The following is a 221,801-nucleotide window of genomic DNA, read 5'->3' as shown; positions in this document are numbered from 1 at the left end:
TTTCAGGCTGTCCTACGCGGTGAGTTGACGGAGATGTCTTGTGCAGCCGGTCGGCAATATCAGACTTCCCAAGGACAGGAAGCTCCCTCGCAATACGCTGCGGGCATATTGATGAAATCCGCTCCGACATGAAGCGGAAGCCCTCGTGGCCACCAGCTGGTCAACACGGCGGCGGAAATCGCGAGCGAGTTCCAGCCTGTCTAGTGTCTGTCCTGTGAGCCGGAAGTGAACTCGCTAGATCCTTTGCGTGTCCTACGCCGCGCCATGCTCCGTGAGAACCGACAACATAGAGGCGTTGCTTTGCCCGGGAGACCGCCACATTGAGAATGTTCGGCGTTCCCGCAGCCCAGGCCCTTGCGCCATTTTGTGAAGCCTTTGGGGCACCTAAGACAAGGATCACCGCCTCTGCTTCTCGGCCCTGAACTGTGTGGATTGTACCCACGCGATCCTTCAGCCATTCATCGACATCAACGCCAAACTGCGCAAATAGCTCTCGCTCTGCCTTCAAACGAGTTCGCAGTTCCTGCGCAACAATCCGGAAGGGTGTGATCACAAATACATCGGGATTGCGAAGGCCCGCATCGGCGATCTCGCTCAGCAAAGAGACGACCTGTTCGCCTTCATCGGGGCTCCATTTCGAGTCCGCGTCACCATCCACATTATGCCAACTCGATGCGCCGAGAATGTTGCCGATGGTGCTGTGCTTAGACCCAGGCGCATGAACCATTTGACCATCGTAGGCGATGCGATTGGATATCCCGAACATGGGCTCCTGGCACCGTCGATGAACGAGAAGCGGGATGCCGACCTGGCGCGGCCCGACATCCGATTTGAAGGCGGCTTGGAAGGGCGATACGCGGTCAGCCACGGTCTGGGTTGAAGCCTCCGGCGCCGTCCACGACGTCGGATGAATTTTAAAGAAGTCAGCGATCTCGACGTTCAGTCGCTCGGGCAGCGTGATGACAGGCGGGATCTGCAGCGGGTCGCCGACGATAATCGCACGCTGCGCGCGCATGACCGCGCCGACAGCGGCCTGTGGTAAAGCCTGGCCAGCCTCATCGACGAGCAGCCAACCGATACTTTCTGGCGGCAGATCGCCGAGCATGCGCTCGACCGAGGCGAAGGTGGTCGAGAGAACCGGGGTGACCATGAACATTGTCGACCAGAGTTCTCCAAGCAGCGCTCGTTTGGCGGGATCCTGCGGCGAGCCTCCTGAGAAAACATCCATCAGGATGGATAGATTGTGCAGCACCTTCTGAGCAGCGGCGTCGATGAAGGCTTTGTGGACATTCACCGCCGCAATGAAGAGGTCGTCGCGTTTGCACTGAAGCGCCTTCGGCAGCCATGGGGATTCCAGGTTGGATGCCTCATGACCACGCTCAAAGAAGGAATCGTCGACAATATGCTGACCAAGCACCGGACGGTGCGCTTCAAGCTGGTCGCCCAGTACCACCACCCGCTCTCGAGGTTCGATTAGGTTACGATCGGCGCGCGCAATCTCCAAAGTGAGCGCTGCAATCCGATTGGAATAGTCGGCCAACGCCATCTCGGCATGGTGGAGGTCGATCTTTGTCCGCTCTGCGGCTTCGAGCAGAGGTTTGTTGTCGGCATTCCAAGCGGTGCGAGCATCCCGACGAAACAACCAGGCAAAGAAACCAGGGCGTCGCTTGCGATGTTGTCTGACGGCGTCATCGGCCTGTTTCGCCGCAAGGTCTGCGATATTGAGATCCGCTTCCTGAAGCGCGATTTTTGATTGAAGAGGCTGGAGACGTTCAGCAAGAACGGCACGTTCAGCGAGGCGCTCTGCAACCTCTCGCTTCGCAGCGGTGAGCCTAAGCGCAAGTTGGCGCACATCTTCCAATCGAGTCAGCTCATCTTGGATTTCGTGATGTAGCGTCACCAGCTTCTGGCGGGCGCGTCGCCAATTCGTTCCGACCTCGTGCGGCGATGGAGGCGCTTCGTTTGTGACCACCGAAGGGGTCTCGCGGGCGATCACCTTGTCCGTTTCCGGGTCCTTGATCTCGCGGATGACGGAGTCGCCTTTGGCGGCCTTCAGATAGATCCGGAAACCATGGTCATCGTCCCACCAGAACGATTTGGAGAAGGCGGCGCGGTTCTTAGCATTGCCCAGGACGGCGGCGATAAGCCCCCAGCTCTGAAAGGGTTCAACGTCCGTCGAGACCTCCGCCTCAGCACCTTCCTCGGCCTCCGGTGGCCGATAGACAAAGTCGCTGATGGACTTGAAGTAGCTCAACTCATCCGGCCGGCCGATCGCCTTGGCTGCAGGCAGCTCTCGACTGACGTTCTCGACGGCTTTGTTGTTGCTGGAGGCGACGAGGATCTCATGGCCTCGCAAGCTGGGATCCAGCTTATAGAGGTGGAAATAGCCCGGGCCTCCGAACGTCCAGCGCTCGCCCGACGCTGTGAAGGCTTCCTGCGGATCATCAAACGCCGCCATCGCCAAGGCGCGATCCAGAACCGTCGCGGCCACGATGTCACGAAGGAGGGTCGTCTTGCCGGTGCCTGGCGGGCCGTTGACGGCGATCATACCAGAGCCTTTGGCCAGTTCTGATCGGGCCAGGTTCACTGCCGCCTGCTGGAGGAGAACGAGGGGGTGACCGCCAGGGTTAGGCCAACGCGCCGCCGGCGTTTTCGAAGGCGCCACGGCGTCTTCAACGGTGTAACGATCGTTCAGAAGATCAAAAATGCGATCGGGTCGCTCAATGCCGAGGTACTGGCGCAGTGTTTTTGGAGCGGTCTGCTTACGACAGCGGGCGGCGGCTTTGGCCAGATCGCCCATGAAGAAGGAGTTGAGCAGCGAGGCTTCCGGCGGGTTTTTGGCCTTGAAGTGATGATAGACTCGCAGCGCAAAACTAGGTGGCTCAACGAGGTGATCCGACAGCCCAAAACGCTCGACCAGATAGGCGTGTGCGCGCGTGATCGCGTCTCGATCGACCGGCTGGGGCCTGCCGGCATCATCGGTACGCCGCAGGATCTCGTCGACTGCTTCAATGATTTTTGGCTCGAGGCTCGGCCAGCCACCGAGCGCTTCCAGCTTCAATTTGATTGTGAGCGGCAAGGCCCAGCCGAAGCTGGACACTGCGATGCCGTTGTCTTCGACCAGCACACCATTTCGATCCACGAGCACGGCGCCGATCGCTGCCTTTTCCCGAGCGCGGGTTCTCAATTCTTCGTCGGAACCGAAGGCTTTGACGAGATCGGCGGTCGCTCTTTCCATCGGGATCGCGCCAAGCATGATCTGATAATAGAGTTGATGCTTCGGCCGAGACTTTTCGCCTCGTTCCCAAGGCAACGGGCCTTCGCCCAGCTCCGCGACGCTGCCGTATTGGCCAATCTTAAGGTCGTAAGGACGTTTGTAAGTCTGGGGCGACAAGGCTTCCAGTGCGGTCCATGCGCCAAGGACACCCAAGGGGGTGTTGGGCTCGGTCGGGCGAACCGGCACAAACGTCTCCTCGATATCCTCGGCCCAGGCATCGGCCGCGGCCGCAATCCGCTCAGACCCGTCAGGCTTTACGGGGGGAGGTGGAACGTCGGTGCGGGGTGCGGCTGGTTTCCGTGCCAGTATTTTAGGCTTCGTGGCTACAGGTCGGCTCCTGCTCGTTGCGGGGCTCAACAGGAATTCCTGCGTGCTCAACCGTAGCTTGGCCGCGCGGTCGGTCTTTCGAAAGCTCAACTCGTGCTCAATCTGGCCCACCACCATCGGGTCGTTTTTAGACTGGGCGAACAAGGTCTCGAGTTGAGCGATCGAATGCTGGACGTAAGGACGCTTATTAGACGGCACGAAAGAGGCCTTTAATGTGAGGCGAAGCCGCCGTTCTGAGCGACCGGCGGCGCGGGTTGGGATCAGCGATTGTTTTCAAGTCGCCATCAGCTTTTCGAACTGAAGATCACGGCGATCAGGCTGGGGCGCGCGCTCCAAACGCCAGCCATTAGTTTGGCGGCTGGATTTTGCACCATCTGGACCCTTGGGGTGAGCCGTCTCGCAGTTCGCCATGAGGCATAACCAATGGGCATCGCCATATTCCTCAGCGGCGGCGAGCTCGTTGGCGGTCGATTCCACGCTGGTAAAGGCGGCGCTGACCTCACCCTTGACCTCGACCCGCTGCAACACGCCCTCGGCGTCGATAAAATCAATGTCCCAGCCCGGCGTCTCGCCCCGGGCGGCCCGATGGACCCTGTTCCGGCAGCCAGACGATCTGGTTTTGGAGATAGGCGAGGGCGGTACGTTCCGTCCAGTCACCGACCGCCTTGGCGCCTGCGTTACGGCGAGGACTAGACTTGCCCGCGTTTGCTGCGGCGGCGGGGGTGATCAGTTTGGACGGGATGATCAGGGCATCCGAAGCTTCGATCATTATGGGATCTACAGCGACTGGCTCGAGCGTCGTCAAATCGTCACCAACCTTTGCGTCGCTCATCAGACCGGCTTCAGCCATCATGGCGGCGCATCGGCGCCTGCCTCCGGCGCTAAGCGCGCTTACGAGCACAACCGTAAGCATTCAGGCTTTCCCTGTCTATGATGAGAAGGGAGCGCGATGACGCACCATGTCGTTACCCGGCAGGAACTAGCCATATCATTGATTTCATAAAATTGATCTGTGGGACGGATCGCACATGCGCCTGTAGGCGCGTTCTGCGGCAAGCCAATATCTGCTGATGGTGCGCTGCGGGCGAAGCGCCTACACTCAAGCTGCCGGACATGCCGCGTCGTCCAGCCGTATAATCCGTGCAGGCGGTGCGAGCCCATCGGTCAGGCCGGATCCTCAGCAATCAGCCGCTAACTGTTCAGCGCGCCGATGGTCAGTCGCCGGCGCAGGGCGGGGGAGGCGAGGACGTTGCGCAGGTCCTCCAGAAAGTCGGCGGCCTCGTCTTCCTCGCCCGCTTCCTGCAACGTGATCACACGCCGTATGGTCAGCATCAGAATGCGGCGTTCAGTCGGACCCATCGTGGCGATCAGGTCGATCAGGACTTCGCTCTGGGGGCAGAGGCGCATCATCGCTCGCCCCCCTCTTGAACGGTCGAGCCGTCAGGGCGCCGACCAGCAGCGCCGTGAGGATGGCCAGGCTCCAGATGGAGAGCGCCATCAGATAGGTGTTCATGGTAACGCGATGATCGATGAGCATAGCCAGGTGCGATCCGACCGCCAGCAATTGGAAGGCGCTGGCGACGGCGAGCCATAACCGACCCGACCGCGCCAGCAGGCCGATGAAGGCCGCCAGGACCGTCAGGTCCACCCAGAAGAGGCCCCATTCCGGATCGAGGTGCTGCGAGGACTGAACCCGGGCGCTGATCAGCCAGCCCGCCAGGATCACGATGGCCGCTCCACGTTCCGGCCATCGGCCGCGCCACAGCGCCAGCGCACAGGCCGCGACGGCCAGGACCACGCCGATCAGCGCCGCCGTCGTTTCGAACATCCACATCCCCCGAATCCGCAGGGATCAGATTGGCGGTTTTGGCGCGCGCCGTCACGCGGCGTCTTCGACGATGCGGAGCCCGCCCAGGCCCTGGGTGCGCGGCTTGTCGCCGTCTTCGGGCTTGTCTGGAACGCCGATGGCGACGGCGCCGCAGCCTATCTGGACCCGAACGTTTTGCAGGCCGCCATGAGCCTGGATCAGGGTGCGCCGCGCGCTGACGAGGTGGGTCAGGGTCTCGCCGAGCGCATCGACGGCGGTCTGTCCGATCACGGCGGACAGGCCGGCGTTCTGGCGCAGCATGGGCAGCAGGCCCATCAGTTCGGCGGTGTGGGCCAGGGCGGTGTCGAGGGCGGCTTCGGCCTGGACAAGTTTGGCGGCGCCGGCGCGGGCGGCTTCGGTGCGTTTCATCGGGCGCAGGTCTCCAGTCGCGCCGAACAGGCGGCGCGAGGTTGAGGTCAGGCGTTGGAAGGGGAAGGGCGGTTAGGCCTGCGGGACCCAACCCTCACGCCAGCGCTGCAGGGCGTAGAGGAAGTTGTGGGCCGCCATGACGACGCCGCCGAGGACGAGGCCCAGGACGACGGCCAGAACGACCGTCAGGGCGAGCAGCTGGAGCGGCGTCAGGCCATGGAGCCGGCCTCCGAGGATGCGTCCGGCGAGGCCTGTGCGTCGGCCAGGAAGATGGCCGCGCTGAGAATGCTCATCAGCAGGCGGCCAGGCGTCTCGCCGTCTCTCTGCGACTTGCGCAGGGCCGAGACCAGATCGGGGGCCAGTCTCGATTGTTCCGGCGTCGCGGCTAGAAGGCTCAAGGCCTCCTCCAATGCGGTCCAGGTCACCAGAAACATCGGCGACAGATCCGCTTTCGGACAGGTTGTGGTGGGGATCATGCGTAGCTCTCGGTTCGCCCTCATCAAGGCGAGAGGGCGACGCTTCGGCTAGGGGTGCAGATCGCGTACGGTAATCATTGCCGGGGGGCGGGGCGGCCTCCCAGGCGACGAAGGCCAGGGCGGCGTCGCGTCGATTGAGACCCGCCAGGCGCCGGCGGGCGCTGAGGACGTGCATTTCGACCGTTTTGGGGGAGAGGGCGAGAAGCCGGGCGATCTCCTTGGAGCGACGATGCTGGGCGACGAGCCGCAGGATCTCCCGCTCGCGCGGGGTCAGCCGTTCAAAGGCGAGTTCTGATCCGACCTCGGTCATCCCCAAGTCTTAACGCGAAGCTGGGGCGGGGGGGAGGGGTAAGCGTTGAACGCGCTACCGAAAATTTTGCCAGACGGCCTGTAAGCCGGGTTTTGTTCCGCTCCGAGGCCGAAGCCCGGAACGGCGACGATCATTCCTCTGGACCGTCCATTGCTGAACGGTTCTCGCGACCTACCCGGACATCTGAGGCGGTGAGCCCCGCAGGGCGAACCCCGCGCGATGTCCCTATTTGGTCTTGCTCCAGGCGGGGCTTGCCATGCCGTCCCTGTTGCCAGGCACGCGGTGGGCTCTTACCCCACCCTTTCACCCTTACCGGCCTCGCGAGGCCGGAGGTTTGCTTTCTGTGGCGCTATCCCTCGGGTCGCCCCGGGCGGAAGTTATCCGCCGCCTTTTCACCGTGGAGCCCGGACTTTCCTCGACGGGATCAAGTCCCGCCGCGACCGCCCAGCCGTCTGGCGGAGGCTAGATGCGCCGCCGCGCCGCGTAGGTCAACCAACGGATGCGTAGGGGCGGCAAATGGGATATGATCAGTACATGATCGAACCCGCCTCCAACATAGGCAATCAGGAAAGCCCGGAGCAGCGTGAGCGCCGCCTGACCTGGGAGCGCGCGCGCATCGCTGAGGCCGAAGAGGACATCGCCGCAGGACGGGTCATCTCGGGAGACGAGGCGCTTCGGTGGTTAGAGACAGAGATCGCTTGGGCCGAGGGCACGTCCGACTGAATGGCGCGCCTATACAGGCTTACGATCGCCGAGCAGGCGCGAGACGACATTGCCCAAGCCAGACGATGGTTGACCCAACCCGGAAGCGGGCGTCGTGGCCGAACACGCTATTCGGAAGTGCTCCGCGCCATTCGAGATCTTCGAGCCGCACCCGGACGTTGGCCGCCAAGCGAGATCGCCGGGTTTCGTGAGCGGACCATAACAGGCTACCGGCTGATCTATCGCGTCGATGACGATACGCAACATATTCAGGTCCTGCGCGTCTTCGGCCCCTTCCAAGACCGCTCCGCCACCTAATTCGATACGCCCGTGACGCTTTCGACGCTGGCCAGTTGCAGCAGGCCGACCAGGCGGGCGCGGGTCTCGCCGTCGGCGACGCCGTCGATGCGTTCAGGTCGCCAGTGGCGCTGGAAGGCGCGGACGGTGGTCTCGGTCTCGGCGTCATAGTCCCCGCCGGGCGTCAGCCCATAGCCCAGCCGATGCAGGCCGGCGCGCAGAACCACGACCCCGATCCCCTGGTCGCCCTTCTGCAACAGGCCGCCCAAGGCCTTGATCCGTTCGGCGGCGGGCTCGAACCACAGGCCGTGTCCCGCCTCGGCCAGCCGTTTCCAAGGAAATAACTCGCCGGGGTCGGTCTTGCGCGTCGGCGCCAGATCGGAGTGGGCGATGATGCGGTTGTCGGGAATGGTCCAGCGTTCCCGGATGTCGCCAATCAGGGCGACGACCGCCGCGATCTGGGCTTCGGGAAAGGGGCGATAGCCGAACTCGTGGCCGGGATTGACGATCTCTATGCCGATGGAGGCGGCGTTGCAGTCGGTCTCGCTGCGCCAGACGCCTCGACCGGCGTGCCAGGCGCGCCGTTCCTCGGGCACCAGTTGGAAGACCCGGCCGTCCTCCTCGACCAGATAATGGGCCGAGACATTGGCCTCGGGGTCGCGCAGTCGCGCGAGCGCGGCCTCGCCCGTCTCCATGCCGGTATAGTGGAGCACCAGCATGTCGGGCGGCGCACGACGCGTGTCGAAGTTCGGCGAGGGCGCCGCAATCAGGTCAACCATGGCTTCAGGCCTCAACGGCCGTGGCGTTCCCAGCCATAGGCGACCCAGGTGCCGTCCACCTTGTGCGCCTCGATCACGTCGGGATCCCCGGCGCGGCGACGCGGCGCCAGGTTGCGACGGGCCCGCATGGCCAGGCCGGCCAGGAAGACCAGAACCCCGGCGAACAGGGCGATGACCGCGACCGCTGCGGCGGTGAAGACGGCCAGGATCGCGCCGACGGCCAGGGCGGCGACGCCGGCGATCAGGCCGGCGATCCACATCACCGAGGCGACCAGGCCGTTGGGCCGGCGGCGGGCGGCGAAGCCGAGGGTGGCGAGACGTTCAGGCTGGAACATGGGTTATCCTTTCAGGCGCTCCGGAGAACGCCCATCCGTTAATGTCGGTCCATTGGGCCTTGCGGTCAATGGATCGCCCCCTCACGCCTGTGTGCGATGGATCGTCACGCCCATCCTCAGAAGATCGGCTGGTCGGCCAGGACGACCGCGCCTTCGCTGCGCATCCGCTCGCCCTCGATGCGGCGCATGACCGTCTGGGCCTGGGGATCGGCCATGACGCCGCCCAGCATGACCAGGGCCTGGGCCGCCTCGCTCTGGACCCCGAACATCTCGGACAGGGCTTCCCATGGCGACTTCGACTTGGGGAAATGCTTGAAGCGGACGGACTCGCCGGCCGGAATCTTGGCCAGGGCCTTGGCCTTGGCCACCGCCTCGGTCAGGCCGCCCAACTGATCGACCAGGCCCAGGGGCAGAGCCTGAGCCCCGGTCCAGACCCGGCCCTTGGCGATTTCACGCACCCGCGCCGGCTCCAGTTTGCGGCCAGTGGCCACCCGCGTGATGAAGTCGTCGTAGATCCGGTCCATCGAACCGGCGAAGGCGGCGCGCTGCTGGGGTGTAAAGGACTGGGTCGGCGAGAAGGCGTCGGCATACTGACCGCCCACCGTCAGTTCGCGCATGTCCACGCCGAACCGGCCCAGGGCGTCGGCGATCACGAACTTGCCGCCGAACACGCCGATGGAGCCGGTCAGGGTCGAGGGCTGGGCCACGATCCAGTCGGCTTCCGAACTGATCCAGTAGCCGCCCGATGCGGCGTAGGACCCCATGGAGACCACCACCGGCTTGCCGGCGGCCTTGGCCGTGCGCACGGCGGCCAGGATCTGCTCCGAGGCTTCCGGCGAACCGCCCGGCGAGGAGACGCGGAAGACGATAGCCTTCACGGCCTTGTCCTCGATGGCGTCATAAATGGCCTCGGCCGTGTCGTCCGAATGGATCGAGGAGCCCCCGCCGAAGCTGCCGCCGTCGCTGCGGCCTGTCACGATGGCGCCCTCTCCGCCGACGATGGCGATGGCGTTCCTGCCCGAGCCGGTCCGCTCGCCCTTGTCGGAGACGTATTGAGAGAATTCGACGATCTCGGCGCCCTTGCCGGCGCGGCGCTTGATCTCGGCCTCGGCCTCCTCAGCCTGGCCGATCTTGTCGATCAACTTGTTCGACAGGGCCTGTTCGGCTGAATAGGGGCCGGCCTCGATCACGGTCTTCAGTGCGGCCGGGGTCGTCTTGCGGTCCTGGGCGGCGTTGGCCAGGGCGCTGTCATAAAGCGAGGTCATCCAGGCCGTCATGGCCTCGCGGTGCGCCGGGGTATAGTCGCTCTGGGTGTATTCGTTGACGGCGTTCTTGTACTCGTAGCGCTGCTCGAAATCGGCGCGCACCCCGTATTTGTCGAACGCCCGACCCAGGAACAGGCTGTCGGCCGAGAAGCCGGTGGCCTGGAAGCCGGCGGTGTTCTGCATCCACAGCTCGGACGCCGAGGCGCCGACCATATAGGTGGACATTACCGCGCCGGAGGGGGCGAAGCCCTGGCTGTGAGCGATGACCGGCTTGCCCGAGGCGCGGAAGCGGCGGATCGCCTGACGCAGCTCGTCGGCTGTGGCCGGGGTCATGCCGGCTTCCGGCAGGCGGATCAGCACGGCCTTGACGCTGTTGTCCGCTTCAGCCTGGGCCAGACCGTCCACGACCTGAAGCACCGACAGGCCCGAGCCGCTGAAGGCGGCGAACGGATTGCTCGACGGCTGGTCGGTGACGCCGTCCCGCAGATCCAGTTCCAGCACCATGGTCGCGGGCGTCGTGGGCTTGGAGGCGCTGGCGATGGCCACGGTCAGCAGCACCATCGGAATGACGACGACGAACAGGATCAGTCCGGTGAAGACACCCAGAACCGTCAGGAAGAATTGCTTCATGGGAGAAGGCGCGCTCGCAGGGGCCGAAATGGCTCGATTTCACCATAGTGCCGGAACAGTCACCGTCAAATGAACGTCCCGCAACGTCGGCGCGTCGCATCGCCCCGGATCCAGCATGTTGCGGCGGCGCGCCGCGATTGATGCGGCTTGCGGAAATCCCTATATGAGCCGCCAACGAGCGAGGGCCTGTCGCCCCGCGCCATAGACCGGAGACCGCCCCATGCTGGTCACCCTGATGAAGTCCAAGCTGCACCGCGCCACGGTGACCCAGGCCGACCTCGACTACGAGGGCTCGATCGCCATCGACATGGACCTGCTGGACGCGGCGGGCATCTTTCCGCACGAGCAGGTCGATGTGCTGAACATCACCAACGGCGCCCGTTTCACCACCTACGCCATCGAGGCCCCGCGCGGCTCCAAGGTCATCGGCGTCAACGGCGCCGCCGCCCGCCTGGTCCAGAAGAACGACAAGGTGATCGTCGTCACCTACGGCCAACTCCCCCAGGAAGAGGCGCGCCAGTGGACGCCGAACGTCGTGCTGCTGGACGACAACAACGAGATCAAGCGCGCGGCCTGACCCGGGCGTCGTGACGATGCAAAAAAGGCCCGCCGGCGACGGCGGGCCTTTTCTTCGTTGATCAGCGTCGATCAGCGGGCGATGTCGTAGACGCCGGTGATGTCGATCCGGATCGTCAGCTCGCCGGCGGCGACCGGGGTGCTGGCGTCCTCGCGCATCGCCATGGCGCGCACGGCGAACATCGGCTGGGGCTCGGGCGAATAGCCGCCGCCTTCGCTCAGGTTGCGGATGCCGGCCAACTGGACGTTCAGGGCCTGGGCGTACAGCTGGGCCTTGGCTTGCAGGGCCCGAACGGCCATCTGGCGCGCCTGGTTCTCGGCTGCGGTCGGATCCTTCAGGCCGAAGCTGATGCCGTCGATCTGGTTGACCCCGGCGGACACCACGGCGTCGGCGGTGGTTCCGACCTTGCTCAGGTCGTTGATGATCACCGTCACCCGGTTCACGGCCTGATAGCCGCGCAGCTTGGGCGGCTCGTTCTGCACATAGTCATATTGCGCCGACAGGTTCAGGCCCGAGGTCTGGACGTCGCGCTCGGCGATCCCGGCGCGGCGCAGGGCGGCCATGACCTGGGTCATCCGGGTCGCATTGTCGCGCATGGCCTGCTGGGCCGTGGGAGCCTCGGTCTGGACGCCGAAGCTGATGGTGGCCATGTCCGGCGCCGCCTTGACCTCGCCATAGGCTGACAGGTTCAGCGAGGGCGCGGGCTGCATCATCTGCACCGGCTGGACACTCTGGGCCATCGCCGGCGCCGTCGCGCTCAGGGCGACTGCCGCCGTCAGGGCGCTGCCCAGCATCAGGGATTTGAACGCGCTTTTCATGCAGAAGTCTCCGTAGAACGATCCTGACCGACGGGTTCGTCGATCCATGGCCGCAACCTTGGCCTTTTATGCCTGAACCAACGCCCGCGCTTCCATGTCGGTTTCCGTTCATCTTCGTGAAATCGGGGAAACATCCCGAACACAGACGCGCCTCTTGGCAAGCCGCATCCGCGCCTGCTAGGCGGTTCCTCCCGCCGCGCCGCGCATGGTCGCACGTCCTGGGGGCCTGTAGCTCAATGGTTAGAGCCGACCGCTCATAACGGTCTGGTTGGGGGTTCGAGTCCCTCCGGGCCTACCACCTTCTGTCGGGTAGTCTACTTAACCCAATATACCGTGCGATTTGCGCGCGTATGGTTTGACTTATCACGTCCCTCCTCACGCCCGTTCTCAACTTTGCGGTCGAGACCAATAGGTCGCGAGCGGCCCCTGCGCGACTAATTGATCTCCAGTGCGCTTGGCCTCGCAGTGTTGCAGCAACCTTAAACCCGGCAAAGATTTTAGATCTTCAAGCTGCGAGGCTAGCACATTGGCCGGGGATCTTGCTGAGACCAGACCCATAACTTCCTGTCCAAGTGTGGTTAAGAGTGATACTGGAAATTTTACAGGTAAGTCGTTATCAAAATAGGCCACGAGAAGACGTTCAGGGTAGGTAAGTTTCAGCATATTCGATATGGGGATTAGAGGGACGCTCAGGCCTGTGGCAACGATCCCAAAGCTTTCTAAAGTTCTCATCTCTTGCAAGCCAACGCCTCTCGCTTGTTGGCCTAGAGAAACGATATATATGTCGGATAAGACTATCGAAGCATATCTCTCTATGAGAGATGCTAATCTTTGATCCATAAGTGAAAAAAGATGAAGCGAGGCCAAGGAGAAGCGACCTGGTTGGCGCACCTCTCCCGCTAATATTCGCGCAAATAGGGATCGCATCTCATCGGAGGACGCATTGCTGGCAGCGTCTGTAAAACGATTGATAAAATCGTCCGAGACCGGCTTGTCAGCAGTCGACGGATCGTTTTGCAATTCTATTGCCGCTTGTGTTCCAACAGCTTCAAGATTTTCTTGCTCTCGAATGGCCTTGCCAAGCCAGCGCAACGATGCCCTGTCTACAATTGCCTGATCGCGAGGGGCCGCTGCTGCAATATGGGTTGCCAGCGCGTCGTTAATGGTAGTCCGTGCTGCCTGGTCCCCTTCGATAGCTTTTGCTTTTGCTCGAAGCCACGCCTCGGGAATGCTTGCTGCTCCAGCAATCACTTGGCTTATGGCTTGTGCGCCATGCTTGCCAATTATTAGAGCAAGCGCGCCGTCCTTCGCGAGGGCTTCCAGTACCTCGGAGACGCCGGCAACCTTCACAGTGATTGCCGCGCCCGATTGCGCCTCTTTGGTCATTCGATCCCTGCGCGAAAATTGAAGATACTTCAGGTAGCGTGGACGCCGCTATTTGGAAACGGAAACTTGGCCTTGGGCTTTGCATCTAGCCTAGCAGGCATGCGAGTGCTGTGATGCTGAAGGCGGGAAGTAGTTGGTCCGGGGCGGCTGGTTAGAATCCATGTTCGCGTGCCCTGGACGCCCTTCGGCTCTCCCTCCGGGCCTGCCACCTTCATCGGCGCCGCGCCGATCCTGGCGCTTATCCCCGACTTACGATGTTCGGCAGGGCCCGGCAGCGGCCATGGCCGTTAATCCCTCGTCCAGATCTGTAAGCCAGCATGGCCCACAGCCTGTGAATACTTGTGATGTTCTGTGTATGTTCTGGGCGATAGGTCGTGGTTAGCCCGCCACAGGTCAAGACATGGTTAAGTATCGTTATCAATCCCATTGAGACCCATTTCGTCCCATGCTATCCCAATCGCATGAGTTGGGCTGAGAGGACGGACGCGGCGGGCGTTCGTCAGGGCATCTAGGGGCGAGCCGAAGGGTTCGATTGGCAGGGCGTGTTTCTCTCGACCTACGAGAAACAGTTGGACGGCAAGCGCCGTCTCTTGATCCCCAACGATTTCCGCACGGCCGAAAACGGCGCCGCCGGCGGCGTGTTCATCTTTCCCTCCATCGAGGCGGATTGTCTGGAAGCGGGCGGCGACCGCCTGTTCGCCGTCTATGCCGAGATGATCGAGTCCCTGCCGTTCGGCTCCGAAGAACGTTCGGCGCTGGAGTGGCAGGTGATGGGCGAGCAGGTGCGTCTGGCCTATGATTCCGGCGGCCGCATCACCCTGCCGGAAGGTCTGTGCGCCGAGGCGGGGCTGGAGGACACGGTCGTCATCGTCGGCCTGAACGACCGGTTCCAGATCTGGTCGCGCGAGAAATGGGCGGCCCGTCGCGCCGAGCAGCGCGCCCTGGCCAAGGCCGGCATGGCCCAGATCGGCGCCCTGAAACTGGCGGCCCAGATGAAGCTGGCGGGGGGCGGATCGTGACCGACGCCCCCCGCAATGCATCCCACGCTCCCGTCCTGTTGGCCGAGGTGATCGAGGCGTTGAGTCCCGGTCCCGGCGATGTCGTGATCGACGCCACCTTCGGCGCCGGCGGCTATACCCGCGCCATTCTGTCGACCGGCGCCGAGGTGATTGGCCTGGATCGCGATCCGACGGTTCAGCCGCACGCCGATGGTGTCGCCGCCGACTATCCCGACCGGTTCCAGCTGGTGCGGACGCCCTTCTCGGGTCTGGCCCAGGCCTTCGCCGACAGCGGCAAGGCGAAGCTGGACGGCGCAGTGTTCGATATCGGCGTCTCGTCGATGCAGCTGGATCAGGCCGAGCGCGGCTTTTCCTTCATGCGCGACGGGCCGCTGGACATGCGGATGTCTGATGAAGGCGACGCAGCCGCCGACATCGTCAACACCTGGGACCACGGTCCCCTGGCCCATATCTTCAAACTGTACGGCGAAGAGCGTCAGTCGGGCCGCGTCGCGACGGCCATCCTGCGCCGCCGCGTCGAGCGGCCCTTCACCCGCACCCTGGATCTGGCCGAGGTGGTCGAGAAGGCCTTGGGCGGACGTCGCGGCGCGCCGATCCATCCGGCGACGCGCGTCTTTCAGGCCTTGCGCATCGCGGTGAACGACGAACTGGGCGAACTGGAGCGCGGGCTTGAGGCGGCCGAGGCGACCCTGGCGCCGGGCGGCCGTCTAGCGGTGGTCACCTTCCATTCGCTGGAAGACCGGATCGTCAAGGCCTTCCTGACCGAGCGGACCGGCAATACGCCGGCGGGATCGCGCCACGCCCCCATCGCCATCGATCCGCGCAAGCCCAGTTTCACGCTTCAGTTCAAGGGCGCGCGCGAGGCGGGCGACGAGGAGCGTTCGGTCAATCCGCGCGCCCGTTCGGCCAAGCTGCGCGCCGCGATCCGCACCGAGGCGCCGGCCTGGGTCTCGTCCTCGGGGAGGGCTGCGGCATGACCACGGCGCCCTTCTTCGATTATTCGCGCACCGCCTTGCAGCGCCTGTTCGACTGGAAGGTCCGCGGCGTGCGCTGGATCGAGATCATCGGCGTGGCCCTGGTCGCGGTGATGATCGTGTCAGTCTATGCCGCCAAGGCGACAGCGGCGCGCGAAAGCAGCCGCATCGCCCAGCTGGAACAGGATATTCGCGAAAACGGTCAGCGGGTCCGCCTGCTGCGCGCCGAGGTCGCCCGGCTGGAGCAGCCGGCGCGGCTGGAAAACCTGTCGCGACAAATTGGCCTGGCCCCGGTCGAGATTCATCGTCAGGCCGAGGAGGCTCAGCTTCCCCAGTTGAAGGCTGCGCCTGTCGCGACCCCGGCCGCGCCTGCCGTGGTACAGGCGATTCCCGCCGAGGTCGCCGCCGCTGCGCCGGAGACGGTGCAATGAGCGTTCAGGACCATCGCTATCACCGGCCCGCGCCCGGCGTGGACCTTCAGGGACGGTTGTCGCCGTTCTGGCGGGGCCTGTCGGAACTGATCTGGCGTCTGGAGCATGGGTTCGAGCGCGCTCGCGCGGACGCCCGGCCGGAAGAAGATACGCGCGTTCGCATCTTCCTTATCATGATCGTCTTCTCCTGCGTCTTCGCCGGTTTGGCTATCGGCGCCTCCTACAAGGCTTTGTTCGGCGAGGCGGGCGGGCGCTGGGCCGGCGCCAATCCGAACGCCCTGGTTCGTGGCGACCTGACCGATCGCAACGGCGAGCTGCTGGCGACCAACATCGTCCACTATGGCTTGTATCTCGATCCGGCCGAGATCTGGGATCGCGACCTGGCCTTCCGTCAGCTGCGCCGCGCCCTGCCGCGCCTGCCGGCGGCGCGGCTGCACAAGGTGCTGGACGGGGATCGTCGCCTGATCGTGCTGACCGGACTGACGCCCCAGGAAAAGGCGGCGGTTCACGATCTGGCTCTGGGCGGGGTGACGTTCGAGCCCGAGGATCGCCGCGCCTATCCGCTGGGAACCTCGGCCGTCCACCTGATCGGCGACGCCGACACGGGCGGGCAGGGGATCGCCGGCGCCGAACTGGCCTTCAACGACGAGATCCGAGCGGCCGGCCAGCGGGGCGAGAGCTTCCCTCTGTCCATCGACCTGCGGGTCCAGGGCGTGCTGGAAAACGAACTGGCCGCCGCCGCGATCAAGAACCAGGCCAAGGGCGCCGTCGGCATCGTCACCGACGTCCAGACCGGCGAGGTCCTGGGCATGGCCAGCTGGCCCAACTTCAGCCAGACCGACCGCAGGGGCGCGCCGGATGGGGCGACGCTGAACCGCGCCGTCTCGGGCCACTACGAAATGGGCTCGGTGTTCAAGACCTTCACCGTCGCCGCAGGGCTCGACACCGGTCGGGCCGACATGAGCACCCTGTTCGACGCCTCCGAAGCCTTCCAGATCGGCGACCGCAAGATCAAGGACTTCCACGCCCAGAACCGGGTGATGACCCTGGAAGAAGTCTATCTGCACTCGTCCAACATCGGCACCTCGCAGCTGGCGGTGCAGATGGGGCCGGACACGATGCGGGACTATTTCCGTCGTCTGGGCCTGCTGGACGCCGCCGGGATCGAGCTGAAGGAATCGGCGCGCCCGGTCCTGCCGCGTCGCTGGGACAACTCGACCCTGGCCTCCCTGTCCTTCGGCTACGGCATCATGATCACCCCGGCCCAGATGGTGCAGGCCATGGGCGCCCTGACCAACGGCGGGCGGATGGTGCCCCTGTCGCTGCGTCGGGGCGGCGCGCGGGGCGCCAAACCCCAGCAGATCGTCACCGAGGAAACCTCGCGCGCCGTTCTGGAGCTGATGCGCGCCAATGTCGTCCGGGGCTCGGGCGGTTTCGCCGACGCGCCGGGCCTGCGCGTCGGGGGCAAGACGGGTTCGGCCAACAAGCTGGTCAACGGCCGCTATGATCCCAGCCACGCGCTGGGGTCCTTCGCCGCCGTCTTCCCGGTGGACGGGCCGCTGAACGGCAAGCGCTACGCCGTCTTCATCCTGATGGACGAGCCGGGGACCTATCCCAAGACCGGCGCCTATGTGGCCGCGCCCGCCGTGCGCAACATCGCCGACCGGATCGCCGGCTTCCTGGGCGTCGAGCGCCGCGCCGACCGCTGGCGCACGGCCACCGGCGAGAAGATCCCGCAATATCAGGACGTGCAGGGGGACGGCCTGTGAGCGCGCTTCACCTGTCCGATTTGCTGCGCCGCGACGTGGCGTCCGACCCGATCATCACCGGCGTGACCTCAGACAGCCGCAAGGTCGCCCCGGGCGCCCTGTTCGTCGCCCTGCCGGGCACGGCCGCCGACGGCCGCGCCTTCATTCCCCAGGCCCTGGCCCAGGGGGCGGCCGCCGTTCTGGCGCCGACCGATACGCCGGACAGCGCCGCGCCGGTGCTGGTGACCTCAGGCGACGTGCGCCGGGCCTACGCCATCGCCGCGCGCGGCTTCTATGGCGTCCAGCCCAAGACCTGCGTGGCGGTGACGGGCACCAACGGCAAGACCTCGGTCGCCGCCTTCTGCCGCCAGATCTGGGCCGGCCTGGGCCACAAGTCGGCCAGCATGGGCACCCTGGGCGTCGTCGGCCAGAAGGGCGACAAGATCTACGCCCTGACCGGCCCCGGCCTGACCAGCCCCGACGCCGCCGAGGCCGCCCGCCTGATGGCCGAGCTGGCCGCCAAGGACGTGACCCATGTGGCGGTCGAGGCCTCGTCCCACGGCATCGACCAGCGGCGTCTGGACGGGGTGGCGCTGAAGGCGGCGGCCTTCACCAACCTGACCCAGGACCACCTCGATTATCACGGCACGATGGAGGACTATCGCGCCGCCAAGCTTCGTTTGTTCGAAGCCCTGCTGCCGCGCGGCCGGACGGCCGTGCTGAACGCCGATTCCGACGCCTATTCCGCCTTCGCTTCGGCCTCGATCATGGCCGGGCTGGGCGTGATGGGGGTGGGCGAGCGCGGGCGCGACCTCGCCCTGATCGGCCGCCAGGCGACGCCGGAGGGGCAGCGCCTGACCCTGGACGTGCGCGGCGATGTTCGCGACATCCTGCTGCCCCTGGCCGGCGCCTTCCAGGCGTCGAACGCCCTGGTGGCGGCGGGACTGTGCATCGCGGCGGGCGACCGGCCTGACGCGGTGATCAGCGCCCTGGAAAGCCTGACCGGCGCGCAAGGCCGCCTGCAACGGATCGGCGCCGAGACGGGACGCGGCGAGGTCTATGTCGACTACGCCCATACGCCGGACGGGCTGGAGACGGTGCTGAGCGCCCTGCGGCCCCACGCGACCGGCCGTCTGATCGTGGTCTTCGGCGCCGGCGGCGACCGGGATCGCGGCAAGCGGCCCCTGATGGGCGAGATCGCGGGCCGTCTGGCCGACGTCGCCATCGTCACCGACGACAATCCCCGTAGCGAAGATCCCGCCTCGATCCGCGCCCAGGTCCGCGCCGGCTGCCCTGACGCGCTGGAGATCGGCGACCGTCGCGCGGCCATCGAGGCGGCGATCGAAATGATGCGCGACGGGGATGTGGTGGTCGTCGCCGGAAAAGGGCATGAACAGGGCCAGATCGTCGGCGGGGTCACTCATCCGTTCGACGACGCCACTGTCGCGTCCGAGGCCCTGTCGTTGAATGCCTGATACATCCGCCCGCCCGCTCTGGACGGCCGCCGAAGTCGCCGCCGCCACGGGTGGCGTGCTGCACGGCGAAGACCGCCCGATCACCGGCCTGACCTACAACAGTCGCGAGATCGCCCCCGGCGACCTGTTCCTGGCCCTGAAGGGCGCACGCGACGGGCATGAGTTCGCCGCTTCCGCCTTCGCCGCCGGCGCCGCGACCGCGTTGGTCGACCACGCCGTCGAGGGCGGCGCCTATGTGGTCGTGCCGGACACTCTGCACGGGCTGGAAGCCCTGGGCGTCGCCGCTCGCGACCGCGCGCCTCATGTGAAGCGCGGCGCCGTCACCGGCAGCGTCGGCAAGACCAGCGTGACCCAGGCGATCAAGGCCGGGCTGGATCTCGCCGGACCCGCCCACGCCTCGATCAAGAGCTACAATAACCATATCGGCGTGCCCCTGACCCTGGCGCGGATGCCGGTCGAGACCCGGCGCGCCGTGTTCGAGATCGGCATGAACGCCCCGGGCGAGATCGCGCCCCTGTCGAAGTTCGTCGCGCCCCATGCGGCCTGCGTCACCACGGTCGGCCCGGTCCATATCGAAGCCTTCGCCGACGGCGAGGCGGGGGTGGCGCGCGAAAAGGCCGCCATCTTCCAGGGCCTGGTCCCCGGCGGGACGGCGGTGGCCAATGGCGACGTCGCCTTCTCAGGCCTGCTGTGCGACGCGGCCAGGGCGGTCGGGGCGCGGCTGGCCACCTTCGGGACCGATCCGGGCCATGACGCCCGGCTGCTGGACTTCCGCCCGGACGCCGAGGGGGCGACCGTCGCCGCCGAACTGTTCGGCAAGCCGCTGGAGTATCGCCTGGCCCAGTCCGGCGCCCACTGGGGGCTGAATAGCCTGTGCGTTCTCCTGATGCTGGATGCCCTCGACGTCGAACTGGAGACGGGGCTTCAGGCCCTGGCCAGGTTCCAGCCTCTGGCGGGGCGGGGCCAGACCCGCACCGTCGCCATCCCCGGCGGCGCCTTCACACTGATCGACGAGAGCTACAACGCCAATCCCCTGTCGATGACCGCCGGCTTCCGCAGCCTGGGCGCCCGCCCCACGACCGGCCGCCGCATCGTGGTCCTGACCGACATGCTGGAGCTGGGCGACCAGAGCCGCGCCCTGCACGAAGGCCTGGCCCAGCCCATCGAGGCCGCCGGCCTGGACCTGGTCCATGCGGCGGGCCCCGAGATGCGGCGCCTGTACGACGCCCTGCCGGCCGCACGACGCGGCCTGTGGCGCGAAACCGCCGCCGAACTCGCCGTCGAGGCGTCCACGCTGGCGGCGGCCGGAGATATCGTCATGGTCAAGGGATCGAACGGATCCAAGGCGTCCCTGATCGCCAAGGCCCTGGCCGATCTGCAAACCGCCCCTTCAAGCCCTGACACGCCGCTCGCGACCCGATAGAGACCCCCGCATGTTCTATCTTCTGTATCTCTATTACGCCGACGTCGCGCACCAGTACCCGCTGCTGAACCTGATCCAGTATCAGACCGTCCGCGCGGCCCTGGCCCTGGCCACGGCGGCCATCGTTGCGGCGGCCATGGGCAGTCGCTTCATCAACTGGATCCGCACCAAACAGGGCAAGGGCCAGCCGATCCGCGACGACGGCCCTGTGTCCCACCTGTCCAAGGTCGGCACCCCCACCATGGGCGGGCTGATGATCCTGGCCGGCATCGGGGTCGCTGTCTTCCTGTGGGGCGACCTGACCAACCCCTATATCTGGATCGTCTCGGGCGTGACGGCGGCCTTCGGCGTGCTGGGCTTCATCGACGACTACGCCAAGGTGACGAAACAGACCTCGGCCGGGCTGACGTCGAAACAGAAGCTGGCGGCCCAGACGGTGGTGGCCGTGATCGCCGGGGTTCTGACCGTGCTGTGGATGAAGGCCTCGCCGACCTCGCCGGGGCTTGAGACCTCGATCGCCTTCCCCTTCTTCAAGGCGGTGCTGCTGAATATCGGCTGGTTCTATGTGGCCTTCGCCGCCTTCACCATCGTCGGCTTCTCCAACGCCGTGAACCTGACCGATGGGCTGGACGGGCTGGCGACGGTGCCGGTGATGATGGCGGCGGGCGCGTTCGGCCTGATCGCCTATCTGGCCGGCAACTTCGTCTTCTCCCAGTATCTGCAGATCCACCATGTGCCCGGTTCGGGTGAACTGGCCATCTTCTGCGCCGCCATGATCGGCGGGGGCGCGGGCTTCCTCTGGTACAACGCCCCCCCGGCCAAGATCTTCATGGGCGACACCGGGTCGCTGGCCCTGGGCGGCGCCCTGGGCGCCATCGCCGTCACGACCAAGCACGAACTGGTGCTGGGCATCGTCGGTGGCCTGTTCGTGATGGAGGCCGCCTCGGTCATGATCCAGGTCGGCTATTACAAGCTGACCAAGAAGCGCATCTTCCTGATGGCGCCGATCCACCACCATTTCGAGAAGATGGGCTGGCCGGAATCGACCGTGGTCATCCGCTTCTGGATCATCGCCGGAGCGCTGGCTCTGCTCGGCCTGTCCACGCTGAAGCTGAGATGAGCGGCGCCCTTTCTCTTTCGTCATCCCAGGGCTTGTCCCTGGGATCCCTACTCCCGGTGTCGGCCGTCGGCGCGCTCTGCGGACACACCGGGCGTATGGATCCTCGCCACAAGGGCGAGGATGACGGTGTGAGAGATCTGAGATGATCCCCGTTCCCGGTTTCGAGGGCAGGCGGGTCGCGGTCTTCGGCCTGGGACGGTCGGGGATCACGGCGGCGCGCGCGCTGAAGGCCGGGGGCGCGACGCCCATCCTGTGGGACGACGGCGTCTCGGGTCGGCTTCAGGCCCAGGCCGAGGGGTTCGTGGTCGAGGATCTGACGACCGCCGACTGGTCCGGCTTCGCTGCCCTGGTGCTGTCGCCCGGCGCGCCCCTGACCCATCCCAAGCCGCACTGGACCGTGGACAAGGCGCGCGAGGCGGGCGTCCCCGTGATCGGCGACGTCGAACTGTTCGCCCGCGCCATCGCCGTCCTGCCGCAAGGCCGGCGCCCGAAGGTGGTGGCGATCACCGGCACCAATGGCAAGTCCACGACGACGGCCCTGATCGGCTGGGTGCTGCAACAGGCGGGCCTGACCGTCTATGTCGGCGGCAATATCGGCATCGGGGTGCTGGCCCTGCCTGAACCGACGCCGGGCGCCGTCTACGTGATCGAGGTCTCCAGCTATCAGCTGGATCTGACGACCAGCTTCACGCCGGACGTGGCGATCCTGACCAATGTCTCGCCGGATCATCTGGACCGGCACGGCGGCATGGAGGGCTATGTCGCGGCCAAGCGGCGGATATTCCAGGCGCAGGGGCCGGAGGCTGTGGCGCTCGTCGGGATGGACGAGGACTGGGGGCGGGGGATCGTCCGCGACTTGGCCTCGCGTGTTCTGACCATTTCTTCCGCTCATCCCGGCGAAAGCCGGGACCCAGTGCTTTCGTCAGGACCCGATGCCGGGGATCAGCGTGCCGCCGCATCGCAACCGCTGGAGCGCCCAAAGGACTGGGTCCCGGCTTTCGCCGGGATGAGCGGAATAGAGGTGCGATCAACGTCGATAGAGTCGGAAGGCGTGGTCCTGGCCGACCTCTCCGCCGCCCGCTCGCTCCCCGGCCGGCACAACGCCCAGAACGCCGCCTTCGCCTATGCCGCCGCCCGCGCCCTGGGCGTATCGCATGACGCCGCCGTCAAAGGCCTGCTGACCTTCCCCGGCCTGGCCCACCGGATGGAGGCCGTCGGCCATATCGGTCCGGTGCGCTTCATCAACGACTCCAAGGCCACCAACGCCGACGCCGCGCGTCAGGCCCTGTCCTCCTATCCCAAGGTTTTCTGGATCGCAGGCGGCAAGCCCAAGGACGGCGGCATCGACGACCTGACCGACCTTTTCCCGCGCGTGGCCAAGGCCTATCTGATCGGCGACGCCGCTGAGGCGTTCGCCACCACACTGGCCGAGGTTCCGCACGTCATCTCGAAGACCATGGACGCCGCCGTCGCCGCAGCCGCCGCCGACGCCCTGGCTGCGGGCGGGGATCAGATCGTGCTATTGTCGCCCGCCTGCGCCAGTTTCGACCAGTACCCCGACTTCGAGGTGCGGGGTGAGGCGTTCCGCGCCGCCGTGCTGGCCCTCGGCGCAACCCCGGAGACAGCCCGATGAGCGCCTCCTACACCCCCGCCTTCTCGCGCAACGACCAGAGCCCCGTCGCCCAGTGGTTCTGGACCGTGGATCGCGGCCTGCTGGGCGCGGCCCTGGCGCTGATGGGGCTTGGCGTGGCGCTCAGCTTCGCTTCCAGCCCGGCCGCCATCCTGGCCGATGAATCGATCACCGACCCCTTCCACTATTCGTGGCGGATGATGGTTTTCTCGGGCCTCGGCCTGACCCTGATGCTGACCAGTTCGCTGCTGTCCCCGCGCGGGGTGCGCCGCATCGCCGTCCTGGCCCTGTTCGGGGCCATACTGGTGATGATGGCCCTGCCGTTCATCGGCGATACGGTGAAGGGCGCGGCGCGCTGGGTCAATTTCGGCCCCTTCAGCCTGCAACCGTCCGAGTTCGCCAAGCCTGGCCTGATCGTCTTCGCCGCCTGGATGTTCGCCGAGGCGCAGAAGGGGCAGGGGGTGCCCGGCGTCACCATCGCCTTCGGCTTCTACGCCCTGACCGTCTGCCTGCTGCTGATCCAGCCGGACATCGGCCAGACCCTGCTGATCACCACCACCTTCATGGCCGTCTTCTTCATGGCCGGGGTGCCTTTCAAATGGATGGCGGTCCTGGCCAGCGCCGGCATGGCGGGCCTGGTGTCGCTCTACTTCGTCTTCGGCCACATGCGCGACCGCCTCAGCCGCTTCTTCTCGCCCGAGACCACCGACACCCACCAGATCGACGCCGCGTCGGAGGCCATTCGCGCCGGGGGCCTGGTCGGGCGCGGCGTGGGCGAGGGGGTGATGAAACGTCACGTCCCCGACCTGCACACCGACTTCATCTATTCGGTCGGCGCCGAGGAATTCGGCCTGGTGCTCAGCCTGATCATGATCGGCCTGTACGCCTTCATCGTGGTGCGAGGGATGCGTCGGGCGATGAAGCTGACCGACCCGTTTGAGCAGACGGCGGCGGCGGGTCTGTTCATGCTGATCGGGCTTCAGGCCTGTATCAATGTGGCGGTGAACCTGAACCTGATCCCGACCAAGGGTATGACCCTGCCCTTCATCAGCTACGGCGGCTCGTCCATGCTGGCCATGGGCCTGACCATGGGCTTCGCCCTGGCCCTGACGCGGCGTCGGCCGGGGGCCTATGAACCGGGCGCCAGCCTGGCGCGGCCTGGGCGGCGGCTGCTGTAAGCGGCTCTCTTCTTTCGTCATCCTCCGGCAAGCCGCGTCTTCGCGGCGCAGACCGGGGGACCCAGCGGCGCCGAAGGCGATGCAGCCGCCGCTGGCTGTTTGACGCCCGTATCCGCGACAGGTTCGCGCTATCGCGCGCCGCTGGGTCCCCCGATCTCGCTACGCTCGTCGGAGGATGACGAAAGAGGGGAGCTCAAACGCGCGCAATCTGGATCGCAAATCTGCGCCTTATCAAGGCGCTGACCCCACCGAACCGCCTTCTCCCTACCACTCCCGAAAACCGTGCCATCCTGTCGCCCTCGAAGGTTCAGGGCTAAAGGCGTGGTTTCAGACAAAGCAGAATGCAGTGGCGGTTTGGCGGTTTGTCACCCTGTTTTTACGACACGCCCCCGTGCCCATGCAGACAATAAAGACTATGCAGACCCTGACTTTCGGAGACCGTCACTGATGTCCAAACTCTGCGTCGTCGCCGCCGGTGGAACCGGCGGTCACATGTTCCCGGCCGAAGCCCTGGCGCGGGAGCTGATCGCGCGGGGCTGGCGGGTGGTGCTGGCGACCGATCATCGCGGCGAGCAATACGCCCATGCCTTCCCCGCCGAAGAGCGGCTGGCCCTGGATGCGGCGACCGGCTCTGGGCCGCTGGGTCTGATCAAGGCGGGGGTTCAGATCTTCAAGGGGGTGATGCAGGCGCGCGGGGCCTTCGACCGGCTGGGCGCGGACGTGGTCGTCGGCTTCGGCGGCTATCCGTCGGCTCCGGCCCTGGTGGCGGCGGTGACGTCGCAACGCCCGACCGTCATTCATGAGCAGAACGCGGTCCTGGGCCGCACCAACCGCACCCTGGCCCCCTATGTCGGCGAGGTGGCCTCGTCCTTCCCGACGCTGGAGCGGGCGCCGGCCAAGGTGCAGGGCCGCTCGCACGTCGTCGGCTCGCCCGTGCGGGCCGAGATCCGCACCCTGTTCGACCGCCCCTATGTCGCCCCCGTCGAGGGCGGGCCCATCCATGTGCTGGTGACCGGCGGCAGCCAGGGGGCCCGCATCCTTTCGGAGACCACGCCCCGCGCCCTGGCGGCCTTGCCGGAGGCCCTACGTCGTCGCCTGAAGGTGCAGCAGCAGTCGCGGCCCGAGACCCTGGAGACCGCCCGTCAGATCTATCTGGAAGCCGGGATCGAGGCCGAGGTCGCCCCCTTCTTCCGCGACATGGCCGAACGGCTGTCCAAGGCGCATCTGGTCGTCGGCCGTTCGGGCGCCTCGACCTGCGCGGAACTGGCGGTCGCGGCCCTGCCGTCGGTCCTGATCCCGCTGAAGATCGCTATGGACGACCACCAGCGCCTGAACGCCAAGGCCCTGGTCGATGCCGGCGCGGCGGAGATGGTGCTGGAAGACGATCTGACGGTTCAGGGCCTGACCGCGACGCTGGAGGGATTGCTGTCCGATCCGGCGCGTCTGGCCGCCATGTCTGCGGCGGCGCGGTCGGTGGCCATCCCCGACGCGGCCGAACGGCTGGCCGATCTGGTGGAGGCGACGGCGGGGCGCTCATAATGTCTGGAGGGAGCGCGCGAAGCGGGGTGGAGCAACTGTGTTTGTCAGTGGGTTGCGATCCTCCATTCGGAACGGTCGCGGACGACGGCGTTGAGCAGGGTCATCAGCTTGTTGATCAGGGCGACAAGGATGACCTTTCCGGGTTTTCCCTTTGCGGCGAGGCGCTGTTTCATAGCGGCCAGGACAGGGTTGTGGCGGGCCCCGATCAGGGCGGCCATATAGGCGACGTTGCGGACCACGGCGCGTCCGCCTCGGATCATGCTTCGGCCCTTCAAGGATCCGCTCTGGCGGTCATAGGGGGCGACGCCGACGAGGGCGGCGATCTGCTTGTGGCTCAGCCGACCAAGTTCGGGCAGGTGGGCCATCAGGGTCCAGCTCAACACCGGGCCGACGCCGGGGACCGAGCGCATCAACCTGTCGCGTTCGGCCAGGTCGGGATCGGCGGCGACGGTGGCGGCCAGACGCTTCTCCAGCAGCACGACGTCGGCCTTCATCCGGTTCAGGCGGCGGGCGGCCATGCGGCGCAGCATTGGGTCGCGCACCTGTTCGACCTGATTGCGGACCCGAACCTGTTCCTCGCACAGGGCGCGGCGGGCATCGACCAACTCAGCCAGAGCCTGGGCGCGGGCGTTGGGCTCCACCGTCCGTCCCGGCAGGGTCTGGACGAAGCGGGCGATCAGTTGGGCGTCGATCAGATCGGTCTTGGCCTTCAGGCCCAGAACACCCGCGAAGGCGCGCACCCGACCGGCCTCCACCCGCCGCACCGCTAGGCCGGCCTGCGTCAAGGCCTCGACCAGGTCCCGTTCGTAGCCGCCCGAAGGCTCCAGCCCGACGGCTTCAGGCCTGATCGTCTGGAGTTGGTCGATCAAGGCGCTCCAGCCCGCCCGATCATTGCTCACCGACCAGACCTCGCCCGTCGTCAGGGCGACATCCAGCCTCGCCTTGCTCACATCAATGCCGACAAACACTCTATCCTGTGTCATCTTGCGACCCTTCCTTGCCAGTGCGGGATCCTCGTCCCGTGCAACTGTTCGGGTTTGGAAGATCACAGCCTGACCCAGGCTCCGTCACGGTCTCTCGACCAGGGGGTATACGGGTTCAAGGCCGCGGCGGGCGGCTGCGTGAACAGCCGCCCGCATCCACATTCAATCACAATGCCAACACACAAGGGGTTTTGAACGCTCCACAGACTTCCGCGATGCGCTGAAGGGCCCCTCCGTCACGGCGCTAAGATGCGCCGCGCCACCTCCCCATCGCTTCGCGACAGGGAGGAGACCTCAACCCTTGTGGCCCTGATGCGTTAAGACGCTCATGCCTCCCGAAATCATCGCCGTCACCCGCCAGATTCGCGCCCTGTGGCATCAGTTCGACTGGCTGCCCGAATGGGCGGTTATCGGACTGGTCCTGCTGGTTTTCGTGGGTGGCGGCTGGCTGACGCACAAGATCGTCTTCGCCATCCTGCGCCGGGTCGTGAAGAACAAGGACGTCTTCTGGCGCGGGGCGGTCGAACGCGCTCGTGTCAAGCTGCGCGTCCTGATCATCATCATCGGCATCGGCATCGGCGTGACCGTGTCGCCGATGGACCCCGCGCCGTCCCAGGATATCCGCAATGTCCTTCAATTCCTGTTCGTCCTGACCCTGGGCTGGTTGGCCTCAGGCCTGCTGGACATGTGGTCGGTGATGCACCTCAAGCGGTACAATGTCGCCGTCGAGGACAATCTGCTGGCGCGCAAACACCTGACCCAGACCCGCATTCTGCAGCGGGTGGCCAAGGTGATCCTCTTCATCGTCACCGTCGGCTTGGCCCTGATGACCATCGCCGGCTTCCGCCAGTGGGGCGTCAGCCTTCTGGCCTCGGCCGGTGTGGTCGGCATCATCGCCGGTCTGGCTTTGCAGCCGATCCTGACGAACATGGTCGCCGGCATCCAGATCGCCCTGACCCAGCCGATCCGCCTGGACGACGCCGTCATCGTCGAGAACGAGTGGGGCAATATCGAGGAGATCACGGCGACCTATGTGGTGGTCAAACTCTGGGACTGGCGCCGGATGGTTCTGCCCCTGTCCTATTTCATATCCACGCCGTTCCAGAACTGGACCAGAGAGAACGCGCGCCTGATCGGTACGGCCTTCTTCTACGTCGATTACGAGGCGCCGATTGACAAGCTGCGCACGGCCTTCGAGGGCATCGTCAAGTCGTCCAAGTTGTGGGACGGCGATGTTCAGGTGATGCAGGTCACGGACATCACCGAGCGGGTGCTTCAGGTCCGCTGCCTCGCCAGCGCACGGTCCGCCCCGATCGCCTTCGACCTGCGCTGCGAGATCCGCGAGAAGCTGATGGCCTTCATGCGCGACCAATGCCGCGAAGCTCTGCCGCGCGACCGCCTGGAATGGCCGCAGGGGGAAGAGCGGCCGGTCAGTCCGCCAGCGCCGCCTGCCCCCGACGGATTGCTTCGTCCAGCCTGAGCGGCTCGCGAGCAGGGACATGTCTGCACGCCACAGCCAGCAGCTCCGCCGCGTCGCCGCCCGCAGCCGCCGCATAGGCCGGGGCGGGGTCCGCAGTCGCGGGGCCTTCGGTTCCGTCTTCGCGCAGGGACGCGAAGTCGAGCCGATCCGCCGTGTGCGCGCGGCAGTCGAAGGCCCAGCGGGACCAGCCGCCGACATAGGTCACATCCCCGACCTTGAACCCCGCCTCCGTCACCTGAAGTTCGCGCATCCGGGCCGTATCGCCCTCCCGCTCGATGGAGGCGACATCGGCATAGATGGCGAACCGACCGACCCCGGTTTCGACCAGTTGGGGATCGGCAAAGGCGAGCAGCAGGGCGATCACGCGACCAGTTTCTCCGCCTGGTGCAGATCCACGCTGACCAGCTGGCTCATGCCGCGCTCGGGCATGGTGACGCCGTACAGCCGGTCCATCCGGCTCATGGTCACCGGGTTATGGGTGATGACGATGAAGCGGGTGTCCGTCCGCGACCGCATCTCGTGCAGCATCTTGCAGAACCGGTCCACGTTCGCGTCGTCGAGCGGGGCGTCCACCTCGTCCAGCACGCAGACGGGGGCGGGGTTGGCCAGGAAGACGCCGAAGATCAGGGCCGCCGCCGTCAGGGCCTGTTCGCCGCCCGACATCAGGCTCATGACCGATAGCCGCTTGCCGGGGGGGCAGGCGTATATCTCAAGGCCCGCTTCCAGCGGATCGTCGCTCTCGACCAGTTTCAGCTCGGCCTGGCCGCCGTCGAACAGGGCTTCGAACAGGGCCTTGAAGTTGGCGTTGATGACGTCGAAGGCGGCGATCAACCGCTCGCGCCCCTCGGCGTTCAACTCGTCGATACCGTCGCGCAGCTTGGCGATGGCCTGGGTCAGGTCGATCCGTTCCGACTTCATGCTGTTCAGCCGGTCGCCGTATTCGGTCGCTTCGTCCTCGGCGCGCAGGTTGACGGCGCCCAGGGCCTCGCGCTCGCGCTCCAGCCCGTACAGCAGGCTCTCGGCGCCGGCGGCGTCGGGTGGGCGGGCAACGGCCTCGTCGGTCAGCTTGCGGGCCAGGTCTTCCGGCGACATCTGGGCGGTCTCGCGCAAGGTCGCCTCGGCCTCGGTCAGCTTCTCGGCGGCAGCTTCGGCGCGGGCGGCCAGACCGGCGCGGGCTTCGCGAGCCTGGGACGCGGCGGCGTCGGCGGCGCGGGCGGCGCGGTCAGCCTCCGTCGCTGCGGTCTCGGCTGTGGCCATGGCGTCGGACGAGGCCTGTTTGCGCTGTTCGGCGGCGGTCAGAGTGTCGAGCAGCTTGCTGCGCTGTTCCGCGAAGCCCTGGGGCGCGACCTCGGCCTGTTTCAGCTGGGCGGCGGTCCGCTCGGCGTCCTTGGCCAGGGTGGAGACGCGGGCGGTGCTGTCCTTGGACCGGGCGATCCAGCCGTCGCGGGCGCGGGTCAGGCTGCCCAGACGCTGTTCGCGGCCCTGGCGGTCGCGGGCCTCGGCGTCGCGGTCCGACCGGGCGGTCTGGGCGGCGATGCGAGCCGCGTCGGCGGCGGTGCGGGCGGCGGTCAAGTCGTCGCGCAGGCCGGTCACGGTTTCGGATGGGGCGTCGACGGTCTGTGCGGCGGCCAGAGCGGCCTCGGCCTCGGCCACCTCGGCGGTCAGGCGCGCCAAGGCTTCGTCCAGCGCCTGGGCGCGGGCCTCGCGCCGGGTCTGGTCGCGCATCAGGCTTTCGACGCGGTCGCGGGCGGCGGTGACGGCCTTGTCGAGGGCGAAGGGTTTCAGGCGGGCGGTCTTGACCGTCTCCTCGGCCGCGCGGAAGGCCTCGACCGTGGCCTTCTGCTGGGCCTGCGCCTGCTCCAGCGCCGGTTTGCCCTTGTCGATCTCGGCTTCCAGCTCTGCCAGGCGGGTGCGTTGGGCCAGGCGGACGGCGGCGGGGCGGGGCGCTTCCGCCCGGCTGACAAAGCCGTCCCAGCGGAACAGGTCCCCCTCGAGCGTCGCCAGACGGGCGCCGACCGGCAGGGTGCGGGCCAGCTCAGCCGCCTGGCCGCGGGGCGCGACGCCGCACAGGGCCAGGCGGGCGGCCAGTTGCTCGGGGGCCTGGACATGATCGGACAGGGGCTCGACCCCGGCGGGCCAGACCGGCGGGCGGGGCTCGGCGCCGCCCCAGTAGGCGGCGGCGCGGGCGTCCAGTGCGGCGTCGAGGTCTTCGCCCAGGGCGGCGGCGAGGGCGGCCTCATAGCCCCGGTCGGCGCGGACCTTGTCGAGGGCGGGCGGATGGTCGCGCTTGCCGCCGACCAGCAGCTGGGCCAGGCCGCGCGCCTCGGTCTGGAGCCGACCCAACCGGTCCTCGGCGGCGCGGGCGGCGGTGCGGGCTTCTTGCTCGGCGCGGGCCAGGTCGCCGCGCTTGGCCTCTGCGGCCTCGACGGCTTCGCGGGCGGCGGTCAGCTCGGCCTGGGCGGTCTCCAGCGCCTGGCGAGCGGTCTCAAGCTCGGGCGTTTCCAACGGGCCCAGGGCGTCGCGTTCGCGCTGGGCCTGGTCTCGCTGGGCGACGACGCGGGACAGGCGGGTTTCGGCGTCGCGGCGGCGGGCGGCCTCGGCGTTGGCGCGGGCCTCGACGGCGGCGAGGGTTCCGGCCAGGCGTTCGACCTCGGCGTCAGCGGCCTTGCGGGCGTCCTCGGCGGCGGCCAGGGCCTTGTCCAGTTCGGGGCCGCGTTCGGGGGCGGCGGCGATCTCGGCCTGGAGACGGGTCAGTTCGTGGTCCAGCCGGTCCAGTTCGCGCCTGGCGTCGGCGGCCATATTGGTCTCGCGCTCAGTATCCGCGGCGATGCGGGCGGCCTCGGTCTTGAGGCGGTCCACCTCGGCGCGGGCGGCCTGTTCAGCCATGTCGAGGCGGTCGCGCTCCAGGCTGGCGCGGTGCAGCAGGGCGGAGGCGACGGCGTCCTCCTCCCGCGTGGGCTTCAGCGCCTCCTGGGCGGCGAGGGCGGTGGTCTGGGCGGCGGCGGCTGCGGTCGTCGTCTCGGCCACGGCGCGGTCGGCGGCGCGAAGCTCCTCCGCCGAAGTCTCGGCCGCCAGCCGGGCGTCGTTCCAGCGGGCGTAGAGCAGGGCGGCCTGAAGGGCGCGGATCTCGGCGGAGATCTTCTTGTATTTCTCGGCCTGGCGCGCCTCGCGCTTCAGCCGGTTCAGCGCGGTTTCCAGCTCGCGGCCGATGTCGTCGAGGCGGTCCAGATTGGTCTCGGCGGCCTTCAGTCGCAGCTCGGCTTCGTGGCGACGGGTGTGCAGGCCGGCGACGCCGCCCGCCTCTTCCAGAATGCGGCGGCGGTTCTGGGGCTTGGCGGCGATCAGTTCCGAGATCTGACCCTGGCGGACCAGGGCGGGGGAGTTGGCGCCGGTCGAGGCGTCGGCGAACAGCAGCTGGACGTCGCGGGCGCGGACCTCCTTGCCGTTGATCCGGTAGGTCGAGCCCTGGCCCCGATCAATGCGGCGCGAGACCTCCAGCACGGGGCTGTCGGTGAAGGGCTGAGGGGCGCGACGCTGGGCGTTGTCGATGGTCAGCTGGACTTCGGCGTGGCTGCGCGGAGGGCGTCCCGCCGCGCCGGCGAAGATGACGTCGTCCATGCCCTGGCCGCGCATGGCCTTGGCGGAGTTGGCGCCCATGACCCAACGCAGGCTTTCAAGAACGTTGGACTTGCCGCAGCCGTTGGGGCCGACGATGCCGGTCAGGCCGGATTCGATATGCACCTCCGCCGGATCGACGAACGACTTGAAGCCGACGAGCCGGAGGCGCTGGAATTGCATCGGTCCTGGCGTTTACCGGCGCAGCAGCGGGTCGATGGCGGCCGAGAGGGCCTCCAGCGAATGGTCGGCGACGGGCTTGCCGTTGACGAAGAAGCTGGGCGTGCCCGCGACGCCGGCTTGCTGCGCGCCTTCGATCTGGGCCTGAAGCGCGGCGCCGGTGGCGGGGTCGCTGAGGCAGGTCTCGATCTGTTCGCGCGTCTTGCCGCTGGCGGCGAGGCCGGCGTCGAACCAGGGCTTGGCGCCGGTGGTGCGCAGATTGGCCTGGTCGCGCATGAAGACCTCGGCCACGTCGAAATAGCGGCCGGGCGCGGCGCAGATGGCCACGGCCGCAGCGGCGGCGGCGACATTGGCTGGGGCGGTCGGCAGGTTGCGATGGACCAGCCGGACCTTGCCCGTGTCGATGTAGCGCGCCTTGAAGGCCGGCAGGACGTCGTTGTGGAAGTCGGCGCAGTGCGAGCAGGTGAAGCTGGCGTATTCGATCACCGTCACCGGCGCGTCGGCTCGACCCAGGACATGATCCTGGGCCGTCACGGGCGGCGGGGGCTCGGCGGCGAAGGCCGGCCCCGCCAGCGCGGCGGTCAGGAGGGCGAAGGAGAGGACGGCGCGCCGGATCATGGCTTATTTCGCCAGTTCGGCGTCGATGGCGGCCGAGAGGTCAGGCAGGAGCGTGCCCTCGCTGCTGCCAGGGGTGATGACCTGGGTCCCGTTGACGTAGAAGGCGGGGGTGCCGGTCACGCCCTCGGTGCGGGCGGCCTGGACGCGGGTCTCCATGGCGGCGACGGCGTCCTTGTCGGTGACGCAGTCGTTGAACTGCTGCTCGGACATGCCGGCGGCCTGGGCCGTGCGCAGCAGCCAGTCGCGCGGCGTCGAGGTCAGCATCTCCTGCTGGGTGGCCATCAGCTGGTGGACGACGTCGAAATACTTGTCAGGGCCGGCGCAGCGGGCGACCAGGAAGCCGGCGGTGGCGGCGTCGACCGGCGGGGTCGGCAGTTCGCGGAAGACGTAGCGCACCTTGTTGGTGTCGACGTATTTGGCCTTGAACGCCGGCCAGGTGTTCTTCTGCCACAGGGCGCAGTGGGGGCAGGTGACCGAGGCGTATTCGACCACGGTGACCTTGGCGCCTTCCGGCGCGCCCATGCCCATGTCACCCTCGACCGCGCCCTTGGAGCCGCCGCCGCAAGCGGCCAGGGCCATGGTGGCCATGGCGGCGCCGGTGATGGCCGCACGGCGGCTCATGCGGGCGAAGCGGGTTTCGAAGTTGGCCATGGGACTTCCTTGGTCGGAGCGTTGCCGGATATTTGCGCGATTCTCTCGGAACCACGGAACGCTCGATTAGTCGAGAATGGGTGCGGCTTTTTCCGGGCCGCCAGTGTCTGATAACGCGAAGTTCGCGACGATCAAAGATCGTTGTTCCTACGTCGTTCAGGTCGTTTCAGATCGCGATGGAGCAGCAGCTCGATAAGGGTCGATCCGACCGAGACGATAAGGGCGAAAATGACGCCGGCGGGCGCCTTGTCCATCAAGGTCGTATCGAGGGGGATGAGGATCGCCGCGATGGTGAAGCCAATTCCCGCGCCCAGGAATGAGCCGATAAAAACCTTGAACCAATAGGCCTTTCGATTCTTGCTGTGTCGAACCATCAGCTCATTTCCTTCGCCCAGGTCGCAGAAGGTTTCCGCAGCGAAGATTTGTCAATCGCGGTCGTTCGATCGGGACAGGGTGGCGCGGCCCAGGCGGGCCAGGGCGGCGCGGAGTTCGTCGGGGACGTCGGCGATGGAGGCGGTCAGATCGGCCTCGGCCTGGGCGGCCAGGGGCGGGGGTTTGACGGCGCGTTTGGGGCGGGCGGCGGCCTCGGTCAGGGGTTTGACCGGCCCCTGGGCAATGCGGAGGCGGTCCACCGAACCGGCGCCGAGGAACAGGTTCACGCGGGCCAGGATGTCTTCGGACTGGTGCTGGACCAGAAGGGCGGCGGCGCCGGCGACGCGCAGCTCCAGCACGCCGGGCTGGCCGGCCTTGCCCTTGGTCAGTTTCTGGGGGCGGGTGACGCGGGCCAGGCGGTCGCCGACGATCTCGCGCCAGCGGGGCTCCAGCGCGCCGGCGCCGCGGCCGAACTTCTCGTCCAGCTTCTTGATCAGGGGCGTCAGGGCCTGGCCGGCGCGCGGGGCCGGGCGCGGCGCCGGGCGGGTGCGGCGGCGCGACAGGATCTCGCGGACCTCGGCGTCTGTGGGCAGCGGGCGGCGCATGGGGCTATATAGCGCCATCTCATGCCCCCAGTCTCTCCCAACGTCTCTCTGATCCGTTCCGAATTGCTGGCCTGGTACGACGGCCATGCCCGCAGTCTGGCGTGGCGCGCGCCGCCGGGGGCGGAGGGGCGGACCGAGCCCTATCGGGTCTGGCTGTCGGAGGTGATGCTGCAGCAGACCACGACGCCGCACGCGACGCCGTATTTCCTGAGTTTCACCGCCCGCTGGCCGACGGTGTCGGACTTGGCGGCGGCCGAGGACTGGGAGGTCATGGCCGCCTGGGCGGGGCTGGGATATTACGCCCGGGCTCGCAATCTGCTGGCCTGTGCGCGGGCCGTGGCGGGCGAGCATGGGGGCGTGTTTCCGGATACGGAGGCGGGCCTGCTGGCCCTGCCGGGGGTGGGCGCCTATACGGCCGCGGCCGTGGCGGCCATCGCCTTTGATCGCCCGGCCAATGTGGTGGACGGCAATGTCGAGCGGGTCATGGCGCGGCTGTTCGCGGTCGATACGCCGGTTCCGGCCGCGCGGCCCGAACTGAGGCGTTTGGCGGGTCTGTTCGTCACCGATGAGCGACCCGGGGATTGGGCTCAAGCGCTGATGGATCTGGGGGCGACGGTGTGTCGGCCCAAGTCGCCGCTGTGCGGCCAATGTCCGGCGGCGGACCAGTGTCTGGGCCGGGCCGGCGGGAGCCCCGAGCGGTTCCCGGTAAAACTGAAGAAGGCTGAGCGTCCACATCGTCGGGGGGTGGCCTTCGTCATGATCGATCCCGACGGACAGGTGGCGCTGGAGCGGCGGCCGGACAAGGGGCTGCTGGGCGGGATGCTGGGGCTGCCGACCAGCGACTGGAGCGCCGCGCCCGATTCGACGCCGCCGGTCGCGGCCGACTGGCGCGAGGCGGGGGCGGTCGAGCATGTCTTCACCCATTTCAGCCTGACCCTGACGGTGCGCGTGGCGCGGGTCGAGGCGGGTGGCGACTATCAGTGGCTGGCGCTCGAGCCGGCGCGGGCCGCCTTGCCGACGGTCTTCGCCAAGGCCCTGGATCGTGGGGCGCTGGATCGGGCCGGCGAACCGGCCCTGATCTGAGGCCGCCGCCTATTGCATCCCGGCGCGGACCTCGGCGCGGAGGGCGTCGATGGATTTCAGGCCCTGGTCGGTCTTGAAGCGCCAGTAGGTCCAGCCGTTGCAGGCGGGGGCGTTCTCGAACAGGGCGCCGAGCTTGTGGATCGAGCCGGTCATGGAGCCGGACACCAGGGAGCCGTCGGCGCGGACGCGGGCTTCGCGTTCGCCCTTGGGGCAGTACAGACGGTCGCCGGGGTGCAGCAGGCCGGCCTCGACCAGGGCGCCGAAGGGCACCTTGGGCTCGGCGCGCTTGGAGCCCATGACGGCCAGGTCTTCGGGATTGGCGGGAATGACCGAGGCGATGCGGGTCTCGGCGACCTCGGCATAGGTCTCGTCACGCTCGATGCCGATGTAGTGACGACCCAGGCGTTTGGCGGCGGCGCCGGTGGTGCCGGTGCCGAAGAAGGGATCGAGCACGACGTCGCCGGGACGGGTGGCTGACAGCAGCACGCGGTGCAGCAGGGCCTCGGGCTTCTGGGTCGGATGGGCCTTCTTGCCGTCCGCGTCCTTGATCCGCTCTTCGCCGGTGCACAGGGCGAAGGTCCAGTCCGAACGCATCTGGGTGTCTTCGTTGAAGGCCTTCAGGGCGTCGTAGTTGAAGGTGTAGCGCTTCTGTTCGCGCGACCGGGCGGCCCAGATCAGGGTCTCGTGGGCGTTGGTGAACCGGGTGCCCTTGAAGTTCGGCATCGGGTTGGACTTGCGCCAGATGATGTCGTTCAGCACCCAGAAGCCCAGGTCCTGGATCGCCGCGCCGAGGCGGAAGACGTTGTGATAGGAGCCGATCACCCAGATCGAACCCTCGGGCTTCAGCACCCGACGGCATTCGGTCAGCCAGGCGCGGGTGAAGGCGTCGTATTCGGCGAAACTGTCGAACTTGTCCCAGTCGTCGTCGACGGCGTCGACCTTGGAATTGTCGGGACGCAGCAGGTCGCCGCCCAGCTGGAGATTATAGGGCGGGTCGGCGAAGACCATGTCGACCGAGGCGTCGGGCAGGCTCTTCAGCACGGCGATGCAATCGCCACGGTGAATGACGTCCCTGTCCACAGCGGGAGCCAGAACGGGGGTCTTCAGATCGGACATGGGACGCGGCCTCGAAACAGTGAGACGGGCATGGTGAATCCTTACCGTTAAGGCAGTGTTGATTCCGACGATTTCCTTGCGGGCGTGAATACAGGCGAGCGGAGGCGCCGACGCGCTTTCGCTGCGAAGTGTGGCCCATCGCGAGTGGAGGGCAGGACGGAGCGCCGGGCCTCGCCCGGAGTGATTTAGTTTTTACCGTTTCGACGAAGACAGACGCTCCGCGCGCATGGTGTTTCTGCCGGCCGGGGATATTGAAGCGGCAGTTGTGATGCCTCTTCCCCAAGGCCTGCGACGGGTCGGCGATCCCTGCGAAGGACCGTCCCGAGTGCGACCGGGTTCCTAACCCCGTGTCCTCCGCCGACGTTTCTGCGCGGGATGAGCCCACCGATGCACCGTCATGCGGCGCGAGGGAATCCCACCCCCGCCCCCGTTCCATACGCTCCCGCCGCCGCAAGGTCGCAGGCCTTACGAGCCCTCCTAGAGCGTGATTCCTTCACACGGAACCGTATCCTGAGTTGACGAGGTAGTTCGCACATTCGGCGGGGCTGAAGAGATTGATGATCTCTCCGGCCTTTCGCCACGTGGCTTCAATGGTTCTGGGCTGGGCGTTGCGCATGAGGTGTTTGAGCTTGGCGAAGACCTGTTCGATGGGGTTCAGGTCGGGGGAGTAAGGGGGCAGGAAGATCATGTGTGCGCCTTTGGCCCTGACAGCGGCGCGGGCGGCCTTGCCCTTGTGACTGCCGAGGTTGTCGAGGACGACGACGTCGCCAGGCGACAGGGTCGGAGCCAGTATTTTCTCGATGTAGACGAGGAAGATCGCACCGTTGATCGGACCATCGATAACCCAGGGCGCGTCGATCCGGTCATGGCGCAGGGCGGCGATGAAGGTCAGGGTTTTCCAGTGACCGAAGGGCGAGTGGCCCTTCAAGCGTCGCCCCCTCGGCCCCCAGCCGCGCAAGGGCGCCATGTTGGTCTTGACCCAGGTCTCGTCCAGGAACACCAGTCGCGACGGGTCGATCCGCCCCTGATGCGCCTTCCAGCGTGCGCGGCGGCGCGCGACGTCAGGCCGGGCCTGCTCCTCAGGCAGCAGTGTTTTTTTTGAAGCTCAGTCCTTCAGCGTGCACGAACACCCACACCGCTCGAGGGCCGGTCTTGATCCCGCGCGCGGCAAGTTCGGCCGTCAGTCCTCTGAGCGTGAACGGCCCTGAGGCGATGCGGGTGCGCAGCCATTCGGCGCAGTCTCCTGACAGCGTGCGAGGCTTGTGGCCGCCGACCTGGCCCGGCGCCACCGAACCTGTCTCTCCAACTCGCTTCGTCCACTTGGACACGCAAGACGGACTGATCCGAAGCGCCGCCGCGATCTCCCGGTGTGTCTCGCCCTCCGCCTTACGCGCCAACGCTCGCTCACGAAGATCCATCGAATAAGGAGCCGTCATCCGGGCTGGCCTCCCATCCAGCACGGATGTTGAATCAGATCACCGCAAACTTGGGAATCCCGATTCCGTCAAAGCGAGCCATGCTCTAGCGACGAGACCGGGGGTATTATGCGGGGGTTTTGGAGGGTGGTTGGAAGAGGGGGGTGAGATTTCTGTAAGGGGTTGGAATCGTTGGGGTGGAGGCAGCGTCATTGTGCGCGCTCGATCCCATCTTTCGTCATTCCGGGCGGAGGGCCGCTTGGCCCGCAGACCCGGAACCCAGCGGCGCCGAAGGCGAAATCCGTAAGCCGCAGGATGTGGGAACAGCGAGTCCGCGACAGGTTCGCGCTCACGCGCGCCGCTGGGTTCCGGGTCTCCGCTGCGCTTCGCCCGGAATGACGAAAGAGGGGCGTCACCTCCCCGCGCGCGAAGGCGCGTGGGGAGGACAGGTCGCGCTTGCGACCAGGAGGGGGCGACTCTGGCGGTGGTGATGACCCTTGCCAGCTTCCGACACCGAGTCGCCCCCTCCTGGCGTTCGCTGACGCTCCCGCCTGTCCTCCCCGTTCGCCTTCGCGAACGGGGAGGTGACTGTTTAGCCGCGCACCACCTTGACGCATCCCGCGGCTTCGCGGGCGCGGGTGCGGGCTTCGTCGGTGTCGGCGCCGCGGGCGACAGCGACGCCCATGCGGCGGCGGTCGAAGGCTTCGGGTTTGCCGAAGAGGCGCAGGTCGGCGGTGGGGACGGAGAGGGCGGAGGCGACGCCTTCGAAGGCGATCCCTTGCGCCACCATGCCGCCGTAGATGACGGCGCTGGCGGCGGGTTCGCGCTGGGTGACGTCGACGGGCAGGCCCAGGATGGCGCGGGCGTGGAGGGCGAACTCGCTCAGGGTCTGGCTGGCCAGGGTGACGAGGCCGGTGTCGTGGGGGCGGGGCGAGACCTCGGAGAACCAGACCTGGTCGCCCCTGACGAACAGTTCGACGCCGAAGACGCCGAGACCACCCAGGGCGTCCGTGACCTTGCCGGCGATGTCTTGCGAGGCGGCGAGCGCAGCGGGGGTCATGGCCTGGGGCTGCCAGCTTTCGACATAGTCGCCCTTGACCTGGCGGTGGCCGATGGGGGCGCAGAAGTCCGTGCGGGTCGAGCCGTCGGCGGCGCGCGAGCGGACGGTCAGAAGCGTGATCTCGAAATCGAAGTCGATGCGGCCCTCGACGATGACGCGGGCGGTTTCGACGCGGCCGGCGGACTGGGCATAGGTCCAGGCGTCGGCGATTTCGTCGGGGCTTTCGACGAAGGATTGCCCCTTGCCGGACGAGGACATGACCGGCTTGACGAAGTTGGGGTAGCCGACGGTCTCGGCGCCGGCGGCCAGTTCCTCGGCCGAACCGGCGAAGGCGTAGGGGCTGGTGGGCAGGCCAAGCTCTTCGGCCGCGAGACGGCGGATGCCCTCGCGGTTCATGGTCAGCTGGACGGCGCGGGCGGTGGGGATGACCACGGCGAGGCCGGCGGCCTCGATATCGGCCAGGACCTCGGTGGCGATGGCCTCGATCTCGGGCACAATGATGTGCGGGGCCTCGGCCAGGATCACGCCGTTCAGCACCTGGGGGTCGGTCATCGGGATGACGTGGCTGCGGTGCGCGACCTGCATGGCGGGGGCGTTGGGGTAGCGGTCGACGGCGATGACCTCGACGCCGAGCCGTTGCAGCTCGATGGCGACCTCCTTGCCCAGTTCGCCGGAGCCGAGAAGCATGACGCGGACGGCGGTGTCGGAGAGGGGGGTGCCGAGTTTCATCGTCTGCTCCAACGTCCCTTCTCCCCCTGCGGGAGAAGGTGGCCCGGAGGGCCGGATGAGGGGTCGGTGGAGGGGCGCCGCGGCCGGCGTGACCCCTCGCCCGACCGCGCCAGGACGACGGCTGCGCCGCCGTGCGCGGTCTCCCTCTCCCGCAGGGGGAGAGGGAGATGAAGAGAGATTACAGCCGGGCTTTGACCGCCGCGACGACGGCGTCGGCGGTGATGCCGAACTTGTCGTAGAGAACTTCGGCGGGGGCGGAGGCGCCGAAGCCGGTCATGCCGATGAAGGCGCCGTCTTCGCCGATGAACCGTTCCCAGCCTTGCTTGATGGCGGCCTCGACGGCGACGCGGATCGTGCCGCGGCCGATGACCGAGGCCTGGTAGGCGGCGTCCTGTTGTTCGAACAGTTCGACACAGGGGACGGAGACGACGCGGGTCGGGACGCCTTCGGCCTCAAGGGTTTCGGCGGCCTTGAGCGCCAGGGCCAGTTCCGTGCCGGTGCCGAACAGGGTGGCCTTGGCCTCGCCCGAAGCGGCCTTGATCTCATAGGCGCCCTTGGCAGACAGGTTTTCCGTGCCCGCGACGGTGCGGACGGCCGGGGTCTTCTGGCGCGACAGGGCCATGGCCGAGGGGGTGGTCTTGGTCTCCAGCGCGATCTTCCAGCATTCCATGGCCTCGACCGTGTCGGCGGGGCGGAAGACCAGCAGGTTGGGGATGGCGCGCAGGGCGGCCAGGTGTTCGACCGGCTGGTGGGTGGGGCCGTCCTCGCCCAGGCCGATGGAGTCGTGGGTCAGGACGTGGATGGCGCGGACCCCCATCAGGGCGCCCAGACGGATGGCCGGGCGGCTGTAGTCCGAGAAGACCATGAAGGTGCCGCCGTAGGGGATGATCCCGCCGTGCAGGGCCAGGCCGTTCATGGCGGCGGCCATGCCGAACTCGCGGATGCCCCAGTTGACGTAGCGGCCCTCATAAGACGGCGCGTCAAGGATGGGGGTGCCGGCGACGAAGGTGTTGTTCGAGCCGGTCAGGTCGGCCGAGCCGCCGACCAGTTCGGGGATGGAGGCGAAGATCTGATCCAGGGCGGCGCCCGAGGACTGGCGCGTGGCCTGGGCAGGCTGGGTTTCGATCAGTTCGGCGATCTTGGCGTTCAGGGCGTCGAAGGCGCTTTCCGGCAGGTCGCCCTTCATGGCGCGGGTGAAGTCGGCGGCCTGGCCGGAGGCGGACAGGCGGGCCTCCCACTTCTTGCGGTCCTTGGCGCCGCGACGACCGACCTTGGCCCAGGCGTCGGCGATGGTCGTCGGCATTTCGAAGGGTTCGTGATCCCAGGCCAGGCCCAGGCGGGTGGCGGCGATCTCGGCGGCGCCCAGGGCGGCGCCGTGGGTCTTGTGGCTGCCTTCCATGGTGGCGGCGCCCTTGCCGATCTTGGTCTTGCAGGCGATCAGGGTGGGCTTGTCCTGACGGGTCGCCCATTTCAGGGCGGCCTTGATCGCGTCCATGTCATGGCCGTCGATGGCCTTGACCGCCCAGCCGGCGGCCTTGAAGCGGGCCTTCTGGTCGGTGGTGTCGGACAGGGAGACCTTGCCGTCGATGGTGATCTCGTTGTCGTCCCACAGGACGGTGAGCTTGTTCAGCCTGTAGCGGCCGGCCAGGGCGATGGCTTCCTGCGACACGCCCTCCATCAGGCAGCCGTCGCCGGCGATGACCCAGGTGCGGTGATCGACAAGATCCTCGCCGTATTTGGCGGCGAGGTGACGCTCGGCCATCGCAAAGCCGACCGAGGTGGCCAGGCCCTGGCCCAGGGGGCCGGTGGTGACCTCGACGCCGGGCATGTGGCCGTATTCCGGGTGACCGGCGGTCTTGGAGCCCCACTGGCGGAAGTTGGACAGTTCTTCCTTGGTCGCGGCCTTGTAGCCGGTCAGGTGCAGCAGGGCGTAGATCAGCATCGAGCCGTGGCCCGCCGACAGGATGAAGCGGTCGCGGTCGGCCCAGTCAGGGCGGCTCGCATCGAACTTCAGAAACTTGGAGAACAGCACCGTGGCGACGTCGGCCATGCCCATGGGCATGCCGGGGTGGCCCGACTTGGCCTGTTCGACGCCGTCCATGGCGAGGACGCGGATGGCGTTGGCCATCTGCTGGGGCGTGGCCTTGGGGGCGGATTTGGCGTCGGTCACGGGGGAAGACCTTTCGGCGGGAGCGGAAATTCAGAAGCGCGCCGCTTTACCCCGGCGCGTCCTCGGGTTCTATACGCAATTTATAAGGAGCGACCGATGGCAGACGCCACGACGGCCGCACGGGCCCGTATCGACCGGGCCCTGGCCGAACTTGAACGCAAGATCCTGGAGTTGAAGGCCCGCCCGGCCTCGGCGCCGACGATCGCCGACGACGACCTGTTCGCACCCCGCGTTGAGAACGGGGCGGATGCGGCGCGGGTGGTCGAGCTGGAGGCCGCCGGGCGCGAGGCGTCGCAGGCCCTGGCCCGGGCGGCGGCGGCGGTGCGCGAGGTGCTGGATCAGGACGACTTTACTGACGACGATCTGGCGGACGACGAAGAGACCGAAAGCGAGGCCCGCTGATGGCGACGGTGACGGTGGAGGTGAACGGCCGACCCTATGCGGTGGGCTGCGCCGACGGGCAGGAGGAGCGGGTCCGCATCCTGGCCAAACAGTTCGACAACCAGGTGCGCCAGGTGGCCCAGGACGTGGGTCATGTCGGGGACCTGCGGCTGTTCCTGATGTCGGCCCTGATCCTGTCGGACGAATTGCACGAGGCGCGGCTGAATCCGGGCGGGGTTCCCGCGCCGCTGGCGGCCCCTGCGCCGCCGACCAGCGACGGGGTGGCCGAGGCGTTGAACGCGGTGGCGGCGCGGATCGAGAAGATCGCCCAAAACATCTGATCACGGTGCTTGAGAAGGCGGGGCGCAGCGCCTATCTTGATTGACGGCGGGTCCTGCTGCGGCCCTCGTCGAAGGCATACATTTCCTCGCGACCTTAATTCACTCAAAGGGATCTGTCTCTGTCCGGGCTCGAGGGCCTGGGCATATGGAGCCCACCTGGCTACCCAGGTTCGAGAGGATTTAAACGCCCTTCACGGTTCTTGCGGCGCCGCCAACTTCTCTCTTTTTTGTCGCTACCGCTCGCGACGCGGCGGCTCGCTGCTTGAGCGCGTTTGTTGTGTCGCTACCGCTCGCGACGCGGTCGCTCGCTGCTTGAGCGGTTTTGGCGCTATCGCTCGCCGCGCGGCGGTTCGCTGCTTGAGCGGGATCGGATGCGCGGGGCATGGTCTCTGTGCGGGACGGGGCGTGGCGTGTAAGTCGGCGGCATGACCCTTGAGAAGCATGAACTCCGGTCGGCCGCCCGCGCGCGGCGCAAGGCTCTGGCCGAGGCCGATCCGATGGCCGCCCGGCGCGCCGCCGACCATGCCGAGGCCCTGCCGCCCGGACAGGTCGTGGCCCTTTACAGCGCCATGGGGTCCGAACTGGACACCGAGGCCCTGGCCGTGGCGCTGGAGGCGGCGGGGCGGCGGCTGTGCCTGCCGGTGGTGCTGGAACGGGACGCCCCGATGATCTTTCGCGCCTGGTCGCCGGGCGAGCCGCTGGAGACGGACGCCGCCGGATGCCCCGCGCCCCTGCCGCTGACGGAGGTGGTGGATCCGGACGTGATCGTCACGCCGCTGCTGGCCTTCGACGCGGTCGGGGGGCGGCTGGGGCAGGGCGGCGGGTTTTACGACCGCACCTTTGCGGCGCGGCCCGAGGTGATCCGGGTCGGCTTCGCCTATGCGGGACAGGCGGTCGAGGTTCTGACACTTGAGGCGCACGACATGCGGCTGCACGGGGTGCTGACCGAGGCGGGGTACCGGGCGTTCTGAGGGATATGCCGTTGACATATCCGTTTATGCGGCGGATATGTCGGTCATGTCAGGACCGCTGAAAGCCACTGTGTTCAAGTCGAACCGTTCGCAGGCGGTGCGGTTGCCCAAGGCCGTCGCCTTTCCGGACGACGTCAAGGAGTTGCGGGTGATCAAGGAAGGCAAAGGCCTTCTGCTCTTGCCCGCAAACGCCGTCTGGGACGACTTTTTCGACCGTCCGGGCATCGACATCGGAGAGCCCGCCGATCCGGTGGACGACAGCGTCGTTTCGTTCGACTGATGCTTGAGACCATGCTGGACACCAGCGTGTGCGTGCGCGCGCTGCGAGACCGTTCGGGCCTGCTTCGCTCGCACTTCAGATCGAGCGCAGACCGGCTTTGCCTTTCGACGATCGCCCTGATGGAGTTGTTTTACGGCGTGACCCTGTCGTCGCAGCCGGATCACCACAAGGCCGAGGTCGAGGACTTTGTTCAGCGGCTGGTGCTGTTGGATTTCGATGATGAGGCGGCGGCCCACGCCGCCGATATCAAGACCTATCTTAAGAGAGCCGGAACACCCATCGGCGCTCACGACACCCTGATCGCAGGCCACGCGCGCAGTCGCGGCCTGCTCTTGCTGACCGGCAACCTGGGTGAGTTTCAACGCGTTCCCGGCCTGCGTTGCCAGGACTGGACGGAGTCTCTGACTTGAGACTGGCATTTTTCGGCGACGTTATCGGCAAGTCCGGCCGCGACGGGATCAGCGATCATCTTCCGGGCCTGAAGCGCGACCTGAAGCTCGACTTCGTGGTGATCAATGCGGAGAACGCCGCCGGCGGCTTCGGCATCACCGAGAATACGGCGCGCGAGCTGTTCATGGCGGGGGCGGACTGCCTGACCCTGGGCAATCACTCGTGGGATCAGCGCGAGGCCCTGACCTATATCGTGCGCGAGCCGCGCCTGATCCGGCCGGCCAACTATCCGCGCCTGATGGATGCGCCGGGGGCCGGGGCCAATCTGTTCGAGACGGATACTGGCCGCACCGTCCTGGTGATGAACGTGCTGGGCCGGGTGCATATGGACCCGATGGACGATCCGTTCGGGGCGGTGGAGCGTGAGCTGGCGGCTGCGCCCATGGGGGCTGTGGCCGACGCGGTGATCGTGGACATGCACTGCGAGGCGACCAGCGAGAAGATGGCCATGGGCCATTTCTGCGACGGGCGGGCCTCGCTGGTGGTCGGCACCCATACCCACGTCCCGACCGCCGACTGCCAGATCCTGCCCGGCGGCACGGCCTATCAGACCGACGCGGGGGGCTGTTGCGACTATGACAGCGTGATCGGCAACGAAAAGGAAGAGCCGCTGCGCCGCTTCACCACCCGGCTGTCGGGCGGGCGATATACGCCCGCGTCCGGTCCGGCGACCATCTGTGGCGTCTTCGTGGAGACCGACGACAAGACGGGGCTGGCGACGCGGATCGAGCCGATCCGGGTGGGAGGGCGGCTGTCGCAGGCGGTGCCGGTTTTGTAGCTTGACGGCGCAGATTACGCGTGTAGTTTCACGAGATTACGAACGTAATCTTGGAGAGCATCATGTCACGTGCCTATCTCGTTGTGCCGGCGTCCGTTTCGCTGATCGGCATGTCTTCGCCCGCCTTCGCGGCCTCTGACTTTACGGCGGCGACGGTGTTTTTCGAGGCGGCGATTCCGATCAAGCTGATGATGCTGATGCTCTGCGCATCGATGGTCGCTGCAGTTGTAATCACAGGGCGCAAACTGCTGTCGCCAAATATCAGCGGCGGCTCAGCCTATTTGGCCGCCCTACGTTTCGCCGGTCCCTTGTTGGGTCTCTTGGGGGCCGGTCTAAATGCCCTGTTCGGGTTCCTCGCCATAGCCGGCCTGGGGCGCTCGGTTCCGTTCGAAGTGCTGGCGCCGGGGCTGGCGGAAGCGACCCTGGTCTTGGTGCTCGGGCTTCTCGCCGGCGTGGTGGCGGTGGCGTGCAACTGGGCGGTCGATGCTCGAATTGACCGCGCCGTTCTGAACGCCTGATGCTGCGCGCTGCGATCACCGAAGCCGAAAGCGCGGTCATGGCCGCGCTTTGGCGGAGGGGAGCCTTGTCCCCCAAGGCCTTGCTCGAGGAAGTCCGAAAGGAGCAGCCGTGGGGCGACGCCACCATCAAGACCTTGCTGAACCGGCTGATGCGCAAGGAGATCATTCGATCCGACAAGACGTCGGGCGTTCTGGTCTATGTTCCCCAGGTCAGCCGGGAAGACTATCTCGACTATGAGGTTCAGGCGTTCGTCGATCGTCTGTTCGAAGGTGATCGCGAACGCCTGGTGCTTTACCTCAAGGATCAGGCCGCCGTCAGCGTGTTCGATCCCGCCTCGACCACCATGGTCTGACGGGTCGTCAGCACGCCCGAGCGGTCCGAGACCTTGTCGAGCACCTTGAACTGGGTGGTCCAGAGGTCGGGCGTGGCCTCGCAGACCAGATAGCCGCGCTGGGTGTTGCGGAACTTCAGCTGGGGGTTGGCCGAGAGGAAGCGGTCATAGTCCGAGCCGCGGTCCGAGCCGTCGCCGCCGGAGCTGATCGAGGTCGAGACGAACTCGACCGCGATGGGGGCGCCCTCGGGCTGGCTGCCGTCCAGCCACAGGCCGCCAGCGTAGTTCTGATGCTCGTCGCCGGTCAGGACCACGACATTGTCGATGCGCCGGTCACGGATGTGGCGCAGCAGACGGTTGCGGGGCACGCGATAGCCGGCCCAGCTGTCGGTGTTGATCCCCTGGCCGCCCGAGGTGTTGCGGTTCAGATCCATCATCATGATCTGCTGGGCCAGGGCCTTCCAGCGGGCTTTCGAACGGTCGAGGTTGGTCAGCAGCCAGGCTTCCTGGGCGTCGCCCAGCACCTGGGCCGCCGTCGCCTCTATGCCCGGGCAGGTTGAGTTGAAGCGGTCGTTGCAGGGCTGGTCCGTGCGGTACTGGCGGGTGTCGAGGAAGGCGATGTCCAGCAGGTCGCCGTACTGGGCGCGTCGATAGGCCTGCATGGCCACGCCGCGCGGGAAGGCCGACTTCCGCATCGGCATGAACTCGTAGAAGGCCTGCATGGCGGCGGCGCGGCGCAGGTCGAAGATTTCGGGCGGGACGCCCTCTTGGTCGATGTCGCCGACCCAGTTGTTGTCGACCTCATGGTCGTCATAGGTGCAGAACCAGGCGGCCGAGGCGCGCGAGGCCTGTAGGTCCGCATCCATGGTGTATTGCGAGTAGCGGCGGCGGTAGTCGTCGAGGCTGTAGATTTCGCCGCCCAGGTGGACGCGGGTGTTGTCCTGGGGGCCGGCGCCGGACTGATAGATGGGGTTGCCCCGGCCTTCGTAGATGTAGTCGCCGTAGCAGAAGATGAAGTCGAGATCCTCTTCCGCCATCTTGCGGTGGGCGGTGTAGTAGCCGCTTTCGTAGGCTTGGCAGCCGGCGACGCCGAAGCGGACGGCCGAGACGGAAACGCCGGCCAGGGGGGCGGTCTTGGCGCGACCGACGGCGCTGCGTTCGGTCCCGCACTGGAAACGGTAGAAATAGGGGCGGGCGGGCTCGAGCCCCTCGACCTCGACATGGACGGAGTGGCCCAGTTCGGGCCGGGCGATCGTCTCGCCCGACCGCACGACGGTGCTGAAGCCGCGGTCGGCGGCGACTTCCCATTTCACGGCGACGGGCGCCCTGGGCATGCCCGAGCCGTAGGCGACAGGGTCAGGCGCCAGGCGCGTCCAGATGACGAAGCCGTCGGGCAGGGGATCGCCGGCCGTCACGCCCAACCGGAAGGGGTTCGCGTCGAAGACGGCCTGGGCCAGGGCGGGGCCGGTGTTCGACAGGGCCAGGCCGCCGCCGAAGGCGGCGAGCATGGAACGGCGGGAAAGGGCGAGTTTGGTCATCGAAAATCCCCGAACTGAAGCCCGGCTCTATCGCGGCGATGTGACAGATTTTCGAGCTTTGGCCACTGGGGGGAGCGTCGTCTTGGGGTCAGGCGGCGAGGCGGCGTCGCGACAGGAGGACGGCCTTGCGAATCTGCTCCAGTTCGGCGGACCGTTGTCGCGGCGTATGGGCGTCCATCACATGGCGCTGTCCGGCGCGGGCCAGGGCGATGCGGTCGTCCGGGTTGCGGATCAGGCGCTCCATGGCCTCGGCCAGGGTTTCGGGGGTGACCGCATCGACATAGAGGGCGTGGTCGCCGCTGGCCTCGCGCAGGCCGCCCCGGCCGGATGAGATCAGGGCCGCGCCCGCCGCATGGGCCTCGACCGCCGTCAGGCCGAAGGGCTCGTCCCAGACCGAGGGGGTCAGGGCGATGGCGGCGGTCTTCATCTGGTCGCGCACCTGCGACAGGGGGGCTGAACGCAGGACGGCGACGCGGGCGCCGTAGCGTTCCAGTGGGGCGAGGTGCGGCGCGGCCCAGGCGGCGTGTTTGTCCCAGTCATTCAACATCAGCACCGCGCGCCAGTCGGGATGGGCGTCGAGCACGGCAGGCAGGGCGGCGCACAGGACGTCCAGCCCCTTTTCCGGCATGGCGCGGCCGGCGAAGGCGATGACCGGCTGACGATCTTCCGGCGGGGCGAACCAGGCGGCGGCGTCGATGGCGTTGGGCAGGGCGTGGGCGCGGTCGGCGAGACGGGGATAGGTGCGGGCGAAGGCGTCACGCTCGGCCTCGCTGACGAAGATGAAGCCGTCCATTCGGCCAAAGCGGGCGGCGTAGCGCCAGCGGTCCAGCAGATGGCGGGCCGGCTTCAGCGCGTTGTGCCGGTACAGCAGGTGGGCGGCGTCGGGGAAGCGCGAGGAGACGGTTAGGGCCTGTTTGACCTGCTGGTGGTGTTCGATCAGGTCGGGTTTGAAGGCGTCCAGGGCGGCGAACAGCGCGCGCTGGCGGCCCTGGCGCGGCAAGGCGAAGACGCCCGGCGCATTGTGGTCGTCGGCGCCCTCGTTGCAGAAAATCCGGGTCTCGTGCGCCGTGCCGGAGGTCAGCAGGGTGCGGACGACCGTCTCCATCGAGTTGGGCTGGGCTTCGGAAAAGAGACAGCCAGGGGGCAGGAGGACGGCGGTGCGCAAGGGATGATCCGACGAGAGATTCGCCGCCTATAGGCGGTTTGTGTCTCGTCCGCGATGGGTTTGTAACGGCGGCCCGGCCGTCGCTATCGTCAGCGGCGTCGGGCGCGCAGTCGCAGGCGCATCGGTTCGCGGCTGCGCAGGGTGATCTGGTGGACAGGGCGGGGTTCGGCCGTGGTCAGGGCCTCCACCTCGGCGGCGCGCAGGATGGCGGCCAGGGCGATCATCGCCTCCTGGATGGCGAAGGCGGCGCCGATGCAGACACGGGGACCGGCGCTGAAGGGGATGTAGGCGTAGCGGTCGATGGACTTGCGGTTCTGCGGCAGGAAGCGTTCGGGCTTGAAGGCGTCGGGGTCGTCCCACAGCAGGCTGTGGCGTTGCAGGATCCACGGCGAGATGATGACGGTGGCGCCGGCCTTGATCGGCTGGCCGCCGATCTCGTCGTCGGCCAGGGCCTTGCGGGCCATGGTCGGGGCGGGCGGGAACAGGCGCATCGTCTCGTCCAGCACGGCGCGGGTCCAGGGCAGGGCGTCGGCCCATTTGGGATCTGAGACGTCGAAGGCGTCGGCCTCGGACTGGAGCCGGGCCAGGTATTCGGGCTGGCGCGACAGCAGGTGCAGGGTCCAGCCCAGGGCGCGGGCGGTGGTCTCGTGCCCCGCCAGGATGAAGGTCAGGATGTTGGCGGCGACCTCTTCGTCGCTCAAGCCGGGACCGCCGTTCTCGTCGCGGGCCAGAAGAAGGGCGCTGAGCAGGTCCTCGGGCGGGGCGTCGCCGGATTCGATGCGGGCTCGGCGGGCTTCGACCAGTGTGGTGACGCGCTGCTCGAAGAAGCGGGCCGAGCGGAAGCTGGCGAGACGGCCCAGGCGCGGGGCCCAGTCCGGGGCGCCCAGCACGTCCAGCGGATCGATGCGGGCGCCATTGGCCAGGAACTGGTTCAGGGCGCGCTCGAAGCCGCGCGCCTCGCCGCCCAGCTCGTCCGAGAACATGGTGGCGGACAGGATGTCGAAGGTCAGGCCGGACATCTCGGAATCCATGTCGAGCACCCGGCCGCGCGCGGACAGGGACCAGCCGGCGACGCGGGCCTGGCAGACCTCGGCCATGCGGGCGTTCAGGGTGGCCATCTTGGCGGGGGTGAAGAGCGGGGCCAGGATGCGGCGGGCGCGGCGCCATGTGTCGCCCTCGGTCAGCAGCAGGCCCTCGGCCAGCATGGGGCCCAGCACCCGGCGTTGCAGGTCGCCCTTGACGTAGTTGGCGGCGTTCTCGGTCAGGACGTGACGGACGCCCTCGGGGTGGCTGACCACCAGGATCTCGCCGAAAGCGCTGTTGCCGTGCAGTTGCGGCTCGGTGAAATGCCGCTCGGACCACATGCGGATAGGGTCGCGCCAGCTGATCCACAGGAAGGGCAGCAGCGCCAGGGGGCCGCCCGTGCGACGGGGCGGGACGGCGGGGCGGAAGATGGCGTCGGCGGTCGTCGCGTCCATAAGACGCTCCTGTTCAAATCGCCCGTCAGCCGGGCGCGTCGTCCCTAAAACGCGCGATCTGGTGCATGCGTTCATGAAGCATAGTGGACCAGCACGACGTCAACGAGAAGGCGACGTCCTGCCGATGGCGCCGAGCAGCCGCGCCATATCCTCAGCACTCAAATCCTTCGAGCCCTGGCCTGAGGCTGCGGGCTTCAAAACCGGGGCCGCCGGCGCCGCTTCACCCGATTGAGCGGCTCTGCGCTTTTCGCGTCGCTCGAACAGAAAGCGTTGAAGACCCCAGACAAGGTGAGGCGTCCACGGTTGGCCGCAGGCGGTTGTCTTCCGCAATTTGTTCAGAAGGCCGGCGATCTCGTTGGGTCGGGTGAAGCCGTTCTTGAAACAGGCGCGGAGCCACGGATCGAGCTCATCCAGAAACGCCTCTTTGGATAGACCGCGAAAGGCGAAGTGCTTCAGTTCGTCTCTCGTGATCTGTGAAGGCTTGGACGGCGTCCGTGCGGCAGGCCGCCCCGGCTTCCGCTCGGCAAGACGTCCCGTCGGCGCAGTTTTGGAACCGGGAGAACGCGCCCGTTTTCCGCCGCCGGGATAGGATCCTTTAGCCAAGTTCAGTTCGCCTTAGGGGCGGTCGTCGCCCAGGTCTTCATTTCGGCGATCTCACGCGTCCGAGTGTCGATGACCATCTGGGCCATGCGCCGGATTTCCGGATCGCGGCTGTCGCGAAGGGCGACCCGGGCCGTGGCGACGGCGCCTTCGTGGTTGGCGATCATCTTGGCGACATAGGCCTGATCCGCAGTCTGAGCCGCTGCCTGCATTTCCGCTGTCGTGCGGGTCGCCGCCGCCTGGTTGGCGGCCGAGGTCTCGCGCAGCGCCTGCTGCACCGGATCGCCGCCGCCGTCGCAGGCCCCTAGCACGAGGAGCAGCGCGATCGGCGGGGCGGCGCGGATCATGCGGCGTCGCCGAGCCAGCCCGGCATCCAGCCTTCGTGCCATTCGCGCAGGTGGGCGACGGGGATGCTGAACAGCTCGCCCTTGTCGCCCTTGGAGGCGAAGGCGTCGCCGCCGGCGTGGCCGACGACCGAGGCGTGAAGGCCGGCGGCCTGGGCCTTGGCGATCAGGGCGTCGGCGTCGGGGACGGCGACCAGATAACGGGCCTGATCCTCGCCGAACAGGAAGATGTGGGCGTGGGCGGCGCTGGAGGCGTCCAGGGTCACGCCGACGTCGGAGGCCAGGACCAGGTCGGCGGCGGCGCCGATCAGGCCGCCGTCGCTGAGGTCGTGGACCACGGTCAGATCGCCGGCCTCGATCAGGTCGCGCACGAAGTCGCCGGTCTTCTTTTCCAGCTTCAGATCGACGGGGGGCGGGGCGCCGTCCTCGCGGCCCAGAACCTCGCGCAGATAGATGGAGGCGCCCAGTTCGCCGTGGGTCTGGCCGATCAGGACCAGCGTATCCCCGGCCGCCATGGTCGAGAAGTTGGTCACGACGTCATAGTTGGGCAGCAGGCCGACGGCGCCCACGGTCGGGGTGGGCGGAATGGCGACGCCGTTGGTCTCGTTATACAGGCTGACGTTGCCGGACACGACGGGGAAGGCCAGTTCGCGGCAGGCCTCGGCCATGCCGTCGATGGCGCGGACGATCTGGCCCATGATCTCGGGGCGCTGCGGATTGCCGAAGTTCAGATTGTCGGTGATGGCGATGGGGCGCGAGCCGACGGCGGTCAGGTTGCGCCAGGCCTCGGCCACGGCTTGCTTGCCGCCCTCATAGGGGTCGTTCTGGACGTAGCGGGGGGTGCAGTCGCTGGTTACGGCCAGACCCTTGTCCGTGCCGTGGACGCGGACCACGCCGGCGTCGGCGCCGGTGGCCGAGTCCTGAAGCGTGTCGGCCATGACGTGGCGGTCGTACTGTTCCCAGATCCAGCGCTTGGAGGCCATGTCGGGGCAGGCGATCACCTTCATCACCGCATCGGCCCAGTTCTCGGGGGCGGGGATGTCGGCGGGGTTCAGCTTCGGCTGGAGCTCCGGCTGGACCCAGGGGCGGTCGTAAAGGGGGGCGTCGTCAAACAGGGGCGCCAGGGGCACGTCGCAGACGGTCTCGCCGTGATGCTTCAGCACCAGACGGCCGGTGTCGGTGGTGACGCCGATGGTGGCGGCGTCCAGGCCCCATTTCTTGAAGATGCGTTCGCCGTCGGCCTCGCGGCCGGGCTTCAGGACCGCCAGCATCCGCTCCTGGCTTTCCGACAGCATCATCTCATAGGCGGTCATGCCCTCTTCGCGCTGGGGCACGGCGTCCATGTTCAGCTCGATGCCGACGCCGCCCTTGCCGGCCATCTCGACCGAGGAGGAGGTCAGGCCGGCCGCGCCCATGTCCTGGATTGCGGCGACGGCGCCCGAGGCCATCAGTTCGAGGGTCGCCTCGATCAGCAGTTTCTCGGCGAAGGGGTCGCCGACCTGGACGGTGGGGCGTTTCGATTCCGACTCGTCGTCGAACTCGGCCGAGGACATGGTCGCGCCGTGGATGCCGTCGCGGCCGGTCTTGGAGCCGAAATAGACGACCGACAGGCCCGCCGAGGGGGCGGCCGAATAGAAGATGCTGTCGGCCTTGGCCAGGCCGACGCACATGGCGTTGACCAGGATGTTGCCGTTGTAGCCGGCGTGGAAATTGGTCTCGCCCGCCACGGTCGGCACGCCGACGCAGTTGCCGTAGCCGCCGATGCCGGAGACGACGCCCTTGACCAGGCGCTTGGTCTTCTCGTGGCTGGGGTCGCCGAAGCGCAGGGCGTTCAGCAGGGCCACCGGGCGGGCGCCCATGGTGAAGACGTCGCGCATGATGCCGCCCACGCCCGTCGCCGCGCCCTGGTAGGGTTCGATATAGGAGGGGTGGTTGTGGCTCTCCATCTTGAAGATGCAGGCGTCGCCGTCGTCGATGTCGATCACCCCGGCGTTCTCGCCCGGGCCGCAGATGACGCGGTCGCCGGTGGTGGGGAACTTGCCCAGGTGGATCTTGGAGGATTTGTACGAGCAGTGCTCGGACCACATGACCGAGAACACGCCTAGTTCGACATGGTTGGGCTCGCGGCCCAGCCGGTCGAGGACGACCTGATATTCGTTCGGGGCCAGGCCGTATTCGGCGGCCAGATCGGCCATGGTCTTGGCGGGGGTCTTCTGGGGAGCGCTCATGGCGGGGGCTTCTAGCCGGTGATGGGCCGATAGGCTATATTCTAGACAGCATTTTGGGAGTTCTAGAATGGGCCTCAGCATCAAGCGCGCCGAGACGGAGCGCAAGGCGCGCGCCGTCGCCGAGCGGCTGGGGGTCAGCCTGACCGAGGCCATCGACATCGCCCTGGACAAAACCTGGAAGGAACTGACCGCCGACGAGGCGGCGGCGGAGCGGGCGAGGAAGCGCGAGGCGCTGTTCGCGCGTATCCAACAACGAGGCCCAGGCGACGGCCGGAGCCTGGCTGAGATCGAGGCTGAAATGTACGGCGACGCCGGCGAGCCCGTCTGATGGTGATCGACACCTCTGTCCTGTTCGCGATCGAGATGATGGAGCCCGAGGCGACGCGTTTCGACGAGATGATCAGGGGCGCGCCGCGTCGGCTGATGAGTGTGGCGAACGTACTGGAGCTCGTTACCGGGCTGACCGCGCGGCGGGGGCGCGACCAGCGGCCGACCGTGGACGATCTGGTCGCCGACTATGACCTCGACCTGGTCCCGGTCGATCAGGCGCAGATGCGGATCGCCTGCGAGGCCATGGTGCGGTTCGGCAAGGGGCGGCATCCGGCGCGGCTGAACTATGGCGACTGTTTCGCCTATGCGCTGAGCCTTAGCAGCGGTGAACCGCTGCTGTTCAAGGGCGACGACTTTTCGAAGACGGACGTGGCGATCACGATGTGAGGGCGGGGGGAACGTCCGGGGCCTGGGCGTCATTTCGTGTGTAGCCAACACGGAGTTTTATCATGACCGACACCCCCATCGACCCCGCTGCGACCCCGGAAGACGAGGATCTGCCCGAGATCGCCGCCGACGACGCCGGCGCCTCGGCCATGGCCGAGCAGGCGCAGAACGAAGTTGAAGATGAAGATGAAGGTGCGGGCATCTGATGCGCACCACCCCCTCCACAAAGGTCACGCCGGCCACCGGCCAGCAGATGGATCGGTCCAATGATCGGGCCACGACGCGCGAAATGGACAAGGCCGCGCCCGAGCAGGCGATGATCAGTCGCATGCAGCGACTGACGGGACAGGCGACCGGGATCGGCAGCGTCGGCTTTCAGGAGACTGGCGCCTTCGACGTCGGCGCCGGGGAAGACCCTACGCGTGATGCGCCCGTAGCGCCCGCCAAGGCCTCCTAGCGCTCGACCCCCGGTTTCAGGCGGAAGGCCAGCAGCACTCCCCCGACCAGGAGAGCGATCGCAGCGGCCAAGGCGGTGAAGGCGACTGCGGGCTTTTCGGTCTGTTCAGCCACGAAGGCGCCGAGCAGGCCCCAGGCTGTGGGCAGGGGGTAGGCGATGGTCCGCAGGCTGGCCGTCACCGCGAGAGCGACGCCGGTGGTCACGGCAATGGCCAGCATGGCCCAGGCGCCGGGCGACAGGGCTGCCGGCAGGGCCTCGAAGGCGGTCAGGGTGGTGATCAGGTTCAGCGGCGCGGCCACGGTCAGCCAGCCCGCGAGCGCCGCCAGGGGCCATACCAGCAACAGCCGGTCGCGATCCGTTCGGCTGAGCGCCCGGATGGAGCCGGAATAGGCCAGAAGCGGCGCCAGTAGCGCGATCAGGGAGGCGAAGATGACGATGACGCTGGCCGCCTTCAGGTTCAGGGCGGCGACGACGATCCACATGCCGATGCCGAAGAAGGCCACGGCCGACGGCCAGCCCATCCGGTTGATCAGGATGCTCTCGCCCGTCTGGGGCAGCACCTGGCGGACGGCGTAGGCCAGCAGGCCCAGATAGATCAGGCCCCATATCGAAAAGGCGTAGCCGGCGACGCGAAGGGTCGAGTTTCCATCCGCCGCGAACTCGGCCTGGGTCAGGCCCAGATCGGCCAGGTTCTGCACCAGAGGCACGACCACGGCGAAGACGGCGGCGGCCAGAACCACCAGACGGCGGGTCCGCTGGGCGGGGGTGGGGCGGAGGATCGAGGACATGCGGGTTCCGATAAGACGGCGGTCAGGTTGAGTGTACGCGCCGAGAGGCCGGAAGGTTCACCTTACCGACGCGAAATGTGAAGCTTGCCGTGAGCGCGGTCGGCGTGCTGGGCTGCGGGCATGAGGAAATCCACCGCGCACTTGATCCTGGCGCTGATCGCGACGGCGGCTTGCGTCGTTGCGACAGCCGGGCAGACGCAGACCACGACCCAGACCTCAGCGCAGGCGGTGGTGCTGACGGCGTCGGCGCAGGCGGCGTGGGGGCGGGTGCGGCAGGCGGCGACGCCGCAGCAGGCGCTGGAGGTTCGCGCCTTTCTGGCGGCCTTGGCGACGGCGAATGGGCGGCCGATCATGCCGACGCTGGATGTGCGCGACCTGGCCTCGGGGCGGGCGGTGTCGCTGGATGATCCGGCAGTTTTTCAGCGCCCGCAGGCGCATGAGGCGACGGTCAACGTCGCCGGGCAGTTCCTGGTCTTTCGACCGCTGTCGCGCGCCAGCCTGGACCCCTTCTTCGGTCGATAGCGGAACCGGCGGCGCGGCCGCCGGTTGTTCAGGCCAGCACAAACTGGAGACCGCCATGGCCGACCGCGACGACGAAACCCCCCGCTTCGAAACCGACGAAGTCGAAGCCAATCACGCGATAGAGAACGGCCAGGGCGTCGGCGCCCGCGAACTGGCCGCACAACGCGATCCCGGCGGCGTCGTTACGGCGGACGAGGATGAAGAGTTGGAAAACGGCGTGTCCGTGATCGCGGATCAGGATGACGAGTTGGACGAGAGCCTTGCCGTTCAGGGCGTCGATGACGCCGACTGATAATCGGCGATCTACTGCAGCTTGAAATAGATGGAGAAGGTGATCAGCCCGTCTTCGAGCCGTCGTCCAGTGGTGACGCCTTCCTCTGTGAGCTCAACGCGCGCGCGGTCCATCGACCGCAAGGCTTCGCGGCTCAGACCATAGCCGCGGGGCGACTCGCTCTCGACCTGACACTCGTTCAGTCGGCCGTCAGGAAGGATCGCGCAGGACAGGACGGCGTAGCCTTCAGATGGCCACCGCCCGTTCACCGGGGCGGGGAACTGCGGCCGGGGAACGATTCGCCAATTGATCGCCGGTGGGAGGCCTCGTCCGTCACCTTCGGTCTCCTTATCCCTTGGATCGACAAGGGGGCGGCCGCAGGCGGTCAATGTCTGCTCAATGGCGGTGCTGGACGGGTTGATGTCCATCACATAGCGGTAGCGGCGGTCATCCGATCCCTGAGCGACGATCTGAAGCTTGCCGCCTTTAGCCAGGCGGCGCGCCACCATGGCCGGGATGCGGCTGAAGGCCGTCGTGCGGTCGTCCCCGACGGTCCAGACGGTCTGCCGGGCGCCGTCTTCGTTTCCGACCGCAAGCCCGAGATCGCGAGTCGTCGCGCGCGAGGGCGCTTCGGGAAGGCCCATGATCAGCAGGTCGTAGGCTCCGTCCACGCATCGTGCGGCCAAGCTGATGCCTGACGTGAATTCCGCCACGGCGAGCGTGGCCTTTTGCTCGGGGACGACGGTCACCACCCAATCCTCCCGCCGAACAGCCGAATTCTGGGCCTCAACGGGATCGGTGGCGGTCTGGGTTGCTGCGAGGATTAAGGCGAAAAGAACGGCGTTCATGGCCGTACTTCGCCTCAACGGCAGATTGCCGTCAAGCCGCCGCGTAGATGCTCTGGAACAGAACCGCGCCGTCGGCGGAGCCCAGTTCGGCCTCGAAGGCGCGGTCGGGGTGGGGCATCATGCCCAGGACGTTGCCGCGGGCGTTCTGGATGCCGGCGATGTCGTTGACCGAGCCGTTGGGGTTTTCGACATAGCGGAAGACCACCTGGCCCTCGCCCTCGATCCGGGCCAGGGTTTCGGCGTCGGCGAAGAAGTTTCCGTCGCCGTTGCCCTGGGTCATGGTCACTTCGCGCTGACCCTGATAGCCGGCGGTGAAGCGGGTCTGGCCGTTGGCGACGGTCAGGGCGATGGGCTTGCAGACGTATTTCAGCCCCTTGTTGCGCAGCAGGGCGCCGGGCAGCAGTCCGGCCTCGCACAGGATCTGGAAGCCGTTGCAGATGCCGACCACGGCGACGCCGTCGTCTGCGGCCTTCTTGACCGCCTGCATCACCGGCGACTGGGCCGCCATGGCGCCGCAGCGCAGATAGTCGCCGTAGGAGAAGCCGCCGGGAATGACGATCAGGTCCAGGCCCGACGGCAGTTCGGTCTCGGCGTGCCAGACCATCGAGACGGGCTCGCCGGTGGAGCGTTCGACGGCGACCTTGCAGTCGCGATCACAGTTGGAACCGGGGAAGACGATGACGGCTGCGCTCATGGCGCGGCCCTCTAGCACCGTTTTCGGGAAATGTCAGTGCGCGGGTTCAAGAAGTCCGAGGCGGGTCTCGATCCGGTCCAGTCGCTCGCCGTGGTCGCCCAGGGTCGCGTAGATGTTGCTGATGTCCTGTTGGACGCCCATCACATAGCTGCGAACGGCCTGAACTTCGGATTTCACTTCCCGCATGTCGGTCCGCAGACGCCCAACATCCAAGTGGATCGACTTCAGCACTTCGTAGATCAGGTCATTGGTCGCTTCGGCCATGACCTATCCATATCAGAATTGCGCGAGCAACGAAACGCTCAGGTTGCGGCCCGTCCTCGCCCCACCAGCCAGGCGATCACGAAGATCGCGAACCCGCCCAGGGACAGGCCGACGCCGACCCAGCCGGTCGAGGTCCAGCCGTAGCCAGCGGCGATGGCCATGCCGCCCAGCAGGGGACCGATGGCGTTGGCGGTGTTGAAGGCGGAGTGGTTCAGGGCGGCGGCCAGGGTCTGGGCGTCGCCGGCGACGTCCATCAGCCGGGTCTGGAGGATGGAGCCGAGTCCGCCGCCGCCGCCGATCAGGAAGACGACGACCATGACCGCCCACAGGTGCGGCGCGGCCAACGGATAGAGGGCCAGGGCGGCGGCGCTCCAGAGCAACAGCCCGCCCGCAGCCTTGAAGCCGATCCGGTCGGCGGCCCAGGCGCCCAGGATATTGCCCAGGAACATGCCGACGCCGAAGACGGCAAAGACCCAGGGCAGGATCTCCGGACCCACGCCGGTCACCGCCTGAAGGGTCGAAGCCAGATAGGCGTAGACGGCGAACATGCCACCGAAGCCGACGGCGCCGACGCCCAGGGTCAACCAGACCTGGCTCCGCTTCAGGGCGCCCAGTTCGCGCATCGGGCTGGCGTCGGCGTGGGCCGGATCGCGGGGGGCGAACAGGGCGATCAGACCCATGGTGATCACGGCCAGGACACTGACGATAGCGAAGGTCCAACGCCAGCCGAAGGCGTGGCTGATCATATTGGCGAAGGGCACGCCGATCACGGTCGCCACCGTCAGTCCCATCAGGACGGTCGAGACGGCGCGGGTGCGCAGGTGCAGGGGCACGACCGAGGCCGCGACCAGGGCCGCCACGCCGAAATAGGCGCCGTGCGGCACGCCGCTGAGGAAACGGAAGACCAGCATCCATTCATAGGTCGGCGCGATGGCCGACAGGCCGTTGCCGATGGCGAACAGGGCCATGAAGCCGATCAGCAGCAGCCAACGCGGGCTGCGTGCGCCCAGCACCGCCAGGATCGGCGCCCCGACGACGACGCCGGCGGCGTAGGCGCTGATGACATGGCCGGCGGTCGGGGCGTCGACGCCCAGGCCGGCGGCGAAGTCCGGCAGGATGCTCATGGCCGCGAACTCGGTCACGCCGATGGCGAAACCGCCCATGGCCAGGGCGATCAGCACCAGGGCCACCTGGCCGGCGGCCAGGGGGCGGTAGGGGATGTCGGACTCAACGACGGCGCCGCCAGCGGCCATGAAAACGATCCATGCGGGGGAGGGGGAATGTTGCGATGCAACATAGGTCGCCTCCCCCCTGGATCAACCGCGTCAGCCGCGGTTTTCGTAGGTCGCCGTTATCGAGGCCTTGGCCAGGGTGTGGAAATACAGGTTGAAGCCGAAGACGGCGCCGGAATCGTCAGCGGTCACATCCAGCCGCTCTACGTCCACGGCGAAGACGGTGAAGATGTAGCGATGCGGGCCGTGGCCGGGCGGCGGGGCGGCGCCGCCGAAGCCGGCCTTGCCGTAGTCCGTGCGCCCCTGGACGGCGCTGAGCGGTAGGTGGCCGCCGGGCGAGCCGGCGCCGGTCGTCAGTTCGGTCACGTCGGCGGGAAGGTTGGCGACGGTCCAGTGCCAGAAGCCCGAGCCGGTCGGGGCGTCGGGATCATAGCAGGTGACGGCGTAGCTTTTCGTGCCCTCAGGCGCGCCGGACCAGGCGAGGTGGGGCGAGGTGTTTCCTTTCGCGTGGACCTGGGCGTCGTGCAGGACGCCGCCGTCCTGAATGTCGGTGGAGGTGAGGGTAAAGGTCATGGAACACTCCGATGGGGCTCCCAAACCTAGTCATCCTGGTCCCGAACGGAAAGCTCAGCCCTCGTTCGTCGACAGCTGCCCGCTGGGGGTCAGAAGGACGGGTTTGCCGGACCCCGGCGGGACCGTCGAAGGCCAGCGGAAGCCCAGGAGCCGATCCTTGGCGATACGAGCCACCCTGACGGCGTTCGACTGATTGCCGCCCAGGATATGATAGGCCTTGTCGTCCTGGCCCATGTAGAAGCCCACATGGCCCAGCCAGCCTTTCGGATCGCCGCGATAGAAGACGGCGACGGCCCCGGCCTGCCCGGTCGTCTGGACGCCGAACTTCAACCAGTTGCGGGCGGAGAGCGGGTTGTTCGGCAGGGGTTCGGCGCTCAGGGTCGAGCCGATGCAGTGGGCGACGAACAGGCCGCACCAGGGGACATCATCGCCCTTGTAGCGGATGCCCAGGGCCGACGCCCATTGCAGGATAGCGGGGTTGTTGGCGGTTCCCGGCGCTTCCGTCGTGCCGAGCAGACGCCGGGCGGCCTGGAACCAGACCAGCGACATGTCCACCAGGGGGTTGGTGACGGTGGCGTCGAGCCCCAAGGCCGCAGCCGTGCGCGGGCCGACTATGCCATCGACCGTCAGGCCCTTGCTGGCCTGAAAGGCGCGAACCGCAGCGGCGGTCCGCGTCCCCCAGACGCCGTCGATCGGACCGGGATCGAAGCCCTGAGATTTCAGGGCCAGTTGGATATCGGTGAACGTCATAGGCTGTCCTCCCAAAAATTGGGAGAACGATGATCTTTAATTGAGGTTAGGTCAACCTCAAGTTGTTCTTGCTCTGCGTCTTAGCGCCGGCGGCGCCGGGTCGGACCTTAGTCCTGCGCGTCTCAGGCCGCCTCGATGCGGTAGCCTTCGATCACCGTATTCGCCAGGAGCTGTTCGCACATCTTCTTGGCCTCGGCCTGGGGGTCTTCGGCGCCGGCGAGGTCGAACTCGATCAGCTTGCCGACGCGGGCGTTCGACACGCCCGACCAGCCAAGACCTTGCAGGGCGCCTTCGACGGCCTTGCCCTGGACGTCCAGGACGCCGGGCTTGAGGAAGACGTGAACCTTGATTTTGGCCATCAGCCATTGCCTTTCATGAAGGGAGTGAAGTCGGACCAGTTCTCGACGCGGAAGCCGCGAACGTCCTTCACGCATTGGGGGAACCAGGGCAGAGCCTTGAGGGCGGTCATGGCCAGGGTCAGATTAGCGAGGTCCGGGATCTCAGTGAGATAGACGCTTTGTTGGACGCGGTGGAAGTCATAGCGTTTCAGGGTCCGTTCGATCTCGCGATACGCCTGCCTCACCCCGGCGGGATGGATAGCGGTCGTCTCGTTGAGGTCCAGATCGAAGGAAATCGCGAACATCAGGCCAGGGGGTCGTTTTCGGCGTCGGCCAGCGGATAGTCGAAGGCCTCGTCACTGTCGATCATACAGGCCCTGACGCGGTCTCCGACGATGGCGGTCACCTCATAGGCCGGCCCAAGGCCGGCGATGCGGCGAAAGCGGCTGGTTCCGGCCAGGTCAATGGCCCGCCGGAAGTCGCCGCCTTCTTCCGCGACGCCTGTCATCAGTGCAGGCCGCCCTGAATCACCGTCGGCATGCCCTTCATGATGCCCAGGCGGCGGGCGACCTCGGTGTAGCTTTCGATGACATTGCCCAGGTCGCGGCGGAAGCGGTCCTTGTCCATCTTCTCGCCGGTCGTGGCGTCCCACAGACGGCAGCTGTCGGGGCTGATTTCGTCGGCCAGGATGACGCGGCTGAAGTCGTTTTCCCAGATGCGGCCGAACTCGATCTTGAAGTCGACCAGGGTGATGCCGACGGCGCCGAACATGCCCGACAGATAGTCGTTCACCCGCACCGTCATGGCCAGGATGTCGTCCAGTTCCTGGGTCGAGGCCCAGTTGAAGGCCGTGATATGCTCTTCGGTGACCATCGGGTCGTTGAGCTCGTCCTTCTTATAGTAGAATTCGATGATCGAGCGGGGCAGGGGCGTGCCTTCCTCGATGCCCAGACGCTGGCTCATCGAGCCGGCGACGATGTTGCGGCAGACGACTTCCAGCGGGATGATCTCGACTTCGCGGATCAGCTGCTCGCGCAGGTTCAAACGCTTGATGAAGTGGTTGGTCACGCCGATGCCGTTCAGGCGCGACATGATGAATTCGCTGATCTGGTTGTTGACGACGCCCTTGCCCTCGAGGACCGCCTTTTTCTGCGCGTTGAACGCGGTGGCGTCGTCCTTGAAGTACTGGATCAGGGTGCCGGGCTCAGGTCCTTCGTAAAGGATCTTGGCCTTGCCTTCGTAAATCTTCTTGCGCTTGCTGTTCATATTCCGGTCCCGGCCTACGGGCGCCTTCCAGAAACAAAAATCGCGCGGCCATGGTGGAAAGGGGAAGACCCGGTCCTGGCGGCGCGTTTCGGAATCGTTCGGGCAGTCAATCTCGTTCGCGGTCTCCTTAGCTTAAGGCGGCTCCCGATACAAATAAGGCGGAGCCGTAAAGCCGATCGGCGAGGGTGCGACGGAAGTCATGTTGCGTTCAGGCGCGGTCCAGCTATAGACGGCGCTTGCCCCGAGGTTAGCGGGGCGTGCGGAGCTATGCTGGCGACATGACGACCTTCGACGATCGGGAAAAGGCCTTCGAGGCCAAGTTCGCCCTCGATCAGGAGCAGGAATTCAAGGCTATCGCCCGGCGCAACAGGATGTTGGGCCACTGGGCGGCCGAAAAGATGGGCCTGTCAGCCGAAAGCAGCGACCAGTACGCCGCCGCCATCGTGCGCGCCGACATGGAGCAGCCGGGCGACGAGGACGTGTTCCGCAAGGTCGCCGGCGACTTCAAGGCCTCGGGCCTGTCGGTGTCGGAAGGCGAGATCCGCTCCAAGATCGACGAACTGGCCTCCATCGCCCGCGAGCAGATTCGCGCCGGCGAGCCGCGCAGCGAATAATCATCAGAGACATCGGCCTTCGGGCCTGATCGCCAGACGTCGAAAGGGCCGCACCCGGGGGAAAGTGCGGCCCTTTCTTTTTGCCGGGGACGTTGGGGGATGTCTCACCCGGCGTACTGTGCGTGTCGCGCCCCTGAAGAACACGGTGCGGGGGATTTGGTTTCAGCCGGTTCCGACCGGACTGAAATTATTTTTTACGGCATCAGAACCGTGTCGACGACGTGAACCACGCCGTTCGACTGGGCCACGTCGGCCTGGGTGATGGTGGACGTACCGCCCTTGGCGTCGGTGATGACCCAGGTGTTGTTCGGGCCGGCGGCGACCTTCAAGTCTTCGCCCTGAACGGTCTCCAGAGTGGCGGTCCCGCCGTTGGCCTGGGCCTGGCTGGCGATGTCGGCTGCGGTCAGGCGGCCGGCGACGACGTGATAGGTCAGGATCTTGGTCAGGTCGTCCTTCTGGGCCGGTTGCATCAGGGACGTTCGGGTAGACTCGGGAATCTTGTCGAAGGCGGCGTTGTCGGGCGCGAAGACGGTGAAGGGGCCGGGGCCCTGCAACGTCTCGACCAGGTCGGCGGCCTGAACGGCGGCGACCAGGGTGGACAGGTTCGAGGCCTTGGACGCATTGGCGACGATGGTCTCATTCGGGCTCATGGACGCGCCGCCGACCATCGGGTCGGCCGTCATGGGGGCCATGGCTGCGCCGTCCGCCGGCGCCATGGCGGTGGAGTCTGCGGGCGTGGTGGTTTCGTTGTTGTTGCAGGCGCCGAGCGCCATCAACGCCCCGCCGGATACGGCGACGAGCATGAGCGTGCGAAGATTTGTCATGATGTTTCGTTCCCTGTTGGTCCGCATTGTGGCGGTCACGACAAGGTTACGCCTGGGGTCGCCTAAAGGATGCGTGCGGCGTGACAAGAGGACGCAGCTTGACCATTCAGTCTTCGAAGACGACCGTCTTTGTGCCGTGCAGCAAAACGCGGTCTTCAAGATGTCTTCTGACAGCACGGGCCAAAACACGGCGCTCGATATCACGACCTTTACGGATCAAATCTTCCGGGGTGTCGCGGTGGCTGATCCGTTCGACGTCCTGTTCGATGATCGGGCCTTCATCCAGGTCGGGCGTGACATAGTGGGCGGTGGCGCCGATCACCTTCACCCCGCGCGCATGGGCCTGGTGATAGGGGCGGGCGCCCTTGAAGCCCGGCAGGAAGGAGTGGTGGATGTTGATGCAACGCCCCGCCAGTCGCCCGCTGAGATCGTCGGACAGGATCTGCATATAGCGCGCCAGGACGACCAGTTCCGTGCCGGTCTCCTCGATCAGGCGCAGCAGTTCCGCCTCCTGCGCCGGCTTGTCGGCGGCGCTGACGGGCAGATGATGGAAGGGCAGCTCGCCCAGATCGACATGGCCGATCATTTCGCGGGGGTGGTTGGAGACGACGGCCGTCACCTCCATCGGCAGTTCGTCGATCCGCCAGCGGTACAGCAGGTCCGCCAGGCAATGGTCGAAGCGCGAGGTCAGGATCATCACCTTGCGCGGCTCAGGGCCTCGCAGGGTCCAGTCCATAGCGAAGCGCTCTGCGAGAGGTGCGAAGGCGGCGTGGATCGCCTCATAGGCGTCGCCCTCGCGCGGTTCGAACACCACGCGCATGAAGAAGGTGGCGCTGGAGGCGTCGCCGAACTGTTGAGCGTCCGAGATATTGGCGTCCCGCTCCAGCAGGAAGGCGGAAACGGCCGCGACGATGCCGTGGCGGTCGGGGCAGGAAAGGGTCAGGATCATCAGGCGGCAGGCTTATCCGGGAGAAAGTTCCCCAGTATGGCCCAGCTCTCCGCCTTTGCCGACAAGGATATTGCATGGGCGGGGCTGGAGGACGGCAGAACGACCAAAGCGACGCCGTCTAGGTCGGCGAGGATCCGTCTTCCCAGCTTGGCCGCCAGGCCGCCGTTGAAGGCCACGGCGCGCAGTTGCGGCAGGCTTTCGATCAGCCCGCGCAGGTCGGCGGCTTCGGGCGACCGGATCGCCGCGTCCAGACTGCCGGATCGCTGTGCCGAGGCGATCACGTCCCACAGACCGACGCCGCGCGCCTTCAACCGGTCCAGGCGGTCGGGGTAGGGCAGGGTGGTCAGGGGCTCGTCCAGCACGCCGCCGATCAACGGCCAGAAGCCGTTGCGCGGGTGGGCGTAGTATTGGGCCGCCTTTAGCGAGGCGTCGCCGGGCAGGCTGCCGAGGATCAGCAGGCGGGTGTCCGCATCGACGACGGGGGGGAAGGCGTGCCTCCGATCATTGACTTGCGTCACTTGACCGGCGGGTCGTCGCGCAGCCATCCGGTGATGGAACGACGCTTGCCGTTTGCATAGGCCGCGACCGGGGCGACGGAATGCTGGCGCGGCGTCTTGAATACCGTCCAGACGTTGAAACCCGGCTTGAACCCGCGTTCGATATCGCCATTCGCATCGTGGAACAGCAGTTGCCCGCCCCAGTCGGGCCGCCAGTCGCGCGACAGGCCTAGCGTATAGGCTGCGCGCCGTTCGCCGACGCCTGTGTCGTCATGCTGGGTTAGGAAGTCTCCGGGCCGGAACCAAGTCGCCTGGGCATCGATTTTGGTCACGCCCGCTTCGCCCGTCACCGCTTTGGCGAAACTCGTGAAGGGGATGTCATTGAAGAACTGCAGCAGGACATGGGTCGCATGACCCTCGTCCTTGCCGGTCAGCAGGGCTGTGATGATCGGATAGGCCAGATAGATGAAGGAGAATCCGTCGCGCCCTTCCGCAAGTGCGTTCTGAACCTTAGCGCCGACACCCTCGCGCCCCAGGTTCTGCATCTCCTGGGACGACAGGAGTTTGCCACCCTCCGGCGTCTTAAGCGATAAATGCCAGTCGGTGTCATGCTCCAGCGCCAACTCCAGCCATTCGGCGCTGGCCTCGTCGAGCAGGTCGGGCACCTGCACCATGCCGTCGCGCGCATAGGCCGCCGCATAGTCGCGGGGATCGAGCCGGGGGTTGAGCCGGATCGTGCGCTCGGTCATGGGCCTCAGTCTCCGAACACCCGCTTGAACACCACGTCCACATTCTTGGTGTGATAGCCGAGGTCGAACAGGGCTTCGAGCTGTTCGTGGGGCAGGGTGACGCGTTCGTCCGCCTTCAGGAAGTCCAGGAAGGCGCCTTCGCCGCGCCAGACCTTCATGGCGTTCTCCTGCACGGCGGCATAGGCCGCCTCGCGCGAGATGCCGGCCTGAGTCAGGGCCAGCATGACCCGTTGCGAATGCACCAGACCGCCCAGGCGGTCGATGTTGGCCTGCATGTTCTCGGGATAGACGTTCAGCCGCTCGATCACATTGGCCAGGCGCTGGAGGGCGAAGTCCAGGTGGATGGTGGCGTCGGGGCCGATGCCGCGCTCGACCGACGAATGGCTGATGTCCCGCTCATGCCACAGGGCGACGTTTTCCATCGCCGGGGTCACGGCCGAACGGACCAGACGGGCCAGGCCGGTCAGGTTCTCGGTCAGGATCGGGTTGCGCTTGTGCGGCATGGCCGACGAGCCCTTCTGGCCCTTGTCGAAGAATTCCTCGGCCTCCAGCACCTCGGTGCGTTGCAGATGGCGGATCTCGATGGCGAGGCGTTCGACCGAGCTGGCGACGACGCCGAGGGCGGCGAAGAAGGCGGCGTGGCGGTCGCGCGGGATGACCTGGGTCGAGACCGGCTCGACCTGAAGCCCCATCTTGTCGGCGACATATTGTTCGACGGCCGGATCGACATTGGCGAAGGTGCCGACGGCGCCGGAGATGGCGCAGGTGGCGATTTCTTCCTTGGCGGCGATCAGGCGACGTTTGGCGCGCTGGAACTCGGCGTGATAGCCGGCCAGCTTCAGGCCGAAGGTCACGGGCTCGGCGTGGATGCCGTGCGAACGCCCGACAGTCGGGGTGTATTTATGCTCCTTGGCCCGGGTCTCCAGCGCGGTCAGGACGCGATCAACGCCGTCGATCAACAGGTCCGAGGAGCGGGCCAGCTGGACCGCGAAACAGGTGTCCAGCACGTCCGACGAGGTCATGCCCTGGTGCAGGAAGCGCGCTTCGTCGCCGACGATCTCGGCCACATGGGTCAGGAAGGCGATGACGTCGTGTTTGGTGGTGCGCTCGATCTCGTCGATGCGGTCGGCGTCGAAGGTCGCGTCCTTACCCTTGGTCCAGATGGCGTCCGCCGCGTCCTGGGGGATGACGCCCAGTTCGGCCATCTTGGTCGCCGCATGGGCCTCGATCTCGAACCAGATCTTGTACTTGGTCTCTTGCGACCAGATGGCGGCGGCGACGGGGCGGGAATAGCGCGTGATCATGGGGCGGTCGTGTCGGTCCGGGGCGGGCGGGAGTCAAGGTTCATGGCGGCGGCGCCTGCAAAAACCCGGGATTCCAGCCGAATGTGGCCGCTCTGGCTCGCGTCAGCCCGACGTCTTGCCGGCGCGCGCCTTGCCGTAGGTGAACTGCAGGCCCAGCAAATAGGCCCAGAAGGCCGCGATCGAGGGCACCTGGATCGCATAGTCAGTCGTGCCGTGGATCAGCAGAACCAGACTGGCGGCGATCAAACCCCGTTGAAGGGTGGCGCTCGTGTCCTGCAACGCGCCGCGCCGGATGGCCGTGCCGATGATCAATGCGATCAGGGCGAACATCGGCAGGGCGCCCAGGACGCCCGCCTCCTCGAGCCACTGGATATAGACATTGTGGGTGGCGCCGATCGTCCGCAAGGCGCCGAAATTCTCGGGCGTCATCTGCTGGGCGTTGATGGCGCTGAAACTGCCCAGGCCATGACCGAACAGGGGGGACTGGAGGAAGGCGTTCCAGTGGACCGAGAATATGACGTTTCGCGTCGCGGAATCGGAGTCCACGCTCTCGAGACGGGTCCAGAGGGTGTCGGCGCCGCCGATGACCAGCGTCGCGACCGCGGCGCCGGCGAGGGTCAGGAGGATCAGCCGGCGGGACGGGATTTCCTTTCGGCTCAGACTTTCCCAAATGAGGAAGGCCGCGACCGCGATGGCGGTGGCCGTCACCCCCATGCGCGAGGCCGTGGACAGGAGGCAGATGGTGAACAGCAGGACGCCGCCTATAGCCGCTGCAAGGGCCAGTGTGCGCTGAGGGCTGCGCCCGAGCCTCAGGTTGCGGACGGCGCGGGCGAGCATGGCCACGCAGAGCACCAGCAGCACCCCATAGACCGTCGCGGCGCTGTTGGCGCTCAGGAAGCCGCCGGACAACCGGCCGCCGTAGTTGAAATGGAGACCCGTCAGGACGTCGCTGAAGCCACCGAGCATGACGATCACGCCGACCGCCGCCCATGCCGCCCCGAGGACGAGAATGACACGAAGCGCCGCCGTAACCCGGCGCCGCCGAACGCCATCGAAACAGCCCAGACCGAAAAGGCTGGCCAGGGCGCAGAGTTTGACGATTTCAATCGTCGTCGAGGATTTGTCCCAGGTGATGGCGCCCGGACCGTTTATGGCCGCCCAAGGGGTTGAGGCTCCGCCGGCCGGCGCCACAAGGGTCCAGATGGCGACAAGGATGACCAGAAGGAACAGGATAGCGGCAAGCTGTCCGGGCCAGATCAGGCTCACCTCGCTTCGGCGCTCGCCGAAGAAGACGGCTGCGGGCAGAAGAAGCGCGATGATCGCCGTGAACCAGAGCGCCGTCGTCGGTTCCGCCGCGCCACCGAAGAGGTGGGCGAAAGTGAACACCAGCACCGGGACGCCCAACAGCACATAATCAGACAGCCCCAAATCGACGGGCTGTCGATTTGGGGCGATGGCGGCAGGGCGACTGCGTCTGCGCCGTCTAGGTTTTCCGGAAGCGCCGTCATCGGACACGACGGCGAGTTCGGCCTTCATCTGTGCGTCGTCTTCCGAGATCAGAACTGGCCAACCAGCGAAACGAACAGACGCGTCACATCATAGCTGGGGCCGGCCAGAGCGCCGTCCGAGCTTTGGTCGAGGTAAGAGACCGTGGTGGTGACGCCGTAATAGCGGTTGATCAGATAGGTGGCGGCCAGCGACGTGGTGACGCGCTGGTCGTCGCGATCCACGGCATTGTAAGCGTCTTCGCTGTAGTTGAGCTGGCCGCTGACGATCACGTTGCGCATCAGCTCATGATCGATCTTGCCGCCGACCTGCGAACTCAGATAGCCGGCAGACCCGATGATGCCTGCGTCCTGAATGGTGCGCGAGGCCGAGGCCGTGATCGTGGTCAGTTCGGTGGGGAACCACTCGATCTGGGCGCGACCGCCGAAGCCGTCGATGTCCGAATAGGCGGCGTCGTCAAAGCTCTGGCTGATATAGCCGGCTGCGATTTCACCGCGGCTGACGGCGCCGAGTTCGAAGTTGACGCCGACGAGGGCTTCATAACCCGACGAATCGCGCGCCGGCGTCGCGATGGTGCCTGCGCTGTCGTAATCCCGTTCGTTTCCGGTGATTTGCCCGAAAACAGCCGTGGCGGGGCTGATGGCGTAATCCACTCGACCCGCCAGCGAGAAGGCGGTGCGGTCGCGGGCGCTCTGATCGATCAGATTTCCGGCCGTTGTCCGGCCATCCTCATAGTCAAACGAGTTCACATCGGCGCGGGCTGAAGCGCGAATGCGACCCTTCGCCCGTACGGCGCTGAGGTAAGCCGAGGCTTGATCATATTCGATCGGGCTGACCGAAGACTGGGCCGTGTTGGTGGAGGTCCGGGGTTCCGTCAGGTGCCCGTACTGAGCGCCGGCGCTGATCGAGGAGCCGCGCACGACGTCAAGACGGCCATTGGCGCCGACGGTCCAGTCTGTGGTGTCTTCGCTGTCGAAATCGACATGCTTACTGATCACGCTGTTGGCGAAAGCTTGCAGGGCGTGCCGCGACCAGTCGGATTCAATCGAGACTTCCGGTTGAATGCGGAAGACGACGTCGTCCTGCTCATCCGTGCCTGAGGCGAAGATGTTGTCGTTGTATTCCGCATCGACCTGGACCTTCGGGAAGATCGTGAACGCCCCCGAAGCAATCCCAAGCGCTTCATACTCGGGCTTGGCGCGTTCGCGAACTCCGACCCCGCGATCACGGGCGAACATGTCCACGGATTGGGACTGTGCGGACGAAACCGACTGGGCCGATGCGTCAGAGGCGACGGCGGCGAAGCCGAAGGCCATGATCGAGGCTGCGCTCACGCGCAGGAGATTAGTGCTGCTCTTAAAGCGCATGGTCTTTAGGTCCTTGAGACGCCAAACCGGGGAGGATCGGCTTTAAGTCGAAATCAGACGACTAGGCGGCCGAGCTATAGTCGGGACCGCCGCCGCCGGCGCCCGAAGACGGAGGCGCGCCGATGGGCTGAGAGCCGGTCTGACCGCCGGTGGCAGCCGGACTGTCCTGAAGTTCCGAGCGTACGCGCGCCAGCAGTTGCTCAATCGCCAAGGCTCCCGGCGACGGCAGGGTTCCGGCAGCGCGCAGCTCAGCCCAGGCAGCTTCCAGGGAGGCGACGACCACCTCAGGGGAAGCGCCGCTGGCTACGATGATGCTCTGCAGTTCGCCAATGTAGAACGTCGTGGCTTCGGTATCAGTGCGGCCACCCATAAGTCCCATATTTTGTATGATGGCGGCTTTTAGTTGGGCGGTTAATTGGGCCGAAGATGCTGCGGCAGGAGCGGCGTCTTGGGCGGCTGCGGTCCAGTCGGCTGCGATTACAGGCCCAGTCGCCAAAGCGAGTGCGGCAACGGCTATCGCAGCTTTTCCAAGCTTGAAGTTCTTCATGACTATCCCCTTCGAACATGGGCTGCGTGCAGCCCTTCAGTCGATTGTTGATGAATATAACGTTTATTGACGCGATTTGATACAGGAAAAACGGCGTTATGGTCGGGCGTCGATCAACGCAGTATTGAGCCTTGAAAACGCCGTCCCGAGCTGGGCTTTTTAGGGGGCGTGCGGATCGCAAGTCTTGCGGCCAGACGTCCGGCTGGGTTTGTGATGGTGTTCACTAGGCCGCGTGCATTGTTGTCGTGAGCGGCGAATGATCGGATCTCCGTCATCGCCGCCGCCCGTATTGCGGGCGTAACCAGATTCCAGTTTTCGAAGACGAACAGCACTCGCCAGGGGCTCGCTCCGGGCCCAAGCGGTGAAACGCGATAGGAGGTCTCGATATATCGTAGCCCCTCGGCGTCCAGTTCGCCCAACTGCTGTTGACGAATATAGGCGGCGCGGAGCCAGGCGGTGGCAGTCGCGGGCGCGGCGGCCAGTGTAAGCTCGTTCTCCAGGCTGGCGCGTTCAAGTGTGAGCGGCGTCGGCTTGTCCGTGTCCAAGGCTAGATTGGCCCGCTTCTCATGATGTGCGGCGAGGCCGAACGGAGACGGGATGGCGGGCCAGGTCAGGCTGGCGGCCAAACCCGCCGCCCCGATCGAGGTGATTGCGCTTAAACCCAGGATCGCAGGCGTGAACCAACGACCGTCCGTGCGGGCGGCTTTTTTGGTCTTGGACCTTCTGCGAGACGGCTGTGACATTATGAGACGTTCAAAGTTGCAACATCGGGTTGCGTTGGCTTCTGTATCAAGACTTGCGCCAAACATGCATGCTCTTCGCCAAAAGAGCGAAAAGCGTCTTTGATGCGGCGCGGCGGCGGCTGAGGCTGACCAGAGGGGAGCTGCTGATTCTCAGAGTTGCCCCATCGTATTGTCGTGATCCACCGCCTGCCGCTTCAGCCAGGCGACGAAGGCGGTGGCGCTGGGCGAAGGGGGGCGGTCGCGGGGCTGGACGACGGAATAGGCGAAGCCGACCGCTTCGGAGCCGTCGGGGAAGGGGGCGACCAGGCGGCCGGAGGCGAGGTCGGCTTGGGCCAGGGTGCGTTTGGCCAGGGCGACGCCGCGGCCGGCCATGGCGGCCTCGATCAACAGGCCCGATTGGTTGAAGCGCGAGCCCCGGCGCGGGTCGGGATGGCGCACGCCGCGCGCCTTCAGCCACATGGCCCAGTCGGGGCGGCTGGGGTCGCCGTCGTTGGACATGTCGTGCAGCAGGGTGTGACGCATCAGGTCGGCGGGCGTGCGGATCGGGTGTTCGCCGTCCATCAGAGAGGGAGCACAGACGGGCAGGACGGTTTCGGTCATCAGCCGGTCCACGGTCAGGCCGGGATAGTCGCCGGGGCCATAGCGGACGGCGAGGTCGACCTTGCCCTCGGTCAGGTCGGCCGGCTCCATGTCGGCCGAGATCCACAGCTCGATCTCGGGATGGGCGGCGTGGAAGTCGTCCATGCGCGGCATCAGCCATTTGGAGGCGAAGCCGGGGGCGACGCTGATCGACACCTGTTTCCTGCGCGGCGGTTCGCGCAGCAGGGCCGAGGCGTCCATCAGCCGCTCGAAACCTTCGCGCAGCAGGGGGACGGAGGAGCGGCCCAGGTCGGTCAGTTGCAGGCCGCGCGCCTCGCGCACGAACAGGGGGCCGCCGACGATGTCCTCGAGCAGGCGGATCTGCTGGCTGACGGCGCCCGGCGTCACCGCCAATTCGTCGGCGGCGCGCGAGAAGTTCAGGTGACGCGCGGCGGCCTCGAAGGCGCGAAGGGCGTTGAGCGGGAGCAGGGAACGGGCCATCGCCGTTAGAAATCCTATCAGCGAGCCAAAGGCAATCTGGTTTGCGGGTCTGGACGGGTAAGCCGATGGTTCGCGCTCTGCCGTCCTCCCCTTCTTCCCCTGATGACGGCCCTGAAAGCAAGATGATGCGTGTATTTCTCGCCTCCATTCCGCTCGAGGCCGCCAAGATCGTGATCATAGGCGGCGGTGAGCCCGCCCTGGCCAAGCTGCGACTGTTTCTGAACACGCCGGCGCAACTGCTGTGGTTCGCGCCTGACGGCGCGCCGCCGAAGATGGAAATCCCGCTGAGCGCGCCGGAGCCGGTGCTGCGCAAGCCCGAGTCGGACGACCTGGCGGGCGCGCGTCTGGTCTTCATGGCCTTGGACGACGCGGATGAGCTGACGCGGCTGGGCGCCCTGGCGCGGGCGGCGGGGGCCCAGGTCAATGTGGTGGACAAGCCCCATCTGAGCGACTTCCAGACCCCGGCCCTGATCGACCGGGACGAGGTGGTGATCGGGGTCGCCACCGGCGGATCGGCCCCCATTCTGGCGCGCGACGTGCGCTCTCGGATCGAGGGCGTGCTGCCGGCGGGTCTGGCCAATGTCGCCCGGCTGGCGCGCGAGCTGCGCGACACGGTCAAGACCAATGTGCCGGACTTCATGGCCCGGCGGCGGTTCTGGGAGAAGGCCTTCCGGGGACCAGCGGCCGATCTGGCCGCGGCAGGCCGCACGGCTGAGGCGCGGCGCGAGATGCTGCGGCTGCTGAATTCGGCCGCGCCGGAACAGGGCGTGGTCCATATCGTCGGGGCGGGACCGGGCGATCCGGAACTGCTGACCCTGAAGGCGCTGCGGGTCTTGCAGGACGCCGATGTCATCATCCACGACCGTCTGGTGCCGGATGCGGTGCTGGAGCGGGCGCGGCGCGACGCCAAACGTCTGTACGTCGGCAAGGCGCGTGGCGAACATTCGGTGCCCCAGGACCAGATCGAGGCCCTGATGATCGAGGAGGCCCGCGCCGGCCACCGGGTCGTGCGGCTGAAGGGCGGCGATCCCTTCATCTTCGGCCGCGGCGGCGAGGAGCTGGAGGCCATGCGGGCGGCTGGGGTTCCGGTCTTTGTGGTGCCGGGCGTGACGGCGGCCCTGGCCTGCGCCGCCTCGGCGGGGATTCCGCTGACCCATCGCGACTACGCCCAGGCGGTGACCTTTGTGACCGCCCAGGCCAAGCCCGGCGGGGGCGACGCCGACTGGGCCAGGCTGGCCGCGCCCAATCATACGCTGGCCATCTATATGGGCGTGGACCGAGCCGAGGAGACGGCGGCCAAGCTGATGGCGGCGGGACGTCTGGGTTCGACCCCGGTCGCCATTGTCGAGAACGGCAGCCGGCCGGACGAGCGGGTGCTGACGGGCCGTCTGGACGGGCTGGGCGCACTGGTGCGGGGCGCCGACCTGAACGGTCCGGCCCTGTTGTTCGTCGGCGAGACGGCGGCGTTTTCCGCGGCCCAGCTGGACGTGCGGGCGGAGGTTGCGGCGTGAAGATCGTCACCGCAAACCGTCTGTCGGATGGCCGCGTCATCTATGCCGGCGTGGACAATCAGCCGGTCGAGGGCATTGGCCAGGCCTCGACCCTGGATGACGCCACGGCCGAGATCGTGCTGGCCGAGGTCGCCGGGCGACCGGACATCTTCGTCAATCCCTATCTGGTCGAGGTTCAGGACCGCACGCCCTCGGGCCGTGACCGGCTGAAGGAGCGGATTCGCTCCGCCGGACCGACCGTCGGCCACAGTGTCGCGGGAGGCGTGGGCTGATGTATCGCTATGACGAGTTCGACCACGCCCTGGTGCGTGAACGGGTCGAGGAATTCTCCGACCAGGTGGCGCGCCGCGCGTCCGGCGCCCTGACCGAGGACGAGTTCAAGCCGTTGCGGCTGATGAACGGGGTCTATCTGCAATTGCACGCCTATATGCTGCGGGTCGCCATTCCCTATGGGACGTTCAACAGCCGGCAGATGCGCCAACTGGCCCATATCGCCCGCACCTATGACAAGGGCTACGGCCATTTCACCACGCGGACGAACATCCAGTACAACTGGCCGGCCCTGACCGACCTGCCGGCGATCCTGAGCGATCTGGCCGAGGTCGAGATGCACGCCATCCAGACCTCGGGCAACTGCATCCGCAACACCACGACCGACGTCTTCGCCGGCGCCGCCGACGACGAGATCGAGGATCCACGCCCCTGGTGCGAGATCATCCGGCAATGGTCGACGATCCACCCGGAGTTCAGCTTCCTGCCGCGCAAGTTCAAGATCGCGGTGATCGGGGCCGAGAAGGATAGGGCGGCGATCCGGACACACGACGTCGGGCTGCAGATCGTGAAGGGCGAGGACGGCGGGACGGCCTTCCGCGTCTTCGTCGGCGGGGGGCAGGGGCGTCTGCCGCATATCGGGCAGGAGATCGCTTCGGCCGTGCCTGCGGCGGACCTGCTGGCCTATCTGACCGCCATCCTGCGGGCGTGGAACCTGCTGGGGCGGCGCGACAATATCCATAAGGCGCGGATCAAGATCCTGGTCGCCTCGGTCGGGCTGGAGGCCTTCCGCGAGGAGGTGGACATGCACTACGCCACCCTGCGCCTGGAAGACCTGCGGATCCCTGAGGACGAGGCCGAGCGGATCAAGGCCTATTTCGCCCCGCCGCCGTTTGAGGACCTGCCCAAGGCCAGCGCCCCGTTCGACCGCGCCCTGCTGGCCGATCCGGACTTTGCCAGGTTTGCGAGGAACAATGTGCGGCGTCACCGCCAGCCGGGCTATGCCTCGGTGGTGGTGTCGCTGAAGCCGGTCGGCGGGGTGCCGGGCGACATCACGGCGGACCAGATGGACGCGGTGGCGGATCTGGCCGAGCGCTATGCCTTCGACGAACTGCGCGCCGCCTATGAGCAGAACCTGGTCCTGCCGCATGTGAAGCTGGACGATGTGCCGGCGCTCTGGCGGGCGCTGCTGGAGGCGGGGCTGGCGACCGCCAACGCCGATCTGGCGACCGACGTCATCGCCTGCCCAGGGCTGGACTATTGCAGCCTGGCCAACGCCCGGTCGATCCCGGTCGCCCAGGCCCTGTCGAAGCGGCTGGCCGACATGGACTATCAGGAGAGGCTGGGGCCGGTCCGCATCAACATGAGCGGGTGCATCAACGCCTGCGGCCACCACCATGTCGGCCACATCGGCGTGCTGGGCGTCGATCGCAAGGGCGAGGAATACTACCAGATCACCGTCGGCGGTTCGCCCGACGAACAGGCGGCCCTGGGCGACATCGTCGGTAAGAGCCTGCCCGCCGATGAGGTCGCGCCAGCGATCCAGCGGACCCTGGACCGCTATCTGCAAATCCGCGCCGAGGGCGAGCGGTTTATCGACACGGTGCGCCGCGTCGGTCCCGACCCCTTCCGCGACGCCATCTATGAGACGCTTGATGCTGCAAACGCTTGAAGGGGTCCAGAAGGGACCGCGGCTGTCGGTCACGACCCCGCTAGAGGAGGTCGAGGCGGCCGCCGCCGCGACCGACGTCCTGGTGCTGGAGTTCGACGCCTTTCGCGACGGGCGCGGCTTCTCGCTGGGGGCGGTGCTGCGCGAGCGGGGCTATGCCGGACGTCTGATCGCGGCGGGTAAGGTTCTGCCGGACCAGGCGCGGCACCTGCGGCGCTCGGGCTTTGACGCGGTCGAACTGGCGCCGGGCGCGGACACGGCGGCCTGGGCGCGGATGGATCAGGCGTTCAGCGGATCCTATCAGCCGGCGGTCGATCCGGCGCCGACCATCTGGCAAAGGCGGCGGGCGGCGTCGAACGACCCTGACCTGCAAGGTCTGGCCGACCGGCTGAACCGCGAGACGGCGGGCAAGGACGCGTCCGCGATCCTGAAGGCGGCCCTGGACCCGGCCCTGGGTCTGCGGGTCGGCGCCATATCTTCGTTCGGGGCGGAATCTGCGGCCCTGCTGCACATCGTCGCCGAGACGGACAGGGACGTGCCGGTGGTCTTCCTGGAGACCGGCCAGCATTTCCTCCAGACCCTGTCCTATCGCACCCAGTTGACCAAGGCCCTGGGCCTGACCGACGTGCGGCTGGTGACGCCCGACGCGGACGAAAAAGCGACCCTGGACGCGCGCGACGACCTGTGGCGGACCAACGCCGACGCCTGCTGCGACCTGAGGAAGGTGCGGCCGCTGGCGCGGGCGACGGTGGGGTTCAATGCCGTCATCACCGGGCGCAAACGCTATCAGGCCGCGACGCGCGCTGCGCTGAAGCCGTTCGAGGTGCTGGACGGGGTGCTGCGGATCAATCCGCTGGCGGACTGGGACGCTGAGGACGTTGAGGCCTGGCTGGAGGCGCACGACCTGCCGCGTCATCCCCTGGTCGGGCAGGGCTATCGCTCCATCGGCTGCTGGCCCTGCACCCGCGCCGTCGAAGACGACGAAGAGGCGCGCGCCGGACGTTGGTCGGGGATGGACAAGGTCGAGTGCGGCATCCACCTAGGCAAGCGTCAGGTCGCGGCCTGATCCCCCTCCCGTTCGATTTCGCCTGAAAGCTGAAACGTGTCCGTCACACCGTCTGTCATCGACCTGATCGGCCATACGCCGCTGGTCCGCCTGAACCGCCTGTCCGACGAGACGGGCTGCGAAATCCTGGGCAAGGCCGAGTTCATGAACCCCGGCGGTTCGATCAAGGACCGCGCCGCCCTGTCCATCGTCCAGGGCGCGCGGGCGTCCGGCGCGCTGAAGCCCGGCGGGACCATCGTCGAGGGCACGGCGGGGAACACCGGCATCGGCCTGGCCCTGGTCGGCGCGGCCCTGGGCCATCCGGTGGTCATCGTCATTCCGCGCACCCAGTCGGAAGAGAAGAAGTCCGCCATCCGTTCGCTGGGCGCGCGCCTGGTCGAGGTGGACGCCGCCCCCTTCTCCAGCCCCAACCATTTCGTCCATTATTCGGGGCGTCTGGCGGACGAGCTGAACGACAGCGAAGAGGCCGGGGCCATCTGGGCCAATCAGTTCGACAACACCGCCAACCGCGACGCCCACTATACGACGACAGCGCCGGAGATCTGGGAGCAGACGGGCGGCAAGATCGACGCCTTCGTCTCGGCCGTGGGGTCGGGCGGCACCATCTCGGGCGTCGCCGCCTATCTGCGTGAGAAGAAGCCCGAGGTGACCATCGCCCTGGCCGACCCTGCCGGCGCGGCCATGTTCAACTGGTTCACCAAGGGCGAGATGAAGGGCGAAGGCTCGTCGATCACCGAGGGGATCGGGGTGGCGCGGATCACCGGCAATCTGGAAGGATTCAAACCAGACCACGCCTATCGGATTGAGGACGCCGAGTTCCTGCCGATCCTGTTCGATCTGGTGAAGCACGAAGGCCTGTCCCTGGGCGGATCGGCCGGGGTCAATATCGCCGGCGCCGTGCGGCTGGCGCGCGAGATCGGGCCGGGCAAGACCATCGTGACCTGCCTGTGCGATCCGGGATCGCGGTATGCGTCGAAGCTGTTCAATCCGGAATTCCTGACGTCGAAGGGACTGCCCGTTCCGGGGTGGGCGTAGACGCCAGAACCCTCTCCCATTGGGAGAGGGCTTGAGCGCACGGCGGCGATAGCCGTCGTTCTGGCGCGAAAGGGCGAGGGCGCGGTGGTGCGAGCTGGCCCACCGCCAGTCCCTCATCCGGCCCTGCGGGCCACCTTCTCCCCACGGGAGAAGGGATTGCGTCAGCGTGTCTTCTCCGCCGCGATCCATGCGTCCATTCGCTGGTCCAGCAACGCCAGCGGCAGCGGGCCTTCGGTCAGCAGGGCGTCGTGGAAGGTGCGGATGTTGAACTTTGGCCCCAGTTCGCGTTCAGCCCGCGCGCGGATTTCGCGCAGGCGGATTTCGCCGATCTTGTAGGCTGTGGCCTGGCCCGGCCAGCCGATGTAGCGCTGAAGCTCGGTCTCGATATTGTGGGGCGCCAGGGCCGAGTTGTCGCGGAAACAGGCGCGGGCCTGTTCCTCGCTCCAGCCCATCCAGTGCAGGCCGGTGTCGGCCACCAGCCGGCAGGCGCGCCACATCTCGTACGACAGACGGCCGAAGCGCTCATACGGCGTGCGATAGAAGCCCATCTCCTCGCCCAGATATTCGGCGTACAGGCCCCAGCCCTCGGTGAAGGCGGTGACGTTGGCCTGACGGCGGAAATAGGGTTGGCCCTCGGCCTCCTGTTGCAGGGCGATCTGGATGTGGTGGCCGGGCACGGCCTCGTGCAGGGTCAGGGCGGGCAGTTCATACAGCGGGCGCTGGTTCAGTTTCGACGTATTGACCACATAATGGCCGGCGACGCCGTTCTGCATCGAGCCGCCGTTGTAGCGGCCGGTGGTGTAGTTTTCCTCGATCTGGGGCGGGACCGGCTGCACGTCATAAGGCAGGCGGGGCAGGGTGGCGAAGAGGGCGGGCAGGCCGCCGTCGGCGCGCTTAGCCATCTCCGACGCCTTCTCGATCAGGGCCTCGCGCGTCGGGGCGTAGAACTGGGGATCGGTGCGCAGGAAGGCCAGGAAGCCGGCGAAGTCGCCGGTCCAGCCAGCGGCCTTCATCTCCACATCCATCCGCGAGCGGATGCGGGCGACCTCTGACAGGCCGATCTGGTGGATCTGGTCCGGCGTCAGGTCCGTGGTGGTGTGGCCGCGCACCAGATAGGCGTACATTGCCTTGCCGCCGGGACGATTGCCGAGGCCCGGTTCGACCGGGGCCTTGGGCAGGTATTCGGTCTCGAGGAAGCTCAGCCAGGCCCGGCGCGCCGGGAGGATGGTCGAGGCGACGGCCGCCGCGGCCTGGGCCGTAAGCCGGTCCCGATCCGCCTGGGAGATCGTCGGGGGCAGGGTGGTCAGGGGCTTCAGCAGGGGCTCGGCGTCGGGCGTGATCGCCACGTCGTTGCGGGCCACGGCCAGGGCGCTTTCGGTGACGGATCGGGCCTGGACCATGCCGGTCGCCAGGCCGCGCCGGGCGTTGTCGGTGGTCTGGGCGTAGAGGCCGCCGAAGCCCTGGATGCGCTGGATATAGGCCTCGGCCTCCGCAACCGAGTTCAGGCGCGTGCTTCCGCCGACGTACAGCGCCCAGGTTCCCGGCCCGCCCTCGCTGTCGAAGGCCAGGCGCGAGGTGTCATAGTCCAGACCCTCGATGCTGCGGTTCAGGGTGTAGAGCAGGAAGGCGTGGTTGATGCCCGCAGCCTGGGAAAGACCTGCCGGGTCTATGGCCTTCAGCCTGTCGACGAAGGCTTGCAGCGGCGCGCGCTGGGCCAGTTCGAACGACCGCGACAGGTCCGGGACGCGCGACATGGCCTCGACGTCGCCTTCGCTGGAGGCGGCCATCGGGTCGATGGATTTCAGATAGGTCTCGTAATCGGCGATCACAGCGTCCAGCGCCCGCTCGGCAGGGTTCGCGGAGACGGCGGTGGCGGGCGTCGCCGGACGCGACTGCGCCCACGCCGCCGCATGGGGCGTGGCGGCGATCACGGCCGCGACGGCTAGATAATGGAACTTCATGACACCCCTCCTGAACAGACCGCGCAGGCAAGCCGAGCGGGAGGGGGGCGTCAAGCCGCGCCGTTCAATCGCAGGCGACGAAGAAGCGTTCGATGTCGCCCAGCGACTGCGGATGGGCCGCATAGGTCCGCCGCGTTTCACCGTCCCAGACGGCGATCCAACCCAGTCGACGGAAGCGCTGGAAGACCGGATCCTTGGTCTTGGCGTCAGCCTGGGCGTAGTGGCCGTCGGTGATGCCGGCGTCTTCGGACACGGCGGCATAGCGTTCGGTGTCGCCGCCGGATTCCAGGTGCAGTTGGCGGGACGGCTTTTCCAGCATGGCGGCGAGGCTGAGCGCGCCCGATCCGGTCGCGCAGCGCAGCTGAAGCTTCACCTCGTCGCTGTTGGCGACCCCATAGGCCAGCCCCGCCTCCTGCGGTTCCAGATTAAGGTGCCAGTCGTAATTCGGCAGGGGCGCGGGGGCGCCGGCGTTCACTGTCGGCCCCGAACCAGGGCCGGGGGTGGCGCAGGCCGCGAGGGCCGACAGGGCCAGCACCGGCGGCAGGATTTTCAACAGGCAGGTGATCTGGCGCATTCGGGTTCCCCTATCCCGCGCAACGATCCGCGAAGCGGCGCAGCTTGGCAAGGTGGACCCGATCCACCTTGACCGTGAGCGTCCGGTCGCCGGCCATGACGGACATGTCGCCCGACCCGACGAAGGCCGCGAACAGGGGGTGATCGGTGCGCAGGGTGATCTCCACCCGACCGCCCCGGCCGACGCGGGCCTCGCTCGTCGTTGTCACGGCGCCCGAGGTCAGGCGGGCGAAGCCGGGCGGGGCTGGGGACCGCCTGCCGCCAGGCTCATAGACGGCGACGTCCACAACGCTGGACCCCGGCGCACATTCGAGCGTGGCCTTCAGATCCGGCGTGTCGGGCAGTTCGTTGGCCAAGACGATAGGACCCTCGCCCTCGTACAGCGTCCAGGTCCAGGCGGAAGGCGAGGTCGTTTGCGGCGCGTGCGCTTGCAGGCTGAGCGCCAGCACAGCCGATAGGATGAAGCTCATCGATCAGCCCCCGCTGACGGTCCGGCGCAAAACAGCGCCCCCACCCATTTCGTCAAGCGCGTGACGATCCGCAATAGGTAAGAAACCCTGCAATCATCCGGCGTTCGTCGGCGCTTGCGCGCAGGGCGAAGGTTCCGGCCTCGCCTTGAACGCGCAGAACGCCGTCGGACGCGAGGCCGGTCAGGCTGGCGTCATGGAGGGCCAGGCGGGTCTCGATCGCGTCTCCGCCGCTGACAGGATCAATCGGAGCAGGCCCGTGCGAGGTCGGGATCAGGCGTGGGGTGTCAGGCTGGACGTCGCCATAGACCACGGCGGTTGAATCCCCCGGCGAGCAGGTGACCATCAGGGCCAGCTGGTCGGAGTTCTTCAGGCCATAGGCCAGCTTCGCCATCGCGCCCTCGTGGCTGAGATGCCAGCCCATGGCGGAGGCCTGAATCGGGGCTGGTGCGGACGCAGGCTCCACAGCAAAAGACCCGACCGATTCCGTGCTGGCGGCGAAGGCGACCAGGGCGACGGCGGCGGCGGCAGGGATCAGAAGCTTGAACATGTCATTACTCGCGTATGACGAGCAAACGCGGGTACGTATTAAGAGTTCATGGCTCAGCTTTAATGAATCCCCGTCCGTGGCGCCGCAGCATCACCGACGAGCAGTCAGAACGGGCTGAAGCGCTCCACCAGGCTCTGGGCCGCCGGAGTGGCCTGCATCCGGCTGATGTCGCCGCGACCGCCGTAGGAGATGCGGGCTTCGGCGATCTGGGTGTGGTTGATGGCGTTGGCCGAGGAAATGTCCTCCGGCCGCACGATGCCGGCGACGGTCAGCTCGCGGACCTCGCGGTTGGTGCGCACTTCTTGCCGACCCTGGATGACCATATTGCCGTTGGCCAGGACCTCGGTCACCACGGCGGCGACGGTCAGGGAGACTTTTTCGGAGCGGGACACGGAGCCCGAGCCCGATGCGTTGCTCTCTCCTTCCATCCCCACCATGTTGGCCGCGTCGAAACCGCCGGGGAAGACGCGGCCGAGGCTGCTTTCCAGGCCGAACAGGTTGGAGACCCCGGCGGACGAGTCGTTCGACCGCGCCCGTGTGGTCGAGTTCTGGGTCTGGGCGCTGTCGTCTATGTCGATATTGACCGTCAGAATGTCGCCCACGCGCCGGGCGCGCTGATCGCCGAAGAAGGTGCGAGCCCCGACACGCCACAGGCTGTTGGCGCTGGCGGGCGTGGCTTCGGTCCGCATTCCGGGGCCGGCCATATAGGCCTGCTGAGCCGGCACCAGGGCGGCCGGATAGCCGATGGGCGCCAGTTGCGGGCCGCGGACGGTCTCGACGGCGGTGGAACAGGCGCCGAGCGAGGCGGCGACAGCGGCGACGGTCAGGATGTTGCGCATGACGAGGTTTCCCTAGCGGGCGGCGAGTTGTTGGAAATCGGCGCGGGCCGTCTCGGCGGCGGGGCCGGCGACGGCCTGTCCGGGACCGGAGGCGACCGCGTCGATGATACGGTTGGAGTTGGTGTTCAGCACGGCCACGGGCTCGCCCAGGACGGCGTTTCGCATGGCCTTGCCCATGACGCTGAGGTTCACGCCGCCGACCTGATAGGTGACGCGCACCATGTCGTTGCGGGCGATCACCTGCTGGCCTGCGGCGACAGCGGCGGTCCGCGACGGGGTCTGGTCGGCCGTCGCGGCGCGCGTGGGCTGAACCGGACCGGAGGACTGGCGAACCGCGATGCGCCGCAGACCATTGGGATTATCCCAGTGCAATCCGGCCTGCCGCGCCTGGGCCTGCAACTGGCCGGCTTCCAGAACGACCGAGGGGCCGACACGCTGTGCGACCACCACATTCGCCGCTGCGCCCGCGCCGTCGAAGATGTCGCCCAGGGTGACGCGGCCGTCGTCATCGACCGGGTTCGACTTCAGCGAGACGGCGCCCGCCCAGGCGGCGCCGGAGAAGGCCGCGCCCGAGAGGGCGCCGCCGACGGCGAGGGCGAGGAGGAGGGAGCGTCTGATGAAGATCATGGCTTAGCCCTTAACCTGGGCGGTCACCGACAACATTTCGTCGGCGGTGGAGATCACCTTGGAGTTCATCTCGTAAGCCCGCTGCGCCACGATCAGGGCGCTGACCTCGGAAACGGAATCGACGTTAGAGGATTCGGTGTAGCCGTGCAGGATCTGCCCGAAGCCGGAGTCGCCCGGAGTGCCGACATTGGCGGCGCCCGAGGCGGCGGTCTCAAGCAGCAGGTTGTCGCCGATGGCCTCTAGGCCCGCCTCGTTGAAGAAGGTGGCCAGCTCGATCTGCCCCACCGTGGTCGGGGCGGTCTGGCCGTCTTGGGTCACCTGGACCAGGCCCGACTTGGAGATGGTGACGTCGACTGAGTCTTGCGGAATGGTGATCGCCGGTTCCAGGGCGTAGCCGTCGTCGGTGACGATCTGGCCTTCCTGATTGACCTGCAGATTGCCGGCGCGGGTATAGGCGATCTCGCCCGAGGGCAGGGTGATCTGGAAATAGCCCTGGCCGTCGATGGCCATGTCGTAGTCGTTGCCGGTCTGCGTCGGCGTGCCCTGTTCGGTCACGCGGTATACGGCGCCGGCCTTGACGCCCGCGCCGATCTGGATGCCGGTCGGGACGACGGTGCCCTGGCTGGACGACTGCGCGCCCATCCGCTCGACGTTTTGATACAGCAGGTCCTGGAACTCGGCGCGCTGCATCTTGAAGCCAACCGTATTCATGTTGGCGATGTTGTTGGAGATGACCTCCACGTTCAGCTGTTGGGCGGCCATGCCCGAGGCTGCGGTTCTGAGCGCGCGCATTGTTCGGCTCTCCTTTAAGCGGCCTTGCCGAGGCGCTCGACGGCGCGACGGCTAAGGTCGGTGGTGTTTTCGATCATCCGGGTGATGCTTTCGTAAGCGCGGCTGATCTCGATGAGGTTGGTGATTTCGGTCAGGGTGTTGACGTTCGACGCCTCCAGCGACCCCTGGTGGATCTGGGCGTCATTGGCCTCGACCGGCTGGGTGTTGGAGCTGTTGCGGTACAGGCCGTCGCCGCTCTTCTCGAGCACAGCGAGGGTATCGAAGCGGACGACGGACAGGCGACCCGTGATCTGACCGTCCTGGGTGATGGTGCCGTCCGCCCCGACCGACGGCGCGCCCAGCGCCGGGTCGAGCACGATTTCCGCGCCGCCGCCCAGTACGGCCTGACCCTGTTTGGTCGTCAGTCGGCCTTCCGCATCCACAGTGAAGGCCCCGTCGCGGGTGTAGGCCTCGCCGGCCGCGCCGTCGCGGACGGTGAAGAATGCGCCCTCGCCGGCGATGGCGAAGTCGAGGGGGCGGCCGGTTTCGGTCATCGAGCCCTGGCCGAAGTCGCGACCGACGCCGTTGTCCAGCACGAAGCTGGCCGAGGGGCGGATGGAGTCGTTGCGGGCCCGCTGGCCCACTTCGGTGCCGACCATCAGCTGTTCGACCTTGAATCCGGTGGTGTCGGCGTTGGCGACGTTGTTGGCCACGATGTCGAGTTCGCGGCGCAGCGTCATCTGACGGGACAATCCGATATAGGCGGCGTTTTCCACGAGAGGCGTGCTCCTTCGCAAATCCTCCTCGCAACGGTCGTGCCAACAGGGTTAATCGAGGCGGAATGCGGGTTTGCGCCATAAGGGGCGCCCCGTAGCCCGGCAAAATCTGCCGTTTGTAAACGTCGCGTTAACCAAGCCCGGCCGATCTTCCCCATGAGATTCTCTGGGGCGAGCGCATAATGAAGTTTGGCAAGAAGAAGGGCGACCCGAACGCCGAAGCCGACGCGCCCGCCGATGCGGAAGGCGCCGAGGGCGAAGAGGGCGCGCCGAAGAAAAAGAAGCTGCCGATCCTGTTCATCATCGCCCCGGTCGCCCTGCTGGTCCTGGGAGGAGGGGGCGCCGCAGCCTTCTTCCTGATGCAGCCCAAGCCGGCCGCCGAAGCCCATGGCGAAGAGGCGGCGGAAGGTCACGGGGAAGAGGCCGCAGGCGGTCACGGCGAGAAAAAGGCTGAGGCGGGAGGCCACGGCAAGGAAGCAAAGAAGGAAGAGGGCGGGGGGCACGGAGCGCCCGCCGAGGGCGGCGAGGCCGACCCGTCGCTGGGCAAGATCGCCGAAGGGCCCGACGGCGTCACCTTCTACACCCTGCCGGACATGGTCATGAACATCCAGTCGGCCGACGGCCGGCCGACCTATCTGAAGCTGAAGCTGACCCTGGAAATGCATGACGCCGAGTTGGCGACCCAGCTCCAGTCCGAATTGCCGCGCCTTCAGGACATGTTCACCGGCTTCGTCCGCGAGCTTCGCCCCGAGGATCTGAGCGGTTCAGCGGGCACCTATCAGCTGCGCGCTGAGCTTCTGCGCCGCATCAACCTGGTCGCCGCGCCCGGCAAGATCGACGCCGTGTTGATCGAAGAAATGCTGGTCCAGTAGGCATGACCGACACCTCACTCAATTCTTTCGGCGGCATGGGCGATCCCGCAGACGCCATCGCCGAGCGCGTGCTGAACCAGGACGAGATCGACAGCCTGCTGGGCTTCGATCTGGGCGACGACGACGGTTCCGAAAGATCCGGCATTCGCGCCATCATCAACTCGGCGCTGGTCTCGTACGAGCGCCTGCCGATGCTAGAGATCGTATTCGACCGCCTGGTGCGGTTGATGACGACCTCGCTGCGCAATTTCACCTCCGACAACGTCGAGGTGTCGCTGGACAATATCTCGTCCATTCGTTTCGGCGACTATCTGAACTCCATCCCTCTGCCGGCCATCCTTGCCGTGTTCCGGGCTGAGCAGTTGGACAACTATGGTCTGCTGACGGTCGATTCCAACCTGATCTATTCGATCGTCGACGTGCTGCTGGGCGGTCGTCGCGGAACGGCGGCGCTGCGGATCGAGGGGCGGCCCTACACCACCATCGAACGGGTGCTGGTGCAGCGGATGGTCGAGGTGGTGCTGAATGACGCCCGCCAGGCCTTCGAGCCCCTGACGCCGGTGACCTTCAACCTTGACCGACTGGAGACCAATCCTCGGTTCGCGGCGATCGCACGGCCGGCCAACGCCGCTATTTTGATCAAGCTGCGCATCGACATGGAAGACCGCGGCGGCCGAATCGAGCTTCTTCTGCCCTATGCGACCTTGGAACCGATCCGGAAAATGCTGCTGCAGCAGTTCATGGGCGAGAAGTTCGGTCGCGACAACATCTGGGAAGGCCACTTGGCCACCGAGCTCTGGACGACCGAGACCGAGGTCCGCGCCGTGCTGGACGAGCAGATGATGCCCCTGTCCACCGTGCTGAACCTGAAGGTCGGCGACACGATGATGCTGAACGCCACGCCGGATTCGGAAGTCTCGATCCGCGCCGGGTCGATCCCGCTGACGACGGGACGCATGGGCCGAAAAGGCCAGCATATCGCCGTGCGCATCGAGGCGCCGGTCAATCCCGAGACCGCCGCCCGGATAAGAGGAGCCCGCTGATGGCCGGCATGATCATGGACGCGGTGCTGATGCTGCTGCTGGTCGCGGCGGTGGGCTACGGGATCAAGCTGGAGCGCAAGCTGGCGACCCTGCGCGCTGGTCAGGTGGCCTTCGCCCAGGCTGTGACCGAGTTGAACACGGCCGCCGGGCGCGCCGAGGCGGCGCTGGCGACCCTGCGCGCCTCGGGCCAGGAGACCGATCTGCTTCATGACCGCATCATCAAGGCGCGCGAGGTCAAGCAACAGCTCGAGACCCTGATCGCTCGCGCCCCCGTCTCGACCCCGGCTGAAGCACCGGCCCCCGCGCTTGAACGAGATCGGGAACTGGCGCCGGCCGTGGCGGCATCGACCGCGTTGGTCAATGACGACGAAGAACGCGCCCGTCGCATGGCTGCGCTCGCCGACAGGATCCAGGGCATGGCCAAGCCTGCGAAAGCCCAGGCCGGCGGACGTCGCGCGGCGGCGCCCGGTGGACGCGATAACGTCGCCGCCATCGTCCAGGCCCTGACGGCCGCCGGCTCTGCTAACCACACTGCAAAACAAAGCCTCAACGCCGCGCGTCGTAATCTTGACGACGATCTGTTCGCCGCCTGAGTTCGGAACCCCAATCCATGGCCCGTATCCCCCGCCTTCTGCCCCTGATCGCCGTCGCCATCGGCGGCGTCGTCGCGGTGCGCGCCATCGGCGTCGCGCCGGGCCTGTTCGAAGGCGCCAAGGCCTGGGCCGAGGAGGCTGCGCCGGCCGCTGCGGGCGCGCCGCCCAAGCCGGCCCTGCCGGGCACTTGCGCCCTGTCGCCGGAACAGCTGGCTCAGCAGGCGGGCATATCCCCGGCCGAACTGAAGATCATCCAGTCCCTGTCGGCGCGCCGCACCGAGCTGGACGCCCGCGATCAGGACTTCGCCACTACCCTGCCGCTGATGGTCGCCGCCGAACAGAAACTCGATGCGAAGGTCAAGGCGCTCGAAGCGCTGAAGGCCGAGATGAAGCAGATGCTGGGTCAGGTCGACGAGCGCGAGAAGGCCGAGATCGACCGCCTGGTCCAGGTCTATTCCGCCATGCGGCCCAAGGAAGCCGCCCCGGTCCTGGCCACGCTGGAGGATCGTGTGCGCCTTCCCGTCGCCGCCGCCATGCGCCCGCGCACCCTGGCCGCCATCATGGCCCAGATGACGCCGGCCCAGGCCAAGGAGTTGACGGAAAAACTGGCCGCCCGCTTCCAGGCACAGCGGATGGCCGCCCGCGCCGCCGCCGCCGAGGCCGCCACGCCGCCGCCGGCGGCGCAGGACGCCCAGAACCCGGCCCCCGGTCAGGCGGCCGCCCCAACTGTCACGCCCGTCGCCGCGCCTGCCGCAGCGCCAGCGCGTCAGGCGCCGCGTCCTGCGGCGCGCCGGCCCGCCCGCCGTGCTGCGGCCCCGGCTGCGACGCCCCCCGCTGCGGGGCCGCAAGCCTACCAGCCGTCCGGCGGGGACAACGCCCAGCCACGCCAGACGGTGCAGTGAGCCGCATCCGGACTCATCCCTAGTCCGGCTGAACCGACAGGCTAACCATTTCAGCCGATTATCCACCCACGCCCCGGCAGAGGGCGACTTGATGGTGGAGGTCCGACATGATCGGCGAATTGCTTTATCTTGCTCACCGCCTGCGGCGGCCCCTGATCTTCGGCCTGTTCGGCGCCCTCTACGGGTTGGCGGTCCTGGCCATCCAGATGGTCATAGGCCGCTGATCGGCGGTTTCGGTTGGCATCAGGGCCGCGCGCGGCTATCACCGCGCCTTCCCGATATTCGAGCCGCCGAACGATCATGTCCGACACGCCCCCCGACCGCCTTTCCGTCGATCCGTCCAGCCCCTTCCACGACGCGGATGTGCTGCAACGTGGCGTCGGCATTCGCTTCAAGGGCGAGGAAAAGACCAATGTCGAGGAATACTGCGTCTCCGAGGGCTGGGTGCGGCTTGCGCTGGGCAATCGGGTTGACCGCAAGGGCAAGGCTCTGACCGTCAAATTGCAGGGTCCGGTCGAACCCTATTTCCAGAACGGCTGAGTCTTTCTAGGGTCGCGGTCTTCCCCAGTCCGGAGTCTGCCGATGTCCCTTCGCCTGCTGACCGTCAGCGCCTTTGCGCTCGGTTTCGCCGCCCTCGCGCCTCAAGCTTCGGCCCAGGACGCCGCGACCGTGGAACGGGCCATCGCGGTCCGCGACGCCGCCCTGACGTCGAACATCGCCCTGGACTATGTCACCCAGCTGACCACCCGCTTCGGCGCGCGGCCGGCGGGGTCGAAGTCCGAGCAGGACGCCGCCGCCTGGGCCGCCGACTATCTGCGCGCCCACGGCTTCCAGAATGTCCGCATCGAGCAGTTCCCGCTGGTCGGCTGGGAGCGGGGCGAAGGCTCCGCCGCCATCGTCGGCAAGAACGCCCAGTCGCTGGTCGCCGCCGCCCTGGGCCATTCGCCCGCCACGCCGCGCGGCGGGGTCGAGGCGGACGTGGTGCGTTTCTCCAGCCTTGAAGACCTTCAAGCCGCGCCCGACGCCGCCGTTCGCGGCAAGATCGTCTATGTCGATCTGGGCCAGATGCACCCGATGCAGGACGGCTCCGGCTATGGACCCCAGACCCGGGTGCGCGGCGCCGGCCCCGGCGTGGCGGCGGCCAAGGGGGCGTCGGCCTTCGTCATGCGGTCGGTCGGCTCGGATGAGGATCGCATGCCCCACACCGGCACGACCCGCTATGTGGACGGCAAGCCGACCATCCCGTCCTTCGCCCTGTCCGCGCCGGACGCCGATCAGGTCAGTCGCCTGATCGCCCTGGGCGAACCGATGCGGATGCGCCTGACCTCGACCGCCCACACCTATGAGACCCACAGCCAGAATGTCATCGGCGACCTGCCCGGCGCGACCCGGCCGGACGAGATCGTCGTTCTGGGCTCGCATATGGACAGCTGGGATCTGGGCACCGGGGCCATCGACGACGGGGCGGGCGGCGCCATCACGGTCGCGGCGGCCAAGGCTATCGCCGAGAGCGGCCGCCGTCCCGCCCGCACCATCCGGGTGATCTTCTACGGTTCCGAAGAAGTGGCCCAGCCGACGCCCCAGACCGGCAACGGCGGCGGCGTCTACGCCCGCGCTCTGGGGGCGGCGGCGGAGAAGCATATCATCGCCGGCGAAAGCGACTTCGGCGCCGACCGGGTCTACGCTCTTCGACTGCCCGCCGGCGCTCAAGGGTCGGACTTCCAGAAGGCGGCGACACGGGTTCTCTATCCGATCGGCGTCCTGGCCTCGGATCGTGTCGAGACCGAGGGCGGCGTCGATGTCGGCCCCCTGGGCCCGCTCGGCGTGCCCTTCTTCGGCCTGGCCCAGGACGGAACCCGCTATTTCGACCTGCACCACACCGCCAACGACACCCTGGACAAGATCGACCCGGCCCAGCTGAGCCAGAACGTCGCCGCCTGGGCGGGCCTGGTCTGGCTGATCGCCGATTCCGACGTCGATTTCCGCGCCATGCGGTCCACCACTTCGACCGCTCCCGCGCACTGAGCCGCTTGGCCCCGCGGGTCGGTTCTGGCTATAGAGCCGGACCGGCTCGCGGGCGTGGCGAAACTGGTAGACGCAGCAGACTTAAAATCTGCCGGGCGCAAGCCCTTGCCGGTTCGACCCCGGCCGCCCGCACCACCTGAGCCATGGCCGTATCTAACTGATTTTGTTGAATGTGTAGCCTTTAACGGGGCCGTCAACCGACAAGGACGGGCGGATGTGTCCTGTCTTTGATCGCCGAATGGATGATCCCTTCGGTTCTGACGCCTGCAATGGCGTGTCTAGCAGCGATTGAATCTGATGCGCGGCCGGCCATGAGGTCTTCGCGGGCCATGCCTTTGCTCCAGCGGATTTTTCGTCGCTCTGTTTTCTGAACGTCACTGTTGAGCCTTAGAAGCCCCAGCCAGTGGGGTGCGAATGGCGGTTCAGGATCCAGGGGCGGGGGAGTTGGCGAAGAACGCCCTGCGTCTGCGCGCCTTCGTCAGAAGTCGCGTGCGAAACGACGCAGATGCGGATGACATCAGCCAGGAGGCCTATGCCCGCGTCCTGGCGCGCTCGCGCGGCGGGTCGCTGAAGGACCCGGTGGCCTATGCCTTTCGTGTGGCGCTCAACCTGCTCAGCGACAAGGGGCGGTCGGGCGCTCGTGGCGGCGAGGACGAGATCGCCGACGACCTGGCCTCGGCCGATCCATCTCCGTTCGAGGTTCTGGATATGAAGCAGCGAGCCGACCTGTATGCCCGCGCCCTGCGGGCCATGCCACCTCTCAGGCGCGAGGTCTTTGTCCTTCGCCAGTCCGCCGACCTCGGCTATGCGCAGATCGCGGACCGGCTCGACATCTCCGTCGAGGCCGCACAGAAACACTTCAGCAGGGCGGTCATTGACGTGCGTCGCGCTATGGATACGGAGCGCGCCCGATGAGAGATGGACGGCGCACCACCGAGGAACAGGCGGCGTTGTGGGCGGACCGCCGCAGGCGTGGGCCGCTCGATGCGGATGAAGCCCGTCGTCTCGACGACTGGCTCGCTGCGGGGCCCGAACGCCTTGAGGTGCTGGATCTTCATGAGAGGCTGCTGAGCGACCCGGCCTTGGCGGCGGCGATGCGGATGGTGGCCGCCGACGGCGTCCGACCTGTCCGCAAGGCCTGGCGACTGACGCCCCGGCCGGTCTGGGCGGCGGGGTTCGGCGCGCTGGCCGCTGCGGCCGTCGTGGCTGTCCTGGTCTGGCCTTCGCCGCGCGGTCTTGTGCACGAGACGCTCGTGGGAGCCGCCGGCCAGACTGTGCAGGCGTCCTTGGAAGACGGATCTTCTGTTCGGCTGAACGGCGACAGCAATGTGCGGACGGCCTTCGGCGCCGAACGCCGCGACGTCTATTTGAAGGGCGAAGGCTTCTTTTCGGTGGCCAAGGACGCAAGACGGCCCTTCTCGGTCTTTACGGCGACCCACCGGATCACTGCGCTTGGAACTCGTTTCAACGTCGATGAACGCAGCGGCGGAGCGGTCGAGGTCAGCGTCCTGGAAGGCCGGGTCGAGGTAGTCGCGCTGAAACATCCGGACCAGCGCCGGGTGCTCGGCGCCGGCGGGCGCCTGTTGGCTCAGGACGGCGGGCTTGGGGCGGCCGCCGTCACGCGTCTGGATACGGCGGCGGATACGCCCGACTGGACCCAGGGCTGGATCGACGCCGAAGACATGACGCTGTCTGACCTGCTGTTGGAGCTTGAACGCCAGTCGCCCGGTCTGCGCGCCGGTTTCGTTGATCCTGACCTGGCCAAACGGCGGATCAGCGGGCGGTTCGGGACGGCCCATCCGGAAAAGGTTCTGGCGGTCGTTGCGGACATGCAGGGGCTGGCCTTACGCAAGGACGCCTCTGGCCGTCTGCTGATCGACCGGTGAGCGAGCGTGAAGCCGGGACGGGCATCTGTTCTGGGCGCAGCGTTGCTGGCGGGCGCGATGCTGTGGGGAACGGCGGCGGCGGCTGAGCCTTCGGCTGTCCAGGTTCGGCGGTTCCAGATCTCGGCCGGTCCTCTGGCGGAGGCGCTTCGCGATCTGTCGCGGCAGGCGGGGGTGGCCGTCATCGCCGACGCGGACCTGGTGCGCGGTCGAACCGCCCAGGACGTCAGGGGACGAACCACGGCAGGGGCCGCCCTGACCCGTCTGCTGGCCGGCAATCCCGACCTGCGCAGCCGCATGGTGGGCGACACGCTGATCGTGGAGCGCGCCGACGCGGTCACGCCTTCCGAACCGCCGCCCTCGGCCGAATTGGAAGAAGTCGTGGTCCTGGGGCGCCGGGGCGCGATCCAGCAGGCGCTTGAGATCAAGCGCGATTATGACGGCGTCAGCGACGTCGTCAGCGCCGACGACCAGGGCCTGCTGCCGACCAGCAATATCGCCGAAAGCCTGGCCCGACTGCCGGGCGTCAACGCCGTTCGCAATCATCAGACGGGCGAGGGCGACCGGCTGACGGTGCGGGGCATGTCCACCGAATGGAACGCCTATCGCATCAATGGGGTGCGGCTGGGCGGGGCGGGCTCGCGGGAGGACAAATTCTATCGCGGCGTCCGCCTCAGCTATCTGCCGCCGGAGGGGGTGCAGAGCCTGATCGTCCGCAAGACCCTGACGCCCGATCTGGACGGCGACGCCCTGGGCGGACTGATCGATATTGAGACCCCTACGGCGTTCGACGCTGCGCACGACTATGTGCGTGTGTCGGCGGAGACCGGCTGGCTGATGCGGTTCGATCAGCCGGGATCGGAAAAGCTGGCCGTGGCGGTGTCGCATCGCTTCTCGGATCGACTGGGCCTGTTCTTCGCCGCCAACTGGAGCGACACCCGATCGCAGTTCGAGATGGTCGGGGGCGACAGCGACGATATGCCTTCGACCTGGTACGAGACAGTCTATTCGACGGGATGGGATTTCGACAGCTTCGTCATGCGCGGCATGGAGCTCGCCTTCGGCGAAACGCGCGTGCGCCGGCTGGGGCTGAACGGCAGCCTCGATTGGCGAGGGCCGCAGCAGGAGCTCCACCTGCGGGTACAGTACAACCGCTATGAAGGCGAGGAATATCGGAACCGCCTCAACTTCCGCAACGATAACGCGAAAGGATCGGAGCGGCTCTTGCAGGTGGATGAGACGCTCACGGGCCTGGCCCAGCCGGATGACGCCGTCATCGGGTCCGATCCCGTCCTGGGCCGCATCTATTCCTACTCGGTGTCCGAGATGAAGGATGTTGATGGGGACGGGATTATTACTGACGCAGATCGCGTGTCCCGGTCCGTGTACAGCATCGCTGGGGCTTCGGGGGTTTGGGATCCGATGGGCTTTCGGTTGCGGCGGTTTTGGGAGGCGACTCAGGAATCTGGTCTCTTATCGTCGATGACGCTGGGCGGGCGGCGTTGGGGCGGTGCTTGGGAGGTCGAGTATGACGTGTCTCTGTCGCGATCAGTGGACGACCTGGACAACGGCGCGACCCTGGAATTCCGGACCGACGCCATAAACTGGCTGGGGAACAGCGGTGTGGAGATCATCGAAACCGGCGACTCGCGCTTTCGCCTTTGGGGTTTGAACGCAGCGGGAATGGCCGGGGTGCAGGATCCGGCTTCCTACGACTTCAGAAGTCTTACAAGCACTTGGGAGAAGACATCCGAAATCCTCGCCCAGGCCCAAGTCGCCTTTACATATTCGCCCGACAGCGAGTGGCTAGAGTCCGTCAAAACAGGCGCGCGCTATATGCGCTCGGCCCGCAAGAGTGTCGAAGGCACGCGTCCGGACTTGATCGGTCCTCAGACCTTGGCGGACCTGGAGGGGCTGTTTGGAACGCCGGTTACGGACCTGTTCGATGGCCGCTATGTCGGGGACTACCGGCTAGGCGTGGTGCTCGACAACGAGCGGATGCTGGAGGAGATCGAACGCGCTTACCGGGGCGAGAGCGATTATTTCACGATCGACCCTGACTACGAGGCAGACGAGGATCCGGAGAATTTTCGGGTCATTGAACAGGTGTTGTCCGCCTACATGATGGGCACAGCGCGATGGGGCGGCGCCGAGCTGACGGGCGGGGTCCGCGTCGAATACACCGCCACGCGAATGCACTTTCCTGTCCTCGACGCGGTTCGTGGAGACGGGAGAGCTCAGAGCAGCAATGATTTCGTTAATATCCTTCCGTCCCTGCACCTGAGGCGCGCGCTGAGCGCCAGCTCCGTGCTACGCGCAGCGATCTGGACCAGCTTCGCGCGACCGGACATTGCACGCATGACGAGTGCTCGCGAATATGTTTATGATCAGGATCCCGATGACGATGGGGACGTCAACCCGAAGTCAGATTGGGTGCTTACCGAGATCCGCGAGGGAAATCCCGACCTCCTGCCAATGGAGGCCACGGCCTATGATCTATCCTACGAACACTATGGCCGATCGACCAGTTGGTCGGCGGCGTTGTTTCACAAGGACATCCGCAACTTTCTATACAGGGCCTCGACAAGCTCCATCCGTGAGGGCGGTCTGGCCGACGAGGGAACCGAGGACGGGGTGCCGGTGCGAGCTTACGTCAATGGGCGATGGGCGCGGATCAGCGGCGTCGAACTGGCGGTACGCCACGGGTTCGACTGGGCCCCGGCGCCGCTGGACGGTCTGGGGCTGACCGCCAATCTGACGTGGCAGGTCAGCCGCGCCGACGCCAACATATCCTGGCGGCCCGGCGACGAGCTTCCGTTCACGGAAACCCCGGAAACGATCGCGTCGCTGGAGTTGCTCTGGCAGGGCGCGGGATGGGAGGCGGCGGTGGGCTGGAGCCGCCAGGCCGGCTTCCTGGAAGGCATGGATAGTTTCGCCAACGATCCCTACGAACAGCCCTACAGTTTCGTGGACGTCAGCCTGCGCAGGCGGCTGGGGGGCGACGGGTCAGCATCCCTGCAGATCCGCAATCTGCTGAACGGTCATACCTATTGGTACACCTTCGGCTCGGGTTCGGAGAACCTGCGCGAATATATTCGCACCGGTCCGACGATCAGCTTGGCCATCAGTCGAAGCTTCTGATCCGCCCTTAGAGCCTGATTTAGGGCGTCAGATTGAAGCGGGAGCATGATTGAGCAGGGTCCGGTCGGGCTCGATGCCCGGTGGACGCCAACAGGCATGTTTCATCGTGGTAAAATTGATGGCGGAATTCTGTCCGTAAAATTGCGTAGCAATCTATTATAAGATCCGAAGGGTAGATCGCCGTAGTTCGGGATCAATCAAATGATCGAATAGCAGTCGGTCGGGTTGATTGAGTATCAATCCATCGGCTCTGTAGTTCATGTAGAATTGCGGAGGCATTCTTGAAGTCCCTATACATGACCGTCGCCCTGGCTCCCTTGTTGCTGGCCACCCCTTCGTTCGCCCAATCAGGACAGGCGCCGGCGCGCCAGACGGCCTGGGAGGCCAGCCGCACCAGGGTGGATGACGATGTCATCGTCACCGGCGTCGCCAAGGCGCGGGACCGGCTGGACAGCGCCACCTCGACCAGCTCCATCGACGACATCGAAATCGCCAAGATCGGCGCCCATTCGATCAGCGACCTGTTCCGCACCATCCCCGGCATTCGCGCCGAGGCGTCGTTGGGCGACGTCAACGGCAACTACACCATCCGCGGCCTGCCGATGGTCGGGACAGGCGCGAAATATGTTCAGTTCCAGGAAGACGGCCTGCCGGTTCTGGAGTTCGGCGACATACTTGGGATGACGCCGGATTACTTCATTCGTTACGACCTGAATGTTGGTCAGATCGAGTCGATCCGCGGCGGTTCGGCCTCCACCTTTGCGTCCAATGCGCCCGGCGGCGTGATCAACCTCATCTCGCAGACGGGCGAGGTCGAAGGCGGCTCGTTCCAAGCCTCTACGGGGCTGGACTACGATACTTATCGCGGCGACTTCAGCTATGGCGGGCATCTCAGCGATACCCTCCGATACCATGTCGGCGGCTTCTACCGGGAAGGGGAGGGGCCTCGTGAGGCCGGTTTCCAGGGCAACCACGGCGGTCAGATCAAGGCCAATATCACCAAGGAGTTTCAGGGCGGCTTCGTGCGCCTGGAGGCCAAATTCCTGGACGATACGGTGATCGGCTACGGTCCCGCGCCGATGCTGGTGTCAGGTACGAACGACGATCCCGACTACAGCCATGTTCCGAACTTTTCCATCACGGGCGACACGCTGACGGCGTCCAACACGAGCACCTTCCCGCTGCTTAACGGGGACAATGCCGTGACGCGGGTCAATCTTCACGACGGAAATCATGCGGTCGTGCGCGCTCTCGGGTTCCAGACGCGCTTCAATCTGCACGGATGGACCATAGCGGAGCATATGCGCTACTCGGATCAGTCGGGCACGGCCGATATGAACTTTCCGCTTGCGGTCTTTCCGGGGACCGTCGCCCCGTTCGCGCTGGGCGGACGGCCCGGCACTCTGGCCTACGCCAGCGGGCCGCAAGCCGGACAGGCGGCAAACCCCGCCACGATCGGAGGAAACGGACTGGTTTCCTATTCGATGCTGGCTCACAGCGATGTCGACAGTTTGAACAACTTCACCAACGACTTGCGCGCAAGTCGGGTGTGGGAGATCGGCGGAAATCAGCTGACGACGACCTTCGGCGTCTACAATGCGGAACAGGACATGAAGTTCGACCGCCAACTGATCCCGTTCCTGCAGGATGTCGCCGGCGGCGGCCAGTCTGCGCTGGTGGACATCTTCAATCTGGACGGCACGCCCCGCACCCAGGACGGCGTCGTCAACTTCTTCGGTCCGGCCGGCCCCGGCTCCAACTCGCGCACCGACGTCACCTACAGCGTCTTCGCGCCCTATGGATCGTTGAACTACCGGATGGGCAAACTGTCGCTCGGCGCCTCGGTGCGGTTCGACAGCGGCGACGTCAGCGGACATACCACCGCCAACACCCTAGCCGATGTCCGGACCATCGACGTCGATAATGACGGGGTCATCTCAGAGGCCGAACAAACCTTCGCCTTCGCTCCGGCCGCCAATGCCACTCCGGTCGATTACAGCTACGACTACACATCCTATTCACTCAGCGCGAACTATCGCATCTCGGAACGCCTCTCGACCTTCGCTCGCTACAGCAAGGGCGCGCGCGCCGCGGCGGAGGCGATCCTGTTTTCGTCGGCGATCAGCTCTGTAGACGGCGATCTGACCGATGCCGAAGCCGCCTATGATCCGGTGAAACAGGCCGAAGTCGGGGTGAAGTTCCGCACCGAGGGCTTGTTTGCGAACGTCACCGGCTTCTGGGCCAAGGTGAGCGAGACGAACCAGCAGATAAAGCCGGATTCCAACGGCATCACCCAGCGTTTGCTGGTCCGGCGCGGCTACAAGGCCATAGGCGCCGAGTTCGAGGGTGGCGTCCGACGGGGGCCGTTCAGCCTTACCGCCGGTGCGACAATCACAAGCGCCGAGATCACCGAGGCGGAAGATCCGACCCTGGTCGGCAAGACGCCGCGTCGTCAGGCCGACGTCATCTACCAACTGATGCCGCAATACGAGACTGATCTGTTCACGGTCGGCGCCAGCATCGTCGGCACCACGGAAAGCTACGCCCAGGACACGAACCTTTTGACCATGCCTGGCTATGCGACGGTCAACGCCTTCGTTCAGGTTCGTCCGATCGAGCGCGTCGTGCTGTCCCTGAACGCCAATAATCTGTTCGACGAAACGGCGATCACGGCGGTGTCGGTGGACTCGTTGCCGTCCAGCGGCGTGGTTATGGCCAACACGCTTTCGGGACGAACCTTTACGGCCGGTGTTCGCATCTACTTCTGACCGGCGGCGTCTGAAGGATCTGAGGGCGGGGTCGCAAGGCACCGCCCTTCAGCCTGTCCGGAGGCTCCAGCGCTAATCCTTCACGCCGCAGACCGACAATGTGCGTCTCAGGTCGCGGGGGCGATCCGTCTGGATCACGTTGGCGTCCAGGGCGAGCAGGGCTTCCAGCCGACGGCAAACGTCCGACGCCCCGGCGGCGACGGCTGTATCGACCTCGCCCAGACTATTGATCCAGATCCGCGCGGGCAGGGCGCGGATGTCTGCGCGCAATCGCGGCGTCAGGGACTCCGGGTCGCCGTGGACGATGGCGACGGGGGCAAGGCCGGCCGTAGCCGTCGCCAGCCCGTCCGGCCGACTGACGCGCGGCATCACCCTGGCGTCGGGCGCCGACCGCCGCACCTGCGCCAGAACCGGGCTGTCGGAATCGAAGAACAGGACCTGGTCCGTCATCCCCAGTCCCTGAACCACGGCCACAATGGGCGCGACCTGATCCGTCTTCAGATCCAGATCCACGAGCACGCGGCCGCAGGTGCTGCGCAGCGCCTCGACCAGGGTGGGCGGCGGTTCCGAACTGTCTTCCAACCGCAGCGCCCGTAGCTGGTCATAGGTCAGGCGCTCGGCCTCGCCGGCGGCGCCGGTGGTGCGCGTCACGGTCTGGTCGTGCATCAGAAAGGGCACGCCGTCGGCCGAGACCTTGACGTCGATCTCGACGATGTCGGTCCCCGCCTGCACGGCTTCCTCTATGGCGGCCAGCGAGTTTTCGGGCGCTTCGAGATGGCCGGCCCGGTGCGCGGCGATCAACACCGCGCCGCGCGGCTTCGCCAGTTCGGTCTGAAGCCGCGACATGACGGCGGTTTCCCCGCAGACCGGATCGGCCAGGGCCGGCGTCGCCGCCAGCCCCGCCGCCAATGCCGCCAGGAGACCAAGAACACCGGGCCGCAGCGTCATTATTGGCCCTCGCGTCGCAGGATCAGCTCCGGCGTCGCCGGCTTCAGATCGGTCAACCGGGCCGGACCCGCGCCGAGCTTGTCCAGCTGGAAGGCGTCATACAGGACGCCGTCCATGGTGAAGGCGCGCACCGTCAGCCGTCCGCCGGCGACTTCGATCTGCTGGAACACCTGGACGCCGCTGCCCTTGCGGAGGGTCCAGTCGATGTCGCCCAAGGGGTACTGCTTCGGCCCCACGTTGGAGACCATATAGACCGGCCCCTGATCGTGCGGCCGACCCCGGCCGTAGGTGTGGTCATGGCCGGCCAGAACCAGATCGACATGATAGCGGTCGAACACCGGCTGAAGCACGGCGCGCAACTCTTCTCCGCTGCGTCCCTGGGCGGTGGAGTAGAGCGGATAGTGCAGGAAGACGACCGTCCAGCGCGCCGGGTTGTTCTCCAGTTGGTTCTCCAGCCAGGTCAGCTGGGCCTGAGCGGACGCGGGATCGTCGTCGAACATGTCAGCGTCCAGCGATATGACCCGCGCGCCTTGATAATCGACCCGATAGACAGTCTCGGACAACGCCTCGGACGGGCCGTTCTCCGGCAGGCTGAACTGAAGCCGCCACTGGGGGGCGAGAAACTGACGCGGCGCGCCCTCGGGCTTCATGTACTCGTGGTTGCCCGGCGTCATCAGCGACGGCGTCTCGGCCAGACGATGCGGGTCCATGTCGAACCACTGGCCCCATTCGCCGTCATTGTCCGCGCGGTTGATCAGGTCGCCGGCGAACAGCATGAAGGCGGCGTCCGGGGTCTGGCGCAGGGCGCGGCGCACGGCCAGGCCACCCATGGAGCGGATGTCGTTCTGGACGTCGCCCATATAGAGGAAGGTGAAGGGGCGGGCCTCGGCGGCGGCGGTCTTCACCTGGCGCCAGGGCGACCAGGCGCCGTCCTTGCCCACGCGATAGACGTATTGGGCGTCGGGCGTCAGGCCGGTCAGCCGCACGCTGTAATAGTCGGCGGACACCTGCTCTTCGTCGCGCGTGACGAAGGCGGCGGACGTGCGCTGTGCGGGCAGACGAACGGCCTGCGACGGATAGGCCGGGCCAGGCGTCAGGGTCGCATATTCGATGAAGCCGTCGCCCGCGCCCGCTTCGGCGCGCCAGTTGAAGGCCAGGCTGGTCGAAGGCGTCTCGGTCAGATTGACGATGACCCGCTCGGGCGCAGACGTCGTTTGGGGTTCAGCTCGGACGGTTGGGGCGGCGGCGAAGGCCAGGACGCTGCAGGACAGGGTCGCGGCGAGGCGCAGGGACAGGCGCATGGAATATCCTCAATGTCAGGAAAGAGAGCCGCTCGCGGGACGTTTCCCGCGAGCGGAAGCCGCGATCAGAGCCGCCAGTTCAGGCTAATGCTTATGTAGCGGCCGTTTTCTATGTAGTCACGAACGCCACCATCTCCCTCTCCAAAAGTGTAGTAGTATGTATAGTTGTCCAGTAAGTTCTGCACCTTGAATGTTGCCGTCATGTTTGGTGTGATCTGGCGTCGCGCCATCAAGTCGACGAACTGATAATCTTGTTCGTAAGGGTCGTTTCCGTAGTCTTCAATATCTTCCAGCGACACGTCTTGATAGTTGTAGGCGATATAGGCCTCCCAGCCGTTGCGTTCCCAGAACACTTCCAGATTTACGATGTGGTCGGGGGTTTCCATGAACGGCAGGGTGTAGCCTTCGGGATGCCAGGACAGGCCGGTCTCCGCTTCCGACCTTTGAATGGTGGCGTTTATCGCCACGCCCAGGCCGTCGAACGGCGCCGGCAGCCAGTGCAGCTGTTGACGCGCGTTGATCTCGACGCCGCGGATCTCGGCCTTGCGGCCGTTCAACGGCATGGAGACGGACACCCCCGACGGGTCGTCATATTCGCCCGCCGTGCCGTCTTGGATGACGGACGACGACGAGCGGAACAGGAATTTGTCGATGTCCTTGTAGAACAGGGCGAGCGAATAGGCGCCGGTGCGGCCGTTGTAATATTCCGCCGAGAGGTCGTAGTTGACCGAGGTCATCGGTTTCAGGTCGGGGTTGCCCTGAACGATGCCTTCGAGCACCCATTCATTGGTCGGATTGGTGACGCCGTCGCCGTCGGGATCGCTGTCGTAGCTGTATTCCTTGACCGAGGTCATCCGGTTGATGTCCGGACGCGAGACGCTGGTCCAGATCGCCGCGCGCAGCTTGGCGTTCCGGCTGAGGTCATAGTTGACGTGGATTGAGGGCAGCCAGTTGGTGAAGCCCGAGGTGTCGGTGGTGTAATCCTCGCCTTGCACTGGGTCTTCGGTCCAGGCGCGAATGTCGTTGCTGGTGTCTTCGACCCGTACCCCGGCAATCACTTCCGCCGCGCCGAAACGAGCCGTGCCCATCGCATAGGCCGATACCACCTGCTCGTCGTAGAACCAGGATGAGGCGTAGTCGATCGAGTCCGTCTCATCCAGCGTCAGCAGAGTAGAGTTCCCCGCCTTGGCGCGCTCGATCTCGGCCAACATTTTGTCGGTGTCGATGACGGCGCCGAGTTGATACTGACCAGTGTACCGACCGTCGAACATGTCGGTGACCGTCTCGCCGAACAGGGCGGAATAGTCCGCCATCGTGCCCTGGGGCTCCAACTCCATAAGCGTACCATCCAGCCGCTCACGTTCTGACTTGTAATATTTGGCGCCGACACGGATCTCCTGTAGCCATGATCCGGTCGGCTCGTAGCGCAGGTTGAACTGGGCCTGGTTTAAGGTTTCCTTAGTGCCGCCGTAGCTGGCGCTCAGGCTGGACGCTGTGTATTCGCTTAGATCTTGGACAGCTTCCATGCCGGCGGGGTTCAACACCCACTTCAGATACTGTGGTTCGCCCTGGCTGACGATCTCGATCCCGTCGTTGCCGTACCAGCCATAAGCCGTACGACCGAAGTACATTTCGTAGCTATCGACAATGTTGTCTTCCGAACTCGAATGCGAAAGATCATAGTCGATTGTGAAGGCGCCCAGTCGGCTCTCGCCGCCGAAGTTCACCATTTGCAGTATGCCCTCCGTCGTGCCGCCTTCCCAATAACGGCGCAGACGGAAGCCCTGCGGGTCCCACGAGCCCGATGACCCGTTCAGACTATAATAGCCGGTGGAACCCTTGTCCGCGTCAGTAATGATGCCGTCTTTGTCGCGGTCTACGACCTGATCGGTCGTATAGCTGTAGATCGCCCCCTTGGATCCATAGCCGACGACGGCGTCCGAAGGTTGAACCAGGTCGCCTGCCGCCTTATCGACCTGCTCGAGGCGCGCCGAGGCGCTGGTGCCGGCCTCGTTGCGGAAGTTCAGGCGGTTCCTGAACTGCGTCTCTTCATACTCGTTGTACTGGCCGCGCAGGTGGAAGTCGTGGTGGTCGCCGCGCCAGTCCAGCGACCCGTTGAAGCCCCAACGCGTCACATCCGTGTCGCCAGTGGACATTTCCAGACCGCGGGTGACGAAAGTCTGGGGGTCGAAGTCCAGGCTCTGGGCTGAACTGTACCAGGTGCTGGGCATATTATCCCCAGAGTTGCCGATCTGCTCGAACTGCGAGGCGCGCTTCGAATAGTTGCCGGTCACGAACAGGCCCAGACGATCCGAGAACTGCTTGCCGAAGGCGACGTCCGCCGCCCACGATGTCCGGTCGTCGCGCTGTTGCAGCACGGTGCCCTCGATCGAGCCGGCGACATGGGTCGGATCATAGTCGAAGGCCGTCGGCGTCTTGATATCGACGGTGCCGCCGATGGCGTCGCCGTCCATATAGGGCAGCAGGCTCTTGTAGACGGTGATCGCATCGACCCCCGAGGTCGGCAGGAAGCTCAGACGGACGCCGCGGAAGAAGTTGTCGTCGGGCGACCCGGTTCCGCCCATACGCACGCCATTGACGGCATAGGCGTTGTACTCGGTGGACATCCCCCGGACGACGACCCGGTCGCCCTCGCCGGTGAAGTGGTTCCGCACCGCCGACACGCCGGGAATACGCGACGCAGCCTCGGTCAGGTTCGACGACGGCAGCTTGCCCATGTCGTCGGCGCTGACGCTGTCCGAGATCATGTCGTTGTCGCGCTTCTCATCGATCGAGCGGCGCAGGCCCTTCAGATAACCGGTGACGACGACTTCATCGAGTACGGTCGCCGGCGGGGCGGCTTCGGCAGGCGTCGCGCCCGCCTGAGGCTGAGCCTGAGTCTGGGCCTGAGTTTGGGCCTGAGTTTGGGCCGCGGCCCAGTGCGGAAACGCGGCGACGAGCGCCAGGCCGCAGGCGGCGGCCATATAGCGAGATTTGGTCTTGAGCATGTGATCCCCCGTGATCTGCTACGGCGCAGACGGGGGAGAGACGGGCTGGCCATCCAAGTCTGACAGGCGTCATCAAGATTTCATCCGGCTGTCGCTGATCCGCAGATTTCGGGCGCGGTCGGCGTGAATAATCCTGCGAGCAGGCCGCCGCTGAAGCCTTGTTGTCACAACCGACTTCTATGAACTTGGCGCATCGACGCCGAGGCGAACCTGGGCCGTCGTCTCAGCACGGACCCGCCATGCCCCAGATCGACCGCCGCGGCCTGTTGGCCGGCCTCGCCGCCGCCGCCGCCTTTCCCTCGCTGGCGCGGGCGCTGAGCATTGCGCCCAAGGTGCGGACCGGCACGATCCAGGACGTCGAACATGTGGTGATCCTGATGCAGGAGAACCGGTCCTTCGATCACTACTTCGGCACGATGAACGGCGTGCGGGGCTTTTCGGACCCCCATCCGGCGCCGGCGCCCGCCATAGACGGCAAGGCCCGCGACGTCCTGCTCCAGCATGACGGCGGCGGCGAGGGGCCGGCCTGGCTGGCCCCCTTCGCGCTGAACACGCGCCAGACCTTCGCCCATATGCGGGTCGAGGGCACGCCGCACAGCTGGTCGGACGCCCAGGCGGCCTGGGACGAGGGGCGGATGGGGCGCTGGCCCGAGGCCAAGCACGCCCATTCGATGGGCTATTACGAGCAGGCCGACATTCCTTTCCAGTACGCCATGGCCGACGCCTTCACCCTGTGCGACGCCTATTTCTGCTCGCTTCAGACCGGCACCAATCCGAACCGCGTGATGCTGTGGTCGGGCACGAACGACGGGTCGGGCGCGCGGGGCGGACCCTGTATCGGCAATTCGCACGACGAACTGCCGCGCAACGGCGGCGACGAGGAGCCCTATCGCTGGACCACCTATGTCGAGCGGTTGCAGGCGGCGGGCATCGACTGGCGCGTCTATCAGGACATGGCCGACAATTTCACCGACAATCCCCTGGTCGGGTTCGACGCCTTTCAGAAGGCGGTGGCCGGCGCGCCGGGATCCGATCCGGCCCTGGTCGAGCGGGGACTGACCACGCGGGCGCTGGACGGACTGAAGGCCGATGTCCTGGCCGGGCGACTGCCCCAGGTCTCCTATGTCATCGCCACCGCCAGCGGTTCGGAACACCCCGGCCCGTCCAGCCCGGCCCAGGGCGCCGACTATACGGCCCAGGTGATCGACGCCCTGACTGCCGACCCGGACGTCTGGGCGCGCACGGTCCTGCTGGTCAATTTCGACGAGAACGACGGCTTCTTCGACCATGTGCCGCCGCCGGCGCCGCCGTCGCGCGACGCCCAGGGCGGCCTGCGGGGCGGCTCGACCGTCGATCTGACGGGCGAGCACCATCTTCAGCCCGCCCGTGCCGACAAGCAGCTGGACCTGCCGCAGTATCGCGGGCGTCCCTACGGCCTGGGCCCACGTGTGCCCCTGTATGTGCTGTCGCCGTGGAGCCGGGGCGGGAAGGTCAATTCCGAGGTGTTCGACCACACCTCGGTGATCCGCTTCCTGGAGGCCAGGTTCGGGGTGATGGAGCCCAATATCTCGCCTTGGCGTCGCGCCGTCTGCGGCGACCTGACCTCCTGCCTCGACTTCAGCGGCTCGGACGCCCGGCTGGTTTCACTGCCCGCGACCCACGACGAGGCGGTGCGCGCCGCCGCCCTGGCCGGACGCACCACTCCGCCGATCCCGACGACCCCGGCGCGACCCGAACAGGCCGCCGGCTTCAGACCGGCCTGCCCCAGCGTCTATGCGCTGGAGTGCGAGCGTGAAACCCTGGCCGACGGCGGCGAGCGTCTGTCCTTCATCAACACCGGCGCGCGGGCGGCGGTGTTCCACGTCTATGACCGTCTGGACCTGGAGACCGGCCCCCGGCGCTATACGGTCGAGGGCGGCAAACGGCTTCAGGACATATGGGCGGGATCGGGCGGCGTGGATCTGCAGGTCATGGGCCCGGAGGGCTTCCATCGCCGCTTCGTCGGATCGGGCGCGGCTCGGACGGTGTCCGCGCGGCTGGATTGGTCGGGTCCGGCGCCTGTCCTGGTGCTGACCGGCAAGGGCGCGGCGCGGGTCGATCTCGGCCAAGGCGAACAGAGCCTCACAGTCGATGACGAACACAGGCTTCGCATCGACGGGATGGACGCCAATCAGACCTATGACCTGTCCGTCGAGGCCGGCGGCTGGCGAAGCGAGTTCGCCGGCCGGGCTCCGGCCACGCCGCCCAGGGGTTGATCAGCCGCCCCGGCCGTCCGCGACAAAGGCGGCGACCGTCGGGAAGGATTTGCCCTGAGGACGCATGTCCTCGCAGGCGAAGGACTTAAGCCCGCCATAGACGCCGCCCGACGGGGTGGCGTCCCAGGCGCTCTCCTCGGCGTAACGGTCCGTTTCCGCCCCGTCCGGGCCATGGCTTATAGTCGCGACCGTGCGGGACTGACCGTCCGAACAGCGGATGGCGACTTCCTCGACCTCGTGGCTCAGATCGGTCGCGTCGCCCTGGGCGGGGACGCGGGCGAAACGGACGGTGGCGACGCCGTCCGTGGCGGCAAGTGTATCCAGATCGACGATGTAGACGGTCTTGTCGGTGGCTGAAAACCGGGTCCAGGTCTCTGCCGCCACTGGCGACGCTGCGGCCAGGACGCCGAGGCTCAAGACTGTCAGTTTGGCGATTCCGCGCATGATGATCCTCCCGTGAAGAGAGGGATTTGATACCCGTGATCGTCTGATTTCAAGTCGGGTTCCAGTTCCGGGTTCCCGACGCCTCGACCAGGTTCAGGGGCGGGCGCGACTGGGTAGGGCGGCGACCTCTTCGGCGTTCAGCGACTTGGTCACGAAGGCCCGGCACGCGCCCGATCCGAATGAAGAGCCCGGCACGATGACATGGACGGAATCGCCGACGCAGACATTGTCCGATCCGCCGACCGTCGGCGTCACGGCGATAGAGATCGCGGAATCAAGATCGGGGCATCCGCCGGCGGTGTTGATCAGGAAGACATCGTCGCGCAGCGAGCGGATATAGAGGTCCGACTGTTTATCGACACGGAAGTTACGGATGTTGTCGGTGCGGAAACAGCGGGCTGTCGAGGTCTCGCCCTCGGCGACGGCCGCCGTGTTCGCGGCGGGCGCGCAGGCGGAAAGGCTGAGGGCGGCGGCTGTCGAGGCGACCAAGCTCAAAGACAGAATACGCATCGAAGATCCCCTTGCTGTCGGCACGTCAACCAAACCCCGACGCAGATGAACACAGTCTGAACCACGATCAGGTCGCCGACGCCCGATCAGGATCGATCCGCGCCGCGAACGCTGAGGCAAGCGGCGAGGGGGCGCCGGAAATCAGCGCGACGACATGCTCGCCCAGCAAGGGGGCCACGCAAAGGCCGCGCGATCCCAGACCGGTCAGGACATAGACCCCGTCCGCCCGACGACCGGCCAGCGGCAGGCGGTCGCGCGTGGTGGCGCGAATGGCCACGCGGCGATGGCGGTCGCTCGCCTCGACCTGATCCGCCAGTCGGGGCAGGCGGGCGCGCAGGGTGTCCAGGTTTTGGGCGCTTTCAGCGTCCCGGGGTTCCAGCGCCACGTCGCCGCGCGCGTGGGTCGCGCCAAACAGGAAGCCGGTCTGCGTCGGCGCGACATAGCCGCCCCAGGCCGTAGCGGGCACGAACGCTCCCTCGCACCAGTCGGCCTGGCCTCGCATCGGCGTCAGGCCGTTCGCCGGCGACAGGTCGGCCGACCCCCAGCCTGCGGTCACGACGACGGCCTCCGCCTGGGCCAGCACCTGGCCCTCGGCGTCATGAATGATCCAGCGGTCGGCGTCCCGTGTGATCCGGGCGGCGAAACCCTTCACCACTTCCGCCCCGGCCAGCCAGGCGGTCAAGGCGGCGGCGGGTTGGATGACGCGGGCGTCGGCCATCAGCAGGCCGCCATCCGCGGTCGGTTCGCCCAACCGCGCCGCCGCCGCCTCAGCGTCGATGACGGTCATGGCGCCCTCGCGCCAGATCGGCTGGGCCGCGATCTTGGCGAAGCGCGCCGCGTCGCGCGGCGCCTGGGGCAGTTGCAGCACGCCCCGAGCCAGCACGGCGCCGGGCGTGGCCTCATACAGATGTCGCGCCCGTTCCAGCGCCTGGGCGTAAAGGCCGGCGATGGCCTGATCCCCGGCGTCCAGTCGCGGCGTCGCCAGACCGGCGGGAAAACCCGATCCGCCCGCGCCGGGCCGATCGCATTCGATAACGATAGGGGCGATCCCGGCGGCGATCAGAGCGCGCACGACAGCGGCTCCGGCGATCCCGGCGCCCACCACAGCGACGCGGGCAGGGGGGGCGGTCGCGGGGGCGTCCGCGGGCCCGCCTGCCAGCCGCGCTTCCAGCCGTTCGCGCTTGCGACCGTGGCCGGGCTTCTTCTCCACGACGAAGCCGCGTTCAGACAGTCCGCGCCGCACCGCCCCCGCCACGGTGAAGGTGGCCAGGCGCGCATGGGGCGCCGAACGGGCCGCGATCCCGTCCATCACCTCGGGCGACCACATGCCGGGGTTCAACGCCGGCGAAAACCCGTCCAGAAACCAGGCGTCCGCCTGTCCGGACCATTGCTCCAGCGCCCAGGCGGCGTCGCCGACGGCCAGGTCGAGGACAGCGTGAAACTGGGGCAGGTCGACACGGTGGAACCCCGGCGTCCGGTCTGGCCAGGCCTCGATCAGGGCCTGAGCCGCCTCGGCCAGCTCTGGCCAGTTCGACAGGGCGCGTCCCGCTTCTTCGGCGGTCAGGGGAAAGCCCTCGATGGAGAAGATGTGCAGCCGCCCGCCTTCCGGCCGGGTCCGCCGCCACAGGTCCAGCAGGGCGACGATGTTCAAACCGGTGCCGAAACCCAGCTCTGCGACCGTGAAACGGCATCGCCCGGCCCAGGCGTCCGGCAGGCCGCAGCCCTCCAGAAACACCGCACGCGTCTCGGCCAGTCCGTCGTCGCGCGAAAAATAGACGTCGCCGAACCGCCCGGAGCGGGGCTCGTCTTCATCGGTCCAGGTCAGGCGCGGAGAGGTGTCGTCGCTGATCATGGCGCGGCTCTAGCACCTCTGACCCCATTACGAAAAAGGCCGCCTCGGTGCGGAGGCGGCCCTGTTCGTGAACGCCGAAGTTCAGTGCCCTTCGTTGTGAGCCGCGCCGTGATCGTCGCCGTGCCCGGCTCCGTGATCGGCGGGGGGCGGCGCCACAGCGGCGGCATGGGTCGTGTCGCCGGCGGGCGGGGCGCTTTCAGCCGTCATGGCGGCTCCCGCGTCCTCGGCGGCTTCATTCGCGGTGGCGGCGGCCGCAGCTTCTGCGGCGGCTTGATCGGCGGTCAGGACTTCGTCAGCAGCAGCGCCGGCGGCCTCGACGGCGTCGCTCGGGGCTTCGTGGTGTTCTTCTTCCGGCGCCTTCTGGCATCCGGCGATGACGAGGGCGGCCACCGAGGCGGCGACAAGGGCGGCTATGCGCATGGGGGAAGTCCTCCGAAGGCTGTTCGCGAGGTCTGAAGCCTCGCCTGAAACGATACGACCGGCGTCGACCCTGGAGCAAGTCGGCGCCGGCCGTCAGCGGTCTGCAAACGTTGCGCGAACCCGGCGTTCCGCTTGTTCAGTCTCAGTCGCTGCCGATATTGTTCAGCACTTCTTCCATCTCGGCGAAGGAGGGCTGGCAGGCGGACGGGATGTCGCCCCGGCCGATCTCGACCGAAATCTGGGCGGCGTTGCCGTGCAGGTGGGCGATCAGCACCGACTGGATCATCTTGTAGTAGGCCGCTTCCTCATTGATGATCGCGGTCAGGCGCGCCGCGAACGGTCCCACCAGGCCATAGGCCAGGAACACGCCCATGAAGGTGCCGACCAGGGCGCCGCCGATCATGCCGCCCAGGACCGCCGGCGGCTCGGTGATCGAGCCCATGGTCTTGATGACGCCCAGCACGGCGGCCACGATGCCCAGGGCGGGCAGGCCATCGGCCAGGGTCTGCAGCGCATGGGCGTTCTCGAGATGCTCGTGGTGATGCTTCTCGAGCTGCTTTTCCATCGCATCTTCGACCTGGTGCGGATCTTCCAGGTTCATCGTCATCATCCGCAGGGTGTCGCAGATGAAATCGACCGCGAAATGGTCCTTCAGCACCTTGGGGTACTTCTGGAAAATCGTCGATTCCTTGGGCTTTTCGATGTGGCTTTCCAGGGCGACCACGCCCTTGGATTTCATCGTCTTGGTCAGCTGGAACAGCAGGGACAACAGATCCTTGTAGTCCTGCTTCTTCCACTTCGGCCCGGCAAAGGTCTTGCCCAGCCCCCCCATCGAGCCCTTGATGACGGTCATGGAGTTGGAGATCAGGAAGGCCGCGATGCCCGCTCCGCCGATCGCCATCAGTTCGTGAGGCGCGGCGTGGATGATGACGTCGAACTTGCCTCCAGAGATGGCGTAGCTGCCGAAGACGAGACCGAACAGCAGCACAATGCCGATGATCTGAAACATGTGACGCAATACCCTGACCCGAGAGGGCCTAAGGATGGGCCTTTAATGATTAAGACGGCGTTTCGCGAACGCCGTCTTATCTCGTTTCAGAGGCGGCCTTCGCCGTTCAGAATGGCGGTGCGCGCCGCCGGCGTCAGCTTCTGATAGCCGGTCTTGCCGCCACGGACATACAGGGCCGAGCCGGTCTTTTCCGGCTCGAAGCCGTCCGCCACCAGGTCGGCCTTGCGGTATTTGAACGTGCCGGTCGTCTCGGCCGCTTCGATCAGCCGCACGAACACGGGCTGGGCATAGGCGGGCAGGCGTTCCTCGACATGGGCGGCGAAGGCCTTGGGATCGAACTTGGCGTCGGTCACCAGGGCGGCCATGCCGGCCTTGCCTTCCTGACCAGGCACCGGCACGCCATAGACGATGGCCTCCGACACGCCCGGCGCCTCCATCAGGGCCTGTTCGACCTCTGAGGTCGAGACGTTCTCGCCCTTCCAGCGGAAGGTGTCGCCCAGGCGGTCGACGAAGTAGAAATAGCCTTCGGCGTCCTGTTTCATCAGGTCGCCGGTGCGGAACCAGCGGTCGCCCTTCTTGAAGACGTCGGTCAGGATCTTCTTCTGCGAGGCGGCCTTATCGGCATAGCCCGAGAAGTCGTGGCGGATGTCGTTGCCGATCTCGCCGATCGCTTCGCCGATTTCGCCGACCTTGGCCAGTCGGCACAGGCCGTCCGTGCCGCGGATCGGCTGTTCGCTGTCCACGTCGAACTGAACCAGCCGGATATTGATCTGCTTCTTCAGATAGCTGGGCACGCGACCGATGGCGCCCTGTTTGCCGTCGAAGTTGAACAGGGAGACATTGCCCTCGGTCGAGCCGTAGAACTCCAGCACGTCGGGAATGGCGAACCGGCTCTGGAACTCGGGCCAGACGTCCGCGCGCAGGCCGTTGCCGAAGGCGAGCCGCAGCTTGTGCTTCTGCTCATAGGCCTGGGGCGGGCAGTTCACCAGATAACGGCACAGCTCGCCGATATAGACGAACATGGTCGCCCCGGACGCCACCACGTCGGGCCAGAAGCTGGAGGCGGAGAAGCGTTTGCGGATGACAAGCCGGGCGCCGTTCAACAGGGCCGCCCCGACCCCGACCAGGCCGCCGGTCGAGTGATACAGCGGCAGGACGTTGAAGATCCGGTCCTTCGGCGTCGAACGCGTGGCGCCGGCGAAGGCGCGCATATAGGTCCGGGCGCGCGAATGGGGGATGCGCGCCGCCTTCGGCAGGCCCGTGGTGCCCGAGGTGTAGATGTACAGCGCGGTGTCCCGGTTGGTCAGGCCCTCGCGCACCGAACGGGCAGGGCGCACGGACGAGGCGCCACGCACAGGCTTGTCCAGGCCACGCCGGTCGCTGGTCTCGTCCTCGTCGCCCAGACCCAGCACCCACAGCATCAGGCTGTGGCCGACCAGGGGACGGGTCGCCTCGATCTGACGCCAACAGTCCTCGTCCGCCACCACCTGGAAGGCGTTGGAGATGGTCAGGCAGTGGGCCAGGCCCGGCCCGCTGAGGTTGGTGTTGATCAGGGCCGTGGCGATGCCGACCTTGGAGAAACCGATCCAGGCCGCCAGATATTCGACCCGGTTGGTCATCATCAGGGCGATGGTGTCGCCGCGGTTCAGACCCCGACCCTTGGCCCAGTGACCGTAGCGGTTCGCCATGGCGTCCAGGTCGCGATAGGTCAGGCTGCGGCGCTCGTCCTCAAGGGCCACATTGTCGGGGAATTTGTCGACGGCTTCTTCAATGTCGTCGCACAGCAGAACGTCGCTATCCAGCTCGATCGGCTTGATGCGCTTGAGCAGACGGAACAGGCCGCGTGCGAAACGCACGTCCCTACCGATATTCGCTACCAAACCCATGCTCGCCGTTACTCCGGTCTATGCGTGTTCCACCCGCCCTCGTGATGAACGAAGGCAGCCCGTTCGGTCAACCGCGTGGCGAACAAACGCCTTGGAAACCGTCGCGATCATTGCAGGCCGTGTCTCATTTGTTCCGGTGACGTTGGGGAAATCCAGAGCGGGCCTGCGGATTTTCCCATTTGTTCGGTGTTTTCAGGCGCGGGAAAGATCCGACCTTGCCCCGAATGGACCTAGCGTGGCGGCAGTTCCGGAAACTCCAGCCGGCTGACGTCATAGCCCAGCGCCCGCGCCCGATCCGTCAGGGCCCGCACCTCGGCGTCGCTGGGGACTTCCCGCGTATAGATGAATAGCCGCTCGAACGTCGGGTCCGCCGATATGAACCAGCTGTAGTCGTCCGCCCGGTCCAGCACCCAATAGTCCCAGGTCACCAGACCGTGCAGATAGCGAACCCGCAGCTTGGCGTTCATGCCCGGATCCAGGATACGCCCCCCGCCTTCGATGGCCTTCTCCTTGCCTTGCGGCGAACCGACCTGACAGGTGTCGCGCACATCGATACGGTCGCCGCCGACCGGGGTGTAGATCGACGCCCCCGCCACGCAGCCGTCCGTCAACCGGTCGGGCAGGCGGGCGATCTCCAGCCAGCGTCCCGACCACAGCCGTTCCAGCTCTATGGCCTTGGTCGGCTGCGGCGCTCGATATTCGGACGGGGAGGGCGCGGTGACGCAGCCCGAAAGCGAGGCGAGCAGGCCGGCGGACAGCGCCAGGGCGGCAGTCAGAGATTTCATTGATAGCACCGGCTTTCTGTTTCGCCATCAAGGCGCAACATGCTGTCTAGGTTCCGCCAACAAGGCGCGGCACGATCACGCCCGTCTGCAAAATCTCACAGCGACTACCAGTATCAATCGCTTGCGACCCATTGCACAGTATCGTTTTACGTCAGGCCTCTATGGAGACCTGCCCTGGTGGACGCCGCTATCCTGACCGAAGTCCTGAACACATCCAGCCTGACCCAGCCCGATCCTTCGCGGTTGACCCATCTTCAGCGCCTGGAGGCCGAGAGCATCCATATCATGCGCGAGGTGGCGGCCGAGGCCGAGCGCCCGGTCATGCTGTACTCGATCGGCAAGGATTCGGCGGTGATGCTGCACCTGGCGCGGAAAGCCTTCTATCCGTCCAAACCGCCGTTCCCCCTGCTGCACGTCGATACGACATGGAAGTTCCGCGCCATGTACGCGATGCGCGAACAGGCGGCGGCCGATCTGGGGGTGGAGCTTCTGGTCCACCAGAACCCCGAGGCCGTCGCACGCGGGATCAATCCGTTTGATCACGGCTCGGCCCTGCACACCGACCTTTGGAAGACCGAGGGGCTGAAACAGGCCCTGACGCTGCACGGCTTCGACGCGGCCTTCGGCGGCGCCCGGCGCGACGAGGAGAAGTCGCGGGCCAAGGAGCGCATCTTCTCCTTCCGCACCGCCGAGCACCGCTGGGACCCCAAGAACCAGCGGCCCGAGCTCTGGCGGCTCTACAACACCCGCAAACGACCGGGCGAGAGCATCCGCGTCTTCCCCATCTCCAACTGGACCGAGCTGGACGTCTGGCAATACATCCACCTGGAGCAGATCCCCATCGTGCCCCTGTACCTCGCCGCTGAGCGGCCGGTGGTCGAACGCGACGGCGCCCTGATCATGGTGGACGATGACCGGTTCCGGCTGCGTCCCGGCGAGACGCCCCAGATGAAGTCCGTCCGGTTCCGCACCCTGGGCTGCTACCCCCTGACCGGGGCGGTCGAGAGCACGGCCGCGACCCTGCCCGAGGTCATTCAGGAAATGCTGCTGACCACCACCTCCGAACGTCAGGGCCGGATGATCGACCACGACCAATCCGCCTCGATGGAGAAGAAGAAGCAGGAGGGCTATTTCTGATGGCTCACCAATCGGACCTGATCGCCGCTGATATCGGCGCCTATCTCGACGCCCACCAGCACAAGAGCCTGCTGCGTTTCATCACCTGCGGCAGCGTGGACGACGGCAAGTCCACCCTGATCGGCCGGCTGCTCTACGACTCCAAGATGATCTTCGAGGATCAGATGGCGGCGTTGGAGGCGGACAGCCGACGTGTCGGCACCCAGGGCGGCGACATCGATTTCGCCCTTCTGGTCGACGGTCTGGCCGCCGAGCGCGAACAGGGCATCACCATTGATGTGGCCTATCGCTTCTTCTCGACCGAGAAGCGCAAATTCATCGTCGCCGATACGCCCGGCCACGAGCAATACACCCGCAACATGGTCACCGGCGCCTCGACCGCCGACGCCGCCGTCATCCTGATCGACGCCCGGCGCGGCGTCCTGACCCAGACCCGGCGGCACGCCTATCTGGTCAGTCTGCTGGGCATTCGGCATGTGATCCTGGCGGTCAACAAGATGGACCTTATGGGCTGGTCGCAGTCCGTGTTCGACGCCATCGTTTCCGACTTCCGCGCCTTCGCCGGCCAGATCGGGCTCAAGACCTTCGACGCCATCCCCATGTCCGCCCTGCGCGGCGACAATATCACCGAGGCCAGCGCCCATTCGCCCTGGTACGCCGGTCCGTCGCTGATGAGCCTGCTGGAGACGCTGGAGGTCGGGGACGACCTCCAGGCCGATCCGTTCCGCCTGCCGGTGCAATGGGTCAACCGGCCCAACCTCGACTTCCGCGGCTTCTCCGGCCAGATCGCCGCCGGAACCGTGCGCCCCGGCGATCCCGTCCGCGTCCTGCCGTCGGGCAAGACCTCGACCGTCGCCCGCATCGTCACCGCCGACGGCGATCTGGCCCAGGCCGTCGCCGGCCAATCGATCACCCTGACCCTGGCCGACGAGATCGACGTTTCGCGCGGCGACGTTCTGGCCAGCGCCGACGCCCCGCCCGAGGCCGCCGACCAGTTCGAGGCCACCGTGGTCTGGATGGACGACGAACCCCTGCTGCCGGGCCGTCCCTATCTACTGAAGATCGGCGCCAAGCTGGTCGGCGCCACCATCACCGAGCCCAAGCACAAGGTGAACGTCAACACCCTGGAGCAGCAGCCGGCCAAGCGGCTGGAGCTGAACGAGATCGGCGTTTGCAACCTGTCGCTGGACGCTCCCGTCGCCTTCGCCCCCTATGGCGAGAACAAGGATCTGGGCGGTTTCATCCTGATCGACCGGATCTCGAACCGCACGGTCGGGGCGGGCCTGCTGAACTTCGCCCTGCGTCGCGCCCACAATATCCACTGGCAGGCCCTGTCGGTCGACAAGGCCGCGCGCGCCACGATCAAGAACCAGACGGGCCGCGTCGTCTGGCTGACCGGCCTGTCCGGCGCCGGCAAATCCACCATCGCCGATCTGGTCGAAAAGCGCCTCTACGCCGACGGCCGTCACACCTATCTGCTGGACGGCGACAATGTCCGCCACGGCCTGAACCGCGACCTGGGCTTCACCGAGGAGGACCGGGTCGAGAACATCCGCCGCGTCGCCGAGGTGTCGAAACTGATGGTGGACGCCGGCCTGATCGTCCTGGTCAGCTTCATCTCCCCCTTCCGCGCCGAGCGACGCCTGGCGCGCGACCTGCTGGGGCCGGGCGAGTTTGTCGAGGTTCACGTCGACACGCCCCTGGCCGTCGCCGAGCAGCGCGACGTCAAGGGCCTCTACAAGAAGGCCCGCGCCGGCGAACTGAAGAACTTCACCGGCATCGACAGCCCCTACGAAGCCCCTGAAGCGCCCGAGATCGTCGTGGACACCACCACCATGTCCGCGGAAGACGCCGCCGAACGCATCGTCGCCTGGCTGGACGGCCGGTTCTCGACCGAGGATTTCAGCATCTGATCCGGTGGGGGAGGGCGGCGGTCAGCCGTTCTCGTATCCCCGCCACCATTTAACGAAGCGCGGCAGGCCCTCGGCCAGGGTGACCTTGGGTTTGTACCCCGTCAGGGCGTTCAGCTTGGAGACGTCGGCATAGGTGGCGGTGACGTCGCCGGGCTGCATGGGCCGCATGATCTTCTCCGCCTCGGTTCCCAGGGCGTCTTCCAGGGTGGTGATCATCTCCATCAGGCCGACAGGCGAGCTGTCGCCGATGTTGTAGACTTCGTGCCCGCCCTGCGCCGGCGGATGGTCCAGCACGCCCACGATCCCATCGACGATGTCGTCGATATAGGTGAAGTCGCGCGCCATCTTGCCTTCGCCATAGACCTCGATCGCCTCGCCGCGCGCGATCTTCCGCGTGAAGCTGAAATAGGCCATGTCGGGCCGGCCCCAGGGGCCATAGACGGTGAAGAAGCGCAGGCCCGACTGGGGGAAGCCGTACAGTTTGGCGTAGCTCTGGCTCAGCAGTTCGCACGACCGCTTGGTCGCCGCGTACAGCGACACCGGCTCCACCGTCGGATCGTCCTCGCGGAAACCCGCCCCTTCCAGCGGCCGGTCGCCATAGACCGAGCTGGACGAGGCGTAGACCAGATGGGTCACGCCGTTGTGCCGCGCGGCCTCCAGCATCGACAGATGGCCCGCCAGATTGGACCGCTCATAGGCGAAGGGGTTCTCGATCGAATAGCGAACCCCGGCCTGGGCGGCGAGGTGGACGATCCGCTCCACGCCCTTGTCGCGCACCAGGGCCAGCATCTGTTCGTGGTCGGCGATGTCGGCCCGCACCATGGTGAAGCCCTCGCGCGCCTCCAGCCGCGCGGCGCGGGCCTCTTTCAGGGCGGGGTCGTAGTAGTCGTTGAAATTATCGACCCCGATCACGGTCTCGCCGCGATCCAGCAGCCGTTCGGCCGTGTGCATTCCGATGAAGCCGGCCGCGCCGGTGACGAGGATAGGGGTCTTCATGATAACCACCCGACCATGCCTGTCGCGCGCATCGAACATCCTTCTTGAACAACAGGATGCCCGTCTATCGTCATTTTCACCGCAAGGCGATGGATGGCGTCAGCGATTCTGGCCCGTCGAAGTAAGGCGGACGAACCGCGCGCCGCAGCGCTCGGCTCGTCCGTCCGGGCCTGGGTCAGGCCGAGTAGTACTTCTTGTATTCGCTGTAGTAGTAGCCGGCGTCGCCATAGCCTTGCTTGGCCTGGGCGTTGACGTCGACCTGGGTCAGGGCGACGCCCAGGATATAGGCGCAGGACTGCTGCAGCATCTTGATCGCCGTATTGGTGGCGCGGGCAGGGGTCTTGCGCCAGCGGGCCAGCACGATGGTCATATCGGATTTTGCCGCCAAGACCCGGGTGTCGGCCAGGGCCAGAACCGGCGCGGTATCCATCAGGATCAGGTCGAAAGAGCCGCGCAGTTTGGCCAGTAGATCATCCATGGTCTGGGCGCCGAACACGTCCTGCGTCGCCACCACATTGGACAGCGGCAGGATATAGGCGCCTGACGCCTCGTCCCGTGTCAGGACGGCTTCCAGCGTCGTCTTGCCCTGGATCAGCTCCACCAGGCCGGCGTCGGTGTTCAAGCCCATTGCACGGGTGACGGCGCGGCGACGCAGGTCGCAGTCCATCAGCAAAACCCGGCTGCCGGCGATGGCGGAAACCTGGGCTAGGCCGACCGCTGTCGTCGTCTTGCCTTCGCCGGGAAGCGCCGAAGTGATGACCACGACCTTGCAGCCCTGGCTTCCCGCCGCATAGTTGATCGAGGTCCGCAGCGACCTGAAGGACTCGGCGAACACGGACAGCGGCCGCTTGACCGCAAAGTCGATGGGGCTGACGCCGCGATCCGCCGATTCCGCGATCGATGAGACCAGCGGAATGGAGCCGACGGCCGACAGGCCCAGTTTGCGCTCGACGTCATCGGTCGTGCCGACGCCGGCTTCCATCATCTCCAACAGGACAACGGCGGCGAGACCTGCGCCGAGACCCAGAACCAGGCTGAGCGCCAGGTTCAGCATCACATTCGGCGCGCTTTGCGACGTCGGGATGGAAGCGCGCGACACCAGGGTGGCGTCGGCCTGTTCGGTGCCGACCTGGGCGCTGGTCTGGCGGTAGCGATCCAGGAAGCTTTGATAGACTGCGCGCGCCGCTTCGGCGTTGCCTTCCAGTTCACGCAGCTGAACGGACGCGCCGCTGTTGCTGGCCAAGGCGCCGCGCGCCGCCGACAGGCTGGACTGGACCGAGCCGGTACGTTCTTGGGCGACCCGGACCTGGGCTTCCAGGTTCGAGATGATGCGTCGGATTTCGGCCTGGATCTGCGCGTCGATGTCGGCCAGTTCGCGTTGCGAACGCACCATGTCGGGGTGCAGCGGGCCGTAGCGGCTGCTCATGTCCGCGACGCGGGCGCTGATGGCGGCGCGCTGGGCCCGCAGGTTTTGAACAACCTGAGACGTCAGGGCTTCGCCGACGTCATCGCCGTTGGAGCCCGAGGCCAGCTGGGCGCGCGCGGTGCGAAGACGGGCGACCTGTTCGGCCTCTTGAGCCCGAACCGAAGCCAGTTGTTGGTTATAGGCTGAGATTTCCTGCTCCGTCAGGGTGAAGCCTTCGGAGCTGAGCAGATTGTTGGCGATCCGATAGTTGGATACCGCAGCATCCGCCGCCTGCATCTGCTGGCGCAGTTCGTTCAGGCGTGAACCCAGGAAGCTGTTGGCGTCGCCGGTGGCGTCCAGTTTCCGGTTCAGCTGAGATTGGAGGTATTTATCGGCGAGCAGGTTGGCGATACGAGCCGCCTTGACGGGGCTTTCCGATGTAAACGCCAAGTTCATCGAATAGGTCAGACCGACACGGCGGGCGCTGAGCCGTTCGCTGACGGCGTTGATGACTTCCTGCCGTTCCGCTTCGCGACCGGCTTCCGTGGTCGGTGCGCTGCGATCCGGCGCGAGGCCGAACCAGCCTTGCACGGTTCCGATCACGCCCGGCGTTTGTAGCCGCGCGTTGAACTCGGGGTCTTGCACCAGGCGAAGTTCGTCGACCACGGCGGCGGCCAATTCCGGCGACTTCAACGCCTCGACTTCGGTATCGACCACGCTGGTCTCAGGCGTCAAACCCGAAAGAACGGCTTTTGAATCAACCACCTGCTCGGTGCGGGTATTGATCTGAAGGTTTGCTGTCGCCGTGTATTTCGGCGTCTGGGCGAGTGTGACGAGGGCGACGATCAGGAAAACACCGGCAGCCACGGCCGCGAACAGCTTCAGCCGACGGCGGAAAACCGCGATCAGGCGATGCAGGTCGATCGTCTCTCCGGCTGTGTCGCCGGAAGAAGGCGAATAATCGTTTGTGTCAGTCATCGCACCATCATCAGGGCTCGGCCGCAGCCGGATTTCAAGGATCGTTCCGGTCAGGAAGCGAGCGCCGCCTATTCATACCGCACTGCACAAGAACAGCCTAGCGATGGTGAATAGGTGATCGAAATCGATCCAACAACCGGAATAGTGCTGTTCGCCCTGCAGTTAGCGTGCCGGTTCGCCACAATGAATGAATTCGTGCCTTAGCCTGATGTCGTTTCGACCTCCCTTGCTGTAATCTGCATGTTCAATCTCCATCTCACCCAAGACGGAAAAGCTTCTTGGGTGCGGCGGTGGCAGTTGTGTCGGCGCGCCAGGAAAGGAACCACATGGAACTGATCATAGGACCTCGGACCTATTCGACCTGGTCGTTGCGGGGGTGGCTGGTAATGAAGCGCACCGGCGCCGATTTCACAGTGATCGACGCCCGTTATGAGACGGAGGCGCAGAAGGCGGCGTTGCGGGAGGTGTCGCCGTCCGGCTTCGTGCCGGTGCTCAAAGTGGGCGGTGAACTGATCTGGGACACCCTCGCCATCGCCGAATGGGCCAACGAACACTACCCCCAGGCGCGGATGTGGCCCGCCGATCCGATCACCCGCGCCCTGGCCCGATCCGCGACGGCCGAGATGCACTCCGGCTTTTCGGCCCTGCGAAACTTTTGCGGCACGAGTTCTAACCGGCCCATGGTCGGTGACGCCCGGTCGGAGACACCCTCCGACCCGGCGCTGGATCGCGATCTGTCGCGGCTGGTGACCCTGTTCGGGCAGATGCGCCGTCGTTTCGGCGCAGACGGACCTTGGCTGTTCGGCGAATGGTCGATCGCCGACGCCTTCTATACGCCCGTCGCCGCGCGGCTTCGGCATTTCCAGATCGACCCCGCCGACTACGGCGACGACGGGACCGTCGGGGCCTATGCGGAGACCCTGCTGGCCCAGCCCGACTTTCGTCATTGGGAGGCTGAAGCCCAAGCCTAGCAGCCTAAGCCTGACGGCTCAGGCTTAACGGCCCGGAAACCACTCCCGCGCACCCTGTATTAAGCTGACGTCGTTATCCGTGGATCACATACGGAACCGACTGTTCCGCCGGGAGGAAGACCAATGCGGGCTCCGGCCATTGAGACGACCCAGACCGACAAGGCTCAGGTCAAGGTTGTCGCGTCGCGACTGATCAACCCTGTCACGGGCTACGGCCTCGCTGCGGTCGTCAGCGCCGCCTTCTGGGCCATGCTGCTCACGGCGATCTTCTAAGGCTTCAGCGGCTGCCCGCCACGTTGGGCTCCTGGGCGACCAGGATCGGCTCGGCAATAGGTGCGGGCGGCACATAGTCCAACGACACAGGCACCAGCTTCGCGCCCGAAGCCACGGCGTCCAGGGTGTTCAGCGGCCCGCCGAACATGCGCTGGTAGATCCAGTAGCCGGCGACGACCTTTTCCACATAGTCGCGCGCCTGGGGCACGTCGATCGTCTCGATCAGCAGCAGGGGATCGGCGTCCGGTCCCAGCTTGCGCACCGCCGTCAGCATCGGCCCCGGCCCGGCGTTGTAGGACGCCACGGCTCGCAGCAGGTCGCCCTGGAAGGCCGGCAGTTGCAGCATCCGATTGATATAGGCCTGGCCCAGCCGCATGTTGGTGGCGGGAACCAGCAGTTTGGTCGGATCGGTGACGAAGGTCCGGTCGCCGGTCATTTCCGCCGCAGTCGTCGGCATCACCTGCATCATCCCATAGGCGCCGGCGCTGGACCGGGCGTCGGGGTTGAAATCGGTCTCCTTGCGGGCAAGGGCGTAGACCAGAGCCTTCTCGATGACGAAGCCGCCCTCCGGCTCAAGCACCGGCATGGGGAAACGGGTCGCATCGATCCGCGTCGCATCGCCGCCGTTCCCCGACATCATCACGCGCGCCAGGGCGGTCCACATCCGCGCCGCATCGCCAACGGCGGTGCGCAGGCCCGAGCGCAGTTCGTTCTCGCCCTCGGTGCGGCGACCCACCTCATAATAGGCGACGGTGCGTTTGGCCCGCGCGTCGTTGCGGACGAAGGCCTCCAGCTCCGTGGCCTCGACGCCCGCGCCCTGGGGCACATAGACGGCGCGTTGCAGACGGGGCGCCGCCTGATAGGGGCGGGGCCCCAGGTTCTCGATCACCGGCTCTTCGCCCAACTGACGCAGGGCGATCTGGCCATAGAAGGTCGCCGGCCATTGGGCCGACAGGCGCAGATAGTCTTCCACCCGGTCCTGCCGGCCCGACTGGGCGGCGGCGCGGGCGGTCCAGAAGGCGGCGCCGGCGCGCACCCACGGATCCTCGGTGGGATCATTGGCGACCCGTTCGAAGGCGGCGAAGGATTCGTGGAACTGTCCCAGCCGCCATTCCGCCAGCCCGACCGTCCACCAGTCCCCGATTTCGCGCCCCACGGCCGAGGCGCCGGTCAGGTCGTCATTGTTGTAGGCGATGCGCGCCGCCTTCATCGGATCGACCGCCGGCCCGCCCGAGACGGCGGAGACGACGCTGTTCCAGGTCCGGCCGAGCAGACCGCCGGGCTTCACAGGCTCGGGCGCGCCATCGGGCCGGCGGCGCATGGCCAGGGTGTAGACCCGGTCGGCGCAGGGCAGGTCGGAATAGGTCTCCATCCAGGCCGCCAGTTCTTCATAGGTGGCGACATGGTCAGGATGGAACAGGCTTTCGAACTCGACCTGACCCAGCAAGACGCGATCCTGGGCCTGACGAGCCGAGGCGCGGGCCGCCTCGATATCACCGCGCCGCAACGCGTCGAAAGCAGTTGTGTAAGACAGCCGGTCGGCTGAACTCAGGGCCGTGGGGCGGGCGGAACCGGAAGCGGCGCCGGACATTCCGTCAATAGGCGTCTCCGCCGTCGCCGAACCAGCGGCGGCCAAACCCGTGACGGCGGCCGCAAAAATCAGCGTCGAGGCCAGACTTGCCCGGCGGAAAACATTCATACGCGGCGGCCCCGTTGGCGTCGCCCTGCCCGTTCTCGTCAGGCGGGGATCGTGTGGCGTTGGTCGTCAAACGACCAGCATGCCTTAAACCGGCGGTAACCTCAACCTGCGCCGTCCAGCCGCGCGGAAAGCGCCAGCAGATCGGCCCAGACCTGCCGTTTCGCCTGGGGCTGTCGCAGCAGGAAGGCCGGGTGCAGGGTCGGCAGGGCAGGGGCCGACAGCCCCCCTTCCGCCAGCCGCCACTCCCGCCACTCGCCACGCATCTTCATGATGCCGTCTTCGGTTTGCAGCACCGACTTGGCCGAGGCCGCCCCCAGCAGAAGCACCGCCTTGGGCTGAAGCAGGGTAAAGGCGCGCTCGACGAAGGGGGCGCAGACGGCCTGTTCCTGCGGGGTCGGGGTGCGATTGCCGGGCGGGCGCCAGAAGACGGTGTTGGTGATGAAGACCTTGTCGGTCAGACCCGCCGCCGCCAGCATCCGGTCCAGCAGCTTTCCGGCCCGGCCGACGAAGGGCTGGCCCAGCCGGTCCTCGTCCGGCCCGGGGCCTTCGCCGATCACCATCACGGCCGCGTTGGGATCGCCGCGTCCGAACACCGACTGGGTCGCGCCCATGCCGCGCAGGGAGCAGCCCTCGAACGCCGCCACCGCCGCCGCCAGATCTTGCAGCGTCGCGGCGTCTGCGGCCAGACGACGCGCCTCGGCGACGGCTTCTTCGGGGGTGTATCCGCCGATGGGAGCGACCACCGAGGCGGTGGCCTTTTGCACCGCCTTTAGGGCCGGAGGCGGGGCCAGATGGGTGTGATCGACCGGCGCATCGCCATAGCAGGCGTCCACCCCCGCATCCCGCCAGAAGGCGAGCAGGCTTTCGACTGCAGCGATGTCATGGGGTTGTGCGTTCATGTCTAAGGTACCGATAGGCCTTGACCGCCCTCGCGTCACCTTCCGATAAGCGGCATAACCACACGAACAAGCTGGATTTCAGGGGAAGACATGGCCGAAGAAGCCATCGAGGGCGGTGCAGAGAACGCCCGCCAGGAAGCGATCATCGACAATCTGCCGCCGCTGGAGGCCCTGGCCGGCGTCGAGCGCGAGGTCATGGAATATGACGTCGTCATCGTCGGCGGCGGCCCCGCCGGCCTGTCGGCGGCCATCCGCCTGAAGCAGCGGGCGGAAAAGGACGGCAAGGAAATCACCGTCGCGGTGCTGGAAAAGGGCGCCGAGGTCGGCGGCCACATCCTGTCGGGCGCCGTGATCGATCCCACGGCGCTGAACGAACTCTTCCCTGACTGGAAGGACCGCGGCGCGCCGCTGGAGACGCCGGTCACCAAGGACAGGTTCCTGGTGCTGGGGCCGCAGGGGGAGGCGTCCCTGCCCATGCCCCTGCTGCCGCCCTTCATGCACAACCACGGCTGCTACATCGCCTCGCTGGGCAATGTGTCGCGCTGGCTGGGTGAGCAGGCCGAGGCCCTGGGCGTCGAAGTCTATCCCGGCATGGCCGCCAGCCACGTCGTCTGGGAAGATCAAACTGGTCGAGTGAAGGGCGTCGTCGCCGGCGTCTTCGGCATCGACCGCGAGGGCAAGCCGACCGGAGATTTCCAGCCGGGCATCGAACTGCACGGCAAATATGTCTTCATCGCCGAGGGCGTGCGCGGCTCCCTGGCCAAGACCATCATCGCCAGACACAAGCTCCAGGACGGCAAGTCGCCCCAGAAATACGGCATTGGCCTGAAGGAACTGTGGCAGGTCCCCGCCGAACAGCACAAGCCCGGCCTGGCCCAGCACACCACCGGCTGGCCGCTGGACGAGCACACCGGCGGCGGCAGCTTCATGTACCATTTCGGCGATCGCTACGTGGCCATCGGCTACGTCGTGCACCTGAACTACAAGAACCCCTTCCTGTCGCCGTTCGACGAGTTCCAGCGCTTCAAGCACCACCCGTCCATCGCCTCGCATCTCGAGGGCGGCACGCGCATCTCCTACGGCGCCCGGGCGATCACCGAGGGCGGGTTGCAGTCGATTCCGAAGCTGTCCTTCCCCGGCGGCGTCCTGATCGGCTGCTCGGCCGGCTTTGTGAACGTGCCCCGCATCAAGGGCAGCCATAATGCGATGAAGACCGGCATGCTGGCCGCCGACGCCGCCTATGACGCGGTTCAGGCCGGACGCGGCGGCGATGAACTGGTCGAATACCAGACCGCCTTCGAAAAGAGCTGGGTCTACAAGGAGCTGTCGGTCGTCCGGAACGCCAAGCCTCTGCTGTCCAAGTTCGGCACCACCCTGGGCGGGGCGCTGAGCATGGTCGATATGTGGTGCAGAACTCTGCTGGGCGGCTGGTCGCCGATCCCGACGCTGCAACACGACAAGACCGACGCCGCCTCGACCGGCCTGGCCTGCGACTATCAGCCGATCACCTATCCCAAGCCGGACGGCAAGCTGTCGTTCGACAAGCTGTCGTCGGTCTTCATCTCCAACACCAACCACGCCGAGGACCAGCCGGCCCACCTGAAACTGCTGGACCCGTCCAAGCCGATCCAGGTCAACCTACCGAAATACGGCGAACCGGCGCGGCTGTACTGCCCGGCTGGCGTCTACGAAGTCGTCTATGCGGACGAGGTCGCCAAGACCGATCCGCGCTTCGTCATCAACGCCCAGAACTGCGTCCACTGCAAAACCTGCGACATCAAGGATCCGTCGCAGAACATCGTCTGGACCACGCCCGAGGGCGGTGGCGGTCCGAACTATCCGAACATGTGAGGCGACGTCTCTAACCCGCTCATCCCGGCGAAAGCCGGGACCCAGATCTGTGGGCGCAAGGCGGTCGAGGTCGAAGGCCGGTGGTCATCCGACGCGCCGAGGATGGGAAAGCACTGGGTCCCGGCTTTCGCCGGGATGAGCGGAGTTGGGGAAGCAACCGTCCGCCCTCTTGCGGGGGCGGGTGAAAGCGTGAAGGGTCGGCGCATGATCGCCTCCCGTTCGCGCCTGTTCGCCGCCTCTCTCACCGTCCTGGCCTTGGCCATCGCCCATGGGGCTGTGGCGCAGGAAACGGGGCCGGCCTCGGCGCCCGTCAATCCTTCGGACGCCCATCCGCCCGCCATCATTCTGGAGCCGGGCCAAACGCCCGACTTGGCGCCTGCTGAGGACGAACCGGAAGACGGCGGGCCTCAAGTCGATTCGCCCGATGGCGACCCCGCGCTGGACATCGTCGTCAACGACGAACCGGCCGCCCCGCCCATCCCCGAGACCTGGTCGCCGATCCCGACCGACGCCCAGGGCCGCAGCGCCTATGGTCTTTATCTCGCCGGTAAACTGGCCCTGATGACGGGGGAGGGGGAGAAGGGCGCCGACTGGCTGGCGCAAGCCAACGCCCTGACGCCCGAACAGCCGCGCGTGCGCGAACAGGCCTTCACCTCGGCCTTGCTCAGCGGGGATCTGGACGTCGCGGCCCGCCTGTCCCCGACCGCCGACGCCTCGCCCGCCTTTACCGAGGGGGGGCGGCTGATCTCGGCCGTTCAGACCTTTGTTCATGGCGACCCCCGCGCCGCCAACGCCGCTCTGGTCGCCCAGCCCATCGCCGCTCCGCACAGCCGCGCCGGCCTGATGGTCGCGCCCTGGATCGCGGCCGCCGCCGGCGACTGGACCCGCGCCCTGGCCGCGCCTCCGACCCAGGGCGATCCCCTGACCCTGGCCTTCGCCCGCCAGAACCGCGCCCTGCTGCTGGAGAAGCGCCGCGACTACGCCGAGGCGGAATCCGAGCTGAAGGCCCTGTCCGACATGCCGACCCTCGGCGTCCTGTTCCATCGCGCCTATGGCGAGTTCCTGGAACGACGTGGCAAGCGGGACGAGGCCTTGGCCGTCTATATTGCTGCTGTTCAGGGCCAGGCGGTCGATCTGGCCACCACCCGCGCCCTGGTGCGGGCGCGCTCCGGTGGTCGTCCCCCTGCCGCGCCGGACTTCCGCCAGGGCGCGGCCCAGGCCCTGACCACGGCCGCCGCCCAGGCCGTGGCCGAGCGCGGTAACGAATTCGCGGTCGTCTATCTGCGCCTCGCCCTGAACCTGCATGAAGACGCGCCCACCCAGATCCAGCTGGCCCAGGTGCTGGACCGGGTTGGGCTGAAGGCTGCGGCTCGCACCACCCTGTCGCGCGTCGGGCCCGAGGACCCGGTCCTCTACGCCAACGCCCGCGCCCAGCTGGCGCTCAATCTGGCCGAAGACGAACAGCTCGACGCCGCCTTGACCGAACTACGCGCCGCCGCTGCGGCCCAGCCGAACGACCCGCGCATCGCCCTGGTGATGGCCAGCCAGCTTCTGCAGCTGGAACAGTATCAGGAGGCGCTGGACCTGCTGAACGGCCCGCTGCTGAACACGGCTAACCAGGGCGCCCAGATCCACTTCCTGCGCGGCGTGGCGCTGGAATCCCTGGAGCGCATCCCCGACGCAGAGGCGGAGCTATGGGCGGCGCACCAGGCGGACCCGAACAACGCCGACACCCTGAACTACCTCGGCTATCTGTGGGTGGACCGGGGGCTGCGGGTCGATCAGGGCGCGGGCCTCCTGGCCCAGGCCCACGCCGCGGATCCCGAGAACGGCAACATCCAGGACTCCCTGGGCTGGGCCCAGTTCAAACAGGGCTATTTCGACACCGCCGTCGTCACTCTGGAGGAGGCGGCCGACAAGGAACCCGCCAACGCCGAAATCAGCGACCACCTGGGCGACGCCTATTGGAAGGTGGGCCGTCGTCGCGAGGCGGTCTGGCTATGGAACCGCGTCCTGAGCCTGGACCCCGAGCCCGAACGCAAGGCCGAGGTCGAACGCAAGATCGCCAACGGCCTGGACGATGCGGCCCCCGCGACCGGCGTGTCGCAGTAGGCGGTCAATGCCCTCCCATTTTCCCATCTTTTCGTCATTCTAGGGCTTGTCCTGCGCAGGCCTAGGATGACGAGGGAGTGTGCTTGAGCGGCGCTCAACCCGCGCTATAGTCGCCTCAACGATAAGACCAAGGGAGCTCTCATGGCCAAGGCCCAAAACCCCGCCACCGCTGACGCTGACGCCGATGCGTCCGCCTATGTCCGGGGCGGGATGCAGATCAATGAACAGGCGACGACGTTCAAACTGTTCATGGACCTGGCCAAGTGGGGCTCGCTGGCCGTGGCCTGTCTGCTGCTGTTCCTGACCCTGTGGTTCCATCCGGGCGGCAGCCTGATGGCGGCTCTGATCGGCACGGTGGTGCTGGGCGTCGTGGGCTTTTTCGCTTTGAAGCCCAAGGCCGACGCCGGTCACTGAGCCTCCGCGCGGAACGGCGAAATAACGGCGCGCTTTGACGGCGCGCTCGGAAGGCGCCTAGTCTCGCGTCCCAGATAAGAACAAGGGGATTCGCTTGGCTGTCGCTATCGCCGTCACCCGTGAACGTCGCGAAGGCGAGACGCGCTGCGCCGTCACGCCTGAGACGGTCAAGAAGCTGATCGCCCTGGGCGCGACTGTCTCGGTCGAGGCCGGGACCGGCCTGGGCTCCTCCATTCCCGACGCGGACTATGTCGCCGCCGGCGCGGCGGTGAAGCCCGACACCCGCGCGGTGCTGGACGGCGCCGACATCGTGCTGAAGGTGCGCGGCCCCACGGCGCAGGAGACCAGCGCGCTGAAGCCCGGCGCGGTGGTCGTCGCTATGCTGGACGCCTGGCGCGACAAGGCCACGGTGGAGGCTCTGAAGGGCGCCAACGCCACCGCCTTCGCCATGGAGTTCGTGCCCCGCATCACCCGCGCCCAGGTCATGGACGTGCTGTCGTCCCAGGCCAATCTGGCCGGCTACCGGGCGGTGATCGAGGCGGCCTACGCCTATGGCAAGGGGTTTCCGATGATGATGACGGCGGCCGGCACGGTCGCCGCCGCCAAATGTTTCGTCATGGGCGTCGGCGTCGCCGGGCTTCAGGCCATCGCCACGGCGCGGCGTCTGGGCGCCGTCGTCACCGCCACCGACGTCCGCCCCGCGACCAAGGAACAGGTCGAGAGCCTGGGCGCCAAATTCCTGGCCGTCGAGGACGAGGAGTTCAAGAACGCCCAGACCGCCGGCGGTTACGCCAAGCCCATGTCGCCCGAGTACCAGGCCAAACAGGCCGAACTGACCGCCAGCCATGTGGTCAAGCAGGACATCGTCATCACCACCGCCCTGATCCCCGGCCGCGCCGCCCCGGTGCTGCTGACGGCGGCCCATGTGGCCTCGATGAAGCCGGGCTCGGTCATCGTCGATCTGGCGGTCGAGGCCGGCGGCAACGTCGAGGGCTCGAAGCTGAACGAGGTCGTAACCACGGCCAACGGCGTGACCATCGTCGGCTGGTCCAACCTGCCCGGCCGCATCGCCGCCGACGCCAGCGCCCTCTACGCCCGCAATCTGACGGCCTTCGTGGGGCTGATGATCAAGGACGGGGTTCTGGCGGTCGATCTGGAGGACGAGATCCTGAAGGCGGCCGTTGTGACGCACGGCGGGGCCGTGGTGCATGAAGGGGTGAGGGGATGATCGGGCATCGCCTGCGCATCGTTTTGCTTGTCTTCATCGCCCTATTTGTGGGTTTGGAAATCGCGCAGTCCGTCGTTTGGATGAAGCACGAAATCGCGCGATCATTCGCCCACGTCGATGGAATACGGAGTCCGATCTGGTTCGGACCTGCCGGAAAAATCCTTCAGGCTATTGTGCAGAGCGCTGTGTTGGTTGCGCTACTCAGCATCGATATGCGTCTCCAAAGGAAGCAATGATGGAACACGTCGATCCCACCGTCTTCCGCCTCGCCATCTTCGTCCTGGCCATCTTCGTCGGCTATTATGTCGTCTGGAGCGTGACGCCGGCCCTGCACACGCCGCTGATGGCCGTGACCAATGCGGTGTCCAGCGTCATCATCGTCGGCGGCCTGATCGCGGCGGCGGCCGTGTCGGGCGACGTCACAGGACCCAGCGCCTGGATCGCCAAGGGCGCGGGCGTGCTGGCCGTGACCCTGGCCAGCGTCAACATCTTCGGCGGTTTCATGGTCACCCGGCGGATGCTGGCCATGTACAAGAAGAAGGAGCGGCCGGCTCCCAAGGGCGCGGCATGACCGACCCCGCCCAGATCGCCATAACCGGCTCCTGGATCGCCACCTGTCTCGGCTTCGGCCTGTGGCTGTACGGCTGGTTCGGGACCAAGGTTCCGATCAAGCGCCAGCGGCTGCACGACTGCGGCATCGCCTTTGTCTTTTCGGCCATTCTGGTCCGGGTCGTGACCCAGGACCGGCCGTTGGGCGTCTTCGAATGGGCCCTGTTCTTCATCGGCCCGCTGTTCATCGCCGCCGCCCTGTGGCGGTTGGCGCGCACGTCTTGAGGGGAGGGGCGTGATGAACGCATCGCTGGCCGCACTGGCCTATCTGGTTTCGGGCGTCCTGTTCATCCTGTCGCTGCGCGGCCTGTCCAGCCCCGAGACCAGCCGTCAGGGCAATACCTTCGGCATGATCGGCATGGCCCTGGCCATCGGCGTGACGCTCCTGACCCTGGGCACCACCGGGGCGCTGGACACCGTAACCCTGGCCCTGATCGCGGGCGGCGTCATCGTCGGCGGCGGGGCCGGAGCCCTGATCGCCCGGCGCGTGGCCATGACCGACATGCCCCAACTGGTCGCCGCCTTTCACAGCCTGGTCGGCATGGCCGCCTGTCTGGTCGCCATCGGCGCCGTCTATGCGCCCGAGGCCTTCGGAATCCTGTCTGAGGACGGGACGGGCATCAAGACCCTGTCGATCATCGAACTCAGCCTGGGCGTCGCCATCGGGGCCATCACCTTCACCGGCTCGGTCATCGCCTTCGCCAAGCTGAACGGCAATATGTCGGGCGCGCCGATCATCCTGCCGGCGCGGCACCTGATCAATGTCGGCCTGGCCCTGGGCCTGGTCTTCCTGATCGGGATTCTGATCGGCACCGGCGGGTCCGCGACCTGGGCCTTCTGGGGCGTCTTCCTGATCGCCCTGGTGCTGGGCGCGACCCTGATCGTCCCCATCGGCGGCGCCGACATGCCCGTGGTGGTGTCGATGCTGAACTCCTATTCCGGCTGGGCGGCGGCGGCGCTTGGCTTCACGCTGGAGAATATCGCCCTGATCATCACCGGCGCCCTGGTCGGGTCGTCGGGGGCGATCCTGAGCTACATCATGTGCAAGGGCATGAACCGCAGCTTCATCAGCGTCATCCTGGGCGGCTTCGGCGGCGCGGACGCGGCGGCCGGTCCCGCCGGCGCCAAGGAGACGCGGCCCGTCAAACAGGGCTCGGCCGAGGACGCCGCCTTCATCATGAAGAACGCCTCCAAGGTCATCATCGTGCCCGGCTACGGCATGGCCGTGGCCCAGGCCCAGCATGCGCTGCGCGAAATGGCCGACAAGCTGAAGGAGGAGGGGGTCGAGGTGAAATACGCCATCCACCCCGTCGCCGGCCGCATGCCGGGCCATATGAACGTCCTGCTGGCCGAGGCCAACGTCCCCTATGACGAGGTGTTCGAGCTGGAGGACATCAACGCCGAGTTCGCCACCGCCGACGTCGCCTTCGTCATCGGCGCCAACGACGTCACCAACCCCGCCGCCAAGACAGACCCGACCAGCGCCATCTACGGCATGCCGATCCTGGACGTGGAAAAGGCCGGGACCGTGCTGTTCATCAAGCGCGGCATGGGCTCGGGCTATGCGGGGGTGGAGAACGAACTGTTCTTCCGCGACAACACGATGATGCTGTTCGCGGATGCGAAGAAGATGGTCGAGGGGATCGTGAAGGGGCTGTGACGCCCCACGCTCGTCATCCTAGGCCTTGTGCCTAGGATCCATAAACACAGGCGTCTCCGCAAGGGGCACGGCTTTGGGCGCCGGGCGTATGGATCCTAGGCACAAGGCCTAGGATGACGGGAAGGGGAGGAGTGCACCCCGATCGGAAGGTTCACGCCGCCTCGCTCGCCGGCCTTAACGTCCCTGCCTCACGCATCAGCCTGTGTGCATTGATCGGATCAATGTCGCAGCCGTTGGGCCAGGTCGGGACGCCCGTCTCGACGAAGACGCGGGCGAAGAAGGCGGAGTCCTTCAAGGGCTCGGTCATCTGCCCCAGGGCCGTGAACTCGCTCAGATCGATGACGCCCAGGGTGTCGTCGTCGAACAGGATTTCCAGTCGGTGGTCGGCCAACGCCCGAACGCGGCGGGCCCGGACCATCTTGATCTCAGTCATCCGACAGACCCTCGATCCTGAACCACCCCACAGCCGTCATCCTAGGGCTTGTGCCTAGGATCCATAAACACAGGCGTCTCCGCAAGGGGCACGGCTTTGGGCGCCGGGCGTATGGATCCTAGGCACAAGGCCTAGGATGACGGGAGGGGGGAGGCTGTCACTCCTCGCCGCCCATCGTCTCGCCGACCGCCGAAACCCCTATCGCCCGGCCCGCACCGGCGCTATCACGCATCCGTGAACGTTCTATCCAAACCCGCCCCCGTCGCCCATCGCCGTTTCGAGGCGCTCGATTCCCTGCGCGGGGTGTGCGCCGTCCTGGTGGTCATGTTCCACATGCCGGTCGCCAGCCATTGGCGGACCTGGGATTTCATCCAGCATGCCTATCTGTTCGTCGATTATTTCTTCGTCCTGTCGGGCTTCGTCATCGCCCATGCCTATGCCGAGCGGCTGAAGACCGGGGCGGACGCCGGGCGGTTCATGGTGCGGCGATTCGGGCGGATCTGGCCGATGCACGTACTGATGCTGGCGGCCTATGTCGGGCTGGAGCTGGCGCGGCTGGCCTTCCATTTCGATAGTGCGGCGCCGTTTACCGGGGACCGGTCGGTGTGGGCCATCTTCACCAATCTGGCCCTGGTTCAGGCCTGGCACGTCCATCCGCATCTGACCTGGAACGGGCCGTCCTGGACGCTGAGCGCGGAATGGGCCTGCTATCTGATCTTCGCCGGCCTTGTGCTGGTCGCGCCGAAGCGGTTCCGTTGGATCGGCCTGGTCCTGGCCATCGTCGGCGGGGTTCTGGTGGTCAGCTACGCCCGGCGCTGGATGAACACCACCTATGACTTCGCCGTGCCCCGCGCCGTCTATGGCTTCTTCCTGGGCTGCCTGTTGCAGGGTCTATGGATGAACATCCCGCGCCTGAAGGGCCTGGCCGCCACGGGGCTGGAGATCGCGGCCATTGTCGCGGTCTGTGTTTTCGTGGCCTGGGCCCAGGGGCCGGTGACGGTGGCCGTGACCCTGGTCTTCGTGGTCCTGGTCTGGGTGTTCGCAGGCGAGGAGGGACGGGTGTCGCGGCTGCTGGACCACCCGGCCCTGGTGACCCTGGGGCGCTGGTCCTTCTCCATCTACATGGTCCACATGTTCATCCTTACGGTGATGCTGATCATCGCACGCAAGCTGGACTGGCTGCCCGGCGGGCGGCGCGTCGATTTCGGCTCGGTCTGGCTGAACGACCTGTTTGCGCTCGGCCTGTTCGGCTTCATCGTCGTGGTCGCGGTCGTGGCCCACAATCGGGTCGAACGCCCGGCCCAGCGCCTGATCGACCGCTGGACCAAGCCCAAGGCCGCCTGACGAAGACAGCCTGAACTCAGGCCGCCATCAGCCAGGGCGTTTCCGCCGGGTCCGACCGCGCCTCGTCCCACAGGGCGTCCTCGTCCGAATAGCGGGCGATGGCGGCGGCGGAGATGACGTCCACCACCTGTTCCTCCAGCCGATCCCAGATGACGGCCAGGTCCGACGATCCGTCGGCCTCGCACGGGACGATCAGATAGCGGTTGGCGTTGACGGCGTGGGTAGGTTGGAAACGAGCCATTTGATGATCTCCTGAAGCGGTCGGCCTCTTGTCGATGATTATGTTATGGCGCACTGATGCGTCAGAAACGGACGTATCATTCAGGAGCGAAGGTGAGACACGACAAGGCGGCCATGGTGATCGACCTGGCGCGGCGGCTGGCCGCCAGCGCCGAAGGCCTGACCCTGGACGAGATGGCGCGCGACATGCGGGTCAGCCGCCGCACCGCCGAGCGGATGCGCGACGCCGTCTTCATGCTGTTCCCCACGGTGGAGGAGGTGTCGGACCCGCCGTCCAAACGCTGGCGCATCCGCGGCGGGCTGTCGGCCTTCGAACAGGCGCCGACGTCCACCGAGATGCTGGAACTGTCCAAGGCGGCCACGGCCCTGCGCGCGGCGGGCGAACCGGCGCGGGCGGCGGCGTTGGAGGGGCTGGAGCGCAAGCTGAAGGCGGCGATGCGCTCGACCACCCTGAACCGGATGGCGCCGGACCTGGAGGCCCTAGTCCGGGCCGAGACCATCGCCGTCCAGGCGGGGCCGCGTCCGTCTGCCGACGAAGGCCTGCTGACCGCCATTCGCGGGGCGGTGCTGGCGCAACAGCCGCTGGGCTTCACCTATTCCCGGCCGGGGGCCGAACCGCGCAGGCGTACCGTCGCGCCGTGCGGTGTCATGTTCGGCCGCGCCAACTATCTGGTCGCCGCCGACCGCGAGACCGGCCGTATCCAGACCTTCCGCCTGGACCGGATGAGCAGCGTCGCCCCACAGGACGGGGTGGCGATCCCGCCCGCCGACTTCGACCTGGGTGTCTTCGCCAGCCAGTCGTTCGGCATCTATCAGGACGAGATCGAGGACGTGGTTCTGCGCATCGCCCCCGAGGGCGCGGCCGAGGCCAAGAGCTGGCGCTGGCACCCGACCCAGACGTTCGAGGATCAGGCGGACGGCGGCGTGATCGTGCGGTTCCGGGCGTCCGGCATGCGCGAACTGGCCTGGCACCTGTTCACCTGGGGCGAACAGGCGGTGATCCTGGCGCCCGAGCGGCTGAAGGCGGTCATGGCCGGGGAACTGGCGGCGGCCGGGCGCGCTCTGGACGCGGCCCGCGGATGAACGAAGGCTTAAGGTGACGCTGTCGCCAGTCGTCGCTATGGCCGCCATGACCTATCGGAGAGCTTCATGCGTCTGAAGACGGCCCTCATCTGCGCGGGCTTCATCGGCCTTTCGGCAGTCACAGCCTGCGCCTCGCCCGCCGTCGTGGGATCTCAAGACTGGGTCGCGGCCGAGGACGGCCGCGTCGCCGTGACCGTTCAACGCGACGGCGTCCGCTGGACCGCCGACTATCGGATGGATCGCGACGCTCCGGCCTGGGCCTTCTTCCGGTCGGCTCTGCTGCGCGAGAGCCGCCAGCCGTGGCGACCGGCCTGGTGGCGGGTGGAGACGCCGGGCGTGGTGCTGGAGCGGATCGGCGACTATGACGTGCTGCGTTCGATCGACGGCGGGCCTGTGCCGCGCGACGTCCGCATCGTCATGACGCCGCGCCCTGGCGATCTGGAGGCCGAATATGATCCGGCCCTGGTGTTTTCGGACGGAACGGTGGCGCTGTTTTCCGGTCAGTTCGACGTCATCCCGCTGGAGTCCGCCGCCGCCGCCCGCGCCCTGCCGCGCGATCTGAACGGCGTCGATGTGCCCGGCGGTCCGGCCAGCGTGACCTGGCGCGACCGCGCCGGCCCCGTCCTGTTCAAGGGCGAGCGAGCGCCCCAGGTCACGGCGGTGGACGCCCAGACCTATGTCCTGTTCGGCGACGCGACGACGCGCCAGGGGGACGGGATCACCACTGTCATCGACCCCGGCCTGCCGCGTTGGCTGGGCGATGAACTGGCCGGCTTCACCCCCCGCGTCATGGCCTATTACGCCCAGCGCCTGGGTCGGGCCCAGGGCGAGGCGCCGACCCTGATGGTCAGCTGGACCGGCCCGACCAAGGCCCTGTCCAGCATGGGGGGCAGCGTCCTGCCGGGCCTGATCTCGATGAATTTCGAAGGGGAGGGGGTGATGAACCCCGACGCCCAGGCCCTGGCCCGCGCCCACTGGTTCATCGGCCACGAGGCGGCCCATTTCTGGCTGGGCTCGCAGGGGCTGCGTTACCAGTACGCCCGCGAGGCCTGGATCACCGAAGGCGGCGCCGACCTGATGGCGGTGCGGGCCCTGAAGGCCATCGATCCCGCCTATGACGACCGGGCCGAACTGCAGCGCGAGGTGGACGACTGCATCACCCTGGCGGCGGGCAAGGCCGTGTCCTCGGCCGGGGACCGGGGCGAGAACCGCGCCTACTACGCCTGCGGCGCCGTATGGGGCCTGGTCATTGAGGCGGCGGAGCGACGCGCGGGCGGGGGCGACTTCTTCGACGTGGTCGCCGATTTTCAACGCCGCGACAATGACGACGGCGTGCTGAGCCGCGACGAATGGCTGGGCGCCCTGACGCGTCTGTCGCGCGACCCGACCCTGGCCAACGACATCTCGACCATGCTGGACCAGGGCGTCGTCACCCCCTCGGCCGTGATCGCCCGCCTGTTCCAGCGCACCGGCGTGGCCTTCCGCCTCGACAACGGCCGGGTGATCCTGACCTGAGGGTTTGACGCGGATCAAGGCGGGCGGGGGGCGAAGGGCGCATCCAGGTTGTGGCAACAAGGAGCATCGCCATGACCTATGCGAGCCTGATGGTCTATGTGGACGACGAGGCCGACAATGTCGCGCGGATAGGCTTCGCGCGCGACCTCGCCGCCATTCATGACGCGACCCTGATCGGGATATCCGTCAGCGAGCCGGAGCCGCCCCTGGTGGACGCCTATGTCGCCGGCGGCATGGCCGGCGAGATACTGACCCTGCGGCGGGATCAGGCGGACGGCGAACTGTCCGCCGCCAAGGCCCGGTTCCTCGAGGCGATGAAGGACACGGGCCTGGAGCACGAGTGGCGCGCAGAGACCGGCTATCCCGCCTCATGCGTCTCGCACCATGCCCGCGCCGCAGACCTGATCCTGGTGGGGCGTGACGCCGGGCGTCTGCCCTATCGCGCGCCGGACGCGGGCGACCTGATCATGAATGTCGGCCGGCCGGTCCTGGTCGCCCCGCCTCACGCCCAGGCGGCGCCGGTCGACGGCGTCGTACTGGTGGCCTGGAAGGAAGGCCGCGAGGCCCAGCGCGCCGTCGCCGCCGCCCTGCCGCTGCTGAAACAGGCGCGTGAGGTCAAGGTGGTTGAAATCTGCGCCTCGGCCGATGTGGCCGCCGCCGCTGCGCGCGTCGCCGATGTCGCCGCATGGCTGCGACGCCACGGCGTCATCGCCGAAAGCGAGGCCAAGGTGCGGGATGAACGTCCGGCGGGCGACCGTATCCTGGCCCTGGTCGAACAAATGGGCGCCAATCTGATCGTCTCTGGCGCCTGGGGCCATTCGCGGATGCGGGAATGGGTGCTGGGCGGCGTCACCCAGGCCCTGCTGAATCGCAGCCAATCCTGGCTGCTGCTGAGCCACTGAGGTCTTAGCGGTCTTCGCGAGCGTGGAAGATGCGGGCGACGACGACGGCGTCCGCATCGACGCGGTATTGGATGACGTAGCCGCTATCGCCGAAGGGGATGTAGAGGTGGCGTAGACCGTCCAGGTCGATCCCGATCATCGGTGTGTCCGCCAGCCGGCCTATGGACCTGGTGATGATATGGCCTGCTCGTCGGGCGGCGTTTGGATTGACGCCCCGCAGAAAGCCGATGACCCGTCGGCGATCCTGAATCGCATCGGGCGACAGCCGTATCTTCAAGCCTTGGCCTTCAACATGGCCTCGATCTCAGCCTCGAAATCCGCCGCCCACTCCTCGAAATCGATGAACTTGCCGGTGCGGTCGTACTCAGTCAGCCGACGTTTGGCCTCGGTGGTGTCGTAAGGCATGGTCGGAGGACAAAGCTCTGGGCTGTCCACGATGAAGGCGGCGTCCTTCTCTCGAACTTCGAAGTCGCCGGAAGCGTCGTCACGCCCGCTTGCGAGCGCCCGATCCAGAACCGCGACGGCATAGGCCTCCGGCGTCAGGCCCGCCGCGCGCGCAGCGGCCTTGAGCCGCTCAAGCGCCTCTTCGGTCAGGGGAAGGGTCAGGACGTGATCGGCCATAACCGCATCATGTCACAACTATGAGTAGCTGTGAACTCATGTCGCCGCGAACGGATAGGGGCTGACCGACTTGGACCAGTCGTCCACGGCGAGCGGCCGGTCAACGGGTGCGGCGGCGCGTTCGGCGCAGGGGTGGCGGTGGCACAGGCGGCAGGCCGGGCCGATGGGCGTGACCTCGGGCTGCTCCAGATCCAGGCCGTGGGCATAGGCCAGGCGGGGCGCGTGGCGCAGTTCGCAGCCCAGGCCGACGGCCAGGTCGTGGGCGTCGCCATAGCCGTCCTGGCCCTGGCGTTCGACCGTGCGGGCGAAGGTGAACCAGCGGCCGCCGGGCTTTCCGTCCTGGGCGGGCGTCTCGATGATCTGGGTGATGATCCGGCCCGGCGTGCGGAAGGCGGAGTGCAGCCGCCAGCGAGGGCAGGCGCCGCCGAAGCGCGAAAAGGGAAAGGCCCCCGCCGCATAGCGTTTGGAGATATTCCCTGCCTGGTCCACCCGCATCAGGAAGAAGGGCACGCCCCGCGCCGTCGGCCGCGACAGGGTCGTCAACCGATGCGCCGCCTGTTCATAGCTGACCCCGAACCGGGCCTGGAGCCGCGCCAGGTCATAGCCGGTCTCCTCCGCCGTGCGTTGGAAGGCGGCGTAGGGCATCAGGATGGCTGCCGCCAGGGTGTTGGTCAGGGCCACCTTCAGCAGGGATCGCGTCGGTGCGTCCGGGGCGTTCGCGACCTGGACCATGTCGTTCAGGGCCGGGCCCTGCTCGGCCAGGGCCAGCTGATAGGCGATGGCGAAGGCGCGCGACGACGGCCCCAGGGTCTCGGACAGCAGCAGGCGGCGGCGATGCAGGTCGTAGCGGCGGGTCCATTCCACCATGACCTCGGCCGGCAGGGTGCGGACGCCCAGGTCGTGTTTCGCCGCCAGCCGCTGGCGGGCGGCGGGTTCGAACCCGTCGGCGTGGGCGGGCGCCTCGGCCGCCAGGGCCTCGGCCAGGGCCTCGCCCATCTGGTCCAGTTCGGGGAAGTGGTTGCCGCGCGACTGGATGTATTCGCGCACCCATTCGGCCGGGCTGGTCTCGACCAGGCCTTCGCCGGTCTCGGCGGCGGCGCGGGCCCGGGTGCGGCCGTCGTCAAAGGCCTGATACAGGCGCAGCAATGCGTCGGCGACACCCGGCGCCTCCTCCAGCAGTTGCACCAGTTCGTGACGGGGGAGGGGTAGGCCCTTGAACAGGGGGTCGGCCAGAACCTCGCCCAGCCGCGCCTCGTTCGCCGCCCCACCCTGGTTCAGGCTGCGCAGGTCGACGTCATAGGTGTCGGCCAGGCGCAGCAGCAGCTGGGCCGAAACGGGGCGCTGGTTGCGTTCTATGTGATTGAGATAGCTGGGCGAAACGCCCAGGTCGGCCGCCATCGACGTCTGGGTCAGGGCCAGGTCGCGCCGCAGCCGCTTCAGCCGGGCGCCGAGGAAGAGCTTGCGATCGGCGGAGGCGTCCATGGTCGCAGAATGTCATAACATGACCGATAATGCAAAGTCATGATGTGACAAAGTGACATCAATAAGGGCTTCGATACTGTGTCATTCATGACTTCAGCGTGTTCTTGTTCCTGAGACGGCGGCTGCGGCCGCGCCATTCAGAGACCGAGTTCGACCATGACCACCTTCGCCGATCTGGTTCCTTCGCCCGCCGGCCGTTTCGACGGCATCGAGCGCCCCTACACCCCGGAAGACGTCCTGCGCCTGCGCGGTTCGGTGCCCGTCACCCATACTCTGGCCGAACGGGGCGCCAACCGCCTGTGGCAGTTGCTGCACGACGAGCCCTTCATCAATGCCCTGGGCGCCGTCACCGGCAACCAGGCCATGCAGATGGTCCGCGCCGGGCTGAAGGCCATCTATCTGTCGGGCTGGCAGGTCGCGGCGGACGCCAACACGGCCGGCGCCATGTATCCGGACCAGTCGCTGTACCCGGCCAACGCCGCGCCGGAACTGTGCCGTCGCATCAACCGCACCCTGCAACGCGCCGACCAGATCGAGCACGCCGAAGGCGGGGCCAAGCGTGACTGGTTCGTCCCCATCGTCGCCGACGCCGAGGCCGGCTTCGGCGGGCCGCTGAACAGCTTCGAGATCATGAAGGCCTTCATTGAGGCGGGCGCCGCCGGCGTCCACTTCGAGGACCAACTGGCGTCCGAGAAGAAGTGCGGCCACCTGGGCGGCAAGGTCCTGATCCCGACCCAGGCGCACGAGCGCAATCTGGTCGCCGCGCGTTTAGCCGCCGACGTCATGGGCACGCCGACCATCACGGTCGCCCGCACCGACGCCGAAAGCGCCCAGCTGATCACCTCGGACATCGACGAGCGCGACCAGCCCTTCATCGACCGCGACAACCGCACGCCTGAGGGCTTCTTCCGCCTGAAGGAAGGCACGGGTCTGGACCACTGCATCGCGCGCGGCCTGTCCTACGCCAATATCGCCGATCTGCTGTGGTGGGAGACGTCGCATCCGGACCTGGAGGACGCCAAGAAGTTCGCCGAGGCGATCCAGAAGGCCCATCCGGGCAAGCTGATGGCCTACAACTGCTCGCCCTCCTTCAACTGGAAGGCCAAGCTGGATGACGCCACCATCGCCAAGTTCCAGCGCGAGCTGGGGGCCATGGGCTACAAGTTCCAGTTCGTGACTCTGGCCGGCTTCCACGCCCTGAACAACTCGATGTTCGAGCTGGCGGACGGTTATCGCGATCGTGGCATGGCGGCCTATTCCGAGCTTCAGCAGCGTGAGTTCGCCAATGAGGCCATCGGCTACACCGCCACCCGCCACCAGCGCGAAGTCGGCACCGGCTACTTCGACCAGGTCGCCACGGTCATTTCCAACGGCACCTCCTCGACGACGGCGCTGAAGGACTCGACCGAGACCGCCCAGTTCACCCACGCGGCTTAAGGCCCCCTCAGCTTAAGGCCCCCTCAGCTTAAGGAAAGGAACCTCCATGGAACCGCTGACCCGAACCGAAGCCATCATCGACTTCTGCCTGGCGCCCCTGTCGCTTGACGCCGGGACGGAGGCCGAACGCGAAGTGCGCCGCCGCATGACCCATGTGCTGCGAACCTATCAGGCCAAGGTCGCCAACCCGATCGCCGTGGACTTCTCGTCCATGCCGTCCCAGGTGATCAACGAAGCCGCGCACGGCTACGAGTAGGCCGGTCATCGCTCAAGAAAAGGCCCGCCCCGATCACTCGGGGCGGGCCTTATTCTGTTCGCGAGGCTCAGCGTGAGGGGGCCGGGACGGGTGTTGGCGTCGGCGTCAGGCTAACCTGAACCGGGGTCTGGGCCGGACGGCTGGGCGGCTCCGCGCCAGCGTCGATCAGTTCGCCGACCGAGACTTGCGGAGAGACGACCGCCTGGGTGGTGCAGGTGGCCAGATCGCGCGCGACGTGGCGGCCCAGGCAGAACATGTCCTCGTAGCTGGGGCGCGAGGCGGCCAGGCACTGGAACAGCATCAGTTTGGACATGTTCAGGCAGAATTCGCTGTTGCTCTCCACCGCCAGGGCGTCGGTGTTGGCCCGCGCTTCGTCTCCGGCGGCGCCGAGGGCGGCCAGGGCCGCGATGGCCAGCGACCGTGTGAGGGCCGGGGTATAGGGCGGCGCCTTGCGGGACGGTTCGACGGAAAGGCCCTGGCCGCTGTTGGCGGCGGTGAACAGGCGGCTGGACTCCTCCGCCGAGGGCAGCATGGTCACCGCAGACAGGGTCTTGGCGCCTTCGAGTCGAATTTCGCGATGCGGGATCGGGGTTACGGCCCAGCGGCGCCGCGGATCCTGTCGTTCCTGCACAGTATAGGCGTCGGCCTCCACCGCTTCGGCGATGGCGCGCATTGCGACAGCATCCTTGCCGATCGTCGCCACGATCAGGCCGGCCGCAGCGTCGGCGCCGGGCAGGGTGGCCGCATAGGCCGGATCGGCGATCAGTTGGGCGACCATCTGCTGACGCTGGACGGGATCGGCGGCGAACTGGCGCACCCCGGCCACGAACTCCGGCGACTGAAGCGCGATGATCGAGCCATAGGCGATCAGGCCGCGCGACAGCTGGGCCGGCTCATAGGACGCCCCCTTGCGGATCGCGGCTTGAATGGATTCGGCGTCCGGGAAGCCGCCAGGCTGAATGGTTCCGGCTTCTCTCAGGAAGGCCACATAGATGGAGGCGGCCTGGGCGACGCCTTCGTTCAAGGTGACGGGCGGCGGAGGAGGCGGCGGAGGCGGCGGCGCCGCCTCGGGTTCCTTGGTGGTGCAGCTCACCAGAAATGCGGCGGCGGCGAGGGCGGCGATCGACAGGCCGCGGGTCATTAAGGCCTTGGGCATAGGGCGCGTCCACAGAACTATGTGCCCCGAAGGGCGCTTACTGGAAGGCGCTTATAACGTGCGAAAAGTGGTTTGCCGAAGATTAATCGAACAACTTTGACACAGATTCCTCGTTGGCGATCCGGCGGATAGCTTCACCGATCAGCGGAGCCACGGAAACCCTGCGGATTTTCGAGCACTTCAAAACTTCGTGGGGCTGCTCAATGGAGTCCGTGATCACCAGCTCCTTCAGCGGGCCGTCCGTGATCCGCTGCACCGCCGGGCCCGACAGGACGCCGTGGCTGATATAGGCCGAGACCTCGGTCGCGCCCTGATCGATCAGAGCCTTGGCGGCGTTCACCAGGGTGCCGCCAGAATCGACGATGTCGTCGAACAGGATGCACCGACGCCCCTCGACGTCGCCGATGATGTTCATGACTTCGCTCTCGCCCGCCTTGGGGCGGCGTTTGTCGACGATGGCCAGGTCGGCGTTCAGGCGGCTGGCCAGCGAGCGGGCGCGCACCACGCCGCCCACGTCGGGCGAGACGATCATCAGGTCGTCGCCGCGCGAATAATGTTCGCGAATGTCCTGGGCCAGGACGGGCGTGGCCACCAGATTGTCGGTCGGGATGTCGAAGAAGCCTTGAATCTGACCCGCGTGCAGATCCATGGTCAGCACCCGGTCGGCGCCGGCGCGGGTGATCAGATTGGCGACCAGCTTGGCCGAGATCGGCGTGCGGCCGCCGGTCTTCCGGTCCTGCCGGGCATAGCCGAAATAGGGCATGACGGCCGTGATCCGCCGGGCGGAGGCGCGCACCAGCGCGTCCGTGATGATCAGCAGCTCCATCAGATTGTCGTTGGCCGGGAAGCTGGTCGACTGAAGGATGAAGACGTCTTCGCCCCGGACGTTCTCTTCGATGACGGCGAAGACCTCGTTGTCGGCGAAACGCTTGACCTGAGCCTTGGTCAGCGGTCCGTCCAGATGGTCTGCGATGGCCTGGGAAAGGGCCCGGTTTGAGTTGCCTGAGAGCAGCTTCATCGGCTGGTCATCCTTTCGCCGTCATCCGCCCCCCATGAACGGCGGTCGGTTGGCGCGCTCTTTACCAGCGGTGCCGGGCAGGGCAAGTCGTGTGCGGAGAGTTTTCGTCGGCATGGCGTGTCCCGGTCGTGGGTGCTAGAGATCGCCGCGTTCGTTTCCGGAGGCTTGGCCTAAGCCTGGTCTCCGCTCGTCATGGGGTCGTCCTTGTCCGTTTCTAAGTTCCGTTCCGGCCTGGTGCTGATGGCTGCGGCGGCCGCCGCGCTGACAATTTCGGGATGCGCCGGCAATAAGCGCCCCAAGCTGGCCTATGAGGAGCGCCCGGTCGAGGCGCTGTACAACACCGGTTATCAGCGCCTGGAACAGAAGCGTTGGGCCGACGCCGTCGACTATTTTCAGGAGGTGGAACGCCAGCACCCCTATTCGGACTGGGCGCGTCGCTCGATCCTGATGCAGGTCTACGCCTACTACCAGAACAATAATTACGCCGAAGCCATCGCCGCCTCGGACCGGTTCATCGCCCTGTTCCCGGGCAATCCGTCGGCGGCTTATGCCTTTTACATGAAGGCGGTCTGCAACTTTGAACAGATTACCGACGTGGGCCGCGACCAGGGATACGCCAACGCCGCCCTGGCCGGTCTGAAAGACGTCGCCCGTCGTTATCCAGGCACGCCCTACGCCACCGACGCGTCGGTCAAGATCGACATGGTCAACGACCAGCTGGCCGGCAAGGAAATGAATATCGGCCGCTACTACCAGCGCGCCAACCAGCCGCTGGCGGCCCTGAACCGCTATAAGGCCGTCATCGCCAACCCCGAGTTCCAGCGCACTTCCCACACGCCAGAGGCCCTGTACCGCCTGGTCGAGGTCAATCTTCAGCTGGGCCTGAAGGAAGAGGCGACCCGCAACGGCGCCGTCTTGGGTTACAACTTCCCCGGCAGCCCCTGGTACGCCGAGGCCTACGCCCTGCTGACCGAAAACGGCCAGACCCCGGAAAAAGCCCCTGAGGCCAAGCGCGAATCCTGGCTGAAGCGGATCATCCCCGGCTGATCGTCCCCTTGACGGTCAGATTTATGTAGTTACATAAATGATCGTCTTCGACCCGTCGAAGGATGAGGCCAATATCGCCAAGCACGGCGTCTCGCTGTTGCGAGCCGACGAGATCCGGATGGAAGAAGCCTTGATCGAGGTGGATGACCGCTTCGATTACGGTGAACCGAGATGGATCGCCTATGGCGAACTGGACGGGCGACTGCACGTTCTGGCCTTTACGGTTCGAGACGCAAGGGTGCGGGCCATCAGCCTGCGCAAGGCCAATGACCGGGAGCGGAGATATGTCCGAGAACAAAGGGGTGTCGGAAGCGGCGACTGAGCCCTTTCTCGACGACGACGATACGCCCGAGTTGACCGCAGAGCGCGCGGCCAAACTTCGCCCCGCACGCGAGGTCCTGCCCGATTATATCCTCAACCAGTTCAAACGCGCCCCCGGCCGCCCCAAGGCCGAGGCCCCCAAGCAGCAGGTCACCCTGCGTCTGGACGCCGATCTGCTGGAGCATTGGCGCGCCCAGGGGCCGGGGTGGCAGTCGGGCATCAACGCCGCGCTTCGCCGGGCCTCCGGTCTCTGATTCCTTTCACGCCGCCGCGCGCTAGACTGCGCCCCATGCCGAATCGCGTGCGCCCATGCTGACCGCCCTTTCCATCCGCGACGTCGTCCTGGTCGACGTGCTGGATCTCGACGTCGAGACCGGCCTAACCGTGCTGACCGGCGAGACGGGGGCGGGCAAGTCGATCATTCTGGACGCCCTGGGCCTGGCCCTGGGCGGTCGCGGCGACGCCGGCTTGGTGCGTAACGGCGCCAAACAGGCTGTGGCCACCGCCGTTTTCAGCGCCCCGGACGACCCGGATCTGCTGACCCTGATCGCCGACAAGGGGTTCGAGGTCCAGCCGGGTGAGGATCTGATCCTGCGCCGCGTCCTGAACGCCGACGGCCGCAGCCGGGCCTATGTCAACGACCAGCCCGCCGGGGTCACGGCCCTGCGCGAGATCGGCGCCGCTCTGGTCGAGGTCCATGGCCAGCACGAAACCGTCGGCCTGCTGGACTGGCGCACCCACCGGGGCTCGCTGGACGCCTATGGCGGTCTTCAGCCCCAGCTCCAGGCCGTCGCGGCCGCCTCCGCCAAGCTCAAGGCCGCCGAGGCCAAGCTGGCGGAGCTGAAGGCCCAGGCTGCCGACGCCGCCGCCCGCGTCGAGGAAATCACCCTCAACCTGTCCGAACTGGACGCCCTTGACCCCCGCGCCGACGAGGAGACGGAACTGGCCGGCGAACGCGCCCTGCTGGGCGCCGCCGAAAAAGCCATCGCCGACTTAGCCGACGCCCGCACCCAGCTGGGCGGCGACAAGCTGAGCCAGAAACTGGGCGCTGCGCTTCGCGCCGTCGAACACGCCCGCCAGCGCGCCGGCCAGGCGGGGGCCGAGGGCGACCACCCGGTCATCGTCAAACTGTCCGCCGCCGTCGAGGCCATCGACCGCACCATGGTCGAGGCGGCCGAGGCGGTCGCCGCCGTGGACGCCGCCGCCGACGCCTTCGACTATGAGCCGGGCCGCCTGGACAAGGCCGAGGAACGGCTGTTCGCCCTGCGCGCCGCCGCGCGGAAACTGAACACCACGGTCGACGCCCTGCCTTCCTTACGCATCCGCCTGCGCGAACAGCTGCGCCTGATCGAGGACGGGGAGGAGGCTCTGGCCAATGCCGGGCGCGAAGCCGCCGAGGCCGCCGAATCCTACGACCTGGCCGCGACCTTCCTGACCTCGGCGCGCGAGGCGGCGGCCGACCGCCTGACCGCCGCCGTCATGGGCGAACTGGGGCCGCTGAAGCTGGAGCGCGCCCGGTTCCGCGTGGCGCTTGAGCAGATCGAGGGCCGGCGCGGCCCCGACGGGGTCGAGACCGTGCGGTTCCAGATCGCCACCAACGCCGGAACCGATTTCGGACCGCTGGACGCCATCGCCTCCGGCGGCGAACTGGCCCGGTTCGCCCTGGCCATGAAGGCGGCCCTGGCCAGCCGCGAGGACATGCGCCAGCCGGTCATGATCTTCGACGAGGTGGACCAGGGCGTCGGCGGCGCGGTGGCCGAGGCCGTCGGCTCGCGCCTGAAACGCCTGTCCACCGGCGCCCAGGTCCTGGTCGTCACCCACAGCCCCCAGGTCGCCGCCCGCGGCCACGCCCACTGGAAGGTCATGAAGGCCGACCACGACGGCATGACCACCACCACCGTCGTCGCCCTGGACGACGCCCGCCGTCAGGAAGAGATCGCGCGGATGCTGTCGGGGGCGGAGATTACCGATGAGGCAAGGGCGGCGGCGCGGACGTTGATTGGGTAGGGGGCGTTGCTGGTGGGATGAAGTCGCCAAGCGGCCTTTGTGGGACGCGAACCCCGCAGGGAAAGTGCAGTTGCCTTTTGCGCAGTCGACGGAATGTTGGCGGGCTGCTACCTGAGCAATATGACGAAAGCTGTTCTTCTCACCGATCCGGCCCGTGAGCTTGCGGAACTTTGCACGGAACTTCAGGAACAAACGAATAAGACCGGCGAGACGTTTCTTGCAGGAAAATTCGAAGTTGATCCGTGGTCCAGAGAATTTTTCGAGATCATCTTCACCATCACCGAGCGGTGCGGAATGCTCGAGAAAATCGTGGGTGACTTAGATCTCGACGAAGATTTCCGCAATGAGATGATCAACCATGTGCGGGCGATCATGAGCGCATTCTCCGCGCAATCTATGCGCGGCCGTTGGGACCAAATCGGCTTCTCGCACGTGGGTGCAGTGAATGTGGGTCCGCTTAAGGCTCTCTCTGCAACGGTCCGACAACAGGTTGCTTATCGAAAGCTATCGTCAGAAGAGCTGGACGAAGTCATCGAAGAAGTCGAGCGCTTGTTGAACTGGCTTCGCGAGCACCAACTCGAGGAGCAAGATTTCATTCGTCAGTCGATCATCGAAGGCTTGGAGCGTTTTACCTTCAGGCTTAAGCGGCTGCGTTGGCTTGGGTGGGGCTACACCTTGGAGACGCTACGCGAGGTTATCGCCGCCTACATGCTTCTCGAACGTCAGGACATTAGTCCGCAAGCTAATCCGAACGGTGCGGCCGTGCTCAAGAAGGTCAGCGGCGTCATTAGGGCTGTTTACGAGCGCATAACCGTAGCTAAGGGCGTCGCTGAGACCGGTGATTGGGTAATCAAGATATATGCGGCAGGTTCGTTAGCCTACCACAGTGTGCCGCATATCGCGGGATTGCTACGCTAAGAGATGCAACTGGGAGTCGCAAGCCGCGAGGCGTCTATTGGACGGTTATTAAGGTAGACTACTAGGGCCTGACCACCACCGTCGTCGCCCTGTACGACGCGCGCCGTCAGGAAGAGATCGCGCGGATGCTGTCGGGGGCGGAGATCACCGATGAGGTAAGGGCGGCGGCGCGGGCGTTGATCGGGTAGGGCGAGTTGTGAAGCCGACCTATTCGCGTCGTCCCCGCCCTCGCAAGTTCGTCATCCTCGCCCTTGTGGCGAGGATCCATACGCCCGGTGTCTGACGGCGGACCCTCTGTGGATACACCGGGCCTATGAATCCCAGGGACAAGCCCTGGGATGACGGCCTAAAGGGGAGGGGCGGCCTTGTCCTAAGGCCTCGACGCCGTCTTCAACGCGCCCTTGGCGATCAGATAGGCGCAGCCTGCCGCGAGTATGATCGTTGCGACGACGCTCGCCTCCGGGCCGAAGGCCCCGCCGGTGAGCCACCACGGCGCGTCCGGGGCCGGAGCCAGGTTCGCGACGAGCGGCGCGACGGGCACCGTCTGACCGCTGACCTCCAGTCCGAAACCCACGCCGAGCAGGGCGTTCCAGCCGGTATGGGCCGCGCACACGCCCCACAAGGATCCTTCCCTGATCGCATAGAGGCTGAGCGCGACCGCGAACAGAAACAGATTGAACAGGCCAAGCGCGAGTTCACCCGACGGATCGATATTGCTGGCATGGAGCAGGGCGAAGAAGCCGGAGTTGATCAGGACGGCGGCGACCAACCCGTGCCGGGAGGCGATCAAGGGCATCAGCCAGCCGCGCAGCATGACCTCTTCGGTCGCGCCCTGGATCATATAGCCGCCGAACAGGACGAGCAGCGGCGCCAGCAGGGCCGGCGAGGGCGAGGCCCAGGATCCGCTTCCGCCGGCCGTGTAGCCGCCGGCGGCGAAGATAAGGCCGACGACGGCGCCGAGCGCCAATCCTCCGACAAGCAGGCCTTGCATATAGGGACCGGCGATCCTGGCCTTGAAGCCCAGGCCCGCCGGGGATCGGCGCTCGAACAGGGACGTCCAGGCCAGAATGAGAAGCAGCGTGATCCCTCCGCCCGCCAGGAAGATGGCGAACGGCGCCCACTGCGTATCGAGATCCGCCTTGTGATAGCCCATGGGCTTCAGGACGCCGAAGATGGTCGTCAGCTGCCCGATCAGAAAGAAGACGACGATCAGGACGACCGCCGCGGCGGTCCAGGTCCGCCGACCCGCGGCGGTGCGCGGTGCAAAAATTTCAGTTCTACTCATAAGCCCCCTCCGGCGGTCTCACGACCCCGCGCTTTCCTGTCGATGCGCGCGGATCGTCTTTGAATGAGAGGGAGAGGCGTTCAAGCGACGCTGCGGATGCGGAGTGTGGGATTAAATGTCTGTAATGTAGGGGGCTTTTCGCCGGCCTTGGCCGCGAAGTCTGTAGGGCGTAGTGGGGGTTCTGCGGATGCGCCGGGCGTACGGGCTTTTGGGACAAGCGCTGGCGCGACGCGAGAAAAGGAAAGGCGAGAAGACCACTGGCCGGTCGGATGTCCCCGAATTCGTCCCAAACGCCCCCCGCATTAGCGGTCCTGTCATCATCGTGCTAAGAGCCCCGCCCTTTATAAGGGCGGCGATGTCGCCAGAGCATTTCAGTCTTCAGGAGAAGCACACATGAGCAGGGTGCTGGTCATTGGCGCCGGCGGCGTCAGTTCGGTCGCCGTCCACAAGATGGCGATGAATGCGGACATCTTCTCGCACATCACTCTGGCGAGCCGCACCAAGTCCAAGTGCGACGCCATCGCCGAATCCGTCAAGTCGCGCTTCGGCGTGACCATCGACACGGCGGCGATCGACGCCGACGACGTGGCGGCGACCACGGCCCTGATCCAGGCGGTCAAGCCCGCCCTGGTCGTCAACCTGGCCCTGCCGTACCAGGACCTGGCCATCATGGACGCCTGCCTGGCCGCGGGCGTGAACTACCTCGACACCGCCAACTACGAGCCGCGCGACGAGGCCAAGTTCGAATACAAGTGGCAGTGGGCCTATCAGGACCGCTTCAAGGACGCCGGGCTGATGGCCCTGCTGGGCTCGGGCTTCGACCCCGGCGTGACCTCGGTCTTCACCACCTATACGAAGAAGCACCTGCTGGATTCGATCGAGACGCTCGATATCCTGGACTGCAACGGCGGCGACACCGGCCTGCCGTTCGCGACCAACTTCAACCCCGAGATCAATCTGCGCGAAGTGACCGCCCCGTCGCGCCACTGGGCCGACGGCCAGTGGGTCGAGGGCCCGGCCCTGTCGCACAAGCAGGCCTTCGATTTCGAGGGCGTGGGTCAGAAGAACATGTACCTCATGTATCATGAGGAACTGGAGTCGCTGGCCAAATTCTATCCGGAAATCAAGCGCATCCGCTTCTGGATGACCTTCGGCGACTCCTATCTCAAGCACCTGGAAGTGCTAGAGAATATCGGCATGACCTCGATCGAGCCTATGATGTTCCAGGGCCGCGAGATCATCCCGATCGAGTTCCTGAAGGCCCTGCTGCCCGAACCCTCGTCCCTGGGTCCGATCACCAAGGGCAAGACCAATATCGGCACCATCGCCACCGGCCAGAAGGACGGCGCGGCCAAGACGGTCTACGTCAAGAACATCTGCGACCATCAGGAAGCCTATGCCGAGACCGGCAACCAGGCCGTCAGCTACACCACCGGCGTCCCCGCCATGATCGGCGCGGCCCTGATGCTGACCGGCCAGTGGAAGGGCGAGGGGGTGTTCAACATGGAGCAGCTGGATCCCGATCCCTTCATGGACATGCTGAACAAGCACGGCCTGCCGTGGACGGTCGAGACGCTCGACGCTCCGCTGGACTTCTGAGGACACGCCCATGGTCATGCAGACCCAGGCCGGCGGACCGGGCGCCTTCGCCCGGTTCGATCTGAACCGCGTCCCGTCGCCCACCTTCGTGGTCGACGAGGTCGCGGTGCGTCGCAACCTGTCGGTCCTCCAGGACGTCGGGGCGCGGGGCAATGCGCGGGTGCTGCTGGCCCTGAAGGCTTTCTCGATGTGGTCGCTGGCCGACGTCGTCGGGGAATACCTCGACGGCGTCTGCGCCTCGGGCCTGTGGGAGGCGCGGCTGGCGCGCGAGTTCTATCACGGCCACCTGACCACCTATTCCCCGGCCTACAAGCCCGCCGACCTGCCCGAAATCCTGCGGCTGTCGGATACGGTCATCTTCAACGCCCCGGACCAGATCGCCCGGTTCGCCGACCTGATCGCCGCCGCCCGCGCCGAGGGTGAGACGTTCGATATCGGCCTGCGGCTGAACCCCGAGCATTCGGAGGGCGAGGTCGCCAAATACGACCCCTGCCAGCTGGGCTCGCGCCTGGGCTTCCCGGTGTCGCAACTGACGCCGGAACACTTGAACGGCGTCGACGGCCTGCACATCCACGCCCTGTGCGAACAGGGGTTCGAGCCGCTGGAGCGGATCTGGGCCGCCGTGGAGCCCAAGCTGGCGCCCCTGCTGCCGGACCTGAAGTGGATCAACCTGGGCGGCGGCCACCACGTGACCCGCGCCGACTATCGGATCGACGCCCTGGTCGGCTTCCTGAAGGATCTGGGCGAGCGCTACGGGCTTCAGGTCTATATCGAGCCGGGCGAGGCCATTGCGCTGGACGCCGGCATATTGGTGGGCGAGGTGCTGGACACCTTCCATAACGGCCTGGCCATCGCCATCACCGACATCTCGGCGACCTGCCATATGCCCGATGTGATCGAGGCGCCCTATCGCCCCGCCATGCTGAACGAGGCGGAAGGCGGCGTGACCTTCCGCCTGGGCGGGCCGTCCTGCCTGGCCGGCGACATCATCGGCGACTATGGCTTCGCCACTGCGCCGACGCCGGGAACCCGCATCGCCTTCCTGGACCAGGCCCACTATTCGATGGTGAAGACCAACACCTTCAACGGCGTGCCGCTTCCGGCCATCGCCCTGTGGAACAGCGACACCGACGCGCTGAGACTGGTCCGTGAATTCGATTATTCAGAGTTCCGCGACCGCCTGTCCTGACCGATAGAACCTCGACAAATTCTCCAGAATTTGTCGAGGTTTTCTCCAGGTTCAGACCCCCAGAATCCAGCCTTCTTCCTGCTCGACCTGAGCGATCAGCTCGGGGGTGGCGTCCTTGGGCGGACCAAAGGCCTTGGCCAGATCGCCGGCCTCGTCCATCTGCGCCAGGGCCTCGGCGGTGGAGCGGACCTGGGCCTGATCCTTGAACTCGCCCTCATTGGGCTTGGCGTCGAACATGGACGGCCAGACCTCGACCACCAGGGCCGACAGGGGCTCGACATCCTCGGGCGCCAGTTCGCGCCAGCCGGTGCCGAACGGCCAGACGGCGCCCGAAGATCCCAGACTTTCCAACAGCCTGCGCACGGCGGGTATGCCCACCAGGGTCTGGCCGCCCACGGCGCCCGCCCCGTGCATCTGCCACACGCTCTTGGGCTGCAGCTTGCCTTTGCGCGCCGCGTTCTCGGTCGCGCGGAACTCTGGGATGTCGGCGCCCGCGCCGACCGGAGGCTTGGTCGTGGTCAGCCAGCGCTGCGCCTGTTTCGCCGGCGCGCCCCACAGCGGCCAGGCCTCGTCGGTCATCAGCCGGTTCATCTTGGCCGCCACCTGGTAGCGGTTGTTCGTATTATCGGCCTTGTCCACGACATTGGACGCGATGAACTTCCACATGGAATTCCAAGGGGTTCCGTCCAGCTTAAGCCGCGCAGCCGTGCCGACCGGATAGCCGAAATTGAAGTCCAGACCGACCAGAACCCGGTCGCCGCGCTTCCTGTGATCCGCCAGGATCGAGGCCAGCAGGGCCTCGCCCTCGGCCCGGGTCGCGACATTATGCGTCTCGGTATAGAGGCGGAACCGCACGTCGCGCTTCGCCACCCCGATCCACAGCGAGGTGTCGCCGAGTTTCTTGGTTTCGGCGGCGGTCCAGTCGGCGACGACATAGGCGTCGAATAGGCGGGCCAAGGCGGCCTCCCGTAAAAAGGCGTGTCGATAGGAATGAGCGGGGGTTCTAGACCTCTCGCCGCCCAATCGGAAGGGGGGCGGTCAGCTCTTCAACAGGGCTTCCAGGTGCGACAGCCAGCGCCGACCCAGCCGCAGGGCCTCGCCGGGCGAGCCGGTCCCGCCTGTGAATGTGGCGTCCCACAGGGCCAGTTCGAACTCCGGATGGCGGGCGTCTGCGAACATCAGCCGCAGCACCACCTGTTCGGCGTCGGGCGCCAGAACGTCCAGCGACTTGCGCGCCTCGCCGCGGCGGATGCGGGCGACCACATGGCCGTCCACGATGATCTCGCCGCCCTCGACCTCCTCGAAGGCGTAGGCCAGGCCGTGGGCGCCGTTGGCCCACAACACCACCACCTGTTCGATATCGAAGTTCAGGGCGCAGGCCCGGCCCTCGCGCGGTGAAACCGCCTCGATCTCAGGCGGAGCGCCCAGGGCCTTCAGAAGGGCGCGGCGAATGCGGCGCGGCGGCTCCATCCACCAGGACAGGGCCAGGGCCAGGGTCGTCAGCAGGGCCGCCGCCAAGGCGATCAGCAGGATCACCCGCACGACCTCCGCCATGGCTCAGGCCTCCGTCCCGGCCGACAGGTCGATGTCGACCACCACCGGCACATGGTCACTGGGCTTGTCCATGTCGCGCGCGTCGCGATGGGTCTCGATCCCGCGCAGACGGTCCGCCGCCTGGGGCGACAGCAGGGCGAAGTCGATGCGGATGCCGTGGTTCCTCTGCCAGGCGCCGGCTTGATAGTCCCAGAAGCTGTAGGTTCCGGCGGGTTCGCCGCCGACCTCGTGCGCGTCAGCCAGGCCCAGATTCTTGAGGGCGCGGAACGCCTGACGGCTCTGCGGCTGGAACAGGGCGTCGTCGGTCCAGGCGGCGGGGTTCTTGGCGTCCTCAGCCTCGGGGATGACGTTATAGTCGCCGCACAGGGCCAGCGGCTCTTCGAAGGCCAGCAGGTCGCGGGCGTGCCGGTTCAGCCGCTCGAACCAGGCCAGCTTGTAGTCGAACTTCTCGGTGCCGATGGGATTGCCGTTGGGCAGATAGATGGACGCCACCCGGATCGGACGGGGGGCTTCAATCACCGCCTCCAGATAGCGCGCCTGTTCGTCGGTCTCATCGCCCGGCAGGCCGCGTCGGATGTCCGACAGCGGGTATTTCGACAGCATGGCCACGCCGTTGTAGCTCTTCTGGCCGTGGGTCTCGACGTTGTAGCCCAGGCTCTCGAAGGCCTCGCGCGGAAATTTCTCGTCCACGCATTTGATTTCCTGGAAGCAGGCGACGTCGGGGGCGGCCTGCTCCAGCCAGGCCAGCACGGTGGGCAGGCGGGCGTTGACCGAGTTCACGTTCCAGGTGGCGATGCGCATGAGGGCGACGGTAGGGCGCGTCTCGGTTTCGGAAAAGAGGTCGCGCAAAACAAAAGGGCCGCCGGATCGCTCCGACGGCCCTTCGTCTGGTCTGCGGTGGTCGCTTACGGACGGCCGCCGGCCGGCGCCGGAGCGGCGGCGGGCGCGGTGGTCAGCTTGCAGCCGCCGCCGATCTGCTGGGCGGTGGCGCAGGGATAGACCTGCTGGACGACGTTTTCAGTGTTCAGGCGGGCGATGAGGCCGTCGCCGGCCGCGCACTTGGCTTCATAGAAGACGCCGTTGGCGTTGCGACCCATCAGGCGGGCCTCGGTCACGTCGCAGGCGGCGGCCGCCGAACCCGCGAAATAGGCCTTAACCTGGCCGGCGTTTTCGGCCGTGGTGGTGAAGGCGCAGGTTCCGTTCTCCGCCAGCACCTGGATGCAGGGGGTCTTGGTCCAGGCGTTGTTCAGTTGCTTGAGCCAGAAGCCGGCGCCGTCGGAGCAGCCGGCTTCGTACATGATGCCGCCGTCGCTGGCTTGGCCCAGCACCTTCACTTCGTCGACCGTGCAGGCGACGCCCGCCTGGACGGCGTATTCGCGCAGGAATTTCTGCGTGTCGGCGTTTGCGGCGATCGAGCACTGCGGGCCGGGATCGGCGGCCGGGTCGCGGCTGCGCAGGACGGCGGCCGAATAGGCCAGGAGAACGCAGTTGGACGCTTCGGGCGGGGTCTTGGACTCGATCATAAAGCCCGGACCGACGGCGCAGGCGACTTCATAGACCGAGGTCTTGGCCGCCGTTTCGCCCAACAGCTTGGCTTCCGTCACCTGGCAGTTGGTGTTGGCGAGCGTGGCCTGTTCCTGTGCGGAAGCCTTGATTTGTTCCGCAGTCGGGGCGGCAGGGCGGCGTTCGCGACGTTGACGCGAGGCCGAGGCGCGCGAGCCGCCTTCAACGGTGGCGGGCTGGTTTTCCGGGCCGCGCTGCTCTTGCGCGAAGGCGGGAGCGACCGATATGGCGCTGAACAGGAGCGCCGCGAGGGCGGCGGCGATGCGGGCTTTCATGGGACACCTTCGATGGGGAACGGCTGAAGGCTTCGTGGCGATCTAATCGGGCGGGGTCAAGGCGACTGTGGACGTCTTGAGCAAGACCGGACTAAGGTTGTTCGTTTCAATTGGAGACGCACTTGGCGGATGATGCGACGGCCCTGGACCAGGGGATCGGGGCGCGAGGCCTGATCTATCCCATGCCCGATGCGCCGGCGCCCGGCGCGGCGATCGAAGTCGCGCGCGGGGTGCTGTGGCTTCGGTTCGCCCTGCCTTTCCAACTGAACCACGTGAACGTCTACGCCATTCGTGACGGCGACGGATGGACGGTGGTCGATACGGGTCTGCGCACCTCCAACAGTGTCGCGGCCTGGGAGGCGGCGCTGGCCGACGCGCTGGAAGGCCTCCCAATCCGCCGCCTGATCTGCACCCACATGCACCCTGACCACATAGGCTTGGCGGGGTGGCTGTGCGAACGCAGCGGCGCGCCGCTGCTGATGTCGCGCCTGGAATATGTGACCGCCCGCATGTTGATGGCTGAAGAGGCCGGCGACGCCCCCGACGACGGCGAACGCTACTACCGCGCCGCCGGCTGGAGCGAGGCCCAGATCGACCGTTGGAGGAACGACTATGGCGGGTTCGCCAAGGGCGTAGCGCCGATGCCGCGCAGCTATCTGCGGCTGTCGGATGAGGATGTGATCCAGATCGGCGGCGACGACTGGATGGTGGTGGTCGGGTCCGGGCACAGCCCCGAACATGTGTGCCTGTGGCGAAGGTCGGACGACGTCTTCATTGCGGGAGACCAGATCCTGCCTCGGATCTCGTCGAACGTCTCGGTCTGGCCGACCGAGCCTGAGGCTGACCCTTTGGGCGACTGGATGGACTCGCTGGCCAAGCTGCGGGGGCTGCTGCCCGAGGGGGCGTTCATCCTGCCGGCGCACGGAGAGCCCTTCCATGGCGTTCATGCGCGGCTGGACGCCCTGAAGCGCGGTCATGAGGTGGCGCTGAAACGGCTTGAGCGGACGTTGCGTCAACCGTCTAGAGTGATCGACGGCTTCCCGGCCGTGTTCGGTCGGGCGGTCGGTGACGGGGTGCTGGGCATGGCCACGGGCGAGGCCCAGGCGCACCTGAACTATCTGGAACGACGCGGCCGCGCCAAGCGGACGCGCGACGAGAACGGCGTCGACTGGTGGACAGCCGTCAAACGGGACGAGGAAACGACGTGAGCGAACATATCCGCACCCAACTGGCCGACGGCGTCCTGACCCTGACGCTGGACCGGGCCGACAAGAAGAACGCCATCACCCAGGCCATGTATTCGGCCCTGTCCGAGGCCGTCGAACAGGCGCGAACCGACGATACGGTGCGGGTGCTGCTGCTGCGCGCCGAAGGCGACAGCTTCTCGGCCGGCAACGATATCGGCGATTTCATCGCCCTTGGCGGGCAGTCGGCGTCGCCGAGCGAGATGCCGGTGTTCCGCTTCCTGAAGGCGCTCGCCGATATCGACAAGCCGGTTGTGGCGGCGGTGAAGGGGCGGGCGGTCGGCATCGGCCTGACCATGCTGCTGCACTGCGATCTGGTGGTGGTGGCCGAGGACGCCCTGCTGTCGGTGCCCTTCGTCAACCTGGCCCTGGCGCCCGAGGCGGCCTCCAGCCTGCTGCTGCCGGCCGTGATCGGCCATCAACGGGCGTTCGAGATGTTCGCCCTGGGCGAGCCGTTGGATGGTCGCACGGCCCTGGCCTGGGGCCTGGCCAACCGCGCGGTCCCGGCCGATCAGGTCGAGGCGGCGGCGGCGGATCTGGCGGCCAAGGTGGCGGCGCGGGCGCCCAACTCCATCCGCAAGACCAAGCGGCTGATGCGCGACGCGGAGGGCCTGTGGGCGCTGATGCAACGCGAGGGCGAGGCCTTTGGGTCGCAGATGAAGAGCCCGGAGGCGATGGAGGCCTTCATGGCCTTCACCCAGAAGCGGGCGCCGGACTTTTCCAAACTGGGCTGACTGTCACAAGACCGCGCCTTGATTTGGCGCGGCTTTGGCCCTAGTGCGCGCGGCTCTCCGTCGGAGCGCCCATGTCGCACGCCCCTGTTCTGAATCTGGCCCTGAATCTGGGCATGACGGCGGTTCCCAGCCGGATCGAGGCCGAGACCCCGGCCGACGCCGCAGGTGTCGAAGCCCTGATCATGGCCGCCTTTGGTCCCGGCCGTTTCGTCAAGACGGCCGAGCGGCTGCGCGAAGGATCGCGCCCGGCGGCAGGCTTCGTCGCGCGTCGGGGGGACCGGATCATAGGTTCCGTGCGGCTGTGGCCGGTTCTGATCGGCGAGACGAGCGGTCTGTTCCTGGGGCCCATCGCTGTGGATGCGGCCAGTCGCAGCGACGGCCTGGGGGCCGAACTGGTGCAGGCCTGCCTGGATCAGGCTCGGACCATGGCGGTCGGCGGGGTGCTGCTGGTCGGCGACCGCGCCTATTTCGAACGGTTCGGCTTCGTCGGGGCGCCCGAGGCGACCCTGCCGGGACCAGTGGATCGTCGTCGCGTCCTGTGGCTGCCGACCAAGGTCGATGCCGTTTCGGGACCGGTTCGCATCGGCTGACCTTTCCCGGCCGGGCTGCTGGGCCTAAGTCATGTCGGATATGACAAAAGCCGATGATCCCAAGTCAGGACTGAACGCTGTCGCCGAGGCGGCGAAACAGGCGCCGGGCCGGGGCCTGCCACCCGTGCATCTGTGGAATCCCGAACACTGCGGCGAGATCGATATCGTCATCCGGCGCGATGGCGTCTGGATGCACGAGGGCTCGCCCATCGGTCGCAAGGAACTGGTGCGGCTGTTCTCGACCGTGCTGCGCAAGGATCCTGACGGCTATCATCTGGTCACGCCGGTCGAGAAGTTGAAGATCGCGGTCGAGGATCTGCCGTTCCGCGCCGTGTCGGTCGGGCGCGAGGGCGACGACCTGATCTTCGTCACCGATGTCGGGGACGAGGTGCGAGTGGGCGAGGCCGATCCCATCGTGGTCGAGACCGATCCGACGACGGGCGAGCCGGCGCCGCGCGTTCATGTGCGGCGCGACCTGTGGGCGCGGATCGCGCGTTCGGTCTTCTATGAACTGGTCGAGATGGCCGAGGAGGTCGACGGGCGGCTGGTCGTGCGGTCGGGCGGGCAGGCGTTTTCGCTGGGAGCTGTGGGGTGAGTCTGGAGACGCTGAGAAGCCGGCTGGTCGAGCGACTGGCGCCGGTAGACACCTGGCGGCCGGAACTGATCGCGGCCCGCTCGGACTTCGACCTTAATCCCAAGGCGGCGCGGCCGGTGCGCGAACTGCGGCCGGCGGCGGTGCTGATCCCCGTCGTGGCGCGGGCCGAGGGGGCGACGGTGCTGCTGACGCGGAGGGCGGACACATTGGCGCGGCACACGGGGCAGATCGCCTTTCCGGGCGGTCGGCTGGATCCCGGTGAAAACGCGGTCCAGGCGGCGCTGCGCGAGGCGGATGAAGAGGTGGCGCTGAACCCGGACAGGGTCGAGGTTCTGGGGCTGTCCGACGCCTATGAGACCGGCACCGGGTTTCTGGTCACGCCCGTGATCGGCTGGCTGCACGAGGCGCCTGTCACGACGCCGTCGCCGGACGAGGTCGCCGAGGTTTTCGAAACCCCGTGGGACTTCCTGATGGACGCGGCCAACCATCGCCGCGACTTTTACGACATGGACGAGGGTCTGAGGCGCTGGTTCTGGGCCATGCCCTGGGGCGAACGCTATATCTGGGGCGTCACGGCGGGCATCCTGAAGGGGCTTCACGCCCGGCTGTATGGCGACGAGTCCGCGCCCCAAATCGCCGCTGAAGAGGACGCGGCATGAGTGTGTCCATGCTCGGTCAGCCCTGGCTGGAGGCGCCGGCCACCCGTGCGGTCATGGCGGCGCTGGAGGCGGCGGGCGGCCCTGACTGCGCCCGGTTCGTCGGCGGCTGTGTCCGCAACAGCCTGCTGGGCCGGGCCGTGGACGACATAGACATCGCCACGCGGCTGCGGCCGGAGGAGACGATGGCGGCGCTGAAGGCGGCGGGGCTGAAGGCCGTGCCGACCGGGATCGAGCACGGCACGATCACCGGGGTGTCCGAGCGCAAACCCTATGAGATCACCACCCTGCGGCGGGATGTGGAGACCGACGGGCGGCGCGCCGTGGTCGCCTTCACCGAGGACTGGGCCGAGGATGCGGCGCGGCGCGACTTCCGCCTGAACGCCCTCTACGCCGATGCGGCCGGGCGCGTGTTCGATCCGACCGGCGGCGGTCTGGCCGACGCCGCCGAAGGCCGGATCGTCTTCGTCGGCGAGGCCGAGACGCGGATCCGCGAGGACTATCTGCGCATCCTGCGCTTCTTCCGCTTCCAGGCCTGGTACGGGCGGGGCGAACCCGATCCGACCGGCCTCGCTGCTTGCGCCGCGCTGAAGGACGGGATGGCGCGGTTGTCGGCCGAGCGGGTGTCCAAGGAACTGCTGAAACTGTTGGCGGCGCAGGACCCGCGACCTTCGGTGCGCGCCATGGCGGAGACCGGGGTGCTCGCCGTCGTCTTGCCCGACGTGCAGCCGCTGGACCTGTTCGAGGCCTTTTGCGGGCTGACCGATGATCCGGTGATGCGTCTGTCGGCCCTGCTGCCGCAAGATGCGGCCGTCGTCGTGCGGATCGCGCAGGATCTGCGGCTGTCGAACGCGGTGCGAGACCGGATGGCGGCGGTCGTCGCCGAGGGCCCGGTGGTAACGTCCGACATGACGGAGGCCTCAGCGCGGGCGGCCATCTATCGGCTGGGGCGCGCCTGCTTTGAAGATCGGTTGACGCGTGCGGAGGCGCGGAGCGGTCGCGACGGAGCCCCTCTACGACGACTTGCGAGCGTCTGGACGCCGCCCTCAATGCCGGTCGGCGGGCGCGACCTGGCCCGGCTGGGCCGGACGCCGGGACCGGAGACGGGGCGCATCCTGAAGGCGTTTGAGGATGCGTGGGTCGCCGACGACTTCCCGCCCGATGGCCATGAAGACCGGCTGAAAGCGCTTATGGCTTCGCTCGGGTGAACTCCGTCACGACCGGATAATGGTCCGAGCCGGTCGGGCGGCCGACGTGGCGGCTGACCAGGGCCAGGTCCGGCGAGCGATAGACCTGGTCGATGGTGATGCCCATGAAGGCAGGCAGGCGGGTCGGCCAGGTGCCGGGAAAGCCCGGCGCAGGAACCAGGCCCAGGTCGGTCTTGATCTGCCGGCCGATCCGAGCGCTGGAGACGCTGTTGAAATCGCCGGCGATGAGGGTGGTCCCCGTCGCGGCCGCCTTGCGACGTTCGGTCAGGGCCATGACCTGGGTGATCTGCCCCCACTGATATTCATAGGGCCAGGGACGGGTCAGGTGGACGCCGAAGACGGTGATCGGCCCCAGCGGCGTGGCCACGACGGCCCCCACGGCGCTGAGCCCGTCCGGCCGCCCCGGCAGTTTCGTCGTGATCGGATAGCGGGAGGCGATGATGGAGCGTGCCCCGGATGGCCCCGGCTTTAGCCGTCCGTTGACCCGACGGTGGGGATAGCCCGCCAGCAGGCGGTCAATTTGGGCGATGGGCGCGTCCCCGACCTCGACCAGGATCACGATGTCCGCATCGGCCGCCTCGATCGAGGCGCGCATTGCGTCGACATCGGTATTGGGCGCCCAGAGATTGGCGGAATAGACCCGGATGACCGGCTGGTCCGGTTGGCGCAGGCCCGTCGGCGGCATCCATTGCGGCCAGACGGCGACGAGCAGGATCAGGCTCGCCAGCCCGCCCACGCCGACCGCCGGCCAAAGCCGCAAAAGCGCACAGCCCAAGGTCAGACCCGCCGCCGCCAACAGCACTGGCCCCGTGAACTGGGCCAGTATATCCACCCAGCGATGGTCCACGCCGCTGAGCGCCGCCACGCCGAAGATCGACAGGCCGATCAGGACCAGGCAGGCCGCCGTATTGGCCGCCAGCTTGAGCAGGGACATCGCGTGTTGCCTTTCCTGGTGAACGCTGTTGCCTATGCCGCGTTAGGGCGGCGCTGGGGAGGGCGACATGGCCAGACGGTCGATCACAGATATCGAAAAGATTTGGTCCAATGTCGAGGGGATCAAGAAGCTGTCCGACCGGGTGATCGGCATCGGCCCGTTCGGCATCGGCATGGACGGTCTGCTGACCTGGGTGCCTATTGTCGGCACGGTCTATACGGTGGGGACCGGCGCCTGGCTCTTGATGCAGGCTGTCCGAGCCAGGGCGTCCCCCGCGACCCTAGCCCGTATGACCGCCTATATGGCGGTGGATACGGCGACGGGCACGGTGCCCCTGGCCGGCGACGTGGTCGATACCTTCTTTCCCGGTCAACTGCTGGCGGCCAAGGCGCTGCAGAAGGACATCGAGACGACCCACTGGGTCGAGGACACCGAGGCGGGCGCCAGAGCCAGTGGCGATCACGAGCGGCATGTTGAGCGGGTCCGCAACGACAAGAAGCTGCGGCGCATCGTCTATCTGCACGACTGATTGCGCGCGTTGGCAGTCGTCTGATTTCCTAATTGTTCAGGCAAATGGTCATCTAATCAATGGTTTGAGTAATAAATCAGCCGTCCAGCGCGCCTGAGTTGGCGGCGCCCGCAGACTGATCTCCGACAAGAACGGAGATCCTGATGAGCGACGATTTCACTGCGCGTCTGAACCTGCCCTATCTGGCGGCGGGGCAGATGCAGAAACATGTGACCCTGAACGCGGCGCTGACGCGGCTGGACGCCCTGTTGCAGACGGCGGTGGTCAGCGCGACTATCGCCATCCAGCCGCCGGCGCCTTTTGACGGCGACCTCTATATCCTGCCGGACGGGGCGAACGGCGCGGCCTGGACCGGTCTGCCCGCCGGCGCCCTGATGCGGTTCGAAGCGGGCGGATGGAGCCGGGTCGCCACGCCCATCGGCCTGATCGCCCTGGTGCTGGACGCCGCCGTCCTGGTGGTGTGGGAAGACGACGGTTGGACGCCCCTGGGCCGGCGGCTGGACGAGGTTCAGGGCCTGTCGCGCCTGGGACTCGGCACCACCGCCGACGCCGCCAATCCGCTGGCGATCAAGACCAACACCGCCCTGTTCACCGCGCGCGCCCAGGCCGAAGGCGGCGACGGGGACCTGCGTCTGACCTTGAACAAAACGGCGGCGGGCGACGTCCTGTCGCTGCTGTTCCAGAGCGGCTACGGCGGACGGGCCGAGCTGGGCCTGGTCGGCGACGACGATCTCAGCCTGAAGGTCAGCCCGGACGGATCGACCTGGCGCCGCGCCTTCGGCGTGGACCGCGCCACCGGTCGGGTCGCTTTCGACCGGGGCGCGACCCGACGCGAGACGACGATCTTCGCCGCCGACGGCGTCTATACGCCGCCCGTCTGGGCGCAATGGATCGAGGCGGTCTGCGTCGGCGGCGGCGGCGCCGGCGGATCGGGCATGGCCGGACCCGCCGGTACCGCGCGCTTCGGCGGCGGTGGCGGTGGTGCGGGCGGTCTGAGCCAAGCCGTCTGGGCGGTCGCCGATCTGGGCGAGACCCTGGCGGTCGCCGTGGGCGGTGGAGGCATATCCGCGACCGGGGGCGTGGGCGGCCAGACCACGATCAGCCAGGAGGGCGTCGTGCTGCTGCGCGCCGGAGGCGGCGCTCGCGGCGCCGACGGAACCGTCGCAGCGGGGCAGGGTGGCGTGGGCGGCCTGGGGCAGCGCATCGGCAATCCCGGCGGCGACAGTCGGATCACGGCGGCTGCGTTCGGCGGCGGAGAAACTGTCTGTCCTGACGGCTCCGGCGGTGGTGGGGGCGGCGGCGGTCTGGGCGCCGGCAATATGGCTCAGGCGGGCGGTTCTGGCGGGGCGGGCGGCTGGGCTGTGCGACGAGCGGCCGGGGGCGCGGCGGGCGCGGCTGGTCAGGCTTCGTCGGCGCCGGGCCTGTCCGTGGTCGGCGGCGGCGGGGGAGGGGGCGACGCCTCGTCGGCCGCAGCGGGCGTGGCTGGCGGCGCTGGGGCTCTTTACGGGGCCGGCGGCGGCGGAGGCGGCGCGGGCCTGACCCAGTCGGGCGCAGGCGGCGCAGGCGGTGGAGGCGTGGTTCGCATCACGGCCGTCGGATGAGCCGGCGACGCTATCTGCCCGAGCCGGTCGAGGTGCTCGACCCCGAGGTCTGGGACGCACCCAGGACTCTGAACGACATGGCCCGGCGCGCCCAGACCGGCTTCGACGGCCGATGCGATCGGCAAACTCAAGACAAGGAGGACGAGGAATGACCGGAATCCCAACCCCAACCCTGGCGCCGGCGCCGACGCGCGACCGGCCTGACACCTTGGCGGAGGGCCGCTGGCTGTGGCGCAGGCTGTACGCCTTCGCCATCAGCGCCGGCCTGTGGCTTCTGCTGATGCGAACGGTGGCGCGGATGCCGGCCGAGATGTTGCCCAAGATCACGGACGGATTGATGGGGCTGCTGGCCCTGATCCTGGTTCTGTATCTGGTGGCGCCGACCGCCGAACAACTGGTCGCCCTGCTGGCCAATGCCCGGCTGCGCCTGACGGGAGGCCGCTCATGAGCGCGCGGTTGTCCGTTCGATCCCGGTCCCGCCTGGCCGGCGTCCACCCCGCCCTGGTCGCCGTGGTCGAGGCCGCTCTCGCGCGCAGTCCGGTGGACTTCATGATCACCGAAGGCCTGCGAACGCCTGAGCGGCAGGCCAGCCTGGTCAAGGCCGGGGCCAGCCGCACCCTGAAGTCCCGCCACCTGACCGGCCATGCCGTCGACGTCGCGGCCTTGGTGGACGGCGAGGTCCGGTGGGACTGGCCGCTTTACGCCCGGATCGCCAAGGCCTTCAAATCCGCAGCGCTGGAGCTGAACACCCCCGTCGTCTGGGGCGGGGATTGGAAGAGTCTGCGCGACGGCCCGCATTTCGAGCTGGACCGGAAGGCCTATCCATGAAGGCCGCGTTCATGGCGCAGGTCTTGACGCCGAAACCGTCAGGCTGAGTGGAGCGGCAAAAACGACTCGGCAACTTCTGCCGCTAGGCGTCGAAACTTGCCGGGTCGGCGTGAGCGCGCGTCGGAAAAATTCAACAAGATCAACAGTTCGGCGCGTGGTCCGGCCTGTTCCCGCCTGGCCCCGCCCTTGCTCTTAGGAGGGCGGAGCAAAATGCTCCCGACGCCAAAACGGCGTCGTACATACACAGAAGTGAAAGAGGGCAGCCAAAATGGCGAGCATCAATACGAATTACGGCGCAGCAATTGCGCTCCAGAACCTGAACAAGACCAATGCTCAGCTGGAAATGACGCAAAACCGCGTCAACACCGGCATGAAGGTCTCCTCCGCAAAAGACAGTGGCGCGATCTACTCCATCGCGACCGGCCAGCGCGCCAATATGGGCGCCATGGAATCCGTGCGGGCGTCCTTGCAACGTGGTCAATCCATCGTCGATGTGGCCCTGGCCGCCGGCGACACGGTGACGGCCGCTCTGGAAGAGATGAAGGGTCTCGCCGTCAGTCTGGCCAGCTCCACCGGCGCTGCTCAAACCTCCTATCTCACCGACTTCCGCGCGCTGGGGGCGGAAATCACCTCTGCCCTGGCCGGCGCCACATTCGACGGCGTCAACCTGTGGACCGGCGCCACTGCGACCAGTCTGATCAAGGATGTCAGCGGCGGCACCACTGATATCGGCTTCACCGTCGCTGGTGGTACTGCGGCCGCTGCAGCGATCACCACCGTCACCAACCAGAGTATCGCCGCCGGCGCCGCGACCACGGCGGCCGTTGATACGGCCATTGCGGCCGTGACCGGCGCTCTGTCGACCCTGGGCACCCAGTCCAAGTCGGTCGGTCGTCAGGTCACCTTCGTCAACAAGCTCCAGGATGCGACCGAAAACGGCATCGGCAACCTGGTGGACGCGGATCTGGCCAAGGAAAGCGCGAAGCTGACCGCCCTGCAGACCAAGCAACAGCTGGGCGTGCAGGCCCTGTCGATCGCGAACTCGTCCAGCCAGACCATACTGAGCCTGTTCCGCAGCTAAGGCCCCCCGCCTTCGAGCATAGCCGTCTTGTCGGCGCGGTCGCCCGCCGATCGCGCCGCTTTTTTAAGCCGCGCTCGGCAAAACTTGCCGGTCGATTGGCCTCAATAGGCAAAACTTGCCTAGCAATAGGGAGGGTGAATCAAAGGTAAACATTTCAATTCAGTAACTTAGGCCGACGCCTCTGGCCCGGCAATTGCTTCTTACCTACCGAGCAAAATGCTCCCTTCGCCAAAATGGCGTTGGACATCACGAAGTGAAAGGAACGCCAAAATGGCGAGTGTGAATACAAATTACGGCGCCTCTATCGCGCTGCAAAATCTGAACAAGACCAACTCGGAGCTGGAGCGGACCCAAAACCGCATCAACACCGGCATGAAGGTCTCGTCGGCCAAGGACAGCGGGGCGATCTTCTCGATCGCTACGTCCCAACGCGCCACCGCCGCCTCTCAGGATGCGGTCCGCTCGGGCCTTCAACGCACCCAGTCGATCACCGACGTGGCCTTGGCCGCCGGCGACACCATCACGACCGCTCTGGAAGAGATGAAGGGTCTGGCCGTTTCGATCCAAGGATCGACCGCCGGCTCCGCCGCCGAAACCGCCTATCTCGCTGAATACAACGCCCTCAGCCTGGAAATCACCTCTGCGATCTCCGGCGCTTCGTTCGACGGCGTCAACAGCCTGACGACGCCTCTGGCCGGCGCAACCATCACCGCCGTCGCTGGCGGGAGCAAGGCGCGCGCCGCCGCAACGACGACGGCCATTGATTCGGCCATCACCACCGTAACGGACGCCCTGTCGACCCTGGGCACCCAGTCCAAGTCGCTGGGTCGTCAGATCACTTTCGTCAATAAATACCAGGACGCTCTTGAAGCCGGCGTGGGCAACCTGGTGGACGCTGACCTGGCCAAGGAAAGCGCGAAGCTGACCGCCCTGCAAACCAAGCAACAGCTGGGCGTGCAGGCGTTGTCGATCGCCAACTCCTCCAGCCAGACCCTGCTGAGCCTCTTCCGTTAAGACCCGGAGACCCGGTCGTTTCGACGGCCGGGTCATAGGCCTTGAACCCTGAGCAAAACGCTCCCGTGGCCAAAACGGCGACGGCCATCACGAAGTGAAGAAGGAACGCCAAAATGGCGAGTGTAAACACGAACTACGGCGCCTCTATCGCGCTGCAGAACCTGAACAAGACCAACGCCGAGTTGGAGCGGACCCAAAACCGCATCAACACCGGCATGAAGGTCTCTTCGGCCAAGGACAGCGGGGCGATCTTCTCGATCGCCACGGGTCAGCGGGCCAACGCTTCCGCTCAAGACGCGGTCCGCAGTTCCATCCAGCGCGGTCAATCGATCGTCGACGTGGCCATGGCCGCCGGCGACACGATTACGGCGGCTCTGGAAGAACAAAAGGGCCTGGCGGTCAGCATCGCCGGATCCACCGGCGCCGCCCAGACCTCCTACCTGGCGGAATACAACGCCCTGGGTACGGAAATCGCCAGCGCACTGTCCGGCGCGACGTTCGACGGCGTCAATCTGTTCTCCGCCAACGCCGCCGCCATCACGGTTCAGACGGGCGCCAGCACCTCCTACACGCTGAAGGCCATCGCCGGCTCCGCGACCTCGGTCGCGACGACGACGGCGGCCGTTGCTGGCGACGCGGGCACGATCGTCGCGACGGTGGATGGAGCCATCACGGCCTTCACCGCCGTCCTGTCCGACTTCGGCACCAAGTCCAAGTCGCTGGGCCGTCAGATCACCTTCGTCAACAAGCTCCAGGACTCCCTGGAAGCCGGCGTGGGCAACCTGGTGGACGCTGACCTGGCCAAGGAAAGCGCGAAGCTGACCGCCCTGCAAACCAAGCAACAGCTGGGCGTGCAGGCGCTGTCGATCGCCAACTCCTCCAGCCAGACCCTGCTGAGCCTCTTCCGCTAAGGCCCGGAGACCCGGTCGTTTCGACGGCCGGGCCATAGGCCTTGAACCCCGAGCAAAATGCTCCCGTCGCCAAAATGGCGACGGCCCTCACGAAGTGAAAAGGAACCGCCAAAATGGCGAGTGTGAATACGAACTACGGCGCCTCTATCGCGCTGCAAAACCTGAACAAGACCAACGCCGAGCTGGAGCGGACCCAAAACCGCATCAACACCGGCATGAAGGTCTCTTCGGCCAAGGACAGCGGGGCGATCTTCTCGATCGCTACGTCCCAACGTGCAAATGCTTCGGCCCAAGACGCGGTCCGCAGCTCCATGCAACGCGGTCAATCGATGGTCGACGTGGCCCTGGCCGCCGGCGACACGATTACTGCGGCGCTGGAAGAGATGAAGGGTCTCGCCGTCAGCATCGCCGGGTCCACCGGCGCCGCACTGACGTCCTACCAGGCGGAGTTCACCGCTCTGGGTACGGAAATCAACAGTGCTCTGGCCGGCGCGAGCTTTGATGGTGTCAATCTGCTGAACACCGCTTCCGGTGCGACCACTACGGTCCGGACCGGAACGGGCGCCTCAGATACCAAGGTCTTGGGTACGGCGACGGCCCTCAGCGCCAATACGGAGCTGGGCTATTTCACCGCAGGCACGACCGCCCAGTACACGACCGCCAACGTCGATCTGGCGATCACGGCCGTCACCAGCGCCCTTTCGACCATCGGCACCCAGTCCAAGTCGCTGGGTCGCAGCATCAGCTTCACCAACAAGCTTCAGGATTCGATCGAAGCCGGCGTGGGGAATCTGGTGGACGCCGATCTGGCCAAGGAAAGCGCCAAGCTGACGGCCCTGCAAACCAAGCAACAGCTGGGCGTGCAGGCCTTGTCGATTGCGAACTCGTCCAGCCAGACCCTGCTGAGCCTGTTCCGTTAAGGCGATAGGCCGGGGCGGTTCACGCCGCTCCGGCCCTTCGTTCTCGTTTTTATCCAGAAGGGCGCGATCCTTTCGCGCAAGGAGCCATGGCTGAGAATGTTGCGAAAATCCCCCCTGTAGGTCTCTTCAAACCGGAGAGCGCCGACAGCCCATCTGTGCCCCGTCCGCAGCAACCGCTTCAAACTGAGGTGGCCCAGGTGGTCGAGCGGTCCGAGGCGAACAAATACCGCCTGACGATCGAAACCGCGGAAGACGGTCGCTTTGTCTACACGGTCAGCGATCCGATCACCGGCAAGGTGGTGCTGAAACTGCCGCGAGACGTCGTGCAGAATCTTGCGACGGACCCTGACTACAAGGGCGGAAATCTGCTGAAAACCTCGATCTAGTCGAGGCTGTTCAGTTCGAATAAGATGACGCCGCCGGCCAGCCGGACGGCGTAAACGTGGTTTCTTTGCCGTTAACCATACGCTCACGATTCATGGTTAATCCTGCAGGGAACAGAACGTCCGGGGCTTGAAGCCATGACCACCAGCATCCACACCAACACCTCGGCGATGATCGCCTTGCAGAATCTGAATCGCACCAACGACCAGTTGGCGTCGACGCAGAGTCGGGTGAATACCGGCCTGAATGTTCAGGGCGCGAAGGATAACGCCGCCGTCTGGGCCGTTGCTCAGGGGCAGCGCGCAGACAAGGGGTCACTGGAAGCTGTCACCACCAGTTTGAACCGCGCGACCTCGATCGCCGACGTGTCCCTGGCGGCGGGCGAACAGATCTCGGACATTCTGGTGGAGATGAAGCAGAAGGCGACGGCCGCCGCCGACCCCAGCCAGACTGCGGCGACTCGCTCATCCTATAATCAAGAATTCCAGTCCCTGCTCAGCTCGATCCAGTCCTTCGCGGACAATGCGATCTTCGACGGCGCCAATATTCTGGACGGGACCGCGACGACGGACCTGACCTTCCTCGCCAGCGCGGACGGCAACGAAACCATCGCGATGAAGCGTCAGAACCTGACGCTTTCTGGCCTCGGTCTGGCGGCCAACTCTTATGACTCCGACGCGGCGACTGCGGGCGTCCAGGCGTGGACCAATAACGCCGGCACGCCTGAGGACGAAACCCTGCTGAACGCGGCGCCGGACCTGCTGACACAGGAAAAGGCCAAGTTCGCGCTGCAACGGGTCGATGACGCCATCGCCGTCGCCAGTTCGCGCCTGTCCGAACTCGGTGCTCAGGCCAAGCAGATCGAACGCCATACGACCTATGTCGGCAAGTTGTCGGACTCGCTGGAATCGGGGATCGGCAATCTGGTCGATGCGGATCTGGCCAAGGAAAGCGCGCGCCTTCAAGCGCTTCAGGTCCAGCAGCAGCTGGGCGTTCAGGCCCTGTCGATCGCCAACCAGGCGCCGCAGATGATCCTGTCGCTGTTTCAAAACTGATACCTAACTTAAGCTTTCATTAGCTGACTCCGTCGCAATGTTGCGACGGAGTCATATTGGATGATCAACAACAGCTATCTGCTGGGTCTCTACGGGGTCACGACGGACACGACGTCGGCGACCACTTCGACCACGTCCACCACCACAAAAAAGAAGACCCAGCCCACCGCGCCCTGGGCTTCCACTGAAATCGCGTCGGCGCCCAAGGCCAGCGACCTGGTGCGGGCGGCCCTGGCGGGGCGGTCCATCATCAACGAGGGTTCGGTCGAACTGGACCTGTCGGGGGCGTCCAGCGACTATCGCAAGATGTTCACCGTCTATCAGGGGCTCAACAGCCTCAGCGCCCTGGCGGACCGGGCAGGCGTCAAGGGGCTGACGACGGCGGAAGCCGCGCAGGTGTCCAAACGCTTCAGCGAGGGTCTGGCCGAGATGTCGGCCTATCTGAAGACCGCCGACTTTGAGGATGTCCGCCTGGTGCAGGGCGTGTCGCAAACGACCGTCAAGTCCGGCTACGCTCAGGAACGGGCCCCGACCACCTTTACGACCCAGCCGCTTCATACCGGCCTGGCGACCACGCCCGTCGCGGCCTTTGACGGCGACGTCAAATTCTCCATGACCGCCAAGACCGCCACTGGAACCCAGACGGTGTCGATGGACCTGTCCGAGATGGGCTCGACCGAAAGGTCGATGGTCAATGTCGTCAGCTATATGAACGGCAAGCTGGAAGCGGCCGGCGTCGCCACCCGCGTCGGAACCCAGTACATCCCCGGCGAGCCTCGAACCATCAAGTCCGGCGACAAGACCATCACATTGCCGGCGGGGCCGGATCAATGGGCGCTGAAGATCACGGGCAGCGCCGGCGAGACCGTCAGCTTCGCTGCGACCGAAACCTCGGACGCCGTCTATGTGACCCAGGGCGCGGGCAAGGCCGGAACCGGCCAACTGCTGAAGTTCCAGGCCGAAGGCGGTTCCGCACCGGCGGCCCAGCAGGGCGTCGACGACTCCTTCTGGGTCGAGGGGCGCGCGGGCCTGACGGATCTCCCTGCCGGCGTCGAGGCTGTGCGCGCCAGCGCCGTCGCGCCCGACGGCTCGGTCTGGGTCGTTGCGGACCTGAAGTCCGGCGACGCCAATCAGCCGATCAAGGGCACGCGCGACGTCGCCCTGATGAAATACGACTCCGCCGGCAATCTGATGCAGACCAAGCTGCTGGGCGCCGCCTCAAGCGCCAATGGCTTCTCCATCGCCATCGATGACGACGGCCGGGTGGCCCTGGCTGGATCGGTCACGGGGGCGCTGGAGCCGGGCAAGAGCGGCGACAACGCCGCGACCGCCGACAGTTTCGTCACCCTGTTCGACAGTTCCGGCAAGGAGCTGTGGACCCAGCGACGCGGGGCCAAGGCGGCCGACGAAGCGACCGAGGTCAGTTTCGGCGCCGACGGCCTGATCTATGTCGCCGGCCGTTCCAAGTCCGCCCTGTCGGGAACCACGGCCCTGGGCGGCTGGGATTCCTATCTTCAGACTTTTGAGGAAAAGCAGCTGAAGATCACCGGGCCGGAAACGGGGGTGAACGTCTCGACCCTGCAGTTCGGTACGGCAGGCGACGACTCGGTCCAGGCCATGACCGTCTCCGGATCGGACCTCTACACAGCCGGCGTCGAGAACGGAAAGGCGATCGTGCGCCGCTTCACGCTCGACGCATCGGGCGTGCCGACCCTGGCCTCGACCCGTGACCTCGGTTACGCCAGCGGCGAGATCGCGGGGATTTCCGTCGAGAACGGCAAGGTCGTCGTGACCGGCCATACCGACAACGCCGCCCTGGACATCGGCACGGTGACCAACGCCCACGCCGGCGGCAAGGACGTCTTCGTCGCCACCCTGTCGGCCGATCTTCAGGCCTCGGGCGACGACCGGCTGACCTATTTCGGCGGGGCAGGGGACGACACCGCCGCCGATGTCGAGATCAAGGACGGCAAGGTCTGGATCACCGGCACGAACCGGGCCGAGGGCGCGGCCAACGAAGATCCGACCTACGGCTATCTGGCCCGCATCGATCTGGCGACCGGGGCGGTCGAGAAGAACCAGACCTGGCGCGCCGCCGACGACCAGGCCAAGCCCACCAGCCTCAGCATCGCCTCGGGCGGCGCCAGCGTCCTGGACCGACTGGGCCTGCCCCAGGGCGAGATCATGCAGGCGGACTCCAAGCTGCTGACCGTCAGCACGGCCGCGCGGGTCGGCGATCAGTTCAGCATTTCTCCGGCTGGCGGCGGACGGGCCGTGACCGTGACCATCGACGCCAAGGACACGCTGGAGACCCTGGCCAAGAAGATCGTCAATGCTTCGGGCCGCCAGCTGGACGCCAAGGTCGTGACGGACCTGAAGGCCGTGCCGGTCACTCAGCGGCTGCAAATCTCGACGGCGGCGAACCGGGAAGGCGCGATCATCTCGTCTGGCGCCGTCGGCAAGGACGCTCTGTCGGCCCTGGGGTTGAGCCCTGGATTCATCGCTCCCGTCAAGGCGGACAAGGACGCGCCCAAGACCTTTGGCCTGGACCTGTCGAACAAGTTGAACCTGAACGACGCCGCCGGAATCAAGGCGGCCATCGACGGCATCGCCAGCGCCATGACCGCGGTCCGCTCGGCCTACAAATCTTTGGCCCCCTCGACCACCACGGCCACCAATACCCAGACGGGCAAGGGCTCATCCACCGCCTATCAGCAGACCCAGCTCGCCAATTTCCAGGCCGCGCTCAGCCGCCTGACGGCCTGATCGACGCACCGTCGGCGTCTGTGGCGCCTAGGCGGTTGACGCCCGGCGCCGGTTCCGGGTTATTGGGCGCCTCAGTTGTGAAAGCCCCTCATGGCCCTTCCGAACGACAATCGCGTCATCATCGCCATCGGCGCAGGTCTGGTGATCATCGCCGCCGTAGTGCTGGCCCTGATCTTCACCGGCGGCGGCGACAAGACGCCCGAGGCCCCGCCTGCCGCCAAGGGCGGGCTGACGGTCGATCTGGCCGACGCCCCCTCGCTGGAGCCGACGCGCGAGCTGCGCTGTTTCGTCGACGGTCAGTTCGTCGGCATGGCGACCCTGGCTGACTGCGCCCAGCGCAACGGTCTGGCCACCGACGCCCTGGATGTCGGCATCGACGAGACGGGGGCTCTGGCCGCCGCCCCGACCGCCGCCTTCGCCCCGCCGCCGGAACTGCCCCCGGTCGAGATGGCTGAGGCCGATCCCATGCCGAGCCCCGCTCCGGGCGCCGCCACGCCCAGCACCCCGGCCCCAGCGCAGTCCGCCGGCTCCCAGTGTCTGCGCCACGCCGGTTCGGAATGGCGCGTCCTGTCCAGCGGCATGAGCCTGAACGCCTGCGTCCAGGCCCTGTACGCCGGAACCTGCGTCCGCCCGGGCGACGCCCAGTATGGCCGGTGGGGCGATACGACGCTGCGGCTCGTCCCGCGCCGGGTGGAACAGTCGGGCGACAACAGCCGTTTCCGCACCCTGGCGGAGCAGGATCGTAACTGCCAATTTCCGGGTTTGAACTGATGCGCGTCTTCGCTGTCTCCGCCATCGCAACCGCCGCCGTTCTGGCGGCGTGCAGCAACCAGCCCAAGTTCGAGTTCGAGCCTGGCGTCTGCTATTTCGTCGCCACGCCGGACGGACAGGAGCCGCGCCTGCAGAAGATGGGCGAGAACGTCGCCCAGATCGAACTGTGCGCCGGTCAGCTGGAGGAAATGCGTCTGCGCTTCCTGCGCATGGGCGGCTCGAACCAGGAGGTGGCGGGCGCCTATCAGGGCCGCTTCATCTTCGTGGACCGCGAGGGCGTGAAGTTCGGCAAGAGCCTGACGGGCACCCGCTTCTTCGCCATGGCCCGCACCGGCGACGGCCGTCTGGCCATTCCCGGCGCCATCCAGCGCGACGAGACCGGGCGACCCATCGCGATCGCGGCGCCGCCGCCCGAGACGAAGTAGGGTGGCGACCCTCGCCACATAAGAGACTTGCGTGGCGTGAACAAAGGTGGAACATTTGGTTAATCCACCGGTTTGGCGGGTCTGATGTCGAATGCGGCTGGCGGTGATCGGCGGCGGCTCTAAGACATCCGGCTGAATTACGGGGCGGGCGAGGGACTCGCCGCTCCCTACGAGAAGGAAGTTTCCATGGCGGGCAGCGTCAACAAGGTCATTCTGGTCGGCAATCTGGGCCGCGATCCGGAAATTCGGTCCATGCCGAACGGCGACCGCATCGCCAACCTGTCGATCGCGACCTCGGAAACCTGGCGCGACAAGTCCTCGGGCGAGCGCAAGGAAAAGACCGAGTGGCACCGGGTCGTCATCTTCAACGACAACATCGTCAAGGTGGTCGAGAACTATGTGAAGAAGGGCTCGACCGTCTATATCGAGGGCGCGCTCCAGACCCGCAAATGGACCGACCAGCAGGGCGTCGAGAAATATTCGACCGAGATCGTGGTCAGCCGCTTCAAGGGTGAACTGACCATGCTGGGCGGTCGTTCGGACGGCGCGTCGCAAGGCGGCGGCTACGGCGGCGGCGGCGGCGGCGGCGGCGGTCGCGGTGACGACGACTATTCCTCGGGCTTCTCCACCGGCGGCGCCAACAAGCCGAGCGGCCCCAAGGAAAGCTACGACCTGAACGACGACATTCCGTTCTAAGATTTCGACGTGGGGCGGGGGCCTTACAGCTATCGTGAGGATCTCGCCGTTCCGGCCTTTCCGGACGACCGGCCCCTGGTTCTGTTCGACGGGGATTGCGCGCTCTGCTCCGGCTCGGCGCGCAAGATCCTGAAGGCTGACCGGGCCGGGCTGTTCCGGCTGGCCCCGACCCAGTCGCCTTTGGGCCGGGCGCTTTTGACGCATTATGGCGTCAGTCCCGACGCCCCCTCCACCATGCTGCTGATTCAGGACGGCGTGGCGCGCGAACGCTCCGACGCCGTCCTGGCCATCGCCGCCCAGCTGCCCGCGCCTTATCGTTGGGCGAGCGTCGGGCGGATCGCGCCTCGGTTCATTCGTGACCGGCTGTACGACTTTGTGGCGCGCCGCCGCCGCCGTTTTCCCGGTGCGACCTGGTGCGCCCTTCCTCCGGCGGGCGTCGATCTGAAGGATAGAGTGCTGGGATGAGCGGACGGGTGCTGGTGCTCGGCGCCAACGGCTTCATCGGCTCGCATGTGGCGGCGGCCCTGTCCGCCGAGGGCTGGAGCGTGAGAGCGGGCGCGCGGCGTATCGCCGAACCGTCCCGACGCGCCCCGAGCTTCGACTGGGTCGCGGCCGACTTTTCGAAACTGACGACGGCCCAGGCCTGGGCGCCGCTTCTGGACGGGGTGTCGACCGTGGTGAACTGCGTCGGCGTCTTGCAGGACGGCGGCGGCGACAGCACCCGCGCCGCCCATGTCGATGGTCCGCGCGCCCTGATCGCGGCGTGTGAGGCGGCGGGCGTGTCTCGGCTGATCCACATCTCCGCCGTCGGCGCCGATGAAGCGGCGGGCACCGACTACGCCCGCACCAAGGCGCAGACTGAACGGCTGGTCGCTGACAGCGCGCTGGATTGGCTAATCCTGCGGCCGTCGCTGGTGGTGGACCGGGCGGCCTTCGGCGGCACAGGCCTGATCCGCGCGCTGGCGGCCTTCCCGCTGTTTTCGCCGGTCGTCGGCGGCGACCAGACCTTCCGTCCAATCCCCTTGGGCGATCTGACCGCCGCCATCGTCGCGGCCCTGCGACCCGGCGCACCGTCGCGTCTGACCCTGGACATGCCGGGACCAGAGGCGGTGACCATGGCCCAGACGGTGCGGCTCTATCGCGGCTGGCTCGGTCTGAAGCCTGCGCCGGTGGTGCGCGTTCCGCGCGTCTTTGCCGCGCCCGCTTTGGCGGTCGGAGATCTGCTGGGGCGGTTGGGCTGGTCTTCGCCGATTCGCACCACGGCTATGCGCCAGATGGACCATGATGTGTCCGGCCAGGATAGCGGCTGGGCCGAGCGTTTGGGCGTGTCGTCGCGTGGCTTCACTCGTTTTCTGGCCGAGACCCCGGCCTCGGTCCAGGACGTCTGGCACGCCCGCCTGTGGTTCGTCCGCCCGATTTCGATCCTGACCCTGGGCCTGTTCTGGCTGATCACCGGCCTGATCAGTTTCGGCCCCGGCTGGAACGGCGCCGTCGCCATCCTGCACGAGGGCGGCTATGGCCGCTGGGCCGGGCCGGTCGCCTGGTGGGGCGCCCTGCTGGATGTCGTGCTCGGGTTGGCGCTGTTCGTGCGGCGCTGGACGGCGCGGGTGGCGGTCTTCATGTGTCTGGCGACGGTCGGCTATTTGATCGCAGGCACGCTCAGCCTGCCGCACTACTGGATCGACCCCTTGGGGCCGTGGCTCAAGGTCTTGCCGATGATGGCGCTCTGCCTGTTCGTGGCCGCAACGGACGCCCGTCGATGAGCCTCTATTTCGCGTTGAAGATCGTCCACATCCTGTCCGGCGCCGTCCTGTTCGGCACGGGGGCGGGCATCGCCTTCTTCATGCTGCGCGCCCACGCGACCAAGGACGCAAAGACGGTGGCCGAGGTCGGCCGCATCGTGGTCCTGGCCGATTTCGTCTTCACCACCAGCGCTGTGGTGGTCCAACCGATCAGCGGCCTGGGCTTGATCCATTTGCAGGGCTGGTCCCTGACCAGTCCCTGGCTGCTGGCCGCCTATGGTCTTTATGTCTTCGTCGGCGTCTGCTGGCTGCCGGTCGTCTGGATCCAGTATCGAATGATGAAACTGGCCGAGCAGGCGGCGGGGCAGGGGGCGCCCCTGCCACCCGCCTATCATCGCCTGTTCCGCTGGTGGTTCGCCCTGGGCTGGCCCGCCTTCGCCGGCGTCCTGGCCATCTACTGGCTGATGGTCGCCAAGCCGACCTTCTGAGGCCCTACCAGACCGCCTTGTCGAAATGGCGCAGGATCACCTGGTCGGCAGTGATCAGCTTCGCCCCGTCGGCCATGGCGTTCGCCACGATCAGTCGGTCGAACGGATCGCGCGTCCAGGCGAAGCGGCAGGCGGCCTCTGATACAGCGGTCATTGAGGCGTCTGACTGAACCAACCCGATCTGCTCCTCCAGCGTCGCGATCATGGCGGGAACGGACGGGGGACTGATGCGGCCCAACTCGGTCAGGATTTCCAGCTCGACGATCACAAGCGGCGAAATCATCGGCGCGCTCGTACGTCGCAGCAGCTTTTGCGCCGCGTCCCCAAGGTTGCGGGTTTTGCGCAGATAGAGCCAGGCGACGATTTGGGTGTCGAGATGGATCACTTGTCGCCGAAGTCGAACTTGGCGTCCGGATCCCAGGTCCAATGGCTCTTGTTGGTGTCGATGTCGTCCGCCCAGTCGTCGGCGCCTTCCCGCACCCCTTGGGCCATATAGGCGTCCCAGCGTTCCTCAGGTGTTGTTGGTTTGGTGACCGCCTCGGCGACCAGCGTCAGCCGCCGTCCGCCGCGCCGGATCACCAGCGGTTCGCCGGTTTCCAGCACGCTGTCGACCAGTCGGAACAGGTCCTTGCGCAGGGCGGTCAAGGTGACTTCGATCATATGTACATGCTGCGCTCGAGACATGTACATGTCAAATGCAACGCGCCGACACGCCATTTGACGGGCGAAGAGGCTCCCGCCGTGCGATAGGCGGGCATGACCGACGCCGCCCCCGCGCCATCCGCCCCGCCGGCCTCCAAGCCTCACGCCCTGTCCGGGCTCGAGATCGCCGCCATCGTGGCGATCATCGTCGTCTGGGGCGTGAACAATGCGGGGGCCAAGCTGGCGACCGAGACCCTGCCGCCGCTGCTGGTCGGGGCGATCCGGTTCGGCATCGCCACCGCCTGTTTGCTCGTCTTCGTCCGGCCGCCCTTCCCGGACTGGAGAAGTCTGACGCTGATCGTCATCCTCGGCGGACCGATTCAGTACGGCCTGGCCTACACCGCCTATTGGATGGCGACGGACGTCAGCCCCGTGACGGTGGCCAACCAGCTGTGGATTCCCTTCACCGCCCTGTTCGCCTTCCTGATCCTGGGCGAGCGGCTCAGCAGGGCGGCCCTGATCGGCATGGGCGTGGCCTTCGTCGGCGTCGCCTGGATGACGTTGGACGCCCATGCGCTTCAGGACTGGAAGGCGATCCTGGTCGCCATCGCCGCCGGCGCTGCCTGGGGCGTGACGACCGTCGTTGCGCGACGCACCACCTCGATTCCGCCGCTGAAGATGCAGGGCCTGCTGGCCCTGGGCGCCTTCCCGGTCATGGCCTTCGGCTCGGCGGTGTTCGAGCATGGGCAGTGGGAGGCGGTTCAACGCGCCAGCCCCATGGTCTGGGCCGCCCTGCTATGGGCTGGGATCACCTCGTCGGTCCTGGCGACGACCCTGTTGTTCTGGCTGGTTCAAAGGCGCGAGGCGGGGCGGGTGACGCCCTATCTGCTGGTGACGCCGGTGGTGTCGATGCTGATCGGTTGGGGCTTGATGGGCGACGTCCTGACGCCCCAGATCCTGACCGGCTCGGCCATCACCATGGGCGGGGTCGCCTTGGTCGCCCTGGCCGAACGGGGCTTGCGCGCCGGCGCCGCCAAGGCTTGATCATCTCCTGAGCCCTTCAGGAGACCACCGTGAACCACGCCCCCGTTGACGCCGACCATGTCTCCCGCCGCTGGCTAGGCAAGGCGACGCACGAACTGCCCGCCAACGCCGCCAGCGTCGTTCGCAGCGCCGCCGAACGCCGTCCGATTTCCGAGGATGTCAACGAGACCTTCGACGACCGCCAGACCTTCGGCGAGCGGTTGGCGGATCGGGTGGCGATGTTCGGCGGATCTTGGACCTTCCTGATGGCCTTTGCGGCCTTCCTGGCAGCCTGGACGGTGCTGAACCTGATCCTCGGGCGCCAGGCCTTCGATCCCTATCCCTTCATCTTCCTGAACCTGATGTTGTCGATGGTCGCCGCCGCCCAGGCCCCCATCATCATGATGAGCCAGAACCGCCAGGCGACGAAGGACCGGCTGGACGCCGGCAACGACTACCAGGTCAATCTCAAAGCCGAGATCGAGATCATGGCCCTGCTGGACAGGGTGGAGCACTTGACCGCCCGCCAGCAGGAACAGACCCAAATGATCGAGCGGTTGTTGGCCGACAAAGGCCGGTGACGCCACACCCCCGTCATCCTCGGGCTTGACCCGAGGGCCGGGGGTTCAGCAGCATTGCGACAGGGGCGACCCACAGCCCGACCGGCGTCCGATCCTCGGGTCAAGCCCGAGGATGACGGAGTAGGGCGCGGGAACTCAGCTCGCGCTCAACGCCGCGCAGGCCACCCGCTCGCCGGCCCCGCCGATGGGCTGGGTCGAATGGTCGTCTCGGTTGGCGTGGATGATGATCGCCGAGCCGTCGGCGTCCCACAGCCATTGGCCCGGTCCTTCCGAAGAAATCCGCGCGCGGGTCGTGAACAGTTCGGCGTTCACCTTGCCGTCCGCCCCGGCGTAGACGTTCGGCAGATCGCCGTCGTCCGGCCCGGCCGCGTTCAGCAGGCCGTGCGGCGCCTTGGGCTCGGCGTGATTGATATGGCCGCCGGACGAGGTGAAGGGCGCGGCGCAGGCGCCGGTCGCATGGATGTGGATGCCGTGCCAGCCGGGCGTCAGGCCCGAGGCCTCGACCTTGATCACCAGGCCGGTCGGCCCCTGACGCAGATCGACTCGGCCGATATTGGCGCCCTGGGCGTTGATCAGAACGGCCTGTCCGGTCGCGCCGACGGGCGCCCGTTCGGCCTGCATCTGGGCCGCGTCGGCGGTCGAAGCGCAGGCCCCGATCAGGGCCAAAGGGGAGGCGAGGAGGAGGGCGGCGGCGATGTGGTTTGCGCGCATGTGGAAAGTCCTTTCAGAGACGGGCTTTCACGGCGGCGTCGCTTTGCCACCGAGGCCCTTGGATGCTAGAAATCGTCACAGCGGATCACGTTCCGATTCCGGCCGCATAAAGCCACGCTTCATTGACCGACGACAGCTACGAAAACGCCGCAACTCCGATCAACGGTGGAGGCGGCGGCTCCGATATTTCCACGATCACGATCGAGGACGAACTGAAGCGTTCGTACCTCGACTACGCCATGAGCGTGATCGTCTCGCGCGCCCTTCCCGACGCCCGTGACGGCCTCAAGCCGGTTCACCGTCGCATCCTGTATTCGATGCACGACCTGAACATGACGCCCGAGCGCAGCTATTCGAAATGCGCCCGTGTGGTCGGCGACGTGCTGGGCCGGTTCCACCCCCACGGCGACGCCTCGGTCTATATGGCCCTGGTGCGGATGGCCCAGCCCTTCTCGATGGGTCTGATGCTGGTCGATGGTCAGGGCAATTTCGGCTCGGTCGACGGCGATATGCCCGCCTCGATGCGTTACACCGAGGCCAAGATGGCCCCGGCCGCCGTCGCTCTGATGGCCGACATCGACAAGGACACCGTCGATTTCCAGCCCAACTACGACGAGAAGGAGCTGGAGCCGGTCGTCCTGCCGAGCCGGATTCCCAACCTGCTGGTCAATGGCGCAGGCGGCATCGCCGTTGGCATGGCGACCAATATCCCGCCGCATAACCTGGGCGAGGTCGTCGATGCGGCCCTGGCCCTGCTGGACGATCCCAACGTCTCCGACGACGCCCTGCTGGACATCGTGCCTGGTCCCGACTTCCCGACCGGCGGCGAGATCATGGGCCGCACCGCCCCGCGCAATGCGCTGCGCGACGGTCGCGGCTCGGTGGTCGTGCGCGGCCGCGCCTCGGTGGAAGAGATCCGTAAGGATCGCGAGGCCATCGTCGTCACCGAACTGCCGTTCCAGGTCAACAAACAGACCCTGATCGAACGCATCGCCGAAATGGTGCGTGAGAAGCGTCTGGAAGGCATTTCCGACGTCCGCGACGAATCCGACCGCCAGGGCATGCGGATCGTCATCGAGCTGAAGCGCGACGCCTCGGGCGACGTCATCCTGAACCAGCTGTGGCGCTATACCGCCATGCAGAGCTCGTTCGGCGTCAACATGCTGGCGCTGAACCACGGCCGGCCCGAACAGATGGGTCTGCGCGACCTGTTGCAGATCTTCCTCGACTTCCGTGAGGAAGTCGTCGTCCGCCGCGTCAAATTCGAACTGAACAAGGCCCGCGACCGTGGCCACGTCCTGGTCGGTCTGGCCGTCGCCGTCGCCAATATCGACGAGGTCATCCACATCATCCGCTCGTCGGCCGATCCGACCGAGGCGCGCGAACGGCTGCAAGGCAAGTCCTGGCCGGTCGGCGACATGATGGCCCTGGTCGAGCTGATCGCCGACCCGCGCACCGTCATTGTGGAGGGCGACAAGATACGCCTGACCGACGAACAGGCCCGGGCCATCCTGGCCCTGACCCTGTCGCGTCTGACCGGCCTGGGCCGTGACGACATCTTCGGCGAGGCGAACGGCCTGGCCGACACCATCCAGGGCCACCTGACCATCCTGTCGGACCGCAAGAACGTCCTGGCCATCATTCGCGAAGACCTGATCGACGTGAAGGCCAAGTTCGCCGTGCCGCGTCGCACCCTGATCGGGGAAGGCGACGGCGAGATGGAGGACGAGGACCTGATCCCGCGCGAGGACATGGTCGTCACCGTCACCCACGGCGGCTACGTCAAGCGCGTCGCCCTGAACGCCTATCGGACCCAGCATCGCGGCGGCAAGGGCCGTTCGGGCATGTCGATGAAGGACGAGGACGCCATCACCGGCGTGTTCAGCGCCTCGACCCACACCCCGGTCCTGTTCTTCGCCACCAACGGCAAGGCCTACAAGCTGAAGACCTGGCGTCTGCCGCTGGGCAATCCGCAGTCGCGCGGCAAGGCCTTCGTCAATCTGCTGCCCATCGAGCCGGGCGACAGCATCATGAACGTCCTGCCCCTGCCCGAGGACGAGACGACCTGGGGCGACTACGACATCATGTTCGCCACCAGCTCGGGCGACGTGCGCCGCAACAAGCTGTCGGACTTCGCCACGGTCAACCGCGCCGGCAAGATCGCCATGAAGCTGGAAGGCGACGACCGTATGGTCGGCGTCGGCCTGTGCACCGCCGATGACGACGTGCTGCTGACCACGGCGCTGGGTCGGGCGATCCGGTTCAAGGCCGACGATGTGCGCGTGTTCAAGGGCAGGGATTCGACCGGCGTCAGGGGCGTGCGGCTGCAGGACGGCGACGAGGTCATCTCCATGGCCATCCTGGGCCGCGTCGATGCGACGCCGGAGGAACGCTCGGCCTACGTCAAACACGCCAACGCCATGCGCAAGGCCCTGGCCGGCGCGGAGGCGGAAGAGGATGTCGCGGCTCCGGCCGAGGCTGAAGACGAGGTCGCCGACGCGGCTCTGACCGTGGAACGGATCGCCGAACTGGGCGCCGCCGAACAGTTCATCCTGACAGTCACCGAGACCGGCTTCGGCAAGCGCTCCTCGGCCTACGAGTATCGCCGCACCGGTCGCGGCGGTCAGGGCCTGACGGCCCACGGTCTGGGCGGTCGCGCAGGCACGCGCCTGGCGGCGGCCTTCCCGGTCGAGGAAACCGACGACCTGCTGCTGGTCACCTCGGGCGGTCAGATGATCCGCACCCGTATGGACCAGGTCCGCATCGTCGGCCGCTCCAGCCAGGGCGTCACCATCTTCCGCACCGGCAAGGACGAAAAGGTCGTCTCGGTCGAACGCCTGCCGGAAAGCGGCGGTTCGGATGAGGCGGACGTCGCGAGTGAAGAGGGCGGCGAGGACTGATCAGGCTCAGTTCTTCCGCTCATCCCGGCGAAAGCCGGGACCCAGTGCTTTGGGCGAATGCTCGTGATCGCGTCACGTGATGGTCGTCCAACGCATTGCCGAGCGAAAGAACTGGGTCCCGGCTTTCGCCGGGATGAGCGGAATGGAGTGCCATGGACATCCTGATCGACGGCCTCCCCGCCAGCCCTGAAGACCTCGCCCACCAGGCACTCGTCAACTACGGCGCCTACACTTCCTTCCGCGTCGAGCACGGCGCGGTCCGGGGGCTGGACCTGCATCTCGAACGCCTGGACCAGGCCGCCGTCGAACTGTTCGGCGAAAGCCCCGGCGAGGCCGAGTTCCGGCGTCTGTTGGCGCGCGCTGTCGAGGGACGTGACAAGGCCTGGATGCGCGTCAGCCTGTTCTCGCCCGAGATCGGCCATCGCAATCCGTCCTTCGTCGGCCGACCCAAGGTGATGACCGTCGTCTCGCCGCCCCCGCCGCCGCTGGCCGCCCAAATGCGGGTGACGGCTGTGCCCCATGGCCGCGAAACCCCCCACCTGAAACACGTCGCCACCTTCGGTCAGACGCGCGTGCGCCGGGCGGCGCGGGCGGCGGGCTTCGACGACGCCCTGTTCGTCGATGATCAGGGCCATGTGTCCGAGGGCGTGACCTGGAACGTCGGCTTCATCGAGGGGGACCGCATCGTCTGGCCCCAGGCGCCGATGCTGGCGGGCGTGACCCAGGTCCTGATTGAGCGCGGCTTGGCTGGGTTGGGCCTATCGTCACAGACCCGCCCGGTGCATCTTTCGGAAATCGCAGGCTTCGATGGCGCATTCCTGTGCAACAGCGCCACGCCCGCCTGTCCCATCACGGCAATTGACGACACGGTTTTCGCCGTCGATCCGACCCTGATGACGGCGATCGAAACCGCCTGGGCCGCCAATGATCCGCTGCCCTTGACGGTCCAGTCCTCCTAATTCTTCAAGAAAAGACCAGCGAATTCAGTATCGACGTCTGCAAGTTCAGCACTCGGCGCGCCTGGGTTTACGGCGGGTGTAAAGTCGCGCGATGACCGACATGACGCCAAAACCCGCCCCGCCGTCCCACCCGCCTGCATTGGCGCTTTGTCGCCTTGTGACCCTGTTTTTACGACACGCCTCTACGCCAACGGGCTGCTAGGCCGAACCTTTCGCACCTGCTAAGTCACGCCGAACAGCAGGCGACACGCTGGGGAGACACGCCATGCGCATCGGACTCTATCCGGGCACCTTTGATCCGGTGACGAACGGTCACACTGATATCATCAAGCGGGCGTTGAAGCTGGTGGATCGTGTGGTCATCGGCGTGGCCCAGAACGACGACAAGGGGCCGCTGTTCTCCACGGCCGAGCGGGTGGAGATGCTCCAGGCCGAGGTGGTGAACCTGGGCGGCGATATCGTGGTTCAGCCCTTCTCGACCCTGCTGATGCATTTTGCGGAAGAGCTGAACGCCAATGTCATCATTCGCGGTTTGCGCGCGGTCGCCGACTTCGAATACGAGTTCCAGATGACGGCCATGAACCAGCGCCTCAATCAGAACATCGAGACGGTATTCCTGATGGCCGATCCGCGGCATCAGGCCATCGCCTCGCGGCTGGTCAAGGAAATCGCCCGTCTGGACGGCGCGATCGACAGTTTCGTCAGCCCCGCCATCGCCGCGCGCGTGCGGGACAAGGTCAAGAACAGAGGATGAGTTCGTCAATGCGTCTTGGTGTGATCGCGGCGGCCGCCGCCGCTCTTCTGGCGTCGGCTGCGACCCAGGCTCCGGCTATAGCCCAAGCTAAGGCCCCAGCCCCGGCTCAAGCCCAGGTCCAGGCTCCCGCTGCGGACTGGCGCACCGTCGCGCCGGAGAACCTGCTGGTTATCGACACCTCCAAGGGCCGTGTTCTGGTCGAGCTGACGCCGGTCGCCGCCCCCGCCCACGCCGAACGCATCCGCACCCTGGCCAACCAGGGCTTCTATGATGGGCTGAAGTTCCACCGCGTCATCCCCGACTTCATGGCCCAGACCGGCGACCCGCAGGGCACCGGCGAGGGCGGCAGCGAACTGCCCGATCTGAAGGCCGAGTTCAGCTTCCGCCGCGGTCGCGACGCCGGTTTCGTCGCCGTGCCGAACGCGGGACAGGGCGTGCGCGGTCTGGTCGGCGTCCTGCCGGTCGAGACCCAGCCCGACGCCCAGATGATGATCACCGCCGACTTCAAGGTCACCGCCCACGGCCTGTTCTGCCCCGGCGTCCTGGGCATGGCGCGCGCCGGCGCCCCCGACACCGCCAACAGCCAGTTCTTCCTGATGATGGGAGACCGGGATCAGTTGAACGGCGTCTACACCGCCTTTGGTCGCGTGGTCTCGGGCCTGGATGTGGTCAACAAGCTGAACAAGGGCACGGACGCCGACGACGGCAAGGTGGCCAATCCCGACATCATGACGCGGGTTCGCATGGCCTCGGCCCTGCCGGAGGGCGAACGCCCGACCGTGCGGGTGCTGAACCCCGCCAGCGCCGCCTTCGCAGAACGTATCGCCGCCACCCGCACCGCGCGCGGCGGCGGCTTCAACATCTGCGACGTCCAGCCGGTGGCCGAGGTCGTCGGCGGCTAAGGACTATATGAGGGGGCAGGGGCTATGATCTTTCGAAACGCACTGATCGCGGCGGGGCTGGCCGCTTTGGTGTCCGGCCCCGTCCTGGCGCAGGAGGCGGCCGTTCCGCCGCCCCCGCCCGCACCGACCGAATGGCGCGCCGTGGCCCCCGACAATCTGCTGGTCATCGATACGACCAAGGGCCGGGTCCTGGTCGAACTGGCCCCCGAGATCGCTCCCGCCCATGTCGAGCGGATCAAGTTGCTGGCGTCGCGCGGCTTCTACGACAATCTGGCCTGGCACCGTGTCATCGACTGGTTCATGGCCCAGACTGGCGACCCCCTGGGCACCGGCGACGGCCAGAGCTGGTATCCCGATCTGAAGGCGGAGTTCACCTTCCGTCGCGGTCCGGACATGGCCTTCACCCCCGTCGCCGCGCCGGCCGGGGCCCTGGTCGGCTTCTATCATTCGGTCCCGGTCCAGACCCAGCCGGACGCCCTGATGGCCGGTACGACCGACCGCAAGGTTCACGGCTGGGGCCTCTATTGCCCCGGCGTCGCCGGCATGGCGCGTGACGAGGGTAATGACACCGCCAACAGCCAGTTCTTCCTGATGCGTCAGGCCTATCCGGCCCTGGACAAGCGCTACACCGTCTGGGGCCGCGTGGTGGCGGGGCTGGAGGTCGTCCGCGCCCTGAAGGCCAGCTCCGAGCCCAGCGGCATCGTCGCCGATCCCGACCGCATGACTCGCGTCCGCCTGGCCTCCGACCTGCCCGCCGCCGAACGCCCGGCGGTGCAGATGCTCAACACCACATCGCCCACCTTCCGCGCCCTGATCGACCAGGCGCGCCAGGCCAAGGGCGCCGACTTCTCGGTCTGCGACATCGACGTGCCCGTGCGACTGGCGACGGCGGGCTGAGGATTTACGCTTGTTTTTTGCCCGGCAGGCATGTCACCATCACAACCCTTGCGGGGGGGCGAGGCGATGAAAATGCGGTCTTTGATAGGCGTGACAGCGGTGGCTCTTCTCTCGGCAGGCTGCGCCTCTCAATCCGAGATCGCCATGGGCCGCATGTGCTCGGACGAAGCCTGTTTCCAAGCTCTGCGCGCCTGGAATGAGGGGCGTGCCCCGTCTCCCCATCAGATGACGGAAGGCGAACGTGGTGAACTCCTGGAAAAACAAGGAATAAGGCCGCCTACTCGGTCCGACCGCCATAAGCCTAACCTCTAGGCTGCGGCCGACCCCCGACCCCGGCCGCGTCTCCGCCTGCGCCGCTTGGGCGGCTTCTTGGCCTCCCGCATCTGCTGCAACAACAGGCCCTCACGCAGGCCCCGGTCGGCGACCCGCACCCGCTCCGACGGCCAGGCCCGCTGGATGGCCTCCAGGATCGCAGCTCCCGCCAGAACCAGATCGGCCCGGTCCGGCCCGATACAGGCCTCCCTGGCCCGCCCGTCCGGCCCCAGGGCCTTCAGCCGCTCCGCCGCCGCCTCGCAGTCGCCGCGCGTCATCCACAGCCCATCGACCCGGTCGCGATTGTAGCGAGGCAGGTTCAGATGGATGCCCGCCAGGCTGGTGATCGCGCCCGAGGTCCCGATCAGATGGGCCCGATCCCGCCGCAGCAGGTCCAGCATTCCCGGATCCTCGATCCCGCCCCCGGCCAGGGCCGCGCCCATATCGGCGACCATGGCCTCATACCAGTCTTCGCCCGCGCCTTCCGGTTCCGGATGCCGCTCCGCCAGGGTGACGACCCCCAGGGCCGCCGACATCCAGCCGGTGGTCTTCCAGTCGGACCCCTCGCGCTTCAGCCAGGACAGTTCGGTCGAACCCCCGCCCACGTCGATGATCACCACCCCTTCGGCCCGGGGGTCGATCAGGTTCAGACAGCCCTCGACCGCCAACCGCGCCTCTTCCGCCGGATCGATGATCCGCAGCCTCAGCCCGGTGCCCTTGCGCACCCGATCAATGAACTCGGCCCCGTTCTCCGCCGCCCGGCAGGCCTGGGTGGCGACCGCGCTCAGCCGGACCGACTCTACGCCCTTCCTGACGATCCGGTCGGCGCACAGGGCCAGGGCGTCATAGGCCCGGTCCATGGCTCGCGGGTCCAGCCGGCCCGTGCGGGACAGACCTTCGCCCAGCCGGACGATGCGGCTGAAGCTGTCGACCACTCGAAAGCCGTCGCGGGACGGCCGCGCGATCAGCAGCCGGCAATTATTGGTCCCCAGATCGAGCGCGCCATAGAGTTGCGCATCCCGACCCGACGCATCCCGCTCGCGGGAAGGCTGGGACCGCTCGTCGCGCCGTCGGGGCGCGCCGTGGGTCTCCGGCATGGGCCGTCATTCCGATGTGGGCGGTCCAAAGCGGCGCCCGTCCCCATCAACCTAGCCCGCCAAGATCGTCCGCGCCAAGCCAATCTGTCAGGAAGATGAACAAGGCTGCAGGCATCGGGGTCATCGCGCCAAGCGTAACCAGACCTCATGACCCAGGTTCACAAAGCCCGCTTCGCCATTGGCCAGATCGTCCGCCACCGCGACGACGTCTTTCGCGGGGTAGTGATGGACGTCGATCCCGCCTACGACGGCCCGGCCGTCAATACGGGCGCTGTTTCGCCGCACCAACCCTTCTACCGCGTCTTCGCCCTGGGCCAGGACGGCGGCTTCGTGGCCTATGCCGCCGAGGGCGTGCTGGAAGACGGCCAGTCGGCTCTGCTGCCCGATGACGCCCAGCGCTGGTTCACCATCGACGCCCAAGGCCATCATGCGCCCCTGCACGAAGCCATTCACTGACCAGGCCTTGGAACGGGCGCCGACCGGGCGTTAGGATGGGCAAAAGAGGAGCGTCCCATGTCCGACTTCGAACACGTCTTCGAACAGCCGCCTGAGGGCGCGGCCGCCGACTGGACCATTCCCCAGAACTGGGCCGCCTATACCGAGGTCGAGCACCAGACCTGGGATACGCTGTACGCCCGCCAGATGAAGATCCTGCCCGGCCGCGCCTGCGACGCCTTCTTGCGCGGCCTCGACTCGCTGGACCTGAACGCGGGCGGCATTCCCGACTTCGAGGTCATCAATCCCAAGCTTCAGGCCCTGACCGGATGGACCGTCGTCTGTGTGCCGGGCCTGGTGCCGGACGAGGTCTTCTTCGATCACCTGGCCAACCGCCACTTCGTCTCGGGCCAGTTCATCCGCAAGCCGGACCAGCTGGATTATTTGCAAGAGCCCGACATCTTCCACGACGTCTTCGGCCATGTGCCCATGCTGACCGACCCCGACTTCGCCGCCTATATGGAGGCTTATGGCAAGGGCGGACAACGCGCCGCCGGTCTGGGCATGCTGCCGAACCTGGCCAGGCTTTATTGGTACACGGTCGAGTTCGGCCTGATGAAGGAGGCGGAGGGCCTACGCATCTATGGCGCCGGCATCGTCTCGTCATCGACCGAGAGCGTCTTCGCCCTGGAAGACCCTTCGCCGAACCGTCTCGGCTTCGATCTGGAGCGGGTGATGCGGACCCTGTACCGGATCGACGACTTCCAGCAGGTCTATTTCGTTATCGACAGCCTGGAGGCGCTGAAGGACGAGACGCTGAAGGACTTCGGCCCCGTCTATGACGCGCTGAAAGGCCAGGCCGACCTGTCGATCGAGACCGTTCTGTCGAGTGATCAGGTCTTCACGCGTGGGACTCAGGCCTATGCGGCGAAGGGCGGGCGGTTCGCGGCCTAGGGCCGCTGGAACGGATAGAAGCCGCCGCCCAGGTTCAGGATCGCGGTCAGTGCGTCCAGCGCCCCTCGGCTCTCATCCAGCAGGGCCGGATCGGCCAAGTCGGCGGGGCGCAGTTCGTCGCGGTACCAGCGGTTCGCCCAGGCCGATAGCTCGGCGTGTAGAGGGTCGGTCAACCGCATCGCCGGATTGGTCGCCGCCAGTTCCGCCTCGTTCAGGACGACCCGCAGACGCAGGCAGGCCGGACCGCCGCCATTGCGCATCGACTGGCGCACATCGACGTATCGGACCTGGCCGATGGGACCGTTGGAGGCGGCCAGGGATTGCGCCACCGCATGGCTGCGCGGGTTGTCGCGGGTCTCGGTCGGGCAGATCAGGGTGAGGCGGTCCTCGCCCGGAATCTGGATCAGCATCGAGTTGAACAGATAGGAGCTGATGGCGTCGGCCAGGGGCAGGTCGGCCGACGAGACCTCGACGAAGATCGGGTCGAACAGGCCAGCGGCCGCGTGGCGGATGGCGTCCTGGGTTCCCGCTGTGTCCTCGAAGGCGAGGTCGTGGAAGAACAGAGTGTCCAGCGCCCCGACGCAGACCACGTCATTGTGGAAGGTTCCTCCGGCGATGGCGGCCTTCGACTGTTGGGCCAGAACGACGCCGCTTGCGCTATGGCGACGACCCACGGCCTGCGACGCCTCGCGCGTTTGACGGGCGGGGTAGGGACCGTCCCAGGGCTCGAACGCCTCTCGACCCCAGACCAGAAGATTGACGCCCGCCGCGCCGTGTTCCGCGCACAGGCGGACGTGATTGGCGGCGCCCTCGTCGGCCAGGTGCGCGACCGAGGGCAGGGCGTCATGGACGGCGAACCGGTCGGCGTCTGGGAACAGGGCGTCCAGCGCCCGTTTGGTCTGTTGGTGTTCCAGTGACCGGTGCAGGTTGGTGACCAGGTTAGCCGGGGTGAAGTGCACCCGGCCGTCGGCGGCGTCGGCGCTGGGGGTCACGGTCGCGGCGTTGGCGGCCCACATGGGCGAGGCGGAACAGGCGGCGGCGGCGAAGGATGGCGCGTCCTTCCAGGCCCGCTCCAACACCTGGGCGTCCGAGCCGGTGAAACCGAGGGTGCGCAGGAAGGGGATGTTGGGCCGTTCGTGCGGGGGCAGGACGAACTGGGGCAGGCCCAGGTCCGCCAGGGTCTTCATCTTGTCGAGCCCCTGCAGCACCGCCGCGCGCGGGTTCGACGCCTCGCCCTTGTTCAGGCTGGAGGCCAGATTGCCGGGCGACAGACCGGCGTAAGAGTGCGTCGGCCCGATCAGGCCGTCCGCGTTGGCTTCGACGGCGCTCACCAAGACTCTCCCTCCCCTTCATGGGGAGGGGCGGCGAAGCGGCAGCGGAGCCGGGGTGGGGCAGTACGAAGATCTCGCTCATACCCTTTCGGGCCCCACCCCGATCGCTGCGCGATCACCCCTCCCCATGAAGGGGAGGGAGATTTAGAACGCACCCTCACGACCGCAACCCCTTGATCTCGCCTTCGATGTTCGCGACCGCGTTGGCCTCGAAGCTGGCGACCGGATAGGCGCAGTAGTCTGCGGCGTAGTAGGCGCTAGGCCGGTGGTTGCCGCTGGCGCCCAGGCCGCCGAAGGGCATGTCGCCGGCGGCGCCGGTGGTCGGGCGGTTGAAGTTGACCACGCCCGCGCGGATGCGACGGATGAAATGGTCCCAGTTGGCCGGATCGTCGCTGACCAGACCGGCGGACAGGCCGTAGCGGGTGGCGTTTGCGGCCTGGATCGCGGCGTCGAAGGTCGGGACGCGAGTCACCGACAGGAAGGGGGCGAACATCTCCTCGTCGGGGACGTCGATCCCGGTCACGTCGATGATGGCCGGTTTGACAAAGGCGCCGGGTAGATTGGCGACAGGCCCGGAGGCGCGGATCACCTTGGCGCCCGCGTCGATCCGCTGTTGCAGCGCCTTCAAGGCGGCCTCGGCCGCTCGGGCCGAGATCAGCGGCCCGGCATAGGGTTCTGGGTCGCTGTCCCAAGGACCGAAGACCAGGCGGTCGGACAGGGCGGCGATGGCTTCGATGATGGCGTCGCCCTGAGGCCCCTCCGGCAGGATCAGACGACGGGCACAGGAACAGCGTTGGCCGGTGGTGATGAAGGCGGACTGCACCGCTATGCCCGCTACGGCTTGGGCGTCCGCCGCATCCCAGACGACCAGCGGATTGTTGCCGCCCAGCTCCAGCGCCAGGATGACGTGCGGATCGTCGGCGAACTTGAGGCGGAAGTGAGCGCCGGCCGCGCCTGAGCCGGTGAACATCAGGGCGTCGATCCCGGCGTCGAGCAGGGCCGCGCCCGTCTCGCGTCCGCCCTGGACGACATTGACCACGCCGGTCGGCAGGTCGGCGGCGGCGAAGGCTTCGGCCATGACTTGGCCGACCAGGGGCGTCTCCTCAGACGGCTTGAACACGACGGTGTCGCCCGCCAGCAGGGCCGGGACGATATGGCCGTTGGGCAGATGGCCGGGGAAGTTGAACGGGCCCAGAACCGCGGCGACGCCATGTGGTCGATGCCGCAGCGTCGCCCGGCCGAAGGCGGTGTCGCTGGTCCGTTCGCCCGTGCGCTCGTCATAGGCACGGATGGAGATGTCCACCTTGCCGATCATGGCGGCCGCCTCGGTCTTGGTCTCCCACAGCGGTTTTCCGGTTTCGCGGGCGATGGCCTCGGCGATCTGGGGCGCGCGGTCCTTCAGCACGGCCTGATAGCGTTTGACGGCGTCGATGCGGTCGGCGCGTGGGGCGTCGGCCCAGGCGGGGAAGGCGGCGCGGGCGGCGTCAACGGCGGCCTGGACCTGAACCGGACTGGCGGCCTCGCCTTCCCAGTTGGTCGCTTCGGTGGCGGGGTCGGTGGAGGTGAAACGGGTCATGGCACAGATACTCCGCTCATCCCGGCGAAAGCCGGGACCCAGTTCTTTCGCATCGCCAGTGCGTCGGATGACCACTGGAATCCTGTTTCACGCAACTTTCGCCCAAAGCGCTGGGTCCCGGCCTTCGCCGGGATGAGCGGGAAGGGGGACGTCACGATTTCACTCGCACCGTATGGCCTGCGCCTATCTTCAACGCGGCGGCGGTTTCGGCGGTCAGGCGGGCGATGTCGCCGTCGATGTCAGCCTTGGCGCGGACGGCGCGGAAGGCGGCGATGCTGTCGGTCGAGATCAGGGCCGGCAGGTCCGCCTGGACCGTATCGACGACCTCGACCGTCAGGCGGCGGGCGTCGCGGACGGTGCGGATGTTATCCCGCCCGCATGAGACAGTGGGGCCGGCGTCGAAGATGTCCACCAGGCCGTTGGGACGGAAGCCTTCGCTCTCCAGCAAGGCCATGGCGGGCACGCCCTGGGGGTGGACCTTGCCGATCACGGCGCGGGCCGGTTCCGGCAGCAGCTCGGTATAGATGGGGTGGCGCGGGGCCAGGTCGAGGATGAACTGCTTGTCGGTCGAGCCGGTCATCCGGTCGGCGTCGTCGAACTCCATGGGGAAGAATTTGTGCGCGACATGGTCCCAGAAGGGGCAGGCGCCGTCGGGGGTGAAGACTCCGCGCAGCTCAGCCAGCACGTTCTCAGCGAAGAGTTCCGGCTGGGCGCCGATCAGCATGTAGCGCGACTGGCTGAGCAGGCGCCCCGCGCCGCCTTTGCGCCGGTCGGCTTTCAGGAACAGCGAGCCGACTTCGGTCCATCCGGTGCATTCATTGACCAGCACCAGGGTCTGGTGATCCAGCTTGACCCCGATGGAGGGCGAGGACGCCGTATTGTTGACGATGCGGAACGAGAAGAAGGGCCGCTTCAGCCCCACGGTCGCCTTGACCGATCCGACGCCGTCGATGTCGCCGGTGTCGCCGTCCTCCAGCATCAGGGTGTACCAGGCCTCCTGCCAGGTCACCTCGCCGCGGAAGCTGGCCTGACTGAGTTCAAGCCGGTCGGACAGGACGTCGGGATCTTCGGGCAGGCTGGTGAAGCCGGGGCCGGACAGGATGGCCAGCTCCAGCAGATAGTCGAGGTCGGCAGGGCCGGCAGGACGGACGACGAGCATTCTATTTCTCCGTCACGCTCGGGCTTGTGCCGAGGACCCATGTTATGGGCAGGGCAAGACACATCCGATCAAACATGGCGGTGGTCGCCTTCACACGGTCGTGCGGCGTAGAGGTGGGCCCTCGGGACAAGCCCGAGGGTGACGGCGTGAGGTGGGTCAAAGGTCGTTCATCCGCAGGGCTTTGAGTTTGGCCGCGTCGATCTCGCCAGAGGCGATCTTGCACAGGATCAGGGCGCTGAGCTGGGCGCGTTCGACGAAGCTGTCGGGCCAGGCGAACTCCTGGTCCGAATGGATGTCGCCGCCCCGGACGCCCAGGGTGTCGATATTAGGCAGGCCGGCGGCGTGGAGGTTGTTGCCTTCGCAGACGCCGCCCGAGGGCTTCCAGGCGATGGGCTGGCCCAGCAGGGCGCCGGCTTCCTTCACCGCCTCGAACAGGGCGGTCTGGGCGGCGTCCATGGGCTTGGGGGCGCGGGTGAAGCCGCCGTGGAGGTCCAGGGTCAGACCCTCGAACGGCGGTGCGGACGCGATGGCGCGGACCGAGGCGTCGATCCAGTCGGCGGCGGCCTTGTCCGGAACGCGGACGTTGAACCGAACCACGGCGTTGTCGGCGACGACGTTCAGGGCGCCTCCACCGGAGATCTTGGCGACGTTGACGGTGACGCCATCGCGCTGGCCGTTCAGTCTGTGAAGGGTGGCGGCGATCATGGCGGCGCCGGCGACGGCGTTGCGGCCTTCATCGAAGGCGCGGCCGGCGTGGGCGGCGCGGCCCGTGACGATCAGGTGATAGTTGCCGCTGCCCTTGCGCGCCCCGGCCAGGGTGCCGTCCGTCAGGGCCGGTTCATAGGTCAGGCCGACATGCCCGCGTGCGCCCAGCTCGGCCAGCAGAGGGGCGGAGGCGGGCGAGCCGATCTCCTCGTCGGGGCTGAGCAGCACGGTCCAGCCGACGCCGTGCCGGTCGGGGTGGGTTTCGAAGGCTTCCAGCGCGGCCAGCAGCACGCTGATCCCGCCCTTCATGTCGGCGACGCCCGGTCCGTTCAGGGCGCCGTCCGCGCGGGTCGTCACTGTCTGAAAGCGGCTGTCGGCGGGGAAGACGGTGTCGTAGTGGCCGGTCAGGACGACCTGGATCGGCGCTTCGGGACGAGCCGTGATCTTCAGGGCGTCGGCGTGGGCTTCGGTCCGCACCGAGCCGTCGTCGGCGACGGTGGTCGAGCCCTGGGTCGGGATGCGTTGGACGGAGGCGGGCAGGGTCTTCGCCTCGGCCTCAAGCGCGTCCAGCACGGCGTTCAGTCCGGCGGCGTTGCGGCTGCCGGAGTTGAGGTTCGCCCAGTCGATGGTGCGGCCGATGATCGCCTCGCGTCGCGAGGCGACGTGGTCGAGGACGGCCTGGTCCGTGGTCAGAATCCGCATCGGCGGACCCTAGCCGCCGCAGCGCCAAAGGTGAAGGTCGAGACCTGAAACTCGAGCGGCGGCCTAGTTTCGATTGGGGCGACGGTCGGCGCGTTGGCCGGCCTCGCGGCTTTCACGGCGCCAGCGGATCGACAGGCTGGTGTCGCCCTGGCCGCCGAACTGCGAACTGATGGCCAGGTTGCGACGCGGTTGCCATTCGACCTTTACGGCCGCGCCGCCTTCGCCGCCGCCGATGACCTCCAGATAGACATCGTCGGTGATGTAGCGACCGCCGGCGACCGTCACGGCCGAGGCCTCGCCGCCGAAGGACAGGCGGTCGAGCCCGGCCAGTTCGCGCAGGTTCCCGATCACGTCGAACCCGCCGCCGCCGGCCAGGGCCGCCACGCCCGCCGCCAGTTGAGCCGCCTCGAACGGCGACAGCTGAGAGGCCGAGCGACCGAACAGCACCTGCGACAGGATTTCGTCCTGGGGCAGGGCAGGGGTCGAAGTCAGGGCGATCTGCGGCTGGTCCGCCGTGCCCGTCACATTGATCGAGGCGGTGAGGGATGTGTCCTCTCGCGTCGCCGACAGGTTGAGGCGAATCTGCTTCGGATCGGTGGACAGGATGATGCGGCCGGTGTCGTCGAAGATGAACCGCTTGCCCGCGAACTCGTAGTCGCCACGCACCACATTGGCCGTGCCGGTCAGCTGGGGCTGGGCGATGGTGCCGCGCACCCGGGCGTTGACGTCGAGCACGACGTTCAGGCCGCGCCCGCTGACCCGGACCTTGCCGCCGGTCGAGCGCAGACTGATGTCCATGCCGATCTGCGGACCGGTTCGGCGAGTCGCGGTCTCCTCTGGATCGCCGCCGGGGCGGTTGATCTCGACCACATCCATGGAGACGATCCCGGTGGAGCCGGGGACCTCTGGTTCGATACGCGCCTCATCGACCGTCATGTCGCCCGACAGCTGGATGTTGCCATCCTGGCCGCGCACGATGGTTATGGGGCCAGAGGCGCGGGCCTCGCCGATGTCGTTGTCGATGACGCGGAACCGGTTGAGCGTCAGTCGTGCGGTCGATCCCGAGCCTTCGCGCAGACCGACGCGGCCCTGGCCGGTGACGGTTCCGCCGGCCGTGTCGTTGGCCGTGAAGGTTTCGATCTGGGCGACGGTGTCGTCGAAACTGGTGCGCAGGTTCAGGTCGCCCAGCACCAGGCCCACGCCTTTTTCACGATAGGAGCCCTGGGTCAGATCGAACCGGCCGTTGAGGCGCGGCACCGCCAGGGTGCCGGCGATCGTGGCCTGTCCAGCCACCTGTCCGGCCAGACTGCGCTCGCCGCCCAGGAACAGGTCCCAGATCGGCTGGATCTGGCCGTTCATCGAGACTGTGCCCGACATCGGCTGCTGGCGGGCGATGGCCAACCGCAGGGGGGCGGCCGAGGCCTCGACCGGCAGAACCACATCCGCCGACGCCTGGACCGCGCCTTCGTCCGCCGCGGTGGCTTTGAGGGTCAGGCTGTTGTTGATCAGGGTCGCGTCCAGTCGGCCATCGACGGCCAGGCCGCGCGGCGCGTCGATGCTCCGGACATCCTCAAGCGTGACATTGGCGGAGCCGGACAGGTCGTCGCCAGCGCCGCGAAGCGCCACCCGGCCGGTGGCGCGGCCTCTTAGTTGGGGCGATAGGGTCTGGAGGTCGACGCTGGTCAGGTCGGCCTGGATGATCGCGGTGCGGGCGTCCTGTCGCAAATCGGCCAGCAGAACGCCGCTGCCGACGCCGAGATCAAGGTGGGCGGTTCGGGTCGCGCCGTCCAGGCTGATCGAGGCGGGGCTCCGGGTCGTGAAGGCCACTTCGCGCACCCGTCCGCCCCCGCGCAGGGTCAGGGTCTGGGCGTCTCCACGTCGCGCATAGACGCCCGTACCGTTGAACTGAGCCGGCGTGCCGCCGCCCACATCCAGGGCCAGGGTGAAGGGCAGGTTGTCCAGCGTGCCGCGACCGTCCAGGTCGATGGTGCGGATGTTCCAGCTCTGACCGGCCAGACGGATGTTGCGGCCGCTGACGTCCAGGATGGCGCTGTCGGATCCGCCGCCGTCGGTCAGGCGAATGCGGCCGTTGGCTTCGCCCGAGGCCAGGAAGGCGCCGGGGCGGGCGGTGAAGGTGAGATCGGCGCTGGAGGGGATATTGTCCGACAAGGCTACCGCGCCCTGGGCCGTGACCCCGCCGGCGTTGACGTCGAGGTCGGTCAACCGGATCCGGTCGCCGCCGAGGAAGAAGTTCCCCGATGCGCGGGCCGGGCCATAGTTCGAGCCGCTGGTCACGGTGATCCGGCCGTCGGAGGCGTCGGCGCCTCGCCGGAAACTCAGGATCAGATCGGCGTTGGTCAGGGTCAGGGCGCCGGCCGCGACCTTGTCGAATCCGGCGGTCAGATCGACGCGAGGTTGGGACAGGGTTCCGCTCAGGGCGCCTTGCCCGTTCATGTCGCCGTCGATCTCGACCGGTCCGGCTGCGAACGGGCCCCGCGCGTTCCAGTTCAGCGCCAGTCCCAGCCGACCGTCAGTTTGGATCAGGCCCTTGGCGCCGGCGCGGCCGGCGGCGCCGGTCAGTTCGCCCCGCTCGACCTCGATCCGTCCGCCGTTCAGCCTGCCGGCCAGTTGCAAACGAGGGGTGCGGCCCAGCAGACGGTTCAACTCGTCCATGCCCACGGTCAGGTTCCGGCCGCGACCGTCAAAGTTCAGCACCCAGGGTGCGCCCGCTTTCGCTGACGAAGCGCGGATCGGGCCGCCGAAGGCGCCGCTGGCGTCCGACAGAACGCGTGAGGCGTCGGTCAGCTGGGCCTCGCCCCGGAAGCCCATGCCACCCAGCAGATTGCGAGAACCCGAGCCCTTCAGCGTCAGGCCCTGGCCTTGCAGATCGATCTTCTCCAGCAGGATGGCCCCGTCCTTCATCCGGGCGGCCTCCATCTGCACGCGCGGTGCTGCGCCCAGCAGACCGCCGATCAGGCCCTCGGTCGAACCGCCGTTGGCGCGGATGTCGCCGTCCAGGTCGATGCGGCCGTTCTTGACCTGGATGTTCAGCGGTCCGGCGATGCGGGTGGCGCGATAGCTGGCCAGGTTGGCGTTCAGCAGGGTGGCGCGGCCTTGCAGGGTCCAGGTCTGGGCGTCGCCCTTGAACAGGCCGGAATAGGCGGCGGGGCCGGCGACGTCCGAACCGACCAGGCGGCTCAGCGAGGCGGCCTGAATCTCCAGCTGGATGCCCTCCGGCGAGCTGCGGTCAGACATGCGGATCAAGCCGCTCGCCTCGGAGGCGATGTTGTCCGATGTGAGCTTCCAGTCGAGGGCCTGATAGGCCTTGTCCTTGGTCGGGACCATCGCGAAGTCGAAGCGCGCGGTGCGACCGACGCGTTCGATGAAGGGGGCGAACAGATCCGACCCGCTGAAGTCGAAATGGCCCCATACGCGAGAGCCGGTCTCGCCGAATCTTCCGTCCACGATAAGGGGCGTGAAATCGCCTGTCTGGACCTTGGCGTTGATCAGGTCAGCGTTGACCACTGCGACGGCGGAAAACGGCTCGTCTGGCGAATAGCCCAGCGATCCGGCCAGCGGCCCGCCCTGGGCCTCATTGGCGCGCAGGTTGACGCGGGTGTCCTCAAGCTTGCCGCCGAAGGTCGCCGCAAGGCGAAGATAGTCGCCGGGGCGGTTCAGGCTGTCGGCGTTGACGGTCGCGCTCTTGGCGCCCCGGCGCGGCAGGCTGACGTCGCCCGCGACGTTCCAGCGGCCGTACTCTTTTGAGAAGCCTTCCAGCAGTTCGATGCGGGCGGCGAACCGGTCGATATCCACGTCGATCGGCTGGGGGCCGCCGGGTTCGCCGCTGGGGGCGTCCAGAACCGGGCGGCGGATCAGCTGGATCACGTCGGCGCTGATGTCGGTGGCGTGGAACCGGCGGGTGATCAACGGCCAGTAGGACCAATCGACCCGGACATTGCGCGCATCAAGCCAGACGCCGTCGCGGTCGGTCACCGTGACCCGGTCCAGGGTGAAGTCGTCGAACAGGTCGCCCTTCAGCCCATAGACGTTGATCCGGCCGTAGCGACTGATCTTCTGACCCTGGACGAAGCCGGTCACCAGTTCGCGCCCGGCGTCGGAGACGATGTACATTCTTCCGCCGATCAGGACGATGACCAGCAGGACCAGAAGCCCGCCGATGACCCCGCCGGCGATCAGGGCCAGCAGTTGCGGCAGGCTGCGCCGCTTGCGCACGGAGGCGGCGGTTTCGGGCGGGGTTTCGGGCGGGGTGTCGGTCAAAACGCCTGCCCGATGCTGATGTAAATCTGGAAAGCGGAGTCGCCGTCGCGCTTGTCGAGCGGCACGGCGATATCCCCGCGGATGGGGCCGAACGGCAGCTTGTAGCGCACCCCGACCCCCGCGCCGTAGCGCATATTGGTCAAGTTGGGCGTTTCCTGGAAGCCGACGGCGCCGGCGTCGATGAAGGCCACGGCCTGGAAACTCTGACCGACGTCACGGCGAACCTCGAACGAGGTTTCGAACAGGGAAAGGCCGCCGCGCGGCGTGTCGTCCGGCAGTTGCGGATTGACGCCCTGATAGGAGTAGCCGCGCACCGAGCCGCCGCCGCCTGAATAGAACAGACGGTCGGATGGCACGCTTAACTCGTCGCCGCCGATGATCGCGCCGATCCGCACGCGACCGGCGAGAACGGTGCGGGCCTGGTTGATCGGCAGATAGGCGGTGGCCTGGCTTTCGCTGCGCAGGAACAGGATGGTGTCCTCGCCGGCCACGGCGGTGGGCTGGACCGAGACGGTCATCCGCCATCCTTTGGTCGGGTTCAGCGGGTCGTTCGAGTTGTCGATATAGGCGCTGGTCCGGCCCGTGACGATGGCCAGATCCCGGTCGAAGGTCACAGCGCTGGGCGGGACCGAGGTATAGTCGTAGCGGTTCTCGTTGTACTGACCGGCGTCTAGACCGATGCCGTAGTTGAAGTAGGACGTCCGGCCGATCCGCTGTTGCAGTTCCGCCGCCAGCACCAGGGCTGTGCGGTCGTAGGCGTCCGTGTCTTCCTTGACCACGCCTGCGCTCAGTTTCAGCGTCCGGCCCGGTTTGCGCCAGTGGGGCAGGGACAGATCGGCGCCGATGCGGCTGTCGATGTCGGCCCAGCGGGTCTCCAGCCGCAGGGTGTCGGCGCGACCCAGGCGGTTGTACCGGGTCCAGATGAAGTCGACGCCCGCGCCTTCGGCCGTCGACCAGGTGGCGCCGGCCTCGACAACGCGACGGGGACGGTCCGTCAGGTTGACGACGACAGGCCTGTGGCCGTCGGCCGTCGTCTGATCGATCGGGCTGAGGGCGACGCCGACGCCGTCATAGACGCCTGTGTCCAGCAGACGACGCTCCAGTTCGGCCACCTGTTCCGGGTCGTAGCGGTCGCCTTCCGTCCAGGGCGCCAGGCGCGACACCCAGGCGGGGTTGGTTCTTCCGGCCCTTTGCAGCGCCACGCCGTCCAGCAGCACCAGGCGGCCGGAATTTATGCGGTACTCCGGGGCGACGGTGAAGGTGGCGTGGTCCACCACGACGCGGCGCGGCTCGGCCGTGGCGTCGGCGTAGCCGTTCCGGGACAGGGTCGCTACGGCACGGCCCTCGCCGGCGATGACGTCCACCGCGCGGCCGGGATCGCCGGGCGTTAGACCGATGGCCTCCAGGGCGATCGCCGCATTGGCGGCGTCGGGGGGAGTTTCGATCCAGGAAATGGTCGGCTGGGTAAGCAGGAAACGGCGACCGGGCTGGACGGCGACGATGGCGGAGGGCCGATCTTCGCCCTCGACGACATCTTCCAGCACCGGCTGGTAATAGGCTTCAGAGCGCAGCAAGGCCTCGGCGGCGGACAGGGCGCCCTGGGCGCGTCTGCGGGCTTCGAAGCGGCTTTCCGGCGCGCCGTCCACCTCGCCCACCGCACGTTCCAGCAGACGGCGCAGTTCGGCGTCCATGTCGCCCCGAATGGCGGCGCGCGGGTCGGCGGCGGCGGCCTGGGCGGAGAGGCTGCAGGTCGCCAACAGGGCGAGAAACAGGGCGGGCCGGAACGTCAAACTCTAGCTTTCGTCATGGACGCGGACTCCAAGTCGGCGGCTTTGTTCGCCCTGGCGTCTCGGATAGGCGGCGAAGCGTTGCGCCTCAATAGAACAGGGTTTCGCTTTCGGGCTGGACCGACTGTTCGGATGTCCGGTCTTCCGGCGGGATAGGCGTCGCAGGCGTGGGCGCGGGATCGGTCACCTCGGGCGCGACGACAGGCTGGGCCGCGTCCTCGGCGGCGGGAGCCTGTTCCTCGATCGGCGGGGTGTCGGCGTAATCGTCCTGCGAACCCGACTGAAAGTCGTCGCAGCCTGCGAGCGTCAGCGCGCCGAGCGCGGTCGCGGCCAGAACGAAAATCGAGCGTCTCATCAAAACAAGTCCCCGGGGTATCGACCATTGCAACGCCTTGCGCGTCGCCTCGTTCCATAGCGCCGAAAACGTCGGGGGTCATCCCGCCTCCGGACGCCAGGCGAACAGGACGTCATTCAGGGATGTGCGCGGAGGGGGTTCGGCGGTTTCGGGCACGGGGCCGTCGAAGCGGGGGGCGGGGGCGGGCAGGCCCTGGTCAAAGGCGGCGCGAGCGAGATTATGGGGATGGTTCGGCGTCTCGGTGAAGCTGAGAACGGGGGTGACGCAGGCTTCGGTTTCCGCGAAATGCGTAGCCCAGTCGTCGCGGTCGCGGGTGGCGAACAAGGCGGCGAAACGGGCCTGGAGCGCGGGCCAGGCGGCGGTGTCGTACTGGGGGGCGGCGGACGGTTCGATGTCCAGGCCCTGCAACAGGGCGGCGTAGAAGCGCGGCTCCAGCGCTGCGACCGCCACGAAGCCGCCGTCGCGACAGGCGTAGCAGCGATAGAAGGGCGCGCCGCCGTCCAGCTGGTTGGCGCCCCGGCGGTCGCTCCAGACGCCTTGGCCGCGCAGGGCCTGGAACAGGCCGCCGAGCAGGGCGGTCCCGTCGGTCATGGCAGCGTCGATGATCCGGCCTCGACCGGTGGTCCGGACTTCCAGCAGGGCCGCTAGAACGCCCGCCACCAGCATCATGGCCCCGCCGCCATAGTCGCCGACCAGGTTCAGCGGTGGCGAAGGGGGGCGGTCCGGCTCGCCCATGGCGTGCAGCACGCCGGTCAGGCCGATGTAGTTCAGATCGTGGCCGACCTGGTTCGCCAGCGGCCCGGTCTGGCCCCAGCCCGTCACCCGGCCGTAGACCAGGGCCGGATTGCGCGCCTGGAGCGCCTCAGGGCCGTAGCCCAGTCGCTCCATGACGCCGGGGCGAAAGCCCTCGATCACGGCGTCGGCACGGTCGGCCAGGGCGAGGATGGTCTGGCGGTCTGCGTCCGACTTCAGGTCCACGGGGACGGCGGTGCGGCCTCGGTGCAGCAGGGCGCCGCCGACCTCGTCGAAAGCGGACGCTCCGGCCGAGGCGGAACGGGTCAGGCGCAGCACCTCGGCGCCCATGTCCGCCAGCATCATGCCCGCGAAGGTGACGGGCCCCAGGCCGTCAAATTCGAGGATGCGAAGTCCATTCAGCGGTTTCATGTGCATTGAGTAGCAGACCCGGTCTTGACCGGAAGGGCGGATTGCAACAGAAGGCGCCCTTCGACGGTTCGGGCCAGCCCCGGACGTCGCGCGGTGCGTCCTTAGCTCAGTTGGTTAGAGCATCTGACTTTTAATCAGAGGGTCCTCGGTTCGAGCCCGAGAGGACGTACCATTTCTCCCTTTTTGCGGAGCCCCCGATGCGCCAGCCTGTCTTCTTCGCGGTCGAGACCGGCGGGACCAAGATCGTATGGCGGATCGAGGATTCGGCCGGCGCGGTGCTGGACGAGGGACGGTTTGCGACCGGTCGGCCCGAGACGGCGGTCGAGGCCCTGGTCGCGGCTGTGGGGGACCAGGCGGTGGCGGGCTTCGGCGTGGCCAGTTTCGGCCCTCTGGTCGTCGATCCGGCCTCGCCTGACCGAGGTCTGATGCTGGCGACGCCCAAGCCGGGCTGGACCGGGTTCAACCTGTCGAAGACCCTTGCGGAGCGACTCCAGGCGCCCTTCGCCGTGGACACTGACGTCAACGCCGCCGCCGTCGCCGAGGCGCGGCTGGGGGCGGGGCGGGCCGCGCGGGCCGTGGCCTATGTCACCGTGGGCACGGGTATCGGCGGCGGGCTGTGCGTGGACGGCCGGACCCTGAAGGGGGCGCTGCACCCCGAGATCGGACATCTGTTCGTTCGCCGGGTCGAGGGCGACGTCCAGCCCAGCGCCTGCCGGTTTCATCCCGATTGCGTCGAGGGACTGGCGGCGGGGCCGGCGGTTCAGGCGCGGCTGGCCGGGCGTCGGCTGGAGGAGGCGGACGAGGTTCGGGCCGTGACGGCGGACTATCTGGGACAACTGATCGCCGGCCTGGTGTTCGCCTGGGCGCCGGACCGGATCGTGATGGGCGGCGGCGTCATGTCCACGCCCGGTCTGATCGCCGAGGTCGAGGCGGAGGCGCGGCGTCGGGTCAACGGCTATGGCGCGGCGGTCGTCATGGGCGAGGGCGGCTATCTGGTTGCGGCAGAGCGCGAGCACGCCGGGCTGGACGGGGCCATGCTGATGGCGCGGGATCTGGCGAACTGACCGCCTTAGAAGACGACGGTTTGATGATGGATCATCCGTAAGAAGCCTGATTGCGGTTCGGCCCAATTTGGGATTAGGTCCGGGGATAAACAAAAAAAGACCTAGGGAGCGAGTATGAGACACGATCATCACCAATTCGACTTCGCGGGCGGTCTGGCCCTGGGCCTGGTGTTCAGCCTGCTCGCCTGGGGCGTGATGGTCGCGGGCCTGGTCGGGATGTTTTGATCGGAGCGGCTTGCGTGCTCTAAGGACCGGATGAAGCCGATCCTCTTGCCGGCCCTTGCGGTCGTTGTCGTCCTGTCCAGTTGCAACGCCGGTCGGTCCGCCATGGGCGGGGCGGAGCAGGTGGGCGCGGGCTTGGGCGATGCGGTCACCGCGCCGCTGGATGATTTCAACCTGCGCCGTCAGTTGATTCCGACCGTTCTGCTGCAGGCCGAGGCCAATCCCTATGATCTGCGCAATCTGAACCAGTGCACCACCATCGGCGCCGAGGTGGCGCGGCTGGATGAGGCCCTGGGGCCCGACACCGACGAACCGCCGCGCCAGGACGGCTCCTACGCCAGCGAGCGGGCGGCCGATGCGGCGGCCAAGGCGACGCTGGACGCGATCCGCGGCACGACCACCGACTTCATCCCCGGCCGCAGCTGGATTCGCCAACTGAGCGGAGCCGAACAGCACAGCCGCCATGTCCAGTCGGCCATCCAGGCGGGGCGGATGCGGCGCGCCTTCCTGAAGGGGATCGGGATGCAGAGGAACTGCGCCCCGCCGGCGGCGCCGAGCTGGTTCCGGCCGAAGCGGTAGGGGCGCCATTACTTTCGTCATTCCGGGCGAAGCGTAGCGGAGACCCGGAACCCAGCGGCGCGCGAGAGCGCGAACCTGTCGCGGACTCGGTCGTTCCGCACCGCGAGGCTGAACCATTTCGCCTTCGGCGCCGCTGGGTTCCGGGTCTACGGGCCAAGAGGCCCTTCGCCCGGAATGACGAAAGGGAGAGGGGAACCGTATGCACACCGGGTCCACCGACAGGATCTAACGTCTGCCCGTAGGCCGGCGCTTGTCGGTGCGATCGCCTCGGATCTGAACCGCGCCGTCCTTGGTGAAGGCCTCGAAGGACGATTTGTCGATGTTGCGGAACTCGCCGGTCCGGTCCCAGTCCCAGGTGAAGGAGATCCGTTCGCCCTTGTGCGCGAACTTGCCGGACCAGTGGGCGAAGAATGAGTATTTGTCGCCGCCGATGATGATGACGTGGCGGTGCAGGGCCGTCTCGTTCCCCTCGTCGCGGGGCGGCTCTTCCAGATAGGTGCTGTAGGCGTGGAAGCCTGACTTCTCGATACGCATCAAATGGTTCCGGGGGTCAGTTCGACACATGCCGCGCGTGGAAGTCGCGGCGGAACTGTTCGAAACGGCCTTCGGAGATCGCGGCGCGCATGGTGGCGGTCAGGGCCTGGTAGAAGGCGATATTGTGCCAGCTGAGCAGGACCTTGCCGAGGATTTCGTCGGCGCGGATCAGGTGGTGCAGATAGGCCTTCGAATACTGCGATGACGGCCCGTCGATGGTGGGATCGAGCGGATCCTGGTCCTCGGCGAAGCGGGCGTTCTTCAGGTTGAGCGGCCCCTCCCAGGTCCAGGCCTGGCCGTGGCGGCCGGCGCGGGTGGGCAGGACGCAGTCGAACATGTCGACGCCGCGATAGACGGCCTCGACCAGGTCGACCGGCTTGCCGACCCCCATCAGATAGCGCGGCCGGTCGGCGGGCAGCATTTCGGGGGCATAGTCCAGCACCGCACACATGGCCTGATGACCCTCGCCCACGGCGAGACCGCCGATGGCGTAGCCGTCGAAGCCGATCTCCTGAAGCTGGTCCGACGACTGGCGGCGCAGATCCTCATAGGTCGAGCCCTGCTGGATGCCGAACAGGGCCTGGTTCTCGCGCTCGCCGAACCGGGCCTTGGAGCGGGCGCCCCAGCGGATCGACAGCTCCATCGCCTTCTGAGCGGCGGTGCGTTCCGCCGGCCAGGAGACGCATTGGTCCAGTTGCATCGAGATGTCGGCGCCGATCCGGTCGGCCTGGATCTCGATCGAGCGTTCGGGCGTCAGAACGTGTTTGGAGCCGTCGATGTGGGAGGAGAAGGTCACGGCCTCTTCCTTCACCTTCGAAATCCCGGCCAGGGACATGACCTGGAAACCGCCGCTGTCGGTCAGGATCGGCTTGTCCCAACTCATGAATTTGTGGAGGCCGCCCAGGCGCTCCATCCGCTCGGGGCCGGGGCGCAGCATCAGGTGATAGGTGTTGCCCAGGATGATGTCGGCGCCGGTCGCCTTGACCTGATCCACCGTCATCGCCTTGACCGTCGCCGCCGTGCCCACCGGCATGAAGGCGGGAGTGCGGATGTCGCCGCGCGCGGTCTTCAGCACGCCGGTGCGGGCGCGGCCTTGTTTGGCGGAAATCTCGAAGGGGAAGGGCATCAGGCGATCAGTCGTTCAAGCTGCTCGATCCGCGCCAGATCCTTGGGGCGGCCGAACAGGCGGTAAAGGGCGATATGGTCCCGGATGTCGGGCACGAACAGCGGGACGTCGTCGATGAAGATCGGACGCCGCGACGTAAAGGCGACCGGCCGCCATTCGCCGCCGTCGCGGGCCTCGAGCCCAGCCATGACCTCGACCAGGATCGGCTGATCCGGGGCGCGGCCGAAGACGGTGGAGCGGAACAGGCCCTCGCCCGGATCGGGCACGATCTGTCCGTCCAGGGCCGCCAGCAGGGCGCGGGCGTCGCGCGGTGCGCACAGGACGTCGATGTCGGGCACATGCAGGTCGGTCAGGCCGTACAGGGCCATGGCGGCCCCGCCGAAGATCCACCACGGCTGATCCAGATCGCGCGCAGCCTCGCCGACGGCGATCAGGCCGTCCTGGAGGTCTTGCGGGAGATCGAGGTCGAAATCGTCGGGGCTCACGGGGCGGGTCTTTCGTCAGGGGACGGCATTTAAGGGTTCGAGCGGTCGAAGGCTACAGGTCAAGCGGAGGCGCCGACGCGCTTTCGCTGCGAAGTCTGGAGGGCAGGACGGAGCGCCGGGCTTCGCCCGGGATGGATTAGTGTTTACCGTTTCGACGAAGACAGACGCTCCGCGCGCATGGTGTTTCTGCCGGCCGGGGATATTGAAGCGGCAGTTGTGATGCCTCTTCCCCAAGGCCTGCGACGGGTCGGCGATCCCTGCGAAGGACCGTCCCGAGTGCGACCGGGTTCCTAACCCCGTGTCCTCCGCCGACGTTTCTGCGCGGGATGAGCCCACCGATGCACCGTCATGCGGCGCGAGGGAATCCCACCCCCGCCCCCGTTCCATACGCTCCCGCCGCCGCAAGGTCGCAGGCCTTACGAGCCCTCCTAGCGACGAGACCGGGGGTATTATGCGGGGGTTTTGGAGGGTGGTTAGAAGCGGGGGGTGAGATTCTTTTAGAGCGTTGAATTTTTTGAGAGCGAGGCAGCGTCATTGTGCGCGCTGGCTCACCTCCCTGCGCGCGAAGGCGCGTGGGGAGGACCGGTCGCGCTTGCGACCAGGAGGGGGCGACTCCGGCGGTGGGGATGACCGAACCAGCGTCTGACACCGAGTCGCCCCCTCCTGGCGTTCGCTGACGCTCCCGCCTGTCCTCCCCGCCGGCCTTCGCCGACGGGGAGGTGAGTTAGACGGCGTCACCTCTCCGCGCGCGGAGCGCGTGGGGAGGACAGGTCGCGCTTGCGACCAGGCGGGGGCGACTCTGGCGGTGGGGGTGACCGGGCCGACTTCAGACACCGAGTCGCCCCCTCCTGGCGTTCGCTGACGCTCCCGCCTGTCCTCCCCGTTCGCCTCCGCGAACGGGGAGGTGCGCTTAGAGGTCAGGCGTTGCCCGGAACAGCAAGGACCCGTCGCCGTAGGAGTAGAAGCGATACCCGTCGGCGACGGCGTGGGCGTAGGCGGTCTTCATCGTGGCTTGGCCGGCGAAGGCGCTGACCAGCATGAAGAGGGTGGATTTGGGCAGGTGGAAGTTGGTCATCAGCACGTCCACGGCGCGGAAACGGTAGCCGGGGGTGATGAAGATGGCGGTGTCGCCGTGGAAGGGGCGGATCTCGCCGGCCTCGGTCGTGGCGGACTCCAGCAGGCGCAGCGAGGTGGTGCCGACGCAGACGATGCGGCCGCCGGCGGCGTGGACGGCGTTCAGGGCGGCGGCGGTCTCGGGCGAGACCTCGCCCCATTCGCTGTGCATCCTGTGGTCGGCCAGGTCGTCGGCCTTGACCGGCAGGAAGGTGCCGGCGCCGACGTGCAGGGTGACGGCGTGGGTCGAGACGCCCCTGGCGCGGATGGCGTCGAGCAGGGCGGGGGTAAAGTGCAGGCCCGCCGTGGGGGCGGCGACCGAGCCGTCGTGTTCGGCGAAGACGGTCTGATAGTCCGAGCGGTCGCGGTCGTCCTCGGGCCGTTTGGCGGCGATATAGGGGGGCAGGGGCATGACCCCGACGTTGCGGATGGCGTCGTCCAGCGCCGGGCCGGACAGGTCGAACTTCAGGGTGATCAGGCCGTCTTCGCCCTTGTCGGCCACGGTGGCGTCGAGACGGCCCAGGTCGCAGGCGGCGTCGGTTTCCCTTCCGAAGCGGATTCTATCGCCGGGCTTGATCCGCTTGCCGGGCTTCATGAAGGCGGACCAGACGTCGGGGGCGTCGCGGTGGTGAAGCGTGGCCTCGACGGCGACGGTCAGGGTTTCCGTCTCGGCGCCGGGAACAGGGTTGGGACGGGTGCGGACGCCCGACAGGCGGGCGGGGATGACGCGGGTGTCGTTGAAGACCAGGGCGTCGCCGGGGCGCAGGAAGTCGGGCAGGTCGCGGATGACGCGGTCGTCCAGGGCGCCGTCCCTGACCACCAGCAGCCGGGCGGAATCGCGCGGATCGGCTGGCCGCAGGGCGATGCGGTCCTCGGGCAGGTCGAAGTCGAAATCGGCGGTCTTCATCAGGCGGCGCAAAGGCCATGGGCGGGGCAGGGGGTCAAGAGCGGGCGATGAACCTCCGCTCTGCTGCGGTGTTGATGGGGCATGAAAACCCTCGCACTCCTTCTCTCCGTCCTCATCGGCGCCGTCGCCAGCGCCCGGTCCATGACGCCCATGGCGGCCTTAGCCGGGGCGCGGCTGGCGCATCGGGAGACGCCGGGGCGGTTGCTGCTGCTGGATCATCCGCTGTTCAAGTTCGGCGGTCTGGCCATGGGGGTGGGCGAGCTGTTCGGCGACAAGATGAAGTCGGCGCCGGACCGGACGGTGTTCCTGGGCCTGCTGGCGCGGGTGATGAGCGCGGGGATCGCTGGATCGGCCCTGGCGCCGCGGGGGCGTGAGAAGCTGGGGGCGGCGCTGGCGGTGGGGACGGCGGTTCCGTTGGCTTATCTGACGCTGCGGGGACGCAAGACGGCGATGAAGCGGATCGGGCAGACGAAGAGCGGGCTGATCGAGGATGCGATCATCGTGGCGGTGGGGGCGGCGGTGGTGAGCTGGGCGGTGGGAGCGTTCGACCGAGGGCGGTGAGCGGTTTGCTCACTTAACTACCGTCACCCTCGGGACGAGCCCGAGGGTGACGGCGGGTGGGAAGGATAGGCGGTTGACCCGGCGGGTTGCAGACTGCAAACCGCCGCCATGCTTCAGAACCTCGAAAATCTCGCCCGTGAGGCCAAGTCCTGGCCGTTCGAACAAGCCCGCAATCTGCTGGCCCATGTTCTGAAAAAGCGGCTGGGCGAGAGCGAGCGGGCCGAGGCGCGGGCGCTGATTGACGCGGGCAAGGCCGACGAGGCCCTGGCCAAGTTCGAGGCCCTGCGCCGGCCGGTGGTGCTGGAGACCGGATACGGGCCGTCGGGCCTGCCGCACATGGGCACCTTCGGCGAGGTGGCGCGGACCACCATGGTGCGCAACGCCTTCCGGGCGCTGACGGGCGACCACTGGCGCACGCGACTGATCGCCTTCAGCGACGACATGGACGGGTTGAGGAAGGTGCCGGAAGGGGTGCCGAACCCGGAGATGCTGCGCGAGGATCTGCACCTGTCGCTGACCCGGGTGCGCGATCCGTTCGGGACGCACGACAGTTTCGGGGCGCACAATAATGCGCGGCTGCGGGCCTTCCTGGACGGGTTCGGCTTTGACTATGAGTTCATGAGCTCGACCGAGACCTACAAGTCCGGCGTGTTCGACGCGACGCTGTTGACCCTGCTCGAGCGGTTCGACGCGGTCATGGCCATCATGCTGCCGACCCTGGGCGAAGAGCGGCGGGCGACCTATTCGCCCTTCCTGCCGGTCAGCCCGATCACGGGCCATGTGTTGCAGGTTCCGACCCTGGAGCGGAATGTCGAGAAGGGGACCATCGTCTTCGACGACCCGGCCGGCGGGCGCGCCGAACTGCCGGTCACCGGCGGCCATGTGAAGCTGCAATGGAAGCCCGACTGGGCCATGCGCTGGGTAGCGCTGGACGTCGATTACGAGATGTCGGGCAAGGACCTGATCGAAAGCGTGCGCGAGAGCGGCAAGATCTGTCGCGCCCTGGGCGGGACGCCGCCGGAAGGGTTCAACTATGAACTGTTCCTGGATATCGAGGGCAAGAAGATCTCCAAGTCCAAGGGCAACGGCCTGACGATGGACGAGTGGCTGCGCTACGGCACGCCGGAGAGCCTGAGCTGGTACATGTTCCAGTCGCCGAAGTCGGCCAAGAGCCTGCACTTCAACGTCATTCCGCGCGCCATCGACGACTATCTGGCCTTCATCGAAAGCTACAAGACCCAGGAGCCGGCCAAGCGGATCGACAACGCCGTCTGGTCGATCCATGCCGGGAACCCGCCGACCCATACCTCGCCGGTGTCGTTCGCCCTGCTGCTGAACCTGGTGGGGGTGGCCAACGCCTCGACCAAGGATCAGCTGTGGGCCTATTTCGCCAAATATCTGCCGGAGGCGACGCCGCAGAACGAGCCGCTGCTGGACCAGTTGATGGACCGGGCGTTGAACTATTACGAGGACTTCGTGAAGCCCTCGAAGTCGTACCGCCTGCCGGACGACAAGGAGAAGGCGGCGCTGCTGGATCTGGCGGAACGGCTGAAGGCCCTGCCGGCGGACACCACGGACGGCGAGCTGATCCAGAACGAGGTCTATGCGGTGGGCAAGGCGCACGCGTTCGAGCCGCTGCGGGCCTGGTTCGGGGCGCTGTACGAAGTGCTGCTGGGCGCGTCGCAGGGGCCGCGCTTCGGCTCGTTCGCGGCCATCTACGGCCTTGCGCAGACCATCGCCCTGATCGAGGCCGGGGCGCGCGGCGAACTGACGCGAGCTTGACGTAGGGTTAATTTTCGAGACTTCTGACCGACTCTATAGGCGTGGCCAGGGGCGCGACGTTGGACTACGAAATCGACGAGCAGGCGCGGATCCTGTGGATGGACCTGTTGTCCGCCGGGAATGCGGACAAGATTCTGACGGCGACGTTGGGGGTGATCAATGCCCGGCCCGAACTGTGCGCCTGGGACTGGATCGTCGAATGCGAGCCGATGCCCGACGACGCCTCGATCGAACATCTGACGAAACTGGCCGAGGCCTGGGGGGCGCCGCCCGAGGTGGAAGCGGTCACGGTCATCGTCACCAGTGATCGATTGCTGCACCTGTGGGCGCGGGTGATGGATTTTCAGTTCCTGCGCCGCAAACACCTAATCGCGCGCGACACCGAGGCGGCGCGCGCGATGATCCACCGATGGCGGGCCGCACGGCCGTCAAGATGAACGGAAAATAACGGCGAAGCTCCGGGAGCCTTCAGGTTGGGACGGGCATTGTCTCCTCATCGGCAAACCCGATGACAGGAGATACAAGATGTCGAGCAAGTTTCTGAAGACGGGTCTGGCCACGGCTGCGGCTCTGGCCGCCCTGGTGACCGCCGCCCCCATGGCCGCCCAGGCCCAGGCCAATGGCGTGACCAACTGCGACGCCCCCGGCGGTCGTCAGCGCGCGGGCGCCCTGATCGGCGCGGTGGTCGGCGGGGTGGTCGGCTCGAACCTGGCGCGTAACGAGCGCACGGCCGGGACCGTGGTCGGCGCCGGCGCCGGCGCGGCGGCCGGTTCCTATATCGGCTGCAACCAGCAACGCACCCGTGCTGCGGCCCAGGCCAACGCCAACACCTATCGCGCCGGCACGAACCTGCGCATCCGCAGCGGCCCCGGCACCGGCTTCCGCCAGGCGGGCAGCCTGTCGGCCGGCCAGCAGTTCACGGCCGTGGCCTCGCAAGGCGACTGGATCCAGATCGCCGGCGGCGGTTGGGTCAACGCCAACTATGTGACCCGCTAAGGGGCGCTTTTCGAAAGACCGTTTCGGCGGCGGGGCCGTTCATGCCCCGTCCAGTTCCCGCCGCCGGGATCGTCGCAAGGCTCGCGGTTCGCCGTTGGAGCCTGGCCCCGTCCGGTTCGCCGGGCGGGGCTTTCTACTGGCTGACCCACAGGATGCGGGCCATCCATTCGATCTCGCGCCGGGGCACGACGCGGGGCGGATAGTCGGGGTTGATCGAGGACAGGGTGGCGGCGCGGGCGGTCAGGCCGGTCAGCTCCTTGGCCAGCACCTCGCCCGAGCTCAGGCGGACCACGACCCGGTCGCCACGGCGCACGGCGGGATCGCCCCGGTCGACGATGACCCGGTCACCCTCGCGGTACAGGGGCGCCATCGAATCCCCGCTGATGCGCAGGCTGAAAGTAGTGGGGGTGACCTGCGGCAAGTCGGTCTGGTCCCAGCCGTCGCCGGTCGGCAGGCCTGCGTCGTTGAAGAAACCGTCCAGACCGGCGCGGGCCAGACCAAGTAGGGGCACGGTCGCCCGGCTCGGCGGCGCATCCTCGGCCAGGGCCGCGAACTCGGCGAGGGACACGCCGGTCGCCTGAAGGATCAGGGTCATGCTCTCGGTCGAAGGCCAGCGGGGACGCGGCGGATCGCCGGCGCCGAACCGTTTCGACGGATTGAAACTGGTGGCATCCAGCCCCGCCCGTCGCGCCAGCCCCGACGGCGACAACCCCTCGCGCCGCGCGAGGGCGTCCACGGCCTTCCACAGTTTGGCGTGCGACAGGGGCATGGGAATCCCGACAGTGAGTCGGGTGGAGTTTAGGGGAGGCGGTTAGGAATATCTACCTAGCTGTCCGCTGCGCATACTCCGCGGCCGCCTTGCGGTCCTGCCAGACCCAGAAGGTGCCGACGCCGATGCAGAGTATGATCAGATAGCCGATCAGGTTCATCGCAGTATAGATCGACGTCAGCGGCGCCTGGTTCGTGGTCATGATCATGATGTGGCCCATGACGGCGATCAACTGAAGGCCGGCCGCCCAGGTCGGCCAAGAGTGCGGGTATCGCCAAGCGATGGCGACGAGCGCAAGAAGCGTAGCAGTATCGATTGCGAATAGACCGTAGGGCCAGTCGCGAAAACCGGCGTTCTCTTGGGCGACAAGAGAAGCGAACCAAGCAAACAGGTAAATGCCTGCCCCCATCTTCTCGCGGGGGCCGCCTTTCAGAAAGGCGAACAGTCCCATAACAACCATGAATATGGCGCCTACAACTGCGTAACCCATGTTAATCATGCAAATCGCCCCCGCGCTGTGTGCACGGAGGCGATAATGACCGAATTCTGGTTAAGCTGAAATGTCAGTCTGCTAAGCTTACCAAGAATTCACCCGACAGAGCGAAGGCGGTTGAGCGGGCGTGCGTCCTCCGGATCGAGCCAGTCATCGGGCTTGCCGATCGGGCCGGCGGCGTAGGTGCCGAAGCCCATGCGGCGGTGGTCTTTTTGCAGTTCGGCGTGGCAGGCGACGATGGATTCGCGGGCGGCGGCGAGGGCGGCGATGGTTTCCATGGCCTTGGCTTGCGACGCCGTGGCCGCGACGGGCGAAAGCGAGAGGGCGGCGCGGGCGCCGATGAAGGATTGCACCAGAACAGTCGCCTGGGTGATGGCGGCGTCGATGGCGTGTTCAGTCGCGTGCAAGTCACCAGCGACGCTGGCGATGACTTCAGTCCGGTCCATTAGAAAAGCCCCTCAAGCTAAGGTTTACAATGGATGAATCTTAACACGGCTTAATCATACTCGATAGAGTCTTGTTAACCTTTCAAGCAAAGGTGCGCTAAAGCGCCGCGCCTGGCGATGCTTGTCTAGTAAAGCTTTTCTGGGGTGCGGTGTAGGCCGTCGAAATCCCTAGGGATTATCCAGTAAGAAGTGGGCGGTGAGAGAGGCGATGGGCTGGCTGCGGGCCTCCTGCCAGGCCTCGGCCTGGACGTGGGCGACGCGGCGGCCGGCGCGGCTGATGCTGGCGCGGGCGAAGACATCGACCGGGCGTCCGGTGCGCAGATAGGCGACCGTGACATTGATCGGACGGGGCAGGCGCGGGCTGGGGAAGGCCAGGGCGACCTGGGCCATGGCCGTCATTTCCAGCAAGGCCGCCGTCGAGCCGCCGTGCAGGGCCGGGAGCATCGGGTTGCCGATCAGCCGGTCGGCGAAGGGCAGGATGACGGTGATCTCGTCGCCGCTGACCAGGGTCTGGAGGTTCAGGAAGCGGGCGTAGGGGATGCGGTCGAGAAGGTCGCTCATGCTGCGGCCTCCTCTCGTCCGGGGCGTGCACGGTTCAGCACATAGGCGGACTGGGCGGCGGCGACGGGGTCGGACGAATCGACCTCGAAGGCCCAGGCGCGGACGAAGGCGATGGTGGGCGTCAGGCGGAAGCATTTCGCCTGGGCCAGCAGGTCCATGCGCGGATGGGCGGCGCGCATATAGTCCACCCGCAGGTCCAGGGTGGCGATGGGCTGGAACTCGTCCATGGCGGTCCAGACTGCCAGGCCGCCGATATGGTCCAGCAGGGTTGTGACCAGGCCGCCGGCCAGGACGCCTGTTTCCGGATCGCCGACCAGGTCTTCGCGCCAGGGGACGCGGATGCGGGGCTCGCCGTCGTGCAGACCGTCGAAGACGAAGCCCAGGGCCCCGGTGTGGGCGGCCCCCGCCGCGAGCTGGGGCAGGATGGTGTCGACGAAACTGTCGTGCATGCGAACGGACGCCCGTGAAGCCGATGGTCGTCTCCTGTATGGAGGGGGGACCCGACGGCGTCGAGAGCGTTAAGGATCCCATGATCCGCCCCGAAGACCTGCTGCACCCCACCCCCGCCGGCCTGTACTGCCCGCCGGGCGACTTCTACGTCGATCCGGTGCGGCCGGTGGATCGGGCGGTGATCACCCACGGCCATTCGGACCATGCGCGGGCGGGGCATGGCGTGGTCCTGGCCACGCGCCAGACCCTGGCCATCATGGCGGAACGATACGGCGCCGATTTCGCCGGGCGACAGCAGGCGGTCGAATACGGCGAAGGCGTTGCGATCAACGGCGTGGACCTGAGGCTGGTCCCGGCCGGCCATGTGCTGGGGTCGGCGCAGATCGAGGTGAGGTGGAAGGGGCTGACCATGGTGGTGTCGGGCGATTACAAGCGCCGGCGCGACCCGACCTGTCCGGCCTTCGAGCCCACGCCGTGTCATGTCTTCATTTCTGAGGCGACCTTCGGCCTGCCGGTGTTTCGCCATCCGCCGGCCGAGGAAGAGATCGGTCGGTTGGTGCGCTCGCTGGGGCAGTTTCCCGAGCGGGCCCATCTGGTCGGGGCCTATGCTCTGGGCAAGGCGCAGCGGATCATCATGAGCCTGCGCGAGGCGGGATGGGAGCGGCCGATCTATGTCCACGGGGCGATGGAGCGGCTGAACGACCTGTATGAACGCGAGGGGATCGAGCTGGGGCCGATCCTGCCGGCGCGCGGCTTGGGCAAGGGCGCGCTGGGCGGCGAGGTGGTGATCGCGCCGCCGTCGGCCATTCAGGACCGGTGGTCACGCAGTTTCGCCGACCCGGTGACGGCCTTCGCCTCGGGCTGGATGGGGGTGAGGGCGCGGGCGCGCCAGAGGGGGGTGGAGTTGCCGCTGGTGATCTCGGACCACGCCGACTGGGGCGAGCTGATCGCCACCTTCGAGGCGCTGAGGCCGGACGAGGTGTGGATCACCCATGGCCGCGAGGAGGGGCTGCTGCGCTGGGCCGAGCTGAACGGTCAGAAGGCGCGGGCGCTGCGTCTCGTCGGCTATGACGAGGAGGACGAAGAGACGCTGGAGGTCCGACCGGATTAAGGGCGGGTCAGCCCGCCTTGCGCCGGGCAGCGGGGGCGGATCGGCGGCTTTCGGCCTGCTCGGCGCTGGCCGGGGTTGCACCAGACAGGGCGGCGTTCATGGCCATGCGCAGGCGTTCCGGCTTGATCGGCTTTTCGACCACCGCGGCCATGCCGACGGACAGATAGTGTTTGGCGTCTTCCGGATCGGCGTTGGCGGTCAGGGCGACGATGGGGGTTTGGCCGACCGGACCGTCCAGGGCGCGAATGGCCCGGGTCGCCTGGACACCGTCCATGCGCGGCATCTTGATGTCCATCAGGATCAGGTCGTAGCGGTTTTCCTGAACGGCCTGGAGCGCCTCGATCCCGTCCTCGGCCAGTTCGGAGCTGCAGCCGAACATCTCGCACAGGGCCTGGGCCACGACGCGGTTGGTGGCGTTGTCATCGACGATCAGGACGTGCGGCGCCGATTGAAGGTTCAGTTCGGACAGGTCCGACACGTTCGACGGCGTCTCGACGACGGCGACGGCGCGACGTGCGGTCAGGTCGAAGGCGAAGGTCGCGCCGCGGCCCTTGTTGTTCTCGGCCCAGATGCGGCCGCCCATCCGGTCGATCACCTGGCGGCAGATCGACAGGCCCAGGCCGGCGCCGTCGGGCCCGGATCCGTGGGAGAAGGGCTCGAAGATGGCGTCGACCCGATCTGCGTCCACGCCGGGGCCGTCGTCGCGGACGCGGGCCTCCATATGGACCTGATCGCCCTCGACCCAGGCCTTGAGCCCGGCCTCGACAAGGCCGTCGCGGGCGAATTTGAGCGCATTGCCGATCAGGTTGTTGAACACCTGTTTCAGGCGCATGCCGTCGATGACGGCGGCCAGTTCGGTGTCGCCTTCATAGCCGACCATCAGGGTCACGCCGTCCTGGGAGGCGCGCGGCTCCCACAGGGCCTGGACATCGTCCATGACGGCGCGAAGCGGGGTGGGGACGGGGTTCATCTCCAGCTCGCCGGCCTCGGCCTTGGACAGATCGACCGCGTCCTGAAGAATGCGCAGCAGGCTTTCGGAGGACTCGACGATGGTCTGGACGTGGGCCTGGGCCGTGGCGTTCAGCGGCTGGCGACGCAGCAGTTCGGCGACGGCGAGCACGCCGTTCATCGGGGTGCGCAGCTCGTGGCTCATGATGGCCAGGAACTGGCTCTTGGCGCGGGCGGCGGCGAGCGCCTGGGCGCGGGTGTCGTTTAGGATGGCGGCCTGATCCGCCATCATCGCTTCGTGCGCGCGCTGGCGATCGGTCGCGACCTTGAGCAGGGTCGCAGCGGTGCCGACCCCATGGTAACGGCCGCCCTTGGTGACGATGAAGCCGCGCAGCAGGGCGGCGGGGCCGCCCTTCAACATGATGTCGCAGAAGGCCAGGGTCTGGACGTCGCCCTCGACCACCGCAGGCTCGGGGTCCATGGCGAAACTGATGGGGCGGCCGTCGTAGAGGGCGTGGCCGAAACGGCCGGCGATCTTTTGCAGGAAGGCGGTGCGTTCCACGAGGCCGACGGGGCGGTCATTCTCGACGACCGGAATGACCAGCGTGTCCGGTTCGCGCTCGAACCGGGCGAGGACATGACAGCCAAGGGTCGATGGAGCGACCGGCTGGGCCTGTTCCGAAAGGGTCTCGATAATCGGCATACTGCCTGGAACTCCTTACTGGCCTCCCATATGCACCAGTATCGCTTGCCGATTAGTTAAGCCTGATCAAAAAGTTTCACTGGTTACAAGCGTTGTCATTCGGGGCGTTTTGCGCCGAGGCCGGGTCTGGTGTAGAAGGCCGGCCCGACCCATCTAGGGTCCTCATCCCTTTGTGCATGCGCGCGGCCGACCGGCCGACCGCAGATTCGTCATGAGCGTCATCCTGGAAAAGTCTCCGACAACGGCTCTGGTTCTGTTCTCCGGCGGGCAGGACAGCGCGACCTGTCTGGCCTGGGCGCTGGAGCGGTTCGAGCGGGTGGAGACGGTCGGCTTCGACTATGGCCAGCGCCATCGGGTCGAGATGGAGGCGCGCCAGGCGGTGCGCGCCGGGATGAAGACGGCCGCCCTGCCGCAATGGGCCGACCGGCTGGGCGACGACCATGTGGTGGACCTGACCGGCTATGGCCGGATCGCCGAGAGCGCCCTGACCGCCGACCGCAAGATCGAGATGGATGCGCGCGGCCTGCCGACGACCTTCGTGCCGGGACGCAACCTGATCTTCCTGGTGGCGGCGGCGGCCCTGGCGGATCGGCGCGGGCTGGAGGTGCTGGTCGGCGGCATGTGCGAGACCGACTATTCCGGCTATCCCGACTGTCGTCACGAGACCATGGAGGCCATGGCGCGCGCCCTGTCGCTGGGCCTGGACAAGCCGGTGGCGATCGACACCCCGCTGATGTGGCTGACCAAGGGGCAGACCTGGGCGCTGGCCGACCGGATCGGGGGCGAGGCCCTGGTCGAGCTGATCATCGAGGACAGCCACACCTGTTACCTGGGCGACCGGACGCATCGGCACGCCTGGGGCTATGGCTGCGGCGAATGTCCGGCCTGCGAGCTGCGCGCGGCGGGCTATGAAGACTGGGTCGCGTCCCAAGGCGCCGAGACGTGACCTATTCGGCCAAGGAAGTCTTTCTGACGGTGCAGGGCGAAGGCGGACAGGCGGGCCGGCCGGCGGTCTTTCTGCGCTTCGCCGGCTGCAATCTGTGGAGCGGGCGCGAGCAGGATCGGGCGAGCGCCGTCTGCACCTTCTGCGACACGGACTTTGTCGGCGTGGACGGGGACGGCGGGGGCAAGTTCGCCACGGCGGACCTGTTGGCCGATCATGTCGCGGCGATGTGGCGAGGGCGCGTGGGCGATCCGAAACTGGTGGTCTGCACCGGCGGCGAGCCTCTGTTGCAACTGGACCCGCCGCTGATCGCGGCCCTGCACGCGCGCGGTTTCGAGATCGCCATAGAGAGCAACGGCACCCTGGCGGCGCCGGACGGGATCGACTGGATCTGCGTCAGTCCCAAGGCGGATGCGGCTGTGATCCAGGTCAAGGGCCAGGAGCTGAAGCTGGTCTATCCGCAGCCCAAGGCCCTGCCGGAACGGTTCGAACACTTGGAGTTCGAGCGGTTCTGGCTCCAGCCCATGGACGGCCCCGACCAGGCGGCGAACACCGCCGCCGCCATCGAATACTGCCTTACCCATCCCCAGTGGCGCCTGAGCGTCCAGACACACAAGTACATCGGCGCCCGCTAATGCCCGTTTTCGAAATCACCAAACAGGCGACCTTCGACGCCGCCCACCACTTTCCCAACGAACCCGAGGGCAGCATCTATCGCCGCGTCCACGGCCATTCCTTCACGGTCGAAGCGACGATCCGCTCCGAGACCCTGGACGTCGAGCACAACTGGGTCGCCGACCTAGGCGCGCTGGACCGGGCGCTGAGAGCGGCGGCGGAGCAGCTGGACCACGGCATGTTGAACGAGCACGAGGGGCTGGAACTGCCCAGCCTGGAGAACCTGTGTCTGTGGTTCGTCAAGACGCTGAAGCCGGACTGGCCGGGGCTTTGCCGGGTGCAGGTGGCGCGGCCGACGATCAACGAGCGGTGCGTGCTTTGCCTATAGGCCCAGCTGGCGGCGGATGACGCGCAGCTTCGGCTCTTCGGCCTTGCAGGCCGATTTGACCCGGCGCCAGTCCTCGTCGGACAGGGCGGGGGCGCCGGGGCGTTCAGCGGCGCGGGCCTCTCTGGCGCGACGGCCGGAGGCCGGGTGGGTGGCGGCGAACTCGGCCGCCTCGGCCAGCTTCTGGTCCTCCATCTTCGACAGACGGTTGAAGAAGGCGGCCATGCCCTTTGAGCTGAAGCCGGCTTCGTGCAGCAGCGCGCGGCCCCGTTCGTCGGCTTCGTGTTCGGCCGCGCGGCCGTAGCTGAGGTCGGTCGCCTGACCGGCCAAAATCACCGCCTGCTGGCCCGCGCCGGACCCGCCGCCGACGACGGCGTCCAGGATCAGACCAAGACCCAGGCTGCGCCACACCGCCTGCATGACGTGGCGTTTTTCGACATGGGCGATCTCGTGGGCGACCACGGCGGCGACCTCGTCGGGGGTTTCGGCCGTGCGGATCAGGTCGTCGGTGACGATGATGGAACCGCCAGGCAGGGCGAAGGCGTTGATCATCGGCGCCTGGACGGCGCGGATGCGAATGTCGAACACGGTGTCAGCCTTGGAGGCCAGACGGTCGGTCATGGCCTGGAGCGCGGCCTGGCCGTCTTCGCCTTCGCAGCGCGGGAAGAGGGCGTTCATCTGCAGGTCGAAGTTTCGACCCATGTTGCGCTCGTACTCTACCGGCGTCGCCCGGGCGAGCGGCCCGGACAGGGCCGGAACGCCGATGAAGACGAAGCCGGTCACGGCCGCCGCCACGACGGCGAGGGCGACTGCCAGGCGTCGCTCGCGCGAGCGGTCGCGCCTGGCGGTGCGGCTGGCCAGCAGACCCCCCGCCAGGGTCCAGTCGGATCGGGACACGACCAGCCGGGCGTCCGGTTCGGCGCTGTGCGACAGGCGGGCCTCGTTCGCCTCAAACGCCACTGAAAGCCCTTTGGCCGGCCAGCGGCGCTCCTGGCTGTCGAGCGACAGGATCACGGCGTCTGCATCGACGGTGACGACGACCGCATGAGATCGAGCGCTCTTGCCGTCGTAGAAGCGGCCGTCCATCTCAGATGGCCGAGAAGCCGAAGGCGTCGGCCAGGCCCTCGCCCGATCCGGGGCCGCGGCTGGTCTGGTGCGCCAGCCCGACCTTGGCTTCGCCGGTGGATTTTAGCCGCTGGACCAGGAAGCGCGCCGTCCGGGCCTGGGCCCAGGGCATGAGGAAGCCCAGGGTGACGATGATCACGAACAGGTTGCTGACCGTCAACCACCACAGGGGCAAGGCCTTGACGTCCAAGGTGAAGCTGGCCTTGTCCATCGACACCCCGTTAGCGATCGAGCGGAGCATGGCCGCCTGATAGGGCGCCCAGATCAGCAGGAAGATCGGCGCGAGGAGCGCCATGACGCCGTAGATGCCGACGATGATCATGACGTCCGGCGGCGTGCCGGATTCAGGTTCCGGCAACAGCCCGGCGTGACTGAAACCGGCGATCATTCCGCCGATGACGACGATCAGCAAAATATAGCCCGCAACGGTGCCGAACCAACCGATGGCATAGGGGCCGTAGACGCCCTCACCCTCGGCGCGACCCAGGCGGAAGGTCAGTTTGCGGTCTCCAAAGCGCAGCCCGTCCCACAGGAACGCCGCCAACTTGCGTTCAGCCGCAGGCCAGAACCAACCAAGGGTAAAGCCCGAGAGCCAAAGATAGCCGAGGAAGCGGAGGCCGTAGCCGCTGGCCGACCCGGTCAGCCGGAAGCGGATGCCGCGCCAGGTCGTGCGGCTGGCCATGTAGCGGAAGGCGCTGAAGACGCCGAAGCCCCACAGCCAATAGATGAACATGTAGAAGGGGAAGATGAGGACGGCCGCCAGCCCAGGATGAAGAAACTGGACGGCGAAGACGATCAGCAGGAAGGGCGCGCCCAGCACGGCCAGGGCCAGCAGGAAGCCGACGAACAGTTCGACGCCCCGCCCGGTGTATTCGAAGGCCTCGTCATTCAGTCGCACGCCCTGCCAGATACGGCGACGCACCTCGGTCTTGCCCCAGAACCGCCAGAGGGTCAGGGTCACGAGGTTCAGCAGGCCGTTCTTAAGGCTGAGGCCCAGGAAGTTCGACGGCTGGAGCGTGGTGGTCAACACCAGGGCCTCCGCGCCTTCGTCGGGATCGGAGATCGGACCTAAGGCGTCATAGAGCGGACGCGCCGGCGTCGGCGCGTCTTCGGTGATGTCGGTCAAACTATCCCCCTACCAATGTCCCCTGCTCTGGATATCCGCAGACAACGCGAGGGTGCAATCGATTAAATCGAAAGCGGGCGCCATCGCCGGGGCTGCACCCGGAGGGGCGCCTCAGGCGGAGAGCCACTCCAACAGCGCCGCGCTGACCGCTTCTGGCTGTTCCAGGGTGGAGGCGTGGCCGCAGTTGGGGATGATGGCGAGGCTCGCGTCAGGGATGGCGCTGGCGATTTCTTGGGCGCGGTCCGGCGGGGTCAGCGGGTCGCGGTCGCCGACCAGGACGAGGGTTGGGGCCCGGATTTCAGCAAGGTGTGGACGCGAGTCGATCCGTTTCGTGATCGCGGCTTCCTGGCGGATGAAACCGTCCGATCCGACGTCGCGGCCCATGCGGATCTGGATGTCGATCAGGTCCTGACGGCCGCGATGGTTGGGATGAAGCAGGTTGGGCGTGACCTGGGCGAGGACCGCTTCCAGTTCACCGTTCCGAACGCGTTCCATAAGAAGGCGACGCGCCTCGATCTGTTCAGGGGTGTCGGCGCGGGCCGAGGTGTTGAGCAGGGCCAGCTTGATGACGCGTTCCGGCGCCTGGCGCAGGATCTCCATGGCGATATAGCCCCCCATGGAGATGCCGCCGAGCGCGAAACGGGCCGGGGTGTCGCGCAGGATGGCGGCGGCCATGGCGGCGATGCTGTCGCCCTCAAGCGTCGAGGCGACGGTGACGGGGCCGTGGGGCCACAGGGCGACGGTCTGGGCAGTGAACATTTCGGCCGTGCAGGCTAGGCCGGGGATCAGGACGGTCGGGGTCATATGAGGACCGTATCACGACCTCTCCCGCCCGCGCAGGGGCCGAATGAGGCTGTGTGGTTAACCGGTCAGCAGGTCTTGCCCTGACGCTGGCGCTGTTCGCAGCGGCGTTGCTCGCGTTCGTGGTCGCGTTGTTCGCGTTCGCGGCGGGCGCGGGTTTCTTCGTCGGAGGTGGTGACGGCGTCGAAGCCGGCGCCGACGGCTGCGCCGGTGGCCTTGGCCGTGCCGCCTACGACGGCGGCGGTTCCGCCGACTACGGTTCCGACCACGCAGCCTTGGAGCAGAAGGGCCGCGCCCAGCAGGAGGGGTAGGGCGGCGGCGTGCAGGGGGCGGCGGTCGGTCATCGGGAGATTCTCTCGTGAGATGTGGAGGGTACAGCCCAATGGTGAACGGGGCCTGACCGTCGTCGCCCCCGATCAGGCGGTGCGTTGCGGGAGCAGTTTGCGGCGTTGGCGCGCGATGGCCAGCGGGGTTCCGTCCGCACCCCAGGCGGTCGCCTCGTCCACCGTCCAGCCCAGGCCGAGGTCCAGCATCCGGAACTCGAAGAAGGCCCAGCCGTCGGGCGCCGTCTGCGGCGTCGGGTCGGTCAGGATGTCGATGCGCAGATCGACGGTGGTCATGGGCGCCGGGATCGAGGTGGCGGTCCAGGCCGGGGGATAGAGGGCGTCCAGCAGATAGCAGAGCCCGACCTCGTCCAGCGGCCGGCGGTCGGACATCCGCATCCAGGTGCGCTCGATCACAGGCTTGCCCGTGTTGCCGCCCAGGATGTTGGGGCCGCCGTCGAACCGGTATTCGACGTGCTGGGCGAAGTGGGGCGACATCGGCCCCTGGATGGTGGCGGCGGGGTTCAGACTGTCCAGCGGGGGCGGGGGCAGATGAAGCGGGGTCAGGGGCGGGGCAGCCCCGTCCAGACCGTAGGTGCCGGTGGCGTGGTGGGTCATGCGACCGTCCTGCTCGGCCTCGACCGCCGCATAGACGACATTGCGGCCGCCGCGCAGCAGACGGGGACGAAAGGCGACCTGATCACCGAACTTGGCCGCCGACAGATACTGAACCGACAGGGTCCGCAGCGGCGCGGTCAGGGACAGGCCATGACGCATCGCCTGGGCGCACAGGGCCGCCAGCAGGCCGCCGAAGGGGAAGCCCTTTTCCGGCGGCAAACCCGAGGGGCCGTTGGAGAAATGACCGGGCACCGGGGCCGACAGGCCGCCGTCGTCCAGGGTGTGGAAGCTCAGGGCGGCGTCGAGGGAGATGGGAGTCGTCATATGGGCCATGGGCGCGATCCTGCGTCAGGCGAAGAAGGGACGGAAGGCCCCGCGTGCCGCAACAGGAGCGAGGCCTTCCGCCAGTCTGGGAACAAGGCGACGAACCGGGAGGTTCGTCAGTCCGTTGCCAAACAAGACTGACCTAGCGGGTTCGGTTTGGCAACCCTCTTGCCAAGCGGCTGACGCGAGGTCACTTTTGTCGCATGGGACGCACCGCAGACTACAGCCGCCAAAGCTGCTCCATCGCCGCCACGCTGGAGGTGATCGGCGATCCGTGGACCCTGCTGGTCATCCGCGACGCCTTCAACGGGGTGCGCCGATTCGAGCAATGGCAGGATAATCTGGGCGTGGCGCGCAACGTCCTGGCCGCACGTCTGAAAAGCCTGGTCCAGCACGGGGTGCTGGAGCCGCGCCCCTATTCCGAACGGCCGCCGCGCAACGAATATGTGCTGACCCCCAAGGGCAAGGATCTGTACGGGGTTCTGGTGACCCTGCACGGCTGGGGCGCCAAACACGTCTATGGCGAGACCGACTGCGGTATCGACATGGTCCACTCGACCTGCGGCCAGACCCTGACGCCGCGCATCGCCTGCGGCTGCTGCGGTGAGATCGTCAAGCCGAGGGAGATCCTGCTGACGCGCGCGGAGAACCGGCCGACGGTGGGGGATGTGATGCCGAAGGACGAGGCGGCTTAGGGGGCTCGCTTGCACCGGCCTGCGCTTCTGAACTGGTTTGCTGATCTTCTCGGCGAACCGCCTCGGCGGGTCGCCGGGGGCGATCTCTTGAGGCCGCAGCCTCATGTCGGACCGTTC

227 protein-coding genes, 3 tRNA genes, 2 other RNA genes and 2 pseudogenes are annotated in these 221,801 nt (G+C 66.9%); 120 read left to right on the top strand and 114 right to left on the bottom strand.

What is annotated here, in order from left to right:
- Positions 1-160: 160 nt before the first annotated feature.
- The 9 genes and pseudogenes from ACW177_RS13785 to rnpB all read right to left on the bottom strand — a co-directional run bounded on the left by ACW177_RS13785 (position 161) and on the right by rnpB (position 7,082).
- Positions 161-3,748, bottom strand: a complete 3,588-nt coding sequence (locus tag ACW177_RS13785; protein WP_492026246.1) for a DEAD/DEAH box helicase — start codon at positions 3,746-3,748, stop codon at positions 161-163.
- Between the two features lie 129 nt (positions 3,749-3,877).
- Entirely contained in the window at positions 3,878-4,261 is a 384-nt protein-coding gene (locus tag ACW177_RS13780) for a protein NO VEIN domain-containing protein (protein ID WP_492026245.1), read from the bottom strand.
- The gene (locus ACW177_RS13775) at positions 4,152-4,457 is read right to left on the bottom strand and encodes a hypothetical protein (RefSeq protein ID WP_492028134.1); all 306 of its coding nucleotides are present in this window, start codon (positions 4,455-4,457) and stop codon (positions 4,152-4,154) included. The genes ACW177_RS13780 and ACW177_RS13775 overlap by 110 nt, the downstream gene beginning before the upstream one ends.
- Positions 4,458-4,795: 338 nt before the next feature.
- Positions 4,796-4,963, bottom strand: a complete 168-nt coding sequence (locus ACW177_RS13770; protein ID WP_492026244.1) for a hypothetical protein — start codon at positions 4,961-4,963, stop codon at positions 4,796-4,798.
- The gene (locus ACW177_RS13765) at positions 4,950-5,438 is read right to left on the bottom strand and encodes a hypothetical protein (RefSeq protein ID WP_492026243.1); all 489 of its coding nucleotides are present in this window, start codon (positions 5,436-5,438) and stop codon (positions 4,950-4,952) included. The genes ACW177_RS13770 and ACW177_RS13765 overlap by 14 nt, the downstream gene beginning before the upstream one ends.
- A gap of 45 nt (positions 5,439-5,483) precedes the next feature.
- Positions 5,484-5,840, bottom strand: coding sequence for a hypothetical protein (locus ACW177_RS13760; protein ID WP_492026242.1), 357 nt, complete (start codon positions 5,838-5,840; stop codon positions 5,484-5,486).
- Between the two features lie 209 nt (positions 5,841-6,049).
- Positions 6,050-6,316 (bottom strand): hypothetical protein, encoded by a 267-nt coding sequence (locus tag ACW177_RS13755; RefSeq protein WP_492028133.1) that lies wholly within the window; start codon positions 6,314-6,316, stop codon positions 6,050-6,052.
- Positions 6,317-6,491: 175 nt separating this feature from the next.
- Positions 6,492-6,626 (bottom strand): annotated as a pseudogene (locus tag ACW177_RS13750) (LuxR C-terminal-related transcriptional regulator); the annotation flags it as partial.
- A gap of 65 nt (positions 6,627-6,691) precedes the next feature.
- Positions 6,692-7,082, bottom strand: an RNA gene (gene rnpB, locus ACW177_RS13745) — RNase P RNA component class A.
- A gap of 78 nt (positions 7,083-7,160) precedes the next feature.
- On the opposite strand from rnpB, the gene ACW177_RS13740 reads away from it, so the two are divergent.
- Entirely contained in the window at positions 7,161-7,349 is a 189-nt protein-coding gene (locus ACW177_RS13740; RefSeq protein WP_492026241.1) for a hypothetical protein, read from the top strand.
- Positions 7,350-7,646: a type II toxin-antitoxin system RelE/ParE family toxin gene (locus tag ACW177_RS13735; RefSeq protein WP_492026240.1), complete on the top strand. Its 297-nt coding sequence runs from the start codon at positions 7,350-7,352 to the stop codon at positions 7,644-7,646. It begins immediately after the preceding gene.
- On the opposite strand, the gene ACW177_RS13730 is transcribed toward ACW177_RS13735, so the two are convergent.
- From ACW177_RS13730 to sppA, 3 genes are all read right to left on the bottom strand, one after another.
- Positions 7,643-8,404 (bottom strand): peptidoglycan recognition protein family protein, encoded by a 762-nt coding sequence (locus ACW177_RS13730; RefSeq protein WP_492026239.1) that lies wholly within the window; start codon positions 8,402-8,404, stop codon positions 7,643-7,645. The genes ACW177_RS13735 and ACW177_RS13730 overlap by 4 nt on opposite strands.
- An 11-nt stretch (positions 8,405-8,415) precedes the next feature.
- Positions 8,416-8,739 (bottom strand): hypothetical protein, encoded by a 324-nt coding sequence (locus tag ACW177_RS13725; RefSeq protein ID WP_492026238.1) that lies wholly within the window; start codon positions 8,737-8,739, stop codon positions 8,416-8,418.
- A 116-nt stretch (positions 8,740-8,855) separates the two neighbouring features.
- Positions 8,856-10,634: a signal peptide peptidase SppA gene (gene sppA / locus ACW177_RS13720; protein ID WP_492026237.1), complete on the bottom strand. Its 1,779-nt coding sequence runs from the start codon at positions 10,632-10,634 to the stop codon at positions 8,856-8,858.
- Positions 10,635-10,854: 220 nt separating this feature from the next.
- Here sppA and panD point away from each other — a divergent pair, with 220 nt between their 5' ends.
- A complete protein-coding gene (gene panD, locus ACW177_RS13715) occupies positions 10,855-11,211 on the top strand; it encodes an aspartate 1-decarboxylase (RefSeq protein ID WP_267515709.1) in 357 nt (118 codons plus the stop codon).
- 71 nt (positions 11,212-11,282) lie between these two features.
- Here the strand turns inward: panD and ACW177_RS13710 are convergent, their stop codons facing one another.
- On the bottom strand, positions 11,283-12,029 hold the full coding sequence (locus tag ACW177_RS13710) for an SIMPL domain-containing protein (RefSeq protein ID WP_492026236.1): 747 nt from the start codon (positions 12,027-12,029) through the stop codon (positions 11,283-11,285).
- A gap of 222 nt (positions 12,030-12,251) precedes the next feature.
- Here ACW177_RS13710 and ACW177_RS13705 point away from each other — a divergent pair.
- A tRNA-Ile gene (locus ACW177_RS13705) sits at positions 12,252-12,327 on the top strand.
- 89 nt (positions 12,328-12,416) lie between these two features.
- Here the strand turns inward: ACW177_RS13705 and ACW177_RS13700 are convergent.
- Entirely contained in the window at positions 12,417-13,415 is a 999-nt protein-coding gene (locus ACW177_RS13700; protein WP_492026235.1) for a DUF2806 domain-containing protein, read from the bottom strand.
- A gap of 542 nt (positions 13,416-13,957) precedes the next feature.
- Here ACW177_RS13700 and ACW177_RS13695 point away from each other — a divergent pair.
- From ACW177_RS13695 to murG, 10 genes are all read left to right on the top strand, one after another.
- A complete protein-coding gene (locus ACW177_RS13695) occupies positions 13,958-14,434 on the top strand; it encodes a division/cell wall cluster transcriptional repressor MraZ (RefSeq protein ID WP_271163545.1) in 477 nt (158 codons plus the stop codon).
- Positions 14,431-15,411, top strand: a complete 981-nt coding sequence (gene rsmH, locus ACW177_RS13690) for a 16S rRNA (cytosine(1402)-N(4))-methyltransferase RsmH (protein ID WP_492026234.1) — start codon at positions 14,431-14,433, stop codon at positions 15,409-15,411. The genes ACW177_RS13695 and rsmH overlap by 4 nt, the downstream gene beginning before the upstream one ends.
- Positions 15,408-15,839 carry a cell division protein FtsL gene (gene ftsL, locus ACW177_RS13685; RefSeq protein ID WP_492026233.1) on the top strand — a complete coding sequence of 144 codons (432 nt, stop codon included), beginning with the start codon at positions 15,408-15,410 and terminating at the stop codon, positions 15,837-15,839. Before rsmH ends, ftsL begins: the two co-directional genes overlap by 4 nt.
- Complete coding sequence (locus ACW177_RS13680; protein WP_492026232.1) at positions 15,836-17,608, top strand: peptidoglycan D,D-transpeptidase FtsI family protein; 1,773 nt, start codon at positions 15,836-15,838, stop codon at positions 17,606-17,608. Before ftsL ends, ACW177_RS13680 begins: the two co-directional genes overlap by 4 nt.
- A complete protein-coding gene (locus ACW177_RS13675; RefSeq protein WP_492026231.1) occupies positions 17,605-19,062 on the top strand; it encodes a UDP-N-acetylmuramoyl-L-alanyl-D-glutamate--2,6-diaminopimelate ligase in 1,458 nt (485 codons plus the stop codon). Before ACW177_RS13680 ends, ACW177_RS13675 begins: the two co-directional genes overlap by 4 nt.
- A complete protein-coding gene (locus ACW177_RS13670) occupies positions 19,055-20,485 on the top strand; it encodes a UDP-N-acetylmuramoyl-tripeptide--D-alanyl-D-alanine ligase (protein WP_492026230.1) in 1,431 nt (476 codons plus the stop codon). Before ACW177_RS13675 ends, ACW177_RS13670 begins: the two co-directional genes overlap by 8 nt.
- 10 nt (positions 20,486-20,495) lie before the next feature.
- Positions 20,496-21,605, top strand: a complete 1,110-nt coding sequence (gene mraY, locus ACW177_RS13665) for a phospho-N-acetylmuramoyl-pentapeptide-transferase (RefSeq protein WP_492026229.1) — start codon at positions 20,496-20,498, stop codon at positions 21,603-21,605.
- Positions 21,606-21,747: 142 nt separating this feature from the next.
- Positions 21,748-23,238 (top strand): UDP-N-acetylmuramoyl-L-alanine--D-glutamate ligase, encoded by a 1,491-nt coding sequence (gene murD / locus ACW177_RS13660; RefSeq protein WP_492026228.1) that lies wholly within the window; start codon positions 21,748-21,750, stop codon positions 23,236-23,238.
- A complete protein-coding gene (locus tag ACW177_RS13655) occupies positions 23,235-24,413 on the top strand; it encodes an FtsW/RodA/SpoVE family cell cycle protein (protein ID WP_492026227.1) in 1,179 nt (392 codons plus the stop codon). Before murD ends, ACW177_RS13655 begins: the two co-directional genes overlap by 4 nt.
- A 447-nt stretch (positions 24,414-24,860) precedes the next feature.
- The gene (murG, locus tag ACW177_RS13650) at positions 24,861-25,952 is read left to right on the top strand and encodes an undecaprenyldiphospho-muramoylpentapeptide beta-N-acetylglucosaminyltransferase (RefSeq protein WP_492026226.1); all 1,092 of its coding nucleotides are present in this window, start codon (positions 24,861-24,863) and stop codon (positions 25,950-25,952) included.
- A 44-nt stretch (positions 25,953-25,996) separates the two neighbouring features.
- Here the strand turns inward: murG and ACW177_RS13645 are convergent, their stop codons facing one another.
- Entirely contained in the window at positions 25,997-26,935 is a 939-nt protein-coding gene (locus tag ACW177_RS13645; protein ID WP_492025263.1) for an IS110 family RNA-guided transposase, read from the bottom strand.
- 328 nt (positions 26,936-27,263) lie between these two features.
- Here ACW177_RS13645 and ACW177_RS13640 point away from each other — a divergent pair, with 328 nt between their 5' ends.
- The gene (locus ACW177_RS13640) at positions 27,264-28,415 is read left to right on the top strand and encodes a mechanosensitive ion channel family protein (protein WP_492026225.1); all 1,152 of its coding nucleotides are present in this window, start codon (positions 27,264-27,266) and stop codon (positions 28,413-28,415) included.
- Here ACW177_RS13640 and ACW177_RS13635 read toward each other — a convergent pair.
- From ACW177_RS13635 to ACW177_RS13610, 6 genes are all read right to left on the bottom strand, one after another.
- The gene (locus tag ACW177_RS13635) at positions 28,366-28,779 is read right to left on the bottom strand and encodes a surface-adhesin E family protein (RefSeq protein WP_492026224.1); all 414 of its coding nucleotides are present in this window, start codon (positions 28,777-28,779) and stop codon (positions 28,366-28,368) included. The two genes, ACW177_RS13640 and ACW177_RS13635, sit on opposite strands and share 50 nt — an antisense overlap.
- On the bottom strand, positions 28,776-32,213 hold the full coding sequence (locus tag ACW177_RS13630; protein WP_492026223.1) for an AAA family ATPase: 3,438 nt from the start codon (positions 32,211-32,213) through the stop codon (positions 28,776-28,778). The genes ACW177_RS13635 and ACW177_RS13630 overlap by 4 nt, the downstream gene beginning before the upstream one ends.
- A 12-nt stretch (positions 32,214-32,225) precedes the next feature.
- Entirely contained in the window at positions 32,226-32,828 is a 603-nt protein-coding gene (locus ACW177_RS13625; RefSeq protein ID WP_492026222.1) for a thioredoxin domain-containing protein, read from the bottom strand.
- Positions 32,829-32,831: 3 nt separating this feature from the next.
- The gene (locus ACW177_RS13620; RefSeq protein WP_492026221.1) at positions 32,832-33,479 is read right to left on the bottom strand and encodes a DsbA family protein; all 648 of its coding nucleotides are present in this window, start codon (positions 33,477-33,479) and stop codon (positions 32,832-32,834) included.
- 131 nt (positions 33,480-33,610) lie between these two features.
- Positions 33,611-33,853 carry a hypothetical protein gene (locus ACW177_RS13615; RefSeq protein ID WP_492026220.1) on the bottom strand — a complete coding sequence of 81 codons (243 nt, stop codon included), beginning with the start codon at positions 33,851-33,853 and terminating at the stop codon, positions 33,611-33,613.
- 51 nt (positions 33,854-33,904) lie between these two features.
- A complete protein-coding gene (locus ACW177_RS13610) occupies positions 33,905-34,456 on the bottom strand; it encodes a DUF721 domain-containing protein (protein ID WP_492026219.1) in 552 nt (183 codons plus the stop codon).
- A gap of 21 nt (positions 34,457-34,477) precedes the next feature.
- Here ACW177_RS13610 and mutY point away from each other — a divergent pair, with 21 nt between their 5' ends.
- The gene (gene mutY, locus ACW177_RS13605; RefSeq protein ID WP_492026218.1) at positions 34,478-35,539 is read left to right on the top strand and encodes an A/G-specific adenine glycosylase; all 1,062 of its coding nucleotides are present in this window, start codon (positions 34,478-34,480) and stop codon (positions 35,537-35,539) included.
- A gap of 9 nt (positions 35,540-35,548) precedes the next feature.
- Here mutY and ACW177_RS13600 read toward each other — a convergent pair whose 3' ends face one another.
- From ACW177_RS13600 to tkt, 4 genes are all read right to left on the bottom strand, one after another.
- Complete coding sequence (locus tag ACW177_RS13600; protein WP_492026217.1) at positions 35,549-36,655, bottom strand: site-specific DNA-methyltransferase; 1,107 nt, start codon at positions 36,653-36,655, stop codon at positions 35,549-35,551.
- Positions 36,656-37,148: 493 nt separating this feature from the next.
- Positions 37,149-38,091 (bottom strand): IS630 family transposase gene (locus tag ACW177_RS13595; protein WP_267515012.1). Its coding sequence is split into 2 segments (ribosomal slippage): positions 37,149-37,754 and positions 37,756-38,091, totalling 942 coding nucleotides; the frame shifts between segments, so codons are not numbered across the junction.
- Positions 38,092-38,662: 571 nt separating this feature from the next.
- Positions 38,663-39,859 (bottom strand): formate-dependent phosphoribosylglycinamide formyltransferase, encoded by a 1,197-nt coding sequence (purT, locus tag ACW177_RS13590; protein WP_492026216.1) that lies wholly within the window; start codon positions 39,857-39,859, stop codon positions 38,663-38,665.
- 178 nt (positions 39,860-40,037) lie between these two features.
- Complete coding sequence (gene tkt, locus ACW177_RS13585; protein ID WP_492028124.1) at positions 40,038-41,987, bottom strand: transketolase; 1,950 nt, start codon at positions 41,985-41,987, stop codon at positions 40,038-40,040.
- A gap of 138 nt (positions 41,988-42,125) precedes the next feature.
- Here tkt and ACW177_RS13580 point away from each other — a divergent pair, with 138 nt between their 5' ends.
- From ACW177_RS13580 to ACW177_RS13540, 9 genes are all read left to right on the top strand, one after another.
- Positions 42,126-42,431: a hypothetical protein gene (locus ACW177_RS13580; RefSeq protein WP_492026215.1), complete on the top strand. Its 306-nt coding sequence runs from the start codon at positions 42,126-42,128 to the stop codon at positions 42,429-42,431.
- On the top strand, positions 42,431-42,751 hold the full coding sequence (locus ACW177_RS13575) for a cell division protein ZapA (protein ID WP_271163521.1): 321 nt from the start codon (positions 42,431-42,433) through the stop codon (positions 42,749-42,751). The genes ACW177_RS13580 and ACW177_RS13575 overlap by 1 nt, the downstream gene beginning before the upstream one ends.
- A 50-nt stretch (positions 42,752-42,801) precedes the next feature.
- Positions 42,802-42,964, top strand: a non-coding RNA gene (ssrS, locus tag ACW177_RS13570) — 6S RNA.
- Between the two features lie 212 nt (positions 42,965-43,176).
- Entirely contained in the window at positions 43,177-43,722 is a 546-nt protein-coding gene (locus ACW177_RS13565; protein ID WP_492026214.1) for a 5-formyltetrahydrofolate cyclo-ligase, read from the top strand.
- A gap of 37 nt (positions 43,723-43,759) precedes the next feature.
- Positions 43,760-44,002 (top strand): type II toxin-antitoxin system VapB family antitoxin, encoded by a 243-nt coding sequence (gene vapB / locus ACW177_RS13560; RefSeq protein ID WP_492026213.1) that lies wholly within the window; start codon positions 43,760-43,762, stop codon positions 44,000-44,002.
- Between the two features lie 11 nt (positions 44,003-44,013).
- Positions 44,014-44,412, top strand: coding sequence for a PIN domain-containing protein (locus tag ACW177_RS13555; protein WP_492026212.1), 399 nt, complete (start codon positions 44,014-44,016; stop codon positions 44,410-44,412).
- A complete protein-coding gene (locus tag ACW177_RS13550) occupies positions 44,409-45,230 on the top strand; it encodes a TIGR00282 family metallophosphoesterase (RefSeq protein WP_492026211.1) in 822 nt (273 codons plus the stop codon). Before ACW177_RS13555 ends, ACW177_RS13550 begins: the two co-directional genes overlap by 4 nt.
- A gap of 50 nt (positions 45,231-45,280) precedes the next feature.
- Positions 45,281-45,748: a hypothetical protein gene (locus ACW177_RS13545; RefSeq protein WP_492026210.1), complete on the top strand. Its 468-nt coding sequence runs from the start codon at positions 45,281-45,283 to the stop codon at positions 45,746-45,748.
- Positions 45,748-46,101 carry a BlaI/MecI/CopY family transcriptional regulator gene (locus tag ACW177_RS13540; protein WP_492026209.1) on the top strand — a complete coding sequence of 118 codons (354 nt, stop codon included), beginning with the start codon at positions 45,748-45,750 and terminating at the stop codon, positions 46,099-46,101. The genes ACW177_RS13545 and ACW177_RS13540 overlap by 1 nt, the downstream gene beginning before the upstream one ends.
- On the opposite strand, the gene ACW177_RS13535 is transcribed toward ACW177_RS13540, so the two are convergent.
- The 6 genes from ACW177_RS13535 to purL form a co-directional block, all read right to left on the bottom strand.
- Positions 46,053-47,618, bottom strand: coding sequence for an alkaline phosphatase D family protein (locus ACW177_RS13535; RefSeq protein ID WP_492026208.1), 1,566 nt, complete (start codon positions 47,616-47,618; stop codon positions 46,053-46,055). The genes ACW177_RS13540 and ACW177_RS13535 overlap by 49 nt on opposite strands.
- An 88-nt stretch (positions 47,619-47,706) precedes the next feature.
- Positions 47,707-48,783, bottom strand: a complete 1,077-nt coding sequence (locus ACW177_RS13530; RefSeq protein WP_492026207.1) for a glycosyltransferase family 4 protein — start codon at positions 48,781-48,783, stop codon at positions 47,707-47,709.
- An 89-nt stretch (positions 48,784-48,872) separates the two neighbouring features.
- Positions 48,873-50,261 (bottom strand): cytochrome P450, encoded by a 1,389-nt coding sequence (locus tag ACW177_RS13525; protein WP_492026206.1) that lies wholly within the window; start codon positions 50,259-50,261, stop codon positions 48,873-48,875.
- Positions 50,262-50,360: 99 nt separating this feature from the next.
- Positions 50,361-50,864, bottom strand: a complete 504-nt coding sequence (locus ACW177_RS13520; protein WP_492026205.1) for a hypothetical protein — start codon at positions 50,862-50,864, stop codon at positions 50,361-50,363.
- Positions 50,865-50,866: 2 nt separating this feature from the next.
- The gene (locus tag ACW177_RS13515; protein ID WP_492026204.1) at positions 50,867-51,208 is read right to left on the bottom strand and encodes a DUF305 domain-containing protein; all 342 of its coding nucleotides are present in this window, start codon (positions 51,206-51,208) and stop codon (positions 50,867-50,869) included.
- A complete protein-coding gene (gene purL, locus ACW177_RS13510) occupies positions 51,205-53,433 on the bottom strand; it encodes a phosphoribosylformylglycinamidine synthase subunit PurL (RefSeq protein ID WP_492026203.1) in 2,229 nt (742 codons plus the stop codon). Before purL ends, ACW177_RS13515 begins: the two co-directional genes overlap by 4 nt.
- Before the next feature lie 67 nt (positions 53,434-53,500).
- Here purL and ACW177_RS13505 point away from each other — a divergent pair, with 67 nt between their 5' ends.
- The 4 genes from ACW177_RS13505 to ACW177_RS13490 all read left to right on the top strand — a co-directional run bounded on the left by ACW177_RS13505 (position 53,501) and on the right by ACW177_RS13490 (position 54,607).
- Positions 53,501-53,761, top strand: coding sequence for a type II toxin-antitoxin system VapB family antitoxin (locus ACW177_RS13505; RefSeq protein WP_492026202.1), 261 nt, complete (start codon positions 53,501-53,503; stop codon positions 53,759-53,761).
- Positions 53,761-54,150 carry a type II toxin-antitoxin system VapC family toxin gene (locus ACW177_RS13500; protein ID WP_492026201.1) on the top strand — a complete coding sequence of 130 codons (390 nt, stop codon included), beginning with the start codon at positions 53,761-53,763 and terminating at the stop codon, positions 54,148-54,150. The genes ACW177_RS13505 and ACW177_RS13500 overlap by 1 nt, the downstream gene beginning before the upstream one ends.
- A 62-nt stretch (positions 54,151-54,212) precedes the next feature.
- Positions 54,213-54,356 (top strand): hypothetical protein, encoded by a 144-nt coding sequence (locus ACW177_RS13495; RefSeq protein ID WP_492026200.1) that lies wholly within the window; start codon positions 54,213-54,215, stop codon positions 54,354-54,356.
- A complete protein-coding gene (locus tag ACW177_RS13490) occupies positions 54,356-54,607 on the top strand; it encodes a Tat pathway signal protein (protein WP_492026199.1) in 252 nt (83 codons plus the stop codon). The genes ACW177_RS13495 and ACW177_RS13490 overlap by 1 nt, the downstream gene beginning before the upstream one ends.
- Here ACW177_RS13490 and ACW177_RS13485 read toward each other — a convergent pair.
- Positions 54,604-55,395, bottom strand: coding sequence for a TspO-related membrane protein (locus ACW177_RS13485; protein ID WP_492026198.1), 792 nt, complete (start codon positions 55,393-55,395; stop codon positions 54,604-54,606). The genes ACW177_RS13490 and ACW177_RS13485 overlap by 4 nt on opposite strands.
- A 120-nt stretch (positions 55,396-55,515) precedes the next feature.
- Between ACW177_RS13485 and ACW177_RS13480 the strand changes: the two genes are divergently transcribed.
- Together ACW177_RS13480 and ACW177_RS13475 are read left to right on the top strand one after the other, a co-directional pair.
- Entirely contained in the window at positions 55,516-55,917 is a 402-nt protein-coding gene (locus ACW177_RS13480; protein ID WP_492026197.1) for a hypothetical protein, read from the top strand.
- A gap of 55 nt (positions 55,918-55,972) precedes the next feature.
- Positions 55,973-56,209 (top strand): hypothetical protein, encoded by a 237-nt coding sequence (locus tag ACW177_RS13475; protein WP_492026196.1) that lies wholly within the window; start codon positions 55,973-55,975, stop codon positions 56,207-56,209.
- A gap of 11 nt (positions 56,210-56,220) precedes the next feature.
- Here the strand turns inward: ACW177_RS13475 and ACW177_RS13470 are convergent, their stop codons facing one another.
- The 10 genes from ACW177_RS13470 to purC form a co-directional block, all read right to left on the bottom strand.
- On the bottom strand, positions 56,221-57,036 hold the full coding sequence (locus tag ACW177_RS13470; protein WP_492026195.1) for an energy transducer TonB: 816 nt from the start codon (positions 57,034-57,036) through the stop codon (positions 56,221-56,223).
- A 31-nt stretch (positions 57,037-57,067) separates the two neighbouring features.
- Positions 57,068-57,730, bottom strand: coding sequence for a phosphoribosylformylglycinamidine synthase subunit PurQ (purQ, locus tag ACW177_RS13465; RefSeq protein ID WP_492026194.1), 663 nt, complete (start codon positions 57,728-57,730; stop codon positions 57,068-57,070).
- A 33-nt stretch (positions 57,731-57,763) separates the two neighbouring features.
- Positions 57,764-57,994, bottom strand: coding sequence for a hypothetical protein (locus tag ACW177_RS13460; protein WP_492026193.1), 231 nt, complete (start codon positions 57,992-57,994; stop codon positions 57,764-57,766).
- 38 nt (positions 57,995-58,032) lie between these two features.
- Positions 58,033-59,247, bottom strand: coding sequence for an MFS transporter (locus ACW177_RS13455; protein ID WP_492026192.1), 1,215 nt, complete (start codon positions 59,245-59,247; stop codon positions 58,033-58,035).
- 72 nt (positions 59,248-59,319) lie between these two features.
- A complete protein-coding gene (locus tag ACW177_RS13450) occupies positions 59,320-59,799 on the bottom strand; it encodes a YbhB/YbcL family Raf kinase inhibitor-like protein (RefSeq protein WP_492026191.1) in 480 nt (159 codons plus the stop codon).
- Between the two features lie 54 nt (positions 59,800-59,853).
- Positions 59,854-60,549 (bottom strand): NlpC/P60 family protein, encoded by a 696-nt coding sequence (locus tag ACW177_RS13445; protein WP_492026190.1) that lies wholly within the window; start codon positions 60,547-60,549, stop codon positions 59,854-59,856.
- A gap of 122 nt (positions 60,550-60,671) precedes the next feature.
- Positions 60,672-60,908: a phosphoribosylformylglycinamidine synthase subunit PurS gene (purS, locus tag ACW177_RS13440; RefSeq protein ID WP_267514161.1), complete on the bottom strand. Its 237-nt coding sequence runs from the start codon at positions 60,906-60,908 to the stop codon at positions 60,672-60,674.
- Positions 60,908-61,192, bottom strand: coding sequence for a hypothetical protein (locus ACW177_RS13435; protein ID WP_054766402.1), 285 nt, complete (start codon positions 61,190-61,192; stop codon positions 60,908-60,910). Before ACW177_RS13435 ends, purS begins: the two co-directional genes overlap by 1 nt.
- On the bottom strand, positions 61,192-61,395 hold the full coding sequence (locus ACW177_RS13430) for a hypothetical protein (protein WP_492026189.1): 204 nt from the start codon (positions 61,393-61,395) through the stop codon (positions 61,192-61,194). Before ACW177_RS13430 ends, ACW177_RS13435 begins: the two co-directional genes overlap by 1 nt.
- A complete protein-coding gene (purC, locus tag ACW177_RS13425) occupies positions 61,395-62,153 on the bottom strand; it encodes a phosphoribosylaminoimidazolesuccinocarboxamide synthase (RefSeq protein ID WP_008263270.1) in 759 nt (252 codons plus the stop codon). The genes ACW177_RS13430 and purC overlap by 1 nt, the downstream gene beginning before the upstream one ends.
- Positions 62,154-62,431: 278 nt before the next feature.
- Here purC and ACW177_RS13420 point away from each other — a divergent pair, with 278 nt between their 5' ends.
- Positions 62,432-62,767: a DUF1476 domain-containing protein gene (locus ACW177_RS13420; protein ID WP_492026188.1), complete on the top strand. Its 336-nt coding sequence runs from the start codon at positions 62,432-62,434 to the stop codon at positions 62,765-62,767.
- A gap of 194 nt (positions 62,768-62,961) precedes the next feature.
- Here the strand turns inward: ACW177_RS13420 and ACW177_RS13415 are convergent, their stop codons facing one another.
- From ACW177_RS13415 to gcvA, 10 genes are all read right to left on the bottom strand, one after another.
- Positions 62,962-63,591 carry a fasciclin domain-containing protein gene (locus ACW177_RS13415; RefSeq protein WP_492026187.1) on the bottom strand — a complete coding sequence of 210 codons (630 nt, stop codon included), beginning with the start codon at positions 63,589-63,591 and terminating at the stop codon, positions 62,962-62,964.
- Positions 63,592-63,697: 106 nt separating this feature from the next.
- Positions 63,698-64,540 (bottom strand): formyltetrahydrofolate deformylase, encoded by an 843-nt coding sequence (gene purU / locus ACW177_RS13410; protein ID WP_492026186.1) that lies wholly within the window; start codon positions 64,538-64,540, stop codon positions 63,698-63,700.
- The gene (locus tag ACW177_RS13405) at positions 64,540-65,058 is read right to left on the bottom strand and encodes a DNA-deoxyinosine glycosylase (protein ID WP_492026185.1); all 519 of its coding nucleotides are present in this window, start codon (positions 65,056-65,058) and stop codon (positions 64,540-64,542) included. Before ACW177_RS13405 ends, purU begins: the two co-directional genes overlap by 1 nt.
- The gene (locus ACW177_RS13400; protein ID WP_492026184.1) at positions 65,055-65,786 is read right to left on the bottom strand and encodes a 2OG-Fe(II) oxygenase; all 732 of its coding nucleotides are present in this window, start codon (positions 65,784-65,786) and stop codon (positions 65,055-65,057) included. The genes ACW177_RS13405 and ACW177_RS13400 overlap by 4 nt, the downstream gene beginning before the upstream one ends.
- A gap of 5 nt (positions 65,787-65,791) precedes the next feature.
- Positions 65,792-67,090 (bottom strand): adenylosuccinate lyase, encoded by a 1,299-nt coding sequence (gene purB / locus ACW177_RS13395; RefSeq protein ID WP_492026183.1) that lies wholly within the window; start codon positions 67,088-67,090, stop codon positions 65,792-65,794.
- A 102-nt stretch (positions 67,091-67,192) separates the two neighbouring features.
- Entirely contained in the window at positions 67,193-68,518 is a 1,326-nt protein-coding gene (locus ACW177_RS13390; RefSeq protein ID WP_492026182.1) for an O-antigen ligase family protein, read from the bottom strand.
- A gap of 128 nt (positions 68,519-68,646) precedes the next feature.
- A complete protein-coding gene (locus ACW177_RS13385; protein ID WP_492026181.1) occupies positions 68,647-69,963 on the bottom strand; it encodes an outer membrane beta-barrel protein in 1,317 nt (438 codons plus the stop codon).
- Positions 69,964-70,024: 61 nt separating this feature from the next.
- Complete coding sequence (locus ACW177_RS13380; protein WP_492026180.1) at positions 70,025-70,510, bottom strand: hypothetical protein; 486 nt, start codon at positions 70,508-70,510, stop codon at positions 70,025-70,027.
- A 113-nt stretch (positions 70,511-70,623) separates the two neighbouring features.
- Positions 70,624-71,136 carry a hypothetical protein gene (locus ACW177_RS13375; RefSeq protein WP_492026179.1) on the bottom strand — a complete coding sequence of 171 codons (513 nt, stop codon included), beginning with the start codon at positions 71,134-71,136 and terminating at the stop codon, positions 70,624-70,626.
- A gap of 267 nt (positions 71,137-71,403) precedes the next feature.
- Positions 71,404-72,333: a transcriptional regulator GcvA gene (gene gcvA / locus ACW177_RS13370; RefSeq protein WP_492026178.1), complete on the bottom strand. Its 930-nt coding sequence runs from the start codon at positions 72,331-72,333 to the stop codon at positions 71,404-71,406.
- Positions 72,334-72,455: 122 nt separating this feature from the next.
- Between gcvA and cysG the strand changes: the two genes are divergently transcribed.
- From cysG to ACW177_RS13345, 5 genes are read left to right on the top strand one after another with little or no spacing between them, the layout of a single operon-like run.
- Positions 72,456-73,844: a siroheme synthase CysG gene (cysG, locus tag ACW177_RS13365; protein ID WP_492026177.1), complete on the top strand. Its 1,389-nt coding sequence runs from the start codon at positions 72,456-72,458 to the stop codon at positions 73,842-73,844.
- Positions 73,841-74,116, top strand: coding sequence for a DUF2849 domain-containing protein (locus tag ACW177_RS13360; RefSeq protein WP_267514137.1), 276 nt, complete (start codon positions 73,841-73,843; stop codon positions 74,114-74,116). The genes cysG and ACW177_RS13360 overlap by 4 nt, the downstream gene beginning before the upstream one ends.
- Positions 74,116-75,786 (top strand): nitrite/sulfite reductase, encoded by a 1,671-nt coding sequence (locus ACW177_RS13355; protein ID WP_492026176.1) that lies wholly within the window; start codon positions 74,116-74,118, stop codon positions 75,784-75,786. The genes ACW177_RS13360 and ACW177_RS13355 overlap by 1 nt, the downstream gene beginning before the upstream one ends.
- Entirely contained in the window at positions 75,770-76,849 is a 1,080-nt protein-coding gene (locus tag ACW177_RS13350; protein WP_492026175.1) for a phosphoadenylyl-sulfate reductase, read from the top strand. Before ACW177_RS13355 ends, ACW177_RS13350 begins: the two co-directional genes overlap by 17 nt.
- Positions 76,850-76,885: 36 nt before the next feature.
- A complete protein-coding gene (locus ACW177_RS13345) occupies positions 76,886-77,884 on the top strand; it encodes a cysteine synthase A (protein ID WP_492026174.1) in 999 nt (332 codons plus the stop codon).
- A gap of 161 nt (positions 77,885-78,045) precedes the next feature.
- On the opposite strand, the gene ACW177_RS13340 is transcribed toward ACW177_RS13345, so the two are convergent.
- The 8 genes from ACW177_RS13340 to flgF form a co-directional block, all read right to left on the bottom strand.
- Positions 78,046-79,845: a DUF885 domain-containing protein gene (locus ACW177_RS13340; protein ID WP_492026173.1), complete on the bottom strand. Its 1,800-nt coding sequence runs from the start codon at positions 79,843-79,845 to the stop codon at positions 78,046-78,048.
- A gap of 64 nt (positions 79,846-79,909) precedes the next feature.
- A complete protein-coding gene (locus ACW177_RS13335) occupies positions 79,910-80,419 on the bottom strand; it encodes a hypothetical protein (RefSeq protein WP_492026172.1) in 510 nt (169 codons plus the stop codon).
- A gap of 10 nt (positions 80,420-80,429) precedes the next feature.
- Positions 80,430-80,888, bottom strand: a complete 459-nt coding sequence (locus ACW177_RS13330; RefSeq protein WP_492026171.1) for a hypothetical protein — start codon at positions 80,886-80,888, stop codon at positions 80,430-80,432.
- A 52-nt stretch (positions 80,889-80,940) separates the two neighbouring features.
- Entirely contained in the window at positions 80,941-81,435 is a 495-nt protein-coding gene (locus ACW177_RS13325) for a hypothetical protein (protein WP_492026170.1), read from the bottom strand.
- Positions 81,436-81,539: 104 nt separating this feature from the next.
- Positions 81,540-82,274, bottom strand: coding sequence for a flagellar basal body L-ring protein FlgH (gene flgH / locus ACW177_RS13320; protein ID WP_492026169.1), 735 nt, complete (start codon positions 82,272-82,274; stop codon positions 81,540-81,542).
- Between the two features lie 12 nt (positions 82,275-82,286).
- The gene (locus ACW177_RS13315; protein WP_492026168.1) at positions 82,287-82,901 is read right to left on the bottom strand and encodes a flagella basal body P-ring formation protein FlgA; all 615 of its coding nucleotides are present in this window, start codon (positions 82,899-82,901) and stop codon (positions 82,287-82,289) included.
- A gap of 3 nt (positions 82,902-82,904) precedes the next feature.
- The gene (gene flgG / locus ACW177_RS13310) at positions 82,905-83,693 is read right to left on the bottom strand and encodes a flagellar basal-body rod protein FlgG (protein ID WP_492026167.1); all 789 of its coding nucleotides are present in this window, start codon (positions 83,691-83,693) and stop codon (positions 82,905-82,907) included.
- 14 nt (positions 83,694-83,707) lie between these two features.
- Positions 83,708-84,448 carry a flagellar basal-body rod protein FlgF gene (gene flgF, locus ACW177_RS13305; RefSeq protein WP_492026166.1) on the bottom strand — a complete coding sequence of 247 codons (741 nt, stop codon included), beginning with the start codon at positions 84,446-84,448 and terminating at the stop codon, positions 83,708-83,710.
- Positions 84,449-84,630: 182 nt separating this feature from the next.
- On the opposite strand from flgF, the gene ACW177_RS13300 reads away from it, so the two are divergent.
- The 11 genes from ACW177_RS13300 to ACW177_RS13250 all read left to right on the top strand — a co-directional run bounded on the left by ACW177_RS13300 (position 84,631) and on the right by ACW177_RS13250 (position 97,675).
- Positions 84,631-85,320, top strand: a complete 690-nt coding sequence (locus tag ACW177_RS13300) for a flagellar basal body-associated FliL family protein (RefSeq protein WP_492026165.1) — start codon at positions 84,631-84,633, stop codon at positions 85,318-85,320.
- Positions 85,321-85,322: 2 nt separating this feature from the next.
- A complete protein-coding gene (gene fliM, locus ACW177_RS13295; protein ID WP_492026164.1) occupies positions 85,323-86,363 on the top strand; it encodes a flagellar motor switch protein FliM in 1,041 nt (346 codons plus the stop codon).
- On the top strand, positions 86,363-86,956 hold the full coding sequence (locus ACW177_RS13290) for a DUF6468 domain-containing protein (RefSeq protein ID WP_492026163.1): 594 nt from the start codon (positions 86,363-86,365) through the stop codon (positions 86,954-86,956). The genes fliM and ACW177_RS13290 overlap by 1 nt, the downstream gene beginning before the upstream one ends.
- Positions 86,957-86,973: 17 nt before the next feature.
- Entirely contained in the window at positions 86,974-87,858 is an 885-nt protein-coding gene (locus ACW177_RS13285) for a MotE family protein (RefSeq protein ID WP_492026162.1), read from the top strand.
- A gap of 300 nt (positions 87,859-88,158) precedes the next feature.
- Complete coding sequence (locus ACW177_RS13280; RefSeq protein ID WP_492026161.1) at positions 88,159-88,398, top strand: DUF3297 family protein; 240 nt, start codon at positions 88,159-88,161, stop codon at positions 88,396-88,398.
- A 42-nt stretch (positions 88,399-88,440) separates the two neighbouring features.
- Positions 88,441-89,883 (top strand): M20/M25/M40 family metallo-hydrolase, encoded by a 1,443-nt coding sequence (locus tag ACW177_RS13275; RefSeq protein WP_492026160.1) that lies wholly within the window; start codon positions 88,441-88,443, stop codon positions 89,881-89,883.
- A gap of 48 nt (positions 89,884-89,931) precedes the next feature.
- Positions 89,932-90,018, top strand: a tRNA-Leu gene (locus ACW177_RS13270).
- 309 nt (positions 90,019-90,327) lie between these two features.
- Positions 90,328-90,798 carry an RNA polymerase sigma factor gene (locus tag ACW177_RS13265; RefSeq protein WP_492026159.1) on the top strand — a complete coding sequence of 157 codons (471 nt, stop codon included), beginning with the start codon at positions 90,328-90,330 and terminating at the stop codon, positions 90,796-90,798.
- A complete protein-coding gene (locus ACW177_RS13260; protein ID WP_492026158.1) occupies positions 90,795-91,769 on the top strand; it encodes a FecR family protein in 975 nt (324 codons plus the stop codon). The genes ACW177_RS13265 and ACW177_RS13260 overlap by 4 nt, the downstream gene beginning before the upstream one ends.
- A gap of 6 nt (positions 91,770-91,775) precedes the next feature.
- Positions 91,776-94,907, top strand: a complete 3,132-nt coding sequence (locus ACW177_RS13255) for a TonB-dependent receptor (RefSeq protein ID WP_492026157.1) — start codon at positions 91,776-91,778, stop codon at positions 94,905-94,907.
- Between the two features lie 296 nt (positions 94,908-95,203).
- The gene (locus ACW177_RS13250) at positions 95,204-97,675 is read left to right on the top strand and encodes a TonB-dependent receptor domain-containing protein (RefSeq protein ID WP_492026156.1); all 2,472 of its coding nucleotides are present in this window, start codon (positions 95,204-95,206) and stop codon (positions 97,673-97,675) included.
- 72 nt (positions 97,676-97,747) lie between these two features.
- On the opposite strand, the gene ACW177_RS13245 is transcribed toward ACW177_RS13250, so the two are convergent.
- The 3 genes from ACW177_RS13245 to ACW177_RS13235 form a co-directional block, all read right to left on the bottom strand.
- The gene (locus ACW177_RS13245) at positions 97,748-98,623 is read right to left on the bottom strand and encodes a glycerophosphodiester phosphodiesterase family protein (RefSeq protein WP_492026155.1); all 876 of its coding nucleotides are present in this window, start codon (positions 98,621-98,623) and stop codon (positions 97,748-97,750) included.
- Positions 98,623-99,924 carry a purple acid phosphatase family protein gene (locus ACW177_RS13240; RefSeq protein ID WP_492026154.1) on the bottom strand — a complete coding sequence of 434 codons (1,302 nt, stop codon included), beginning with the start codon at positions 99,922-99,924 and terminating at the stop codon, positions 98,623-98,625. Before ACW177_RS13240 ends, ACW177_RS13245 begins: the two co-directional genes overlap by 1 nt.
- Before the next feature lie 65 nt (positions 99,925-99,989).
- Complete coding sequence (locus ACW177_RS13235; RefSeq protein WP_492026153.1) at positions 99,990-102,932, bottom strand: TonB-dependent receptor; 2,943 nt, start codon at positions 102,930-102,932, stop codon at positions 99,990-99,992.
- Between the two features lie 239 nt (positions 102,933-103,171).
- Here ACW177_RS13235 and ACW177_RS13230 point away from each other — a divergent pair, with 239 nt between their 5' ends.
- Complete coding sequence (locus tag ACW177_RS13230) at positions 103,172-105,187, top strand: phosphocholine-specific phospholipase C (RefSeq protein WP_492026152.1); 2,016 nt, start codon at positions 103,172-103,174, stop codon at positions 105,185-105,187.
- Here ACW177_RS13230 and ACW177_RS13225 read toward each other — a convergent pair whose 3' ends face one another.
- The 7 genes from ACW177_RS13225 to ACW177_RS13195 all read right to left on the bottom strand — a co-directional run bounded on the left by ACW177_RS13225 (position 105,188) and on the right by ACW177_RS13195 (position 112,093).
- Complete coding sequence (locus ACW177_RS13225) at positions 105,188-105,631, bottom strand: hypothetical protein (protein WP_492026151.1); 444 nt, start codon at positions 105,629-105,631, stop codon at positions 105,188-105,190.
- A gap of 93 nt (positions 105,632-105,724) precedes the next feature.
- Positions 105,725-106,141 carry a DUF6491 family protein gene (locus ACW177_RS13220; RefSeq protein WP_492026150.1) on the bottom strand — a complete coding sequence of 139 codons (417 nt, stop codon included), beginning with the start codon at positions 106,139-106,141 and terminating at the stop codon, positions 105,725-105,727.
- Positions 106,142-106,208: 67 nt separating this feature from the next.
- On the bottom strand, positions 106,209-107,993 hold the full coding sequence (gene mnmC2 / locus ACW177_RS13215) for a tRNA (5-methylaminomethyl-2-thiouridine)(34)-methyltransferase MnmC2 (RefSeq protein WP_492026149.1): 1,785 nt from the start codon (positions 107,991-107,993) through the stop codon (positions 106,209-106,211).
- Between the two features lie 81 nt (positions 107,994-108,074).
- On the bottom strand, positions 108,075-108,413 hold the full coding sequence (locus ACW177_RS13210; RefSeq protein ID WP_492026148.1) for a hypothetical protein: 339 nt from the start codon (positions 108,411-108,413) through the stop codon (positions 108,075-108,077).
- A gap of 142 nt (positions 108,414-108,555) precedes the next feature.
- Complete coding sequence (motA, locus tag ACW177_RS13205) at positions 108,556-109,422, bottom strand: flagellar motor stator protein MotA (RefSeq protein ID WP_492026147.1); 867 nt, start codon at positions 109,420-109,422, stop codon at positions 108,556-108,558.
- A gap of 86 nt (positions 109,423-109,508) precedes the next feature.
- Positions 109,509-111,308, bottom strand: coding sequence for a long-chain-acyl-CoA synthetase (locus tag ACW177_RS13200; RefSeq protein WP_492026146.1), 1,800 nt, complete (start codon positions 111,306-111,308; stop codon positions 109,509-109,511).
- A gap of 230 nt (positions 111,309-111,538) precedes the next feature.
- Positions 111,539-112,093, bottom strand: coding sequence for a lipocalin family protein (locus ACW177_RS13195; protein ID WP_492026145.1), 555 nt, complete (start codon positions 112,091-112,093; stop codon positions 111,539-111,541).
- 177 nt (positions 112,094-112,270) lie between these two features.
- Between ACW177_RS13195 and cysD the strand changes: the two genes are divergently transcribed.
- Entirely contained in the window at positions 112,271-113,230 is a 960-nt protein-coding gene (cysD, locus tag ACW177_RS13190) for a sulfate adenylyltransferase subunit CysD (RefSeq protein WP_492026144.1), read from the top strand.
- Positions 113,230-115,143 (top strand): sulfate adenylyltransferase subunit CysN, encoded by a 1,914-nt coding sequence (gene cysN / locus ACW177_RS13185; protein ID WP_492026143.1) that lies wholly within the window; start codon positions 113,230-113,232, stop codon positions 115,141-115,143. The genes cysD and cysN overlap by 1 nt, the downstream gene beginning before the upstream one ends.
- 21 nt (positions 115,144-115,164) lie before the next feature.
- Here cysN and ACW177_RS13180 read toward each other — a convergent pair whose 3' ends face one another.
- Positions 115,165-116,142: an SDR family NAD(P)-dependent oxidoreductase gene (locus tag ACW177_RS13180; protein WP_492028123.1), complete on the bottom strand. Its 978-nt coding sequence runs from the start codon at positions 116,140-116,142 to the stop codon at positions 115,165-115,167.
- Positions 116,143-116,314: 172 nt separating this feature from the next.
- Positions 116,315-118,522, bottom strand: coding sequence for a GumC family protein (locus ACW177_RS13175; RefSeq protein WP_492026142.1), 2,208 nt, complete (start codon positions 118,520-118,522; stop codon positions 116,315-116,317).
- 326 nt (positions 118,523-118,848) lie between these two features.
- Between ACW177_RS13175 and ACW177_RS13170 the strand changes: the two genes are divergently transcribed.
- Positions 118,849-119,493 carry a glutathione S-transferase gene (locus tag ACW177_RS13170; protein WP_492026141.1) on the top strand — a complete coding sequence of 215 codons (645 nt, stop codon included), beginning with the start codon at positions 118,849-118,851 and terminating at the stop codon, positions 119,491-119,493.
- Positions 119,494-119,616: 123 nt separating this feature from the next.
- The gene (locus ACW177_RS13165; protein WP_492026140.1) at positions 119,617-119,766 is read left to right on the top strand and encodes a hypothetical protein; all 150 of its coding nucleotides are present in this window, start codon (positions 119,617-119,619) and stop codon (positions 119,764-119,766) included.
- A gap of 4 nt (positions 119,767-119,770) precedes the next feature.
- Here the strand turns inward: ACW177_RS13165 and ACW177_RS13160 are convergent, their stop codons facing one another.
- Together ACW177_RS13160 and ACW177_RS13155 are read right to left on the bottom strand one after the other, a co-directional pair.
- Complete coding sequence (locus tag ACW177_RS13160; protein ID WP_492026139.1) at positions 119,771-121,465, bottom strand: lytic transglycosylase domain-containing protein; 1,695 nt, start codon at positions 121,463-121,465, stop codon at positions 119,771-119,773.
- A 101-nt stretch (positions 121,466-121,566) separates the two neighbouring features.
- A complete protein-coding gene (locus ACW177_RS13155; protein WP_492026138.1) occupies positions 121,567-122,364 on the bottom strand; it encodes a uracil-DNA glycosylase in 798 nt (265 codons plus the stop codon).
- 195 nt (positions 122,365-122,559) lie between these two features.
- On the opposite strand from ACW177_RS13155, the gene ACW177_RS13150 reads away from it, so the two are divergent.
- The 8 genes from ACW177_RS13150 (at position 122,560) to ACW177_RS13115 (ending at position 130,238) form a co-directional block, all read left to right on the top strand.
- The gene (locus tag ACW177_RS13150; RefSeq protein ID WP_492028122.1) at positions 122,560-124,215 is read left to right on the top strand and encodes an electron transfer flavoprotein-ubiquinone oxidoreductase; all 1,656 of its coding nucleotides are present in this window, start codon (positions 122,560-122,562) and stop codon (positions 124,213-124,215) included.
- Positions 124,216-124,419: 204 nt separating this feature from the next.
- The gene (locus ACW177_RS13145; protein ID WP_492026137.1) at positions 124,420-126,327 is read left to right on the top strand and encodes a tetratricopeptide repeat protein; all 1,908 of its coding nucleotides are present in this window, start codon (positions 124,420-124,422) and stop codon (positions 126,325-126,327) included.
- 141 nt (positions 126,328-126,468) lie between these two features.
- Positions 126,469-126,741, top strand: coding sequence for an aa3-type cytochrome c oxidase subunit IV (locus ACW177_RS13140; RefSeq protein ID WP_492026136.1), 273 nt, complete (start codon positions 126,469-126,471; stop codon positions 126,739-126,741).
- 94 nt (positions 126,742-126,835) lie between these two features.
- Positions 126,836-127,969 carry a Re/Si-specific NAD(P)(+) transhydrogenase subunit alpha gene (locus ACW177_RS13135; protein WP_492026135.1) on the top strand — a complete coding sequence of 378 codons (1,134 nt, stop codon included), beginning with the start codon at positions 126,836-126,838 and terminating at the stop codon, positions 127,967-127,969.
- Positions 127,966-128,205: a hypothetical protein gene (locus ACW177_RS13130; protein WP_492026134.1), complete on the top strand. Its 240-nt coding sequence runs from the start codon at positions 127,966-127,968 to the stop codon at positions 128,203-128,205. Before ACW177_RS13135 ends, ACW177_RS13130 begins: the two co-directional genes overlap by 4 nt.
- A complete protein-coding gene (locus ACW177_RS13125; RefSeq protein WP_492028121.1) occupies positions 128,205-128,540 on the top strand; it encodes an NAD(P) transhydrogenase subunit alpha part 2 in 336 nt (111 codons plus the stop codon). The genes ACW177_RS13130 and ACW177_RS13125 overlap by 1 nt, the downstream gene beginning before the upstream one ends.
- Positions 128,537-128,803: a hypothetical protein gene (locus ACW177_RS13120; RefSeq protein WP_492026133.1), complete on the top strand. Its 267-nt coding sequence runs from the start codon at positions 128,537-128,539 to the stop codon at positions 128,801-128,803. Before ACW177_RS13125 ends, ACW177_RS13120 begins: the two co-directional genes overlap by 4 nt.
- A 13-nt stretch (positions 128,804-128,816) precedes the next feature.
- Positions 128,817-130,238, top strand: coding sequence for an NAD(P)(+) transhydrogenase (Re/Si-specific) subunit beta (locus ACW177_RS13115; protein WP_492026132.1), 1,422 nt, complete (start codon positions 128,817-128,819; stop codon positions 130,236-130,238).
- A gap of 151 nt (positions 130,239-130,389) precedes the next feature.
- Here the strand turns inward: ACW177_RS13115 and ACW177_RS13110 are convergent, their stop codons facing one another.
- Positions 130,390-130,671, bottom strand: coding sequence for a DUF2442 domain-containing protein (locus tag ACW177_RS13110; protein WP_492026131.1), 282 nt, complete (start codon positions 130,669-130,671; stop codon positions 130,390-130,392).
- Positions 130,672-130,905: 234 nt separating this feature from the next.
- Between ACW177_RS13110 and ACW177_RS13105 the strand changes: the two genes are divergently transcribed.
- Positions 130,906-132,015 carry an acyltransferase family protein gene (locus ACW177_RS13105; protein WP_492026130.1) on the top strand — a complete coding sequence of 370 codons (1,110 nt, stop codon included), beginning with the start codon at positions 130,906-130,908 and terminating at the stop codon, positions 132,013-132,015.
- A gap of 16 nt (positions 132,016-132,031) precedes the next feature.
- Here the strand turns inward: ACW177_RS13105 and ACW177_RS13100 are convergent, their stop codons facing one another.
- Entirely contained in the window at positions 132,032-132,256 is a 225-nt protein-coding gene (locus ACW177_RS13100) for a hypothetical protein (protein WP_267515756.1), read from the bottom strand.
- 92 nt (positions 132,257-132,348) lie between these two features.
- Here ACW177_RS13100 and ACW177_RS13095 point away from each other — a divergent pair, with 92 nt between their 5' ends.
- The 3 genes from ACW177_RS13095 to ACW177_RS13085 all read left to right on the top strand — a co-directional run bounded on the left by ACW177_RS13095 (position 132,349) and on the right by ACW177_RS13085 (position 135,755).
- Positions 132,349-133,338 carry a helix-turn-helix transcriptional regulator gene (locus tag ACW177_RS13095; RefSeq protein ID WP_492026129.1) on the top strand — a complete coding sequence of 330 codons (990 nt, stop codon included), beginning with the start codon at positions 132,349-132,351 and terminating at the stop codon, positions 133,336-133,338.
- Between the two features lie 66 nt (positions 133,339-133,404).
- Positions 133,405-134,853, top strand: coding sequence for a hypothetical protein (locus ACW177_RS13090; RefSeq protein WP_492026128.1), 1,449 nt, complete (start codon positions 133,405-133,407; stop codon positions 134,851-134,853).
- Between the two features lie 71 nt (positions 134,854-134,924).
- Positions 134,925-135,755: a universal stress protein gene (locus tag ACW177_RS13085; protein ID WP_492026127.1), complete on the top strand. Its 831-nt coding sequence runs from the start codon at positions 134,925-134,927 to the stop codon at positions 135,753-135,755.
- A gap of 4 nt (positions 135,756-135,759) precedes the next feature.
- Here ACW177_RS13085 and ACW177_RS13080 read toward each other — a convergent pair whose 3' ends face one another.
- The 3 genes from ACW177_RS13080 to ACW177_RS13070 are packed head-to-tail and all read right to left on the bottom strand — an operon-like array spanning position 135,760 to position 137,858.
- On the bottom strand, positions 135,760-136,032 hold the full coding sequence (locus ACW177_RS13080; protein WP_492026126.1) for a type II toxin-antitoxin system RelE/ParE family toxin: 273 nt from the start codon (positions 136,030-136,032) through the stop codon (positions 135,760-135,762).
- Positions 136,029-136,376: a hypothetical protein gene (locus tag ACW177_RS13075; RefSeq protein WP_492026125.1), complete on the bottom strand. Its 348-nt coding sequence runs from the start codon at positions 136,374-136,376 to the stop codon at positions 136,029-136,031. Before ACW177_RS13075 ends, ACW177_RS13080 begins: the two co-directional genes overlap by 4 nt.
- A 36-nt stretch (positions 136,377-136,412) precedes the next feature.
- The gene (locus tag ACW177_RS13070; protein ID WP_492026124.1) at positions 136,413-137,858 is read right to left on the bottom strand and encodes a helix-turn-helix domain-containing protein; all 1,446 of its coding nucleotides are present in this window, start codon (positions 137,856-137,858) and stop codon (positions 136,413-136,415) included.
- Between the two features lie 156 nt (positions 137,859-138,014).
- Here ACW177_RS13070 and aceA point away from each other — a divergent pair, with 156 nt between their 5' ends.
- Together aceA and ACW177_RS13060 are read left to right on the top strand one after the other, a co-directional pair.
- Complete coding sequence (gene aceA, locus ACW177_RS13065; protein WP_492026123.1) at positions 138,015-139,295, top strand: isocitrate lyase; 1,281 nt, start codon at positions 138,015-138,017, stop codon at positions 139,293-139,295.
- A 46-nt stretch (positions 139,296-139,341) separates the two neighbouring features.
- Complete coding sequence (locus ACW177_RS13060) at positions 139,342-139,551, top strand: hypothetical protein (protein WP_271164215.1); 210 nt, start codon at positions 139,342-139,344, stop codon at positions 139,549-139,551.
- Positions 139,552-139,618: 67 nt separating this feature from the next.
- Here the strand turns inward: ACW177_RS13060 and ACW177_RS13055 are convergent, their stop codons facing one another.
- Positions 139,619-140,707, bottom strand: a complete 1,089-nt coding sequence (locus tag ACW177_RS13055; RefSeq protein WP_492026122.1) for a hypothetical protein — start codon at positions 140,705-140,707, stop codon at positions 139,619-139,621.
- Positions 140,708-140,789: 82 nt separating this feature from the next.
- Entirely contained in the window at positions 140,790-141,725 is a 936-nt protein-coding gene (locus ACW177_RS13050; protein ID WP_492026121.1) for a ribose-phosphate pyrophosphokinase, read from the bottom strand.
- Positions 141,726-141,917: 192 nt separating this feature from the next.
- Here ACW177_RS13050 and ACW177_RS13045 point away from each other — a divergent pair, with 192 nt between their 5' ends.
- From ACW177_RS13045 to ACW177_RS13020, 6 genes and pseudogenes are all read left to right on the top strand, one after another.
- On the top strand, positions 141,918-142,772 hold the full coding sequence (locus ACW177_RS13045) for an outer membrane protein assembly factor BamD (protein ID WP_492026120.1): 855 nt from the start codon (positions 141,918-141,920) through the stop codon (positions 142,770-142,772).
- A 37-nt stretch (positions 142,773-142,809) separates the two neighbouring features.
- Positions 142,810-143,094 carry a BrnT family toxin gene (locus ACW177_RS13040; protein ID WP_492026119.1) on the top strand — a complete coding sequence of 95 codons (285 nt, stop codon included), beginning with the start codon at positions 142,810-142,812 and terminating at the stop codon, positions 143,092-143,094.
- A complete protein-coding gene (locus ACW177_RS13035) occupies positions 143,057-143,347 on the top strand; it encodes a BrnA antitoxin family protein (protein WP_492026118.1) in 291 nt (96 codons plus the stop codon). The genes ACW177_RS13040 and ACW177_RS13035 overlap by 38 nt, the downstream gene beginning before the upstream one ends.
- Positions 143,348-143,402: 55 nt before the next feature.
- Complete coding sequence (gene recN, locus ACW177_RS13030; RefSeq protein ID WP_492026117.1) at positions 143,403-145,100, top strand: DNA repair protein RecN; 1,698 nt, start codon at positions 143,403-143,405, stop codon at positions 145,098-145,100.
- A gap of 120 nt (positions 145,101-145,220) precedes the next feature.
- Positions 145,221-146,018 carry a hypothetical protein gene (locus ACW177_RS13025; RefSeq protein ID WP_492026116.1) on the top strand — a complete coding sequence of 266 codons (798 nt, stop codon included), beginning with the start codon at positions 145,221-145,223 and terminating at the stop codon, positions 146,016-146,018.
- 74 nt (positions 146,019-146,092) lie between these two features.
- Positions 146,093-146,206: pseudogene (locus ACW177_RS13020) on the top strand (hypothetical protein); the annotation flags it as partial.
- A gap of 182 nt (positions 146,207-146,388) precedes the next feature.
- Here the strand turns inward: ACW177_RS13020 and ACW177_RS13015 are convergent.
- A complete protein-coding gene (locus ACW177_RS13015; RefSeq protein ID WP_492026115.1) occupies positions 146,389-147,303 on the bottom strand; it encodes a CPBP family intramembrane glutamic endopeptidase in 915 nt (304 codons plus the stop codon).
- 393 nt (positions 147,304-147,696) lie between these two features.
- Between ACW177_RS13015 and ACW177_RS13010 the strand changes: the two genes are divergently transcribed.
- Together ACW177_RS13010 and ACW177_RS13005 are read left to right on the top strand one after the other, a co-directional pair.
- Positions 147,697-148,902 (top strand): saccharopine dehydrogenase family protein, encoded by a 1,206-nt coding sequence (locus ACW177_RS13010; protein WP_492026114.1) that lies wholly within the window; start codon positions 147,697-147,699, stop codon positions 148,900-148,902.
- Positions 148,903-148,912: 10 nt separating this feature from the next.
- Complete coding sequence (locus tag ACW177_RS13005; RefSeq protein WP_492026113.1) at positions 148,913-150,091, top strand: carboxynorspermidine decarboxylase; 1,179 nt, start codon at positions 148,913-148,915, stop codon at positions 150,089-150,091.
- 51 nt (positions 150,092-150,142) lie between these two features.
- Here ACW177_RS13005 and ACW177_RS13000 read toward each other — a convergent pair whose 3' ends face one another.
- The 4 genes from ACW177_RS13000 to ACW177_RS12985 form a co-directional block, all read right to left on the bottom strand.
- A complete protein-coding gene (locus ACW177_RS13000; RefSeq protein ID WP_492026112.1) occupies positions 150,143-151,048 on the bottom strand; it encodes a cobalamin biosynthesis protein CbiG in 906 nt (301 codons plus the stop codon).
- 81 nt (positions 151,049-151,129) lie between these two features.
- Entirely contained in the window at positions 151,130-151,645 is a 516-nt protein-coding gene (locus tag ACW177_RS12995; RefSeq protein WP_492026111.1) for a hypothetical protein, read from the bottom strand.
- Positions 151,646-151,648: 3 nt separating this feature from the next.
- A complete protein-coding gene (gene xth / locus ACW177_RS12990; RefSeq protein WP_492026110.1) occupies positions 151,649-152,446 on the bottom strand; it encodes an exodeoxyribonuclease III in 798 nt (265 codons plus the stop codon).
- A gap of 104 nt (positions 152,447-152,550) precedes the next feature.
- A complete protein-coding gene (locus ACW177_RS12985) occupies positions 152,551-153,483 on the bottom strand; it encodes a hypothetical protein (RefSeq protein ID WP_492026109.1) in 933 nt (310 codons plus the stop codon).
- A 122-nt stretch (positions 153,484-153,605) separates the two neighbouring features.
- Between ACW177_RS12985 and ACW177_RS12980 the strand changes: the two genes are divergently transcribed.
- From ACW177_RS12980 to ACW177_RS12955, 6 genes are all read left to right on the top strand, one after another.
- Positions 153,606-154,691, top strand: a complete 1,086-nt coding sequence (locus ACW177_RS12980) for an MBL fold metallo-hydrolase (protein WP_492026108.1) — start codon at positions 153,606-153,608, stop codon at positions 154,689-154,691.
- A complete protein-coding gene (locus tag ACW177_RS12975) occupies positions 154,688-155,461 on the top strand; it encodes an enoyl-CoA hydratase (RefSeq protein ID WP_492026107.1) in 774 nt (257 codons plus the stop codon). The genes ACW177_RS12980 and ACW177_RS12975 overlap by 4 nt, the downstream gene beginning before the upstream one ends.
- Before the next feature lie 71 nt (positions 155,462-155,532).
- Positions 155,533-156,051 carry a GNAT family N-acetyltransferase gene (locus ACW177_RS12970; RefSeq protein ID WP_492026106.1) on the top strand — a complete coding sequence of 173 codons (519 nt, stop codon included), beginning with the start codon at positions 155,533-155,535 and terminating at the stop codon, positions 156,049-156,051.
- Positions 156,052-156,091: 40 nt separating this feature from the next.
- Entirely contained in the window at positions 156,092-156,646 is a 555-nt protein-coding gene (locus tag ACW177_RS12965; RefSeq protein ID WP_492028120.1) for a DUF1285 domain-containing protein, read from the top strand.
- Entirely contained in the window at positions 156,643-157,305 is a 663-nt protein-coding gene (locus ACW177_RS12960) for a CoA pyrophosphatase (RefSeq protein WP_492026105.1), read from the top strand. The genes ACW177_RS12965 and ACW177_RS12960 overlap by 4 nt, the downstream gene beginning before the upstream one ends.
- Positions 157,302-158,510, top strand: coding sequence for a CCA tRNA nucleotidyltransferase (locus ACW177_RS12955; RefSeq protein ID WP_492026104.1), 1,209 nt, complete (start codon positions 157,302-157,304; stop codon positions 158,508-158,510). Before ACW177_RS12960 ends, ACW177_RS12955 begins: the two co-directional genes overlap by 4 nt.
- Here the strand turns inward: ACW177_RS12955 and ACW177_RS12950 are convergent.
- Complete coding sequence (locus tag ACW177_RS12950) at positions 158,491-159,444, bottom strand: endonuclease/exonuclease/phosphatase family protein (protein WP_492026103.1); 954 nt, start codon at positions 159,442-159,444, stop codon at positions 158,491-158,493. The genes ACW177_RS12955 and ACW177_RS12950 overlap by 20 nt on opposite strands.
- 67 nt (positions 159,445-159,511) lie before the next feature.
- On the opposite strand from ACW177_RS12950, the gene ACW177_RS12945 reads away from it, so the two are divergent.
- The 18 genes from ACW177_RS12945 to ACW177_RS12860 all read left to right on the top strand — a co-directional run bounded on the left by ACW177_RS12945 (position 159,512) and on the right by ACW177_RS12860 (position 174,655).
- Positions 159,512-159,973 (top strand): DUF4112 domain-containing protein, encoded by a 462-nt coding sequence (locus ACW177_RS12945; protein WP_492026102.1) that lies wholly within the window; start codon positions 159,512-159,514, stop codon positions 159,971-159,973.
- 143 nt (positions 159,974-160,116) lie between these two features.
- The gene (locus tag ACW177_RS12940; RefSeq protein WP_492026101.1) at positions 160,117-161,574 is read left to right on the top strand and encodes a DUF2793 domain-containing protein; all 1,458 of its coding nucleotides are present in this window, start codon (positions 160,117-160,119) and stop codon (positions 161,572-161,574) included.
- Positions 161,571-161,726: a hypothetical protein gene (locus tag ACW177_RS12935; protein ID WP_492026100.1), complete on the top strand. Its 156-nt coding sequence runs from the start codon at positions 161,571-161,573 to the stop codon at positions 161,724-161,726. Before ACW177_RS12940 ends, ACW177_RS12935 begins: the two co-directional genes overlap by 4 nt.
- Positions 161,723-162,022: a hypothetical protein gene (locus tag ACW177_RS12930; RefSeq protein WP_492026099.1), complete on the top strand. Its 300-nt coding sequence runs from the start codon at positions 161,723-161,725 to the stop codon at positions 162,020-162,022. The genes ACW177_RS12935 and ACW177_RS12930 overlap by 4 nt, the downstream gene beginning before the upstream one ends.
- Positions 162,023-162,030: 8 nt before the next feature.
- Positions 162,031-162,402 carry a M15 family metallopeptidase gene (locus ACW177_RS12925; protein WP_492026098.1) on the top strand — a complete coding sequence of 124 codons (372 nt, stop codon included), beginning with the start codon at positions 162,031-162,033 and terminating at the stop codon, positions 162,400-162,402.
- Positions 162,403-162,670: 268 nt separating this feature from the next.
- A complete protein-coding gene (locus ACW177_RS12920; protein WP_492026097.1) occupies positions 162,671-163,483 on the top strand; it encodes a flagellin in 813 nt (270 codons plus the stop codon).
- Between the two features lie 270 nt (positions 163,484-163,753).
- Positions 163,754-164,497 (top strand): flagellin, encoded by a 744-nt coding sequence (locus ACW177_RS12915; RefSeq protein ID WP_492026096.1) that lies wholly within the window; start codon positions 163,754-163,756, stop codon positions 164,495-164,497.
- Between the two features lie 113 nt (positions 164,498-164,610).
- Positions 164,611-165,408, top strand: a complete 798-nt coding sequence (locus tag ACW177_RS12910; RefSeq protein ID WP_492026095.1) for a flagellin — start codon at positions 164,611-164,613, stop codon at positions 165,406-165,408.
- 113 nt (positions 165,409-165,521) lie between these two features.
- Positions 165,522-166,328 carry a flagellin gene (locus ACW177_RS12905; protein WP_492026094.1) on the top strand — a complete coding sequence of 269 codons (807 nt, stop codon included), beginning with the start codon at positions 165,522-165,524 and terminating at the stop codon, positions 166,326-166,328.
- Positions 166,329-166,414: 86 nt separating this feature from the next.
- Positions 166,415-166,714, top strand: coding sequence for a hypothetical protein (locus ACW177_RS12900; protein WP_492026093.1), 300 nt, complete (start codon positions 166,415-166,417; stop codon positions 166,712-166,714).
- Positions 166,715-166,849: 135 nt separating this feature from the next.
- On the top strand, positions 166,850-167,767 hold the full coding sequence (locus tag ACW177_RS12895; protein WP_492026092.1) for a flagellin: 918 nt from the start codon (positions 166,850-166,852) through the stop codon (positions 167,765-167,767).
- Positions 167,768-167,827: 60 nt separating this feature from the next.
- The gene (locus tag ACW177_RS12890; protein ID WP_492026091.1) at positions 167,828-170,533 is read left to right on the top strand and encodes a transcriptional regulator; all 2,706 of its coding nucleotides are present in this window, start codon (positions 167,828-167,830) and stop codon (positions 170,531-170,533) included.
- A 90-nt stretch (positions 170,534-170,623) separates the two neighbouring features.
- The gene (locus tag ACW177_RS12885; RefSeq protein ID WP_492026090.1) at positions 170,624-171,304 is read left to right on the top strand and encodes a hypothetical protein; all 681 of its coding nucleotides are present in this window, start codon (positions 170,624-170,626) and stop codon (positions 171,302-171,304) included.
- Positions 171,304-171,729, top strand: a complete 426-nt coding sequence (locus ACW177_RS12880; RefSeq protein ID WP_492026089.1) for a PDC sensor domain-containing protein — start codon at positions 171,304-171,306, stop codon at positions 171,727-171,729. The genes ACW177_RS12885 and ACW177_RS12880 overlap by 1 nt, the downstream gene beginning before the upstream one ends.
- 186 nt (positions 171,730-171,915) lie before the next feature.
- Positions 171,916-172,425, top strand: coding sequence for a single-stranded DNA-binding protein (ssb, locus tag ACW177_RS12875; protein ID WP_492026088.1), 510 nt, complete (start codon positions 171,916-171,918; stop codon positions 172,423-172,425).
- 9 nt (positions 172,426-172,434) lie between these two features.
- Positions 172,435-172,890, top strand: a complete 456-nt coding sequence (locus ACW177_RS12870; protein ID WP_492026087.1) for a thiol-disulfide oxidoreductase DCC family protein — start codon at positions 172,435-172,437, stop codon at positions 172,888-172,890.
- The gene (locus ACW177_RS12865; RefSeq protein ID WP_492026086.1) at positions 172,887-174,188 is read left to right on the top strand and encodes an SDR family oxidoreductase; all 1,302 of its coding nucleotides are present in this window, start codon (positions 172,887-172,889) and stop codon (positions 174,186-174,188) included. Before ACW177_RS12870 ends, ACW177_RS12865 begins: the two co-directional genes overlap by 4 nt.
- Positions 174,185-174,655: a DUF2269 family protein gene (locus tag ACW177_RS12860; protein WP_492026085.1), complete on the top strand. Its 471-nt coding sequence runs from the start codon at positions 174,185-174,187 to the stop codon at positions 174,653-174,655. Before ACW177_RS12865 ends, ACW177_RS12860 begins: the two co-directional genes overlap by 4 nt.
- Positions 174,656-174,659: 4 nt before the next feature.
- On the opposite strand, the gene ACW177_RS12855 is transcribed toward ACW177_RS12860, so the two are convergent.
- Both ACW177_RS12855 and ACW177_RS12850 read right to left on the bottom strand, forming a co-directional pair.
- The gene (locus tag ACW177_RS12855; RefSeq protein ID WP_492026084.1) at positions 174,660-175,040 is read right to left on the bottom strand and encodes a type II toxin-antitoxin system VapC family toxin; all 381 of its coding nucleotides are present in this window, start codon (positions 175,038-175,040) and stop codon (positions 174,660-174,662) included.
- On the bottom strand, positions 175,037-175,315 hold the full coding sequence (locus ACW177_RS12850) for a hypothetical protein (protein WP_492026083.1): 279 nt from the start codon (positions 175,313-175,315) through the stop codon (positions 175,037-175,039). Before ACW177_RS12850 ends, ACW177_RS12855 begins: the two co-directional genes overlap by 4 nt.
- Before the next feature lie 96 nt (positions 175,316-175,411).
- Here ACW177_RS12850 and ACW177_RS12845 point away from each other — a divergent pair, with 96 nt between their 5' ends.
- Both ACW177_RS12845 and ACW177_RS12840 read left to right on the top strand, forming a co-directional pair.
- Positions 175,412-176,341, top strand: a complete 930-nt coding sequence (locus ACW177_RS12845) for a DMT family transporter (RefSeq protein ID WP_492026082.1) — start codon at positions 175,412-175,414, stop codon at positions 176,339-176,341.
- Between the two features lie 29 nt (positions 176,342-176,370).
- Complete coding sequence (locus ACW177_RS12840) at positions 176,371-176,901, top strand: DUF1003 domain-containing protein (protein ID WP_492026081.1); 531 nt, start codon at positions 176,371-176,373, stop codon at positions 176,899-176,901.
- 135 nt (positions 176,902-177,036) lie between these two features.
- Here the strand turns inward: ACW177_RS12840 and ACW177_RS12835 are convergent, their stop codons facing one another.
- Positions 177,037-177,612, bottom strand: coding sequence for a superoxide dismutase family protein (locus ACW177_RS12835; protein WP_492026080.1), 576 nt, complete (start codon positions 177,610-177,612; stop codon positions 177,037-177,039).
- Between the two features lie 122 nt (positions 177,613-177,734).
- On the opposite strand from ACW177_RS12835, the gene gyrA reads away from it, so the two are divergent.
- The 5 genes from gyrA to ACW177_RS12810 all read left to right on the top strand — a co-directional run bounded on the left by gyrA (position 177,735) and on the right by ACW177_RS12810 (position 184,024).
- The gene (gene gyrA, locus ACW177_RS12830) at positions 177,735-180,512 is read left to right on the top strand and encodes a DNA gyrase subunit A (protein ID WP_492026079.1); all 2,778 of its coding nucleotides are present in this window, start codon (positions 177,735-177,737) and stop codon (positions 180,510-180,512) included.
- Positions 180,513-180,664: 152 nt separating this feature from the next.
- Positions 180,665-181,471, top strand: coding sequence for an aminotransferase class IV (locus ACW177_RS12825; RefSeq protein WP_492026078.1), 807 nt, complete (start codon positions 180,665-180,667; stop codon positions 181,469-181,471).
- A 265-nt stretch (positions 181,472-181,736) separates the two neighbouring features.
- Positions 181,737-182,225, top strand: coding sequence for a pantetheine-phosphate adenylyltransferase (gene coaD / locus ACW177_RS12820; RefSeq protein WP_492026077.1), 489 nt, complete (start codon positions 181,737-181,739; stop codon positions 182,223-182,225).
- A gap of 8 nt (positions 182,226-182,233) precedes the next feature.
- A complete protein-coding gene (locus tag ACW177_RS12815) occupies positions 182,234-183,127 on the top strand; it encodes a peptidylprolyl isomerase (RefSeq protein WP_492026076.1) in 894 nt (297 codons plus the stop codon).
- Between the two features lie 24 nt (positions 183,128-183,151).
- On the top strand, positions 183,152-184,024 hold the full coding sequence (locus ACW177_RS12810; RefSeq protein ID WP_492026075.1) for a peptidylprolyl isomerase: 873 nt from the start codon (positions 183,152-183,154) through the stop codon (positions 184,022-184,024).
- A gap of 308 nt (positions 184,025-184,332) precedes the next feature.
- Here the strand turns inward: ACW177_RS12810 and ACW177_RS12805 are convergent, their stop codons facing one another.
- Positions 184,333-185,433, bottom strand: coding sequence for a Ppx/GppA phosphatase family protein (locus ACW177_RS12805; RefSeq protein WP_492026074.1), 1,101 nt, complete (start codon positions 185,431-185,433; stop codon positions 184,333-184,335).
- A 147-nt stretch (positions 185,434-185,580) separates the two neighbouring features.
- Here ACW177_RS12805 and hspQ point away from each other — a divergent pair, with 147 nt between their 5' ends.
- Together hspQ and phhA are read left to right on the top strand one after the other, a co-directional pair.
- Positions 185,581-185,889: a heat shock protein HspQ gene (gene hspQ / locus ACW177_RS12800; RefSeq protein ID WP_492026073.1), complete on the top strand. Its 309-nt coding sequence runs from the start codon at positions 185,581-185,583 to the stop codon at positions 185,887-185,889.
- Between the two features lie 57 nt (positions 185,890-185,946).
- Positions 185,947-186,822, top strand: coding sequence for a phenylalanine 4-monooxygenase (gene phhA / locus ACW177_RS12795; protein WP_492026072.1), 876 nt, complete (start codon positions 185,947-185,949; stop codon positions 186,820-186,822).
- Here the strand turns inward: phhA and astB are convergent.
- The 8 genes from astB to ACW177_RS12755 all read right to left on the bottom strand — a co-directional run bounded on the left by astB (position 186,819) and on the right by ACW177_RS12755 (position 199,879).
- Positions 186,819-188,156, bottom strand: coding sequence for an N-succinylarginine dihydrolase (astB, locus tag ACW177_RS12790; protein ID WP_492026071.1), 1,338 nt, complete (start codon positions 188,154-188,156; stop codon positions 186,819-186,821). The two genes, phhA and astB, sit on opposite strands and share 4 nt — an antisense overlap.
- Positions 188,157-188,310: 154 nt before the next feature.
- Entirely contained in the window at positions 188,311-189,729 is a 1,419-nt protein-coding gene (gene astD, locus ACW177_RS12785; RefSeq protein WP_492026070.1) for a succinylglutamate-semialdehyde dehydrogenase, read from the bottom strand.
- A 151-nt stretch (positions 189,730-189,880) separates the two neighbouring features.
- On the bottom strand, positions 189,881-190,888 hold the full coding sequence (locus ACW177_RS12780; protein WP_492026069.1) for an arginine N-succinyltransferase: 1,008 nt from the start codon (positions 190,886-190,888) through the stop codon (positions 189,881-189,883).
- Between the two features lie 156 nt (positions 190,889-191,044).
- Positions 191,045-192,295 carry a hydrolase gene (locus ACW177_RS12775; RefSeq protein ID WP_492026068.1) on the bottom strand — a complete coding sequence of 417 codons (1,251 nt, stop codon included), beginning with the start codon at positions 192,293-192,295 and terminating at the stop codon, positions 191,045-191,047.
- A 63-nt stretch (positions 192,296-192,358) separates the two neighbouring features.
- The gene (locus ACW177_RS12770; protein WP_492026067.1) at positions 192,359-196,573 is read right to left on the bottom strand and encodes a translocation/assembly module TamB domain-containing protein; all 4,215 of its coding nucleotides are present in this window, start codon (positions 196,571-196,573) and stop codon (positions 192,359-192,361) included.
- Positions 196,570-198,363: an autotransporter assembly complex protein TamA gene (locus ACW177_RS12765; RefSeq protein WP_492026066.1), complete on the bottom strand. Its 1,794-nt coding sequence runs from the start codon at positions 198,361-198,363 to the stop codon at positions 196,570-196,572. Before ACW177_RS12765 ends, ACW177_RS12770 begins: the two co-directional genes overlap by 4 nt.
- A gap of 85 nt (positions 198,364-198,448) precedes the next feature.
- Positions 198,449-198,715 (bottom strand): hypothetical protein, encoded by a 267-nt coding sequence (locus ACW177_RS12760; protein ID WP_492026065.1) that lies wholly within the window; start codon positions 198,713-198,715, stop codon positions 198,449-198,451.
- Between the two features lie 78 nt (positions 198,716-198,793).
- A complete protein-coding gene (locus ACW177_RS12755) occupies positions 198,794-199,879 on the bottom strand; it encodes a CaiB/BaiF CoA transferase family protein (RefSeq protein WP_492026064.1) in 1,086 nt (361 codons plus the stop codon).
- Between the two features lie 95 nt (positions 199,880-199,974).
- On the opposite strand from ACW177_RS12755, the gene ACW177_RS12750 reads away from it, so the two are divergent.
- The 3 genes from ACW177_RS12750 to ACW177_RS12740 all read left to right on the top strand — a co-directional run bounded on the left by ACW177_RS12750 (position 199,975) and on the right by ACW177_RS12740 (position 201,744).
- Positions 199,975-200,051, top strand: a tRNA-Lys gene (locus ACW177_RS12750).
- A 25-nt stretch (positions 200,052-200,076) separates the two neighbouring features.
- On the top strand, positions 200,077-200,943 hold the full coding sequence (locus ACW177_RS12745) for an ROK family protein (protein ID WP_492026063.1): 867 nt from the start codon (positions 200,077-200,079) through the stop codon (positions 200,941-200,943).
- Between the two features lie 255 nt (positions 200,944-201,198).
- Positions 201,199-201,744 carry a hypothetical protein gene (locus tag ACW177_RS12740; protein WP_492026062.1) on the top strand — a complete coding sequence of 182 codons (546 nt, stop codon included), beginning with the start codon at positions 201,199-201,201 and terminating at the stop codon, positions 201,742-201,744.
- Between the two features lie 225 nt (positions 201,745-201,969).
- Here ACW177_RS12740 and ACW177_RS12735 read toward each other — a convergent pair whose 3' ends face one another.
- The 4 genes from ACW177_RS12735 to queA all read right to left on the bottom strand — a co-directional run bounded on the left by ACW177_RS12735 (position 201,970) and on the right by queA (position 205,909).
- A complete protein-coding gene (locus ACW177_RS12735; RefSeq protein WP_492026061.1) occupies positions 201,970-202,278 on the bottom strand; it encodes a hypothetical protein in 309 nt (102 codons plus the stop codon).
- 16 nt (positions 202,279-202,294) lie between these two features.
- Positions 202,295-203,407 (bottom strand): tRNA guanosine(34) transglycosylase Tgt, encoded by a 1,113-nt coding sequence (tgt, locus tag ACW177_RS12730; RefSeq protein WP_492028119.1) that lies wholly within the window; start codon positions 203,405-203,407, stop codon positions 202,295-202,297.
- Positions 203,404-203,889: a hypothetical protein gene (locus ACW177_RS12725; protein ID WP_492026060.1), complete on the bottom strand. Its 486-nt coding sequence runs from the start codon at positions 203,887-203,889 to the stop codon at positions 203,404-203,406. The genes tgt and ACW177_RS12725 overlap by 4 nt, the downstream gene beginning before the upstream one ends.
- Positions 203,890-204,799: 910 nt before the next feature.
- Entirely contained in the window at positions 204,800-205,909 is a 1,110-nt protein-coding gene (queA, locus tag ACW177_RS12720) for a tRNA preQ1(34) S-adenosylmethionine ribosyltransferase-isomerase QueA (protein ID WP_492026059.1), read from the bottom strand.
- An 81-nt stretch (positions 205,910-205,990) separates the two neighbouring features.
- Between queA and ACW177_RS12715 the strand changes: the two genes are divergently transcribed.
- The 4 genes from ACW177_RS12715 (at position 205,991) to ACW177_RS12700 (ending at position 209,248) form a co-directional block, all read left to right on the top strand.
- Complete coding sequence (locus ACW177_RS12715; protein ID WP_492026058.1) at positions 205,991-206,470, top strand: hypothetical protein; 480 nt, start codon at positions 205,991-205,993, stop codon at positions 206,468-206,470.
- 108 nt (positions 206,471-206,578) lie between these two features.
- The gene (locus tag ACW177_RS12710; RefSeq protein WP_492026057.1) at positions 206,579-208,252 is read left to right on the top strand and encodes a lysine--tRNA ligase; all 1,674 of its coding nucleotides are present in this window, start codon (positions 206,579-206,581) and stop codon (positions 208,250-208,252) included.
- Between the two features lie 59 nt (positions 208,253-208,311).
- Complete coding sequence (locus tag ACW177_RS12705) at positions 208,312-208,689, top strand: hypothetical protein (protein WP_492026056.1); 378 nt, start codon at positions 208,312-208,314, stop codon at positions 208,687-208,689.
- A gap of 88 nt (positions 208,690-208,777) precedes the next feature.
- Positions 208,778-209,248 carry an SH3 domain-containing protein gene (locus tag ACW177_RS12700; RefSeq protein ID WP_271164135.1) on the top strand — a complete coding sequence of 157 codons (471 nt, stop codon included), beginning with the start codon at positions 208,778-208,780 and terminating at the stop codon, positions 209,246-209,248.
- A 133-nt stretch (positions 209,249-209,381) separates the two neighbouring features.
- Here the strand turns inward: ACW177_RS12700 and ACW177_RS12695 are convergent, their stop codons facing one another.
- From ACW177_RS12695 to ACW177_RS12675, 5 genes are all read right to left on the bottom strand, one after another.
- The gene (locus ACW177_RS12695) at positions 209,382-210,017 is read right to left on the bottom strand and encodes a S24 family peptidase (protein WP_492026055.1); all 636 of its coding nucleotides are present in this window, start codon (positions 210,015-210,017) and stop codon (positions 209,382-209,384) included.
- A gap of 52 nt (positions 210,018-210,069) precedes the next feature.
- Positions 210,070-210,468: a hypothetical protein gene (locus ACW177_RS12690; RefSeq protein WP_492026054.1), complete on the bottom strand. Its 399-nt coding sequence runs from the start codon at positions 210,466-210,468 to the stop codon at positions 210,070-210,072.
- 137 nt (positions 210,469-210,605) lie between these two features.
- The gene (locus ACW177_RS12685; RefSeq protein ID WP_492026053.1) at positions 210,606-210,956 is read right to left on the bottom strand and encodes a hypothetical protein; all 351 of its coding nucleotides are present in this window, start codon (positions 210,954-210,956) and stop codon (positions 210,606-210,608) included.
- 168 nt (positions 210,957-211,124) lie between these two features.
- Positions 211,125-211,517, bottom strand: coding sequence for a PaaI family thioesterase (locus ACW177_RS12680; protein ID WP_492026052.1), 393 nt, complete (start codon positions 211,515-211,517; stop codon positions 211,125-211,127).
- Positions 211,514-211,966: a PaaI family thioesterase gene (locus tag ACW177_RS12675; protein ID WP_492026051.1), complete on the bottom strand. Its 453-nt coding sequence runs from the start codon at positions 211,964-211,966 to the stop codon at positions 211,514-211,516. The genes ACW177_RS12680 and ACW177_RS12675 overlap by 4 nt, the downstream gene beginning before the upstream one ends.
- An 80-nt stretch (positions 211,967-212,046) precedes the next feature.
- Here ACW177_RS12675 and ACW177_RS12670 point away from each other — a divergent pair, with 80 nt between their 5' ends.
- Positions 212,047-213,078: a ligase-associated DNA damage response exonuclease gene (locus ACW177_RS12670; RefSeq protein ID WP_492026050.1), complete on the top strand. Its 1,032-nt coding sequence runs from the start codon at positions 212,047-212,049 to the stop codon at positions 213,076-213,078.
- Between the two features lie 7 nt (positions 213,079-213,085).
- On the opposite strand, the gene ACW177_RS12665 is transcribed toward ACW177_RS12670, so the two are convergent.
- Complete coding sequence (locus tag ACW177_RS12665; protein WP_492026049.1) at positions 213,086-214,729, bottom strand: response regulator; 1,644 nt, start codon at positions 214,727-214,729, stop codon at positions 213,086-213,088.
- A gap of 211 nt (positions 214,730-214,940) precedes the next feature.
- Here ACW177_RS12665 and queC point away from each other — a divergent pair, with 211 nt between their 5' ends.
- From queC to ACW177_RS12650, 3 genes are read left to right on the top strand one after another with little or no spacing between them, the layout of a single operon-like run.
- Complete coding sequence (gene queC, locus ACW177_RS12660; RefSeq protein ID WP_492026048.1) at positions 214,941-215,675, top strand: 7-cyano-7-deazaguanine synthase QueC; 735 nt, start codon at positions 214,941-214,943, stop codon at positions 215,673-215,675.
- Entirely contained in the window at positions 215,672-216,307 is a 636-nt protein-coding gene (queE, locus tag ACW177_RS12655; RefSeq protein ID WP_492026047.1) for a 7-carboxy-7-deazaguanine synthase, read from the top strand. Before queC ends, queE begins: the two co-directional genes overlap by 4 nt.
- Positions 216,307-216,675 carry a 6-pyruvoyl trahydropterin synthase family protein gene (locus ACW177_RS12650; protein WP_492026046.1) on the top strand — a complete coding sequence of 123 codons (369 nt, stop codon included), beginning with the start codon at positions 216,307-216,309 and terminating at the stop codon, positions 216,673-216,675. The genes queE and ACW177_RS12650 overlap by 1 nt, the downstream gene beginning before the upstream one ends.
- Here the strand turns inward: ACW177_RS12650 and ACW177_RS12645 are convergent.
- The 5 genes from ACW177_RS12645 to ACW177_RS12625 form a co-directional block, all read right to left on the bottom strand.
- Positions 216,670-217,758, bottom strand: a complete 1,089-nt coding sequence (locus ACW177_RS12645) for a M48 family metallopeptidase (protein ID WP_492026045.1) — start codon at positions 217,756-217,758, stop codon at positions 216,670-216,672. The two genes, ACW177_RS12650 and ACW177_RS12645, sit on opposite strands and share 6 nt — an antisense overlap.
- A gap of 1 nt (position 217,759) precedes the next feature.
- On the bottom strand, positions 217,760-218,923 hold the full coding sequence (locus tag ACW177_RS12640; RefSeq protein WP_492026044.1) for a YjgN family protein: 1,164 nt from the start codon (positions 218,921-218,923) through the stop codon (positions 217,760-217,762).
- Between the two features lie 111 nt (positions 218,924-219,034).
- Positions 219,035-219,727 carry an alpha/beta fold hydrolase gene (locus ACW177_RS12635; RefSeq protein WP_492026043.1) on the bottom strand — a complete coding sequence of 231 codons (693 nt, stop codon included), beginning with the start codon at positions 219,725-219,727 and terminating at the stop codon, positions 219,035-219,037.
- A gap of 65 nt (positions 219,728-219,792) precedes the next feature.
- The gene (locus tag ACW177_RS12630; protein WP_492026042.1) at positions 219,793-220,068 is read right to left on the bottom strand and encodes a hypothetical protein; all 276 of its coding nucleotides are present in this window, start codon (positions 220,066-220,068) and stop codon (positions 219,793-219,795) included.
- A gap of 72 nt (positions 220,069-220,140) precedes the next feature.
- Complete coding sequence (locus ACW177_RS12625) at positions 220,141-220,998, bottom strand: thioesterase family protein (RefSeq protein ID WP_492026041.1); 858 nt, start codon at positions 220,996-220,998, stop codon at positions 220,141-220,143.
- A 194-nt stretch (positions 220,999-221,192) separates the two neighbouring features.
- Here ACW177_RS12625 and ACW177_RS12620 point away from each other — a divergent pair, with 194 nt between their 5' ends.
- Positions 221,193-221,684 carry a winged helix-turn-helix transcriptional regulator gene (locus tag ACW177_RS12620; RefSeq protein ID WP_492026040.1) on the top strand — a complete coding sequence of 164 codons (492 nt, stop codon included), beginning with the start codon at positions 221,193-221,195 and terminating at the stop codon, positions 221,682-221,684.
- Positions 221,685-221,801: the final 117 nt, after the last annotated feature.

The sequence above is a fragment of the Brevundimonas sp. AVps23W genome (assembly GCF_058681395.1).
Note: the sequence above shows the minus strand (reverse complement) of the source record. Positions and strands in the feature narration are given on the sequence as shown.

Coding starts and splice junctions, on each gene's coding strand:
- ACW177_RS13355 (WP_492026176.1), top strand. CDS start 74,116: ATGTATCGCTATGACGAGTTCGACCACGCCCTGGTGCGTGAACGGGTC.
- ACW177_RS13380 (WP_492026180.1), bottom strand. CDS start 70,510: ATGAAGAACTTCAAGCTTGGAAAAGCTGCGATAGCCGTTGCCGCACTC.
- ACW177_RS12895 (WP_492026092.1), top strand. CDS start 166,850: ATGACCACCAGCATCCACACCAACACCTCGGCGATGATCGCCTTGCAG.
- ACW177_RS13330 (WP_492026171.1), bottom strand. CDS start 80,888: ATGAGCTTCATCCTATCGGCTGTGCTGGCGCTCAGCCTGCAAGCGCAC.
- ACW177_RS13460 (WP_492026193.1), bottom strand. CDS start 57,994: ATGGCCGAAGCGACCAATGACCTGATCTACGAAGTGCTGAAGTCGATC.
- ACW177_RS12680 (WP_492026052.1), bottom strand. CDS start 211,517: ATGAGCGACCTTCTCGACCGCATCCCCTACGCCCGCTTCCTGAACCTC.
- ACW177_RS12835 (WP_492026080.1), bottom strand. CDS start 177,612: ATGCGCGCAAACCACATCGCCGCCGCCCTCCTCCTCGCCTCCCCTTTG.
- ACW177_RS13730 (WP_492026239.1), bottom strand. CDS start 8,404: ATGGTTGACCTGATTGCGGCGCCCTCGCCGAACTTCGACACGCGTCGT.
- aceA (WP_492026123.1), top strand. CDS start 138,015: ATGACCACCTTCGCCGATCTGGTTCCTTCGCCCGCCGGCCGTTTCGAC.
- ACW177_RS12955 (WP_492026104.1), top strand. CDS start 157,302: ATGAGTGTGTCCATGCTCGGTCAGCCCTGGCTGGAGGCGCCGGCCACC.
- ACW177_RS13575 (WP_271163521.1), top strand. CDS start 42,431: ATGGCGACGGTGACGGTGGAGGTGAACGGCCGACCCTATGCGGTGGGC.
- ACW177_RS13055 (WP_492026122.1), bottom strand. CDS start 140,707: ATGCCCAAGGCCTTAATGACCCGCGGCCTGTCGATCGCCGCCCTCGCC.
- ACW177_RS13115 (WP_492026132.1), top strand. CDS start 128,817: ATGAACGCATCGCTGGCCGCACTGGCCTATCTGGTTTCGGGCGTCCTG.
- ACW177_RS12860 (WP_492026085.1), top strand. CDS start 174,185: ATGAGCCTCTATTTCGCGTTGAAGATCGTCCACATCCTGTCCGGCGCC.
- flgG (WP_492026167.1), bottom strand. CDS start 83,693: ATGCGCGCGCTCAGAACCGCAGCCTCGGGCATGGCCGCCCAACAGCTG.
- ACW177_RS13160 (WP_492026139.1), bottom strand. CDS start 121,465: ATGAATGTTTTCCGCCGGGCAAGTCTGGCCTCGACGCTGATTTTTGCG.
- ACW177_RS12675 (WP_492026051.1), bottom strand. CDS start 211,966: ATGCACGACAGTTTCGTCGACACCATCCTGCCCCAGCTCGCGGCGGGG.
- ACW177_RS13505 (WP_492026202.1), top strand. CDS start 53,501: ATGGGCCTCAGCATCAAGCGCGCCGAGACGGAGCGCAAGGCGCGCGCC.
- purQ (WP_492026194.1), bottom strand. CDS start 57,730: ATGAGCGCAGCCGTCATCGTCTTCCCCGGTTCCAACTGTGATCGCGAC.
- ACW177_RS12900 (WP_492026093.1), top strand. CDS start 166,415: ATGGCTGAGAATGTTGCGAAAATCCCCCCTGTAGGTCTCTTCAAACCG.
- ACW177_RS12760 (WP_492026065.1), bottom strand. CDS start 198,715: ATGAGACGCTCGATTTTCGTTCTGGCCGCGACCGCGCTCGGCGCGCTG.
- ACW177_RS13235 (WP_492026153.1), bottom strand. CDS start 102,932: ATGCTCAAGACCAAATCTCGCTATATGGCCGCCGCCTGCGGCCTGGCG.
- ACW177_RS13210 (WP_492026148.1), bottom strand. CDS start 108,413: ATGCGCATAGCCGCCCTTGTCGCCGCCTCGGTGGCCGCCCTCGTCATC.
- ACW177_RS13445 (WP_492026190.1), bottom strand. CDS start 60,549: ATGACGTTCACCGATATCCAACTGGCCCTGAAATCTCAGGGCTTCGAT.
- ACW177_RS13625 (WP_492026222.1), bottom strand. CDS start 32,828: ATGATCCGGCGCGCCGTCCTCTCCTTCGCCCTCCTGACCGCCGCGCTG.
- ACW177_RS13175 (WP_492026142.1), bottom strand. CDS start 118,522: ATGACTGACACAAACGATTATTCGCCTTCTTCCGGCGACACAGCCGGA.
- ACW177_RS13495 (WP_492026200.1), top strand. CDS start 54,213: ATGACCGACACCCCCATCGACCCCGCTGCGACCCCGGAAGACGAGGAT.
- ACW177_RS13490 (WP_492026199.1), top strand. CDS start 54,356: ATGCGCACCACCCCCTCCACAAAGGTCACGCCGGCCACCGGCCAGCAG.
- ACW177_RS13615 (WP_492026220.1), bottom strand. CDS start 33,853: ATGGTTCGACACAGCAAGAATCGAAAGGCCTATTGGTTCAAGGTTTTT.
- ACW177_RS12625 (WP_492026041.1), bottom strand. CDS start 220,998: ATGGCCCATATGACGACTCCCATCTCCCTCGACGCCGCCCTGAGCTTC.
- ACW177_RS13225 (WP_492026151.1), bottom strand. CDS start 105,631: ATGCGCGGAATCGCCAAACTGACAGTCTTGAGCCTCGGCGTCCTGGCC.
- ACW177_RS12905 (WP_492026094.1), top strand. CDS start 165,522: ATGGCGAGTGTGAATACGAACTACGGCGCCTCTATCGCGCTGCAAAAC.
- ACW177_RS12665 (WP_492026049.1), bottom strand. CDS start 214,729: ATGCCGATTATCGAGACCCTTTCGGAACAGGCCCAGCCGGTCGCTCCA.
- ACW177_RS12845 (WP_492026082.1), top strand. CDS start 175,412: ATGACCGACGCCGCCCCCGCGCCATCCGCCCCGCCGGCCTCCAAGCCT.
- ACW177_RS13765 (WP_492026243.1), bottom strand. CDS start 5,438: ATGTGGATGTTCGAAACGACGGCGGCGCTGATCGGCGTGGTCCTGGCC.
- ACW177_RS12805 (WP_492026074.1), bottom strand. CDS start 185,433: ATGCCGGAGACCCACGGCGCGCCCCGACGGCGCGACGAGCGGTCCCAG.
- ACW177_RS13640 (WP_492026225.1), top strand. CDS start 27,264: ATGCCTCCCGAAATCATCGCCGTCACCCGCCAGATTCGCGCCCTGTGG.
- purC (WP_008263270.1), bottom strand. CDS start 62,153: ATGAACAGCAAGCGCAAGAAGATTTACGAAGGCAAGGCCAAGATCCTT.
- ACW177_RS13290 (WP_492026163.1), top strand. CDS start 86,363: ATGGCCGGCATGATCATGGACGCGGTGCTGATGCTGCTGCTGGTCGCG.
- ACW177_RS13275 (WP_492026160.1), top strand. CDS start 88,441: ATGTCCCTTCGCCTGCTGACCGTCAGCGCCTTTGCGCTCGGTTTCGCC.
- queA (WP_492026059.1), bottom strand. CDS start 205,909: ATGAAGACCGCCGATTTCGACTTCGACCTGCCCGAGGACCGCATCGCC.
- ACW177_RS12780 (WP_492026069.1), bottom strand. CDS start 190,888: ATGCTCGTCGTCCGTCCTGCCGGCCCTGCCGACCTCGACTATCTGCTG.
- ACW177_RS13045 (WP_492026120.1), top strand. CDS start 141,918: ATGGGGTCGTCCTTGTCCGTTTCTAAGTTCCGTTCCGGCCTGGTGCTG.
- vapB (WP_492026213.1), top strand. CDS start 43,760: ATGTCGGTCATGTCAGGACCGCTGAAAGCCACTGTGTTCAAGTCGAAC.
- ACW177_RS13125 (WP_492028121.1), top strand. CDS start 128,205: ATGGAACACGTCGATCCCACCGTCTTCCGCCTCGCCATCTTCGTCCTG.
- ACW177_RS12940 (WP_492026101.1), top strand. CDS start 160,117: ATGAGCGACGATTTCACTGCGCGTCTGAACCTGCCCTATCTGGCGGCG.
- ACW177_RS13500 (WP_492026201.1), top strand. CDS start 53,761: ATGGTGATCGACACCTCTGTCCTGTTCGCGATCGAGATGATGGAGCCC.
- ACW177_RS12755 (WP_492026064.1), bottom strand. CDS start 199,879: ATGAAACCGCTGAATGGACTTCGCATCCTCGAATTTGACGGCCTGGGG.
- purU (WP_492026186.1), bottom strand. CDS start 64,540: ATGATCCTGACCCTTTCCTGCCCCGACCGCCACGGCATCGTCGCGGCC.
- flgH (WP_492026169.1), bottom strand. CDS start 82,274: ATGCGCAACATCCTGACCGTCGCCGCTGTCGCCGCCTCGCTCGGCGCC.
- ACW177_RS13435 (WP_054766402.1), bottom strand. CDS start 61,192: ATGTTCGCGATTTCCTTCGATCTGGACCTCAACGAGACGACCGCTATC.
- ACW177_RS13475 (WP_492026196.1), top strand. CDS start 55,973: ATGGCCGACCGCGACGACGAAACCCCCCGCTTCGAAACCGACGAAGTC.
- ACW177_RS13165 (WP_492026140.1), top strand. CDS start 119,617: ATGCGGGCTCCGGCCATTGAGACGACCCAGACCGACAAGGCTCAGGTC.
- ACW177_RS13400 (WP_492026184.1), bottom strand. CDS start 65,786: ATGACCGAGCGCACGATCCGGCTCAACCCCCGGCTCGATCCCCGCGAC.
- panD (WP_267515709.1), top strand. CDS start 10,855: ATGCTGGTCACCCTGATGAAGTCCAAGCTGCACCGCGCCACGGTGACC.
- murG (WP_492026226.1), top strand. CDS start 24,861: ATGTCCAAACTCTGCGTCGTCGCCGCCGGTGGAACCGGCGGTCACATG.
- ACW177_RS13755 (WP_492028133.1), bottom strand. CDS start 6,316: ATGATCCCCACCACAACCTGTCCGAAAGCGGATCTGTCGCCGATGTTT.
- ACW177_RS12995 (WP_492026111.1), bottom strand. CDS start 151,645: ATGGCGGAGGTCGTGCGGGTGATCCTGCTGATCGCCTTGGCGGCGGCC.
- ACW177_RS12885 (WP_492026090.1), top strand. CDS start 170,624: ATGGCCCTTCCGAACGACAATCGCGTCATCATCGCCATCGGCGCAGGT.
- murD (WP_492026228.1), top strand. CDS start 21,748: ATGATCCCCGTTCCCGGTTTCGAGGGCAGGCGGGTCGCGGTCTTCGGC.
- ACW177_RS13645 (WP_492025263.1), bottom strand. CDS start 26,935: ATGACACAGGATAGAGTGTTTGTCGGCATTGATGTGAGCAAGGCGAGG.
- ACW177_RS13200 (WP_492026146.1), bottom strand. CDS start 111,308: ATGGGTTTGGTAGCGAATATCGGTAGGGACGTGCGTTTCGCACGCGGC.
- ACW177_RS13430 (WP_492026189.1), bottom strand. CDS start 61,395: ATGACAGGCGTCGCGGAAGAAGGCGGCGACTTCCGGCGGGCCATTGAC.
- ACW177_RS13130 (WP_492026134.1), top strand. CDS start 127,966: ATGATCGGGCATCGCCTGCGCATCGTTTTGCTTGTCTTCATCGCCCTA.
- ACW177_RS13285 (WP_492026162.1), top strand. CDS start 86,974: ATGGCCCGTATCCCCCGCCTTCTGCCCCTGATCGCCGTCGCCATCGGC.
- ACW177_RS13480 (WP_492026197.1), top strand. CDS start 55,516: ATGAGGAAATCCACCGCGCACTTGATCCTGGCGCTGATCGCGACGGCG.
- ACW177_RS13770 (WP_492026244.1), bottom strand. CDS start 4,963: ATGGGTCCGACTGAACGCCGCATTCTGATGCTGACCATACGGCGTGTG.
- ACW177_RS13325 (WP_492026170.1), bottom strand. CDS start 81,435: ATGTTCAAGCTTCTGATCCCTGCCGCCGCCGCCGTCGCCCTGGTCGCC.
- ACW177_RS13060 (WP_271164215.1), top strand. CDS start 139,342: ATGGAACCGCTGACCCGAACCGAAGCCATCATCGACTTCTGCCTGGCG.
- hspQ (WP_492026073.1), top strand. CDS start 185,581: ATGACCCAGGTTCACAAAGCCCGCTTCGCCATTGGCCAGATCGTCCGC.
- ACW177_RS13450 (WP_492026191.1), bottom strand. CDS start 59,799: ATGACCTTTACCCTCACCTCCACCGACATTCAGGACGGCGGCGTCCTG.
- ACW177_RS12620 (WP_492026040.1), top strand. CDS start 221,193: ATGGGACGCACCGCAGACTACAGCCGCCAAAGCTGCTCCATCGCCGCC.
- ACW177_RS13415 (WP_492026187.1), bottom strand. CDS start 63,591: ATGACAAATCTTCGCACGCTCATGCTCGTCGCCGTATCCGGCGGGGCG.
- ACW177_RS13470 (WP_492026195.1), bottom strand. CDS start 57,036: ATGAACGCCGTTCTTTTCGCCTTAATCCTCGCAGCAACCCAGACCGCC.
- ACW177_RS12670 (WP_492026050.1), top strand. CDS start 212,047: ATGATCCGCCCCGAAGACCTGCTGCACCCCACCCCCGCCGGCCTGTAC.
- purS (WP_267514161.1), bottom strand. CDS start 60,908: ATGGCCAAAATCAAGGTTCACGTCTTCCTCAAGCCCGGCGTCCTGGAC.
- ACW177_RS12865 (WP_492026086.1), top strand. CDS start 172,887: ATGAGCGGACGGGTGCTGGTGCTCGGCGCCAACGGCTTCATCGGCTCG.
- ACW177_RS13735 (WP_492026240.1), top strand. CDS start 7,350: ATGGCGCGCCTATACAGGCTTACGATCGCCGAGCAGGCGCGAGACGAC.
- ACW177_RS13230 (WP_492026152.1), top strand. CDS start 103,172: ATGCCCCAGATCGACCGCCGCGGCCTGTTGGCCGGCCTCGCCGCCGCC.
- ACW177_RS13260 (WP_492026158.1), top strand. CDS start 90,795: ATGAGAGATGGACGGCGCACCACCGAGGAACAGGCGGCGTTGTGGGCG.
- fliM (WP_492026164.1), top strand. CDS start 85,323: ATGACCGACACCTCACTCAATTCTTTCGGCGGCATGGGCGATCCCGCA.
- ACW177_RS13120 (WP_492026133.1), top strand. CDS start 128,537: ATGACCGACCCCGCCCAGATCGCCATAACCGGCTCCTGGATCGCCACC.
- ACW177_RS13245 (WP_492026155.1), bottom strand. CDS start 98,623: ATGACGCTGCGGCCCGGTGTTCTTGGTCTCCTGGCGGCATTGGCGGCG.
- ACW177_RS13090 (WP_492026128.1), top strand. CDS start 133,405: ATGCGTCTGAAGACGGCCCTCATCTGCGCGGGCTTCATCGGCCTTTCG.
- ACW177_RS12685 (WP_492026053.1), bottom strand. CDS start 210,956: ATGGACCGGACTGAAGTCATCGCCAGCGTCGCTGGTGACTTGCACGCG.
- ACW177_RS13040 (WP_492026119.1), top strand. CDS start 142,810: ATGATCGTCTTCGACCCGTCGAAGGATGAGGCCAATATCGCCAAGCAC.
- ACW177_RS13110 (WP_492026131.1), bottom strand. CDS start 130,671: ATGACTGAGATCAAGATGGTCCGGGCCCGCCGCGTTCGGGCGTTGGCC.
- ACW177_RS13005 (WP_492026113.1), top strand. CDS start 148,913: ATGGTCATGCAGACCCAGGCCGGCGGACCGGGCGCCTTCGCCCGGTTC.
- ACW177_RS12945 (WP_492026102.1), top strand. CDS start 159,512: ATGGCCAGACGGTCGATCACAGATATCGAAAAGATTTGGTCCAATGTC.
- ACW177_RS12890 (WP_492026091.1), top strand. CDS start 167,828: ATGATCAACAACAGCTATCTGCTGGGTCTCTACGGGGTCACGACGGAC.
- ACW177_RS13420 (WP_492026188.1), top strand. CDS start 62,432: ATGACGACCTTCGACGATCGGGAAAAGGCCTTCGAGGCCAAGTTCGCC.
- ACW177_RS13100 (WP_267515756.1), bottom strand. CDS start 132,256: ATGGCTCGTTTCCAACCTACCCACGCCGTCAACGCCAACCGCTATCTG.
- ACW177_RS12850 (WP_492026083.1), bottom strand. CDS start 175,315: ATGATCGAAGTCACCTTGACCGCCCTGCGCAAGGACCTGTTCCGACTG.
- ACW177_RS12825 (WP_492026078.1), top strand. CDS start 180,665: ATGGACATCCTGATCGACGGCCTCCCCGCCAGCCCTGAAGACCTCGCC.
- ACW177_RS13700 (WP_492026235.1), bottom strand. CDS start 13,415: ATGACCAAAGAGGCGCAATCGGGCGCGGCAATCACTGTGAAGGTTGCC.
- mnmC2 (WP_492026149.1), bottom strand. CDS start 107,993: ATGATCAGCGACGACACCTCTCCGCGCCTGACCTGGACCGATGAAGAC.
- ACW177_RS13515 (WP_492026204.1), bottom strand. CDS start 51,208: ATGATCCGCGCCGCCCCGCCGATCGCGCTGCTCCTCGTGCTAGGGGCC.
- ACW177_RS13240 (WP_492026154.1), bottom strand. CDS start 99,924: ATGCGCCTGTCCCTGCGCCTCGCCGCGACCCTGTCCTGCAGCGTCCTG.
- ACW177_RS13250 (WP_492026156.1), top strand. CDS start 95,204: ATGACCGTCGCCCTGGCTCCCTTGTTGCTGGCCACCCCTTCGTTCGCC.
- ACW177_RS13145 (WP_492026137.1), top strand. CDS start 124,420: ATGATCGCCTCCCGTTCGCGCCTGTTCGCCGCCTCTCTCACCGTCCTG.
- ACW177_RS13525 (WP_492026206.1), bottom strand. CDS start 50,261: ATGGACGCGACGACCGCCGACGCCATCTTCCGCCCCGCCGTCCCGCCC.
- ACW177_RS13455 (WP_492026192.1), bottom strand. CDS start 59,247: ATGGCCGCTGGCGGCGCCGTCGTTGAGTCCGACATCCCCTACCGCCCC.
- ACW177_RS13300 (WP_492026165.1), top strand. CDS start 84,631: ATGAAGTTTGGCAAGAAGAAGGGCGACCCGAACGCCGAAGCCGACGCG.
- gcvA (WP_492026178.1), bottom strand. CDS start 72,333: ATGGCCCGTTCCCTGCTCCCGCTCAACGCCCTTCGCGCCTTCGAGGCC.
- ACW177_RS13075 (WP_492026125.1), bottom strand. CDS start 136,376: ATGGCCGATCACGTCCTGACCCTTCCCCTGACCGAAGAGGCGCTTGAG.
- ACW177_RS13385 (WP_492026181.1), bottom strand. CDS start 69,963: ATGCGCTTTAAGAGCAGCACTAATCTCCTGCGCGTGAGCGCAGCCTCG.
- ACW177_RS12950 (WP_492026103.1), bottom strand. CDS start 159,444: ATGTCCCTGCTCAAGCTGGCGGCCAATACGGCGGCCTGCCTGGTCCTG.
- ACW177_RS13620 (WP_492026221.1), bottom strand. CDS start 33,479: ATGGCCAACTTCGAAACCCGCTTCGCCCGCATGAGCCGCCGTGCGGCC.
- ACW177_RS12650 (WP_492026046.1), top strand. CDS start 216,307: ATGCCCGTTTTCGAAATCACCAAACAGGCGACCTTCGACGCCGCCCAC.
- ACW177_RS12700 (WP_271164135.1), top strand. CDS start 208,778: ATGTCGAGCAAGTTTCTGAAGACGGGTCTGGCCACGGCTGCGGCTCTG.
- ACW177_RS13655 (WP_492026227.1), top strand. CDS start 23,235: ATGAGCGCCTCCTACACCCCCGCCTTCTCGCGCAACGACCAGAGCCCC.
- ACW177_RS12880 (WP_492026089.1), top strand. CDS start 171,304: ATGCGCGTCTTCGCTGTCTCCGCCATCGCAACCGCCGCCGTTCTGGCG.
- recN (WP_492026117.1), top strand. CDS start 143,403: ATGCTGACCGCCCTTTCCATCCGCGACGTCGTCCTGGTCGACGTGCTG.
- ACW177_RS13010 (WP_492026114.1), top strand. CDS start 147,697: ATGAGCAGGGTGCTGGTCATTGGCGCCGGCGGCGTCAGTTCGGTCGCC.
- ssb (WP_492026088.1), top strand. CDS start 171,916: ATGGCGGGCAGCGTCAACAAGGTCATTCTGGTCGGCAATCTGGGCCGC.
- ACW177_RS12715 (WP_492026058.1), top strand. CDS start 205,991: ATGAAAACCCTCGCACTCCTTCTCTCCGTCCTCATCGGCGCCGTCGCC.
- ACW177_RS13600 (WP_492026217.1), bottom strand. CDS start 36,655: ATGTCCGATCTGAAGACCCCCGTTCTGGCTCCCGCTGTGGACAGGGAC.
- ACW177_RS13710 (WP_492026236.1), bottom strand. CDS start 12,029: ATGAAAAGCGCGTTCAAATCCCTGATGCTGGGCAGCGCCCTGACGGCG.
- ACW177_RS13015 (WP_492026115.1), bottom strand. CDS start 147,303: ATGAGTAGAACTGAAATTTTTGCACCGCGCACCGCCGCGGGTCGGCGG.
- ACW177_RS13580 (WP_492026215.1), top strand. CDS start 42,126: ATGGCAGACGCCACGACGGCCGCACGGGCCCGTATCGACCGGGCCCTG.
- queC (WP_492026048.1), top strand. CDS start 214,941: ATGAGCGTCATCCTGGAAAAGTCTCCGACAACGGCTCTGGTTCTGTTC.
- ACW177_RS13050 (WP_492026121.1), bottom strand. CDS start 141,725: ATGAAGCTGCTCTCAGGCAACTCAAACCGGGCCCTTTCCCAGGCCATC.
- ACW177_RS12930 (WP_492026099.1), top strand. CDS start 161,723: ATGACCGGAATCCCAACCCCAACCCTGGCGCCGGCGCCGACGCGCGAC.
- ACW177_RS13760 (WP_492026242.1), bottom strand. CDS start 5,840: ATGAAACGCACCGAAGCCGCCCGCGCCGGCGCCGCCAAACTTGTCCAG.
- ftsL (WP_492026233.1), top strand. CDS start 15,408: ATGACCACGGCGCCCTTCTTCGATTATTCGCGCACCGCCTTGCAGCGC.
- astD (WP_492026070.1), bottom strand. CDS start 189,729: ATGACCCGTTTCACCTCCACCGACCCCGCCACCGAAGCGACCAACTGG.
- ACW177_RS13170 (WP_492026141.1), top strand. CDS start 118,849: ATGGAACTGATCATAGGACCTCGGACCTATTCGACCTGGTCGTTGCGG.
- ACW177_RS13070 (WP_492026124.1), bottom strand. CDS start 137,858: ATGGACGCCTCCGCCGATCGCAAGCTCTTCCTCGGCGCCCGGCTGAAG.
- ACW177_RS12735 (WP_492026061.1), bottom strand. CDS start 202,278: ATGCGTATCGAGAAGTCAGGCTTCCACGCCTACAGCACCTATCTGGAA.
- ACW177_RS13315 (WP_492026168.1), bottom strand. CDS start 82,901: ATGATCTTCATCAGACGCTCCCTCCTCCTCGCCCTCGCCGTCGGCGGC.
- ACW177_RS13670 (WP_492026230.1), top strand. CDS start 19,055: ATGCCTGATACATCCGCCCGCCCGCTCTGGACGGCCGCCGAAGTCGCC.
- ACW177_RS13565 (WP_492026214.1), top strand. CDS start 43,177: ATGACCCTTGAGAAGCATGAACTCCGGTCGGCCGCCCGCGCGCGGCGC.
- cysG (WP_492026177.1), top strand. CDS start 72,456: ATGATGCGTGTATTTCTCGCCTCCATTCCGCTCGAGGCCGCCAAGATC.
- ACW177_RS13725 (WP_492026238.1), bottom strand. CDS start 8,739: ATGTTCCAGCCTGAACGTCTCGCCACCCTCGGCTTCGCCGCCCGCCGC.
- ACW177_RS13680 (WP_492026232.1), top strand. CDS start 15,836: ATGAGCGTTCAGGACCATCGCTATCACCGGCCCGCGCCCGGCGTGGAC.
- ACW177_RS13155 (WP_492026138.1), bottom strand. CDS start 122,364: ATGAACGCACAACCCCATGACATCGCTGCAGTCGAAAGCCTGCTCGCC.
- ACW177_RS13085 (WP_492026127.1), top strand. CDS start 134,925: ATGACCTATGCGAGCCTGATGGTCTATGTGGACGACGAGGCCGACAAT.
- ACW177_RS12630 (WP_492026042.1), bottom strand. CDS start 220,068: ATGACCGACCGCCGCCCCCTGCACGCCGCCGCCCTACCCCTCCTGCTG.
- ACW177_RS13775 (WP_492028134.1), bottom strand. CDS start 4,457: ATGATGGCTGAAGCCGGTCTGATGAGCGACGCAAAGGTTGGTGACGAT.
- ACW177_RS12695 (WP_492026055.1), bottom strand. CDS start 210,017: ATGCCCCTGTCGCACGCCAAACTGTGGAAGGCCGTGGACGCCCTCGCG.
- ACW177_RS13220 (WP_492026150.1), bottom strand. CDS start 106,141: ATGCGTATTCTGTCTTTGAGCTTGGTCGCCTCGACAGCCGCCGCCCTC.
- motA (WP_492026147.1), bottom strand. CDS start 109,422: ATGTTTCAGATCATCGGCATTGTGCTGCTGTTCGGTCTCGTCTTCGGC.
- ACW177_RS12810 (WP_492026075.1), top strand. CDS start 183,152: ATGATCTTTCGAAACGCACTGATCGCGGCGGGGCTGGCCGCTTTGGTG.
- ACW177_RS13630 (WP_492026223.1), bottom strand. CDS start 32,213: ATGCAATTCCAGCGCCTCCGGCTCGTCGGCTTCAAGTCGTTCGTCGAT.
- xth (WP_492026110.1), bottom strand. CDS start 152,446: ATGCGCATCGCCACCTGGAACGTGAACTCGGTCAACGCCCGCCTGCCC.
- ACW177_RS12635 (WP_492026043.1), bottom strand. CDS start 219,727: ATGACCCCGACCGTCCTGATCCCCGGCCTAGCCTGCACGGCCGAAATG.
- ACW177_RS12815 (WP_492026076.1), top strand. CDS start 182,234: ATGCGTCTTGGTGTGATCGCGGCGGCCGCCGCCGCTCTTCTGGCGTCG.
- ACW177_RS12740 (WP_492026062.1), top strand. CDS start 201,199: ATGAAGCCGATCCTCTTGCCGGCCCTTGCGGTCGTTGTCGTCCTGTCC.
- phhA (WP_492026072.1), top strand. CDS start 185,947: ATGTCCGACTTCGAACACGTCTTCGAACAGCCGCCTGAGGGCGCGGCC.
- ACW177_RS13340 (WP_492026173.1), bottom strand. CDS start 79,845: ATGAAGTTCCATTATCTAGCCGTCGCGGCCGTGATCGCCGCCACGCCC.
- ACW177_RS13485 (WP_492026198.1), bottom strand. CDS start 55,395: ATGTCCTCGATCCTCCGCCCCACCCCCGCCCAGCGGACCCGCCGTCTG.
- sppA (WP_492026237.1), bottom strand. CDS start 10,634: ATGAAGCAATTCTTCCTGACGGTTCTGGGTGTCTTCACCGGACTGATC.
- mutY (WP_492026218.1), top strand. CDS start 34,478: ATGCCCCCAGTCTCTCCCAACGTCTCTCTGATCCGTTCCGAATTGCTG.
- purB (WP_492026183.1), bottom strand. CDS start 67,090: ATGATCACGCGCTATTCCCGCCCCGTCGCCGCCGCCATCTGGTCGCAA.
- ACW177_RS13535 (WP_492026208.1), bottom strand. CDS start 47,618: ATGACCAAACTCGCCCTTTCCCGCCGTTCCATGCTCGCCGCCTTCGGC.
- ACW177_RS13335 (WP_492026172.1), bottom strand. CDS start 80,419: ATGCGCCAGATCACCTGCCTGTTGAAAATCCTGCCGCCGGTGCTGGCC.
- ACW177_RS13150 (WP_492028122.1), top strand. CDS start 122,560: ATGGAATATGACGTCGTCATCGTCGGCGGCGGCCCCGCCGGCCTGTCG.
- ACW177_RS12645 (WP_492026045.1), bottom strand. CDS start 217,758: ATGGACGGCCGCTTCTACGACGGCAAGAGCGCTCGATCTCATGCGGTC.
- ACW177_RS13280 (WP_492026161.1), top strand. CDS start 88,159: ATGTCCGACACGCCCCCCGACCGCCTTTCCGTCGATCCGTCCAGCCCC.
- ACW177_RS13025 (WP_492026116.1), top strand. CDS start 145,221: ATGACGAAAGCTGTTCTTCTCACCGATCCGGCCCGTGAGCTTGCGGAA.
- ACW177_RS12965 (WP_492028120.1), top strand. CDS start 156,092: ATGACAAAAGCCGATGATCCCAAGTCAGGACTGAACGCTGTCGCCGAG.
- ACW177_RS13540 (WP_492026209.1), top strand. CDS start 45,748: ATGCTGCGCGCTGCGATCACCGAAGCCGAAAGCGCGGTCATGGCCGCG.
- tkt (WP_492028124.1), bottom strand. CDS start 41,987: ATGGCCAACGCCATCCGCGTCCTCGCCATGGACGGCGTCGAACAGGCC.
- ACW177_RS12970 (WP_492026106.1), top strand. CDS start 155,533: ATGTCGCACGCCCCTGTTCTGAATCTGGCCCTGAATCTGGGCATGACG.
- ACW177_RS13035 (WP_492026118.1), top strand. CDS start 143,057: ATGTCCGAGAACAAAGGGGTGTCGGAAGCGGCGACTGAGCCCTTTCTC.
- ACW177_RS12745 (WP_492026063.1), top strand. CDS start 200,077: ATGCGCCAGCCTGTCTTCTTCGCGGTCGAGACCGGCGGGACCAAGATC.
- cysN (WP_492026143.1), top strand. CDS start 113,230: ATGGCTCACCAATCGGACCTGATCGCCGCTGATATCGGCGCCTATCTC.
- ACW177_RS12910 (WP_492026095.1), top strand. CDS start 164,611: ATGGCGAGTGTAAACACGAACTACGGCGCCTCTATCGCGCTGCAGAAC.
- ACW177_RS12775 (WP_492026068.1), bottom strand. CDS start 192,295: ATGCGGATTCTGACCACGGACCAGGCCGTCCTCGACCACGTCGCCTCG.
- ACW177_RS13140 (WP_492026136.1), top strand. CDS start 126,469: ATGGCCAAGGCCCAAAACCCCGCCACCGCTGACGCTGACGCCGATGCG.
- mraY (WP_492026229.1), top strand. CDS start 20,496: ATGTTCTATCTTCTGTATCTCTATTACGCCGACGTCGCGCACCAGTAC.
- ACW177_RS12710 (WP_492026057.1), top strand. CDS start 206,579: ATGCTTCAGAACCTCGAAAATCTCGCCCGTGAGGCCAAGTCCTGGCCG.
- ACW177_RS12920 (WP_492026097.1), top strand. CDS start 162,671: ATGGCGAGCATCAATACGAATTACGGCGCAGCAATTGCGCTCCAGAAC.
- ACW177_RS12985 (WP_492026109.1), bottom strand. CDS start 153,483: ATGAAAGCCCGCATCGCCGCCGCCCTCGCGGCGCTCCTGTTCAGCGCC.
- ACW177_RS13350 (WP_492026175.1), top strand. CDS start 75,770: ATGCTGCAAACGCTTGAAGGGGTCCAGAAGGGACCGCGGCTGTCGGTC.
- coaD (WP_492026077.1), top strand. CDS start 181,737: ATGCGCATCGGACTCTATCCGGGCACCTTTGATCCGGTGACGAACGGT.
- purL (WP_492026203.1), bottom strand. CDS start 53,433: ATGAGCGCTCCCCAGAAGACCCCCGCCAAGACCATGGCCGATCTGGCC.
- ACW177_RS12935 (WP_492026100.1), top strand. CDS start 161,571: ATGAGCCGGCGACGCTATCTGCCCGAGCCGGTCGAGGTGCTCGACCCC.
- ACW177_RS12915 (WP_492026096.1), top strand. CDS start 163,754: ATGGCGAGTGTGAATACAAATTACGGCGCCTCTATCGCGCTGCAAAAT.
- ACW177_RS13610 (WP_492026219.1), bottom strand. CDS start 34,456: ATGCGCCGCCCGCTGCCCACAGACGCCGAGGTCCGCGAGATCCTGTCG.
- ACW177_RS12690 (WP_492026054.1), bottom strand. CDS start 210,468: ATGGGACTGTTCGCCTTTCTGAAAGGCGGCCCCCGCGAGAAGATGGGG.
- purT (WP_492026216.1), bottom strand. CDS start 39,859: ATGAAACTCGGCACCCCCCTCTCCGACACCGCCGTCCGCGTCATGCTT.
- ACW177_RS13195 (WP_492026145.1), bottom strand. CDS start 112,093: ATGAAATCTCTGACTGCCGCCCTGGCGCTGTCCGCCGGCCTGCTCGCC.
- ACW177_RS13555 (WP_492026212.1), top strand. CDS start 44,014: ATGCTGGACACCAGCGTGTGCGTGCGCGCGCTGCGAGACCGTTCGGGC.
- ACW177_RS13740 (WP_492026241.1), top strand. CDS start 7,161: ATGATCGAACCCGCCTCCAACATAGGCAATCAGGAAAGCCCGGAGCAG.